The organism is Paracoccus jeotgali (assembly GCF_002865605.1).
Classification (GTDB): domain Bacteria; phylum Pseudomonadota; class Alphaproteobacteria; order Rhodobacterales; family Rhodobacteraceae; genus Paracoccus; species Paracoccus jeotgali.
Window position 1 is genome coordinate 544544 of sequence record NZ_CP025583.1, and the last position, 225232, is coordinate 769775.

The 225232-nt window shown below is 67.7% G+C and carries 215 protein-coding genes, 6 tRNA genes, 1 other RNA gene and 6 pseudogenes (2 of these 228 cut by a window edge); 129 read left to right on the plus strand and 99 right to left on the minus strand.

The annotated features are described in order from the left end of the window. A protein-coding gene (gene folP / locus CYR75_RS02750; RefSeq protein ID WP_101498741.1) for a dihydropteroate synthase crosses the window boundary here: on the plus strand, positions 1–775 show its 3' portion. 215 nt of this gene lie to the left of the window's left edge; the window shows 775 of its 990 coding nt (coding positions 216–990); its start codon lies off the left edge, out of view; the stop codon is at positions 773–775. Continuing rightward, on the plus strand, positions 772–2115 hold the full coding sequence (gene glmM / locus CYR75_RS02755; RefSeq protein ID WP_101498742.1) for a phosphoglucosamine mutase: 1344 nt from the start codon (positions 772–774) through the stop codon (positions 2113–2115). Before folP ends, glmM begins: the two co-directional genes overlap by 4 nt. A gap of 9 nt (positions 2116–2124) precedes the next feature. Here glmM and CYR75_RS02760 read toward each other — a convergent pair whose 3' ends face one another. Together CYR75_RS02760 and dksA are read right to left on the minus strand one after the other, a co-directional pair. Then, positions 2125–3258 carry an FAD-dependent oxidoreductase gene (locus CYR75_RS02760; RefSeq protein WP_101498743.1) on the minus strand — a complete coding sequence of 378 codons (1134 nt, stop codon included), beginning with the start codon at positions 3256–3258 and terminating at the stop codon, positions 2125–2127. Positions 3259–3445: 187 nt separating this feature from the next. Then, positions 3446–3868: an RNA polymerase-binding protein DksA gene (gene dksA / locus CYR75_RS02765; RefSeq protein ID WP_101498744.1), complete on the minus strand. Its 423-nt coding sequence runs from the start codon at positions 3866–3868 to the stop codon at positions 3446–3448. A 191-nt stretch (positions 3869–4059) separates the two neighbouring features. Here dksA and CYR75_RS02770 point away from each other — a divergent pair, with 191 nt between their 5' ends. After that, positions 4060–4902: an AAA family ATPase gene (locus tag CYR75_RS02770; RefSeq protein WP_101498745.1), complete on the plus strand. Its 843-nt coding sequence runs from the start codon at positions 4060–4062 to the stop codon at positions 4900–4902. A gap of 63 nt (positions 4903–4965) precedes the next feature. Here the strand turns inward: CYR75_RS02770 and guaA are convergent, their stop codons facing one another. Continuing rightward, positions 4966–6525 (minus strand): glutamine-hydrolyzing GMP synthase, encoded by a 1560-nt coding sequence (guaA, locus tag CYR75_RS02775; RefSeq protein ID WP_101498746.1) that lies wholly within the window; start codon positions 6523–6525, stop codon positions 4966–4968. Positions 6526–6681: 156 nt separating this feature from the next. On the opposite strand from guaA, the gene CYR75_RS02780 reads away from it, so the two are divergent. Further along, positions 6682–7251 (plus strand): CAP domain-containing protein, encoded by a 570-nt coding sequence (locus CYR75_RS02780; RefSeq protein WP_158644560.1) that lies wholly within the window; start codon positions 6682–6684, stop codon positions 7249–7251. Positions 7252–7295: 44 nt separating this feature from the next. Here CYR75_RS02780 and CYR75_RS02785 read toward each other — a convergent pair whose 3' ends face one another. From CYR75_RS02785 to CYR75_RS02810, 6 genes are all read right to left on the minus strand, one after another. Then, a complete protein-coding gene (locus CYR75_RS02785) occupies positions 7296–8636 on the minus strand; it encodes a branched-chain amino acid ABC transporter permease (RefSeq protein WP_101498748.1) in 1341 nt (446 codons plus the stop codon). A 12-nt stretch (positions 8637–8648) separates the two neighbouring features. Next, positions 8649–9653 (minus strand): branched-chain amino acid ABC transporter permease, encoded by a 1005-nt coding sequence (locus tag CYR75_RS02790; RefSeq protein WP_101498749.1) that lies wholly within the window; start codon positions 9651–9653, stop codon positions 8649–8651. Continuing rightward, positions 9653–10141, minus strand: a complete 489-nt coding sequence (locus tag CYR75_RS02795; protein ID WP_101498750.1) for a hypothetical protein — start codon at positions 10139–10141, stop codon at positions 9653–9655. Before CYR75_RS02795 ends, CYR75_RS02790 begins: the two co-directional genes overlap by 1 nt. A gap of 2 nt (positions 10142–10143) precedes the next feature. Next, the gene (locus tag CYR75_RS02800; RefSeq protein WP_101498751.1) at positions 10144–10974 is read right to left on the minus strand and encodes an ABC transporter ATP-binding protein; all 831 of its coding nucleotides are present in this window, start codon (positions 10972–10974) and stop codon (positions 10144–10146) included. A gap of 115 nt (positions 10975–11089) precedes the next feature. Beyond that, positions 11090–11872, minus strand: a complete 783-nt coding sequence (locus CYR75_RS02805; protein WP_101498752.1) for an ABC transporter ATP-binding protein — start codon at positions 11870–11872, stop codon at positions 11090–11092. A gap of 121 nt (positions 11873–11993) precedes the next feature. Beyond that, positions 11994–13175, minus strand: a complete 1182-nt coding sequence (locus tag CYR75_RS02810) for an ABC transporter substrate-binding protein (RefSeq protein ID WP_101498753.1) — start codon at positions 13173–13175, stop codon at positions 11994–11996. A 186-nt stretch (positions 13176–13361) separates the two neighbouring features. Here CYR75_RS02810 and CYR75_RS02815 point away from each other — a divergent pair, with 186 nt between their 5' ends. Beyond that, entirely contained in the window at positions 13362–14768 is a 1407-nt protein-coding gene (locus CYR75_RS02815) for a class II 3-deoxy-7-phosphoheptulonate synthase (RefSeq protein WP_101498754.1), read from the plus strand. A gap of 86 nt (positions 14769–14854) precedes the next feature. On the opposite strand, the gene CYR75_RS02820 is transcribed toward CYR75_RS02815, so the two are convergent. Further along, complete coding sequence (locus CYR75_RS02820; RefSeq protein ID WP_101498755.1) at positions 14855–15493, minus strand: thiamine phosphate synthase; 639 nt, start codon at positions 15491–15493, stop codon at positions 14855–14857. Between the two features lie 186 nt (positions 15494–15679). On the opposite strand from CYR75_RS02820, the gene CYR75_RS02825 reads away from it, so the two are divergent. From CYR75_RS02825 to CYR75_RS02865, 9 genes are read left to right on the plus strand one after another with little or no spacing between them, the layout of a single operon-like run. Beyond that, complete coding sequence (locus CYR75_RS02825; protein ID WP_101500828.1) at positions 15680–16417, plus strand: RNA methyltransferase; 738 nt, start codon at positions 15680–15682, stop codon at positions 16415–16417. Between the two features lie 32 nt (positions 16418–16449). Next, positions 16450–16656 carry a hypothetical protein gene (locus CYR75_RS02830; protein WP_101498756.1) on the plus strand — a complete coding sequence of 69 codons (207 nt, stop codon included), beginning with the start codon at positions 16450–16452 and terminating at the stop codon, positions 16654–16656. Continuing rightward, complete coding sequence (murA, locus tag CYR75_RS02835; RefSeq protein ID WP_101498757.1) at positions 16656–17939, plus strand: UDP-N-acetylglucosamine 1-carboxyvinyltransferase; 1284 nt, start codon at positions 16656–16658, stop codon at positions 17937–17939. Before CYR75_RS02830 ends, murA begins: the two co-directional genes overlap by 1 nt. Further along, positions 17932–18411 carry a DUF2948 family protein gene (locus tag CYR75_RS02840; RefSeq protein WP_101498758.1) on the plus strand — a complete coding sequence of 160 codons (480 nt, stop codon included), beginning with the start codon at positions 17932–17934 and terminating at the stop codon, positions 18409–18411. The genes murA and CYR75_RS02840 overlap by 8 nt, the downstream gene beginning before the upstream one ends. Before the next feature lie 3 nt (positions 18412–18414). Continuing rightward, complete coding sequence (locus CYR75_RS02845; RefSeq protein WP_101498759.1) at positions 18415–18942, plus strand: GNAT family N-acetyltransferase; 528 nt, start codon at positions 18415–18417, stop codon at positions 18940–18942. A 47-nt stretch (positions 18943–18989) separates the two neighbouring features. Next, positions 18990–20303: a histidinol dehydrogenase gene (gene hisD, locus CYR75_RS02850; protein WP_101498760.1), complete on the plus strand. Its 1314-nt coding sequence runs from the start codon at positions 18990–18992 to the stop codon at positions 20301–20303. After that, on the plus strand, positions 20300–20779 hold the full coding sequence (locus tag CYR75_RS02855; RefSeq protein WP_101498761.1) for a UPF0262 family protein: 480 nt from the start codon (positions 20300–20302) through the stop codon (positions 20777–20779). Before hisD ends, CYR75_RS02855 begins: the two co-directional genes overlap by 4 nt. Before the next feature lies 1 nt (position 20780). Beyond that, positions 20781–21239: an arsenate-mycothiol transferase ArsC gene (locus tag CYR75_RS02860; protein ID WP_101498762.1), complete on the plus strand. Its 459-nt coding sequence runs from the start codon at positions 20781–20783 to the stop codon at positions 21237–21239. Between the two features lie 52 nt (positions 21240–21291). Continuing rightward, positions 21292–22494 carry an acetyl-CoA C-acetyltransferase gene (locus CYR75_RS02865; protein WP_101498763.1) on the plus strand — a complete coding sequence of 401 codons (1203 nt, stop codon included), beginning with the start codon at positions 21292–21294 and terminating at the stop codon, positions 22492–22494. Between the two features lie 7 nt (positions 22495–22501). On the opposite strand, the gene edd is transcribed toward CYR75_RS02865, so the two are convergent. Then, entirely contained in the window at positions 22502–24304 is a 1803-nt protein-coding gene (gene edd / locus CYR75_RS02870) for a phosphogluconate dehydratase (protein WP_101498764.1), read from the minus strand. A gap of 140 nt (positions 24305–24444) precedes the next feature. Between edd and CYR75_RS02875 the strand changes: the two genes are divergently transcribed. From CYR75_RS02875 to pgi, 5 genes are read left to right on the plus strand one after another with little or no spacing between them, the layout of a single operon-like run. Next, on the plus strand, positions 24445–25641 hold the full coding sequence (locus tag CYR75_RS02875; protein ID WP_101498765.1) for an RSP_2647 family RNA methyltransferase: 1197 nt from the start codon (positions 24445–24447) through the stop codon (positions 25639–25641). Beyond that, on the plus strand, positions 25638–26183 hold the full coding sequence (locus tag CYR75_RS02880) for an RSP_2648 family PIN domain-containing protein (RefSeq protein WP_101498766.1): 546 nt from the start codon (positions 25638–25640) through the stop codon (positions 26181–26183). The genes CYR75_RS02875 and CYR75_RS02880 overlap by 4 nt, the downstream gene beginning before the upstream one ends. Before the next feature lie 55 nt (positions 26184–26238). Beyond that, on the plus strand, positions 26239–27684 hold the full coding sequence (gene zwf, locus CYR75_RS02885; protein ID WP_101500829.1) for a glucose-6-phosphate dehydrogenase: 1446 nt from the start codon (positions 26239–26241) through the stop codon (positions 27682–27684). Then, positions 27681–28352, plus strand: a complete 672-nt coding sequence (gene pgl / locus CYR75_RS02890) for a 6-phosphogluconolactonase (RefSeq protein WP_101498767.1) — start codon at positions 27681–27683, stop codon at positions 28350–28352. Before zwf ends, pgl begins: the two co-directional genes overlap by 4 nt. Further along, on the plus strand, positions 28348–29958 hold the full coding sequence (gene pgi / locus CYR75_RS02895; RefSeq protein WP_404825367.1) for a glucose-6-phosphate isomerase: 1611 nt from the start codon (positions 28348–28350) through the stop codon (positions 29956–29958). The genes pgl and pgi overlap by 5 nt, the downstream gene beginning before the upstream one ends. Positions 29959–30055: 97 nt before the next feature. On the opposite strand, the gene CYR75_RS02900 is transcribed toward pgi, so the two are convergent. The 14 genes from CYR75_RS02900 to mdh form a co-directional block, all read right to left on the minus strand. Continuing rightward, entirely contained in the window at positions 30056–31285 is a 1230-nt protein-coding gene (locus CYR75_RS02900) for an MFS transporter (RefSeq protein WP_101498769.1), read from the minus strand. A gap of 4 nt (positions 31286–31289) precedes the next feature. Further along, positions 31290–31931, minus strand: a complete 642-nt coding sequence (eda, locus tag CYR75_RS02905) for a bifunctional 4-hydroxy-2-oxoglutarate aldolase/2-dehydro-3-deoxy-phosphogluconate aldolase (RefSeq protein ID WP_101498770.1) — start codon at positions 31929–31931, stop codon at positions 31290–31292. Between the two features lie 75 nt (positions 31932–32006). Beyond that, positions 32007–33032 carry a TAXI family TRAP transporter solute-binding subunit gene (locus CYR75_RS02910; RefSeq protein ID WP_225972811.1) on the minus strand — a complete coding sequence of 342 codons (1026 nt, stop codon included), beginning with the start codon at positions 33030–33032 and terminating at the stop codon, positions 32007–32009. A 13-nt stretch (positions 33033–33045) separates the two neighbouring features. Continuing rightward, positions 33046–33558, minus strand: a complete 513-nt coding sequence (locus CYR75_RS02915) for a lytic transglycosylase domain-containing protein (RefSeq protein ID WP_192876675.1) — start codon at positions 33556–33558, stop codon at positions 33046–33048. After that, positions 33551–34945, minus strand: a complete 1395-nt coding sequence (lpdA, locus tag CYR75_RS02920) for a dihydrolipoyl dehydrogenase (RefSeq protein WP_101498771.1) — start codon at positions 34943–34945, stop codon at positions 33551–33553. The genes CYR75_RS02915 and lpdA overlap by 8 nt, the downstream gene beginning before the upstream one ends. A 115-nt stretch (positions 34946–35060) precedes the next feature. Continuing rightward, complete coding sequence (locus CYR75_RS02925; RefSeq protein WP_101498772.1) at positions 35061–35450, minus strand: MAPEG family protein; 390 nt, start codon at positions 35448–35450, stop codon at positions 35061–35063. Positions 35451–35474: 24 nt separating this feature from the next. After that, positions 35475–35729 (minus strand): hypothetical protein, encoded by a 255-nt coding sequence (locus CYR75_RS02930; RefSeq protein WP_101498773.1) that lies wholly within the window; start codon positions 35727–35729, stop codon positions 35475–35477. 88 nt (positions 35730–35817) lie between these two features. Next, entirely contained in the window at positions 35818–37431 is a 1614-nt protein-coding gene (odhB, locus tag CYR75_RS02935) for a 2-oxoglutarate dehydrogenase complex dihydrolipoyllysine-residue succinyltransferase (protein ID WP_101498774.1), read from the minus strand. Further along, positions 37428–40400 (minus strand): 2-oxoglutarate dehydrogenase E1 component, encoded by a 2973-nt coding sequence (locus CYR75_RS02940; protein WP_101498775.1) that lies wholly within the window; start codon positions 40398–40400, stop codon positions 37428–37430. The genes odhB and CYR75_RS02940 overlap by 4 nt, the downstream gene beginning before the upstream one ends. 138 nt (positions 40401–40538) lie before the next feature. Beyond that, entirely contained in the window at positions 40539–40931 is a 393-nt protein-coding gene (locus CYR75_RS02945) for a hypothetical protein (RefSeq protein WP_101498776.1), read from the minus strand. Positions 40932–41019: 88 nt separating this feature from the next. Beyond that, complete coding sequence (gene sucD, locus CYR75_RS02950; protein WP_101498777.1) at positions 41020–41904, minus strand: succinate--CoA ligase subunit alpha; 885 nt, start codon at positions 41902–41904, stop codon at positions 41020–41022. Positions 41905–41954: 50 nt separating this feature from the next. Continuing rightward, a complete protein-coding gene (locus CYR75_RS02955) occupies positions 41955–42491 on the minus strand; it encodes a hypothetical protein (protein ID WP_101498778.1) in 537 nt (178 codons plus the stop codon). Then, the gene (gene sucC / locus CYR75_RS02960; RefSeq protein WP_101498779.1) at positions 42488–43681 is read right to left on the minus strand and encodes an ADP-forming succinate--CoA ligase subunit beta; all 1194 of its coding nucleotides are present in this window, start codon (positions 43679–43681) and stop codon (positions 42488–42490) included. Before sucC ends, CYR75_RS02955 begins: the two co-directional genes overlap by 4 nt. Before the next feature lie 375 nt (positions 43682–44056). Then, positions 44057–45019 (minus strand): malate dehydrogenase, encoded by a 963-nt coding sequence (gene mdh / locus CYR75_RS02965; protein ID WP_101498780.1) that lies wholly within the window; start codon positions 45017–45019, stop codon positions 44057–44059. Between the two features lie 152 nt (positions 45020–45171). On the opposite strand from mdh, the gene CYR75_RS02970 reads away from it, so the two are divergent. From CYR75_RS02970 to CYR75_RS03010, 9 genes are all read left to right on the plus strand, one after another. After that, complete coding sequence (locus tag CYR75_RS02970) at positions 45172–45867, plus strand: sulfite exporter TauE/SafE family protein (RefSeq protein ID WP_264080916.1); 696 nt, start codon at positions 45172–45174, stop codon at positions 45865–45867. Between the two features lie 72 nt (positions 45868–45939). Then, positions 45940–46494 carry an NnrU family protein gene (locus CYR75_RS02975; RefSeq protein WP_101498782.1) on the plus strand — a complete coding sequence of 185 codons (555 nt, stop codon included), beginning with the start codon at positions 45940–45942 and terminating at the stop codon, positions 46492–46494. 2 nt (positions 46495–46496) lie between these two features. After that, entirely contained in the window at positions 46497–46703 is a 207-nt protein-coding gene (locus tag CYR75_RS02980) for a DUF1737 domain-containing protein (RefSeq protein WP_101498783.1), read from the plus strand. 249 nt (positions 46704–46952) lie between these two features. Then, a complete protein-coding gene (sdhC, locus tag CYR75_RS02985; RefSeq protein ID WP_101498784.1) occupies positions 46953–47342 on the plus strand; it encodes a succinate dehydrogenase, cytochrome b556 subunit in 390 nt (129 codons plus the stop codon). 11 nt (positions 47343–47353) lie between these two features. Then, positions 47354–47743, plus strand: a complete 390-nt coding sequence (locus tag CYR75_RS02990) for a succinate dehydrogenase, hydrophobic membrane anchor protein (RefSeq protein WP_101498785.1) — start codon at positions 47354–47356, stop codon at positions 47741–47743. Between the two features lie 7 nt (positions 47744–47750). Next, a complete protein-coding gene (gene sdhA / locus CYR75_RS02995) occupies positions 47751–49553 on the plus strand; it encodes a succinate dehydrogenase flavoprotein subunit (protein WP_101498786.1) in 1803 nt (600 codons plus the stop codon). Further along, positions 49553–49918 carry a hypothetical protein gene (locus CYR75_RS03000; protein ID WP_101498787.1) on the plus strand — a complete coding sequence of 122 codons (366 nt, stop codon included), beginning with the start codon at positions 49553–49555 and terminating at the stop codon, positions 49916–49918. Before sdhA ends, CYR75_RS03000 begins: the two co-directional genes overlap by 1 nt. Then, entirely contained in the window at positions 49918–50241 is a 324-nt protein-coding gene (locus tag CYR75_RS03005) for a hypothetical protein (RefSeq protein ID WP_101498788.1), read from the plus strand. The genes CYR75_RS03000 and CYR75_RS03005 overlap by 1 nt, the downstream gene beginning before the upstream one ends. Before the next feature lie 111 nt (positions 50242–50352). Beyond that, the gene (locus tag CYR75_RS03010) at positions 50353–51132 is read left to right on the plus strand and encodes a succinate dehydrogenase iron-sulfur subunit (RefSeq protein WP_101498789.1); all 780 of its coding nucleotides are present in this window, start codon (positions 50353–50355) and stop codon (positions 51130–51132) included. 52 nt (positions 51133–51184) lie between these two features. Here CYR75_RS03010 and CYR75_RS03015 read toward each other — a convergent pair whose 3' ends face one another. After that, positions 51185–51550, minus strand: coding sequence for an ArsR/SmtB family transcription factor (locus CYR75_RS03015; RefSeq protein WP_225972813.1), 366 nt, complete (start codon positions 51548–51550; stop codon positions 51185–51187). A gap of 196 nt (positions 51551–51746) precedes the next feature. On the opposite strand from CYR75_RS03015, the gene CYR75_RS03020 reads away from it, so the two are divergent. From CYR75_RS03020 to CYR75_RS03040, 5 genes are all read left to right on the plus strand, one after another. Further along, positions 51747–52091: an AtpZ/AtpI family protein gene (locus tag CYR75_RS03020; protein WP_225972814.1), complete on the plus strand. Its 345-nt coding sequence runs from the start codon at positions 51747–51749 to the stop codon at positions 52089–52091. Then, on the plus strand, positions 52088–52867 hold the full coding sequence (locus CYR75_RS03025; protein ID WP_101498790.1) for a F0F1 ATP synthase subunit A: 780 nt from the start codon (positions 52088–52090) through the stop codon (positions 52865–52867). Before CYR75_RS03020 ends, CYR75_RS03025 begins: the two co-directional genes overlap by 4 nt. 59 nt (positions 52868–52926) lie before the next feature. Continuing rightward, complete coding sequence (locus tag CYR75_RS03030; RefSeq protein WP_101498791.1) at positions 52927–53151, plus strand: F0F1 ATP synthase subunit C; 225 nt, start codon at positions 52927–52929, stop codon at positions 53149–53151. Between the two features lie 74 nt (positions 53152–53225). After that, a complete protein-coding gene (locus CYR75_RS03035) occupies positions 53226–53882 on the plus strand; it encodes a F0F1 ATP synthase subunit B' (protein ID WP_101498792.1) in 657 nt (218 codons plus the stop codon). Next, on the plus strand, positions 53882–54436 hold the full coding sequence (locus tag CYR75_RS03040; protein WP_101500834.1) for a F0F1 ATP synthase subunit B: 555 nt from the start codon (positions 53882–53884) through the stop codon (positions 54434–54436). The genes CYR75_RS03035 and CYR75_RS03040 overlap by 1 nt, the downstream gene beginning before the upstream one ends. A 135-nt stretch (positions 54437–54571) precedes the next feature. Here CYR75_RS03040 and CYR75_RS03045 read toward each other — a convergent pair whose 3' ends face one another. Next, a complete protein-coding gene (locus CYR75_RS03045) occupies positions 54572–55225 on the minus strand; it encodes an OmpA family protein (protein ID WP_318778994.1) in 654 nt (217 codons plus the stop codon). Between the two features lie 248 nt (positions 55226–55473). Between CYR75_RS03045 and CYR75_RS03050 the strand changes: the two genes are divergently transcribed. The 3 genes from CYR75_RS03050 to CYR75_RS03060 are packed head-to-tail and all read left to right on the plus strand — an operon-like array spanning position 55474 to position 58963. Beyond that, positions 55474–57267 (plus strand): patatin-like phospholipase domain-containing protein, encoded by a 1794-nt coding sequence (locus tag CYR75_RS03050; protein WP_101498794.1) that lies wholly within the window; start codon positions 55474–55476, stop codon positions 57265–57267. A gap of 59 nt (positions 57268–57326) precedes the next feature. Beyond that, a complete protein-coding gene (nth, locus tag CYR75_RS03055) occupies positions 57327–57971 on the plus strand; it encodes an endonuclease III (protein WP_376780303.1) in 645 nt (214 codons plus the stop codon). Beyond that, positions 57968–58963: an adenosine kinase gene (locus CYR75_RS03060; protein WP_101498796.1), complete on the plus strand. Its 996-nt coding sequence runs from the start codon at positions 57968–57970 to the stop codon at positions 58961–58963. The genes nth and CYR75_RS03060 overlap by 4 nt, the downstream gene beginning before the upstream one ends. 21 nt (positions 58964–58984) lie before the next feature. Here the strand turns inward: CYR75_RS03060 and CYR75_RS03065 are convergent, their stop codons facing one another. Both CYR75_RS03065 and hisC read right to left on the minus strand, forming a co-directional pair. Next, positions 58985–59920 carry a prephenate/arogenate dehydrogenase family protein gene (locus CYR75_RS03065; RefSeq protein WP_101498797.1) on the minus strand — a complete coding sequence of 312 codons (936 nt, stop codon included), beginning with the start codon at positions 59918–59920 and terminating at the stop codon, positions 58985–58987. Further along, positions 59917–61020: a histidinol-phosphate transaminase gene (gene hisC, locus CYR75_RS03070; RefSeq protein ID WP_101498798.1), complete on the minus strand. Its 1104-nt coding sequence runs from the start codon at positions 61018–61020 to the stop codon at positions 59917–59919. Before hisC ends, CYR75_RS03065 begins: the two co-directional genes overlap by 4 nt. A gap of 170 nt (positions 61021–61190) precedes the next feature. Here hisC and CYR75_RS03075 point away from each other — a divergent pair, with 170 nt between their 5' ends. Then, complete coding sequence (locus tag CYR75_RS03075; RefSeq protein ID WP_192876676.1) at positions 61191–62474, plus strand: O-acetylhomoserine aminocarboxypropyltransferase/cysteine synthase family protein; 1284 nt, start codon at positions 61191–61193, stop codon at positions 62472–62474. Between the two features lie 73 nt (positions 62475–62547). On the opposite strand, the gene CYR75_RS03080 is transcribed toward CYR75_RS03075, so the two are convergent. Continuing rightward, the gene (locus CYR75_RS03080; RefSeq protein ID WP_101498800.1) at positions 62548–63867 is read right to left on the minus strand and encodes an SIMPL domain-containing protein; all 1320 of its coding nucleotides are present in this window, start codon (positions 63865–63867) and stop codon (positions 62548–62550) included. 82 nt (positions 63868–63949) lie between these two features. Here CYR75_RS03080 and CYR75_RS15940 point away from each other — a divergent pair, with 82 nt between their 5' ends. Both CYR75_RS15940 and CYR75_RS03095 read left to right on the plus strand, forming a co-directional pair. Further along, positions 63950–67549 carry a hypothetical protein gene (locus CYR75_RS15940; RefSeq protein WP_158644561.1) on the plus strand — a complete coding sequence of 1200 codons (3600 nt, stop codon included), beginning with the start codon at positions 63950–63952 and terminating at the stop codon, positions 67547–67549. 6 nt (positions 67550–67555) lie between these two features. Next, positions 67556–69448, plus strand: coding sequence for a monovalent cation:proton antiporter-2 (CPA2) family protein (locus CYR75_RS03095; RefSeq protein ID WP_101498802.1), 1893 nt, complete (start codon positions 67556–67558; stop codon positions 69446–69448). Between the two features lie 72 nt (positions 69449–69520). Here the strand turns inward: CYR75_RS03095 and CYR75_RS03100 are convergent, their stop codons facing one another. The 4 genes from CYR75_RS03100 to CYR75_RS03115 form a co-directional block, all read right to left on the minus strand. Continuing rightward, positions 69521–70030 carry a CarD family transcriptional regulator gene (locus CYR75_RS03100; RefSeq protein WP_101498803.1) on the minus strand — a complete coding sequence of 170 codons (510 nt, stop codon included), beginning with the start codon at positions 70028–70030 and terminating at the stop codon, positions 69521–69523. 336 nt (positions 70031–70366) lie between these two features. Next, entirely contained in the window at positions 70367–70705 is a 339-nt protein-coding gene (gene fdxA, locus CYR75_RS03105) for a ferredoxin FdxA (RefSeq protein ID WP_101500835.1), read from the minus strand. 91 nt (positions 70706–70796) lie between these two features. Then, positions 70797–71663 carry a lysophospholipid acyltransferase family protein gene (locus CYR75_RS03110; protein ID WP_101498804.1) on the minus strand — a complete coding sequence of 289 codons (867 nt, stop codon included), beginning with the start codon at positions 71661–71663 and terminating at the stop codon, positions 70797–70799. Further along, positions 71645–72430: a GNAT family N-acetyltransferase gene (locus CYR75_RS03115; RefSeq protein WP_101498805.1), complete on the minus strand. Its 786-nt coding sequence runs from the start codon at positions 72428–72430 to the stop codon at positions 71645–71647. Before CYR75_RS03115 ends, CYR75_RS03110 begins: the two co-directional genes overlap by 19 nt. A 197-nt stretch (positions 72431–72627) precedes the next feature. Here CYR75_RS03115 and CYR75_RS03120 point away from each other — a divergent pair, with 197 nt between their 5' ends. After that, positions 72628–73290, plus strand: coding sequence for a histidine phosphotransferase family protein (locus tag CYR75_RS03120; RefSeq protein ID WP_225972815.1), 663 nt, complete (start codon positions 72628–72630; stop codon positions 73288–73290). Positions 73291–73338: 48 nt separating this feature from the next. Here the strand turns inward: CYR75_RS03120 and CYR75_RS03125 are convergent, their stop codons facing one another. Both CYR75_RS03125 and CYR75_RS03130 read right to left on the minus strand, forming a co-directional pair. Then, the gene (locus CYR75_RS03125) at positions 73339–74616 is read right to left on the minus strand and encodes a glutamate-5-semialdehyde dehydrogenase (protein ID WP_101498806.1); all 1278 of its coding nucleotides are present in this window, start codon (positions 74614–74616) and stop codon (positions 73339–73341) included. Positions 74617–74641: 25 nt separating this feature from the next. Beyond that, positions 74642–75841 carry a phosphoglycerate kinase gene (locus CYR75_RS03130; protein WP_101498807.1) on the minus strand — a complete coding sequence of 400 codons (1200 nt, stop codon included), beginning with the start codon at positions 75839–75841 and terminating at the stop codon, positions 74642–74644. 152 nt (positions 75842–75993) lie between these two features. On the opposite strand from CYR75_RS03130, the gene CYR75_RS03135 reads away from it, so the two are divergent. The 4 genes from CYR75_RS03135 (at position 75994) to CYR75_RS03150 (ending at position 78180) form a co-directional block, all read left to right on the plus strand. Next, on the plus strand, positions 75994–76500 hold the full coding sequence (locus CYR75_RS03135; protein ID WP_101498808.1) for a peptidylprolyl isomerase: 507 nt from the start codon (positions 75994–75996) through the stop codon (positions 76498–76500). Next, entirely contained in the window at positions 76493–77086 is a 594-nt protein-coding gene (locus CYR75_RS03140) for a peptidylprolyl isomerase (protein ID WP_101498809.1), read from the plus strand. Before CYR75_RS03135 ends, CYR75_RS03140 begins: the two co-directional genes overlap by 8 nt. Before the next feature lie 79 nt (positions 77087–77165). Continuing rightward, a complete protein-coding gene (locus CYR75_RS03145; RefSeq protein WP_101498810.1) occupies positions 77166–77624 on the plus strand; it encodes a YaiI/YqxD family protein in 459 nt (152 codons plus the stop codon). A 67-nt stretch (positions 77625–77691) separates the two neighbouring features. Beyond that, positions 77692–78180: a hypothetical protein gene (locus CYR75_RS03150; protein ID WP_158644562.1), complete on the plus strand. Its 489-nt coding sequence runs from the start codon at positions 77692–77694 to the stop codon at positions 78178–78180. Positions 78181–78297: 117 nt separating this feature from the next. Here CYR75_RS03150 and tyrS read toward each other — a convergent pair whose 3' ends face one another. Next, positions 78298–79536 carry a tyrosine--tRNA ligase gene (tyrS, locus tag CYR75_RS03155; RefSeq protein WP_101498812.1) on the minus strand — a complete coding sequence of 413 codons (1239 nt, stop codon included), beginning with the start codon at positions 79534–79536 and terminating at the stop codon, positions 78298–78300. 57 nt (positions 79537–79593) lie between these two features. On the opposite strand from tyrS, the gene CYR75_RS03160 reads away from it, so the two are divergent. The 7 genes from CYR75_RS03160 (at position 79594) to CYR75_RS03190 (ending at position 86572) form a co-directional block, all read left to right on the plus strand. Then, on the plus strand, positions 79594–80706 hold the full coding sequence (locus tag CYR75_RS03160; RefSeq protein ID WP_225972816.1) for an anhydro-N-acetylmuramic acid kinase: 1113 nt from the start codon (positions 79594–79596) through the stop codon (positions 80704–80706). Between the two features lie 115 nt (positions 80707–80821). Next, a tRNA-Asp gene (locus CYR75_RS03165) sits at positions 80822–80898 on the plus strand. Positions 80899–80921: 23 nt separating this feature from the next. Next, positions 80922–80998 (plus strand) — tRNA-Asp (locus CYR75_RS03170). 140 nt (positions 80999–81138) lie between these two features. Beyond that, positions 81139–82068 carry a class I fructose-bisphosphate aldolase gene (locus tag CYR75_RS03175; protein ID WP_101498813.1) on the plus strand — a complete coding sequence of 310 codons (930 nt, stop codon included), beginning with the start codon at positions 81139–81141 and terminating at the stop codon, positions 82066–82068. Positions 82069–82266: 198 nt separating this feature from the next. After that, a complete protein-coding gene (locus CYR75_RS03180) occupies positions 82267–83526 on the plus strand; it encodes an aspartate kinase (RefSeq protein ID WP_101498814.1) in 1260 nt (419 codons plus the stop codon). Positions 83527–83555: 29 nt separating this feature from the next. Then, on the plus strand, positions 83556–85799 hold the full coding sequence (gene ptsP / locus CYR75_RS03185) for a phosphoenolpyruvate--protein phosphotransferase (protein WP_101498815.1): 2244 nt from the start codon (positions 83556–83558) through the stop codon (positions 85797–85799). A gap of 74 nt (positions 85800–85873) precedes the next feature. Further along, on the plus strand, positions 85874–86572 hold the full coding sequence (locus CYR75_RS03190; protein WP_101498816.1) for a fumarylacetoacetate hydrolase family protein: 699 nt from the start codon (positions 85874–85876) through the stop codon (positions 86570–86572). Positions 86573–86583: 11 nt separating this feature from the next. Here the strand turns inward: CYR75_RS03190 and CYR75_RS03195 are convergent, their stop codons facing one another. The 3 genes from CYR75_RS03195 to CYR75_RS03205 form a co-directional block, all read right to left on the minus strand. Then, positions 86584–87009: a DUF1178 family protein gene (locus CYR75_RS03195; RefSeq protein ID WP_101498817.1), complete on the minus strand. Its 426-nt coding sequence runs from the start codon at positions 87007–87009 to the stop codon at positions 86584–86586. 92 nt (positions 87010–87101) lie between these two features. Then, positions 87102–88292, minus strand: coding sequence for a 3-deoxy-D-manno-octulosonic acid transferase (locus tag CYR75_RS03200; protein ID WP_225972817.1), 1191 nt, complete (start codon positions 88290–88292; stop codon positions 87102–87104). Between the two features lie 37 nt (positions 88293–88329). Then, a tRNA-Cys gene (locus CYR75_RS03205) sits at positions 88330–88403 on the minus strand. Positions 88404–88543: 140 nt separating this feature from the next. Between CYR75_RS03205 and CYR75_RS03210 the strand changes: the two genes are divergently transcribed. The 3 genes from CYR75_RS03210 to CYR75_RS03220 are packed head-to-tail and all read left to right on the plus strand — an operon-like array spanning position 88544 to position 91289. Then, positions 88544–89197, plus strand: coding sequence for a protein-L-isoaspartate O-methyltransferase family protein (locus CYR75_RS03210; protein WP_101500839.1), 654 nt, complete (start codon positions 88544–88546; stop codon positions 89195–89197). 14 nt (positions 89198–89211) lie between these two features. Then, positions 89212–90600 (plus strand): TolC family outer membrane protein, encoded by a 1389-nt coding sequence (locus tag CYR75_RS03215; protein ID WP_225972818.1) that lies wholly within the window; start codon positions 89212–89214, stop codon positions 90598–90600. 23 nt (positions 90601–90623) lie between these two features. Beyond that, complete coding sequence (locus tag CYR75_RS03220; protein ID WP_101498818.1) at positions 90624–91289, plus strand: hypothetical protein; 666 nt, start codon at positions 90624–90626, stop codon at positions 91287–91289. A 633-nt stretch (positions 91290–91922) separates the two neighbouring features. Here the strand turns inward: CYR75_RS03220 and CYR75_RS03225 are convergent. The 3 genes from CYR75_RS03225 to surE form a co-directional block, all read right to left on the minus strand. After that, entirely contained in the window at positions 91923–92894 is a 972-nt protein-coding gene (locus CYR75_RS03225; RefSeq protein ID WP_101498819.1) for a M23 family metallopeptidase, read from the minus strand. 63 nt (positions 92895–92957) lie between these two features. Further along, on the minus strand, positions 92958–93620 hold the full coding sequence (locus CYR75_RS03230; RefSeq protein ID WP_101498820.1) for a protein-L-isoaspartate(D-aspartate) O-methyltransferase: 663 nt from the start codon (positions 93618–93620) through the stop codon (positions 92958–92960). Next, positions 93617–94408, minus strand: a complete 792-nt coding sequence (gene surE / locus CYR75_RS03235; protein ID WP_101498821.1) for a 5'/3'-nucleotidase SurE — start codon at positions 94406–94408, stop codon at positions 93617–93619. Before surE ends, CYR75_RS03230 begins: the two co-directional genes overlap by 4 nt. Positions 94409–94547: 139 nt before the next feature. Here surE and CYR75_RS03240 point away from each other — a divergent pair, with 139 nt between their 5' ends. The 6 genes from CYR75_RS03240 to CYR75_RS03270 all read left to right on the plus strand — a co-directional run bounded on the left by CYR75_RS03240 (position 94548) and on the right by CYR75_RS03270 (position 100570). After that, positions 94548–95459: a sulfite exporter TauE/SafE family protein gene (locus CYR75_RS03240; protein ID WP_101498822.1), complete on the plus strand. Its 912-nt coding sequence runs from the start codon at positions 94548–94550 to the stop codon at positions 95457–95459. Next, complete coding sequence (locus CYR75_RS03250) at positions 95459–96409, plus strand: TIGR02186 family protein (protein WP_225972819.1); 951 nt, start codon at positions 95459–95461, stop codon at positions 96407–96409. Before CYR75_RS03240 ends, CYR75_RS03250 begins: the two co-directional genes overlap by 1 nt. A 61-nt stretch (positions 96410–96470) precedes the next feature. After that, positions 96471–98213 carry an ABC transporter ATP-binding protein gene (locus CYR75_RS03255; protein WP_101498825.1) on the plus strand — a complete coding sequence of 581 codons (1743 nt, stop codon included), beginning with the start codon at positions 96471–96473 and terminating at the stop codon, positions 98211–98213. Beyond that, positions 98206–98934, plus strand: coding sequence for a CAF17-like 4Fe-4S cluster assembly/insertion protein YgfZ (ygfZ, locus tag CYR75_RS03260; protein ID WP_101498826.1), 729 nt, complete (start codon positions 98206–98208; stop codon positions 98932–98934). Before CYR75_RS03255 ends, ygfZ begins: the two co-directional genes overlap by 8 nt. After that, the gene (gene dinB / locus CYR75_RS03265; RefSeq protein ID WP_101498827.1) at positions 98931–100037 is read left to right on the plus strand and encodes a DNA polymerase IV; all 1107 of its coding nucleotides are present in this window, start codon (positions 98931–98933) and stop codon (positions 100035–100037) included. Before ygfZ ends, dinB begins: the two co-directional genes overlap by 4 nt. A gap of 209 nt (positions 100038–100246) precedes the next feature. Next, the gene (locus CYR75_RS03270) at positions 100247–100570 is read left to right on the plus strand and encodes a DUF6280 family protein (protein WP_101498828.1); all 324 of its coding nucleotides are present in this window, start codon (positions 100247–100249) and stop codon (positions 100568–100570) included. A 64-nt stretch (positions 100571–100634) separates the two neighbouring features. Here CYR75_RS03270 and CYR75_RS03275 read toward each other — a convergent pair whose 3' ends face one another. The 10 genes from CYR75_RS03275 to CYR75_RS03320 all read right to left on the minus strand — a co-directional run bounded on the left by CYR75_RS03275 (position 100635) and on the right by CYR75_RS03320 (position 112857). Next, positions 100635–101552, minus strand: coding sequence for a carbohydrate kinase family protein (locus CYR75_RS03275; RefSeq protein ID WP_101498829.1), 918 nt, complete (start codon positions 101550–101552; stop codon positions 100635–100637). Between the two features lie 35 nt (positions 101553–101587). Then, positions 101588–102793, minus strand: a complete 1206-nt coding sequence (locus CYR75_RS03280) for a zinc ribbon domain-containing protein (protein WP_101498830.1) — start codon at positions 102791–102793, stop codon at positions 101588–101590. A 50-nt stretch (positions 102794–102843) separates the two neighbouring features. Continuing rightward, positions 102844–104016 (minus strand): SPFH domain-containing protein, encoded by a 1173-nt coding sequence (locus CYR75_RS03285; RefSeq protein WP_101498831.1) that lies wholly within the window; start codon positions 104014–104016, stop codon positions 102844–102846. A gap of 62 nt (positions 104017–104078) precedes the next feature. Beyond that, positions 104079–105113: a DUF2927 domain-containing protein gene (locus tag CYR75_RS03290; RefSeq protein ID WP_404825368.1), complete on the minus strand. Its 1035-nt coding sequence runs from the start codon at positions 105111–105113 to the stop codon at positions 104079–104081. A gap of 50 nt (positions 105114–105163) precedes the next feature. Further along, positions 105164–106342 carry a toxic anion resistance protein gene (locus tag CYR75_RS03295; RefSeq protein ID WP_101498832.1) on the minus strand — a complete coding sequence of 393 codons (1179 nt, stop codon included), beginning with the start codon at positions 106340–106342 and terminating at the stop codon, positions 105164–105166. A 162-nt stretch (positions 106343–106504) separates the two neighbouring features. Continuing rightward, a complete protein-coding gene (locus CYR75_RS03300; protein WP_101498833.1) occupies positions 106505–108691 on the minus strand; it encodes a 3-hydroxyacyl-CoA dehydrogenase NAD-binding domain-containing protein in 2187 nt (728 codons plus the stop codon). Between the two features lie 13 nt (positions 108692–108704). Next, a complete protein-coding gene (locus CYR75_RS03305; RefSeq protein WP_101498834.1) occupies positions 108705–109916 on the minus strand; it encodes an acetyl-CoA C-acetyltransferase in 1212 nt (403 codons plus the stop codon). Between the two features lie 251 nt (positions 109917–110167). Continuing rightward, the gene (locus CYR75_RS03310) at positions 110168–111943 is read right to left on the minus strand and encodes an acyl-CoA dehydrogenase C-terminal domain-containing protein (protein WP_101498835.1); all 1776 of its coding nucleotides are present in this window, start codon (positions 111941–111943) and stop codon (positions 110168–110170) included. 33 nt (positions 111944–111976) lie between these two features. Beyond that, positions 111977–112363, minus strand: coding sequence for a MerR family transcriptional regulator (locus CYR75_RS03315; protein ID WP_101498836.1), 387 nt, complete (start codon positions 112361–112363; stop codon positions 111977–111979). 113 nt (positions 112364–112476) lie between these two features. Further along, positions 112477–112857, minus strand: a complete 381-nt coding sequence (locus tag CYR75_RS03320; protein WP_101498837.1) for a MerR family transcriptional regulator — start codon at positions 112855–112857, stop codon at positions 112477–112479. A gap of 161 nt (positions 112858–113018) precedes the next feature. On the opposite strand from CYR75_RS03320, the gene CYR75_RS03325 reads away from it, so the two are divergent. From CYR75_RS03325 to CYR75_RS03335, 3 genes are read left to right on the plus strand one after another with little or no spacing between them, the layout of a single operon-like run. After that, on the plus strand, positions 113019–113474 hold the full coding sequence (locus CYR75_RS03325; RefSeq protein WP_101500842.1) for a PaaI family thioesterase: 456 nt from the start codon (positions 113019–113021) through the stop codon (positions 113472–113474). 8 nt (positions 113475–113482) lie between these two features. Beyond that, positions 113483–113983 (plus strand): PaaI family thioesterase, encoded by a 501-nt coding sequence (locus CYR75_RS03330; protein WP_101498838.1) that lies wholly within the window; start codon positions 113483–113485, stop codon positions 113981–113983. Positions 113984–113986: 3 nt separating this feature from the next. Beyond that, positions 113987–115339, plus strand: a complete 1353-nt coding sequence (locus CYR75_RS03335) for an MATE family efflux transporter (protein WP_225972821.1) — start codon at positions 113987–113989, stop codon at positions 115337–115339. A 4-nt stretch (positions 115340–115343) separates the two neighbouring features. On the opposite strand, the gene hemF is transcribed toward CYR75_RS03335, so the two are convergent. Beyond that, positions 115344–116207, minus strand: coding sequence for an oxygen-dependent coproporphyrinogen oxidase (gene hemF, locus CYR75_RS03340; protein WP_101498839.1), 864 nt, complete (start codon positions 116205–116207; stop codon positions 115344–115346). 163 nt (positions 116208–116370) lie between these two features. Here hemF and CYR75_RS03345 point away from each other — a divergent pair, with 163 nt between their 5' ends. Continuing rightward, positions 116371–116799, plus strand: coding sequence for a hypothetical protein (locus tag CYR75_RS03345; protein WP_101498840.1), 429 nt, complete (start codon positions 116371–116373; stop codon positions 116797–116799). Here the strand turns inward: CYR75_RS03345 and CYR75_RS03350 are convergent. The 3 genes from CYR75_RS03350 to clpS are packed head-to-tail and all read right to left on the minus strand — an operon-like array spanning position 116796 to position 118897. Then, positions 116796–117599: an SDR family NAD(P)-dependent oxidoreductase gene (locus CYR75_RS03350; protein WP_101498841.1), complete on the minus strand. Its 804-nt coding sequence runs from the start codon at positions 117597–117599 to the stop codon at positions 116796–116798. The genes CYR75_RS03345 and CYR75_RS03350 overlap by 4 nt on opposite strands. Next, positions 117596–118579, minus strand: coding sequence for a class I SAM-dependent methyltransferase (locus CYR75_RS03355; protein ID WP_101498842.1), 984 nt, complete (start codon positions 118577–118579; stop codon positions 117596–117598). Before CYR75_RS03355 ends, CYR75_RS03350 begins: the two co-directional genes overlap by 4 nt. Next, complete coding sequence (gene clpS / locus CYR75_RS03360) at positions 118580–118897, minus strand: ATP-dependent Clp protease adapter ClpS (protein WP_101498843.1); 318 nt, start codon at positions 118895–118897, stop codon at positions 118580–118582. A gap of 311 nt (positions 118898–119208) precedes the next feature. Here clpS and CYR75_RS03365 point away from each other — a divergent pair, with 311 nt between their 5' ends. Then, on the plus strand, positions 119209–120762 hold the full coding sequence (locus CYR75_RS03365; RefSeq protein ID WP_225972822.1) for a D-alanyl-D-alanine carboxypeptidase family protein: 1554 nt from the start codon (positions 119209–119211) through the stop codon (positions 120760–120762). A 298-nt stretch (positions 120763–121060) separates the two neighbouring features. On the opposite strand, the gene CYR75_RS03370 is transcribed toward CYR75_RS03365, so the two are convergent. After that, on the minus strand, positions 121061–122053 hold the full coding sequence (locus CYR75_RS03370; protein ID WP_101498845.1) for a 2-hydroxyacid dehydrogenase: 993 nt from the start codon (positions 122051–122053) through the stop codon (positions 121061–121063). Positions 122054–122267: 214 nt separating this feature from the next. Between CYR75_RS03370 and CYR75_RS03375 the strand changes: the two genes are divergently transcribed. Continuing rightward, complete coding sequence (locus CYR75_RS03375; protein WP_318778995.1) at positions 122268–123023, plus strand: SH3 domain-containing protein; 756 nt, start codon at positions 122268–122270, stop codon at positions 123021–123023. A 110-nt stretch (positions 123024–123133) separates the two neighbouring features. Further along, positions 123134–123208, plus strand: a tRNA-Thr gene (locus CYR75_RS03380). Positions 123209–123311: 103 nt separating this feature from the next. Here CYR75_RS03380 and CYR75_RS03385 read toward each other — a convergent pair. Next, positions 123312–123387 (minus strand) — tRNA-Ile (locus CYR75_RS03385). A 110-nt stretch (positions 123388–123497) separates the two neighbouring features. On the opposite strand from CYR75_RS03385, the gene purM reads away from it, so the two are divergent. The 3 genes from purM (at position 123498) to CYR75_RS03400 (ending at position 126520) form a co-directional block, all read left to right on the plus strand. Next, entirely contained in the window at positions 123498–124544 is a 1047-nt protein-coding gene (gene purM, locus CYR75_RS03390) for a phosphoribosylformylglycinamidine cyclo-ligase (RefSeq protein WP_101500845.1), read from the plus strand. Beyond that, entirely contained in the window at positions 124541–125152 is a 612-nt protein-coding gene (gene purN, locus CYR75_RS03395) for a phosphoribosylglycinamide formyltransferase (RefSeq protein WP_101498846.1), read from the plus strand. The genes purM and purN overlap by 4 nt, the downstream gene beginning before the upstream one ends. 153 nt (positions 125153–125305) lie before the next feature. Beyond that, positions 125306–126520, plus strand: coding sequence for an NAD-dependent epimerase/dehydratase family protein (locus tag CYR75_RS03400; RefSeq protein WP_101498847.1), 1215 nt, complete (start codon positions 125306–125308; stop codon positions 126518–126520). Between the two features lie 12 nt (positions 126521–126532). Here the strand turns inward: CYR75_RS03400 and CYR75_RS03405 are convergent, their stop codons facing one another. The 7 genes from CYR75_RS03405 to CYR75_RS03435 all read right to left on the minus strand — a co-directional run bounded on the left by CYR75_RS03405 (position 126533) and on the right by CYR75_RS03435 (position 133549). After that, positions 126533–127189: a trimeric intracellular cation channel family protein gene (locus tag CYR75_RS03405; protein WP_101498848.1), complete on the minus strand. Its 657-nt coding sequence runs from the start codon at positions 127187–127189 to the stop codon at positions 126533–126535. A gap of 34 nt (positions 127190–127223) precedes the next feature. Further along, positions 127224–128855 (minus strand): alpha-D-glucose phosphate-specific phosphoglucomutase, encoded by a 1632-nt coding sequence (locus tag CYR75_RS03410; protein WP_101498849.1) that lies wholly within the window; start codon positions 128853–128855, stop codon positions 127224–127226. A gap of 101 nt (positions 128856–128956) precedes the next feature. Beyond that, positions 128957–129658 carry an ABC transporter ATP-binding protein gene (locus tag CYR75_RS03415; protein WP_101498850.1) on the minus strand — a complete coding sequence of 234 codons (702 nt, stop codon included), beginning with the start codon at positions 129656–129658 and terminating at the stop codon, positions 128957–128959. Next, complete coding sequence (locus CYR75_RS03420; protein WP_101498851.1) at positions 129651–130445, minus strand: ABC transporter ATP-binding protein; 795 nt, start codon at positions 130443–130445, stop codon at positions 129651–129653. Before CYR75_RS03420 ends, CYR75_RS03415 begins: the two co-directional genes overlap by 8 nt. Further along, positions 130442–131395, minus strand: coding sequence for a branched-chain amino acid ABC transporter permease (locus tag CYR75_RS03425; protein WP_101498852.1), 954 nt, complete (start codon positions 131393–131395; stop codon positions 130442–130444). Before CYR75_RS03425 ends, CYR75_RS03420 begins: the two co-directional genes overlap by 4 nt. Beyond that, on the minus strand, positions 131395–132267 hold the full coding sequence (locus tag CYR75_RS03430) for a branched-chain amino acid ABC transporter permease (RefSeq protein ID WP_101498853.1): 873 nt from the start codon (positions 132265–132267) through the stop codon (positions 131395–131397). Before CYR75_RS03430 ends, CYR75_RS03425 begins: the two co-directional genes overlap by 1 nt. 142 nt (positions 132268–132409) lie before the next feature. Next, positions 132410–133549, minus strand: a complete 1140-nt coding sequence (locus CYR75_RS03435) for an ABC transporter substrate-binding protein (RefSeq protein ID WP_192876677.1) — start codon at positions 133547–133549, stop codon at positions 132410–132412. Positions 133550–133781: 232 nt separating this feature from the next. On the opposite strand from CYR75_RS03435, the gene paaG reads away from it, so the two are divergent. From paaG to CYR75_RS03465, 6 genes are all read left to right on the plus strand, one after another. After that, entirely contained in the window at positions 133782–134576 is a 795-nt protein-coding gene (paaG, locus tag CYR75_RS03440) for a 2-(1,2-epoxy-1,2-dihydrophenyl)acetyl-CoA isomerase PaaG (protein ID WP_101498854.1), read from the plus strand. Between the two features lie 44 nt (positions 134577–134620). Further along, positions 134621–135046, plus strand: a complete 426-nt coding sequence (gene paaI, locus CYR75_RS03445; RefSeq protein ID WP_225972906.1) for a hydroxyphenylacetyl-CoA thioesterase PaaI — start codon at positions 134621–134623, stop codon at positions 135044–135046. Between the two features lie 33 nt (positions 135047–135079). Continuing rightward, positions 135080–136396 (plus strand): phenylacetate--CoA ligase PaaK, encoded by a 1317-nt coding sequence (gene paaK / locus CYR75_RS03450; RefSeq protein WP_101498855.1) that lies wholly within the window; start codon positions 135080–135082, stop codon positions 136394–136396. 93 nt (positions 136397–136489) lie between these two features. Beyond that, positions 136490–137086 (plus strand): TetR/AcrR family transcriptional regulator, encoded by a 597-nt coding sequence (locus tag CYR75_RS03455; protein ID WP_101498856.1) that lies wholly within the window; start codon positions 136490–136492, stop codon positions 137084–137086. A 47-nt stretch (positions 137087–137133) separates the two neighbouring features. Continuing rightward, complete coding sequence (locus tag CYR75_RS03460; RefSeq protein WP_101498857.1) at positions 137134–137556, plus strand: TIGR01244 family sulfur transferase; 423 nt, start codon at positions 137134–137136, stop codon at positions 137554–137556. Between the two features lie 24 nt (positions 137557–137580). After that, entirely contained in the window at positions 137581–137874 is a 294-nt protein-coding gene (locus CYR75_RS03465; RefSeq protein WP_101498858.1) for an RNA-binding S4 domain-containing protein, read from the plus strand. 60 nt (positions 137875–137934) lie between these two features. Here the strand turns inward: CYR75_RS03465 and ssb are convergent, their stop codons facing one another. Continuing rightward, a complete protein-coding gene (gene ssb / locus CYR75_RS03470; protein ID WP_101498859.1) occupies positions 137935–138435 on the minus strand; it encodes a single-stranded DNA-binding protein in 501 nt (166 codons plus the stop codon). A gap of 222 nt (positions 138436–138657) precedes the next feature. Between ssb and CYR75_RS03475 the strand changes: the two genes are divergently transcribed. Beyond that, positions 138658–139314 carry a lytic transglycosylase domain-containing protein gene (locus CYR75_RS03475; RefSeq protein ID WP_101498860.1) on the plus strand — a complete coding sequence of 219 codons (657 nt, stop codon included), beginning with the start codon at positions 138658–138660 and terminating at the stop codon, positions 139312–139314. Between the two features lie 69 nt (positions 139315–139383). Here the strand turns inward: CYR75_RS03475 and CYR75_RS03480 are convergent, their stop codons facing one another. Beyond that, positions 139384–139965, minus strand: a complete 582-nt coding sequence (locus CYR75_RS03480; RefSeq protein WP_101500848.1) for a lipid-binding SYLF domain-containing protein — start codon at positions 139963–139965, stop codon at positions 139384–139386. Positions 139966–139990: 25 nt separating this feature from the next. Then, a complete protein-coding gene (gene hemB / locus CYR75_RS03485; protein ID WP_101500849.1) occupies positions 139991–140998 on the minus strand; it encodes a porphobilinogen synthase in 1008 nt (335 codons plus the stop codon). Between the two features lie 95 nt (positions 140999–141093). On the opposite strand from hemB, the gene CYR75_RS03490 reads away from it, so the two are divergent. The 32 genes and pseudogenes from CYR75_RS03490 to cysE all read left to right on the plus strand — a co-directional run bounded on the left by CYR75_RS03490 (position 141094) and on the right by cysE (position 176005). Next, complete coding sequence (locus tag CYR75_RS03490; protein ID WP_101498861.1) at positions 141094–141663, plus strand: hypothetical protein; 570 nt, start codon at positions 141094–141096, stop codon at positions 141661–141663. A 36-nt stretch (positions 141664–141699) separates the two neighbouring features. After that, positions 141700–145143 carry a transcription-repair coupling factor gene (gene mfd / locus CYR75_RS03495; protein ID WP_101498862.1) on the plus strand — a complete coding sequence of 1148 codons (3444 nt, stop codon included), beginning with the start codon at positions 141700–141702 and terminating at the stop codon, positions 145141–145143. A gap of 104 nt (positions 145144–145247) precedes the next feature. Next, the gene (gene ychF / locus CYR75_RS03500; protein ID WP_101498863.1) at positions 145248–146345 is read left to right on the plus strand and encodes a redox-regulated ATPase YchF; all 1098 of its coding nucleotides are present in this window, start codon (positions 145248–145250) and stop codon (positions 146343–146345) included. Between the two features lie 218 nt (positions 146346–146563). Beyond that, positions 146564–148798, plus strand: coding sequence for a hypothetical protein (locus CYR75_RS03505; protein ID WP_101498864.1), 2235 nt, complete (start codon positions 146564–146566; stop codon positions 148796–148798). A gap of 119 nt (positions 148799–148917) precedes the next feature. Then, positions 148918–150588, plus strand: a complete 1671-nt coding sequence (locus tag CYR75_RS03510; RefSeq protein ID WP_158644563.1) for an asparagine synthetase B family protein — start codon at positions 148918–148920, stop codon at positions 150586–150588. Positions 150589–150800: 212 nt separating this feature from the next. After that, positions 150801–151961: an isovaleryl-CoA dehydrogenase gene (locus tag CYR75_RS03515; protein WP_101498866.1), complete on the plus strand. Its 1161-nt coding sequence runs from the start codon at positions 150801–150803 to the stop codon at positions 151959–151961. Then, positions 151958–153562: a carboxyl transferase domain-containing protein gene (locus CYR75_RS03520; protein WP_101498867.1), complete on the plus strand. Its 1605-nt coding sequence runs from the start codon at positions 151958–151960 to the stop codon at positions 153560–153562. Before CYR75_RS03515 ends, CYR75_RS03520 begins: the two co-directional genes overlap by 4 nt. Positions 153563–153613: 51 nt before the next feature. Beyond that, positions 153614–153913 carry a hypothetical protein gene (locus tag CYR75_RS03525; RefSeq protein WP_101498868.1) on the plus strand — a complete coding sequence of 100 codons (300 nt, stop codon included), beginning with the start codon at positions 153614–153616 and terminating at the stop codon, positions 153911–153913. A gap of 66 nt (positions 153914–153979) precedes the next feature. After that, entirely contained in the window at positions 153980–155908 is a 1929-nt protein-coding gene (locus CYR75_RS03530) for an acetyl-CoA carboxylase biotin carboxylase subunit (RefSeq protein WP_101498869.1), read from the plus strand. A gap of 108 nt (positions 155909–156016) precedes the next feature. Further along, on the plus strand, positions 156017–156883 hold the full coding sequence (locus CYR75_RS03535; protein ID WP_101498870.1) for a hydroxymethylglutaryl-CoA lyase: 867 nt from the start codon (positions 156017–156019) through the stop codon (positions 156881–156883). Next, positions 156880–157677: a crotonase/enoyl-CoA hydratase family protein gene (locus tag CYR75_RS03540; RefSeq protein ID WP_101498871.1), complete on the plus strand. Its 798-nt coding sequence runs from the start codon at positions 156880–156882 to the stop codon at positions 157675–157677. The genes CYR75_RS03535 and CYR75_RS03540 overlap by 4 nt, the downstream gene beginning before the upstream one ends. Before the next feature lie 114 nt (positions 157678–157791). Further along, a complete protein-coding gene (gene fabF / locus CYR75_RS03545) occupies positions 157792–159054 on the plus strand; it encodes a beta-ketoacyl-ACP synthase II (protein WP_101498872.1) in 1263 nt (420 codons plus the stop codon). Then, positions 159054–160226, plus strand: a complete 1173-nt coding sequence (gene mltG / locus CYR75_RS03550; RefSeq protein WP_101498873.1) for an endolytic transglycosylase MltG — start codon at positions 159054–159056, stop codon at positions 160224–160226. Before fabF ends, mltG begins: the two co-directional genes overlap by 1 nt. Positions 160227–160518: 292 nt before the next feature. After that, the gene (locus CYR75_RS03555) at positions 160519–160884 is read left to right on the plus strand and encodes a permease (protein ID WP_158644564.1); all 366 of its coding nucleotides are present in this window, start codon (positions 160519–160521) and stop codon (positions 160882–160884) included. Next, positions 160835–162181 (plus strand): annotated as a pseudogene (locus tag CYR75_RS03560) (DNA-packaging protein). The gene CYR75_RS03555 and the pseudogene CYR75_RS03560 overlap by 50 nt, the downstream one beginning before the upstream one ends. A 78-nt stretch (positions 162182–162259) precedes the next feature. Continuing rightward, the gene (locus tag CYR75_RS03565; RefSeq protein WP_101498875.1) at positions 162260–163453 is read left to right on the plus strand and encodes a phage portal protein; all 1194 of its coding nucleotides are present in this window, start codon (positions 162260–162262) and stop codon (positions 163451–163453) included. Between the two features lies 1 nt (position 163454). Next, the gene (locus CYR75_RS03570; protein ID WP_101498876.1) at positions 163455–163685 is read left to right on the plus strand and encodes a GTA head formation protein, RCAP_rcc01685 family; all 231 of its coding nucleotides are present in this window, start codon (positions 163455–163457) and stop codon (positions 163683–163685) included. Positions 163686–163688: 3 nt separating this feature from the next. Next, a pseudogene (locus CYR75_RS03575) lies at positions 163689–164223 on the plus strand (HK97 family phage prohead protease). Positions 164224–164311: 88 nt separating this feature from the next. Next, positions 164312–165478, plus strand: a complete 1167-nt coding sequence (locus tag CYR75_RS03580) for a phage major capsid protein (protein WP_101500850.1) — start codon at positions 164312–164314, stop codon at positions 165476–165478. A gap of 138 nt (positions 165479–165616) precedes the next feature. Beyond that, positions 165617–166219, plus strand: a complete 603-nt coding sequence (locus CYR75_RS03585) for a head-tail connector protein (RefSeq protein ID WP_101500851.1) — start codon at positions 165617–165619, stop codon at positions 166217–166219. Next, positions 166219–166554 (plus strand): head-tail adaptor protein, encoded by a 336-nt coding sequence (locus CYR75_RS03590; RefSeq protein ID WP_101498877.1) that lies wholly within the window; start codon positions 166219–166221, stop codon positions 166552–166554. Before CYR75_RS03585 ends, CYR75_RS03590 begins: the two co-directional genes overlap by 1 nt. Next, complete coding sequence (locus CYR75_RS03595) at positions 166551–166970, plus strand: DUF3168 domain-containing protein (protein WP_101498878.1); 420 nt, start codon at positions 166551–166553, stop codon at positions 166968–166970. The genes CYR75_RS03590 and CYR75_RS03595 overlap by 4 nt, the downstream gene beginning before the upstream one ends. A 10-nt stretch (positions 166971–166980) precedes the next feature. Continuing rightward, positions 166981–167393, plus strand: a pseudogene (locus tag CYR75_RS03600) (phage major tail protein, TP901-1 family). Beyond that, the gene (locus tag CYR75_RS03605; protein WP_101498879.1) at positions 167393–167710 is read left to right on the plus strand and encodes a gene transfer agent family protein; all 318 of its coding nucleotides are present in this window, start codon (positions 167393–167395) and stop codon (positions 167708–167710) included. Before CYR75_RS03600 ends, CYR75_RS03605 begins: the two are co-directional and overlap by 1 nt. Next, a complete protein-coding gene (locus tag CYR75_RS03610; RefSeq protein ID WP_101498880.1) occupies positions 167707–167934 on the plus strand; it encodes a rcc01693 family protein in 228 nt (75 codons plus the stop codon). The genes CYR75_RS03605 and CYR75_RS03610 overlap by 4 nt, the downstream gene beginning before the upstream one ends. Continuing rightward, entirely contained in the window at positions 167912–168571 is a 660-nt protein-coding gene (locus CYR75_RS03615) for a phage tail tape measure protein (RefSeq protein ID WP_101498881.1), read from the plus strand. The genes CYR75_RS03610 and CYR75_RS03615 overlap by 23 nt, the downstream gene beginning before the upstream one ends. A 3-nt stretch (positions 168572–168574) precedes the next feature. Further along, a complete protein-coding gene (locus CYR75_RS03620) occupies positions 168575–169207 on the plus strand; it encodes a DUF2460 domain-containing protein (protein ID WP_101498882.1) in 633 nt (210 codons plus the stop codon). Next, on the plus strand, positions 169204–170082 hold the full coding sequence (locus CYR75_RS03625) for a DUF2163 domain-containing protein (RefSeq protein ID WP_101498883.1): 879 nt from the start codon (positions 169204–169206) through the stop codon (positions 170080–170082). The genes CYR75_RS03620 and CYR75_RS03625 overlap by 4 nt, the downstream gene beginning before the upstream one ends. Then, on the plus strand, positions 170069–170494 hold the full coding sequence (locus CYR75_RS03630; RefSeq protein WP_101498884.1) for a C40 family peptidase: 426 nt from the start codon (positions 170069–170071) through the stop codon (positions 170492–170494). The genes CYR75_RS03625 and CYR75_RS03630 overlap by 14 nt, the downstream gene beginning before the upstream one ends. A gap of 18 nt (positions 170495–170512) precedes the next feature. Then, entirely contained in the window at positions 170513–174376 is a 3864-nt protein-coding gene (locus tag CYR75_RS03635; RefSeq protein ID WP_101498885.1) for a baseplate multidomain protein megatron, read from the plus strand. Then, entirely contained in the window at positions 174376–175092 is a 717-nt protein-coding gene (locus CYR75_RS03640) for a DUF2793 domain-containing protein (protein ID WP_101498886.1), read from the plus strand. Before CYR75_RS03635 ends, CYR75_RS03640 begins: the two co-directional genes overlap by 1 nt. 52 nt (positions 175093–175144) lie before the next feature. Beyond that, complete coding sequence (gene cysE / locus CYR75_RS03645) at positions 175145–176005, plus strand: serine O-acetyltransferase (protein WP_101498887.1); 861 nt, start codon at positions 175145–175147, stop codon at positions 176003–176005. Positions 176006–176022: 17 nt separating this feature from the next. Here the strand turns inward: cysE and CYR75_RS03650 are convergent, their stop codons facing one another. The 7 genes from CYR75_RS03650 to CYR75_RS03680 all read right to left on the minus strand — a co-directional run bounded on the left by CYR75_RS03650 (position 176023) and on the right by CYR75_RS03680 (position 182169). Next, complete coding sequence (locus CYR75_RS03650; protein WP_101498888.1) at positions 176023–176700, minus strand: NAD-dependent deacylase; 678 nt, start codon at positions 176698–176700, stop codon at positions 176023–176025. Beyond that, positions 176700–176999, minus strand: a complete 300-nt coding sequence (locus CYR75_RS03655) for a hypothetical protein (RefSeq protein ID WP_101498889.1) — start codon at positions 176997–176999, stop codon at positions 176700–176702. The genes CYR75_RS03650 and CYR75_RS03655 overlap by 1 nt, the downstream gene beginning before the upstream one ends. Positions 177000–177147: 148 nt before the next feature. Continuing rightward, entirely contained in the window at positions 177148–177273 is a 126-nt protein-coding gene (locus tag CYR75_RS16580) for a hypothetical protein (protein ID WP_264080902.1), read from the minus strand. 75 nt (positions 177274–177348) lie between these two features. Next, positions 177349–179064 carry an adenine deaminase gene (ade, locus tag CYR75_RS03665; RefSeq protein ID WP_101498890.1) on the minus strand — a complete coding sequence of 572 codons (1716 nt, stop codon included), beginning with the start codon at positions 179062–179064 and terminating at the stop codon, positions 177349–177351. Positions 179065–179118: 54 nt separating this feature from the next. Then, positions 179119–179301 carry a hypothetical protein gene (locus CYR75_RS03670; protein WP_101498891.1) on the minus strand — a complete coding sequence of 61 codons (183 nt, stop codon included), beginning with the start codon at positions 179299–179301 and terminating at the stop codon, positions 179119–179121. A 207-nt stretch (positions 179302–179508) separates the two neighbouring features. After that, a complete protein-coding gene (gene lepA, locus CYR75_RS03675; protein WP_101498892.1) occupies positions 179509–181308 on the minus strand; it encodes a translation elongation factor 4 in 1800 nt (599 codons plus the stop codon). A gap of 81 nt (positions 181309–181389) precedes the next feature. Continuing rightward, positions 181390–182169: an alpha/beta fold hydrolase gene (locus CYR75_RS03680; RefSeq protein WP_101498893.1), complete on the minus strand. Its 780-nt coding sequence runs from the start codon at positions 182167–182169 to the stop codon at positions 181390–181392. A 70-nt stretch (positions 182170–182239) separates the two neighbouring features. Between CYR75_RS03680 and CYR75_RS03685 the strand changes: the two genes are divergently transcribed. Genes CYR75_RS03685 through CYR75_RS03695 form a run of 3 tightly spaced genes read left to right on the plus strand, consistent with a single transcriptional unit; the run spans position 182240 to position 184324 of the window. Then, the gene (locus CYR75_RS03685; protein WP_101498894.1) at positions 182240–182623 is read left to right on the plus strand and encodes a hypothetical protein; all 384 of its coding nucleotides are present in this window, start codon (positions 182240–182242) and stop codon (positions 182621–182623) included. A 55-nt stretch (positions 182624–182678) separates the two neighbouring features. Then, positions 182679–183992: a tRNA (N6-isopentenyl adenosine(37)-C2)-methylthiotransferase MiaB gene (miaB, locus tag CYR75_RS03690; protein ID WP_101498895.1), complete on the plus strand. Its 1314-nt coding sequence runs from the start codon at positions 182679–182681 to the stop codon at positions 183990–183992. Next, positions 183992–184324 (plus strand): DMT family transporter, encoded by a 333-nt coding sequence (locus CYR75_RS03695; protein ID WP_101498896.1) that lies wholly within the window; start codon positions 183992–183994, stop codon positions 184322–184324. The genes miaB and CYR75_RS03695 overlap by 1 nt, the downstream gene beginning before the upstream one ends. Positions 184325–184463: 139 nt before the next feature. On the opposite strand, the gene CYR75_RS03700 is transcribed toward CYR75_RS03695, so the two are convergent. From CYR75_RS03700 to CYR75_RS03710, 3 genes are all read right to left on the minus strand, one after another. Then, the gene (locus tag CYR75_RS03700; RefSeq protein ID WP_101498897.1) at positions 184464–184913 is read right to left on the minus strand and encodes a DUF4177 domain-containing protein; all 450 of its coding nucleotides are present in this window, start codon (positions 184911–184913) and stop codon (positions 184464–184466) included. Positions 184914–184986: 73 nt separating this feature from the next. Then, entirely contained in the window at positions 184987–186501 is a 1515-nt protein-coding gene (gene gatB, locus CYR75_RS03705) for an Asp-tRNA(Asn)/Glu-tRNA(Gln) amidotransferase subunit GatB (protein ID WP_101498898.1), read from the minus strand. A gap of 110 nt (positions 186502–186611) precedes the next feature. Next, positions 186612–187994 (minus strand): M20/M25/M40 family metallo-hydrolase, encoded by a 1383-nt coding sequence (locus tag CYR75_RS03710; protein ID WP_101498899.1) that lies wholly within the window; start codon positions 187992–187994, stop codon positions 186612–186614. A 156-nt stretch (positions 187995–188150) separates the two neighbouring features. Here CYR75_RS03710 and hemA point away from each other — a divergent pair, with 156 nt between their 5' ends. Beyond that, positions 188151–189380, plus strand: a complete 1230-nt coding sequence (gene hemA, locus CYR75_RS03715; protein WP_101498900.1) for a 5-aminolevulinate synthase — start codon at positions 188151–188153, stop codon at positions 189378–189380. A 206-nt stretch (positions 189381–189586) separates the two neighbouring features. After that, positions 189587–190774 carry a helix-turn-helix domain-containing protein gene (locus tag CYR75_RS03720; protein ID WP_101500852.1) on the plus strand — a complete coding sequence of 396 codons (1188 nt, stop codon included), beginning with the start codon at positions 189587–189589 and terminating at the stop codon, positions 190772–190774. 171 nt (positions 190775–190945) lie between these two features. Here CYR75_RS03720 and hemN read toward each other — a convergent pair whose 3' ends face one another. Continuing rightward, the gene (hemN, locus tag CYR75_RS03725; protein WP_101498901.1) at positions 190946–192304 is read right to left on the minus strand and encodes an oxygen-independent coproporphyrinogen III oxidase; all 1359 of its coding nucleotides are present in this window, start codon (positions 192302–192304) and stop codon (positions 190946–190948) included. A gap of 37 nt (positions 192305–192341) precedes the next feature. Between hemN and fnrL the strand changes: the two genes are divergently transcribed. Next, positions 192342–193118: a transcriptional regulator FnrL gene (fnrL, locus tag CYR75_RS03730; RefSeq protein ID WP_101498902.1), complete on the plus strand. Its 777-nt coding sequence runs from the start codon at positions 192342–192344 to the stop codon at positions 193116–193118. On the opposite strand, the gene CYR75_RS03735 is transcribed toward fnrL, so the two are convergent. The 4 genes from CYR75_RS03735 to CYR75_RS03745 are packed head-to-tail and all read right to left on the minus strand — an operon-like array spanning position 193115 to position 196931. Next, the gene (locus tag CYR75_RS03735; protein ID WP_101498903.1) at positions 193115–193798 is read right to left on the minus strand and encodes a M48 family metallopeptidase; all 684 of its coding nucleotides are present in this window, start codon (positions 193796–193798) and stop codon (positions 193115–193117) included. The two genes, fnrL and CYR75_RS03735, sit on opposite strands and share 4 nt — an antisense overlap. Before the next feature lie 45 nt (positions 193799–193843). Further along, a complete protein-coding gene (locus tag CYR75_RS03740; RefSeq protein ID WP_101498904.1) occupies positions 193844–195025 on the minus strand; it encodes a vWA domain-containing protein in 1182 nt (393 codons plus the stop codon). Beyond that, positions 195025–195189, minus strand: a complete 165-nt coding sequence (locus CYR75_RS16200; protein WP_192876678.1) for a hypothetical protein — start codon at positions 195187–195189, stop codon at positions 195025–195027. The genes CYR75_RS03740 and CYR75_RS16200 overlap by 1 nt, the downstream gene beginning before the upstream one ends. Then, on the minus strand, positions 195186–196931 hold the full coding sequence (locus CYR75_RS03745) for a 2-isopropylmalate synthase (RefSeq protein ID WP_101498905.1): 1746 nt from the start codon (positions 196929–196931) through the stop codon (positions 195186–195188). The genes CYR75_RS16200 and CYR75_RS03745 overlap by 4 nt, the downstream gene beginning before the upstream one ends. Before the next feature lie 116 nt (positions 196932–197047). On the opposite strand from CYR75_RS03745, the gene CYR75_RS03750 reads away from it, so the two are divergent. The 4 genes from CYR75_RS03750 (at position 197048) to rpmG (ending at position 200058) form a co-directional block, all read left to right on the plus strand. Further along, positions 197048–198700, plus strand: a complete 1653-nt coding sequence (locus CYR75_RS03750) for an NAD+ synthase (RefSeq protein ID WP_101498906.1) — start codon at positions 197048–197050, stop codon at positions 198698–198700. Then, positions 198697–199311 (plus strand): GNAT family N-acetyltransferase, encoded by a 615-nt coding sequence (locus CYR75_RS03755; RefSeq protein ID WP_225972823.1) that lies wholly within the window; start codon positions 198697–198699, stop codon positions 199309–199311. Before CYR75_RS03750 ends, CYR75_RS03755 begins: the two co-directional genes overlap by 4 nt. A 33-nt stretch (positions 199312–199344) precedes the next feature. After that, positions 199345–199733: RNase P RNA component class A (gene rnpB, locus CYR75_RS03760), an RNA gene on the plus strand. Between the two features lie 157 nt (positions 199734–199890). Beyond that, complete coding sequence (rpmG, locus tag CYR75_RS03765) at positions 199891–200058, plus strand: 50S ribosomal protein L33 (protein ID WP_101498908.1); 168 nt, start codon at positions 199891–199893, stop codon at positions 200056–200058. Positions 200059–200112: 54 nt separating this feature from the next. Here rpmG and lnt read toward each other — a convergent pair whose 3' ends face one another. Continuing rightward, complete coding sequence (lnt, locus tag CYR75_RS03770) at positions 200113–201690, minus strand: apolipoprotein N-acyltransferase (protein ID WP_225972824.1); 1578 nt, start codon at positions 201688–201690, stop codon at positions 200113–200115. A gap of 703 nt (positions 201691–202393) precedes the next feature. Continuing rightward, positions 202394–204049 (minus strand): annotated as a pseudogene (locus CYR75_RS03775) (DEAD/DEAH box helicase); the annotation flags it as partial. A 209-nt stretch (positions 204050–204258) separates the two neighbouring features. Between CYR75_RS03775 and CYR75_RS03780 the strand changes: the two are divergent. Next, positions 204259–206220, plus strand: a complete 1962-nt coding sequence (locus CYR75_RS03780; RefSeq protein WP_225972825.1) for a cation:proton antiporter — start codon at positions 204259–204261, stop codon at positions 206218–206220. Positions 206221–206365: 145 nt separating this feature from the next. Here CYR75_RS03780 and CYR75_RS03785 read toward each other — a convergent pair whose 3' ends face one another. From CYR75_RS03785 to tkt, 3 genes are all read right to left on the minus strand, one after another. Further along, complete coding sequence (locus CYR75_RS03785) at positions 206366–207256, minus strand: lysophospholipid acyltransferase family protein (RefSeq protein ID WP_101498910.1); 891 nt, start codon at positions 207254–207256, stop codon at positions 206366–206368. Next, entirely contained in the window at positions 207237–208157 is a 921-nt protein-coding gene (locus tag CYR75_RS03790) for a DMT family transporter (RefSeq protein ID WP_101500854.1), read from the minus strand. Before CYR75_RS03790 ends, CYR75_RS03785 begins: the two co-directional genes overlap by 20 nt. A 97-nt stretch (positions 208158–208254) precedes the next feature. Next, positions 208255–210273, minus strand: coding sequence for a transketolase (tkt, locus tag CYR75_RS03795; protein WP_101500855.1), 2019 nt, complete (start codon positions 210271–210273; stop codon positions 208255–208257). A 337-nt stretch (positions 210274–210610) separates the two neighbouring features. On the opposite strand from tkt, the pseudogene rplU reads away from it, so the two are divergent. The 5 genes and pseudogenes from rplU to CYR75_RS03820 all read left to right on the plus strand — a co-directional run. Next, positions 210611–210979 (plus strand): annotated as a pseudogene (gene rplU, locus CYR75_RS03800) (50S ribosomal protein L21); the annotation flags it as partial. Between the two features lie 98 nt (positions 210980–211077). Beyond that, positions 211078–211350, plus strand: a complete 273-nt coding sequence (rpmA, locus tag CYR75_RS03805) for a 50S ribosomal protein L27 (protein ID WP_101498912.1) — start codon at positions 211078–211080, stop codon at positions 211348–211350. Between the two features lie 104 nt (positions 211351–211454). Beyond that, a complete protein-coding gene (locus CYR75_RS03810; RefSeq protein ID WP_101498913.1) occupies positions 211455–212015 on the plus strand; it encodes a GNAT family N-acetyltransferase in 561 nt (186 codons plus the stop codon). 105 nt (positions 212016–212120) lie between these two features. Next, complete coding sequence (locus CYR75_RS03815) at positions 212121–213014, plus strand: aldo/keto reductase (RefSeq protein WP_101500856.1); 894 nt, start codon at positions 212121–212123, stop codon at positions 213012–213014. Between the two features lie 94 nt (positions 213015–213108). Continuing rightward, positions 213109–213600, plus strand: coding sequence for a flavin reductase family protein (locus CYR75_RS03820; RefSeq protein ID WP_101500857.1), 492 nt, complete (start codon positions 213109–213111; stop codon positions 213598–213600). 46 nt (positions 213601–213646) lie between these two features. Here CYR75_RS03820 and CYR75_RS03825 read toward each other — a convergent pair whose 3' ends face one another. From CYR75_RS03825 to CYR75_RS03835, 4 genes are read right to left on the minus strand one after another with little or no spacing between them, the layout of a single operon-like run. Then, positions 213647–215119: a carboxypeptidase M32 gene (locus CYR75_RS03825; RefSeq protein WP_101498914.1), complete on the minus strand. Its 1473-nt coding sequence runs from the start codon at positions 215117–215119 to the stop codon at positions 213647–213649. Beyond that, complete coding sequence (ctaA, locus tag CYR75_RS03830) at positions 215116–216264, minus strand: heme A synthase (protein WP_101498915.1); 1149 nt, start codon at positions 216262–216264, stop codon at positions 215116–215118. Before ctaA ends, CYR75_RS03825 begins: the two co-directional genes overlap by 4 nt. Before the next feature lie 42 nt (positions 216265–216306). Further along, the gene (locus CYR75_RS15945; protein ID WP_158644565.1) at positions 216307–216798 is read right to left on the minus strand and encodes a hypothetical protein; all 492 of its coding nucleotides are present in this window, start codon (positions 216796–216798) and stop codon (positions 216307–216309) included. Continuing rightward, positions 216791–217405: a DUF5671 domain-containing protein gene (locus CYR75_RS03835; protein WP_101498916.1), complete on the minus strand. Its 615-nt coding sequence runs from the start codon at positions 217403–217405 to the stop codon at positions 216791–216793. Before CYR75_RS03835 ends, CYR75_RS15945 begins: the two co-directional genes overlap by 8 nt. Positions 217406–217557: 152 nt before the next feature. Here CYR75_RS03835 and CYR75_RS03840 point away from each other — a divergent pair. Further along, a tRNA-Gly gene (locus CYR75_RS03840) sits at positions 217558–217632 on the plus strand. Between the two features lie 129 nt (positions 217633–217761). Here the strand turns inward: CYR75_RS03840 and CYR75_RS03845 are convergent. Further along, positions 217762–218010 carry a BolA family protein gene (locus CYR75_RS03845; RefSeq protein WP_101498917.1) on the minus strand — a complete coding sequence of 83 codons (249 nt, stop codon included), beginning with the start codon at positions 218008–218010 and terminating at the stop codon, positions 217762–217764. 67 nt (positions 218011–218077) lie between these two features. On the opposite strand from CYR75_RS03845, the gene CYR75_RS03850 reads away from it, so the two are divergent. Further along, complete coding sequence (locus CYR75_RS03850) at positions 218078–218707, plus strand: J domain-containing protein (protein WP_101498918.1); 630 nt, start codon at positions 218078–218080, stop codon at positions 218705–218707. Between the two features lie 10 nt (positions 218708–218717). On the opposite strand, the gene CYR75_RS03855 is transcribed toward CYR75_RS03850, so the two are convergent. The 4 genes and pseudogenes from CYR75_RS03855 to CYR75_RS03870 form a co-directional block, all read right to left on the minus strand. Next, positions 218718–219779 (minus strand): AI-2E family transporter, encoded by a 1062-nt coding sequence (locus CYR75_RS03855; RefSeq protein WP_225972826.1) that lies wholly within the window; start codon positions 219777–219779, stop codon positions 218718–218720. Between the two features lie 190 nt (positions 219780–219969). Then, a pseudogene (gene gyrA, locus CYR75_RS03860) lies at positions 219970–222630 on the minus strand (DNA gyrase subunit A); the annotation flags it as partial. A gap of 169 nt (positions 222631–222799) precedes the next feature. Then, positions 222800–223282, minus strand: a complete 483-nt coding sequence (locus CYR75_RS03865; protein ID WP_101498919.1) for a disulfide bond formation protein B — start codon at positions 223280–223282, stop codon at positions 222800–222802. Then, complete coding sequence (locus CYR75_RS03870; protein ID WP_101498920.1) at positions 223279–223857, minus strand: YqaA family protein; 579 nt, start codon at positions 223855–223857, stop codon at positions 223279–223281. Before CYR75_RS03870 ends, CYR75_RS03865 begins: the two co-directional genes overlap by 4 nt. A 137-nt stretch (positions 223858–223994) precedes the next feature. Here CYR75_RS03870 and ypfJ point away from each other — a divergent pair, with 137 nt between their 5' ends. Beyond that, the gene (gene ypfJ, locus CYR75_RS03875) at positions 223995–224840 is read left to right on the plus strand and encodes a KPN_02809 family neutral zinc metallopeptidase (RefSeq protein ID WP_101498921.1); all 846 of its coding nucleotides are present in this window, start codon (positions 223995–223997) and stop codon (positions 224838–224840) included. 16 nt (positions 224841–224856) lie between these two features. On the opposite strand, the gene CYR75_RS16205 is transcribed toward ypfJ, so the two are convergent. Then, positions 224857–225033 (minus strand): hypothetical protein, encoded by a 177-nt coding sequence (locus CYR75_RS16205; RefSeq protein WP_192876679.1) that lies wholly within the window; start codon positions 225031–225033, stop codon positions 224857–224859. A 52-nt stretch (positions 225034–225085) separates the two neighbouring features. On the opposite strand from CYR75_RS16205, the gene CYR75_RS03885 reads away from it, so the two are divergent. Continuing rightward, positions 225086–225232, plus strand: the start of a protein-coding gene (locus tag CYR75_RS03885; protein ID WP_101498923.1) for a type II toxin-antitoxin system RatA family toxin. Its footprint extends 333 nt past the window's final position; only the first 147 of its 480 coding nucleotides appear in the window; its start codon is at positions 225086–225088; the stop codon falls past the right edge of the window.

Below are 225232 nucleotides of genomic sequence, written 5' to 3' on the forward strand. Positions count from 1 at the left end.
CGTGGTCAATGCGACGCCCGACAGCTTTTCCGATGGCGGGTTGCACGAGCCCTTGCGTCACGGCACCGCGCTGATCGAACAGGGCGCGGATCTGCTGGATATCGGCGGCGAATCCACCCGCCCCGGCGCCGCTGACATCAGCGAGGCTGACGAGCTGTCGCGCATCCTGCCCACCATCACGGCGCTGTCTGCGCGCTGCCCGATCTCGGTCGATACGCGCAAGGCGGGCGTGGCCGGGCCGGCGATCCGGGCCGGGGCCGGGATGGTGAACGACGTCTCTGGCCTCGATTTCGATCCGGCGCTGGCCGGGGTGGTGGCGGGTAGCGGCGTGGCGCTGTGCCTGATGCACGCGCAGGGCGTGCCCGCGACCATGCAGAACGATCCGCGCTATGATGATGTGCTGCTGGATGTCTATGACGCGCTGCAGGAGCGGCTGGACCGGGCGCTGACGGCGGGCATCCCGCGCGCGCGGATCGTGCTGGACCCCGGCATCGGTTTCGGCAAGACGACCGCGCATAACCTCGCCATCCTCGCGCGGATCGGGCTGTTTCACGCGCTTGGCTGCCCGGTTCTGCTGGGCGTCTCGCGCAAACGCTTCATCGGCGAGATCGGCCAGGCGCCGGACCCGCTCGACCGTGCGCCCGGCACGCTGGCGCTTACCCTTGCGGCGGTGGCGCAGGGGGTGCAGATGCACCGGGTGCACGACGTGGCAGTGGTGCGGCAGGGCCTGGCCCTGTGGCGCGCCGTGACAGAAAGGACAGAGGCAGGATCATGACCCGCAAGCTTTTTGGCACCGATGGGGTGCGTGGACGCGCCAACAGCGATCCCATGACGGCCGAGATGGCGCTGCGTCTGGGCGCGGCGGCGGGGCGCTATTTCCGCCGCGACGGGCGCAACGGGCATCGCGTGGTCATCGGCAAGGACACAAGGCTGTCGGGCTACATGCTGGAAAACGCGCTGACCGCCGGGCTGACCAGCACTGGCATGAACGTGCTGCTGCTGGGTCCGGTGCCGACGCCGGCGGTGGGCTATCTGACGCGCTCGATGCGGGCCGATCTGGGCATCATGATCTCGGCCAGCCACAACCCGGCGGACGATAACGGCATCAAGTTCTTCGGCCCCGACGGCTTCAAGCTGTCCGACGAGGCCGAGACCGAAATCGAGACCATCGTCGCCGGCCAGATCCGCCCCGCCGATCCCGCCAATATCGGCCGCGCCAAGCGCATCGATGACGGGCGCGGGCGCTATGTCGAATATGCCAAGACCACCTTCTCGGCCACCAAGCGGCTGGACGGGCTGAAGGTCGTGGTCGATTGCGCCCATGGCGCCGCCTATCGCGCCGCGCCGGATGTGCTGTACGAACTAGGGGCCGAGCTGGTGCTGATCGGTGTCGAGCCGAACGGGCGCAACATCAATGACGGCGTCGGCTCGACCCACCCCGAGGCCTGCGCGCAGGCGGTGCTGGATCACCGTGCCGATCTGGGCATCTGTCTGGACGGCGACGCCGACCGGCTGATGCTGGTCGATGAAAAGGGCCGCGTGGCCGATGGCGATCAGCTGATGGCGCTGCTGGCCGGGCGTTGGGCCGATCAGGACCGGCTGCGCGGCGGCGCTCTGGTGGCCACGGTGATGTCCAATCTGGGCCTCGAACGCTTCATGCAGGCGCGGGGCCTGCGGCTGGAACGCACCGCCGTCGGCGACCGCTATGTGGTCGAGCGGATGCGCGAGGGCGGCTTCAACCTCGGCGGCGAGCAGTCCGGGCACATCGTCATGACCGATTACGCCACCACCGGCGACGGGCTGATCGCGGGGCTGCAATTCCTGGCCGCCATGCTGGACACCGGGCGCAGCGCCTCGGACCTGCTGACCCAGTTCGAGCCGGTGCCGCAAATGCTGAAGAACGTCCGCTTTGCCGCGGGGACCACGCCCCTGTCCGCAGACGGCGTCAAGACCGCCATCGCCGAGGGCGAGGCGCGGCTGTCGGGCACCGGCCGGGTGCTGATCCGCAAATCGGGCACCGAGCCGCTGATCCGCGTCATGGCCGAGGCCGAGGACGAGGCGCTGCTGCGCGATGTGGTCGAAACCATCGTGGCCGCCGTCCAGAAAGGCGCCTGAGCGGCGACCCTAGGGGCGGACAGCCAGCGGATCGTGGTCATAGATCCAGTCGAAGCGCCCCATCAGCAGCCCCGGCGCCAGCCGCGACAGGCCGCGCAGCCCGGCATGACCAAGCAGCCGCGCCGGGCCGGTCAGGTGATAGTTGCGGGCATTGCCGTTCGCGGCCTCGATCACCCGCGTCACGCGCGGCACCCGCAGCGCCTGATAGCGCGCCAGCGCCCCCGCCTGATCTGGGATTGCGTCAAGACAGGCGGCCAGCGTCCACGCATCCTCGATCGCCATGACCGCGCCCTGCGCCATGAAGGGCAGGGTCGGATGGGCGGCATCGCCCAGGATGACGCGCCGCCCGTCCTGCCAGCAGGGCGCGACGCGGTGGCGGAACAGGCCCCAGATGCCGGTCTGCTCGACCCGCGCCAGCCAGCCGGGCACCTTGCCGCCAAAGCCCGCAAAGGCGGCGCGCAGATGGGCGGGGTCGTCCTGATGCGACCAACCCTCGGCGGTCCAGTCGGGACGCTCGACCACGGCCACGATGTTGCGCAAACCCCGTCCCAGCGGATAGCTGACCAGATGCCGACCCGGCCCCATGAACAGCCGGGCATAGGGATCGGGCGTGCCGGGATCGTCGGGGATCAGCGCGCGCCAAGCGGTCTGGCCGGTGAAAAAGGGCGTCTCCGGCCCGTTCAGCGCGCGGCGCACGCGGCTGTGCAGCCCGTCGGCGCCGATCAGCAGCGGCAGCTCGGGCAGCTCTGCCACCTCGCGATCCAGCGTGACGGTGACGCCGGCGGCGCGGGCGGCGCGTTCCAGCACCTCGACCAGCCGCGCGCGGTGGATCATCCGGAACGCAGCCCCCGGCCGATGCGCGGCCAGCGGCATCCGCGCCACCTGCCGCCCGGCGCGGTCATGCAGCACCACGCCGTCCGAGCGCACGGAGACGGCATCCAGCGCCGGACCAAGGCCAAGCGCCTCGAGCACGCGGCCGGCATTGGGCGAAATCTGCAAGCCCGCGCCCACCTCGCGAAACGCGCCGGCGCGTTCCAGCACCGTGACCTGCGCGCCGCGCTGCGCGAGCGCCAGCGCCACGGTCAGCCCGGCGATCCCGGCGCCGATGATGGTGATGTCACGCGATTGCAGATGGCCGGTCATGGCACCCCCGGTCGGAAAACAGGCGACCCGGCCGCGACCATCCGCGGCAGGGCCAGAGTTCGGGATAGAGAGCGGAAGGAGGCGGCGACATGCGGCATCTGGGCGCGGGGCGTCGGCAGGCACCATCAGAAACCGCAGCAAGAGGTCGGGCGATGGGCGGGGCGATCAGCCCCATGCCCGTCAGCGATCAGTCGTCGCGGTGCACCCGCTCGCGGCGCTCGTGCTTTTCCTGCGCGGCGACGGTCATGGTGGCGATGGGACGTGCATCCAGCCGCTTGAGGCTGATCGGCTCGCCCGACACCTCGCAATAGCCGTATTCGCCGTTCGCGATCCGGCGCAGCGCCGCGTCGATCTTGCCCACCAGCTTGCGCTGGCGGTCGCGGGTGCGCAGTTCCAGCGCCCGGTCGGTTTCCTCGGACGCGCGGTCGGCTAGGTCGGGGACGTTGCGCGCGCTGTCCTGCAAGCCTTCCAGCGTTTCGGCGGATTGCTCGATCAATTCGGCCTTCCAGGCCTCCAGCTTGCGGCGGAAATACTCCAGCTGGCGGTCGTTCATGAAGGGCTCGTCCTCGGCGGGGCGATAGTCATCGGGCAGGAAAATCTGCTGTTTCATACATCCTCCGATGGCGCGGGGTGCCTGTCCCCCGATCCTTGCGCCCCCTTTAAGGGATGCGCGGATGCTTGTCACTAGCGGATCGATTGCGTCACGCTGCCGCGACTTGTCCGGCGATTGCGACGCCGTTAGGGTCCGCGCAGACGCGACCCTGCCGAAGATGTGCGGCCGGGGCAGGAAAGGAACCGCAGATGCAATTCGCCTCGACCCAGACATATATCGCCCCGCCCGACCTCGCGATCGCGGTGAACGCGGCGGTGACGCTGGAACGCCCGCTGCTGGTCAAGGGCGAGCCGGGGACCGGCAAGACCGAGCTGGCCCGGCAGGTCGCGACCAGCCTTGGCCTGCCGATCATCGAATGGAACGTGAAATCGACCACCAAGGCGCAGCAGGGCCTGTATGAATACGACGCCGTCAGCCGGTTGCGCGACAGCCAGCTGGGCGATGCGCGCGTCCATGACGTCGGCAATTATATCCGCAAGGGCAAGCTGTGGCAGGCCTTCGAGGCGCCGGGCAAGGTGGTGCTGCTGATCGACGAGATCGACAAGGCCGATATCGAGTTTCCCAACGACCTGCTGCAGGAACTCGACCGGATGGAGTTCCACGTCTACGAGACCGGCGAGACCATCCGCGCCCGTCACCGGCCGGTCGTCATCATCACCTCGAACAACGAAAAGGAACTGCCCGACGCCTTCCTGCGCCGCTGCTTTTTCCATTATATCCGCTTTCCTGACGCCGAGACGCTGGCGCAGATCGTGGCCGTCCACTACCCCGGCCTGAAACCGCGCCTGCTGGACGAGGCGCTGACCCGCTTTTTCGAGATCCGAGAGGCGCCGGGGCTGAAGAAAAAGCCGTCGACCTCCGAGTTTCTGGACTGGCTCAAGCTGATCCTGGCCGAGGATCTGACCGCCGAGGATCTGAAGAAGGCGCCGGGCGAGATGCTGCCGCGCCTGCACGGCGCCTTGCTGAAGAACGAACAGGATGTGGCGCTGTTCGAAAAGCTGTCCTTTCTGGCCCGACGGCAGGGGCGTTAACCGCCGGGATCACGGGCGGATGGGCAGGGCGGATGCCCCGCCGCGTCCCGTGTCAGCCGGTCGCTATTCCCACTCGATCGTGCCGGGCGGCTTCGAGGTGATGTCATAGGTGACGCGGTTGATGCCGCGCACCTCGTTGATGATCCGGGTCGCCGTTTCGCCCAGGAATTCATGGCTGAACGGATAGTAATCCGCCGTCATCCCGTCGACCGAGGTCACCGCCCGCAGCGCGCAGGCGAAATCATAGGTCCGGCCGTCGCCCATGACGCCCACGGTGCGGACCGGCAGGATCGCCACGAAGGCTTGCCAGATATCGTCGTAAAGGCCGTGGCGGCGGATCTGGTCGATGAACACCGCATCGGCCTTGCGCAGGATCTCGAGCTTTTCGCGGGTGATCTCGCCGGGGCAGCGGATGGCCAGACCGGGTCCGGGAAAGGGGTGGCGGCCGATGAAGCTGTCGGGCAGGCCAAGCTCGCGACCCAGGGCGCGGACCTCGTCCTTGAACAGTTCGCGCAGCGGCTCGACCAGCTTCAGCCCCATCTTTTCGGGCAGCCCGCCGACATTGTGGTGCGACTTGATCGTGACCGACGGCCCGCCCGAGAAGCTGACGCTTTCAATGACGTCGGGATAGAGCGTGCCTTGCGCCAGGAACTCGGCCCCGTCGATCTGCGCGGCCTCGCGCTGGAAGACGTCGATGAACAGCTTGCCGATCAGCTTGCGCTTTGTCTCCGGGTCGCTGACGCCTTCAAGCGCGGTCAGGAACAGGTCGCTTTCATCGGCATGGATCAGCGGGATGTTGTAATTGTCGCGGAACATGGTCACGACCTCGTCCGCCTCGTTCAGGCGCAGCAGGCCGTGATCGACAAAGACGCAGGTCAGTTGATCGCCGATCGCCTCGTGGATCAGCACCGCCGCGACCGAGCTGTCGACCCCGCCCGACAGCCCGCAGATCACGCGCTTGTCGCCGACCTGTTCGCGAATCTTGCGGATCGCCTCGTCACGATAAGATGCCATGGTCCAGTCGCCGGTGAACCCGGCCAGACGGACGAAGTTTTCCAGCATCTGCGCGCCGTTCGGCGTGTGGTGCACCTCGGGGTGGAACTGCACGGCATAGAAACGCCGCGCCTCGTCCGCGATCATCGCCAGCGGCGCGTTGGGCGAGGTGCCGATGACCTCGAACCCCGGCGCGATGCGGGTGACGCGGTCGCCATGGCTCATCCAGACCTGCTCGCGCCCGTCGGGGAACAGCCCGGCAAAGATGCCATCGCCGCGATGGCCCTCGGCCGGGGTGACATAGGCGCGGCCATATTCCGCGTGGTGCCCGGCCTCGACCTGCCCGCCAAGCTGCTGCATCATCACCTGCTGACCATAGCAGATCCCGAACACCGGCACCCCCAGCGTCCACAGGCTGTCGGGCGCGCGCGGGCTGCCCTCGCGCGTGACGCTGTCGGGGCCGCCGGACAGGATCACCGCCAGCGGCGCGATCTCGGCCAGCTTGGCGTCGGTGACCGCCTGATAGGGCAGGATTTCGCAAAAGACGTTCAACTCGCGCAGGCGGCGCGCGATAAGCTGCGTCACCTGAGAGCCGAAATCGATGATGAGAAGGCGCTGATGCTGGGTCATGTGCGGGATTTACGCGCCGCCGCCGGGCAAGGCAAGAGCGGGTGGCAAGCCGCGCCGCAGGTCGCGCGGGCGGCGCGTGGGGGAACCTTGCGGCTGCGGCGGGCGTTCCGATTTATCCGCGATCTCAATATCTTCCCCGCGAACAGGAGAGTGTCCATGCCGCGTCCCGCCAGCTTTTTGTCATGGGCCCTGGCCCCCGCGCTGATGCTTGGGCTTGCCGGCTGCGAGTTGCCCAGTGCGGCGGGCGACTCGGAACAGCCCTTCACCACACCCGCCACGGCCAATCCCAACCTGCCCGCGCCTGCGACCGAGGAGTTGGCGCCGCTTTGCCCCGCGCCCGATCCGGCGCAGCTGGCGGTGCTGGAACAGCAGATCAATGCCGAACGGACGCGGCTGGGGCGCAGCGCGTTGACCTTCCGGCCCGAACTCGCGGTGGCGGCCCAGGCCCATGCCTGCGACATGGCGCGGATGGGGCGGCTGGGGGTCGCCGGGTCGAACGGCTCGTCGGTGGTCGACCGGATCCGGGCGGTGAATTATTCGGCCTGTTCCTCGGCGCAGCTGATCGGGCAGCAGGGCGGGGCGACGGGCCAGATGGCGCAATGGCTGGCCCACAAGCCCGATCAAGAGATCCTTGTCCACAACAAGTTCGACGATGCCGGGATCGGGATGGTCGCCTCGGGCGGGCGCTATTGGTGGTCGCTGGTGATGGCGGATCGCTGTAGCTAAGCCGCCGTTCGGGGATGAAGAAAGGGGCCTCGCGGCCCCTTTTCCTATTTCTCGGGCACCAGACCCCGTGGCGAGAAGCGCAGCACCAGCAGCAGCACCGCCCCCATGGCGATGAACCGCATATGCGCGGCGCTTTCCATCAGGTGCTGTTTCAGCGCCCCGGCCGGCAGCGGGCTGGTCAGCAGCGCGATCAGCTGCGGCCCCCAGCTTTCCGCCTTGGTCCACAGGAACCAGATCAGGATGCCGCCAAGTGCAGCGCCCCAGTTGTTGCCGGACCCGCCGACCACGACCATGACCCAGACCAGGAAGGTATAGCGCAGCGGGTTATACTGGGTCGGCGCCATCAGCCCGTCATGGGTGATCATCATGGCACCGGCCAGCCCCATCACCGCGCAGCCGATGACGAAGACCTGCAGATGCCGTCCCGTCACGTCCTTGCCCATCGCGTCGGCGGCGACCTCGTTGTCGCGGATCGCGCGCATCATCCGGCCCCATGGCGATTTCAGCGACAGTTCCGCCAGCAGGATCAGCGCGATCAGCACGACGCTGAACAGCCCCGCATAGGCCAGCTTGACCCAGATGCCAGAGGCCTCGGCCAGCGGAATCCCCCAAGACGCGGCGCGGGCGACGAATTCGGGGTCCTGCTGCAACTGGATCTCATACGGGACCGGGCGCGGGATCGAGGTGACGTTCTTGACCCCGCGGGCCAGCCATTCCTCGTTCTTCAGCACGGCGACGATGATCTCGCCGATGCCCAGCGTCGCAATCGCCAGATAGTCCGAGCGCAGCCCCAGCGCCACCTTGCCCACGCCCCAGGCGGCGGCGGCGGCGAACAGCGCGCCCACCGGCCAGGACAGCAGCACCGGCAGGCCCAGCCCGCCGAGATTGCCATATTGCGCGGCCTGATTGGCCTCGATCGCCATGACCGCCGGATCGAACAGCCAGCGATACAGCGCAAAGCCGATGATCAGCACCGCCAGCAGCGCCGGGACGCGCCATGTCCCGCGCAGCTTGCGCCAGGTGTAAGAGGCCAGAAACAGCGTCCCCAGCCCGACGATCAGCGCCACGGCGACGCGCATCCCGCCCGCCGACCAACTGCCCTCGACCGGCGCGACCGAGATCAGCACCGGCGCCAGCCCGCCAATGGCCAGGAACCCGACCACGCCAGAGTTGAAGAGCCCGGCATAGCCCCATTGCATGTTCAGCCCCAGCGCCATGACGGCCGAAATGATGCCCATGTTCAGGATCGCGAGCGAGGTGTTCCATGACCCGCTGAACAGCGCGTTGCGGGTGGTGCCCTCCAGCACGAACAGCAGCGCCAGCACCCCGAACAGGATCGGTGCGCGCCAGGGGCTGGACCTTTCGGCTTGACGTGTCGTTGCCATGATCTGACCCCCTTACACGGACTTGCCGCGGAACAGGCCGGTGGGCCGGAACAGCAGCACGATGATGAGGATGACGAAGCTGACCGCGAATTTGTATTCGGTGGACAGCAGTTGCAGCAGCGAACCGCCGGTTTCGATCCCGAGGTGATCGGCGACCTTCTTCCACGGATAGGTGATCGCGACCTCGGAAAAGGCGACGATGAAGCCGCCGGCGATGGCCCCGATCGGGCTGCCCAGACCGCCGACGATGGCGGCGGCGAAGATGGGCAGCAGGATCTGGAAATAGTTGAAGGGCTTGAATGCTTTGTCCAGACCGTAAAGCGTGCCGGCAATGGTCATCAGCGCGGCGGCGATGATCCAGGTCAGCCGCACCACCCGGTCCGGGTCGATCCCCGACAGCAGGGCCAGATCCTCGTTGTCGGAATAGGCGCGCATGGCCTTGCCGGATTTGGTGCGGTTCAGGAACCAGAACAGCGCCCACACCACCAGCACGGCCATGACCACGGTGATGACCTGCGTGGTGCGCAGGGCCAGCCCCTCGGACAGGCCGGACCATTCGCGAAAGCTGCGGACGTCGATGACAAAGCGCGCGCCGTCGGCAAACCGGATCTCGTCCACGCCGATCAGCAGGCGGGTCAGGCCGTTGGTGACGAACATCACCCCGACCGAGGCCATGACCAGGATGATCGGATCGGATTTCTTGCGCCGGTAAAAGCGATAGACCACGCGGTCGGTGGCCAGCACCATGATCGCGCAGCCGATGATGCCGAAGGGCAGCGCAAGCAGCGCCACCGGCAGCGGCCCCAGGCTGACGCCCAGCGATTGCAGCGCCCAGGTCGCGATGATGGTGATCGCGGTGCCAAAGGCCATGGTGTCGCCATGGGCAAAGTTGGAAAACCGCAGGATGCCGTAGATCAGCGTGATGCCCAGCGCGCCGAGCGCAAGCTGCGCCCCATAGGCGGCGGCCGGGATGAAGACAAAGTTCAGGAATGCCACGAGGGCGTTGAGAATATCCATTATCGCGCGACCTCGCAGGAGCCGATATGGGTGATCGCCATGATCGGATCGGTCAGATGTGTGGTAAGGCGGGCCTGCCCGTCCGGCATGACGCTGAACATGCGCGGCTTGCCGGTCTCGGGCGCGGCAGAAGCGGCGATGACGCGGCCGCCCTGCACCGCTGCGGCAAGCGCCAGGGTTTCAGCGCCGTCCTGCCAATCGGCGGCGGACAGCCCCGCGCCGTCAGAGATCACCGTCAGCCGGCCCCCATAGTCCGAGGCCGCGCAGTCGGTGTCGCTGCATTCGGTCTGAAAGCTGCACTCGAAGGTCATCGACTGCGCGTCCGGCGTGCCGTCCTGCATCGGTGCGGCGTCCGAGATCGGCGCGATCTGATCCACCGGCGCCGCGCCAGCGGGCGGCAGGTCCGCCGTCTGTGCGGCAAGGGGGGCGGCGAGACAGGCCGTCAGCGCCAGCGCCGCGAGCAGGGGCAGGGGGGTGCGGACAGCCACGCTCAACCCCCCAGGAAGGTGCGGCGCACCTCGGGGTTGGCCATAAGCTCTTGCCCGGTGCCGGTATGGGCGTTGGCGCCCTGCACCAGCACATAGGCCTTGTCGGCGATGTTCATGGCCTGCTTGGCGTTCTGTTCGACCATCAGCACCGGCAGCCCGGTGCGGGCAATCTCGATGATGCGGTCGAACAGCTCGTCCATGACGATGGGCGAGACGCCGGCGGTGGGTTCATCCAGCATCAACAGGCTGGGCCGGGTCATCAGCGAACGCCCGACCGCGACCTGCTGGCGCTGCCCGCCCGACAATTCGCCCGCCGCCTGCCGGCGCTTGTCCTTCAGGATCGGGAACAGGTCGAAGACCTGGGCCATCGTCTCGCGGATGTCGTCCTCGCGGATGAAGGCGCCCATTTCCAGGTTCTCCTCGACCGTCATCGAGGGGAAGATGTTGTTGACCTGCGGCACAAAGCCCATGCCCGCCTTGACCCGGTCCTGCGGGTTCAACTGGGTGATGTCCTTGCCGTTCAGCCGGACCGAGCCCTGACGCAGTTCCAGCATCCCGAACAGCGCCTTCATCGCGGTCGATTTGCCGGCCCCGTTCGGGCCGACGATGACGGCGATCTGGCCCTTTTCGACGGCGATGGTGCAGTCGTGCAGGATGTCGGGGCCCTTGCCATAGCCGCCGGTCATGTTCTCGCCGATCAGGAAGGGATCGTCGGGCCGGCCGGGGCCGACGGGGCCGGATCGACGCTCGCCATCGACCTGACCGCGCCCGTGGGGGTTGACGATCGAGCGGTCGCGGTTGCCGCGTCCCGAAAATGGATCGCTGTCGCTCATGCGCGGGATGTCTCCTGCTGGTGGGTCGCGCGGACGCGGCCGGGCCGCGATGCCGCCGCCGGCGCGGCAACGCCCGGCGCTGGATGGGGCCGGGGGACGCGGGCGGGCTGGCGGGTCATGCGCTGACCATGTCCTTGTTCTTGAGGCCGCGGCCCAGATAGGCCTCGATCACGGCTTCGTTCTGCATGATGCTGTCGGCGCTGCCCTGGGCCAGAACCTTGCCCTCGGCCATGACAATCACCGGGTCGCAGAGCTTGCCGATGAAATCCATGTCATGTTCGATGACGCAGAAGGTATAGCCGCGTTCCTTGTTCAGCCGCACGATGGCGTCCGCAATGGTCATCAGCAGCGTGCGGTTCACGCCCGCCCCGACCTCGTCCAGAAACACGATCTTGGCGTCGACCATCATCGTGCGGCCCAGTTCCAGCAGCTTTTTCTGCCCGCCGGACAGGTTGCCGGCGCGTTCCTCGGCCAGATGGCCGATGGTCAGGAAATTGAGCACCTCGTCGGCGCGTTCGCGCAGGGCGCGTTCCTCGGCGCGGATGCGGTGGCGGGCGAACCATGTGCTGATCAGCGTCTCGCCGGTCTGGCCCGCGGGCACCATCATCAGATTCTCGCGCACGGTCATCGACGAAAACTCGTGCGCCAGCTGGAAGGTCCGCAGCAGCCCCTTGTGGAACAGCTGGTGCGGGGCAAGGCCGGTGATGTCCTCGCCATCCATCCAGACCCGGCCCGAGGTCGGCTTGTGAACCCCGGCGATCACGTTGAACAGCGTGGATTTTCCGGCGCCGTTGGGGCCGATCAGCCCGGTGATGGACCCGGTCTCGATCCGCAGGCTGGCGCCATCGACGGCAGAAAATCCGCCAAATTTCTTGTGCAGGTTCTCGACCCGGATCATTCCGCCCCCTGTCGTGCGAATGACAAATCAGTGCGGCCGCCCTTTAGCGTAACCGAAAAAGCGCCGCCAGAGATAATGAAAACGGCCCGACGCCACCGCGCCGGGCCGAAGACAGGGTCGATCAGTGATAGGCAACCACTTCCAGCTTGCCGTCCTTGATCGTCGTCTCGCGATAGGAACCGGCGCTTTCGCCCGGCTCGACCAGCTCGACCGAGGACGCGCCGACATAGTCGATGTCCTCGCCCGCGGCCAGCAGTTCCAGCCCCTTGGCCAGTTCGCCCGGCAGGATCTGCTCGCCCGGCGCGTTCGCGACCTCCATCACCTTTTCCTTGGCGGCGGCGGGGTCGGACGACCCGGCAGCCTGCATCGACAGCAGGATAAGGGCTGCGGCGTCATACGCCTCGGCCGAATAGGGGCCCGAGGCGTCGAAGCCGGCTTCCTTGGCCAGTTCCTCGAAGCGGTCGCGGCCATCGCCTTCGGCGGCGGGGTTGATGCCGATCGAGCCTTCGATTTCCGAGCCGAAGCGGTCGACCAGTTCCTGCCCGATCATGCCGTCGGGGAAGATGAACTTGTCGAATGCGCCGGTATCGAGCGAGGCACGGGTCACGCCCGAGCCGCCCTGATCGACATAGCCGACCACCGCCAGCGCGTCGCCGCCGGCCGATGCCAGTGCCGCGACCTCGGCCGAGTAATCCGCCTTGCCGTCGTCATGCGCGGACGAGGTGGTGACCGTGCCGCCCTGCTTTTCAAAAGCCGCCTGGAAGCTGTCGGCCAGACCCTTGCCATAGTCGTTGTTGGTATAGGTGATGGCCACCGATTCGATGCCCTGCGCCTTGGCCAGTTCCGCCATGACCTCGCCCTGACGCGCGTCGGACGGCGAGGTGCGATAGAACAGGTTCTGGTCGTCGATGGTGCTGAGCGCCGGCGAGGTGGCCGAGGGCGAGATCATCAGCACGCCGTTCGGGATCGCGACCTTTTCCAGCGTGGCGATGGTCTCGCCCGAGCACTGGCCGCCGACCATGGCGCGGACGCCGTCGGCGACCTGACGCTCGGCCGCGGATACGCTGGCGGCGGCGTCGATGCAGGTGGTGTCGGACCGCGGCGTCACCACCGTCGAGCCGTCGAGGAACTTGCCGGATTCGCTGATTTCCTTGGCCGCGGCCTCGGCCCCGGCGGCGATGTTCGGCGCCATCGATTCCAGCGGGCCGGTGAAGCCCAGGTGCAGACCCAGCTTGACTTCCTCGGCTCCGGCGGCGCCGGCGATCAGCGCGGTTGCGGCCGTGGCAAGAAGCAGACGTTTCATGTTTTTAATCCCTGTTGGTCTTGTTGATGACAGAGACGTTAGCGAAGCCCCGCCGCAAAAGTAAAGTTGTTTCACTTGATCCCGCATTACATGGTGAACGGGCCGCCGGGCCGGGCAAGGTTGGGGTTCCGCTTTGCCCCTGCAGGGCTTATACATGCGGCGGCCATATCTAAGGGAGACCTCGCCATGACGCAGGATCAGCGCCAGACAACCGCCGCCGCCCCCTGGGACAAGGCCGGCTGGCGCGCCTATCCGCGCGTCCAGATGCCCGATTATCCCGATGCCGACGCCCTGAACGCGGTCGAGGCGCAGCTGGCGAAATACCCGCCGCTGGTCTTTGCCGGCGAGGCACGGCGGCTGAAGGCGCATCTCGCCCGCGTGGCCGAGGGGCAGGCCTTCCTGCTGCAAGGCGGCGACTGCGCCGAGAGCTTTGCCGAGTTCAGCGCCGACAACATCCGCGACACCTTCAAGGTGCTGTTGCAGATGGCGGTGGTGCTGACCTGGGGCGCGCAACTGCCCGTGGTCAAGGTCGGCCGCATGGCGGGCCAGTTCGCCAAGCCGCGCAGCGCCGCGACCGAGACCGTGGACGGGGTCGAGCTGCCCAGCTATCGCGGCGACATCATCAACGGCTTCGACTTCACACCCGAGGCGCGCATCCCCGATCCGCAGCGGATGCTGTCGGCCTATACGCAGGCCGCGGCCTCGCTGAACCTGCTGCGGGCGTTCTCGACCGGCGGTTATGCCGATATCCACCGCGTGCAAAGCTGGATCGCGGATTTCACGTCAGGCCCCGAGGCCGAGCGTTACCGCGACATCGCCGACCGCATCCGCGATGCGATGGCCTTCATGCAGGCGGCGGGCGTCACCTCGGCCACCGCGCATGAGCTGGGGCAGGTGGATTTCTTCACCAGCCACGAGGCCCTGCTGCTGGAATATGAAGAGGCGCTGTCGCGGATCGACACCACCACCGGCCTGCCGGTGGCGGGGTCGGGCCACATGATCTGGATCGGCGACCGCACCCGGCAGCCGGACGGCGCGCATGTCGAATTCGCCCGCGGCGTCCAGAACCCGATCGGGCTGAAGACCGGGCCCAGCACCACCGCCGACGACCTGAAGCGGCTGATGGAGAAGCTGAACCCCGACAACGAATCCGGTCGGCTGACCCTGATCGCGCGGTTCGGCGCGGGCAGCGTGGGCGAGCATCTGCCCCGGCTGATCCGCACGGTTCGGGAAGAGGGCGCGAATGTCGTCTGGTCCTGCGATCCGATGCACGGCAACGTCATCAAATCCTCGACCGGCTACAAGACCCGGCCCTTCGATTCGATCCTACGCGAGGTGCGCGAGTTCTTCGCCGTCCACAAGGCCGAGGGCACCATCCCCGGCGGCGTGCATTTCGAGATGACCGGCAAGGACGTGACCGAATGCACCGGCGGTCTGCGCGCGGTGACGGACGAAAACCTCTCGGACCGCTATCACACCGCCTGCGACCCGCGCCTGAACGCCAGCCAGTCGCTTGAGCTGGCGTTTCTGGTCGCCGAAGAGCTGCGCAACCGCCGCGTCGCCGACCCCGAGGCCCGCGCCCGCGCCGTCTGACGCCGGGACCGCTGACCAGATTGAAAAAGGGGGCCGAGGCGGCCCCCTTTTGCTGTTCTATCCGGCGTCGGGCGTGGCCCAACGGATCAGCGCCACAGCGTCGACAGCTTTGTGCTGGGGGTCTCGTCGCCCCAGATCTCGGGCCCGATGGCCAGGAAATCGGTCATCCGCGACAGGGTGGCGATCAGCGCGGGGTCCAGCCCGCCTTCGGCCACCACCGGCACCTCGATCATCTCGGACCACCACTCGAACAGGTCCAGCGGCGCGGTCTCTCCGTCGCCCAGGCCGGTCTCGCCGGCCGGGCCAAAGCTGACGTAATCGGCGCCGGCCTCGGCCGCGCTCAGCCCCTCGTGGCGCGACGCGCCGCAGAAGGCGCCGACGATGGCGTCCGCGCCCAGTTCCTTGCGGGCATAGCGGACCTGCTTGGCGCCGGTGGTCAGGTGCACCCCGTCCAGCCCGTGTTTCTGGGCCAGCTGGATATGGTCGTCGATGACCACGGCGATGTCATAGGCGTGGGCGATGTCGCGGATCACGTCGGCGACCCGGCCCAGCCGATCCTCGTCGCCCGCGCCGGGGATGCGGATGCAGGCGGGGCGGAACCGCTCGACGATCTCGGCCAGAAGCGGGGCGATGGCGCCCGGAACGGCCCCGACCGGGGCGATCAGGTAAAGCTGCGGCGCGGTGGCGGCGTCGGGGCTGGCAGGGGTGTCAGGCTGCTGGGTCATCCGGAGTTTCCTTTTGGTGTCGCCGACATAGCAGCGCAGCCCCCGCCGCGCCAGTGCCCGCAGGCGCGGCGCGGCGGGCCGGTCGGCATCGTGACCGCTTGCGAGGAAAAGCGCCCGGCGCTAACAACCCGCATGAGCCAGCACAGACCGCCCCAGACCGACCCCGCCGATCCGCCGCGCGGCACCATGCCCGACGGGGGTCCGGTGATCATCCTGACCCGCCCGCAGATGGGCGAGAATATCGGCGCTGCCGCCCGCGCCATGCTGAATTTCGGCCTGACCGAGCTGCGGCTGGTCGATCCCCGCGACGGCTGGCCCAATCCGCGTGCGGTGGCCATGGCCTCGGGCGCGGCGGGGCGGGTGCTGGACCGGGCGCGGGTGTTTCCGACGCTGGCCGAGGCGATGGAGGGGATCAGCTATGCCTTCGCCACCACCGCCCGAGGGCGCGAGCTGACCAAGCCCATCTTCACCCCCGCCACCGCCGCCGCCCACGCCCGGACCGAGATCGCCCAGGGCGGGCGCGTGGCCTTCATCTTCGGGCCCGAGCGGGCGGGGCTGGACAATGCCGATGTCGCGCGCGCCAGTGCCATCCTGACGGTGCCGGTCAATCCCGACTTTCCGTCGCTGAACCTTGCCCAGGCGGTGCTGCTGCTGGGTTACGAATGGGCGCAGGACCGGCTGCCCATGCAGCCCATGCCCGCCGGCCGCCGCCCGCCGGGCGAGATCCCCGCCGATCGGGTCGAGGTCGAGCGGCTGGGCGATCACTATGAAAGGCGGCTGGACGAGGCGGGTTATTTCTTCCCCGAACTCAAGGCGCCGTCGATGAAGCAGAACCTGCGCAACCTCTGGGCGCGGATGCCGTTGACCCGTGCGGATGTGCAGGTGCTGCACGGAATGCTGCGTCACCTGACCCGCGCCCGCTAGACCCCGCCCCGGCAAGAGGGTAACAGGCAGCCATGACACGGACCCCCACACCGCAGGACCGCAAGCCGCAGGATCAGGACCGCGAGGATCGGCTGGCCGCCGCCCTTCGCGCCAATCTGGCCCGACGCAAGGCGCAGGCCCGTGCCCGGGCCGAACAGGACACCGACCCCACAGACGCGCCCGATGCGGGGCGGCGACCGGACGCGCCGCCACAGGCGCCCGCAGAAAGCGAGGAATGATGGATCAGATCATCGTGCAGGGTGGGGGCGAGCTTCACGGCGAAATTCCGATCACCGGGGCCAAGAACGCCTGCCTGACGCTGATGCCGGCGACGCTGCTGACCGATCAGCCGCTGACGCTGACCAATGCGCCGCGCCTGTCGGACATCCAGACCATGACCGCGTTGCTGCAATCGCTGGGGGCCGAGGTCGCCTCGATGCAGGACGGGCATGTGCTGGCGATGTCCAGCCACAACCTGACCAGCCAGATGGCCGATTACGAGATCGTGCGCCGGATGCGCGCCTCGATCCTGGTGCTGGGGCCGCTGCTGGCGCGCTTCGGCACCGCCACCGTGTCGCTGCCCGGCGGCTGTGCGATCGGGGCGCGGCCGGTCGATCTGCATCTGAAGGCGCTCGAGGCGATGGGCGCCTCGCTCGACCTGCGCGACGGCTATGTCCACGCCCGCGCCCCCTCGGGCGGGCTGAAGGGTGCGCGGATCGACTTTCCGCTGGTCTCGGTCGGGGCGACCGAAAACGCGCTGATGGCCGCGACGCTGGCGCGAGGGACGACCGTGCTGACCAACGCCGCGCGTGAACCCGAAATCGTGGATCTGGCCGAATGTCTGCGCCGCATGGGCGCCCAGATCGAGGGCGAGGCGACGGGGACGATCACCATTCAGGGCGTCCAGACCCTGTCCGGCGCCACCCATCCCGTCGTCACCGACCGGATCGAGCTGGGCACCTATATGCTGCTGCCCGCGATCTGCGGGGGCGAGGTCGAATGTCTGGGCGGCCGGATGGACCTGATCGCGGCCTTCGGCGAAAAGCTGGACGAGGCCGGGGTCGCGGTCAGCCAGACCGAACGCGGCATCAAGGTCAGCCGCAAGAATGGCCGCGTCCGCGCGGTCGATGTGGTCACCGAACCCTTTCCCGGCTTTCCGACCGATCTTCAGGCGCAGATGATGGCGCTGATGTGCACCGCCGACGGCGTCTCGGTCCTTGAAGAGCGGATTTTCGAAAACCGCTTCATGCACGCGCCCGAACTGATGCGGATGGGCGCCAAAATCGAGGTTCAAGGCGGCCACGCCACCGTCACCGGGGTCGAGAAGCTGCGCGGGGCGCCGGTCATGGCGACCGATCTGCGCGCCTCGATCAGCCTGATCCTCGCCGCCCTTGCCGCCGAGGGCGAGACCGTCGTCAGCCGCGTCTATCACCTCGACCGCGGTTACGAGCGCGTGGTCCGCAAGCTGCGCGGCGTCGGCGCCAATCTCAAGCGCATCAAGGAGGCCCATCCCGATGAGTGACGCAAGTTTCCACGACGCCGATCCCGGCCCGCTGCAACTGCGCGGCGAAAGCGCCGAGGATGTCTCGGTCCTGTCGATGCTGGTGCAGGACTCGGTGCTGACCGGCGCCGACATCACCTTTGACCGCCAGCGCCGCCAGCTTGCGCTGCTGCTGAACCGCTTTCGCTGGGAAGACGCCGAGGCCGCCGACCGCGAGGGCCGCCCGTTCGAGCGTGTGCGCGCCCTGCTGGTCCTGTCCGACATCACCGGCCTGCGCGCCGATGGCATCAATCGCGGCGACGCGGACGAGGTGCTGTCGCTGCTGGCCCTGCGCTGGCAGCCGGGGCCGGACGGAACCGGGGTGCTGGAACTCGATTTCGCCGGGGACGCGACGATTCTGGCGGATATGGAATGTGTCAGCCTCGATCTGCGCGACGTCACCCGGCCCTATGTCGCCAATTCCGGCAAGATGCCGCGTCACGACGACCGCTGACCGGTGACGCTGCGGCTGTGGCAACTGACCCCGGACCGGGCGCGGGAATGGTGCGACATCCGGCAGCGGGCGCTGCGCGATTCGCCCGCAGCCTTCGGCGCCGATGCCGGGGCCGAGGCAGACTTGTCGCTGTCTGACCACGCCGCCCGGCTGGCCGCCTGCGATATCTGGGCCGCAGGGCTTGAGCCGGGCCAGCCGCTGGCCGTCGCCGGGTGGGAGACGGGGATTTCGCCTGCCGAGCCGGATCTGGGCTGGATCGGGTCGGTCTTCGTCGATCCGCAGGCGCGGGGGCAGGGTCTGGCCGATGCGATCTTGGCCCGGCTGGCGCAGCGCGCCGCCCGCGCCGGGATGACGCGGCTGGGCCTGCATGTCGCGCATGACAACCACTTCGCACACGCGCTTTATTTCCGCGCGGGCTTTGTCGCCACCGGCAACCCGCCGATGCTGAACGCCGCCGGGCAATGGGAAATCGAGATGCGCCGCATGTTGCGCCCGCCGCTGCTGGTGCGCCTGCGCGCTTTGCGCGCTTGAGGGCCGCGCGCCGGGCGGTTAGACATGGCCCGGAAAAGGAGCCGCAGATGCCCGTCACCCTGACCACCACCGACGCCGATTTCGAAGACCGCTTCACCGCGATCCTGTCGTCCAAGCGCGAGGATTCGGCGGATGTGGGCGACGCCGTGGCGGCCATCATCGCCGATGTCCGCGCCCGTGGCGATCAGGCCGTGGTCGATTTGACCGCGCGTTTCGACCGCATGCAGGTGACGGCGAAGGAACTGCGCGTCTCGCAGGCCGAGATCGACGCCGAGACCGCGAAGGTCAGCGGGGCCGAGCGCGCGGCGCTGCAACTCGCCGCCGAACGCATCCGCGCCTATCACGCCCGCCAGATGCCCGCCGATCAAAGCTGGACCGATGGCATCGGCGCGACGCTGGGCTGGCGCTGGACGCCGGTCGCGGCGGCGGGGCTGTATGTGCCGGGCGGGCAGGCGAGCTATCCCTCCTCGGTCCTGATGAACGCGGTCCCGGCGCGGGTGGCGGGGGTCGAGCGGCTGGTGGTCTGCGTGCCGACGCCGGACGGGGTGATCAACCCGCTGGTGCTTCTGGCCTGCGAACTGGCGCAGGTGGACGAAATCTATCGCATCGGCGGGGCGCAGGCGATTGCCGCCATGGCCTATGGCACGGACAGCATCCCGCCCGTGGACAAGATCACCGGGCCGGGCAACGCCTATGTCGCGGCGGCCAAGCGGCAGGTCTTTGGCCGGGTCGGGATCGACATGATCGCCGGCCCCTCCGAGGTGCTGATCATCGCGGACGACGACCAGAACCCCGACTGGCTGGCGCTGGACCTGATGGCGCAGGCCGAACATGACGCCGACGCGCAGTCGATCCTTGTCACCCCTTCCACCCGGCTGGCCGCGGCGGTGACGCAGGCGGTCGAGCGGCTGATCCCGACGCTGCCGCGGTCCGACATCGCGGCGGCAAGCTGGCGCGATTATGGCACCGTCATCGTCACCCGCGATCTGACCGAGGCGGCGGCGATTTCCGACCGCGTGGCGCCCGAGCATCTGGAACTGTGCGTGGCCGACCCGCAGACGCTGTCGGCCCGGACCCGCCACGCCGGCGCGATCTTTCTGGGCGCCCACACGCCCGAGGCAGTCGGCGATTATGTCAGCGGGCCGAACCATGTGCTGCCGACCGCGCGCTCGGCCCGGTTTTCCTCGGGCCTGTCGGTGATGGATTTCCTGAAACGCACCACCTTGGCGCAGTTGACGCCGGGGGCGCTGGCCGCCGTCGGCCCCGCCGCCGTGACGCTGGCCCGCGCCGAGGGGCTGGATGCCCATGCCGATTCCGTTGCCGCCCGACTGGCGGCCCTGAACGAAAGGACAGCATCGTGAGCAGGCTCTGCCGGGTCGATATCGACGAAAGCTCGCTGCCCGATGCCTCGCCGGACGTCGTGCAGGAACGCCGCGTGGCGATCTATGATCTGCTGGAAGACAACAGCTTTGCGCTGCCCGGCCGCGACGGGGTCGAGGTGCCGCCCGGCCCCTATGCGCTGGTGCTGGCGATCCGCGACGGGCGGTTGGTCTTCGACATCGCCACCGAAGGCGGCGACCGGCTGGGCGAGTTCCACCTGTCGCTCGGCCCGTTCCGGCAGGTGGTCAAGGACTACTTCCAGATCTGCGCCAGCTATTACGACGCGGTCAAGACCATGCCGCCGGCCCAGATCGAGGCCATCGACATGGCCCGCCGCGGCATCCACAACGAGGGCGCGCGCACCCTGCAGGAACGTCTCGAGGGCAAGGCCCAGATCGACATCGACACCGCCCGCCGGCTGTTCACCCTGATCTGCGCGATGATTCCTCAGGGCTGACATGGCAGGACCGATCCCACAATCGGTTCTGTTCTGTTGCGATCACAACGCGATCCGCTCGCCAATGGCCGAAGGCATGATGAAGCGCTTCTATGGCCGCAGCGCCTATGTCCAGTCCGCCGGGGTCAAGAACGACATGGAGGTGGACGGCTTCGCCATCGCCGTCTGTCAGGAGCTGGGGATCGAACTGGCCCGGCACCGCGCCCGTTCCTTTGACGAGATGAAAAGCTGGGGCGACGATCTGACCAGCTTCGATCTGATCGTGGCGCTGTCGCCGGCCTCGCAGCGGCAGGCGATGGAACTGACCCGCCACGCCCATATCGACATCGAATACTGGCCGATCCTCGACCCGACGGGCCTCGCCGAAGGGCGCGAGGCGGTGATGGCCAAATACCGCGACACCCGCGACCAGATCCGCGACCGCATGATCGAACGATTCGGACCGCCGACGACACCATGACCCCTTGACCCGCAGGCGCCACGCTTGCGCAACCGCTTGAACGGAGGAAGCCATGTCTCATCCCAATTCCGACGCCGATCCGGTGGTCATCGTCGGTGCCGCGCGCACGCCGATGGGCGGGTTCCAGGGCGATTTTGCCACCACCACCGCCGCCGAACTGGGCGCGACCGCGATCCGCGCCGCCGTCGAACGTGCCGGCATCGCCGCCGATCAGGTGGACGAGGTGGTGATGGGCTGCGTGCTGCCGGCCGGGCAGGGGCAGGCCCCGGCGCGGCAGGCGGCTTTGGGTGCCGGGCTGCCGCTGGCGGCGGGGGCGGTGACCGTCAACAAGATGTGCGGATCGGGGATGCGGGCGGCGATGCTGGCCCATGATATGATCCGCGCCGGCAGCGCCGACGTCGTCGTCGCCGGCGGGATGGAGAGCATGTCGAACGCCCCCTATCTGCTGCCGAAGGCGCGGGCCGGGATGCGGATGGGCCACGCGCAGGTGATGGACCACATGTTCCTGGACGGGCTCGAGGACGCCTATGACAAGGGCCGGCTGATGGGCAGCTTCGCCGAAGAATGTGCCGACAGCTATGGCTTCACCCGTCAGGCGCAGGACGAGTTCGCGCTGACTTCGCTGGCGCGGGCGAATGACGCGATCCAGGGTGGCCGGTTCCGGGACGAGATCGCGCCGGTGACGGTCAGCGGGCGCAAGGGCGAGCGTGTCGTCGACACCGACGAACAACCCGACCGCGCCGATCCGGGCAAGATCCCGACGCTGAAACCGGCCTTCCGGCAGGGCGGCACGGTGACGGCGGCGAATTCGTCGTCGATCTCGGACGGGGCGGCGGCGCTGGTGCTGATGCGCCAGTCGCAGGCCGAGGCGCAGGGGCTGACCCCGCTGGCGCGGATCGTGGGCCATGTCGGGTTCGCCGACAAGCCCGCGCTGTTTCCCACCGCCCCGGTCGGCGCCCTGCGGCGGCTGGCCGAGCGGACGGGCTGGGACATGGACAGCGTCGATCTGTTCGAGATCAACGAGGCGTTCGCCGTCGTCACCATGGCCGCGATGCGCGATCTGGACCTGCCGCATGACAAGGTGAACATCCACGGCGGCGCTTGTGCGCTTGGCCACCCCATCGGCGCCTCGGGCGCGCGGATCATGGTCACGCTGCTGGCCGCGTTGCAGACCCACGACCTGCGCCGCGGGGTCGCCGCCCTGTGCATCGGCGGCGGCGAGGCCACCGCGATCGCCATCGAACGGCTAAGCTAGCCCAAGACTACAGGATCGCGCAGGCGCCGTCGGTGGCGTCGCCTGCGGCGGCGCGGAACAGGCTGAACATCTCGCGCCCCATGCCGTGCTGGTTGGCCGACAGATCGGCCGTGACCGGGCTGCGCGTGTCGAAATCGGGCGCAAGGCAGTCGATTGTCCCCCGCTCGGCATCCAGCCGGATCATGTCGCCGTCGCGCAGACGGGCCAGCGGGCCGCCCTTGGCCGCCTCGGGCGACAGATGGATCGCCGCCGGCACCTTGCCCGAGGCGCCCGACATGCGCCCATCGGTCAGCAGCGCCACTCGCAGGCCGCGATCCTGCAGCACCGACAGCACCGGCGTCAGCGAGTGCAGTTCCGGCATCCCGTTCGCCGCCGGTCCCTGAAAGCGGACCACGATGACGGTGTCGCCGGTGATCTCATCGGCGCGGAAGGCCGCCTTGACCTGTTCCTGATCGGTGAAGATCCGGGCCGGGGCCTCGATCACATGGCGGTCGGGCGACACCGCAGAGACCTTGATGACCCCGCGCCCCAGATTGCCCTGCAGCTGCTTCAGCCCGCCGGTCGCGGCAAAGGGATCGCGCGCCGGTCGCAGGATGCGGTCATTCAGCGATTCGGCGCTGCCCTTCTGCCATTCGACGCGGCCCCCGCGCAGACGCGGCTCTCGGACATAGCTGCCCAGACCGCCGCCGGCGACGGTCAGCACATCGGCGTTCAGCAGCCCGGCATCCAGCAATTGCCCGATCATGAAGCCCAGCCCGCCGGCCGCATGGAAATGGTTCACATCGGCCAGCCCGTTGGGATAGACCCGCGCCATCAGCGGCACGGCCTCGGAAATGTCGTGGAAATCCGCGATGTCCAGGATCACCCCCGCCGCCCGCGCCATGGCCGGCAGATGCAGCACCAGATTGGTCGAGCCGCCCGTCGCCATCAGCCCGACGATGCCGTTGACGAACGCGCATTCGTCCAGAATCCGGCCCACCGGCAGGAAACCGTCGCCCAGGTTGGTGATCTGCGCCGCGCGTTCGGTCGCGGCGGCGGTCAGCGCGTCGCGCAGTTCGGTGTTGGGATTGACGAAGCTGGTTCCGGGCAGGTGCAGGCCCATGAACTCCATCAGCATCTGGTTCGAGTTCGCGGTGCCGTAAAAGGTGCAGGTGCCCGGCCCGTGATAGGACGCCATCTCGGCGGTCATCAGCGCGGCGCGGTCGACCTCGCCCGCGGCGAATTGCTGGCGGATGCGGGCCTTTTCGTCATTGGGCAGGCCCGAGGGCATCGGCCCAGCCGGCACGAAGACCGAGGGCACATGGCCAAAGCTCGCCGCAGCGATCAACAGCCCCGGCACGATCTTGTCGCAGACCCCCAGATACAGAGCCGCGTCAAAAGTGTCGTGCGACATCGCCACCCCGGCCGCCAGCGCGATGACGTCGCGGGAAAACAGCGACAGCTCCATCCCCGCCCGGCCCTGGGTGACGCCGTCGCACATAGCCGGCACCCCGCCCGCGACCTGCGCCGTGGCGCCCGCGCGGCTGGCGGCGGCGCGGATGATCTCGGGGAAACGCTCATAGGGCTGATGGGCGGAGAGCATGTCGTTATAGGCGGTCACGATGCCGATATTGGGTTTGCGTGACTGCGCCAGATCGTCCTTGTCCGGCATCGCGGCATAGGCATGGGCCTGGTTGCCGCAGGACAGATGCGCCCGGCGCGGCCCCTCGCTCGCGGCGGCGGCGATGCGGGCCAGATAGGCCGCCCGGGTCGCGGCAGAGCGTTCGCGGATGCGGTCGGTGACGCGGTCGATCACGGGATCAAGTGGCATGGGGGACGTCCCTGGCTGCGGCAATCTTTGCCGACAGGTCTAGACAGTTATCGCTAACATTGCAACTATCCCGGCCGGTGCGACGCCTTGTCTGGCGGGCGGCAGCGTGTCACATCGGTCGCAGCAAAAGGACGCAGACCATGACCACCGAGCACGTTATCCGGCTGAAGCCGAAGACCAAGCCGCAGGCGATCCGCCACGGTTTTCCCTGGGTTTTCGCCGATGAGGTCGTCACCGACCGCCGCACCCGCGCCATTCCACCCGGCAGCTTCGCCGTGTTGGAAGACCCCGAGCGGCGGCCGCTGGCGCTGGTGACGGTGAACCCGAACTCTCGCATCTTCGCGCGCGTCATGGACGCCGACCCGCAGGCGCAGATCGACGCGGCGTGGCTGGAAGCCCGCCTGACCCGCGCGCTGCGGCTGCGCGAGCGGCTGTATGACCAGCCCTTCTACCGCCTTGTCCATGCCGAGGCCGACGGGCTGCCCGGCGTCATCATCGACCGCTTTGGCGATCACGCGGTGATCCAGCCCAACGCCGCCTGGTCGGACGAGATGGCCCCCCTGATCGCCGAGACGCTGCGCGCGGTGACCGGCGTCGGCACGGTGATCCTGAACGGGCAGGGCCGGACCCGCGGCCTTGAAGGGCTGAGCGAGCGGACCGAGGTTCTGGCCGGCACCGCGCCCGAGGCCCCGATCCGGGTGCCGATGAACGGCGCGACCTATCTGGCCGATCTGATGGGCGGGCAAAAGACCGGCCTGTTCTACGATCAGCGGCCGAATCACGCCTTTGCGCAGCGGCTTGCGACGGGCCGGGTGCTGGATGTGTTCAGCCATGTCGGCGGCTTCGGTCTGGCCATGCTGGCGGCGGGGGCGGAGCACGCGACCTTCGTCGACGGCTCTGCCCCGGCGCTGTCGCTGGTCCAGCAGGGCGCGCAGGCGATGGATCTGGACCCCGACCGGACTCAGATGATCCAGCAGGACGCCTTTGCGGCGCTGGAAACCCTCGCAGCCGAGGAGCGGCGTTTTGACGTGGTCATCTGCGATCCGCCCGCCTTCGCGCCCGCGAAGCCCGCGCTCGAGGCCGGGCTGCGGGCCTATGAACGCATCGCCCGGCTGGCCGCGCCGCTGGTCGCGCCGGGCGGTTATCTGGGCCTGTGTTCCTGCAGCCATGCCGCCGATCTGACCAGCTTCCGCAACGCCAGCGCGCGGGGCATCGGGCGTGGCGGGCGGCGGGCGCAGCTGATCCACACCGGGCAGGCCGGCCCGGACCACCCCATGCTGCCGCAGCTGGCCGAGACCGGCTACCTGAAGGCGCTGTTCTTCCGGCTGGACGGATGATCGCGGTTCTCGACGCCAATGTGCTGTTCCCGACCGTGCTGCGGGAGATTCTGGCCGACTGCGCGGCGTCGAACCTGTTCACCCCCATCTGGTCGGAACGCATCCTGCAGGAATGGACCCGCGCCGCCGGCCGGCTTGGCCCCATCGCCAGCGACATCGCCGCGGCCGAGGCGGCGCTGCTGCGCGACCGCTTTCCCGCCGCCGCCATGCCGGGGGACGAGGATCGCGCCCGTGGCTTCGACCTGCCCGACCCCGCCGATCTGCATGTGCTGGCGGCCGGTCTGGAAAGCGGCGCGCAGGCGGTGGTGACGCTGAACCTGCGCGATTTCCCGCGCCGCGCAATGGCCGCGGCGGGGCTGCGCGCGCTGCATCCCGACGCCTTCCTGATGGAGCTGTGGCTGGACGATCCCGACGCCGTCGCCGCCGCCGTCACCGCCGCCCATGCCAAGGCCGAAAGCCTGGGCGGCCCGGTCCCCCTGCGGTCGATGATGAAGCGTGCGCGGCTGCCCCGGCTGGGCCGTGCGCTTGGCGGCCGGGGCTGATCCCTTGCCGCGTCACCGGGCAAAGGCTACTCATTTGACGATAGCGGAGGCGCTGATGGTCGTAAGGACGATACCCGTGGACAGTTTCGATCTGGTGATCTTCGGCGCGACCGGCGATCTGGCGCTGCGCAAGATCATGCCCGCGCTCTACCGCCGGTTTCTGGCCGGTCAGATGCCGCATGATGCCCGCATCATCGGCGCCGCCCGGTCCGAGATGACCGACACGCAGTTCCGCGACACGGTCCGCGCCGCGATCCGCGAACACGCCGCCGGGGCCGATCCGGGGCAGTTGGACGGGTTTCTGGACCAGATCCATTACGTCGCCATCGACGCGCAGGGCGTGGGCGGCTGGGACCACCTGTCGGCGCTGATGCGCGACGATGTGGTGCGGGCGTTCTATTTCTCGGTCGCGCCGTCGCTGTTTGGCGATCTGGCGCGGCGGCTGTCGGAACACGGCATCGCCGATGGTGACAGCCGCATCGTGGTGGAAAAGCCCTTTGGCCGCGATCTGGAGTCGGCGCGCGCGCTGAACGCCACCCTCGCCCGCCATTTCGGCGAGGGGCAGATCTATCGCATCGACCATTATCTGGGCAAGGAAACCGTCCAGAACCTGATGGCGGTGCGCTTTGCCAATATCCTGTTCGAGCCGCTGTGGAACGCGCAATATATCGACCACGTCCAGATCACCGTGGCCGAAACCGTGGGAGTGGGCGGGCGCGGCGGCTATTACGACCATGCCGGGGCCATGCGCGACATGGTCCAGAACCACATGATGCAACTGCTTTGCCTGACCGCGATGGAGCCGCCCTATCACTTCGACCCCGACGCCGTCCGCGACGAAAAGCTCAAGGTGATCCGCGCGCTGGAGCCGGTCTCGGACGCCGATATCGTGCGCGGCCAGTATCAGGGCGAGGGCGACGCGCCGGGCTATCTGGAAGACGTGGACAACCCCGACAGCCGCACTGAAAGCTATCTGGCGCTGAAGGTCCGCATCGCCAACTGGCGCTGGCAGGGCACGCCCTTCTACCTGCGGACCGGCAAGAAGCTGCGGGCGCGCACCAGCGAGATCGTCATCACCTTCAAGCCGCCGCCACATTCGATCTTTGACGAGGCCGGACCGCGCGCCAACCAGCTTGTCATCAAGCTGCAGCCGGATGAAGGCATGGACCTGTTCGTGATGATCAAGGAACCCGGCCCCGGCGGGATGCGTCTGGTGCAGGTGCCGCTGGACATGTCCTTTGCCGAGGCGCTCGGCCCCGAGGGCGCGGACATGCCCGACGCCTACGAACGCCTGATCATGGACGTGATCCGCGGCAACCAGACCCTGTTCATGCGCGGCGATGAGGTCGAGGCCGCCTGGGCCTGGGTCGATCCGATCATCTCGTCCTGGGACGACAGCAAGCACCGGCCCGAACCCTATGACGCGGGATCCTCGGGACCGGACGAGGCGTTGCGCCTGATGCACCGCGACAACCGACGCTGGAGAGAGATCAGACCATGACCCTTGACGTCATCACCTATCCCGACGCCGAAATGATGGCCCTGTCGCTCGCCGACCGGATCGCGGGCGAGCTGCGCCAGCAGCTTGACGCGGTCGGTCCGGCAAGCCTCTGCGTGCCGGGCGGATCGACGCCGGGGCCGATGTTCCGGGCGCTGTCGGGGCTGGCGCTGGATTGGGGGCGGGTGACGGTGCTGCTGAACGACGAAAGATGGGTGCCGGGGGATCATCCGCGCTCGAACTCGGCGATGCTGCGCAAGACGCTGCTGACCGGACCGGCGGCGGCGGCTGACTATATCGACCTCTACACCGGCGATCCGACGCCGGAAGGCGCCGCGCCGGGTCTGTCGCAGCGCGTGGCCCCGCATCTGCCGCTGACGGTGCTGGTGCTGGGCATGGGCGACGACATGCACACGGCAAGCCTGTTTCCCCGCGCGCCGGGGCTCGACGAGCTGCTCTCCCCCGACGCGCCGCCGGTCATGGCCGCCAAGGGCGGCGACGAGCCGCGCATCACCCTGACCGCGCCGGCGCTGCAATCGGCGCTGCATATCCATGTGATGATCGCGGGCGAGAAAAAGCGGGCTGCGCTGGACGCCGCCAGCAAGGCCGATCCGATGCAGGCGCCCATCGCGGCGTTTCTGCGCGATGCGGTGATCCATTATGCCGATTGACGCCGTCTGGGACCGCCTGACCGCGCTGCATCAGGCCAGCGCCCTGAACATCCCCGCCCTGTTCGCCGCCGACCCCGACCGGGCCGAAGGTTTCACCATCCGCGCCGACGGCATGGTCTTCGACTACTCCAAGACGGCCATCGACCGCGAGACCCGTGACGCGCTGCTGGCCCTGACCGCCGATCTGAACGCGCGCCGCGATGCGATGTTAAGCGGCGAAAAGATCAACGAGACCGAAGGCCGCGCCGTGCTGCACGCCGCCCTGCGCCACCCCGACACCCCGCTGTGGCCGGGCGGAGAGGCGGTGCGCGCAGGCGTCGCCGCGACGCTGGCCCGGATGGCGTCCTTCGCCACCCATATCCGCGACGGCGAGATCCGCGGGCAGGGCGGCGCCTTTACCGATGTCGTCAATATCGGCATCGGCGGCTCTGATCTGGGGCCGGCGATGGCGGCGCGGGCGCTGACGCCGTATCAGGACGGGCCGCGGCTGCATTTCGTCTCGAACGTGGACGGGGCCGATCTGGCGGATACGCTGCGCGGGCTGGACCCGGCGCGGACGCTGGTGATCGTGGCGTCCAAGACCTTCACCACCATCGAGACGATGACCAACGCCCGCAGCGCGCAGGACTGGCTGGCGGCGCATGTGGATGATCCGGCGCAGCAGTTCGCCGCGGTGTCCTCGGCCACCGACAAGACCGCCGAATGGTCCATCGACCCCGACCGCGTCTTTGGGTTCGAGGATTGGGTCGGGGGCCGCTACTCGGTCTGGGGACCGATCGGGCTGTCGCTGATGCTGGGCATCGGGCCGCAGCGGTTCCGCGAGTTCCTGCGCGGCGGGGCGGCGATGGACGACCATTTCCGCAGCGCACCGCACGCCCGCAACATGCCGGTGATGCTGGCGCTGGTCGGGCTGTGGCATCACCAGATCTGTGGCTATCCGACCCGTGCCGTGTTGCCCTACGCGCAGCGGCTGGGGCGCCTGCCGGCCTATCTGCAACAGCTCGAGATGGAATCGAACGGCAAGCGGGTGGCGATGGACGGCAGCGACCTGACCCATGGCTCTGGGCCGGTGGTCTGGGGCGAGCCGGGGACGAACGGGCAGCACGCCTTTTATCAGCTGATCCATCAGGGCACGCAGATCGTGCCGTGCGAGTTCATCGCCGCCGCCTGCGGGCACGAACCCGCGCTGGACCATCACCACAAGCTGCTGCTGGCCAACTGCCTCGCCCAGTCCGAGGCGCTGATGCGCGGCCGCGACCTGGACGAGGCGCGGCAGCTCATGGCGGCGCAGGGCCTGACCGGTGCCGAGCTGGACCGACAGGCGCGGCACCGGGTGTTTCCGGGCAACCGCCCCTCGACCACGCTGCTGGTGCGGCAGGTGACGCCCTATACGCTGGGCCAGATCATCGCGCTGTATGAGCACCGGGTCTTTGTCGAGGGCGTCGTGCTGGGGCTGAACAGCTTTGACCAATGGGGGGTCGAACTAGGCAAGGAACTGGCGAAATCGGTGGCGCCGCTGCTGGATGGCAAGACGGTGCCGGATCAGGATGCCTCGACACTGTCACTGGCCGAGGCGCTGCGCGAAATGCGGGGTGGCGAGGGCTGACGCTTTGGCGCGTGTAGGCTTGAAGGCGCGGCGGTTCTTCGCCACGCCCGAACCTTAGGCGGCGCGGAACCGGATCGGAACGAGTCAGCTCCGCCCTCTACGCCATCTTCGGCCGCAGCCGCAGCCAGATCAGCGCGCCGCCGGCCAGCACCAGCAGCGGCACCATCGCCAGATTGACCGCATTCCATCCCGCCTGCGCGTCCATTCCCGCCGCGCAGTTCATCAGCCCGCCCGAGGACAGCGAGGCGAGGAACACGCCGCTGAACACGACCAGATCGTTCATGCCCTGCACGCGTCCCCGCTCGGCCGGGCTATGGGCCTGGGTCAGCATCGAGGTCGCGCCGATAAAGCCGAAGTTCCAGCCGATCCCCAGCAGGATCAGCGACAGGTAGAAGTTCTCCAGCTCGACCCCGGTCAGCGCCACCGCGCCCGAGGCCGTCAGGATGGTCAGCCCGACCCCGACGATGGCCGTCGCGCCGAACCGGTTGATCAGATGCCCGGTGAAGAACGACGGCACGAACATCGCCATGACATGGGCAAAGACCACATCGCTCGCCTGCGACTGTTCCAGCCCGCAGCCGACCATCGCCAAGGGCGTCGAGGTCATGATCAGGTTCATCAGCGCATAAGACACCATCCCGCAGATCATCGCGACGATGATCGTCGGGTCGCGCAGGATCTCGGCCATGGGCCGCCCTTCGGCGGCGACACCGGGACGCGGGGCGGCGGGGCGGGGGATGTCGAGGCCCAGAAACAGCAGCAGCCCGCCGAGGTTCAGCAGGATGATGACCGAATAGCTGTACAGAAACGGGATCGCCGACAGCCCCTCGGTCAGGCGCAGCAGCGCCAGCGCGACGACGGCGGATGCCAGCCCGCCCGCCATGACCAGGCTGATCGCGCGCGGGGCGAAGGATTCGGGCGCGGTGTCGGTCGCGGCAAAGCGGAAAAACCCCTGCGCGGCCATATAGACGCCGGTCAGTAGCGAGCCGATCAGATACAGCGTGAAACTGCCTCGATACAGCCCAAGCGCCGACACCGACGCCCCCAGCATCCCGCTGATCGCGGCCAGCTGGAACCCCGCCCGCCGCCCGTGGCGCTGCATGAAACCCGACAGCGGCCGCGCGCTCAGCGCCGATCCCAGCACGATCATCGAGATCGCAAGCGTCGCAAAGCACGGGTTCGGCGACAGCATCTGCCCGGCCAGCCCGCCGATCGTGAAGATCATCGGCATCTGCGCGCCCATCACCGCCTGCGCGAGCAGCAGGATGATCACGTTGCGCCAGGCCCGGCGCATGGTGGCCGGATTGTCCACGATTCCTTGCGTCATCGCCCTAGCCCCGCAAATGGGCGGCGCTGCGGGCGCGGGCCTCGATCCCGGACCAGTCACCGGCGGCGATGGAATCGGCCGGGGCGACCCAGCTTGACCCGACGCAGACGACGTTCTTCAGCGCCAGATAATCGGTGGCATTGGCGGCGGTGATCCCGCCGGTGGGGCAAAAGCCGATATGCGGCAGCGGCCCGGCCAGTGCCTTCAGCGCCGGCGCCCCGCCCGAGGTTCCGGCCGGAAAGAATTTGAGCATGTCGAACCCGTATTCATGGGCGAGCATCACCTCGGACGCGGTGACGGCGCCGGGCAGCAGCGGCAGCGAGGCATCCTCGCAGGCGCGAATCAGCGTCTCGGTCGCGCCGGGGGCGACGGCGAAGGAGGCACCCGCATCCTTGGCGCGATAGACCTGATCGCGCGTCAGAACGGTGCCCGCGCCGACATGACCGCCGGTCACCCGAGACATCTGCCGGATCGCGTCCAGTGCGGCCTCGGTCCGCAGCGTCACCTCGAGCACCGGCAGCCCGCCTGCGATCAGCGCCTGCGCCAGCGCCTCGGCCCGGCTGGCATCGTCGATGACCAGCACCGGGATGACGGGGGCGATGGCGCAAAGCGCGCGGGTGCGTTCGGATTGGGTTTGCGGGATCATGCGGCGTTCCTGACTGACTGCGCGGAAACTGGCCTGTCTGGCCGCGCCTTGCAAGCCCCGGCGCGCGAGGTCGCGTCAGCGCAGCAGCCCGGCCTCGCGATAGTAGCGCTCGGCGCCCGGATGCAGCGGGATCGGGATGCCGGTGACGGCGTTCTCGGGCCGGATGCGGCGGCCGATGCGGTGGCCATAGCCAAGCTGGCGCAGCGTGTTGTCGTTCCACAAGACGCGGGTGATGGCGTGGATCAGCTCTTCGGGTTGATCGGCGCGGGTGATCCACAGCGCCCCGACCGACAGCGTGGCGATGTCGTCGGGATTGCCGCGATAGGTGCCCGCGGGCAGGCTGTCGCGGGTGAAGAAGCTGCGTTCTTTCGTCAGCCGGTCCATCACCGCGTCATCCAGCGCGATCAGCCGCACCGGCGACTGCCCGGCCAATTGGCTGATCGCGGGCGCCGGATAGCCGCCGACGAAGAAGAAGGCGTCAAGCTCTCCGGCCTGCATGGCCTGCGCGGCGCGGGCGGCGGGCAGGTGCAGCACGGTCATCTCGTCATCGGCGATACCCGCGGCGTCCAGCACCAGCCGCGCATCGACCAGCGTCCCCGAGCCCGGTTCGTCCAGCGAGACCCGCATCCCGCGCAGATCGGACAGGCTGCGGATCGGCGCGTCGCCGCGCGCGACGATGTGCAGCGCCTCGGGGTAGAGTTTCGCGATGGCGCGCAGGTCGGCAATCGCCGGCAGCCCGGCAAAATCGCCCGTCGCGGTCTGCGCCCAATAGGCGACATCGGCCTGGGCAAATCCTGATTCGGCGCGGCCGCTGCCCACCGCCTCGACATTGGCGACCGACCCGGCCGAGGCGACGGCGGTCGCCAGCAGCCCCGGCACGCCGCAGGCCCCGCCGTCGGCGCAGGGGGCGCCGCCGGGCGGGTTCGAGATGGCTGAGGCGATGATCCCGCCGATGGGGTAATAGGTGCCCGCGGTCGAGCCGTTGGCGATGCGGAAATAGGTGACGTCGGCGGCTTGCGCGCGGGCCTCGCCCGGCAGCCATGCGGGGCCAAGCGTCAGCGCCGCGACAGCGCCCGCCACAAGACCCCGCCGGCCGATCACCTTGCGCGTCCGGTCATGCCCGCAACCCGGTTTCTTTCAGCAGGCCTTTGCGCTTGGCCTCGTAGTAATAGCCGCGCGCATACCAGCCGATGGCCGCGTCCTGATTGCGGTCGGCCACCAGATAGGCCCCGCGCAGATAGCGCCCGGCATATTTCAGGTTGGTGTCCGCATCCAGAAGCCCCGTGGCCGGGCCGGTATAGCCCATCGTCCGCGCGGTCTGCGGCATGATCTGCATCAGGCCATAGTAAGGCCCGTTGCGCGCCTCGGGGCGATAGCCGGATTCGCGCTGGATCACGCGGTGCAGCAGCGCGGGCGGGATCTGGTGCTGCGCGGCCCAGTAATCGACCTTGCGGCGCATCTCGGGCGTCTCGCCGGGGTGCAGGTTGGGCGACAGCAGGCTCATCCGCGGGGGCGCGGGGTCGGGCCGCCCGCCGCAGGCGGCAAGCGCCAGAACCGACAGCACCATCCCCCGCCGCGACAGGCGCAGGCCGGGGCGGGCGGGGTCCGTCCGCAGCGGATCAGACATGGATCGCGCCATCGCCAAGGGCCAGGGCAGCCTCTCGCACCGCTTCCGAGGTGGTCGGGTGGGCGTGGCAGGTCATCGCGATATCCTCGGCCGAGGCGCCGAACTCCATCGCGACGCAGACCTCGTGGATCATGTCGCCGGCATTGGGTCCGATGACGTGGCAGCCCAGCACGCGGTCGGTTTCGGCATCCGCGATCATCTTGACGAAGCCGTCGCCCGCGAACATCGCCTTGGCCCGGGCGTTGCCCATGAAGGGAAACTTGCCGACCTTGATCTTGCGGCCGCTGTTCTTGGCCTCGGCCTCGGTCATGCCGACGGCGGCGACCTCGGGGGCGGTATAGATGACGCTGGGGATGACGCCGTAATTGACGTGCCCGGCGCGGCCGGCGATGACCTCGGCCACGGCCATCCCCTCATCCTCGGCCTTGTGGGCCAGCATCGGGCCGGGGACCGCGTCGCCGATGGCATAGATGCCCTTGGCCGAGGTGGCCCAGTGGTCGTCCACCTTGATCTGCCCGCGCTCGGTCAGCTCGACCCCGACCTTGTCCAGCCCCAGCCCGTCCAGATAGGGGCGGCGGCCGGTGGCCAGCAGCACCACATCGGCGTCGAGACGGTGGTCGCTGTCATCCTTGCGCAGCTTGTATGCGACGCTGGCGCGGCCCTTGCTTTCGCTGGCCGACTGGACAGCGGCGCCCATGACGAATTCGAGGCCCTGCTTGGTCAGCGTGCGCTGCAACTGTTTCTGGATCTCGGCATCCATGCCTGGGGTGATGGCGTCGAGATATTCGACCACGGTCACCTTGGTTCCCAGCCGCGCATAGACAGAGCCGAGTTCCAGCCCGATCACGCCCGCACCGATCACCACCATGCTTTCGGGGATCTTCGCCAGCACCAGCGCGCCGGTCGAATCCACGATCACGCCCTTGTCGTTGTCGACGGTGACGCCCTTCAGGGGGCTGACCTCGGAGCCGGTGGCGATGACAATGTTCTTGGCCTCGTGGACCTCGTCGCCGACCTTGACCTTGCCCGCGCCTTCGATGCTGGCCCAGCCCTTGATCCAGTCGATCTTGTTCTTCTTGAACAGGAACTCGATGCCCTTGGTATTCGTCTCGACCGTCTCGGCCTTGTAGCCCTGCATCACGTTCCAGTCGATGGTCGGCGGCTCGCCCTTGAGGCCCATCTTGGGGAAGTTATGCGCCGCCTCGTGATACATGTGGCTGGAATGCAGCAGCGCCTTGGACGGGATGCAGCCGACATTCAGGCAGGTGCCGCCGAGCGCGTCGCGGCCCTCGACCACGGCGGTCTTCAGGCCCAACTGCGCGGCGCGGATCGCGCAGACATAGCCACCGGGACCGGCACCGATCACGATCAGGTCATAGCTGGACATCTTCACTCCTTCAAAAAGCAGCCGCAGCGCCCTGGCCCGGCGAAGTTCTGGTTCTGATACACGATCGGAAAGGGCCAATCACCCGTTAAAACGCCGCAGCCGGGCGGCGCGGCGGCTAGAACAGCGCCCGCAGGATCATCGCGATGACCGCCGCAAAGCCCACGCCCCAGATATAGGAACGCCACGGCGTCCAGCCGTAGGCATAGGCCGGGACATACAGCACCCGCGCGCCCAGATGCAGCCATGCCGCCAGCGCGGTCCAGCCACCGGCCTTGCCGCTGACCGTCAGCAGCAGCACCGCGATGGTCAGGAAGGCGAGCGATTCAAAATGGTTGTTCACCGCGCGCTGCAGACGTTTGGTCTGGTCCGAGAACTGAGGCTGGCGGTCGCGCGGCCCCATGTTCCAGTCGAGGCCCGCGTCGCGGGAAATTCCCGCGCCCGCCAGCCCGATCTGGACCACCTGCAGCAGCGCCGCCAGCGCAAGGACGGTCAGTTCGGGGGTCATGAGGATGATCCTTTGCGCGCCGGCTCAGGCGGTTTCAAGCATATGCGCCCGCGTCGCGCTGACGCCGGCCTGGCTGTTGAACACCCCCGCCGCGCCGTCCAGATAGGCCCGCGCCTTCTTGGCGTCGTGGACCTGGAACAGCGCCCAGACGCTGTCCCCGCCCTCGCGCCACAATTGCAGCAGCGACATCGAGTTGTTGCTGCGATCCTCGGCATCGGCGTCGAAGGCGGACTTGAAGCGGGCGTAATCGTCAATCGAGTAGTGAACGAGCATCTGCATGGGTCAGTCCTTTCGTGTCACATGAGGCGGGCGGTGCGTCGCGATCGGGCAGGGGCCGGACGCGATGCCCGACCCCCACCTTTTGCGTTTACAGATCCATTAGCAGGCGGCGCGGGTCTTCCAGCGCCTCCTTCACGCGGACGAGGAAGGTCACCGCGCCCTTGCCGTCGACGATCCGGTGGTCATAACTCAGCGCCAGATACATCATCGGCCGGATGACGATCTCGCCACCGACGACGACCGGGCGTTCCTGGATCTTGTGCATCCCCAGAATCCCCGACTGCGGCGGGTTGAGGATGGGCGAGGACATCAGCGAGCCATAGACCCCGCCATTCGAGATGGTGAAGGTGCCGCCCTGCATGTCGTCCATGGTCAGCTTGCCGTCGCGGGCCTTGCGGCCAAGCTCGCCGATCTCCTGCTCGATCCCGGCAAAGCTGCGCTGGTCGGCATCGCGCACGACCGGCACCACCAACCCCTGCGGGGTGCCCACGGCCACGCCCATGTTGACATAATTCTTGTAGACGACATCGGTGCCGTCGATCTCGGCATTGACCTCGGGCACCTCTTTCAGCGCATGGCAGCAGGCTTTGACGAAGAAGGACATGAAGCCCAGCTTGACGCCGTGCTTCTTCTCGAACTGGTCCTTGTACTCGTTGCGCAGGTCCATCACGCTTTTCATGTCCGCCTCGTTATAGGTGGTCAGCATGGCGGCGGTGTTCTGCGCGTCCTTCAGGCGGCGGGCGATGGTCTGGCGCAGGCGGGTCATGCGGACCCGTTCCTCGCGGCCCGACTGGTCCGCGCGGCGCGGGGCCTGGGCGGCGCGGGCGGGCGCGGACGGGGCCGGCGCGGATTCGGCGCGGGCCACGTCTTCCTTCATCACCCGGCCATCCTTGCCCGAGGCCTGGACCTGGTCGCGGCTGATGCCCTTTTCGGCCATCGCCTTGCGGGCCGAGGGCGCGTCCTCGACATCGGAACGCGGCGTCACCTCTTCGGGACCGGCGCCGGGCGAGCCGACCTTTTCGGCCTTTTCGTCCTTGGGGGTCGAGGTGTCGGCGCGCGGCGCGGATTTCGCGTCGCCGCCTTCGGCTGCGGCGCCTTCGGTGATGACGGCAAGCCGGGCCTTGGCATCGACGGTCTCGCCTTCGGCGGCGACGATCTCGGCCAGCACGCCGGCGACGGGGGCAGGCACCTCGACCGAGACCTTGTCGGTTTCCAGCTCGCACAGCATCTCGTCCACCGCGACGCTGTCGCCCACCTGCTTGAACCAGGTGGCCACGGTCGCCTCGGTCACCGATTCACCCAGCGAGGGCACCATCACGTCCACTGCCTTACCGCTCATCTTCGTTCCTTCCTGATCTTGCTGCGCCGTCGCTTCGGCGGCCTGTTCCTGTTTGGGTGCCGTTTCCCTGGTTGCGGTATCGGCGGATTTCGTGGGCTTGCTGCGCTTGCCGTCACCGGCCGACGCGGTCTCGTCGATCTGGGCCAGCAGCGCGTCGGGTGCGACCGTCTCGCCTTCTGCGGCGACGATCTCGACCAGCACCCCGGCCGAGGGGGCGGGCACCTCGACCGTCACCTTGTCGGTTTCCAGCTCGCACAGCATCTCGTCCATTTCGACGGCGTCACCCGGTTGCTTGAACCAGGTGGCGACGGTCGCTTCGGACACCGATTCCCCCAGCGACGGAACCCGGACCTCGATGGTCATTGATCATCTCCCAGCATCAGCGCATCGCGCACCAGAGCGTCCTGTTCGGCCTTGTGGCGCGAGGCGAGGCCCGTCGCCACCGAGGCCGCAGCGGCCCTGCCGATGTAACGTGCCCGTCCGGCGGGATGTTCCAGCTTGTCCAGCACCCATTCAAGGTTCGGCTCGACAAAGTTCCAGCCGCCCTGGTTCTTGGGCTCTTCCTGGCACCAGATCAGCTCGGCATTGCGGAACCGCCCCAGCTCTTTCAGCAGCGCCTGCTGCGGGAAGGGATAGAACTGCTCCAGACGCATCAGATAGATGTCGTCGATCCCGGCTTCGTCGCGGGCCTGCAGCAGGTCGTAATAGACCTTGCCCGAGCACATGACGATGCGGCGGATCTTGTCGTCGCTGGTCAGCTTGGTCTCGGACCGGCCGCGTTCGGCGTCGTCGGGCAGCACGCGGTGGAAGGTCGAGCCGGTCTGGAACTCGTCGGCGCTGCTGACCGCCAGCGGGTGACGCAGCAGCGATTTCGGGGTCATGATGACCAGCGGCTTGCGGAACTTGCGGTGCAGCTGGCGCCGCAGGATGTGGAAATAGTTGGCCGGAGTCGTCACGTTGGCGACGATCCAGTTATCCTCGGCGCACATCTGCAGGAAGCGTTCCAGCCGCGCCGACGAGTGTTCCGGCCCCTGACCCTCGAACCCGTGCGGCAGCAGCATGACCAGACCGGACATCCGCAGCCACTTCTTTTCGCCCGACGAGATGAACTGGTCGAACATGATCTGCGCGCCGTTGGCAAAGTCGCCGAACTGCGCCTCCCACAGGGTCAGCGCGTTGGGTTCGGCCAGCGAATAGCCGTATTCGAAGCCCAGAACGGCGTATTCCGACAACATCGAGTCGTGCACTTCGTAATGCGCCTGACCCTCGCGGATGTTGTTCAGCGGATAGTAACGCTGCTCGTCCACCTGATCGACAAAGGCCGAATGGCGCTGGCTGAAGGTGCCGCGCGCCGAATCCTGCCCGGTCAGGCGCACCCGGTGGCCCTCGACCACCAGCGAGCCAAAGGCCAGCGCCTCGCCCGTCGCCCAGTCAAAGCCCTGACCGGATTCGAACATCTGCTTTTTCGCCTCGATCAGCCGGCCGACGGTGCGGTGCAGGTTGAGACCTTCGGGCGGCGTGGTCAGCGCGCGCCCGATATCGGCCATGGTCTCGGCCGAGATGCCGGTCTCGCCCGAGACATAGTCCTGCCCCTCGCTTTCCAGCCCGGTCCATTTGCCGTCCAGCCAGTCGGCCTTGTTCGGCTTGAAGTTCTTGCCCATCTCGAACTCTTCGTTCAGATGCGCCTGGAACGCGGCCTTCATGTCCTCGATCTCGCCCTCGGGGATCAGCCCGTCGGCGACCAGACGTTCGGTATAAAGCTGCAGCGTCGTCTTGTGGGTCTTGATTTCCTTGTACATCGCCGGGTTGGTGAACATCGGCTCATCGCCTTCGTTGTGACCGAAGCGGCGATAGCAGAAGATGTCCAGCACCACGTCCTTGTGGAACTTCTGACGGAACTCGGTGGCGACGCGGGCGGCGTGGACTACGGCCTCGGGGTCGTCGCCGTTGACGTGGAAGATCGGCGCCTCGACCATCAGCGCGATATCGGTCGGATAGGGCGAGGTGCGGCTGAAATGCGGCGCGGTGGTAAAGCCGATCTGGTTGTTCACGACGATATGGATCGTGCCGCCGGTGCGATGGCCGCGGATGCCCGACAGCTGCAGACATTCCGCCACGATGCCCTGACCGGCAAAGGCCGCGTCGCCATGCAGCAGGATCGGCAGCACCTTGGTCCGCTCGACCGTGTCTTTCAGCTGGTCGCCCTTGGCGCGGGCCTTGCCCAGCACGACCGGGTTCACCGCCTCGAGATGCGAGGGGTTGGCGGTCAGCGACAGGTGCACCTCGTTGCCGTCGAATTCGCGGTCCGAGGACGCGCCGAGGTGATATTTCACGTCACCCGAGCCGTCGACATCCTCGGGCTTGAAGCTGCCGCCCTGGAATTCGTGGAAGATGGCGCGGTAGGGCTTGCCCAGCACGTTCGCCAGCACCGACAGACGCCCGCGATGCGGCATTCCGATGACGATTTCCTGCACCCCAAGCGCACCGCCGCGCTTGATGATCTGCTCCATCGCCGGGATCAGCGACTCGCCGCCGTCCAGACCAAAGCGCTTGGTGCCCATGTATTTGACATGCAGGAACTTTTCAAAGCCCTCGGCCTCGACCAGCTTGTTCAGGATGGCGCGGCGGCCGGTGCGGGTAAAGCCGATCTCCTTGCCGTAACCCTCGATCCGCTCTTTCAGCCATGCGGCTTCCTCGGGGTTCGAGATGTGCATGTATTGCATGGCGAAGGTGCCGCAATAGGTCCGCTCCATCAGATCGACGATCTGGCGGATGCTGGCGACTTCCAGACCCAGCACGTTGTCGATGAAGATCGGCCGGTCCATGTCGCCGGGGCCGAAGCCATAGGTCTGGGGCAGCAATTCGCCGTGATCGGGCACCTCGCGCAGGTTCAGCGGGTCGAGATCGGCGTGCAGGTGCCCCCGGATGCGGTAGGCGCGGATCAGCATCAGCGCGCGGATGCTGTCCAGCACCGCCTGACGCATGGCGTCGGGCGTTATCTCCTTGCCCTTGGCGGCGGCCTTGGCGGCAATCTTTTCCATCGCGGCACTGGCCTCGGCCTTCGAGGCCATGGGCCATTCGCCGGTCAGCGCGGCGATGTCCTCGCCCTGCGGGGTCGGCGGCCAGTCGCTGCGCTTCCAGCTGGGGCCTGCAGCCTCGGCCTCGGCGTCGCGGGCGTCATCGCCGAGCGCGGCGAAATAGCGGTCCCAGGCCGCATCCACGGCTGCCGGGTCTTTCGCCCATTGCCCGTAAAGCTGTTCGATATAGGTCGCGTTGTGACCCTGCAGAAAGGATGAGTCGTGGAAATCGGCGTTCTTGGGATGGTCATTCATGGCAGAACCTCGACAGGTGTTGGTCCATACGTAAGGGGGGCAGGCAGCGCCGCGTGGCGAGGCCGGTAATTCGGCAGCCCGACAGCTTTCGGTCGGGCAGGGGGTGCGGGTCGCGGCATGGACATGTCATCGCGGCCCTCATGCACAGTGGATGTCGATCATGCGCGCGCCGGGATCGTCCTGCGGCGCGACCTGCGGGATCTGTTCGATGCGCCCGACGCCGCGCCGTTCCAGCCGGCAGAGCGCGCTGGCGGCGCGGCCCTCGGCGTCGGCGGGGGACAGCGCGGGCAGATAGATCAGCCGCCAGCCGTAATCGCGGCGCGAGACGGTCCGCACCGCATCCGGCGGCAGGCCAGTGGCCAGCGGCAGGTTGGTGCGCGCCGGAACCCCGCCGCGCAGCGTCTCGTCGGTGTTGCGCGGCCCGCAGCTGGACAGGGACAGCACCGCCGCCGTCAGCAACGCACCGGACGCGATCCGACGCGGCCCGGGGGCGGCGGCAGAGGCGGGGGAAAGCGGCGGTTCGGCGGTCATCTCGTTCCTGTCTGGCCGGGGAAAGCGGGCCAAGCGCAACCATGTGGTGCGCCCCCATAGTGTCACGGGGGCGCGTGGTGTCAAATCATCAGCCCTTGATGGCCCGCAGCACGGCCTCGCCCAGCTGGGCGGGGCTGTCGGCGACCACGATCCCGGCCTTCTTCATGGCCTCGATCTTGGATTCCGCGTCGCCCTTGCCACCGGACACGATTGCGCCCGCATGGCCCATGCGCCGGCCCGGAGGGGCGGTGCGGCCGGCGATGAAGCCGGCGGTGGGCTTCCAGTTGCCCTTCTTCTTCTGCTCGGCCAGGAATTCGGCGGCCTCTTCCTCGGCCGATCCGCCGATCTCGCCGATCATGATGATCGATTCCGTTTCCGGGTCGTCCAGGAACATCCGCAGCACGTCGATATGCTCCAGCCCCTTGATCGGGTCGCCGCCGATGCCGACGGCCGAGGACTGGCCCAGACCCACATCCGAGGTCTGCTTGACGGCCTCATAGGTCAGCGTGCCCGAACGCGAGACGACACCGACCGAGCCGCGCTTGAAGATGCTGCCCGGCATGATGCCGATCTTGCATTCGCCGGGCGTCATGATGCCGGGGCAGTTCGGCCCGATCAGCCGCGACTTGCTGTCGGCCAGCACGCGCTTGACGCGCATCATGTCCAGAACCGGGATGCCCTCGGTGATGCAGACGATCAGCGGCACCTCGGCGTCGATGGCTTCCAGGATCGAATCGGCCGCGAAGGGCGGCGGGACATAGATTGCAGACGCGGTGGCGCCGGTTTCGGCCACGGCCTCGTGGACGCTGTTGAAGACCGGCAGGTCCAGATGGGTGGTGCCGCCCTTGCCGGGGGTCACGCCGCCGACCATTTTGGTGCCATAGGCGATGGCCTGTTCGGTGTGGAAGGTGCCCTGCGATCCGGTGATCCCCTGGCAGATGACTTTGGTGTTCTTGTCGACGAGAATGGCCATGTGGTGGCGCTCCTTGCGTTTGTCGTTCCGCGCTGTGGCGGCGTGTTGTTCTAGCGTTTCGAGATCGAGATTTCGGCGCCGTCGCTGTATTTCATCACCCCGCCCGGCACCGAAGCACGGACCGCGACGGTGCGGCCATCCTTGGTGAACAGCTCGGCCGGCTCGGTCGGCGCGGGCGTCCGGGTCCAGCCCTGACGCTGGATCTCGTCCGTCACCACAGCCAGCACCGAGGCGCCGTGGGTATGGGGGCGCACGATGATGGCGCAGTCGCTCTCGTTGTTCCTCTTGCGGACGCCGATGCTGTGGACCAGTTCGATCGAGGCGTTCTGCGGCGCTTCCTTGACGAAAAGCGGCATCAGCCCGGTCATGTATTGATAGCCCTCGCGGGTCAGGAACCCCAGCGCATCGACGCCCTTCGCCTCGGCCGCGAGGCACGCTTTCGCGAGCCTGCGGGCCTCGGTCGCTTCGTCATAGCTCACCCGCTGCAGATCGCCGGGCGCGGTCGCAACCACGCCCATGGGTTCGGCGATCTCGGTGCAGGCGGTCAGCAAAAGCCCGGCCGCCGCGATGGCAGCAGGCAGTCTCATCCCTTCACCGCCTTGACGATCTTTTCGGCGCCGTCCTTGAGGTCGTCGGCGGCGATCACGTCGAGGCCGGAGTTGTTGATGATCTCCTTGCCCTTGTCGACATTGGTGCCTTCCAGACGGACCACCAGCGGAACCTTCAGCCCGACCTCTTTCACCGCGGCGACGATGCCCTCGGCGATGATGTCGCAGCGCATGATGCCGCCGAAGATGTTGACCAGGATGCCTTTGACGTTGTCGTCGCTGGTGATGATCTTGAACGCCTCGGTGACCTTTTCCTTGGTCGCGCCGCCGCCGACATCCAGAAAGTTCGCCGGCTCGGCGCCATACAGCTTGATGATGTCCATGGTCGCCATTGCCAGACCGGCGCCGTTGACCATGCAGCCGATCTCGCCGTCAAGCGCGATATAGTTCAGGTCGTATTTCGAGGCTTCCAGTTCCTTGGGGTCTTCCTCGGTCTCGTCGCGCAGGGCGAAGATGTCGTCGTGGCGATACAGCGCGTTGTTGTCGAAGCCCATCTTGGCGTCCAGCGCCTTCAGCCCGCCTTCGGTGGTGACGATCAGCGGGTTGATCTCCAGCATCTCCATGTCCTTGTCGAGGAACAGGCGATACAGATCCTTGACCAGCTTGACGCATTGCTTGACCTGCTGGCCCTGCAGACCCAGGGCAAAGGCCACGCGGCGGCCGTGGAAATCCGACAGGCCCGAGGCCGGATCGACGCTGAAGCTGACGATCTTTTCCGGGGTCGAGGCGGCGACTTCCTCGATATCCATGCCGCCTTCGGTCGAGGCGACAAAGCTGACGCGCGAGGTCTGGCGGTCGACCAGCAGGGCCAGATACAGCTCGCGTTCGATGTCGCTGCCGTCTTCGATATAGATGCGGTTGACCTGCTTGCCGGCCGGTCCGGTCTGGTGCGTGACCAGCGTTCGACCCAGCATCTGGCGGGTCATCTCTTCGGCTTCCGAGGTGGATTTCGCCAGCCGGACGCCGCCTTTTTCACCGGCCCCGGCTTCCTTGAAATGACCCTTGCCGCGGCCGCCGGCGTGGATCTGGGCCTTGACCACCCAAAGCGGGCCGTCGAGTTCAGAGGCGGCGCGCTTGGCGTCCTCGGCGCGGGTGACGACGCGGCCGTCGCTGACCGGAACGCCATAGTCGCGCAGCAGCGACTTGGCCTGGTATTCGTGGATGTTCATGGCAAACCTCGCGTTGATACGGTTTGCCCGGCCTTTTGACACATCATGGCGCGGGTATGAACCGTTTTCCCGCCGGATCGGCCAAAACCCGCGAAAAGGGGTGTTTTGTGATCACACCATTTCAGGCTGTGATCACAAGCCTGCAGCAGCGCCGTCCGTGGCAGGCGATGTCGCGCGAAAAACGGTCCGCGCCGCTCACCGATAAAGCGAGTCGGCCACGGCACGCGGCCTGTCTCGCCTGCCGCTTTTCAGCTTGTCGTGGCGCAGAACCGGGGCAGGGGCAGCCGCTGTTTGTCCCGGTGCTCGCCGTGACCCATATAAACGAAAAAGGCGGCAGGAAACCCCGCCGCCCTTGGTCCGAATGTCAGGCTGATCTCAGGCCAGCGAGACGTCGATGCCCTTGCAAGCCTCGACCAGACCCTTGACCGCATCGACCGACTTGTCGAACATCGCCTGCTCGTCCTTGTCCAGCTTGATGTCGATGACCTTCTCGACGCCATTGGCGCCCAGCACGGTCGGCACGCCCACATACAGCCCCTTGAGACCGTAAGCGTTGTCGACATAGGCGGCGCAGGGCAGGACGCGCTTTTGATCCTTCAGATACGCCTCGGCCATCTCGATCGCCGAGGTGGCGGGCGCATAGAAGGCGCTGCCGGTCTTCAGCATGCCGACGATCTCGGCCCCGCCGTCGCGGGTGCGCTGCACGATGGCGTCCAGCTTGTCCTGCGTGGTCCAGCCCATCTTGACCAGATCGGGCAGCGGGATCCCGGCGACGGTGGAATAGCGGGTCAGCGGCACCATGGTGTCGCCGTGGCCGCCCAGCACAAAGGCCGTCACGTCACGCATCGAGACGCCGAATTCCAGCGACAGGAAGTGGCGGAACCGCGCCGAATCCAGCACCCCGGCCATGCCGACAACCTTCTCGACGGGCAGGCCCGAGAATTTCTGCAGCGCCCAGACCATCGCGTCCAGCGGGTTGGTGATGCAGATGACGAAGGCGTTGGGGGCGTGGGTCTTGATGCCCTCGCCCACGGCCTTCATGACCTTGAGGTTGATCCCCAGCAGGTCGTCCCGCGACATGCCGGGCTTGCGCGGCACGCCCGCGGTCACGATGCACACATCGGCGCCGGCGATGTCGGCATAGTCGTTGGTGCCCTTCATCGCGGCGTCAAAGCCCTCGGCCGGACCGGACTGGGCGATGTCGAGCGCCTTGCCCTGCGGAATGCCTTCGGTGATGTCGAACAGCACGACATCCCCCAGCTCTTTCATCGCGGCCAGATGGGCAAGGGTGCCGCCGATCTGGCCGGCGCCGATAAGTGCGATCTTGGGACGGGCCATATTTTCCTCCGGGAAATGTTCAAATGGTCGTGGCATGGGTTATTCCCTTGCCGTATCGCTTTCAAGACGCATCGCAAGGACGAAAAGGCGCATCGGTGGAGTTATCGCAAACATCATGGCTGCTGGCCATTCTGGCAGCCCTTGCCGTCGGCATGGCCAAGGGCGGGCTGTCGATGGTGGGCATGATCTCGGTGCCGCTGCTGTCCTTGGTGATGTCGCCGGTGACGGCGGCGGGGGTGATGCTGCCGGTATATATCGTCAGCGATATCGGCGGGCTGATCGCGTTCCGGCGCAGTTTCGACCGCAGGGTGCTGGCCATGCTGCTGCCCGGCGCGGTCACCGGGATCGGCCTGGGCTGGGCCACGGCGCATCTGGTCAACGACGCGGTGGTGCTGCTGATCGTGGGGCTGATCGGCGTCGGTTTCGCACTGAATGCGCTGATCCGCCCGGCGCTGGGACACGCGCGCAGCGCCGATCTGGGACGCGGCAGCTTCTGGGGCGCGATTGCCGGTTACACCAGCTTCGTCAGCCATTCCGGCGCGCCGCCCTATCAGGTCTATGTCCAGCCCTTGCGGCTGAACAGTACCGTCTATGCCGGTACGACGACGGTGTTTTTCGCCATCGTCAACGCGGTGAAGCTGATTCCCTATGCCATGCTGGGCCAACTGAACCCCGACAATCTGCGGCTGGCGGCGATCCTGTGCCTGCCGGCGATCATCGGCGTGGTGCTGGGGCTGAAACTGCTGAAGATCATCCCGCAAGAGCTGTTCTATCGCCTGATCACCGTGGGCCTGCTGATCGTGTCGGCGCGGCTGATCTGGGACGGGCTGACCACGCTGCTGGCCTGAGCGGAAGCCGTTGCGAGCGGGCGGCGAAGCTGACACTCTGCCCCTCTGAATGCAGCGACGAAAGGTAGCCAGATGTTCATTCTTGTGCTGGGCGTGGCCCTGTGGTGGGCGGCCCATCTGTTCAAGCGCGCCGCGCCAAGGGCGCGGGCCGATATGGGCAGCGCGGGCCGGTCGGCGGTCAGCGCGGCGCTGATCCTGTCGATCCTGCTGATGATCTGGGGCTACCGCGTGGCGCCGCTGGGCGAGGTCTGGTGGGTCAAGACCGCGGCCATGACCGGGATCAACAACCTGCTGGTGCTGATCGGCTTTTATCTGTTCGCCGCCTCGGGGATGAAGACCGGCATCACCCGGCGGCTGCGCCATCCGCAGCTGATCGGCTTTCTGCTCTGGGCGGTGGCGCATCTGCTGGTCAATGGCGACATGCCCTCGCTGGTGCTGTTCGGCGGTCTGGCGCTGTGGGCGGTGGTCGAGATGATCGTCATCAACCGCACCGTGCCCGGCTGGAAACCGCCGGCCCATGCCGTTCCGATCCGGAAGGAGGGCATGGCGATCATCGGCGCGCTGCTGGTCTATGGCGTGGTCGGGCTGATCCACGCCTGGCTCGGCTATAACCCCTTCGGGTCCTGAGGATGGCGACGCTTTATCGCCTGCTGACCGAGGATGACAGCGCGGCGTTTTGTCACAAGGTCAGCGCCGCGCTCGCCGCCGGCTGGGTGCTGCATGGCGACCCCTGCCTGTCCTTCGACGAGCGGCGCGGCGTCATGCGCTGCGCGCAGGCGGTGACCAAAGAGGTGGCGGGTGATTACAGCCCTGAGATGAAGCTGGGCGCGCAATAGAGCGCGATTCGACAGGGGGTCGCGCGGCCAAACTGCCGCGCCGCGCCACCGCGACTCGGATGTTCGCGCGGGATGTGATCACACCCGCAAAGAGTGTGATCACAAAACCCGCATTTCGGCTGAATTTGGCCGGGGGCTGGACAAGCACCGGTGACAGGGGCGAAAAAGCCCTTATGACGATTTGCCAAATCCAGCCAGCCCGCGCGCCAGCTGTCGCCGCGGGTCTGCACAAGACCGAAGGGGAACGACATGGCTGATGTGAACCGGGGGAACCGGCCGCTCTCGCCGCATTTGCAGGTCTATCGGTTGCCATTGGCGGCGGTCACCTCGATCATGAACCGGGCGACGGGGCAGGCGATGGTGGCGGGGCTGGTCCTGGTGGCCCTGTGGCTGCTGGGCGCGGCGGCAGGCGGCAGGCTGTGGGAGTTCGCCGACTGGCTGACCCGCAGCTGGTTCGGCTTTCTGGTGTTTCTGGGCGCAAGCTGGGCGATGTGGTTCCACTTCCTCGCCGGGATCCGCCACTTCTTCTATGACGCACGCGAGGGCATGACCATCGAGGCGTCGCGCAAATCCAGCATCGCGATCATCGTGGGCTCGGTCGTCCTGACCCTGCTCAGCCTGATCCTGTATTTCATCTGAGAGGGGGCATCATGCATTACATCACCCCGCGCAAGGCTGCCATGGGTCTGGGCCCGTCCGGGACGGGCACGCAGCATCACTGGTGGATGACGGTCAGCGCGGTCGCGCTGGCGCTGCTGACGCCGTCCTTCCTGATGGTCATCGGCACCGCGCTGCGCTTGCCCGGCCGTCCCGAGATCATCGCCTATCTGGCCCAGCCTTATCCGGCGATCGTCATCGGCGTCTTCATGACACTGGGGATGACGCACTACATCCGCGGCACCCGCATCATGATCGACGACTATCTGCATCACACCGGCCGCAAGGTCGCGCTGATCGCGGCCAAGCTGTTCGGCTGGCTGGTCATCGCCGTCACCCTTTTTGCCCTGGCGCGCGTCTCGCTTGCCACGGCCCTGATCTGAGGTTTCCATGTCCGCATACGAATATCAGGTCCATGAATATGACGTGGTCGTGGTCGGCGCCGGCGGCGCGGGGCTGCGGGCGACGCTGGGCATGGCCGAACAGGGGCTGCGCACGGCCTGCGTGACCAAGGTCTTTCCGACCCGCTCGCACACCGTGGCCGCGCAGGGCGGCATCGCCGCCTCGCTGTCGAACATGGGGCCGGACAACTGGCAATGGCACATGTATGACACCGTCAAGGGCAGCGACTGGCTGGGCGACACCGACGCGATGGAATACCTCGCCCGCGAGGCGCCCAAGGCGGTGTATGAGCTGGAACATTACGGCGTGCCGTTCTCGCGCACTGAAGAGGGCAAGATCTATCAGCGCCCCTTCGGCGGCCACACCACCGAGTTCGGCGAAGGCCCGCCCGTGCAGCGCACCTGCGCCGCCGCCGACCGCACCGGCCACGCCATCCTGCACACGCTTTACGGCCAGTCGCTGAAGAACAATGCCGAGTTCTTCATCGAGTATTTCGCGCTGGATCTGGTCATCACCGACGGCCAGTGCACCGGCGTCGTCTGCTGGCGGCTGGATGACGGCAGCATGCATGTCTTCAACGCCAAGATGGTCGTTCTGGCGACCGGCGGTTACGGCCGCGCCTATTTCAGCGCCACCTCGGCCCATACCTGCACCGGCGACGGTGGCGGGATGGCCGCGCGCGCCGGTCTGCCGCTGCAGGACATGGAGTTCGTGCAGTTCCACCCGACCGGCATCTATGGCTCGGGCTGCCTGATCACCGAGGGCGCCCGCGGCGAAGGCGGCTATCTGACCAACAGCGAAGGCGAGCGTTTCATGGAGCGCTATGCCCCGACCTACAAGGATCTGGCCAGCCGCGACGTCGTCAGCCGCTGCATCACGCTGGAAATCCGCGAGGGGCGCGGGGTGGGTCAGGACAAGGACCACATGTTCCTGAACCTGCAGCATCTTCCGCCCGAAGCGCTGCATGAACGCCTGCCGGGCATCAGCGAATCGGCCAAGATCTTCGCCGGCGTCGATGTCACCAAAGAGCCGATCCCGATCCTGCCGACGGTCCACTACAACATGGGCGGCATCCCCACCAACTATTGGGGCGAGGTGCTTAATCCGACCGAATCCGACCCCGATGCCGTCTTCCCCGGCCTGATGGCGGTGGGCGAGGCGGGCTGCGCCAGCGTCCACGGCGCGAATCGCCTCGGGTCGAATTCGCTCATCGACCTCGTGGTGTTCGGCCGCGCCGCCGCGATCCGCGCCGGCGACGTGATCGACCGCGAAAGCGCCGTGCCGGCGACGAATGTGGGCGCCGTGGACGCGATCCTCGACCGCTTCGACCGCATCCGCCACGCCGATGGCGGCACGCCCACGGCGCAGCTTCGCGATCAGATGCAGCGCACCATGCAGGCCGATGCGGCGGTGTTCCGCACTGACAAGACCCTGGCCGAAGGTGTTGAGAACATGCGTGAAATCGCCGCCAAGCTGGACGATCTGCATGTCACCGACCGCGGCCTGATCTGGAACACCGACCTGATGGAGACGCTGGAGCTGACCAACCTAATGCCCAACGCGCTGGCCACCATCGTCGCCGCCGAGGCGCGCAAGGAAAGCCGTGGCGCCCACGCGCATGAGGACTATCCCGACCGCGACGATGCGAACTGGCGCAAGCACAGCCTGGCCTATGTCGATGGCAACAAAGTGACGCTCGACTATCGCCCGGTGCATCTTGAACCGCTGACGAAAGAGACGGAAGGTGGTATCGACCTTCAGAAGATTGCTCCGAAGAAAAGGGTTTATTGATGCGCCTCGTCCTTCCGCTCGCCGCCATGTCGCTGGCCCTCGCTGCCTGCGTGGCTCCGGTGCAACCGCCGCCGCCGCCGGTCGTGAATCCGTCTGTCACCGCGCCGCCGCCGGCGCCGTCGCTTGACAGCTCGACCCGGGCCGTGGCGCGCGACGTCGTCAACCGCGAGATGGCCAAGCGCCTGCCGGGCCGCAACGTCGCGCCCTATACCGATTGCGTGGTCAACAACGCCTCGATGGCAGAGCTGTCGGACATCGCCGCGCGCGGTGTCAGCGATGCCGGCAGCGCGGCGGCCTCGGTGGCGCTGATCGTCAAGCGGCCGGCGACGACGCAGTGCATCGCCAAGGTCGCGGCGACGGCGTGATGATCCGGCGCGCGGCCATCTGGTGCGCCCTGATCGCCGCGCCGCTGGCGCTGGCGGCTTGCGCCCCGATGCCGCTTGCCGATGCCGAGCGGGTGTGCCTCGAGGACGCGCGCGCCGCGACCGGCCCGCAGGGCAAGTTGGGGATCGGCGTGGCCAGCGGCCGCGGCGGTGTCCGCCCGTTCAGCCGGGTCGAGGTGTCGGTGTCCTCGGACTACATCATGGGCCGCGATCCGGCCCAAGCCTATGACGCCTGCGTGCAGCGCCGGGCCGGGCAGCCGCCCTCGCGGCCGCTTCACGACATCACCGGGTGGAGCGCGCGCTGATGCCGCGCGCGCATCCCGCCGCGCGCAACGCGCCTTGTTCGGGTCGGTCGGTGCCGGCCCGTCATTCGACGCCTTCCAGGTCCGCAAGACCCAGAAGCTAAGGAGCCTGACATGGTCGAATTTACCCTGCCGAAGAACAGCCAGATCCGGGTCGGCAAGACCTGGCCCAAGCCCGAGGGCGCGACCAATCTGCGCAAGTTCAAGATCTATCGCTGGGACCCGGACACCGGCGAAAACCCGCGTCTGGACACCTATTTCGTCGATCTCGACCGCTGCGGGCCGATGGTTCTGGACGCGCTGATCAAGATCAAGTCCGAGATCGACCCGACGCTGTCCTTCCGCCGGTCCTGCCGCGAGGGGATCTGCGGGTCCTGCGCCATGAACATCGACGGCGGCAACCATCTGGCGTGCATCTATGGCATGGACGAGGTCGATGGCGACGTGAACATCTATCCGCTGCCGCATATGCCGGTAGTCAAGGACCTGATCCCCGACCTGACGCATTTCTATGCCCAGCACGCCAGCGTGAAGCCCTATCTGATCACGGAAACGCCGACCCCGAACAAGGAATGGCGCCAGTCGATCGAGGACCGCAAGAAGCTGGATGGCCTGTATGAATGCATCCTGTGCGCCTGCTGCTCGACCGCCTGCCCAAGCTATTGGTGGAACGGCGACAAGTATCTGGGCCCGGCGACGCTGCTGGCCGCCTATCGCTGGATCATCGATTCCCGCGACGAGGCGACGCCGGAACGGCTGGACGATCTGGAAGACCCGTTCAAGCTGTATCGCTGCCACACGATCATGAACTGCACCAACACCTGCCCGAAGGGGCTGAACCCGGCCAAGGCGATTGCCGAGATCAAGCACCTGCTGGTCGACCGCATCGTCTAAGGGCTCGCTGATTGGACGCGCCGTGGCCGCAAGCTGCGGCGCATCCTGCGTTTCAGGCTTGGTCGGGCTGGTCCTGCAACAGCGGGTCGGGGGGCAGCTCGGCGGTCAGAAACCGCTCGAACGCATCCAGATCGACCGGCTCGAACTGCCCGAACCCCTGCATCCACACCGCCGCGCGGTGCAGCCCGTCCGGGTCGATCTGGCACCAGGTGATCCGCCCGCGCCGCTCCTGCCGGATCAGCCCGGCGCTGGCCAGAACGCCCAGATGCTTGGACACGGCGGCAAGGCTGACCTGAAACGGCGTCGCCACATCGCTGACCGCCATGTCGTCTTCCAGCAGCATCCCCAGAATCCGACGCCGTGTCGGGTCGGACAGGGCCGCAAAGATGCGATCGAGCATGGTGTCGGCATCGGACATGCAGAGAGCGGCCTTGATGGTCAATCTGAAGGTTGAATTATGCCATGCGGGCCTGATCCGTGCAATCGCAGCATGGGCGCGGCGAGTGCGCAAAAAATAACGAGTTAAATCCGTAAGTTGCAGATGCAGCAGGATGGCTTGACTCGGGGTGGGTTGCCACCTATCACCGCCCCCGAAGATGACAGGGGTGTGAACCTTGCCCGACCGCGACGACGCTGCGCCCGATCCTGAACGGCTGCGGCAGCTTGAAGAGCGTCTGGCCCGGCTCAACACGCCCAAGCCGCCCTCGCAGGCATCGGTGACGATGCACCACGCCGAAACCGCGTGGCGCATGGTGATCGAGCTGGTGACCGGGCTCGGGATCGGGTTCGGCATCGGCTATGGGCTGGATCGGTTGTTCGGCACGCTGCCGATCTTTCTGATCCTGTTCCTGCTGGCGGGGCTGGCGGCCGGTATCAAGGTGATGCTCGGCACCGCGCAGGACATGCAGCGCAAGGCTGCCAGGGACATGCAGGGCGACCTGCCCAAGGACGAGGGATGACGAACGTGGCGACCCAAGCAGAAGCCGGCCTTACCTTTCACCCGATGGATCAGTTCGTGGTCAAGCCGCTGTTCGGGGACGGCGCTGTCCATTGGTATACGCCGACCAACGCGACGCTGTGGCTGGGCCTGACGCTGCTGGCCATCGTGGCCCTGCTGGTCTTCGGCACCCGTGGCCGCGCCATCATCCCCAGCCGCGCCCAGTCCATCGCCGAGATGATGTACGGCATGATCCACAAGATGGTCGAGGACGTCACCGGCAAGGAGGGGCTGCGCTATTTCCCCTATATCATGACGCTGTTCAGCTTCATCGTCTTCGCCAACTTCCTGGCCCTGCTGCCGAAAAGCTTCTCGCCCACCTCGCAGATCGCGGTGACGGCGGTGCTGGCGCTGATGGTGTTCCTGGGCGTCACCATTCTGGGCTTCGTCAAGAACGGCGCCAGCTTCCTGGGGCTGTTCTGGGTGAACTCGGCGCCGCTGGCGCTGCGTCCGGTGCTGGCGGTGATCGAGCTGATCTCGTATTTCGTGCGCCCGGTCAGCCACTCCATTCGTCTTGCCGGCAACATCATGGCCGGTCACGCCGTGCTCAAGGTCTTTGCCGCGTTCGGCGCGATGCTGGTCATCAGCCCGCTGATCGGGGTGCTGGTCACGCCGCTGTCGATCCTGGGCATCACCGGCATCTTCGCCCTGGAGGTGCTTGTCGCGCTGATCCAGGCCTATGTCTTTACCATCCTGACCTGCGTCTATCTCAAGGACGCGCTGCACCCGTCGCACTGACGGGCCGGCAGGGTCAGACCGAAAACCAAACCATTCCATAGCCTCAAGGAGCAAGAAACATGGAACAAATGGGTCAGTATCTGGGCGCAGGCCTCGCGTGCATCGGTATGGCGGGCGCCGCCATCGGGGTGGGCAACGTCGCCGGCAACTACCTGTCGGGCGCGCTGCGCAACCCTTCGGCCGCCGCTTCGCAGACCGCGACGCTGTTCATCGGCATGGCCTTCGCCGAAGCCCTGGGCATCTTCTCGTTCCTGGTCGCTCTGCTGCTGCTGTTCGCAGTCTGATCCCCTGCCATCCTTGCGGTTGGATGGGGGCCAGGCCCCCATCCGATTGTGACTTGAACGGCCAGAGGTAAGACATGTTCAGCCTGTTGCAAGATGCGGCCGTTACGGTCGTCGAAACCGAAACCCTGACGCCGCCCGCCAATCCCGACGCAGCCGTCCTGACGGCCGATCCGGGGGCAGGGGTGGTCGTGGTGACGCCCGATGCCGGCCATGTGGCCGATGCGGCGGTCAGCTCGGGCGGGATGCCCCAGCTGGATGTCACGACCTTTGGCAACCAGATCTTCTGGCTGCTGGTGACGCTGGCGGTGCTGTATTGGGTCATGTCCAAGGTGGCGCTGCCGCGGATCGACGCGGTCATCTCGGACCGTCAGGGCGCCATCACCGGCGATCTGATGCAGGCCGAGGACTACAAGAAAAAAGCCAAGGACGCCGAGGCCGCCTATGACAAGGCGCTGGCCGATGCGCGGACCGAGGCCGGCAAGATCATCGCCGCCCAGAAGGCCGATATCCAGAAGGAATTGGACGCGGCCATCGCCAAGGCGGATGCCGAAATCGCCGCGCGGACGGCGGAATCGGAAAAGCGGATCGGTGCCATTCGTGACAGCGCCACCGCCGACGCCCGCAGCGTCGCGCGTGACGTCACCGCCGAGCTGGTGCGCAAATTCGGCGGCAAGGCCGAGGACAGCGCCATCGATGCGGCCGTCGACTCGCGTCTGAAAGGGGCCGCATGATGAAAAAACTCGCTCTATTGCTGTCGCTGGCCGCCTCGCCGGCATTGGCGGCGACGGGTCCGTTCTTCAGCCTGCGCAACACCGATTTCGTGGTGCTGCTGGGCTTCCTGCTGTTCATCGGCATCTTGGTCTATTTCCGGGTGCCGCAGCTGATCGGTGGCTTGCTGGACAAGCGCGCCGAGGGCATTCGCGCCGATCTGGAAGAGGCCCGCCGCCTGCGCGAGGAAGCGCAAGAGGTCTATGCCTCGTATGAGCGTCGCCAGCGCGACGTGAAGACTCAGGCCGACGAGATCGTCGCCAACGCCAAGCGCGAGGCGATTGCCCAGGCCGACAAGGCCAAGGCCGATCTGGCCGCCTCGATCCAGCGTCGCCTGAAAGCGGCCGAGGATCAGATCGCCTCGGCGGAAAACGAGGCCGTGCGCGCGGTTCGCAACAGCGCCGTGCAGACCGCCATTGCCGCCGCGAGCGAGGTTCTGCGCCAGCAGGGCGTCATGTCCGACCGCAGCGCCGGCATCGACGCGGCGATCGACGAGGTCTCGGCCCGTCTGCACTGATCGGTCGTCCAACGACGAGACAAGGCCCGGCCGCTGAATAGCGCCGGGCCTTTTCCATTGGAAAACACGGCCCAAGCCGTCAATAGGAAAGGCCGGGCGCTTGGCCCGGCCTTTCCCGTTCACGCTTGCCGAGGCTTAGCGCGTGGGACGGATCAGGATCTCGACCCGGCGGTTCTGCTGTCGGCCCGCATCGGTATCGTTCGACGCGATGGGCTGGGTCTGCCCGCGGCCGACCATGCTGAGACGCGCCGAGGACACGCCCGCCGCGGTCAGGATACCGCCGACCGACTGCGCGCGACGCTGCGACAGGTCCTGGTTATAGGCGGCGCGACCGGTCGAATCGGTGTGGCCATAGATCTCGACCCGGCTGTTCGGGTATTGCTGCAAGCTGCGCGCCAGGCCATACAGGTCGTTCTGCGCCTGACCCGAGACGGCGGCACTGTCGGTCGCGAACAGCAGACCCGAGGGCATCAGCACCTGCAGATAGTCGCCGCGGTTGATGATCTGCACGCCCGGCGAGGTCATCACCTGCCGCAGCTGCTTTTCCTGCTGCTCCAGAATATTGCCGACGACCGCGCCGGCAGCCGCGCCGACCAGCGCGCCCTTGACGAAATCCTTGCCCTTGTTGTTCTTGTCGGAATCGCGGGTGGCGCCCAGAACACCGCCAAGGGCCGCGCCGGCAAGCGCGCCCTGCTGCGTCTTGTCGAGGCTGGTGCCCATGGTGCCATCCGGTGCACATGCGCCAAGCGCCATCACACCCGCCGCGCCGATCATAAGCGAAACTCGCATTTTCATTCGATAACCTTTCAGTTCAGTATTGTGAGTGCCGTGGCGGCACGCCCCGGACTGCGAACGCGGGCACCGTCGCACAGGTTCCGAGCCATTCCCAGCATGTTGCAGTCCTGCACCAGTCCTAAACCGCTGAAACCCGGTCAATTCCTGCTGAGCGACGCGCGCGCGTTCCGCTTGCCCGGTCGCGAGGCGGGTGTCATGCTGAACCCTGCGCCCGCGACAGGCGCTTCGGAGAGGAGAGGATCATGCCGCTCGCCGACCATTCGCCCACGTCCGATCCTGCACCCGTTCCCGCGCCCGAACCGGGCGAGATGCAGCAATGCGATCTGATCATGAAGGGGGGGATCACCTCGGGCGTGGTCTATCCCGGCGCGATCGTCAAGCTGGCGCAGGATTATCGGTTGCGCAGCATCGGCGGGTCCTCTGCCGGGGCCATCGCCGCCTGTTTCGCCGCCGCCGCCGAGTATCAGCGCCAAGAGCGGGGCGGCCATGACATGGCGGGGTTTCAGGCCATGTCCGCGCTGGCCGCCGAACTGGCGCGCAAGCTGAAAACCCTGTTCCAGCCCAGCCCGCGCTTTCGGCCCCTGTTCGCGCTGCTGATCGCGCGGACTTCGGGGCAGGGGTTGGCGGGGGCGCTGCTGCATGTGCTGCGCTGGCCGCTGGCACTCGCCGGGGCCGTGGCGGTGCTGGGGCTGGTGCTGGCGCTGCGTGCGGGCTCGGTCTGGCTGGGGGTGTCGGTGGTGCTGGCGACGCTGATCCTGCTGGTCGTGTTCCTGGTCTGGTGGCTGGCGCGGCTGGTGCTGCGCGATCTGCCGGCTGCGGATTTCGGCATCTGCCCCGGCATCACCCAGCCCGGCCATGACGACCCGGCGCTGACCGACTGGATGATCCGCCATATCGAAGACCTCGCCGGCCGGACTCAGACCGGCCCGCCGCTGACCGTGGGCGATCTGGGGCGGCACGGGATCACGCTGGCGGCGATGACGACCGACCTGTCCTCGGGGCGGCCCTATCAACTGCCGATGCTGACCAATATCCACTGGTTCAGCCTGGCCGAGTGGCAGCGCCTGTTCCCGCCGCATTTCCTTGATGCGCTGACGGCGGGGCACGACCCGCTCAATCACGGGCAGGATGCGCCCGCCGACCTTTATCCGCTGCCCGCCCGCGACGCCTTTCCGGTGCTGCTGGTGGCGCGAATGTCGCTGAGCTTTCCGGGGCTGCTGCAGGCGGTGCCGCTGTATCGGTACGACGATCAGGTGCGGGTGGTGACCGCGCGGGGCGAGATGGCGGGCCGGATCAGCCGCTGCCTGTTCTCGGACGGGGGGATCTCGTCGAACTTTCCGATCCATTTCTTCGACGCGCTGCTGCCGCGCCGGCCGACCTTCGGCATCGCGCTTGGCAGCTATGACCCGGCGCGGCACGGGGATGAGCGCACCGATCTGCCGCGCCACAGCGTCCAAAGCACCGATCTGCCGGTGATCCCGGTGCGGGGTCTGGGCGATTTCATGTTCGCGATCCTCAACACCGCGAAGGATTGGCAGGACCGGCTGCAGGCGATGCTGCCCGGCTATTCCGAGCGTGTGGTGACGGTGCGTCTGGACGACGCGACCGAGGGCGGCATGAACCTTGGCATGGACGAGGCGACCATCGCGCGGCTGAACGGCTTTGGCCTTGAGGCGGGCGAGAAGCTGCTGGCCACCTATTCCTATGCGCGCGGGGCGGACGGGTTCGACCGGCACCGCGACCGCCGCGGACGGGTGACGGTGCCGCGGCTGGCGGCGGCGCTGAACGGCATGGGGCTGGCGATGGCCTCGCGCCCCGACGGAGCGCCCGAGGCGCCGGATGGGCGGGCGGCGATGGTCTCGCTGTCGCAAGATTGCGCGGGATTTGCCGATGCGGTGGCGGCGCTGCCCTCGGGCGCGTGCCAGTCGGATCTGGTCGCGGACGCCGAAATCCGCCTCAGCGCCCATGCCAACCGCGCGCCGCGCCATGCCGCGCAGCCGATGGCGGCCGCGATGCCCGCGCGGCCGATCTCGTAACCCGTTATCCTCCCTTGCAAGCCCCGGCCGGGACGGGCAATTAGGCCGCCATGGCCCGACTGCCCGCCCCCTTGCCCTACCAGACCCAGGTCGCGATCTTTTCGCGGCTGCGCGACGCCAATCCCGCGCCGGTCACGGAATTGCAGCACCAGAATCCCTATCAACTGCTGGTCGCGGTGGCGCTGTCGGCGCAATCGACCGATGCCGGCGTGAACCGCGCGACCGAGGACCTGTTCGACCGCATCCACACCCCGCAGCAGATGCTGGAGCTTGGGCAGGACGGGCTGACCGAGGCGATCAAGACCATCGGGCTGTTCCGGCAAAAGGCGCAGAACGTGATCCGCATGTCGCAGATCCTTGTCGATGATTACGGCGGTCAGGTGCCGTCCAGCCGGGCCGCGCTGATGTCGCTGCCGGGGGTCGGGCGCAAGACGGCGAATGTGATCCTCAACTGCGTCTTCGGCCAGCCGGCGCAGGCGGTGGACACCCATATCTTCCGCGTCTGCAACCGCACCCGCATCGCGCCGGGCCGTGATGTGGACGAGGTCGAGCGCGGGATCGAGGACAACATCCCGGCCGAGTTCCAGCAGAACGCCCATCACTGGCTGATCCTGCATGGCCGCTATATCTGCCAGGCGCGCCGCCCGCGCTGCCCGATCTGCCCGATCAACGATCTGTGCCCTTATGAGGAGAAGACCGCATGAGCGGATTTGACGTCATCGGTATCGGCAACGCCGTGATGGACATCATCGCGCCCATCCCCGAGGCCGATCTGGCCGAGATCGGCGTGCAAAAGGGCATCATGCAGCTGGTCGAGCGTGAGCGGTCGGAATATCTGCTGGCCCAGCAGGCGCGGCGCGGGCGCGGGCAGCTTGTGCCGGGCGGCTCGGTCGCCAACACGCTGGCCGGGATCGGCCGGATGGGACTGAAGACCGGCTTCATCGGCCGCGTCGCCGATGACGAACTGGGCCGGTCCTATGCGCATGAGACCGAGGCCGAGGGCACGCGCTTCATCAACGCGCCGGTGCCGGGCGGGGCGCTGCCGACCTCGCGCTCGATCATTCTGGTGACGCCGGATGGCGAGCGGTCCATGAACACCTATCTGGGCATCTCGGCCAATCTCGGCCCGGACGATGTCGATGAGGCGGTGTTTCAGGGCAACAAATGGCTGTTTCTGGAAGGCTATCTGTTCGACAAGCCGGCCGGAAAATCCGCCTTTCTGGCCGCCACCGATGCCTGCCACCGGGCCGGCGGGCAGGCCGGGATCGCGCTGTCGGACCCGTTCTGCGTCGACCGCCACCGCGAGGATTTCCGCCGTCTGGTCGCCGGGTCGATGGATTACGTCATCGGCAACGCCCATGAGTGGGAGGCGCTGTATCAGACCGATCTGGACGAGGCGCTGCGGCTGGCGGCGGCGGATTGCCGGACCGTCATCTGCACCCGCTCGGGCGAGTCCGCGCTGCTGATCCGCGACGGCAACCGGGTCGAGGTGCCGGTCCATCGCGTCACCCCGGTCGATGCCACCGGGGCCGGCGACCAGTTCGCGGCCGGGCTGATCTTTGGCCTCGCCTCGGGCATCGATCTGGAAACCGCCGGGCGCATGGGCGTCATGGCCGCGTCCGAGGTGATCGGCCATGTCGGCGCCCGTCCCGAACGCGACCTGCTGACAGATTTCCGCGCTGCCGGCCTGATCTGAAGGCCGGCTATTTGAACCTGACTACTCGGACCGCGGCGGCGTCGGCTTGACGCTGCGCCCGAAATCCGGGGCCGAGGTGTCCTGCCCGGCCTCGATGATGCCACGGCGGATGGCGCGGGTGCGGGTGAAATAGTCGTGCAACTGGTCGCCGTCGCCCATGCGGATGGCGCGTTGCAGCACGAACAGCTCCTCGGTGAAGCGGCCGAGGATATCCAGAACCGCGTCCTTGTTGGTCAGGAATACGTCGCGCCACATGGTCGGGTCGGACGCCGCGATCCGGGTGAAGTCGCGAAAACCGGCGGCGGAGTATTTGATGATCTCGGATTCCGTCACCCGCTTGAGGTGATCGGCCACGCCGACCATCGTATAGGCGATCAGGTGCGGCGTGTGGCTGGTCACCGCCAGCACCAGATCGTGATGGGCGGGGTCCATATCCTCGATATTGGCGCCAAGCGCGCGGATGAAGCGGCGCAGGCGCGACAGCTCGCCCGGATCGCAGTCGGGCAGGGGGGTCAGCAGCCACCAGCGGTTCTGGAACAGCTCGGCAAAGCCCGACAGCGGCCCGGAATGTTCGGTCCCGGCCAGCGGATGGCCGGGGATGAAATGGACATGATCGGGCAGATGCGGCGTGACCTGGGCGATGACCTCTTGCTTGACCGAGCCGACATCGGTGACGACCGCGCCCGGCTTGAGATGCGGCGCGATTTCGGCCATGGCGCGGCCCATCGCGCCCACCGGCACGCAGAGGATCACCAGATCGGCGCCCCGCACCGCGCCCGCCGCATTGTCCGCGACCTCGTCCACCAGTCCGATATCGCGCGCCGCCGCCCGCGTCTTGGCGCTGCGCGAGGTGCCGCTGATCCGACCGGCCACACCCGCCTCGCGCGCGGCGAGCGAGATTGACCCCGCGATCAGCCCCAGCCCGATCAGCGCGACCTTGTCATAGACGACACTCACGTGCGGTTCCTTTCGGCCATGAAGCGGCCGATGACATGGGCGACGCGGCGGCAGGCGGCCTCGTCGCCGATGGTGATACGCAGCGCCTCGGGCAGGCCGTAACCGCCGACTCGGCGCACGATCAGCCCGTCCTCTTTCAGCGCGTCGTCGCAGGCATGGGCGGTCGCCTGATCGGGGAAGCGGGCGAGCACGAAATTCGCCCGGCTGTCATCGCAACCCAGCCCCAGATCGCGCAGGGCGGCGGTCAGCCAGTCGCGCCATTTCGCGTTCTCGCTACGGCAGCGTTCGACATGGGCGCGGTCGCGCATCGCGGCCTCGGCGGCGGCAAGCTGGACGGTGGACAGGTTGAAAGGCTGGCGCACGCGGTTCATCACGCCGATCAGATCCGGGCTGGCATAGCCCCAGCCGATCCGCAGCCCGCCCAGCCCGTAGATCTTGGAGAATGTCCGGGTGGCCAGCACGTTCGGGAACGCCTCGACCAGATCCAGATCGGCGCGAAAGCCGTCATCCGCGAACTCGGCATAGGCGCCGTCATGAACCAGCAGCACATGGGCGGGCAGCCCCTCGGCCAGATGCCGAAGCTGATCCGCCTCCAGCATGGTGCCGGTGGGGTTGCCGGGGTTGGTCAGGAACACGATCCGCGTGCGCGGGGTCACCGCCGCCAGCACCGCATCGGGATCGACGCGGCGAGCCTGTTCGGCCACGACGACCGGCGTCGCGCCCGCGGCCAGCGTCAGGATCGGATACATCGAAAACCCGTGCTGGGTCATGATGACCTCGTCCCCCGGCCCGGCAAAGCACTGGGTGGCGAATTGCAGCACCTCGTCCGAGCCGGCGCCGCAGATCACCCGGTCGGGGTCGATGCCGTGGACCTCGGCAATCGCGGTCCGCAGGCCAAGATGGTCGGTGACGGGATAGCGGTGCATCTGATGGGTGGCGCGCACCGCCGCCTCGCGCGCCTTGTCCGAGGGGCCATAGGGGTTCTCGTTCGAGGACAATTTCACGACGCTGTCGCGGCCCGCGATATGCGCGGCACCGCCCTGATACAGCGCGATTTCCATGATGCCGGGCTGAGGACGGATTCCGGGCAGGTCGGACATGTGCGACTCTCCTTGATGCAGGGGCTTCTTAGCCCTGGCCGCTGCGCTTGGAAAGCCGAGGCCGGTGGCGGCCCGCGCCGCTGTGGCAATCGGGCCAGCCGGGGGCGGTTGGGCGTTGCACCCGCGCCGATCGCGCGTAAGCTGCGCCCGCAAAGACAGAGAGGAACATCATGACCGACCAGTTGGGCTTCGATACCCGCGCCGTCCACGCCGGCACCCCCGCCGATCCCGCCACCGGGGCGCGGCAGGTGCCGATCTATCAGACGACCGCCTATGTATTTCGCGACGCCGAACACGCCGCCAACCTGTTCGCGTTGAAAGAGGTGGGCTTCATCTATTCGCGGCTGACCAACCCCACGGTGGGCGCACTGCAGGCCCGCATCGCGGATCTGGAAGGCGGGGCCGGGGCGGTCTGCTGCTCGTCCGGCCATGCCGCGCAGATCCTCGCGCTGTTTCCGCTAATGGGTCCGGGGCTGAACATCGTCGCGTCAAACCGGCTCTATGGCGGCACGATCACCCAGTTCAGCCAGAGCATCAAGCGCTTTGGCTGGGGCTGCAAATTCGTCGATCTGGACGATCCCGAGGCGGTCAAGGCGGCCATCGACGACGACACCCGCGCGATCTTCTGCGAGTCGATCTCGAACCCCGCCGGCTATCCGACCGACATTCCGGCCATCGCCGCCATCGCCGACGCGGCAGGGATTCCGCTGATCGTGGACAACACGCTGGCCACCCCTTATCTGTGCCGCCCGATCGAGATGGGGGCGACGCTGGTCGTCCACAGCCTGACCAAATACATGACCGGCAACGGCACCGTGACCGGCGGCGTGGTCGTGGACAGCGGGCGCTTCGACTGGTCGGCCTCGGACAAGTTCCCGTCGCTGTCGGCGCCAGAGCCGGCCTATCACGGGCTGCAGTTCCACAAGGCGTTGGGGCCCATGGCCTTTACCTTCCACGGCATCGCCATCGGTCTGCGCGACCTGGGCATGACCATGAACCCGCAAGGCGCGCATTACACGCTGATGGGGATCGAGACGCTGGCCCTGCGGATGCCCCGCCATGTCGAGAACGCCCAGAAGGTCGCCGAGTGGCTGGAGGCCGATCCCCGCGTGACCTCGGTCAGCCATTCCGGGCTGGCCTCGTCGCCCTGGCATGACCGCGCCAAGCGGCTGTATCCCAAGGGCGTGGGCGGGCTGTTCACCTTCTCGCTGAAGGGGGGCTATGACGCGGCGGTGAAGCTGGTCGGGAACCTCAAGCTGTTCAGCCATGTCGCCAATCTGGGCGATGCGCGCTCGCTGGTGATCCATTCCGCCTCGACCACCCACAGCCAGCTGAGCGACGAGCAGAAGATCGCCTCGGGTGCCGGGCCGGATGTGGTGCGGCTGTCCATCGGCGTCGAGGATGCGGACGATCTGATCGCCGATCTCGATCAGGCGCTGAGCGCGGCGAGCTGACGTCGCACGCGGAGTAAAACAAACCCCCGGCATCGCTGCCGGGGGTTTTTCATTTCGCTCTGGATCGCAGCTATCAGTTCGCAGGCGCGACCGGGTTGCTGGCCGAAGGCGCATCCGCATCGCTCGCCGCATCGCCGCTGTCCGCTTCCGGAGTCTCGGGCTGAGCGTCCTGCGCCGCGGCGTCGCTCGGCGCGTCCGCCATTCCAGGAGGGGTATCCGACGCGGGAGTATCCGTCGCAGGCGCATCCGCCGCAGGCGCATCCGCAGCCGGCGCATCCGCCGCCGGAGTGGTCGCAGCGGGCGCAGCCTCGGCCGCAGACGTGTCAGCCCCCGGCGCTGCCTCACCCGCCGGTGCCGGCGTGATCACAGGCGCTTTCGCGTCAGGCTGCGCGGTGTCGGCGGGCTTGGCCTCATCCATCGCGCTCGCCGGCTGATCCTGTCCGGCCGGGGCATCGCCCGTCATCCCGGCAGAGGGGATGGGAGAGACCGGCATTTCAGTCGGCGCAACCCCGCCCTTCGGCCCCGGCTGGCCCGGCTTGCGCATGTTCTTGCCGCGCCAATGCGGCATGGCGCAGTCGCCGCCCGACAGCGCAAAGGTCACCTCGACATCGGCGGTGAATGCCACCTCGCCGCCCTCGACCGGGATGCTCTTGTTCTCGGCCCCGGCATCCATCGCCCGCATCATCACCGGCGCCGGGGGCGCCATGCTGTTGTCCGGCTCGCCCATCCGCAGGATCGGGCCAAGCTGCACCCCGGCGGCCTCGGCCATCACGCTGGCGCGGTGGGTGGCGTTGGTCACGGCGCGGGTCAGCGCCTCATCCTCGGTCGATTGCGAATCGTCGCGGATGAAGCGGATGCCCTGCATCTCGTTCGCGCCCGCGCCGACAATGCTGTCCAGCACCTCGCCGGCGCGCGCGATATCCGTCACCCGCACCGTCAGCAGGTTCTGCGCCATATAGCCGTTGATGCTGGGCGCGGTCCCGTCCTCGGGGTAGTTCATCATCGGGTTCAGGGTCAGGCCCTGGGTCTGGATGTCATCCTCGCCGATGCCGGCCTGCTTCAGCGTGTCGATCACCGCCGTCTGGCGTTCCGAGTTCGCGCGCATCGCCTCGGCCGCGGTCGGCGCCTCGGTCGTGACGCCCAGCGAGATCATCAGCTGGTCGGGTGCCACACGGGATTCGCCGTGGCCGCTGATGGTCAGCATGCCGGGCTGGCTGCACCCCATCATCTTGTGGTGCTTGCCCTGGCCCGGCATGGCAAGCGCGGGCGAGGTCAGCAGCATGGCGCAGGCGCCACCGGCAAGCAGTCGGCGGATGATCGGTGAGGTCTGGGCTGGCATGAGGTTCTCCGTTTCAAGCTCGCCGCCCAACGCGGGGGCGGTGGAATTGTTCATTCACAACCTTGCGTGTTCTTCCAATGCGAGCCGGTTCAGGCTATTCAGAACAAAACAACGCCCGCCGAACAAGGCAGAGCCAATGAACGAGCAGACGACACATGTGGCTTCGCCGCGCGAGCCCGATTTTGCCCTCGGCTTCCTGCCGGACGGGGTCCAGCTTTTGCGTCACGAGAAAGGCGTCTGGGTCGAGCTTGGCCGGGCCGCCTTCGACGCCGATCTGCGCGGCAGCCTGGGCGATTTCGTGCAGCGCCTGCGCCGGGCCGACGCCCGCGCGCTGGCGCTGGTGATCCCCGACGACCAGATCCTGTACACGACGCTGGATCTGCCGGTGGCCGCGAACACGCAGGACGCGCTGGAAAAGGGTCTGGACGGGCTGACGCCCTACCGGGTCGAGGATCTGGCCTATGACTTCGCTCCCGGCGAGGCCGCGCCGGGCACGCGGGTGCGGATCGCTGCCGTGGCGCGGCAGACCCTGCAAGAGGCCGAGGATTTCGCCGTCCGCCACGGCTTCGCGCCCGAGCGGTTCCTGGCCATCCCGCAGCCCGAGCAGTTCCCCCGCGCCCCCGATTTCGGCGGCACCGACCTGGCCGCCGCCTGGGATCAGGCCGCCGCGATCACGCAGGCGGAGGTGGAGGCGGGCGCTGCCGCAGAGGCAGAGCCTGCGCCTGTGCCACCCACGGCCCCGGCGAATTCAGAGGCAGCTTCTGCGTCCGCATCCGCGGCAGGACCGGCGGCAGCCTTGGCGACTGCGCCTGCCGCAGAGGCAAAGGCGGACGCTGACCCCGTTGCCGAGGGGCAGTCTGAGGCGACCCCAGCATCATTTTCCGCCACAGAGCCCACAGCGCAGGAAGCCGCCGCCGCGACTGCAGGGGCGGCAGCCTCTGACGCGACCCCTGAAGCTGTATCAGCGGCAGCGCCTGCGGTTGCGGAACAGCCGGGGCCGGCTTCTGCCTCTGCATCCTCCCCAGATGGCGCGTCTGTGCCCGCGGCCAAAGCAGCGACCAGGGCAAGCTCGGCGCCCGCAGCAGCGGCAGAGCCGGAGGCATCCCATGCGCCGGTCGCAGCGCCAGATCGTGCCGCCACCCCGGTGCATGGAGCCTCGGATTTGCCTGCAGCGCCCGCGACACGTGGAGCGGTGGCGAAGCCTGAGCCGCCCTCGGCGCCCGCCGCCGCCACCACGCCCCTAGCCACGGCAACCGCCATTTCGGCGCCCGCAGCAGCGGCAGCGCCATCGATCAGCCGCATCTCGCGCCATCACCACTCCGTCGCGGCAGCAGAGAAACCACCCACGGCTCCCATGCCCGAGCTGGTCAACGCCGGCTCGATCGTCCTGCCGGGCGACGCCCCTGCACCTCGACCTCACACCCCGCCTGAACCCGCACCGGCGGCATCTCCGGAACCGGAGGTCGCCATGGCTCAGGAAAAGCCGCTGCCTAGCCGTGCTCAGCATTTCCACGAGCGTGTCGAGGCCGCCCGCAAGACCCGTCCGCTGGGCGCCGCACCGGCGCGGACAGCGCCTGCACGTCCGGGGCGGGCGGGGCTGGGCGCGGCGCTGCCGATGGTCGGGCTGCTGATCCTCGGGCTGGGGATCGCGGCGGTGATGATCCGAGAGCCGTCGCAAGACGCGGCGGCGCCAGTCGCGCAGATCGCTCCGCAGTCTGCGGCCCCGGTAGCCGAAGCACCCGAAACCGCTACTGCCCCCGCGCCGGTCCAGTTCACGCCTGCGACACAGACAGCCGTCAACGCGTCGCCGGTTCCGGCCGCGCCTCGGGCGCAGACGCCGGCACCGCAACCCGCCGGAACAGCGACGCCTGAGACACAGAGCGCGACCACCAACACGACGCCGTCCGTGGTCCGGACAGCGACCAGCGCGCCTGCTGGCACCGTCATCCCGGCACCGCCTGTGGCACCCAACGCACCGGCGGCAACCGCCCCGGACGCGCCTGCACCCCAGCCCGCGATCCGCACCACCAGCGAGGTTGCTGCCGCGCCGCCCGCCGTGCTGCCCCCTGCGGCTGCGGTCAATTCGGCAGTGCGTCTGATCGCGCCCAGCCTGTCGCGAACGGCGCAGACACCGACCGCGACAGCTGCGCCCGAAGCGACGGGCGAAAGCGCCGCCACCGCCTCGACCGCGACCTCCGAGCCAGCCTCCGCCGCGGCACCGCCGCCGCGTCCGGCCGAGATCACGGCGGCCGACACGGCAGCCCCGGCTGCGACCACAGCCGCTACGCGTCCGAAGTCGCGCCCGGCGAGCCTGACCCGCAGCACGCCTGCGGCGACAACGGTCAGCGAAGCACCAGCCCCGGCGACCGCACCCCGTCCGGCCAGCCGGGCCGCCGAGACAGCGGCCCCGGCAAGCGCTGCCCCTGCCTCGACCGCCGCCCGTAGCCCGGGCGCGCCTGACAGCGCGACGCTGCGCCGTTCGGCCCGGCCGCAGACCGCGCCGCCGCGCAGCGCCCCGGCGCGCGCCTCGGCCGTGCCCGATCCGCGCCCGGCGGTTCCGCGCAGCCCGCAGCCTTACGAGAACCGCAGTCAGCCCGAGCCGTCGGGCACGCGCCCGCCGCCGAAGCCCTCTGCCGCGCTCATCTTGCCTTCGGGCCGGCCCGATATCCGCTTCAGCCTGTTCACACAGCAGGGTCATGCGGCCATGCTGGCACGGCTGCAGACGCCGCTGACGCCGCATCACGTCCAGACCCTGCCGCAGATCCGGCTGGCGCAGGCGCGGCCCTCGCGCAGGCCCACGCAGACCGACGACGCGGTGAGCAGCGCGGTGGCCGAGGCCGTAGCAACCTCGCGTCCGGCCGCGCGGGCCTCGACCGCCGCGCCGGCAGCGGCAGGGACACCGGCGGCGACCCCGCAGACCGCGCCCACGGGGCCCTTGCGCCGCTCGGCCCTGCCGCTGGCGCGGCCCTCGGGGCTGGCGGGAGCGTCTGGCGCCAGTACGGCAGGAATGAGCCCCGCCACCTCGGCCGCGGTCGAGGCCGCCATCGCCTCGGCCGTCAGCAGTTCCGCAGCGGTGCCGGGGCAGGTCGCGCTGACGCCGTTGCGGACCTCGGCCCGGCCGCTGCGCCGCTCTGGCGCGCCGGCCGCCTCGCCGGAGGCCCCACCGCCTGCCGCCACCGCCAGCACCGCAGCGCCCGAAGGCACGCTTGCCCCCGAACCGCAGGCGGGCCCGTCCAAGCAGGATGCCGAGGCCGCCGCGCTGGCCGAGCGCCGCCGCCTGGACGAGGAATTGCAGCGTCAGGCCGAGCAGCGCGCCCGCAGCCGCGCCAGCGCCGACGCGCAGGCCGAGGCGCAGGCCAAGGCCGCCGCCGAGGCCCGCGCCCGCGCCCAGGCCGAGGCCGAAGCCGCCGCCGCCGCCCGCAAGCGCCAGACCTACCGCCCCCCCGAGATCGACGAAGAGCCAGAGCTTGCCGCCAACAGCGGCGGAGCCGCCGCAGGCGCGGCGGCGGCCAATGCGACCATCAAGGGCATCGACCTGAACGCGACGCAACTGATCGGCACCGTGGGCGCGGGCAAGGCAAGCCGTGGGCTGGTCCGGCTGCGCAACGGCAAGATCGTCACCGTCCGTCTGGGCGACAAGATCAATGGCGGCAACATCACCTCGATCGGGAATGGCGGGCTGCAATATTCCAAGGGCGGCCGCGCCTACTCGCTTCCGATCCTGAACGGGCGCTAGCGGCGCATGTCCGATTTTCTGCTCGTCGCGACAGTCTTCCTGTTCACGATGATCGTCGCCGTGCCGCTGTCGACGCGGATGGGGCTGGGGTCGGTGCTGGGCTATCTGATGGCCGGAATCGTCATCGGCCCGGTCCTCGGCGTGGCCGGGCGCGAGATGAACGACCTGCAGCATTTCGCCGAGTTCGGCGTGGTGATGATGCTGTTCATCATCGGGCTCGAGCTTGAACCGAGGGCGCTGTGGGGGATGCGCAAGCGGCTGATCGGGCTGGGCGGGGTGCAGATCCTTGGCACCACGGGGCTGATCTTTGGCCTGGTCATGGCGGCGGGGCAGGAATGGCAGGTGGCGCTGGCGCTGGGGATGATCCTGTCGGTCAGTTCGACCGCGATCGTGCTGCAGACGCTGTCGGAAAAGAACCTGATGCGCTTTCGCGGCGGGCGCGATGCTTTCGCTGTGCTGCTGACGCAGGATATCGCGGTCATCCCGATGCTGGCGCTGATGCCGCTGCTGGCGCGCTCGCCGGGGCAGGCGGCGGCGGGCGAGGATTCGGTGGGCGATGCCTTCATGTCGCAATTGCCGGGCTGGGCGGCGGCGCTGGTTATCGTGGCGGCCATCGCGACGGTGATCCTGATCGGCATGTATGCGATCCGGCCGCTGTTCCGCTTTGTCCACAGCGCGCGGCTGCGCGAGATGAACACCATCATGGCGCTGTTTATCGTCGTGGGCATCGCCTCGCTGATGAGCTTTGTCGGCCTGTCGCCCGCGCTCGGGACCTTTCTCGCCGGGGTGATGCTAGCCGGGTCCGAGTTCCGGCACGAGCTGGAAAGCCAGATCGAGCCGTTCAAGGGGCTGCTGCTGGGGCTGTTCTTCATCACCGTCGGCGCGAGCATGGATTTCGGGCTGTTCGCCGAGATGCCGGGGCTGGTCATTGCCGCGACTCTGACGCTGATCCTTGCCAAGGCGGGGGTGCTGCACCTGATCGCGCGCTTTGTCGGGATGGCGCCGCGCGACCGGTCGCTGTTCACGCTGTCCTTGGCGCAGGCGGGTGAGTTCGGGTTCGTGCTGATCTCGTATTCGGTGGCGCTGAACGTGCTGCCGGACCGGCTGGCGCAGGGGTTCCTGCTGGTCATCGCCATGTCGATGCTGGCCACGCCGCTGCTGTTCATCGCCAATGACGCGATCTCGCGCCGGCTGGCCGAGGCATCGGCCGAGAATCTGGACCGGATCGAGCCGATCAACGAGGATCGCCCCGTCATCATCGCGGGCATCGGGCGGTTCGGGCAGGTGGTCAACCGGCTGGTGACCTATGCCGGGCTGAAGACCACGATCCTCGACCACGATCTGAAGCTGATCCAGACCATGCGCCGCTTTGGCTTTCAAGGCTATTTTGGCGATCCGACCCGGCCCGAGATCCTGTCGGCGGCCGGCATCGACAAGGCGCAGATCATCGTCGCCGCGATGGACAGCCCCGACAGCAACGTCAAGCTGGTCAAGTTCGCCCGCGAAAAACGCCCCGATATCAAAATCATCGCCCGCGCCCATGACCGCTTTACCGTCTATCGGCTATATGCGGCAGGGGCCGATCACATCGTCCGCGAGATGTTCGATTCCAGCCTGAGGGTCGGGCGCTATGTTCTTGAAAACGCAGGATTTTCGGAATACGAGGCGCATGAGGCCGAGGCGATCTTCTACAAGATCGACCGGGCCAGCCTGCGCGATCTGGCGCAGCTGTGGAATCCCGACATCCCGACCGAGCAGAACGAGGCCTATAACGCCCGCACCCGCCAGATCAACCAGCAGCTCGAGGCGGCGCTGACCGAACGATTTGCCCACGGACCCGCCGCCGGGCCGATCAAGCCCGATGAGGAGATCGAGCCGGAAGACCTGCTGGACAATTAGGCCGGGGCGGCACGAGCGGACAAAAAAAGGGCCGCATCGCTGCGGCCCCTGTTCACCAGTTCCCGAGAGGGATCAGGCGGCGCGGGCCACCAGCACCTCATCGACCTTTTTCTGCGCGCCAGCAGCGTCGATGCCACCCACGGCGGCCACTTCGCGGGTCAGGCGGTCAAGCGCGGCTTCGTAAAGCTGACGCTCGGAATAGGATTGCTCGCGCTGATCGTCGCTGCGGTGCAGGTCGCGCACGACCTCGGCAATCGCCAGCAGATCGCCCGAGTTGATCTTTTGTTCATATTCCTGCGCGCGGCGCGACCACATGGCGCGCTTGACGCGGGCCTTGCCTTTCAGCGTCGTCAGCGCCTGTTCGACCAGATCGGGGCTGGCCAGTCCGCGCATGCCGATCTCGGTGGCGCGGGCGGTGGGGACACGCAGCGTCATCTTGTCCTTCTCGAACGAGATGACAAACATTTCCAGCTTCATGCCGGCGACTTCCTGCTCGTCGATCGATACGATCTTGCCGACGCCATGCGCCGGGTAGACAACGAAATCATCGGGACGAAATTCGGACTTCTTGGCCTTGGGCATTCCAGTTCCTTCCATACGACACCCTCGGCTGCCTGGGGGCGGTGGCACAAAAGACCTTCCGGCGGGGAACGACCCCTTCCGCAGGTCCGGCTTTCAGTGCTGACATGCCATCGGGCAGACGATGGTCTTCCTTTTCTTCAAGGCGAGAGAGGGCGCTCGCCCGGATGTTGATGCCGGAAGCATACCACAAAAACGGGTCTGAAAGAAGGGTTCTGGTGGAGCAGCGGAAAGAGCGGCTAAGAAGCCGTAAAACCGAACCAGATCAACCGACTGGCGCCGCATCCTCGATTCGCCGGGGCCGCCCACTGGCGGCCACCCGACAGAATCGCTATGGCGTCAATCGCCCTCGCCGGGGTTCGGGCTGAAGTATTTTTCCAGCTTGCCAGGCACGCCGTCCATTTCCTCATGGCCGGGCATGGGGTCTTTCTTGCGCGTGATGACCGGCCATTGTTCGGCGTATTTCCGGTTCATCTCGACCCAGGGCTCCATTTCCGGTTCGGTATCCGGGCGGATCGCGTCGGCGGGGCATTCCGGCTCGCAGACGCCGCAATCGATGCATTCGTCCGGGTGGATGACGAGCGTGTTCTCACCCTCATAGAAACAGTCGACCGGGCACACCTCGACGCAATCGGTATATTTGCACATGATGCAATTGTCGGTAACGATATAGGTCATGCTCGTGGTTCCCTGGCCGTCGCCCTTCACCTAGACCCCAAGCCCTCGGCTTTCAACCCGTCTTGCGCCGGTTTTGCTGGCTGCGACGGCGTCACGCAGCGGCAAAACCCTGCCGGACCGCCGCTTCTGCCTGCCGCGACAGGGACTTGCGGTCATGCCCCGCGACCGGGATCGGCGGGTGCAGCGTCACCTGCGCCCGACCCTGACGCGGGGCGGACAGCACGCTGAGCAGATGCGGGCCAAGCGCCATGTCGCCCCACCAGCCGTAAAAGCGGGGATCGGCGCCGGCGGGCGCGTGATAGCGCAGCGTGACCGGCTGGATGGCAAGGCCCTGCGGCATGTCGGGCGCCAGAAAGCCCTGAAACAGCGTCGGGCGAAAGGGCAGGACGCGCTGCCCGTCGGACGAGGTGCCCTCGGGGAAGAACAGCAGGCGGTGGCCGGCGCGGGTGCGGGCGGCGAACTGGGCCGCCTGTTCGCGGGCCAGGCGGGGGTCGCGGGCCACGAAATGCGTGTCGGTGACGCGGGTCAGGATGTTGATGCCGGGCCATGACGCGACCTCGGACTTGGCGACGAAGAACACCGGCATGGCGGCGTTCAGCACCAGAATGTCCAGCCAGCTGGCGTGATTGGCGACCACCGCGCCCGGCCCGCGCATGGGCTGGCCGAACCGGCGCCAGCGAAGGCCGATGACGAACAGCACGGCGCGGCAGACGGCCTGGACAAAGGGGCCGGTGACCGGGCGGCGCAGCCCGGTGAAGGGCCGCTCGATCAGGCGCAGCAGCATCAGCAGCGGCACGCCCAACCCCAGCACCAACACCGCCGGCACCCCCCGCCGCACGACGCGCAGCCAGCCAGGCACCGTGACCGGCGGCAGGTCCGGCGGCGGCGCGCCCTGCCATGTCGGCCCCGCCGCAGCCTGCGGCCCCGCCGCGGCGCGGCTCAGCTCTTGGTCTGCCATCGCGCGGTGTAGAACTTGCGGTGCCGCTCCGACATGGCGACGGTATCCATCAGCATCAGCACATCGGTGGTGTTGAAGGGGCGGTCCAGAAACGCGCCCTCGCCGACCTGCCCGCCAAGACGCAGATAGGCCTTGATGATCGCCGGCATGGCCAGCATTGCCGCGCGCCGGTCCAGATCCTCCGGCGGCAGCAGGTCCATCCGCTGATAGCCCGCTTCCAGCGCCACCGGGCGCAGTTCCGGCGGGGCGAGGTGGTGGTGGTGCAGCCAGGACAGCGGTTGCGCCAGCGGCGCGGGGTCGGTGCCGTGGAACGAGGCGACGCCGAATAGGATCTCGACCCCGCGCGACAGCACATATTCCGACAGCGCGTTCCACATCACGAAAACGCCCGCGCCGCCGCGATAATCGGGCAGCACGCAGGACCGCCCCAGTTCCAGCAGCGACCGGCCGGTGGCCTTCAGCCGCGTCAGGTCATATTCGCTGTCGCAATAGAAGCGCCCGAAATCGGCCGCGCGGTCGCCGGGCAGCAGGCGATAGACGCCGACGACATGGTCCAGCGTCGCCTCGTCCCGGCGGCGGTCGATCAGCACCAGATGATCGACGATGGCGTCGAACTCGTCACGTTCCAGCCGCGCCTGATGGTCGACCATGACGCCGTCGCCGCCCAGCTCTTCGACAAAGACGCGATAGCGCAGGCGCTGCGCGCCCAGCAGATCGGCCTGGGTCTTGGCCAGCCGCACGTCGAAAAAGCTTGTGTCTGGGGTCATGAACCTGCCTGTGGCGAAACCTGCCGCCTGTCTATGGGAAGGCGGGACCGCAATGCAACTGGGCGGGCGGGATTGGGGCGGACGCGGGAAGGCGAATTGACTCTCGCTAAAGTTGTAATCATCCTGACACGGCTGCAACGCGCGATTCCGCGCCTCGCGCAAGCCGAGCTTTGGCCCAACGAACGAAAGGCCCCGCCATGACCCAACACACCGCCGCCGAGTTCATGCCCGACACCCATGCGCCCCCGACCGAGCTTGCGGCACGGATCGGCGCGCTCGTCGGCTCGCGGCTGTGTCACGACCTGATCTCGCCCTTGGGCGCGATCGGGAACGGGGTCGAGCTGCTGCAGATGGCCGGGCAATGGCCGGGGCTGCAGGCCAGCCCCGAAATGGCGCTGATCGGCGACGCGCTGACAGCGGCGCGGGGGCGGATCACGCTGTTTCGCGTGGCCTTCGGGGCGAGTTCCGGCGCGCAGCGGATGAGCCAGGCCGAACTGCTGGCGCTGCTGGACGACATGCAGCGGGCAGGGCGGCTGCGGATCGTGCTGGACGCGCCCGGCGATCACGGAAGGGGCGAGGTCAAGCTGCTGATCCTGGCGCTGATGTGTCTGGAAACGACGATGCCATGGGGCGCAAGGGTGCAGATCCGCCAGCAGGGCGCCGACTGGACCCTGACCGCGCAGGCCGAGCGGGCGCGGCCCGACACGGCGCTGTGGGGCTGGCTGGACGCGCCGCAGGCCGGGCTGCCGACGCCGCCTGCGGCCGAGGTGCATTTCCCGCTGCTGGGGCTGACGGCGGCCGAGATGTCGCGCCGGGTCAGGTGGCAGTTGAGCGAGACCGGGGCCGAGATCGGGTTCTGAAAGGCGTCCGGCGCGTGCTGAAGCGCGCCCTAGCCCTCGGGCCGCCGATCAGTCCCGGATCGCGCCGTCGCCGGTGACGATGTATTTGAAGCTGGTCAGCTGTTCCGCCCCGACCGGGCCGCGGGCGTGCATCTTGCCAGTGGCGATGCCGATTTCCGCACCCATGCCGAACTCGCCGCCATCGGCGAACTGGGTCGAGGCGTTGCGCATCAGGATCGCGCTGTCGAGCCGCTGAAAGAACCGTGCGGCGGTGTCGTCATTTTCGGTCAGAATCGATTCGGTGTGGCCGGACCCAAAGCGCCTGATATGGGCGATGGCCTCATCGACACCGTCGACCAGTTTCGTGGCAATGATGCTGTCCAGAAACTCGCGTCCGAAATCGTCGGGCTGGGCCGGGACGGTGCCGGGGATCTGGGCCAGCGCGCCCTCGGCCCGGACCTCGACACCGGCATTTAGCAGCGCACGCAGCAGAAGATCGCCGTGGCGGTCGTAGAAGGCGCGGTCGATCAGCAGACATTCCGCCGCGCCGCAGATCCCGGTCCGGCGGGTCTTGGCGTTCAGCACCACCCGCAGCGCCTTTTGCGGATCGGCGTCGGCGTCGGCATAGACATGGCAGACGCCTTCCAGATGGGCAAAGACCGGCACGCGAGCCTCGGACTGCACGAGACCGACGAGCCCCTTGCCGCCGCGCGGGATGATGACGTCGATCAGCCCTTGCGCGCGCAGCATCGCCGCGACCACGGCACGGTCGCGGCTGGTGACAAGCTGGATCGCGGCCTCTGGCAACTGGGCCTGACGCAGACCTTGCACCATGCAGGCATGGATCGCGCCAGAGGACTGGATCGAATCGGACCCGCCGCGCAGGATCACCGCATTGCCCGATTTCAGCGCCAGCGCACCGGCATCGGCGGTGACGTTTGGGCGGCTTTCATAGATCACGCCCAGCACGCCAAGCGGCGTCGCCACGCGCTGGATATGCAGCCCGTTGGGCCGGTCCCACTCGGCCAGCACGCGGCCCACGGGGTCGGGCTGCTGGGCGATGGCGCGCAGGCTGTCCGCGATACCGCGCAGACGCTCGGGCGTCAGGCGCAGCCGGTCGATCATCGCGGGCGACATCTGACGATCCTCGGCGCGGGCCAGATCGGCGGCGTTCGCGGTCAGGATTTTTTCCTGATCGGCGTGCATGGCCTCGGCTGCGGCCAGCAGGGCGTCGCGTTTGCTTTCGGCGGTGGCGCAGGCCAGTTCGGCCGCGGCCGCGCGGGCGGCATGGGCCATGTCCTCGATCAGCGTCCGTGCGGCATCCTCGCCGGTGGTCTGTTCGTCCATATCCGCCGCGCCTTTCATGCCAGCCTTAGCGCCGCGCGTCCGTCAGCGCGGCCACGCCGGGCAGGTCCTTGCCCTCCATCCATTCCAGAAACGCGCCGCCGGCGGTCGAGATGAAGGTGAATTGATCGGCCACCCCCGCCTTGTTCAGCGCCGCGACCGTATCGCCGCCACCGGCGACGGACACGAGGTTCCCGTCCGCCGTCAGCCGCGCGGCTTCCTGCGCGGCGGCGTTGGTGGCCGCGTCGAAGGGCGCGATCTCGAAGGCGCCGAGCGGGCCGTTCCAGATCAGCGTCCGGCAGGTGGCAAAGACATCGGTGATCGCCTGCACCGTGGCGGGGCCGGCATCCAGGATCATCGCGTCCTCGGGACAGGAATCGACCGGCACGGTCTGCGCCTCGGCGCCAGCCTTGAACTCTTTGGCGACGACGATATCGACCGGCAGGTGGATGGTGCAGCCGGCCTCGGTCGAATCGGCCAGGATCTGGCTGGCGGTTTCGGTCATCGCCGGTTCGGCCAGCGACTTGCCGATGCCGATGCCCTGCGCCAGCAGGAAGGTGTTGGCCATGGCGCCGCCGATCACCAGATGGTCGACCTTGTCGATCAGGTTCGACAGCAGCTCGATCTTGGTCGAGACCTTGGCGCCGCCGACCACCGCCACGACGGGCCGCTGCGGCTCGCCCAGGGCCGCGTTCAGCGCCTTCAGCTCGGCCTCCATCAGCTTGCCGGCGGCCGAGGGGAGCAGCCGCGCCAGCCCCTCGGTCGAGGCATGGGCCCGGTGCGAGGCCGAAAACGCGTCGTTCACATAGACCTCGGCCAGCGCCGCGAGCGAGGCGGCAAAGGTCGGATCGTTCTTCTCCTCGCCCTCATAAAACCGCGTGTTTTCAAGCAGGACGATATCGCCTGCCTCCATCCCCGCGACGGCGCGTTTTGCCGGGCCGCCGATCGCCTCTTCGGCGAAGATGACCTTCTGACCCAGTGCCGCCTCGAGCGCGGGCACGATCTGGCGCAGCGACATCGCCTCGACCCGCTGGCCTTTGGGGCGGTCGAAATGCGCCAGCAGGATCGGCTTGCCGCCCGCTTCCTGAATGGCGCGGATGGTCGGCACGATCTTGTCGATCCGCGTCGTATCGGTGACGGCGCCATTTTCGGTCGGGACGTTCAGATCGACGCGGGTCAGGACGCGCTTGCCGTCGATGTCCAGATCCTCGATGCGGTTGAATTTCATGGCGGCCTCTGCATGCGGTAATTGCCGCGGTTTTGGGCTATCCTCAACCGATCGTCAATCCGCGTGAGCAGGGCTCTGGCGGCTTCGTGCGTTGCCACCCGCCTGCCGAGGGATTAGCTGTAGCCCCGACCGACACACCACAGGAGATCCGCATGGCCGAGATCAAGGACCCCGAAAACACCATCATCATCGAGCTGAAGGACGGCCCCGTCACCATCGAGCTGCTGCCCGATGTGGCCCCCAAACATGCCGAGCGGATGAAGGAACTGGCCCGCGCCGGCGCCTATGACAACGTCGCCTTCCACCGCGTCATCGAAGGTTTCATGGCCCAGACCGGCGATGTCGAACATGGCAACATGGAAAAGGACTATAACCCCCGCCGCGCCGGGACCGGCGGCTCGGACAAGCCGGACCTGCCGGCCGAGTTTTCCAAGCTGCCCCATGATCGCGGGACGCTGGGTGCGGCGCGCAGCCAGAACCCGGACAGCGCGAACAGCCAGTTCTTCATCAATTTCGGCGACAACCATTTCCTGAACGGGCAATACACCGTCTATGGCCGCGTCATCGACGGGATGGAGCATGTCGACAAGATCGCCCGCGGCGAGCCGCCGGCCAATCCCGACCGCATGATCTCGGTCAAGGTGGCTGCCGATGCGTAAGCTGCTGCTGATCCCCGCCGCGCTTCTGGCCGCGACCGCCGCCCATGCCGAGGGTCTGCCCGGCGTCACCGACGGCCCCGGCCCCAATCTGGTGATCGAGGTCGCCGACGCCTCGGGCGCGCCCAAGGGCACGATCACGCTGGATCTCTATGCCGACAAGGCGCCGAACCATGTCGAGCGTCTGGTGATGCTGGCCAAGCAGGGCGCCTATGACGGGGTGGTGTTCCACCGCGTGATCGACGGCTTCATGGCCCAGACCGGCGACGTCCAGTACGGCAAGCAGGGCGGCGACACCGCCATGGCCGGCATGGGCGGGTCCGACATGCCCGACCTGAAGGCCGAGTTCAGCGACGTCTCGTTCCAGCAGGGCACCGTCGGCATGGCGCGTTCGCAAAGCCCGGACAGCGCCAACAGCCAGTTCTTCATCGACCTCGCGCCCGCGACCTTTCTGGACGGACAATACACCGTCGTCGGACAGCTTGTGGATGGCTGGGACGTGCTGAACGCGATCAAAAAGGGCGACGCCGCCGCCAATGGCGCAGTCACCCAACCCGACTACATGGCCAAGGTCAGCGTGGTCGAGTGATCCTCGCGCAGTCGAAATCCAAGGCCCCGGCATGTCGTCGGGGCCTTTTTCCGTTCCCGTCCCGATCACAGGTCCGCCCATGACGACGCTTTACATCGACGCCGATGCCTGCCCGGTCAAGGCCGAGGCCGAACGCGTGGTGACCCGGCTAGGGGTGCCGATGATCCTGGTCTGCAATGGCGGGTTGCGCCTGCCGCAGAACCCGCTGCTGTCGCTGGTCATCGTACCCGAAGGCCCGGACGCCGCGGATCAGTGGATCGCGGATCGCTGCGGGACGGGCGATGTGGTGGTGACGACCGACCTGCCGCTCGCCGATCGCTGCATCAAGGCCGGGGCGGTGGTGGTCAAGCCCGATGGCGAGGTGTTGGACGCGACCAATATCGGCCCCCGGCTCGCGACGCGCGATCTGATGCAGGACATCCGTTCCGCCAACCCGTTCCATCAGGGCGGCGGCGCGGGCTTCTCGCGCGCCGACCGCGCCCGGTTTCTGCAATCGCTGGACCGGGTGCTGGTGGCGGCGAAAAGGACCGCCGGCTGATTTCCGTTAGCGGATTGTTCAACCTTCTCTGCCATTCTGGCCGCAACAGCAGCCTGTTGTGTGGAGAATGGCGTTGAGATGGATTTTTGAAGGGTTGTTCAGCTTTTTCTGGCCGAGGCGCCGCATTTTCGCGGTGCTGGTCCTGACCTTGCTGATTTTCGCCTATCTGGCACCCTTGGGCGTCGAGCAGAAGGGATTTTGGACGCGGTCATGGCTGACCGTCACCGGCATCATCGGCTCGGGCGCGCTCGCGGGCGGGATCGCGGGCTGGCTGATCGGCGGGATCGGCATCGCGGCGCTCGGCTCGGCGGTGGGCATCCCCGCGCTCGCGGTCGCGGCGTTCGGTGGTTTGGTGGGCGGTGCGCTTTTCGGCGGCGTCGGGTCCGGGCTGATGCTGATTCTGCAGAACCCGGACCATTTCACCTATAATTTCACCTTGCTCGCGGTGCTGCTTGTGGCCTCGGCGCTGATCGCCAACGCCGTGGTCGGTATGCTGTCGAAACTGCCTCTGTGGCGGAACCGAGGTGGCGACAGGTCGGGGCCGAGTGGGGTGTAGGGCCGGGCGGGGCAGGGACGGGCCGGGGTGGACGAGCCGACCGCCGGTGCACCTTCGGTCAATCCGCCCGCCAGTCCGCCCGGTGCCGGTTACTCGACCCGCCCACGTCCTGACGTCCTAGACCGAACGCAGCATCAGGTGTTTCTTCTTCCCGACCGAGACCTTCAGCCCCTCGCCCACCGTCGCCAGATCGACCTGCATCTGCGGATCGCTGACCGGCTCGTTGTTCAGCCGCAGCCCGCCTTCGGCAATCAGGCGCTTGGCCTCCTTGCCCGAGGCGGTGATGCCGGTCTGGGCCAGCAGCTGGACCACCGACACCGGCAACTGCGCCGCCTCGATGGTCACGGTCTGCAGATCGCCACCGGCGCCGCCCTGCTCGAAGACCTCGCGCGCGGTGGCCTCGGCCGAGGCGGCGGCCTCGGCCCCGTGCAGCAGCGTCGTCACTTCATTGGCGAGGCGGACCTTGGCGGCGTTGATCTCGGACCCCGACAGCGCACCAAGGCGGTCGCATTCGTCGACCGGCAGCTCGGTATACAGCTTCAGGAAGCGCCCGACATCGGCATCGGTGGTGTTGCGCCAGAACTGCCAGAACTCGTAAGGCGACAGCATCGCCGGGTTCAGCCAGGTCGCGCCGCCCGCCGATTTGCCCATCTTGCGCCCGTCGCTGGTGGTCAGCAGCGGCGTCGTCAGCCCCCAGACCTCGACATCCAGCACCCGGCGGGTCAGGTCGATCCCGTTGACGATGTTGCCCCACTGGTCCGAGCCGCCCATCTGCAGCGTGCAGCCGTGCCGCTGGTAAAGCTCCATAAAGTCATAGGCTTGCAGGATCATATAGTTGAATTCGAGAAAGCTCAGCGACTGCTCGCGATCCAGCCGCGACTTGACCGATTCGAAGGACAGCATCCGGTTGACGCTGAAATGCCGGCCGACATCGCGCAGGAAATCCAGATAATTCAGCCCGTCCAGCCAGTCGGCATTGTTCAGCATCAAGGCGCCGCCGTCGCCGTAATTCAGGTAGCGCGCGAAGACCTTGCCCATGCCGTCGATATTGGCGCGGATCTGGTCCGGCCCCAGCAGCGGGCGTTCGTCCGAGCGAAAGGACGGGTCGCCCACCTTGGTCGTGCCGCCGCCCATCAGCGTCACCGGGCGGTTGCCGGTTTTCTGGAACCAGCGCAGCAGCATGATGTTCAGCAGATGCCCGACATGCAGGCTGGCTGCGGTCGCGTCATAGCCGATATACGCCGTCACCGGCCCCTTAATCAGCGCCTCGTCAAGCGCGGTCAGATCGGTGCAGTCGGCCAGAAAGCCGCGCTCGATGATGATGCGCAGAAAGTCGGATTTGGGGGTCGGAGCCATGGCTGTTTTCCTTTCGATGCGCCGGATATAACGGCGCGGAACGGGAAAGGAAATGCCATGCAGGACGGGATGATCCGGGCCTTGGGGATGATGTCGGGCACCTCGCTGGACGGGGTCGATGCGGCCCTGATCGAGACCGATGGCGAGCGCATTGCGGGCCTTGGCGCCAGCGCCTATCGCGCCTATGATCCGGCCGAGGCCGAGCTGCTGCACGACGCCTTGGGCCGCTGGCCCGGCGAGACGGGCGTGGCCGAGGCGGCGGAGCTGTCGGTGCGCGCCCATGCCGCGCTTGCCGCGGAATTTCCGCAGGCTCAGGTGATCGGCTATCACGGCCAGACGCTGGCCCATGATCCGGGCGGGCGCGGGACGCATCAGGCGGGCAGCGGCGCGGCGCTGGCGCGGCTGACGCGGCGGCGCGTGGTCTGGGATTTTCGGACCGAGGATGTGCGTCAGGGCGGGCAGGGCGCGCCGCTCGCGCCGTTCTTTCACTGGGCGCTGGCCGATTGGGCGCGGCGGAACGGCGCGCTGTCGGAGGCGCCGGTGGTGTTTCTGAACCTCGGCGGGGTCGGCAACCTGACCTGGGTCGATCCGGAGGCCAAGGGGCCGCTGGACGGCTGCCTTGCCTTTGACACCGGCCCGGCCAACGCGCCGATCAACGATCTGATGCGCGCGCGGGGTCTGGGCGGGCATGACGAGGGCGGCAGGCTGGCCGCCGCAGGCAACGCGGATCCGGACATCGTGGCGAAGTTTCTGCGCCACCCGTATTTCGCGCGCCGGCCGCCGAAATCGCTGGACCGCGACGCTTTCGCGCGGTTGGGCCATGACGTCGCCGCGCTGTCCGACCGTGACGCCGCGGCAACGCTGGTGGCGGCGCTGGCGGGATCGGTGGCGGCGGGCCTCGCGCATCTGCCTGCCATGCCCGGCCGCGTGCTGGTCTGCGGCGGTGGGCGACATAATGGGGCGATCATGCAGGCGCTGGCACAGGCGCTGCCCTGCGCCGTCGATCCGGTCGAGGCGGTGGGGCTGGACGGCGACATGCTCGAGGCGCAGGCCTTCGGCTGGCTGGCGGTGCGGGTGCTGCGTGGGCTGCCGACCTCGGGGCCACGGACGACCGGCGCGCCGGGGCCGGTCTGCGGCGGCCGGATCTCGACGCCCCTTCGCGCGGGCTGATCCGGGCCTTTGCGCGCCGCCGACCGAATTTTCGGTTTTCATGCTTGACGCGCCCGGCGCTGCCGCGTAAATCCCCGCTACCCCGGCGGGCGACACGGTCGGGGTTGGTGAGCATGCGGTTGTAGCTCAGTTGGTTAGAGTACCGGCCTGTCACGCCGGGGGTCGCGGGTTCGAGTCCCGTCAACCGCGCCACCACCATTCGCCCGACATGATGCGCGGTTGTAGCTCAGTTGGTTAGAGTACCGGCCTGTCACGCCGGGGGTCGCGGGTTCGAGTCCCGTCAACCGCGCCATCATTTCCCCCCCTTTTCTCCGCTTCGCCCCGTGCTTTCACCCAAGCTGTCGTCTGGCGGCACGCTGTTAGCGCAACCCTCGTTGCCTGCCCCGTGGCGTCTGCTAAGACCCCGCGCAGACATCATTACTGGGGGACGCCATGAAGGCCACGAATACCGTCAAGAAAATCCTGTCGCATTACGAAGGCGACAACCCCGGCGTCAAAGGCAATCTGTGCCGGATGCTGATGACCGGCAAGCTGGGCGGCACCGGCAAGATGATCATCCTGCCCGTCGATCAGGGCTTTGAACACGGCCCGGCCCGCAGCTTTGCGCCCAATCCCGCCGGCTATGACCCCCATTACCACTATCGGCTGGCCATCGACGCCGGGCTGAACGCCTATGCCGCGCCGCTGGGGATGCTGGAAGCGGGCGCCGACACCTTCGCCGGCCAGATCCCGACGATTCTCAAGATGAACTCGGCCAACAGCCTCATGTCGGACACGGCGGGCAAGAATCAGGCGGTGACGGCCTCGGTCACGGATGCGCTGCGGCTGGGGGCCTCGGCCATCGGCTTCACCATCTATCCGGGCTCGGACATGGCGCTCGACATGTTCGAAGAGATCAGCGACCTGCGCGCGCAGGCCGCCAGCGTCGGCATCCCGACCGTGATCTGGTCCTATCCGCGCGGCGAGGCGATCACCAAGGACGGCGAGACCGCCATCGATATCGCCGCCTATGCCGCCCAGATCGCGGCGCTGCTGGGGGCGCATATCATCAAGATCAAGCTGTCCACCGACCATCTGGAAAACAAGGACGCCAAGACGGTCTACGAGGCCCAGAACATCGACGTCTCGACCCAGGCCAAGCGCGTGCAGCACTGCATGGACGCGGCCTTTGGCGGGCGCCGGATCGTGGTCTTTTCGGGCGGGGCGGCCAAGGGCGCCGATGCCGTCTATGACGACGCCCGCGCGATCCGCGACGGCGGCGGCAACGGCTCGATCATCGGCCGCAACAGCTTCCAGCGATCGCGCGAGGATGCGCTGGCGATGCTGGGCAAGCTGGTCGAGATCTATCGCGGCCGCGAGTAAGCCGCGCCCCGATCTTCGAACTGCAAGGGCCGCCTGTCACCGGGCGGCCTTTTTCGTCGGCAGGGGCGGGGTCAGCCGTCGCGACGCACCCGCTGCAGCCGATAGCGATTTTGCCGCTGCGGCCTTGCGCCCGCCTCGGCGCGGCCCTAGAAGATGCGCGTTTTGAAGGCCCTGCGCAGAGCGCGAAGGAGGGACCACATGCCCCTGCTGGTGATGAAATTCGGCGGCACCTCGGTGGCCGATCTCGACCGCATCCGCAACGCCGCCGGCAAGGTCCGGCGCGAGGTGGAGCGCGGCTATGACGTGATCGTCATCGTCAGCGCCATGTCCGGCAAGACCAACGAACTGGTCGGCTGGGTCGAAGCGACCTCGCCCCTGTTCGACGCGCGCGAATATGACGCGGTGGTCAGCAGCGGCGAGAATGTGACCGCCGGGCTGATGGCGCTGACCCTGCAGGAAATGGGCATCCCGGCGCGGTCCTGGCAGGGCTGGCAGGTGCCGATTCACACCACCTCGGTCCACTCCGCCGCGCGTTTCGTCGAGATCCCGCGCACCAATCTGGACCAGAAATTCAGCGAAGGCTTTCGCGTCGCCGTGGTCGCGGGCTTTCAGGGCATCGCGCCGGACGGACGCATCACCACGCTGGGCCGGGGCGGGTCGGACACCACCGCCGTGGCCTTTGCCGCGACCTTCGGCGCCGAGCGTTGCGATATCTATACCGACGTCGACGGCGTCTACACGACCGATCCGCGCATCACCTCGAAGGCGCGCAAGCTGGACCGGATCGCCTTTGAGGAGATGCTTGAACTGTCGAGTCTGGGCGCCAAGGTGCTGCAGACCCGTTCGGTCGAGCTGGCAATGCGTTACAAGGTCCGGCTGCGGGTGCTGTCGTCCTTCGGGGACACCGACGAGACCTCTGGCACTCTGGTCTGCGATGAGGATGAAATCATGGAATCAAAAGTCGTTTCTGGCGTTGCCTTCTCGCGTGACGAGGCCAAGCTGACCCTGATCACGGTCGAGGACCGGCCCGGCATCTCGGCGGCGATCTTTGCGCCCTTGGCCGATGGCGGGGTGAATGTCGACATGATCGTGCAGAACATCTCGGAAAAGGATTACGAGCATCACCTCGGCTCGGTCACCGACATGACCTTTTCCTGCCCGATCAATCAGGTCGAGCGGGCGAAAAAGGCGATGGAGGATGCGCGCAAGGCCGGCCAGATCAATTACGAGGAACTGGTCGTCGACACCGACGTGGCCAAGGTCAGCGTCGTCGGCATCGGGATGCGGTCCCATGCCGGGGTCGCGGCGCGCATGTTCCGGGCGCTGGCGGATGAGAACATCAACATCAAGGTGATCTCGACATCCGAGATCAAGATCTCGGTGCTGATCGACCGCAAATATCTGGAGCTTGCCGTCCAGGCGCTTCATGATGCCTTTGATCTGGGCGAGCCGGCATAGGGTCGCGCCGCCAACGGCAGTGGGGGGCCATGCCGCATCGCAAGGACAGTGATTCGCGCAAGCTGCTTCGGCGATTGCGCGACATTCTGGCGGCGCCGGGCGCAAGCCAGGACCGGCTGGATCAGATCACCCGGCACATCGCTGATTCGATGGGGGCCGAGGTCTGCTCGGTCTATCTGTTTCGCGATCCCGAGACGCTGGAACTCTGCGCCACGCAGGGTCTGCGGCCCGACGCGGTCCACAAGACACGGCTGCGGCTGGGCGAGGGGCTGGTCGGGCGCGTGGCGCGGTCGGGCCGGCCGGTGAACACCGCCAATGCCCCGGCCGAGCGCGGCTTCCGCTTCATGCCCGAAACCGGGGAAGAGGTGTTTTCGTCCTTCCTCGGCGTGCCGATCCAGCGGGTGGGCGAAAAGGTTGGCGTGCTGGTCGTGCAATCCCGCGAGGCGCGCCAGTTCACCGAAGACGATGTTTACGGACTGGAAGTCGTCGCGATGGTTCTGGCCGAGATGGCCGAACTGGGCGCGTTTCTGGGCAATGCCGATGACCGAATGCCGCTGGCGCATCGCTTTCCGGGCCTGTTCCGCGGCACCGGCGCGCAGGAAGGCGCGGCCGAGGGGCGCGTCTGGCTGCACGAATCGCGGGTGGTGATCTCGAATCCCGTCGGCGACGATCCGGAACGCGAACGCGCCCGGCTGAACGAAGGCGTGGCGCTGCTGCGCGAAAAGGTCGACCGGATGCTGTCCGACAGCGACGTCGATGCCGCCGGCGATCATGTCGAGGTGCTGGAGGCCTATCGGCTGTTCGCTCATTCGCGGTCCTGGCTGAAGCGGATGGAGGAGGATATCGACCTTGGCCTGTCCGCCGAGGCGGCGGTCGAAAAGGAACAGTCGCAGGCCCGCGCAAGGCTGGAAAAGGCCGCCGACCCCTATCTGCGCGACCGGCTGCACGATCTGGACGATCTGTCCAACCGACTGCTGCGCATCCTGACCGGGCAGGGCAAGGATACCGGCGCCGAGATGCCGGAAAACCCCATCCTCGTCGCCCGCAATATCGGCCCCGCCGACCTGCTGGATTACGGCCGCAAGCTGAAGGGCGTGGTCCTGGAAGAGGGCAGCGTCGGCAGCCATGCGACCATCGTGGCCCGCGCGCTGGCGATCCCGCTGGTCGTCCATGCCGCCCGCATCACCACCGAGGCGCTGAACGGCGACGCGATCCTGATCGACGGCGATGCCGGCATCGTCCATCTGCGCCCCGAGGAAAGCGTCGCCAACGCCTTCCGCGACAAGATCGCCATGCAGGCCGAGGCGCAGAAACGCTATGCCGGCCTGCGCGACCTGCCGGCGATCACCCGTTGCGGCACGCTGATGTCGCTGTCGATGAATGCCGGTCTGATGGCGGACCTGCCGAGCATGGAAAGCAGCGGGGCCGAGGGCGTGGGCCTGTTCCGGACCGAGCTGCAATTCCTGACCCGCCCCAACGTCCCGCGCCGGTCTGAACTCGCCGCGCTCTATACCGGGGTCATGGACGCGGCCAAGGGGCGGCCGGTGGTGTTCCGCACCCTCGATATCGGGTCGGACAAGGTGCTGCCCTATATGAAGCCGCAGGACGAGCCGAACCCCGCGATGGGCTGGCGCGCGATCCGCGTCGGGCTGGACAAGCGCGGCATCCTGCGGATGCAGTTGCAGGCGCTGATCCGCGCCGCCGTGGGGCGGCCGCTGCACATCATGTTCCCCTTCATCGCCGAGCCGTCGGAATTCGTCGCCGCGCACCGGATGCTGATGGACGAGGTCGCGCGCGAGCAGCGGTTGGGGCATGGCCTGCCCAGTGACCTGCGCGTCGGCACCATGCTGGAGACGCCCTCGCTGGTCTTTGCGCCGGTCAGCTTCTTCCGGTCCTGCGATTTCGTCTCGATCGGGGGCAACGATCTCAAGCAGTTCTTCTTTGCCGCCGACCGCGAGAACGAACGCGTCCGCCGCCGCTATGACACCCTCAGCGAGCCGTTCCTGGCGCTGCTGGAAGAGGTGATCGGGCGCTGCGAGGCGGCCGATGTGCCGCTGTCCTTCTGCGGCGAGGATGCCGGCCGCCCGGTCGAGGCGCTGACCTTTGCCGCCCTGGGCATCAAGCGGCTGTCGATGCGTCCGGCCTCGGTCGGGCCGGTCAAGCATCTGATCAGGCGCACGGATCTGCGCGATCTGCGGGTGCGGATCAATGATGCCCGGCAAAAGGGCCAGCCGGTGCGCCGCGCCGTCACCGAGTATCTGGCGCAGCTTTGATCGGGGCGCTACCCTCGCCTGCGTGATCCGCGGGCGACCCGTTCCGCCCGACCCCGAACCAGCGAGGCAGACCCATGACCGAAACCCTGTTCCCTTCGCCCGCCTGGCCGGTCCTGCCGGTCGAGGGCCAGACCGGCAGCTATCCCGTCCACCGCATCTTCTGCGTGGGGCGCAACTATGCCGCCCATGCCGCCGAGATGGGGGCCGAGGTGACGCGCGATCAGCCGATGTTCTTCACCAAATCCGCGCTCGCATTCCTGCCCTCGGGCCGGCACAGCGCCTATCCGCCCGGCACCAGCGATTATCATTTCGAGGTCGAGCTCTGCGTGATGCTGGGCCAGCCGCTGTTTCAGGCCGATGAGGCCACGGCGGCGGCGGCGGTCTATGGCTATGCCGTGGGTCTGGACATGACGCGCCGCGATCTGCAGGCCCGCGCCAAGGACGCGCGCCAGCCCTGGGACATGGCCAAGGATGTCGAGGAATCCGCCGTCATCGCCGCCGTGACCCCGGCCGCGCAGTTCGGCGGGCTGGACGGCAAGCGCATCCGGCTGTTGCAGAACGGTGAGGTGCGGCAGGACTCGGCGCTGTCCGACATGGTCTGGTCGGTGCCGGAACTGCTGTCGCGGCTGTCGGGGCTGTATCACCTGGCCCCCGGCGACGTGTTGATGACCGGCACGCCCGCAGGTGTCGGCCCGGTGGCCGTGGGCGACCGTCTGGTGGGCGAGGTCGATGGGCTGGCGCCGGTCAGCGTGACCTATACCGACCCGGAATAGGCGCGTCCCGCCTAGTTCTGGCGGCGTTTGGGGATAAAGGGCAGGGGCGCGATGGGCACGCCCTCTTGCAGCAGGGCGGCGGCCTCGGCGGGCTTGGCCTCGCCGTGGATGGCGCGGGCCTCGCTGCGGCCCTCATGCATGGCGCGGGCCTCATCGACAAAGCGCAGACCGACATAATCGGAATTGGCCTCGATTTCCTTGCGCAGACGTTCCAGCGGCGACGGTTGATCCGGGCTCAGCGGGGTGTCGGCCACGCTGCCCTTGTCGCTGCGCGCCACGCTGACATTCGGTGCCATCAGCGCCCGGTCGATCTGCGTCGTCCCGCAGATGCTGCAGGCGATCAGCCCGGCATCGCGCTGCGCCTCGAACCCGGCGGCAGAGGGGAACCAGCCGTCGAAGCGATGCCCTTCGGCGCAGTTGAGGTCATAGTGAATCACGCCATCGTCCTTTCGCCGGCCCCGAAGCAGGGGCCGCTAGACCTGATATCGGCATGAAAGCGCGTGGGTGCAATATGCGGGGCCGGCACCGGTCACAGGCCCGCATGGCGCAGGATCGTGTCGATCAGCGGCCCGGCATCGCCCGCGCGGCTGCGCAGCAGGCTTTGCGCGTTCCGTCCCATCGCCGCGGCAAGATCGGGATCGCCTGCCAGCCGCGTCAGCGTCGCGCCGGCGTCCGCAGACAGCGTCTCGGCCGCGCCGGCGGCGTGAAGCAGGGCGTAATCCTGCTGGAAATTGCTGACATGGGGGCCGTGCAGCAGCGCGCAGGCATGGGCGGCAGGCTCCCACGGGGTATGGCCGCCCTTGGGCACCAGTGAACCGCCAGTGATGCAGATACCCGCGGCCGAATACCAGCGCGCCATCTCGCCCAGGCTGTCGGCCAGCAGCACCGGCGCGGTCTCGTCCGCCCCTTCCGACCGCCGCGCCGGCAGCAGCCCCCGCGCCGCCATCTGCGCCGCGACCGATTCGGCCCGGACCGGGTGGCGCGGGGCCAGGATCAGCCGCAGCCCCGGCGTCTGGCGCCGCGCGGCCATGAAGGCATCGAGGATCGGCCCGTCCTCGCCTTCATGCGTCGAGGCGGCAAGGATCGTTCGCGCGCGCGTCTCGGGTGCCGGGCCGGGCCGGGTCTGCGCCGCCGCCAGCAGCTTGAGCTGCAGCCGCCCCAGCAGCGCCGATTCGGGCAGGCCGAGGCGCATCAGCCGCGTCTCGCTGCCCTCATCCTGCGCCGAAAGCCCGTCGATCCGCGCCAGCATCGGCCGGATCAGCCCCGGCAGCCGCGCCCAGTTCCGCGCCGAACGCTCGGACATGCGCGCCCCGATCATCACCTGCCGAACCCCGGCACGCGCCAGATAAGCCGAGCGCATCGGCCACAGCTCGTTTTCCAGCGTCACCGCCACGCGCGGCGAAAACCGCGCCAGAAACCGCCGCAGCGCCTGCGGCGTGTCCAGCGGCGCAAGCCGCGCGGGCAAGCCGCGTTCGCGCATCAGGTCCCGGCCGGTGGTGGTGTTCGCGGTGATGATCAGCGGCGCTTTCGCCGCCAGCGCGTCGATGACCGGCCGGGCCGACATCAGCTCGCCCACGCTGGCGCCATGCAGCCAGATCAGGGCCTTGCCCTGCGACCCGGTGTCGCGCCTGTCCAGCACCAGCCTTTCGGCCAGATCGCCAGAGGCCAGAGGCCGCAATGCCGCGCCTGCCAGCCAGGACGCGCCGCGATAAATCAGCATCGTCAGCGTCCAACGGTTTCGGGGCAGGGGGCAACGTTGGAGGTGGGTACCGGAATCGAACCGGTCTTCACGGATTTGCAATCCGGTGCGTAACCTCTCCGCCAACCCACCGCCGGTTTGAGGTGGGGATCAGATAGTGCAACAAAGCCCCGCTTGCAAGCCGTAAGCGCGGGCGCTCTGACCGAAAGGGTGCGTTGCTTGACCGGGGCTTTCATGTCAAGAAAGTAGCGACACAGATCAAAGGCAATTCGATGGTCGATTTCACGCAAGCGCGTACCATGATGGTGGATACGCAGGTCCGACCCAACGACGTGACCAAATATCCGGTGCTCGACGCGATGCTGGCGGTCCCGCGCGAGGCATTCGTGCCCGAGGGGCTGCAGGCAGTCGCCTATGTCGGTGAGAACCTGTTGCTGTCCGAGGATCGCTGGCTGCTGGAACCCCGCAGCTTCGGCAAGATGCTGGACGTGCTGAACATCCAGCCCGACGAGCTGGTGCTGAATGTGGGCGCCGGTCTCGGCTATGATGCGGCGGTGGTGGCGCAGATGGCGCAGGCGGTCGTGGCGCTGGAATCCTATCCCGAAATGGCCGCCCGGGCCGAGGCCGCGCTGGCCGCGCAGGGCATCGACAACGTGGCCGTCATGACCGGCGAACTGGCGCAGGGCTGCCCCGAACAGGCGCCCTTCGACGTCATCCTGATCGCCGGCGGCGTTCAGGTCATCCCGCAACCGCTGGTCGATCAGTTGAACGAGGGCGGCCGGATGGGCGCGATCTTCATGGAAGGCGGGCTCGGCATTGCCCGCATCGGCTACAAGATCGACGGCCGGATGAACTGGACCCACGCCTTCAACGCGGCAGCGCCGGTGCTGGCGGGATTTGAAGAACACGTCGGATTCGTTTTTTGAAGAGGAGCGCGGGCATGAGTTTCGTGACGGTAAGCCTGGGCCGCGTGATGCGGCGATCCGCGCTGGCACTGCTTCTGGGTAGCATCAGCCTGCCCGCTCTGGCCGAAACACTGGGCGACACGCTGGTCGCGGCCTATCGCAACTCGCACCTGCTCGAGCAGGAGCGCGCGGTGCTGCGGGCCCGGGACGAGGATGTGGCAAGCGCCATGGCGGCGCTGCGCCCGGTGCTGGATTGGGCACTGAACCACAACTTCAACCAATTCAAGGGTTCGGGTCTGACCAACACCACCAACACGACCACGACCTCGCTGACGGCGTCGATGACGCTGTATGATTTCGGCCGCTCGCAGGCCGCCATCGACGCCGCGAAAGAGACGGTTCTGGCCGCCCGCTACGCGCTTCTGGGGGTAGAGCAGGACGTGCTGCTGACCGCCGTGCAGGCCTTCATGGAGGTGAGGGAGGCCGCGGAACAGGTTGAACTGCAAGGTAATTCGACCCGCGTCCTCAGCCAGGAACTGCAGGCGGCGCAGGATCGCTTTGACGTCGGCGAGATCACCGTGACCGATGTCGCGCAGGCCAGCGCCCAGCTTGCCGCCTCGCGCGCCGCATTGACCGCGGCCGAGGGCAACCTGCAGGTCGCTTATGAAAACTATGCCGCCGCGACCGGCGCCCGGCCCAAGGGTCTCAGCGCGCCGCCGCCCTTGCCGTCGCGACCGGCAACGCTGGCGGCCGCCCAGGCCGCCGCGCAGAAATCGCATCCGGCGATTCTGCAGGCCAGCCGTCTGGTCGCCGCGGCCGAGCTTGGCGTCGCCGCCGCCGCCGCGCAGCGCAACCCGGTGCTGACCGGCTCTGTCGTGGGCGAGGCCGACAAGGATGGCGGCACCCGCGCCGCGATGGGCGTGCAGATCAAGAAGACCCTCTATGCCGGCGGCCGGCTGTCGGCGGTGCATCGCAAGGCGATGGCGGACCGCGACCAGTCGCGTTCGGTGCTGCTGAACATTTCGCGCCAGGTGAATCAGGCGGTGGGAATCGCATGGGCGAATATTGACGTGGCGCGGGCGCAGATCGGGGCCATCGACCAGCAGATCTCGGCCGCGCAGCAGGCCTATAACGGCGTCCGCGAAGAGGCGACGCTGGGCGCGCGGACCACGCTGGACGTGCTGGATGCCGAGCAGTCGCTGCTGGAGGCGCGGGCCAACAAGATTACTGCAGAGGCCAATCTGCAGTTAGCACATTATCAACTATTGGCTGCTATGGGTTTGTTGACGGTAAAGGACCTGAAACTGGGGATACCCACATATGACCCATCAGCTTACTACAATGCGGTGCGCGACGCGCCCTACACCAGCCGGCAGGGCGAAAGCCTCGACCGCGTCATGCGGGCGCTCGGCAAGGGCAACTGACCGCGCGACCAAAGGTGGCGCCCATGTCTGAGGCACGGGCCCACCACTACGACAACCCCGAAATTGGTGACGTGCTGGCCTCGATCCGGCAGTTGATCTCGCAGGAAGATGCGGGACCCGATTTCACCCGCCCGATCCGCCGGCTGGACGCGGCAGGCAATGCCCGCAGCGCGCTGGCACTGGGGCCGAAATCAGAAATGCTGCGCAGCGTGATCGAACGCGAATTGTCGGTGCTCGACGGCGAGGCCAAGCGCCTGGTGCTGGGGACGCAGGCGACTGATATCGAGGCTGACCTGCTGCCGCAGGTGGCGGAGGACGAGATCGACGCAAGCGACGCCCTGACGCGTTTGCGCGCCCTGACGCAGGAGGCGCGCGACAACGACGCGGCCGAGACCACCCCTGAAACCGATGCTCACATCAAGGAAGACAGCATGAACGCAGCCACCCCGATCCGCAGCGCCCAGACCAACGGCCACGCCGAGTTCCCGCAGGGCGGGTTCGACCTCTTCGCCGCCGAGACCGGCGCCGAGGACGAACAGATGACCGGCGGCACCGCGCTGCGCAACCTGGTCTGCGACGTCATCCGTCAGGAACTGCAGGGCGAGATGGGCGACCGGATCAGCCGCAACCTCCGCCGCGCCATCCGCCACGAGGTCGCCGCCGTGATCGAGGCGGGTCTGAAGACCTGAGGATCGAGCGTCTCCGGTGCTTGCGGCTGGTCCCGGAGAGGGACCAGCGGCCTCTCGCCGGGGCCGTTGAGGCGAGGGTAGCTTTGTGTTTCGGGCGACAGAGGCGACTGGAAGTTCGGCATAGTGCCGACGAACGCGCAGTCAGCCATCGCTCGGGATGGAGTGCGAGGTAGGCGCTCTAGAGACGGAGTGTTGCGCGGGCTTCAGGCAGTGGATGGGGTCTCAAGAAGCGTCACGGTCAGCCCGGACGGCTTTACTCTCGACAGGGTCAGCTACCCGCGGAAGCGCTCTTCTGCGACAGCGCTCTCGACCAGTCGAAACAAGATTCATGGCGACCGCGAACCCCCGCATCGGTCGTCATGATAGGTCGCGCCGCACGGCGCGACCTTTTTTGTGGGTGGCTGGGTGCGGGTGCACAAGATCGAGCCTGCGGGGATCGGCATGACTGCGGAAGCGCGGAGGGTCCTGTCGGATAACGGGGACAATTCGCTGACAGGTCTGCCGTGAGCGTTATGATTGCTGAGGCTCTACGCACCCTCAGAACCGTCCGCACCACAAGCTGCCGATGACGCGCTCGCGCGGCCCCCTCAAATCCGGCGTCCTACGCATCCGCCGCCGTCCCACGAGGACCTCCTACAGATACCCCTCCGGGTTCACCGCCTCGAAACCTTGGCGCACCTCGAAATGGATCGAGCCGCTGTTGCCGGCGGTGCCGATGCTTTGACCGGACGAGACCGTGTCGCCCTTTTGCACCGAGAGCGCGCTCATCCCCGCATAGACCGTCATCAGATCGCCCTGATGACGGATCACGACGATGGGCACGCCGTCGGTGTCGCGGGTGACGGCGGCGACCGTGCCACCGGCGGCGGCCTGCACGGCGACGCCGGGGCCGGCGGCGATGTCGATGCCGTCATTCCGGCCCTTGCTGAAGGGGCGCGTGATGGACCCCGCGACCGGCATCCGCAGCTTGCCCGACCCCGAGGCCGCCGTTCGCGTTCCGCCCAGATCGGGCGCGTCGGGTCGCGTGGTGGGGGCGGAGGTTGGTGCCGTCTTTTCGTCAGGCAAAGGCTTCGCGGCCGAGGGCGGGGTCGGCGTGGGCGAGCCCTGACCCGGCGCGGTGACGCTGGCTTGCGCGGTGACCGTACGGGCCGGGATCTTCAGCACCTGACCCACGCGCAGCGTCATATTGGTGTCGGTGCCGTTCGCGCTCGCCAGTTCCTGCACCGTGACGCCATATTTGCGCGCGACCGACCAACCGGTCTCGCCCGCAACGACCCGGTGCGTGGTCGCCGCCACCGTCTTGGCGGTCCCGCCGCTGGCCGCCGCGGCCGTGCCGCCCTGACCGGGGACCGCGGGCGTGGCCACGCCCTGGCCGGCAAAGGGATCGGTCACCTGGCCCGCCGTGGCCCCCGCCGCCGGGGCGGCGGTTCCGCCGCCAAAGCCCGGCATCCGCGGCATGCTGGTCGCGGTCGAGCCCTTGGTCGCCCCGCCGATGCTGGCGCCCAGATCCGACAGATCCTGCTGGACCGCAGGAAAGCTCTGACACGCGGCCAGAAGAAAGCTCAGCGGCAGCGCCGCGAGGAAATTTGAGGTCAGCCTGCTCATCCTGGCGTTTGTCCCGTCTGTCTTACCCAAGTCGCGCGCGGTTGCGGCGATGGCAGGGCCGGCTTAGCCCTGTCCCAGCCCCTCGACCAGAGGCACGAACCGCACCTGGCGCAACTCATGGTAATCAAAGCCTGTTTCCGTCCGGTTCACCCGGATCAATGTCTGCACCGCATCGGACTGGCCGACCGGCACGACCATGATACCGCCGATCTTCAACTGCGCCAAGAGAGGGCCGGGCGGATCTTCGGCGGCGGCGGTGACAATGATGCGATCAAAGGGCGCCTGCTCGGGCAGGCCGAAGCTGCCATCGGCCAGCCGCACGGTGATGTTCGACAGCCGCAGGCGCTGGAACAGCGCCTCGGCGGCGACGACCAGCGGGCGGTGCCGCTCGACCGTGAAGACCCGGCGGCAGAGCCCGGCCAGAACCGCCGCCTGATAGCCAGAGCCGGTGCCGATCTCCAGCACGGTGTCGCGCGGGCCGGGCTTCAATGCCTGCGTCATCAGCCCGACGACCGAGGGCTGGCTGATGGTCTGGCCGCACTGGATCGGCAGCGGCGTGTCGTCATAGGCGCGATCCTCGAAATGGCCGCGGACGAACTCGCCGCGGTCCACCCGCTCCATCGCGTCGAGCACGGCGGGGTCGGTCACGCCATGCGAGCGCAGATGATAGAGAAAGCGCATCTTGCGCTCGGCCAGACCGGCATGGGTGTCGTCGTCCTCGCTCATCCGTCCATGGCCTGCCGCAGCGGCTCGACCGAGGCGTGGCAGGTCAGATCGGCCCGCATCGGGGTGAGCGAGATATAGCCGTCGAGGTTCGCGGTCACGTCGCTGCCGGGCGTCGCCGGCCCGTCCTGACGCGGCCCGCGCACCCACAGGAAGCGGCGGCCATTGGGGGCAAGGAACGGCTCGACCGCAAAGCTGACGCCGCGCCGCCGCCCCTGCGGCACCACCCGCGTCCCGCGCACCTCGTCGGCCGGGACGGGCGGAAAGTTGATGTTGTAGAACAGCCGGAAATCCGCGTCCGAGGTCCAGTCGCCGTGATCGAGCAGCCGCCGGATCAGCCGCGCGCCGTGCTGGCGGGCGGGCTGGAAGGGGTCCGCCATGTCCGTCATCGCCGGGCCGAAATACTGCGACAGCGCCACGGCCGGCAGGCCCTGCAGGGCGGCCTCCATCGCGCCGCCGACGGTGCCGGAATAAAGCGCGTTCTCGCCCGAATTGTTGCCCCGGTTCACGCCCGAGATGACCAGATCCGGCCGCGCCTCGCCCATCACGTCCCAGACCGCCGCCAGCACGCAATCGGCGGGGCTGCCCTCGGCGGCATAGCGGCGCTCGGACAGGCGGGCCAGCATGGTGGGCTGCACGTAAGAGATGCAATGCGCGACGCCCGATTGTTCGAAGGCCGGCGCGACCACCCAGACCTCGCCACGAGGTCCGGCGAGTTCGGCGGCAATCGCCTCGGCGGCGGCGAGGCCGGGGGCGTTGATGCCGTCGTCATTGGTCACGAGAATGCGCATGTAAACCCTACCTTTCCGTGACATGATTAGCTGTGCCCGGGCGATGCGGCAAGCGGCGAGATTTCGCGCCGATCGGGCTTTGACCTTGGGCGCGCAACAGGGCTAGATGTGGTGGCCAATTCCGGACGGGCGCCTGACAATGCAGATCTACCTTCCCATCGCCGAGGTTGCGGTGAACGCCTTCCTGCTGATCGGCCTTGGCGGCATCGTCGGGCTGATGAGCGGGATGTTCGGCGTGGGCGGGGGCTTTCTGATCACGCCGCTGCTGTTCTTCATCGGGATTCCGCCCGCGATTGCGGTGGCGACCGGGGCCAATCAGGTCGTCGCCTCGTCGGTGTCGGGCGTGCTGGGCCATGTCAAGCAGCGCAATGTCGATTTTCGCATGGGCACGGTGCTGCTGATCGGCGGGCTTGTCGGCTCGGCCATCGGGGTGGCGCTGTTCAACCTGCTGCGCCGGCTGGGCCAGGTCGAGCTGGTGGTGCAGATCAGCTATGTCGTGCTGCTGGGGGCGGTGGGCTCGATGATGCTGGCCGAAAGCCTGCGCGCGATGCGCCGGACGCGGCGCGGCATCCGCACCACGCGGCGCCATCACGGCTGGATCCACGCGCTGCCCTTCAAGATGAAGTTCCGGATCTCGGGCCTGTATCTCAGCGTGCTGCCGCCGCTGACGGTGGGGCTGCTGGTCGGCATCCTGTCGGCGATGATGGGGGTGGGCGGGGGTTTCATCATGGTGCCGGCGATGATCTATCTGCTGGGGATGCCGACCAAGGTCGTGATCGGCACCTCGCTGTTCCAGATCACCTTCGTCACCGCCTTTACCACGGTCATGCATGCGGTCAGCTATAACACCGTCGATGTGATGTTGGCCGTGCTGCTGATCGTGGGTGGGGTCATCGGCGCGCAGATCGGCGCCAATCTGGGCGCAAGGCTGCGGGCCGAGCAGTTGCGCATCCTGCTGGCGCTGGTGGTGCTGGCGGTCTGCGCCAAGCTGGCGACCGACCTGTTCCTGCCGCCCGAGAACCTGTTTTCGCTGACGCCGGGAATCCTGTGATGTCGCGTAACCGGCTTGCGGTCCTGTTCGTGCTGGCTTTGGGTGCGGCGGCGCATGCGCAGGGCACGCCGCCCGGCAAGGAGGCGGTGGGGGCGCATAATGCGCTGGCGCCCGATGCCTCGCGCAGCACCGCGCCGCGCCCGCCCCATTCGCAGACGCCCGAGGGGCCGCCGCCGATCATGTCCTATCCCTCGCCGCAGGAACCACGCGGCGAGCTGCCCGGCCCGCCGCCGGAATCGCCTGAACAGGTGGTGATGGGGCTGTCCTCGGACGCGGTGGCGATCACGGCGAACTTCACCGGCTCGGAGATCCTGCTCTATGGCGCGGTGCGGCGCGAGACGCCGATGCCCTCGGACAGCCAGCTTGACGTCATCGCGACGCTGGAAGGGCCGTCGCGCAGCGTCACCATCCGGCGCAAGGAACGGCGGTTCGGCATCTGGGTGAACACCGAAAGCGTCTTCGTCGCCTCGGCCCCCAGCTTCTATGCCGTCGACACCACCGGCAAGCTGGACCGCATCCTGTCGCCGGAACAGGACGCCAGCCACCGCATCTCGATCCCGACGGCAATGCGGGCCTTTGCCAAGCCGCTGGACGTGGAAAACCCGGTCGATTTCACCGAGGCGCTGATCGAGATGCGGATCGCCGAGGGTATTTACCGGCTGGACGAGGGCGCCGTCGGGCTGGTCGACAACACGCTGTTTCGCGCCGATTTCCGGCTGCCCGCGAACCTGGTCGAGGGCAGCTACAAGGCGCGGATTTTCCTGCTGCGCGAGGGGCGGGTGATCTCGGATTATTCCGCCCCCATCGAGGTGCGCAAGGTCGGGCTGGAACGCTGGCTCTACCGCCTCGCCTATGACCGGCCGCTGCTTTACGGGCTGATGTCGCTGCTGATCGCGGCCTTTGCGGGCGTCGCCGCCTCGGCCGCGTTCCGGGCGTTGAAGCGCGACTAGGCGCCGGTCCCCTCAACCGGCGCGGCTTGCGGCGGGCGCGTGTGGTGGGCTAGATCAGCCCATGGCACGCGACCGGACCCCGAAGCTGTTTTCCCGCATCTGGCGCGACTATCTGCGCGAGCATTGGGCGCCGATGAGCCTGGCGCTGCTGCTGATGGTGATCGAGGGTTCGACCCTTGCGGTGCTCAGCTGGATGCTGAAGCCGCTGTTCGACCGGGTGTTCGTGGGCGGCGACAGCAGCGCGATGTGGTGGGTCGGGGGCAGCATATTCGCGCTGTTCCTGATCCGGGCGGTGACCTCGGTCGTGAACCGCAGCCTGCTGGTCGCGGTCCAGCAAAAGGTCGCGGCGCGGATGCAGGTCGATCTGCTGTCCCATGTCATGCGGCTGGACATGAAGTTCTTTCAACTCAACCCCCCCGGCGCGATGATCGAGCGGATCCTGGGCGACACCAGCGCCGTGCAGGGCATCTGGCAGACCTTCATCACCGGCGCGGGGCGCGACGTCGTCTCGCTGCTGGCGCTGTTCTGGGTGGCGACCAGCATCGACCCGCAATGGACGCTGGCGGCGCTGGTCGGGGCGCCGCTGCTGATCGTGCCGACGCTGTGGGTGCAGCGCTATGTGCGCCGCAAGACCCGCGCCATGCGCCAGAACGCATCCGACCGCAGCAACCGCATCGACGAGGTGCTGCACGGCATCGGCACCGTGCGGTTGAACCGGATCGAGGACCGGCAGGCCGGACGTTTCGCCGATATCGTCGACCGCATCCGCCGGGCCGAGGTCAAGATCGCGGGCATTGGCGCGGTCGTTCCGGCGCTGATCGACGTGGTGACGGGGCTGGGCTTTGTCGGCGTGCTGGCGCTTGGCGGCTCTCAGGTGGTGTCGGGCGAGCGCAGCGTGGGCGATTTCATGGCGTTTTTCACCGCGCTGTCGCTGGCTTTCCAGCCCTTGCGGCGGCTGGGCGGGCTGGCGGGGTCGTGGCAGGTCGCGGCGGCCAGTCTGGAACGGATCTATCAGGTCTTTGACACCCAGCCCTCGGTCCGCTCCGGCCCGCGCCTGAACCCGCCCGAGACGACGCGGATCGAGTTCGACGACGTCACCCTCAGCTATGACGAGACGCAGGTGCTGCGCGGCCTGACCTTCGTGGCCGAGGCGGGGCAGACCACGGCGCTGGTCGGGCCGTCCGGGGCGGGCAAGACCACGGTCTTCAACCTGCTCACCCGCATGACGGATGCCGATACCGGGCGGATCACGCTGGGGGGCGTGCCGCTGACCGAGTTCGATCTGGCCACGCTGCGCGACGAGTTCTCGGTCGTGTCGCAAGACCCGGCGCTGTTCGACGAGACCCTGCGCGAGAATATCACGCTGGGACAGGACGCCACCCCCGAGGCCATCGAGCGTGCCACCGTCGCCGCCCATGTCGCCGATTTCGTGCAGGCCATGCCGCTGGGGCTGGAAAGCCGCGCCGGGCCGCGCGGCTCGGCCCTGTCCGGCGGGCAGCGGCAGCGGGTGGCGATTGCGCGCGCCGTGCTGCGCGATGCGCCGGTGTTGCTGCTGGACGAGGCGACCTCGGCGCTTGATGCGGCGTCGGAACGGCTGGTGCAGCAGGCGCTGGATCGGCTGTCCGAAGGGCGCACCACGCTGGTCATCGCGCACCGGCTGTCCACGGTCCGCAATGCCGACAAGATCATCGTCATGGATGCCGGCCGAGTTGTCGAACAGGGCAATCATGACCAATTGATGCGGCAGGACGGCGCCTATGCCGCGCTTGTCCGCCTGCAATTCGGAGCACTGACGAATGACTGACCGCCAGATCCTGCGCCTGACCGGCCCCGACCGCGAACATTTCCTGCAAGGGCTGGTGACGAACGACATCACCCGCGCCCCGGTCTATACCGCGCTGCTGAGCCCGCAGGGGAAATACCTGTCCGATTTCTTCGTCATCCCCGAGGGTGAGGCCTATCTGCTGGACGCTCCCGCAGCGCAGGCGGACGATCTGATGAAGCGGCTGGGCATGTACAAGCTGCGCTCCAAGGTGGAACTGGCGCTTGATCCGCGCGCCGTCACCCGCGGCACCGGCCCCGCGCCCGAGGGCGCCATCGCCGATCCGCGGCACCCGGCGCTCGGTTGGCGGGGCTATGGGCTGGACGTGGCCGATGACGGCACCGATTGGGACGCGCTGCGGGTCGAGCATCTGGTGCCCGAGGCGGGGATCGAGCTGATCCCGAATGACAGTTTCATCCTTGAAATGGGGTTCGAGCGGCTGAACGGCGTCGATTTCCGCAAGGGCTGCTATGTCGGGCAAGAGGTGACGGCCCGGATGAAGCACAAGACCCAGCTTCGCAAGGGGCTGGCGCGGCTGGAACTGGACGCGCCGGTGCCGGTGGGAACGCCGGTGCTGTCGCAGGACGGGCGCGAGGCGGGCACGGTCTTCACCCAGTCCGGCGGGCGCGGGCTGGCCTATATGCGCTTTGACCGCATGGGCGACGGAATGACCGCCGGGGGTGTCGCCGTCAGAGCGGCATGACCTCGGATGACGCGCCGCAGGATGGCGGGCGCCGCATCCTGCATTTCGACATGGATGCGTTCTATGCCTCGGTCGAGCAGCGCGACGATCCGGCGCTGCGCGGCCGCCCGGTCGCGGTCGGCGGCTCGAGCGCGCGCGGCGTCGTCGCCGCCGCCAGCTATGAGGCGCGGCGCTTCGGCGTGCGTTCGGCCATGCCCTCGGTCACGGCGCAGCGGCGCTGCCCAGAACTGATCTTCGTGCGCCCGCGCTTCGACGTCTACCGCGCCGTCAGCCGCCAGATCCGCGAGATCTTCGCCCGCCATACGCCGGTGATCGAGCCGCTCTCGCTGGACGAGGCCTATCTGGACCTGACCGGGCGGCTTGGCCCCGGCCAGACCGCCTCGGCGCGGGCGACCGCCATCCGCGACGCCATCAGGGACGAAACCGGGCTGACGGCGAGCGCGGGGATTAGCTATTGCAAGTTTCTGGCCAAGCTGGCCTCGGATCAGCGCAAACCCGACGGGCAATTTACCATTCCCCCCGCGCATGGCGCACGCTTTATTGCCGAGCTGCCCATCGACAGGTTCCACGGCATCGGCCCGGCCACGGCGGCGCGGATGCGCGCGCTGGGGATCGAAACCGGCGCCGATCTGCGCGGGATCGAGCTGTCGGTCCTGCAACGCCGCTTCGGCAAGGCGGGGCAGTGGTATCACGACATCTCGCGCGGCATCGACAACCGCCCGGTCCGTCCGAACCGGGTGCGCAAATCCATCGGGACCGAGACGACATTCTCGCAGAACCTGACCACCCTTACCGAGCTGTTGCAGGCGCTGCGGCCGCTGGCCGATAAGGTCTGGGCGCAGGCGGGCGCGGCGCGGGCGCAGGGACGTTGCGTCACGATCAAGCTGCGCTTCGGCGATTTCCGCCAGATCACGCGGTCGCGCAGCCTGCCGCAGCCGGTGCCGGACGGCGAAACCCTGTTTTCGCTGGGCGCGGGGCTGGTCGAGGCCGTGCCGCTGGACGCGCGCGGGGTGCGCCTGCTGGGGATCACGCTGTCCGGGCTGCATCACGGCGAAAATCTTTCCCAGCCGCAGCTTGATTTATTTCAAACCGACCACAGGTAGATGAAACCGGCACCGCCCTGGCGGCGTTGCGGGATGTTGGTTGAAGGTAATAAAACAGTTAGCCATGACGAATTTGCATGGCAGAGTTGAGGTTAGCGTTATACCGAATCAAGGTGCAGATGGGATATGGTCATCCCACCACCAAGAATTGAGCCCGGGAATTTTCGCCCCACAAGGCGATAGAAACACATTTGGTCAGGACGGTAAAGATGCGTGATTTCGTCGATGGATCGGCTTTCAATTTTGAACAGGGTCAGCGGGCGCGCAAATTGTTTGCGGCGGTCGTTCTGGCTGCGCTGGACGATGCCATTGCCGATGACAAGAAATACGGAAACGGGCCAGAGCAGATCGCCCGCTGGGCACGCTCTCGCGATGGGCGCGAGGTTCTGTCCTGCGCCGGGATCGACCCGAACGAGCGCGTCGTCAAGGGGCTGATGGAGTTCGTGTCCAAGGGCGTCCGCACCTCGGTCGCGCTGTCGCGCGAGGAAAGCGAGCGCCGTCAGGCCGCCGCCGAAGACGCCGAAGCCGCATAATCCCCCGACCATAGCCGTTTTTCGATGCCGTCCCGTGATCCGGGGCGGCATTTGCGTTTTCTGCTTAGGGCAGTCCCAACTCATCCCGCCACGGCGGATCGGCGCCGGGCCGCGAGACGGTGACCGCCGCGGCCCGCGTCCCAAGGGCGAGGGCCGCCTGAAGCACCGGCGTCGCCGCCTGACGCAGCCCCTCGACCGTCAGCACCCCCGCCTCGGCCAGCCCCGCCAGGAACCCCGCGTTGAAGGTGTCGCCCGCGCCGATGGTATCGGCGACCTGCGCCGTCTGCGCCTTGGCATGAACGGAAGTCTTCCAGCGATAGGCGGTCGCCCCGGATGCGCCATGCGTATGGCACATCAGGCTCGCGCCTTTTCGGATGACCCGCTGCGCGGCCTCGGCAGGGGTGGCGCCCGGCATCAGCCATTCCAGATCGTCGGAGGACAGCTTGACGATATGCGCCAGCCGCAGCAGCCGCGACATGCGGTCGCGCAGCATGTCGGGGTCCGCGATCAGGGCAGGGCGGATATTGGGGTCCAGCATCACCATGCGGCCAGTGTGATAGGCGCGCCGCGCCAGTTCCTCGATGGCCGCGCCGGTACCGGGGTCGATCAGGCTGATCCCGCCGATCACTAGCGCGCGCATCTGTGCCGGCAGCTCGGGCAGATGATCGCGGTCGAGGACGCGGGCAGCGGTGCCGTCTTCATAAAACCCATAGCTCGCCTCGCCGCCGCGCAGCGTCACCACCGCAAGCGCCGTGGGCCGGTCTGTCTGCGGGCACAGGCGGGTGTCGACGCCGGCTTCATCCAGCACGCCGCGCAGCGTCGCCCCAAAGCTGTCTGTCGAGAGCGGCCACAGATACCCCGCCGCCGCCCCCAGCCGCCCAAGCGCCACCGCCGTATTGAACGCGCCGCCGCCGGGCCGGGCGTGATAGCGGTCGCCGTCGGGCACCAGATCGATCAGCGATTCACCGCAGCAGAGGATCATCGCCAAGCGGCCCTGATGTGACTGAACCTGCCCATCTAGCCCCCCTGATTGGACAGCAGCATCATGATCGCCAGCAGGATCGTGCCCATGATCACCGCCGCCGCGATCTTCCAGACCGACCACGGCCGCTCGCCCTGCACCCGGCCGGACTGGCCGTTGACGACGAAGCGATAGGATTTGCCGTTGTATTTATACGCCGCCGTCCAGATCGGCAGCAGGATGTGCTTGAACGTCTCGGCCGAGAAGCTGGTGCGGGCGCTTTCGATCCGCTGCTCGTCGCCGCCGATGTCGCGGCGGATGTCCATGGCGATGACGCCGGACATCTCCTGCCGGGCGATGGCGTGGCCGTCGGGCAGGGGGACGGTATAGCCCTCGGCCTCGAACCCGGCGAGGAATTGCGGGTCATAGGGGCGCAGATGCGACAGGTCCCACGGCGTCAGCCCGTCGGCGTGGCGGCGCGGCAGCGAGGTCGAGGCCAGCACCAGCACATCGTCGAAATCCCGCGCAACGCGGCCGCTGACCCGGCTCCACCTTGTCTTGCGAACCTGCTGGGCGACCTGGCGGCGCTTGCCGTCGATGATTTGGGTCACATACTGCGTCTCGTAATACCAGTCGCCGCGCAGGCCGGAATATTCGGTGCGGCTGTCGGCATCGAAGGTCCAGAAGGGCGAATAGATGCCGGTCATCCGCCGCCCGCGCCGGGCATAGGCGGTCAACCCCGAGGGCGCGAACCACAGCCGGCCCAGCCAGTCCGACAGCGCCGCGCGCGCCTGGGTTTCGGTCAGCACAAAGGGCAGCACGCCCTGCGGCTTGATTTGGCGCGTGGCGCCGGTGTCGGTCACGACCGGGGTCGCGCAGAAGGGGCAGCGGGTCGACTGGCTGGCGGCGGCCAGTTCGATCAGCGCCCCGCAATTGGGGCAAGACAGGGTGCGGATGTCCTGCGCAAGCTCGCTGCCGGCTTCCAGCCGCAGCCCGTCGGCAAGCGGGATCTCGGTCAGATGCGGGGCCTTGTGGCCGCCATCCCATTGCAGCGCGCGGCCGGTGGCGGGGTCGCGCAGCAGCACATCCTCGCCCGCGACGCCGCCCTCGGGCGACCGGCCGGGGGCGTTCTCGGCGCCCTCGCCGATCTGCTGGACATGCCCGCAATAGGGGCATTTCAGCGACTGCTCGCCGGGCGAGAAGGTCAGGCTGGCGCCGCAGTTCCGGCAGGGATAGCGAAATTCGCTGGCGGGCGTCGGCATGATGGCTTCCGGCTGGGTAGGGTCTGCGTCAGGCGCGGGGTATCAGCGGCCTAGTCCTCGTGCGGGCCTTCGACCTGCGGCGGCAGCGGGGGCGGCGGCGGCTGGATGGTGAAAAGCTGCGCCAGTTCGGTCACCTCTTCGGCGGGCTTCCAGCCGTCCTGACCGGGCGACCAGACCAGCGTGTCGCGGCCAAAGCTGCCGTCATTCGCCATCCGCCCCAGATGCCCGCGCCCGTAAGGCCCCTGCGCCTGACCGCCGATGGCGATGTGCCAGACGGTTTCGGCCCGCGCGCCCGGCAGCGGCGGCGGCATGGCGCCGCCCCCCGGCGCAGGCGCGGCCTGGCTTGCCGGCACCTGACCCCACGGCCCGCGCATCGCCATGTTGCCGGCCATGCCCATGCCGATCGCGGCGCCCATGCCTGCGCCCATCCCGGCACCCGCGCCGCCGGGGTTCTGCGAGGCGTTCAGCATCGCCTCGGACTGGGCGTATTGGCCGAAGCGGTCCAGATCGCCCACGATCCCCATCGAGGTGCGCTTGTCGAGGATCGCCTCGACCTCGTCGGGCAGGCTGACATTCTCGATGTAGAATTCGGGAATGGTCAGGCCGTAATTGGCGATGGTCGGCGCGATGGCCTTGGCGACCATGCGGCCCAGCTGGTCGGTGTTCGCCGCCATGTCCAGCACCGGAATGCCCGAGCTGGCGATCATCCGCGAGAACTCCTGCACGATGATGTTGCGCAGCTGGAAGGTGATCTCATCGCTGGTGAACTCGCCATCGGTGCCGACGATCTCGGCCATGAAGCGGGCGGGGTCGGTGACGCGCATCGAATAGGTGCCGAAGGCGCGGATGCGGACCGGGCCGAATTCCGGGTCGCGGGCGATGATCGGGTTGCGCGTGCCCCATTTCAGATTGTTGAAGCGCGTCGTGTTGACGAAATAGATTTCCGATTTGAAGGGCGAGCGGAAGCCGTGATCCCAGTGCTGCAGCGTGGTCAGCACCGGCATGTTGTTGGTTTCCAGGATATACAGCCCCGGCGCGAAGACGTCGGCGATCTGGCCTTCATGGACGAACACCGCCGCCTGACCCTCGCGGACGGTCAGCTTGGCGCCGTATTTGATCGCGTTGCCATGCCGTTCGAACCGCCAGACCATGGTGTCGCGGGTGTCGTCGGTCCAGGCGATGACGTCGATGAATTCGCCCGAGAGGAAATTGAAAAGCGCCATGTGTCACTCCTGTTCCGTTCGCGTTTCGGTCATGCGCCTGATCCCGGCAGCGCCGCGGTCGGTCACGTCTGGCCCGGCGCCAGCAGTTCGGCCGCGATCTGCTTGACCGGCTCGGCCGCCGTCTCGACGGTCATGCCGGGGCGCAGGCGCGGATCATACAGCATTTTCAGCAGCAATTCGTCATGCCAGGTCAGCAGCCCGAATTCCTCGTCATCGTTGAAGATCGAGGGGCGGGCCTTGGGGCTGTCATTGGCCAGCCCCATGCCCTGCGCCAGTTCCTCGTGGATGCAGGAGGACCGCAGGCGCGGCGGCAGCTCGGCCCGGATGATCGCCACCGCGTCGCTGTAAAGCGGGCTGGCGCCCAGCGAATAGGCGAAGACCGTGCAATAGGTCTGGGGCGGAAGGGATTGGATCGCCTCGATATCATGGGCGGGGATGCCGGGCAGGATCGCGGACAGGCGCGGCCCGATCGCGCGCCGTTCATCCTCGTTCAGGAACAGCACGGTGAAATTGCCGCGGCCGGGGGTGGCGGCGATGTCATGGCCGGTCAACCGGGCGAGGCGTTCGGCGAATTGCTGCACCTCGGTCCGGTCGCGGATGCGCGTGGCGGGCGGGACCGAGGCGCCGGTCTCGACCGCGATCCGCACCGGCTGCGCCCAACGCCGCAGGCGCGAGGGGTTCGGCCCGGCGATCAGCGCGGCGCCGTCGCGGCTGTATTCGTCATACAGCGCGATGTCGATGAAGTTCGCCGCCAGCCGTTCCGGCGTCACCGGGATCGAGCGGCCGTCATCATTGCGCAGCAGCCCGCGCGCGATCAGCATATCCTCGACCCCGATATAATAGCCGCGGATGTTCTGGCTGGCCGGGCTTTCGGCGGCGCGTTGTGCATCGCGCGCCTCGTCCGCGGCGCGTTGGGCGCGGGCGGCGCGCAAGACGCCACCGGGCCGCGCCTCGGGCGGGGTGGCGAGGGGGTCCGTGACCTGCGGGCTGGGCGCCGGGGCGGGCGGTTCCGGCCCGGTGGCGTCGGTGCAGCCCGCCAGCGCCGCCAGCGCCACGCCAGCCGCCGCCGCGCAGAACCCGCGCCAGCGGAAGCGCAGCCCCGGACCGGCCGGGTCAGAGACGGGAATGGAAACGCGGGCGCCGTCGGTCACGTCCTTGGGGCCTGTCCGATCTGCTGGGTCTGCGCGCGCGAGGCGGACAGCGTGCGGCGCAGATCCTGTTCCATCCGCAGCAGTTCTTCCTCGGCCGTGGCGCGGCGGGCCTTGCCCTCATCCGCGATGCGCAGGCTGTCCTCGATGGTGGCGATCAGTTCGGCATTGGCGGTGCGGATCGATTCGATGTCAAAGACGCCGCGTTCCATCTGGGTGCGGATCTGCGCGTTGGCCTGACGCAGGTTCTTGGCGTTGGCGGTCAGCAGGTCGTTAGTCAGGTCGGTCGCCTCTTTCACCGCGCCCGCCGCCTGGGCCGAGCGCTGGATCGTCACCGCCTGGGCCAGCTGCGTTTCCCACAGCGGCACGGTGTTCACCAGCGTCGAGTTGATCTTGGTCACCAGCGACTTGTCGTTTTCCTGCACCAGCCGGATCGACGGCAGCGACTGCATCGTCACCTGCCGCGTCAGCTTCAGGTCATGGACGCGCCGTTCCAGATCGTCGCGCATGGAACGCAGGTCGCGCAGCTCCTGCGCCTCCATCACCTGCCCGTCGGGAGGGCTGGACTGCACCTCGGCCTCTTTCGCGGGGATGGTCTGTTCGTCCAGTTCGGCCAGCTTGGCCTCGCCCGCCGCGATATACAGCGCCAGTTCGTCATAGAATTTCAGCGTGCGGTCATACAGCACGTCCAGCGACTTGATGTCCTTGAGCAGCCGGTGCTCATGCGACATCAGATCCTCGGTGATCTTGTCGATCTGGCCCTGCACATCCTCGTAATTCGCCACAAAGCGCGCAAACGGGGCCGAGCGGCCCAGCATCCGTTCCCACCAGGTCCGCTCGCGCCGCACGTCGAGTTCACTAACCGAAAAGCCGCGAATGGTGGTGACGATGTTGCGCAGCGATTCGCCCGCCGGCCCGACATCCTTGTTCTTGACGTCGGCGAGCATCTGCTGGCTGATCTCTTGCAGCTCGTTCTGGGCGCGGGTGCCGAAATTCACCACCGAGCCGGTGTCGCGCAGGTCGATCTCGTTCATCCGCCGGCGGATCTCGTCCGCGAGCGGGGCCGGAGCTTGCTCGAGCGGCACGATATCGCCTGCCGGTTCGGGCAGCACGACCCCGGTGACCTCTTCGATCTGGGTCTGGGTGCCCTCGGCGGCACGTTGGGTCTGGGTGGTCATGTAATCCTTCCTGACGGATGCGCGGGCATGAAAGCAGAATAGGGGCCTTTGCCGCCAGATCAACCGGATAGAGGGGCAGGGGTTCCCCCGGCGCGCGGGCGGGGCCATGAAAAAGGCCCGGAGGATGCCTCCGGGCCTTGATCCTTTGTCATCGGGCCGCGATCAGGCGGCTTTCTTGCCCGCGCCAAAGCGGCCGTAGAAGGTCTGGTCCGTGTCCGCCATTTCGCGCAGCAGGTCGGGCGCGGCAAAGCGCGGGCCATGCGCCTTTGTCAGGCGGTCGCAGATCTCGACCGCGCGGGCGGCGCCCAGCATGTCCAGCCAGCTGAACGGCCCCCCGGTCCAGGGCGCAAAGCCCCAGCCGAGGATGGCGCCGACATCGCCCTCGCGGATGTCCAGCAGCACGCCTTCCTGCAGCGCGCGCACCGCTTCGAGCGTCTGGGCGAACATCAGCCGGTGCTGCACCTCGGTCAGATCGGGCTGCGGATCGGCCTGCGGGAAGCGCTCGGCCAGACCCGGCCACAGGCCCTGACGCTTGCCGGCCTCGTCATAGGCATAGAAGCCGGCCTTGGCCTTGCGGCCCATCCGACCCTCATCCGCCATCCAGAACAGCACGTCATCGACGGCGCCATCGGGATAGCTGTCGCCCATCGCCGCGCGCGTGGCCTTGGCGATCCGCACGCCCAGGTCGATGCTGGTCTCGTCCACCAGTTGCAGCGGGCCCAGGGGCATGCCCATCATCCGCGCCGCATTCTCGATCAGCACCGGGCTGACGCCCTCGGCCAGCATCCGCATCCCCTCATTGAGGTAAGGAATGATGCAGCGGTTGGCATAGAAGAAGCGTGCGTCATTGACGACGATCGGCGTCTTGCGGATCTGGCGCACGAAATCCAGCGCCTTGGCCACCGCGCGGTCGCCGGTCTGCTTGCCGCGAATGATCTCGACCAGCAGCATCTTGTCGACGGGGCTGAAGAAGTGGATGCCGATGAATTGCTCGGGCCGCTGGCTGGCGCGGGCCAGATCGCTGATCGGCAGGGTCGAGGTGTTGGTCGCAAAGATCGCGTCCGCGCCAATCACGGCCTCGGCCTTGGCGGTGACCTCGGCCTTGACGGCGGGGTCTTCGAACACCGCCTCGACGATCAGATCGCAGCCGGCAAGCGCGTCGTAATCGGTCGTCGCCGTGATCCGGTCCAGCACCTCGGTCTTTTTCGCCTCGGTGGATTTCTTGCGGCTGATCGCCTTGTCCAGCAGATCGGCCGAATGGGCCTTGCCGCGGTCGGCGGCGTCCTGCTGGGCGTCGATCAGCACCACCTCGATCCCCGCCATGGCGCTGACATAGGCGATGCCTGCGCCCATCATGCCGGCGCCCAAGATCCCCAGCTTGCGCACCTTCTGGTCGGGCACGTCAGGGCGGTTCGCGCCTTTTTCCAGCGCTTCCTTGTTGATGAACAGGCTGCGGATCATCGCGCCCGAGGACGGGTTCATCAGCACATTGGTGAACCACCGCGCCTCGATCTTCAGCGCCTGGTCAAAGGGCACCATCGCGCCTTCATAGACCGCCGACAGCAGCGCCCGGGCGGCGGGATAGACGCCCATCGTGCGGCCCATCACCATCGCGTTTGCGCCGACGAAGGTCATGAAGCCCGCCGGGTGGAACGGCTCGCCCCCCGGCATCTTGTAGCCCTTGGCATCCCACGGCTTGACGATATCGGCGTCCTTGGCGTTCAGCACCCAGTCGCGGGCAGCGGCGACGGGATCGTCCACCACCTCGTCGATGACGCCGGCGGCCTTGGCCTTCTTGGGGTCGTTCAGCTTGCCTTCCAGCAGCAGGGGCGCCGCGCCCATCACGCCCAGCTTGCGCACCAGCCGCGTGGTGCCGCCGGCACCGGGGAAGATGCCGACCTGGATCTCGGGCAGGCCGATCTTGGCCTTGGGGTTGTCGGCGGCAAAGATCCGGTGCGTGGCCAGCGGGATTTCCAGCCCGATCCCCAATGCGGTGCCGGGCAGTGCCGCCGCGATGGGCTTGCCGCCCTTCAGCGTCTTGGGGTCCATGCCCGCCCGCTCGATCTTGCGCAGCACGCCGTGCAATTGCATGACCAGCGCGAAGATCGCCTCGGCCCCGCCGCTTTCCTTCATCGAGCCGAGCACATTCAGGTCCATGCCGGCGGCGAAATCCGGCTTGCCGCTGGTGATGACGATGCCCTTGACCGAGTCATCGCCAAGCGCGTCGTCGATCAGCCCGTCAAGCTGGCGGATGCCGTCCTCGGACAGCACGTTCATCGACTTTCCCGCGACATCCCAGGTGATGATGGCAACGCCGTCGGAGTCTTTCTGGATGGTAAAATCGCTCATTGCCTAACCTTTCCTAGACGCGCTCGATGATGGTAGCCGCACCCATGCCCGAGGCGATGCACAGCGTCGCAAGCCCGGTGGACAGGTCGCGCCGCTCCAGCTCATCCAGCAGCGTGCCGATGATGATCGCCCCGGTCGCACCCAGCGGATGGCCCATCGCGATGGCGCCGCCATTCACGTTGACCTTGTCGGCCGAGACGTCGAAAGCCTGCATGAAGCGCAACACGACGGCGGCAAAGGCTTCGTTCACCTCGAACAGGTCGATGTCGGAAATCGACATGCCGCTGTCGGCCAGGATCTTTTCCGTCACCGGCACCGGACCGGTCAGCATGATCGTGGGATCAGTGCCGATCTTGGCGGTGGCGCGGATGCGGGCGCGGGGCGTCAGGCCAAAGCGCTCGCCGAAGGCCTTGTTGCCGACCAGCACGGCCGCGGCGCCGTCGACGATCCCTGACGAGTTCCCGGCATGGTGGATGTGGTTGATATGGTCGAGATGCGGGTATTTCAGCATCGCCACCTTGTCGAAGCCGGGCATGACCTCGCCCATCTCCTTGAAGCTGGCCTTCAGCTTGGCCAGATCCTCGGCGGTGGTGCCGGGGCGCATGTATTCGTCGCGGTCCAGAATGGTCAGCCCGTTCTGGTCCAACACCGGCACGATGGACTTGTCGAACCGCCCCTCATGCCAGGCCTGAGCGGCGCGGCGCTGCGATTCGGCGGCCAGCGCATCGGCCTCTTCGCGGGTAAAGCCGAACTCGGTCGCGATGATGTCGGCCGAAATGCCCTGCGGCACGAAATAGCTCTTCATCGCCAGGCTCGGATCGACCGCGATGGCGGCCCCGTCGCTGCCCATGGCGACCCGGCCCATCATCTCGACACCGCCGGCGATATAGCCATCGCCCGCGCCGCCCTTGATCTGGTTGGCGGCAAGGTTCACCGCCTCCATCCCCGACGCGCAGAAGCGGTTGATCGACAGACCCGGAATCCGCTCGTCCAGATCGGATGCCAGCACCGCCGATCGTGCCAGACAGCCGCCCTGTTCCTTGACCTGGGTGACATTGCCCCAGATCACATCCTCGACGGCGGGACCGTCCAGATTGTTGCGATCCTTCACCGCATTCAGCAGCCGCGCCGACAAGGCGAGCGAGGTCACCTCGTGCAGGCTGCCATCGGTCCGGCCCTTGCCGCGCGGGGTGCGGCAGGCGTCATAGATATAGGCTTCGGTCATGCTTCCTCCTGTTCGCGCCGATGGCGGCGCCGGATTGAGTATTTGGACAAAGAAGAAACCAATTCTTCACCTTTGCCCGTTATTCCTGCCTTTGCGGTACAGGCTGGAGAGCCGATGACCGCCAAAGGAGAAGCCGCCCCGGTCCGCCGGCTGAAACACGCCAGAGCGCCGGAAGGCGCGGGGGCCGGGGCGCATTCGGGCTTCTTCTTTGCCCAAATACTCATCGCCCCGTCCCGGTTCGCGGCAGCGCCTCAGAATTGCGCGGCGTCGAGCGCCATGACCGGATCGGCGCCGCTTTCGATGCGGGCCAGATGCGTCGCGGTCATCGGCAACTGGCGCTGCATGTAGTAGCGCCCGGTGGCGAGCTTGGTGTTCAGGAAGTCGGCGTCGCCGCTGCCGCCCTGCAGCGCCGCCTGCGCCGCGACCGCCATGCGGGCCCACATGAAGCCCAGCACAGTATGCCCGAAAAGATGCATGAAGTCATAGGACCCGGCCAGCGCGTTGTTGGGGTTCTTCATGCCGTGCTGCATGAAATACATCGCCGCCGCCTGCAGATCCTTGGACGCGGCCTTCAGCGGCTCGAGGAAGTCCTGCTTCAGCGTCTCGTCGCCCTCATGGGTCTTGATGAAGCTCTTGATCTCGTCAAAGAAGGCCATGACGTATTTGCCGCCATCCGCCGCCAGCTTGCGGCCGACCAGATCGAGCGCCTGGATGCCGTTCGCGCCCTCGTAGATCATGGTGATGCGGGCGTCGCGGACGAATTGGGACATGCCCCATTCCTCGATATAGCCATGCCCGCCAAAGACCTGCTGCGCGTTCACCGTCGTCTCGAACCCCTTGTCGGTCAGGAAGCCCTTGATGATCGGGGTCAGCAGCGAGATCATGCCATCGGCCTCGGCCTCGCCGGCATGGGCGCGGTCGATCTGGTGGGCGCCCCAGAAGGCCAGCATCCGCGCGCCTTCCAGGAAGGATTTCTGGTCCATCAGGTTGCGGCGGATGTCGGGGTGCACGATCAGCGGATCGGCGGGGCCGTCGGGATTTTCGGCGCCGGTGACGGCGCGGCCCTGCAGGCGGTCCTTGGCATAGGCGACCGCATTCTGATAGGCGGCTTCGGCCACCGCATAGCCCTGCAGGCCGACGCCGAGGCGGGCTTCGTTCATCATGGTGAACATCGCCCGCATGCCCTTGTGCAGGTCGCCCAGCAGCCAGCCCTGCGCGCCGTCGAAGTTCATCACGCAGGTGGCGTTGCCGTGGATGCCCATCTTGTCTTCCAGGCTGCCGACGCTGACGCCGTTGCGCTCGCCCAGCGAGCCGTCCTCGTTCACCAGGAACTTGGGCACGATGAACAGCGAGATGCCCTTGGTGCCCTCGCCGCCGCCGGGGGCCTTGGCCAGCACCAGGTGGATGACGTTTTCGGCCATGTCGTGATCGCCGGCCGAGATGAAGATCTTCTGCCCGGTGATCCGGTAGCTGCCATCTTCCTGCGGTTCGGCCTTGGTGCGCAGCATGCCCAGATCGGTGCCGCAATGCGGCTCGGTCAGGTTCATCGTGCCGGTCCATTCGCAGCTGACCATCTTGGGCAGCCAGGTCTGTTTCTGCGCGTCGGTGCCGTGGGTGTGGATGGCGGAATAGGCGCCGTGGGTCAGGCCCTGATACATGTTGAAGGCCATGTTGGCCGAGACGAAGATCTCGCCCGTGGCCAGCCCCATCAGATAGGGCATGCCCTGACCGCCGAATTCGGGGTCGCAGTCCCGCGCCGTCCAGCCGCCCTCGCGCAGCGCGTCGAAGGCGCCCTTGAAGCCGTCGGGCGTCCGGACGATGCCGTTTTCCAGCACGCAGCCCTGCCTGTCGCCGACCACGTTCAGGGGCAGCAGCATCTCGGTCGCGAGCTTGCCGGCGGCGTCCAGCACGGCCTCGGTAAAGTCGCGGTCCAGCTCGTCATGGCCGGGCAGGCCGGTGTTCTTGATGTCGAGGACATCGTGCAGGATGAACTGCATGTCGCGCAGCGGCGCTTCATAGATCGGCATGATCGTTCCTTTCGGGGAAGGGCGAAGGGTGCATCAGGTCTGTTGGCGGGCGGCGAGCATCGCCTCGGCATCGCCGATGCGGTCGCGCAGTTCGCCGATGGCGGCGCTCAGCTCTTCCTGCTGGCGCTGCATGTCGGCCAGGCGCTCGCGCGAGGCGGCGATGGTGGCGGCAAGCTGGGTGACGTTGTTTTCACGCGGGTCATAGAGTTCGAGCAGCTGCCGCATGTCTTCCAGGCTGAAGCCGAAGCGCTTGCCCTGCAGGATCAGGGTCAGCCGCCCGCGGTCGCGCCGGTTGTACAGCCGGTGCTGACCACGGCGCAGCGGGGCCAGCAATTCGCGCGCCTCGTAGAAGCGCAGCGTGCGTGGTGTGACGTCGAAGGCGTCGCACATCTCGCGGATCGTCAGATACTCATCGCTCATCCCCACCGCCTCCTCGCGGTCCGCACAGTCTGTTGCGATAAGGGGATGATGGCCGAAGTTGACGTTCGCGTAAACTGAAACGCTGCGTCAAACCGGCGATGGCGGGCCGGCGGTCAGTCCATCCGGCGCAGGATCTCCGCGGTTTCATCGCGCAGATTGCGCAGGTCCTTGATCGCGGCCTCGGTTTCCTGAAGCTGCGTGCTCAGCGTCTCGAGCTGGCGGTTGGCCATGTCGATCCACACCTCATACTGCTCGCGGTCGCCCTTCTTGTCATAGATCTCCAGCCACTGCCGGATCTCTTCCAGGCTGAAGCCGAACCGGCGGCCGCGCAGGATCAGGGTCATGCGCGCGATCTCGCGCGGGGTATAGAAGCGGGTGCGGCCTTCCTTGCGGGGCTGCAGCAGCTCGATATATTCGTAATAGCGCAAGGTGCGCGGCGTCACGTCGAACCGCGCGCACATCTCCTTGAAGGTCAGTTCATCTGTATCTGACATTCCCTGTCCCGAGCAAAGCAAGTTGACGCAAGGCTAGTCTGACCGGTCGGCCTGCGCAACCGCTCGCGCAGACTTGCCGCGCGATGCCGCAGGGGCGTATGAACGGGGCCGAGGCAGGCGGCGCGATAGACAGCGCGCGCGGGGGGCAGACGGGGACCAGCATGAGCCAGGACGGCAACAAGACGGCGGACGCGCCCGACGCAGAGACCCGCGACCGCATCGCGCGGCAGTTCATCGAGGCGATTCCCCATGCTGCGGCGCTGGGGATGCGGCTGGACCGGCTGGGCGCGGGCGAGGCCAGCATCAGCATGCCGTGGAACGCCGATTTCGTGGGCGATCCGCGCAGCGGCGTGATCCATGGCGGGGTGATCTCGGCGCTGATGGACACCTGTTGCGGGGCAGCGGTGCTCAGCCATCCGACTGGCGCGCGTTCGACGGCGACCATCGACCTGCGCATCGACTATATGCGCGCGGCGACGACGCGGCAGGCGATTCGCGCCGTGGCGGTCTGCTATCACGTCACCCGCTCGGTCGCCTTTGTCCGCGCGCAGGCCTTTGACGATGATGACGAAAACCCCGTCGCGGCAGCGAACGGTGCCTTTACGCTGGAACGATAGGACAGGCGATGGCCGAGCGAAACGAATCCCTGCCGCAGATCAAGCACCGCCGCGACACCGCGCTGCGCCTGCTGGTCGAGGGCGTGCCCTATCTGCGCTGGCTGGGCATCCAGTTCGACCGCCGCGGCGACGAGCTGACGGCGATCATGCCCTTTGACGACAAGCTGATCGGCAACCCCTTCCTGCCCGCCCTGCATGGCGGCGCCACCGCCGCGTTTCTGGAGATCACCGCCCTGGTCGAACTCGCCTGGTCGGCCATGTGGGAGGATATGGAGGCCGGCCGCATCGCCCCTGACGCCGCGATGCCGGATTTCATGCCGAGGCTGCCGAAGACCATTGATTTCACAGTCGATTACCTGCGCGCCGGGCTGCCGCGCGACGCTTATGCGCGGGCGCGGGTGGTCCGTTCGGGCCGGCGCTATGCCAGCGTTCAGGTCGAGGCGTGGCAGGACAACCGCGCCCGGCTGTTCGCGCAGGCGACGGCGCATTTCCTGATGCCGCAAGTCTGACCCGTGGCGGCCCCCCCGCCCGACCTCGCCATCGCGAGCCTGCCCGCCGAACGCGCCGTGACCCATCGCCGGGTTCTGGCGATTGCGCTGCCGATCGTGCTGTCGAACGCCACGATTCCCATTCTGGGCGCGGTCGATACCGGCGTCATCGGACAGCTTGGGCAGGCGGCGCCGATCGGGGCGGTGGGGATCGGGGCGGTGATCCTGTCCTCGATCTATTGGGTGTTCGGGTTTCTGCGCATGGGCACCTCGGGCCTTGTGGCGCAGGCGCAGGGGGCGGGCGACGCACCCGAGGCCGGCGCCCATCTGCTGCGCGCGCTGGCGATTGCGGGCATGGCCGGGCTGACGCTGATCCTGCTGCATCCGCTGCTGTTCGGCGCGGCCTTTGCCCTTGCCCCCGCCAGTGACGAGGTCGAGAGCCTGGCCCGGCGCTATCTGGCGATCCGCATCTGGGGCGCGCCCGCCACCATCGCGCTTTACGCCATCACCGGCTGGCTGATCGCGACCGAGCGGACGCGCGGCGTGCTGCTGCTGCAGCTTGTCCAGAACGGGCTGAACGTGGCGCTGGATCTGGCCTTTGTGCTGGGTCTGGGCTGGGGCGTGGGCGGGGTGGCGGCGGCGACGCTGATCGCCGAGGTCTCGGGCCTGCTGCTGGGCCTGTATCTGTGCCGCGCGGCGCTGCTGGCGGCGGTGACCGGGCGGGCGGGGATGCTGGCCCGCGACAAGCTGCTGCGGCTGGCGCGGGTCAATGGCGACATCATGATCCGTTCGGTCCTGCTGCAGGGGTCGTTCACCACATTCCTGTTCATGGCGGCGGGGCAGGGCGACACGACGCTAGCCGCCAATCAGGTGCTGCTGCAGTTCCTGTCCATCACCTCTTACGCGCTGGACGGCTTTGCCTTTTCGGCCGAGGCGCTGGTCGGGCAGGCGGTGGGCGCAAGGCGGCGCGGGATGCTGGTCCGTGCGGTCCAGCTCAGCTCGCTTTGGGCCGGGACGGGGGCGGCGCTGCTGGGGCTGTCCTTCTGGCTCTTCGGCGGCTCGCTGATCGACCTGCTGACCACCGCGCCCGATGTGCGCCTGGTGGCGCGCGACTACCTGCCCTGGCTGGCCGCGGCCCCGGTGATCGGGGTGGCGAGCTGGATGCTGGACGGCGTCTTCATCGGCGCCACGCTGACCGCCCAGATGCGCCGCGCCATGATCGAGGCGGTGGCGGTCTATGCGCTGCTGCTGCTGATCCTGCCAGCGCAGTTCGGCAATCACGGGCTGTGGGCGGCGCTGATGGTGTTGAACGCCACGCGGGCGCTGACCATGCTGCGCTTCTATCCGCTGGCGCTGGCGGCGGCGACGCCGCGCTAGCGGCTCAGACCCATTTGGCCAGCGGCGGCAGGCTCATCAACACCGCGTCGGCATTGTGCCCGGTCTCAAGCCCGAATTTCGTGCCGCGGTCATAGACGAGGTTATACTCCGCATAAAGCCCGCGATGAACAAGCTGGGTGTCGCGGTCGGCCTCGGTCCAAGGGGCATCCATCCGCGCCTCGGCCAGGGGCAGGAAGGCGGGCAGAAAGGCCGAACCGACATCGCGGGTAAAGGCGAAATCCTCGGCCCAGTCGCCGGTGTTCAGGTCGTCATAGAAGATCCCGCCCACGCCGCGCGCCCGGCCGCGATGGGGGATAAAGAAATACTCATCCGCCCAGGCCTTGAAGCGGTCGTAATAGCCGGGGTCATGGGCGTCGCAGGCGGCGCGCAGGCGGTCGTGGAAATGCGCGGTATCCTCTGGGTATTCGATGCAGGGGTTCAGATCCGCCCCGCCCCCGAACCACCAGGCATTCGGGGTCCAGAACATCCGCGTGTTCATGTGCACCGCCGGGACCTGCGGGTTCTGCATATGCGCCACCAGGCTGATCCCCGAGGCCCAGAAGCGCGCATCGCGGTCCATCCCCGGCACCCCCCGCGCGGCCATGGCGGCCTGCGCACGCGGGTTCAGCTTGCCATGCACTTCGGACCAGTTGACGCCGACCTTCTCGAACACCCGGCCGCCGCGCATCACCGACATGATCCCCCCGCCGCCATCATCGGCGCGGGTCGTGGGCGTGACCTGAAACCGCCCTGCGGGGCGGTCGCCGGGGCCGCGATCCTCCAGCCCCTCGAAGGCGGCGGTGATGGTGTCGCGCAGGGCGTGGAACCAGTCGGCGGCCTGTTTGCGTTCGGCGGTCATCTCGGGCATCGGGCACCTTCTTCATGGCGGCTGCGCCGGGGGCGCGGGGGGTTGCGATCCGGCTTAGCCCGCGCGGCGCAGCGCTGCAACCGAGGCGCGGGCGGCGGCGAAAGTTGAATTGCCGCCGCCTGTCGCAGCCGCTAACCTGACCCGGAACGCAAAGGACGGTAAGATGACGCGACGCCTCCGCCTGGCCATGGCCGCCCTGATCCTGCCGCTGATCCTAGCCGCCTGCGGGACCCCGCAGGAACGCTGCATCCGCAACAATACTGGCGAATACCGCAGCTTGCAGGCGTTGTTGACGGAAACCGAGGCCAATCTGGCGCGCGGCTATGCCTGGCGCGAGCGCAATGTCGTGCGCAGCGAGTTCACCACCTGCCGCCGCCCGGTCCGGGCCGAGGATGGGGGCATCGTCTATGCCGAATATGGCTGCTGGCGCGATGTGACGGATGTCGAGCGTTACCGCGTGCCGATCGACCCGGCCTCCGAGACGCGCAAGCGCGACAATCTGGCGGCAAAGCTGAAGGCCGAGGCCCCGCGCGCCCGGCTGGCCGTGGACCAGTGCAAGGCCGCTTATCCCGAGGCCCGAAGGCCGTCCTAGAACATCGCCGCCTGAACCGGGTCCAGCAGGCTGCGCCCGCCATCGACATTGACGATCTGCCCGGTGACGAAACCGGCGCCGTCGCCGACCAGATACAGCACCGCCTCGGCCAGTTCCTCTGATTCGGCGATCCGGCCCATGGGCGTGCCCTTGACGATCCGCTCGCGCAGCCCCGGATCGTCCTTGAGCGCGGCTTTCAACTCGGTCGTCATGACCGACCCGAAAGACACCGAATTGACCCGGATGCGATAGGGGGCCAGCGCCAGCGCCATCGCCCGCGTCGCCTGATCCTGCGCCGCCGAGGCGATGGAATAGGCCAGCAGATCGGGATGGGGACGCTGCGCGGCCAGCGTGGTCAGGTTCACGATCGCGCCTGCCATATGCGTGGCGTCGCGATCTTCAGCCTGCAAGATCATGCGCTTGGCGACGATCTGTGTCAGTCGCAGCCCGGCGAACAGGTTCTGGCGCAGCATCTCTTCCAGATCCGATTCGCTGACTGATAGCGGGTCCTGGCGGCGGATCATGCGGTGCGCGTTGACGAGGATATCGACGCCGTCAAAGGCATCCAGCGTCGCCGACAGCAGGTTCGCCACCGACAGGCGCTGCGACATGTCGGCGTGAAACCGCCGCAGGCGCGGATCGTCGCCGTGGCGGTCGAATTCATGATCGAGCGCGGCCTCATCGCTGTCGGCGAACATGACATTGGCGCCGCGCAGATGCAGCGAGCGCGCAATCGCCAGCCCGATGCCGCGTGCCGCGCCGGTGACGATGGCGGTCTTGCCTTCGACGGAACTGCTCATCGCGGCTTCCGGCTGCGGGCGCCGGTGGCCATCAGCAGCTTAAAGCGGTTATCGCCGCCGATTTCAGAGACTTCGCCGAAATAGCTCGACAGTTCGGCCTCGTAGGGCAGGTGGCGGTTGGCGACCATCCACAGCCGCCCGGCGCCGGTCAGCAGCCCCGCCGCGGCGCGGATGAACGCGGCCCCCAGCCCCGGATCGGCGTCGCGCCCGCTGTGAAAGGGCGGGTTCATCACCACCGCGTTGACCGGGTCGGGCAGGCGGAAACTGCGCGCATCGGCCCAGTGAAACTGCGCCCGCACGTCCTTTATGTTCATCCGAGCCGCCTCGAGCGCGGCATGATCGGCCTCGACCAGATGCAGCATCTGCACCCCGGGACGGGCGAGGATCTGCGCCGATAGCCAGCCCCAACCCGCGCCCAGATCGACGACCCGCGTCGGCATCCGCTCGGGCAGGGCGGCGGCCAGAAGCTGCGAGCCGGGATCGGGTTCGGTGGCAGAAAACATGCCGGCGCGGGTGATGAAGCCGGGGGCGGGCGACAGGCTGTCCTGCAGCCAGTCGGACGGAATCGCGGTGGGGTCGCTGACCCGTGCGATCTTGCCATGCGCCTTGGAATGAACCTCAGCTATGCCGGCCAGAGTCCTGATTTCCTTGATAATCGATTCGATTCCGTCGGTCTTCTGCCCATCCAGCCACATCGCGCCCTCGGGCGCCAGATGCGCCGCGCCAAGCGCGATCCGGGCGCGGGCGGCGTCGCGGGCGCGCGGCAGGGTCACCAGCACGGTGTCGAACGCGCCCTCGGGCGCGGTGGCGACGCGAAAGCCGCGTTGGGCCAGCGCGTGGTGGTTATGGGCAAGGGATTCGACGACCAGCGTGCGTTCGGGGTCGAACAGCGACAGATCCTCGGCCCCGTCGGCGCCGATGATCAGCGTCTGTCCAGAGGCATCGGGGTCGAAGGCAAGGGCCAGCCGGGCGAAGCGCATCTATTCCTTTTCCATCGTGCATTGCAACGGATGCTGCTGGCGACGCGCCAGCTCCATCACCTGCGCGACCTTTGTTTCGGCAACTTCATGGGAAAAGACGCCGACCACGGCCACGCCCTTGCGGTGCACGGTCAGCATGACCTGCATGGCCTGCGAATGGGACATCGCAAACAAACGCTCGAGGATATGGACGACGAACTCCATCGGCGTGAAATCGTCGTTCAAAAGCAGAACCTTGTACATCGGCGGCCGCTGAGTCTTGGGCCGCGTCTTGACGTTAAGCTCTGTCTCCTCGCGATGGACGGGATCCTGGGGCATGTTCTGAATATCGGGTGAAAAGCTGCAGATTTGGCGATGAATATAGTATGTCTGCCGCAGATTGTAACCCCGTGCGAAAACGGCGGTTTCCGGCGCGCGGGGAAAAAAGCGGCAAATGCGATGTTTCCGCGATCACAACCCTGTGCTATTGTCAAAAAATTAACGACGGTCCGCTTAGAACAAGACCGCAACAGGCAGAAGAGATCGAGACAGTGACCAAATTCCGCACGTTGTTCCGCGCAGGAGTGCTGACGTTTTTTGCGTTCCTGATTCCCCTTGCCGCGCAGTCTGCGCCGTTCGCAGCCTTTGTGATGGACGGCCGAACCGGCAAACAGATCCACGCCCAGAATGCCGACACTCGGCTGCATCCGGCGTCGCTGACCAAGATGATGACGCTGTATATGGCCTTCACCGCCATCGAGCGCGGTCAGGTCAGGCTGGACACGCGCTTTACCGTGTCCTCGCGCGCCGCGGCCGAGCCGCCCTCGCGTCTGGGCCTGCGCGCCGGCCAGCAGATCGAGCTGCGCTATCTGATCCGCGCCTCGGCGGTGAAATCGGCCAATGACGCCGCCACCGCGATCGGCGAGAACCTGGCCGGTTCGGTGCCGCAATTCGCCGCGCAGATGACCGGCATGGCGCAGGCGCTGGGGATGCGCAACACGCAGTTCCGCAACGCCAACGGCCTGACCGAATCCGGGCATTTCTCGACCGCGCGCGACATGTCGACGCTGGGTCGGCGGCTGTTCTATGATTTCCCGCAATATTACTCGATCTTTTCGCGGCGCTCGGCCGATGCCGGGATTGCCACGGTGCGCTCGACGAACCGGACCTTTCTGGACAATTACGCCGGCGCGGACGGGATCAAGACGGGTTACACCCGCGCCGCCGGCTTCAACCTGACCGCCTCGGCGCAGCGGGGGTCCAAGCGGATCATCGCGACGGTGATGGGCGGCACCTCGACCGCGCAGCGCAATGCGGTGATGGCGGATCTGCTGGATATGGGCTTCGGCAAGGCGCCGACCCGCGTCCGCGAGGTCAAGCCCGAGCCGCCGCAATACATCGTTGAGCGTAAATCGAGCCGCAAGGTCGCGGCCGCCGCCGCGCCGGCCGCTGTTGCGCGTTCTGCCCGGCCTGCCGCCAAGGCCTCGGTTCCGGCAGCCGTCGCGCAGGCCTCGGTCACGCCGGCGAGCCTGAACTCGGCACTGAACGAGGCGATGGCCTTGGCCGCAAGCGCCCCGCCCGCCACGGCCCCGCCGGTTGCCTCGGGCCGGGTCGCGTCCGCGGCGACGCCCGGCAGCACGCGGCCGCCCGCAAAGCCCGCGTCGCTGGCCAGCGCGACGACCGCGACCGAGGCTGCGGTGAGCGAAGCCCTGGCCGATGCCGCACCCGCCGCCCCCCCGATGATCGGTGGGCTGGCGACGTCGGCTCGTCCCATCGCGGCGCCGCGCGCGCGTGCCTCCGCACCGGCTGCGGCCGCCAGCACCGCAAGCGTCGTCGCTGCCGCTGCGACTGAAGCCGCCGCAGTGCCGCCCCCGCCGCAGCGGGCGGAGACCATCGTGGGCGAGACCTTCGGCGCGTCCTCGCCCGAGCCGCGCCCGGTCGAGCGGATCGCGCGCGCCTCCTCGTCCGGCGGGCAGGCCTGGGCCATCTCGCTCGGCCGCTACAAGAGCCGTGAGCAGGCGGATGAGCGTCTGATGCAGCTCGCGATGCAAGAGGCGGAGCTGCTCTCGGGCGCGCTGCGCCATGTCCGCGAATCGTCCAAGGGTTATGAGGCGACGTTCGTGGGCCTGTCGAAAGGCGCCGCGTCGAAAACCTGCGCGCATGTTTCCGCACAGAAGCTGCGCTGCGACGTGACCGCGCCCTGAACCTCGCGCGCGAGCGGCGGCCGATGCCGCCGTTTGCGGAATGGTTGAGGGGAAGGCAGCAAGACGAGCCGTCTCCACTGGATTGGCCGCCTGTGATCGAGCAGGCGGCTTTTTCGTGCGGTAAACCGGGAATTTTTGATCAGGCTGGCCGGCTTTCCGATCATTTCGGAGGGCTTCTTTTTTGATGGGCGATTTTGGTCAGGCAGACGCCGGTATGAGCTGCCCGCTGTCAGGTCTGCTTGGCGTCGCGCTCGGGTCAACCCGGGCGCTGCGCACCCAGCCCCCGCCGATCCACCACCTACCGCGCCAACCCGGTTACCAGATCCGGCGGGGTCTCGCCCCGCGCGACCGCCTCAATATTCGCGATCACCCGCGCGCCCATCTCGTTGCGCCCCTCGATGGTCGCGCTGCCCATATGGGGCAGCAGCAGCACGTTGGGCAGGTTGCGCAGCCTCGGGTTGGCTTCATGGCCATGCTCATAGACGTCCAGACCTGCCCCGGCGATCTCGCCCGCCCGCAACATCCGGGTCAGCGCATTCTCGTCGATCACCTCGCCGCGCGAGGTGTTGATGACCACAGCCGAGGGCTTGAGCAGGCGCAGCCGCCGCTCGGATAGCAGGTGAAAGGTCGCCGGGCTGTGGGCCACGTTGACGCTGATGATGTCCATGCGCGTCAGCATCCAGTCGAGGCTGTCCCACCACGTCGCCGACAGTGCCGCCTCGGTCTCGGGGTCGAGACGGTGGCGGCTGTGGTAGTGCACCTCGATCCCGAAGGCCTTGGCACGCTGCGCGATGGCCTGGCCGATCCGGCCCATCCCGATGATCCCCAGCTTGCGACCCCGGATGCGCGCGCCCAGGAACGCCGTCGGCGACCAGCCCAGCCAGTCGCCCGACTGCATCGCGATCACGCCCTCGGGCAGGCGCCGCGTCACCGCGAGGATCAGCGCCATGGCCATGTCGGCGGTATCCTCGCTGAGGACGCCCGAGGTGTTGGTGACCATCAGCCCGCGCGCCTGCGCCTCGGCAAGGGCGATGTGATCGACGCCGGCGCCGTAATTCGCGATCAGGCGCAGCCGCGGCCCGGCATGGGCCAGCATGGCAGCGTCGAGCCGGTCCGACAGGCTCGGGACCAGCACGTCGCTGTCGCGCAGCGCCGTCTGCAGCTCTTCCGGCGTCAGGCGGTGGTCGTCGGGGTTCAGCGTCACGTCGAACCGCGCCGCCATCTGCGCCTCGACCTCGGCGGGCAGCCGTCGCGTAACCGCCACACGCAGTCGCGAATTCGCCTCGGTCATTGCATCTTCCCTTTCACCCGCCCGCGCCTTGGGGCAAACTTCACCTGATCGGGGCGCAGGCACAAGACCCCGCAGACCGCGCAAAGTCGCGGACGAGGCAGGCGGCACAAGCCGCATGGACAGGACAAGCGGCAACGACCGCGTTGAGGGCAGGTAGATGGGACATATCTCGATGTCATTTCGTCGCGCTTTGGGCCCGACGAATCGCAGGGGCTTGGCGCGCCGCGCCGCGACCAGGGCGGGGCAGAGCAGCCCGGCGCTGCTGTGGCGCGATCTGGGCTGGCCGGCGCGGGCGACGCTGATCGGGGGCGCGGCGGCGCTGCTGATGGTCGTGCTGGCGCCGGGCGATGCGCGCAGCAACACCGATGCCGGCGCCGCGCAGGCGGCGGTCGCGCCGCAGCCGGCACCCGCGCCGCTGCCGCAGATCGCGGCCCCGGTTGCGCCAGCGCCCGCCGTCGAGCCGGCCCGCCCGACAGCACGGCCCGCACAACTTGCCGCGCTCGGCGCCGCGCCGCAGGCCACCCAGCCCCAGCCCGAGGTGCTGCGCGGCCCGGTGACGCGCCTGCCGGTTCCGCGATTCGTCTCGCTCAAGGGCGATGAGGGCAATGTCCGCCGCGGCCCTTCGCTCTCGCACCGCATCGACTGGGTCTTCCGCCACGCCGGAATGCCGCTGCGCGTCGTCGGAGAGTTCGGCCATTGGCGCCGGGTCGAGGACCGCGACGGCGCCGGCGGCTGGGTGCATTATCGCCTGCTCTCCGGCGTCCGCACCGCCATCGTGCAAAGCGAGATGGTAGAGCTGCGCGCCCGCCCCGACCTGAACGCCGGCGTCATCGCCATGGCCGAAGCGGGCGCGATCGTGCGGCTGGGCGAATGCGAGCCCGACTGGTGCCGCATCTCGGGCGGCGGCGCGAAAGGCTGGGTGCCCAAGGGCGCGATCTGGGGCGTCGAGCCCGGCGAGTTGCGCGACTGACGCCGGGGCCGAGGGCGAAATCGCGCGGGTTGCCGAAAATCTTCCGCAACCCTCTTGCGCCGCCCCGGACCCTCGTCTAAACGCCCATCACGGTCGCCAGACCGCCAGTTGCTGCCGTAGCTCAGGGGTAGAGCACTCCCTTGGTAAGGGAGAGGTCGAGAGTTCAAATCTCTCCGGCAGCACCAGTTTTTCAGACTGATCTTAATGACGGCGCACGGACTTTTCGCCGCGTATTCGCGCGCTTACCCTCTGCTGACCCCGTCGCATCATCAAGAACCACAGGAAGGCTGGTAGGCCCGGAGGGATTTGAACCCCCAACCAAGGCGTTATGAGCGCCCTGCTCTGACCGTTGAGCTACGGGCCCGGCCGATCCGGGTGCTAAGTCCTGCGCGGCCTCTGGTCAAGCCTTGCGCGGGGCTTGTTGCCGTGGCGGGCGGCTTGGGGTATCGGGGGCGAAAGCTGATGGGGGTCCAGATGACGCAAGCGAAAACCGGGCTGACCTATGCCGGGGCCGGTGTGGATATCGATGCCGGCAACGCCTTGGTCGAGCGTATCAAGCCGGCCGCCGCGGCGACGCGGCGCAGCGGCGTCATGGCCGGGCTGGGGGGTTTTGGCGCGCTGTTTGATCTGCGGGCGGCGGGATATGACGATCCGATCCTCGTCGCCGCGACTGACGGCGTGGGCACCAAGCTGCGCATCGGCATCGACACCGGCGAGCTGGACGGTCTGGGCATCGATCTGGTCGCGATGTGCGTCAATGACCTCGTCTGTCAGGGCGCCGAGCCGCTGTTTTTCCTGGACTATTTTGCCACCGGCAAGCTGTCGGTCGACGAGGCCGCGCGGGTCGTGACCGGCATCGCCAAGGGCTGCGAGCGGGCCGGTTGCGCGCTGATCGGCGGCGAGACGGCCGAGATGCCGGGCATGTATCACGACGGCGATTTCGACCTCGCCGGTTTCGCCGTGGGCGCGATGGAGCGGGGCGCCGATCTGCCGCGCGACGTGGCGCAGGGCGACGTGCTGCTGGGGCTCGCCTCGGACGGGGTGCATTCCAACGGCTATTCGCTGGTCCGGCGCGTGGCGCAGGCGGCGGGGCTGGGCTGGGACGCGCCGTCGCCCTTTGGCGAGGGCACGCTGGGGCAGGGGCTGCTGACGCCGACGCGGCTTTATGTGAAACCGGCGCTGGCGGCGATCCGGGCCGGTGGGGTCAAGGGGCTGGCGCACATCACCGGCGGCGGTTTGACCGAGAACCTGCCCCGCATTCTGCCCGACGGGCTGGGGGCCGAGGTCGATCTGGACGCATGGACCTTGCCGCCGGTGTTCCGCTGGCTGGCGCAGGCCGGCGGGATCGCCCCGGACGAGATGCTCAAGACCTTCAACTGCGGCATCGGCATGGTGCTGGTGGTGGCGCCCGACGGCGCCGACGCGCTGCAACATCTGCTGGCCGAGGCGGGCGAGACGGTGCATGTGCTGGGCCGCGTCACCCAAGGCGCCGGCGTCGAATATCGCGGCGAATTGGGGTGAAACGGGTCGCGATCCTGATCTCTGGCGGCGGCTCGAACATGCTGCGGCTGATCGAGAGCATGACCGGCGATCATCCCGCGCGCCCGGTGCTGGTCGGCGCGAATGATCCGGGGGCCGGCGGGCTGGCGCTTGCCGCCGCGCAGGGCGTGCCGGTCTTTGCCACCGATCACCGCCCCTTTGGCCGCGACCGCGCCGCATTCGAGGCCGAGCTGATCCGTCAGCTTGACGCGGCACAGCCCGACATCGTGGCGCTGGCCGGCTTCATGCGCATCCTGACGCCGGGATTTACCGCGCATTACGCCGGTCGGCTGCTGAACATCCACCCTTCGCTGCTGCCGAAATATCCGGGGCTGAACACCCATGCCCGCGCCATCGAGGCGGGCGATGCCGAGGCCGGGGCCAGCGTCCACGAGGTGACGAGCGATCTGGACGCCGGACCCATTCTTGGACAGGTGCGCGTGCCGGTGCTGCCGGGCGACACGCCGGAGGAACTCGCCGCGCGGGTGCTGGTGCAAGAGCATCGGCTGTACCCCGCCGTGCTGCGCCGCTTTGCCGACGGCAACCGCGCGCGGCTGGATCTGGACGCGACGCTGACGCCCACGCCGTAGCCGCTGCGCCACAAACCGCCGGGGCAGGGCGGCGCGCGCAGCCCCCGGCCGCGACCTGCTTGCGGCTGTCAGCCCGGCCCCTTACTGATCGAGCCATACAAGGTGTCGCCGTCGGAATGACCGCGGCACGGGCGTGACAAGGAAGGGCAAGGCATGCGTATTGCGGTTCTCGGCGGCGATGGGTTCGTGGGCTGGCCGACCTCGCTGCACCTCTCGGAGCTGGGGCACGAGGTGCATATCGTCGACAACCTCTCGCGGCGCTGGATCGATGCCGAACTGGGCGTGCAATCGCTGACGCCGATGGACAGCATCCAGGAACGCTGCCGGATCTGGAAGCAGGAAACCGGGCGGCAGATCCGCTTTCATTTGCTGGATCTGGCCAAGGAATACGAGCGGCTGAAGCAGTGGCTGGCCGATCACAAGCCCGATGCCGTCATCCATTTCGCCGAACAGCGCGCCGCGCCCTATTCGATGAAGACCGACCGCCACAAGGTCTATACCGTCGACAACAACGTGAACGCGACGCACAACCTGCTGGCGGCGCTGGTGGAAACCGGCATCGACGCGCATCTGGTCCATCTGGGGACGATGGGCGTCTATGGCTATTCCAGCGTCGGCGCGCCGATCCCGGAAGGCTATCTGGACGTGCAGATCGACACGCCGAGCGGGCCGAAGGATCAGCAGATCCTGTATCCGACGCGGCCGGGCAGCATCTATCACATGACCAAAAGCCTCGATCAGATCCTGTTCCAGTTCTACGCCCAGAATGACGGGCTGCGGATCACCGACCTGCATCAGGGCATCGTCTGGGGCACCCATACCGACCAGACCCGCCGGCACGAACAGCTGATCAACCGCTTCGATTACGATGGCGATTACGGCACCGTGCTGAACCGCTTTCTGATCCAGGCCGCGATCGGCTATCCGCTGACGGTGCATGGCAGCGGCGGGCAGACGCGCGCCTTCATCCACCTGCAGGACTGCGTGCGCTGTATCGAGCTGGCGCTGTCGGACGCGCCGAAACCGGGCGAGCGGGTGCGGATCTTCAACCAGATGACCGAGACGCATCGCGTCCGCGATCTGGCGCAGATGGTCGCCGGCATGACGGGTGCGCGGGTGCTGAACCTGCCCAACCCGCGCAAGGAGGCGGCCGAGAACGACCTGATCGTGCGCAACGACCAGTTCCTCGCGCTTGGCCTCAACCCGATCACCCTGCAGGAAGGTTTGCTGTCCGAGGTGGTCGAGGTGGCGCGGAAATATGCCCACCGCATCGACCGCTCGCGGGTGCCGGCGGTGTCGGCCTGGACGCGCGATCTGGGCGCGCGCATCGACCGCAACCCGGAATCGCACCTGACCGAGGTCTCGTGACCGCTGCCCGCGTCAGCCCCGGTCGCGGGGCGGGCGCGGGCGATAGACCGGCAGCGACCAGCCCCAGATCAGCGTTCCCGCCCGCATCAGGAAGGTGGTCGCGCCGCAGCCGATCAGCGCCAGCGGGCGCGGCACGCCCAGGCTGACCAGGATCAGCGCCACCACCGCGCCGCCAAAGGCGCAGGTCAGATACAGCTCACCGCTTTTCAGGACCAGCGGCACCTCGTTTCCGACCACGTCGCGCATCAGCCCGCCCATGGTGCCGGTGATGATCCCGCAGATGACCAGGATGATCGGGCCGTTGCCGTTGATCAGCGCCACGTCGAACCCCGCCGGCACCGCCACCGCCAGCGCGATGGCGTCCAGCCACAACAGCCAGCGATAGCGGCTTTCCAGCATCGGCGCGGTCCAATAGACAAAGATCGCCGCCGCCGCTGCGGTCAGGATCAGCTCGGGCTGGACGACCCAGAAGACCGGCGTGCGGCCCAGCACCATGTCGCGCACCGTGCCGCCGCCCACCGCCGTCAGCGCGGCCAGGAACAGAAACCCGATGATGTCGAGCTGCGCCCGGCTGGCGACAAGCGCCCCGGTCAGCGCAAAGACCAGCACCGATCCGTAATCCAGCGCCCAGACATGGCCGCCAAGCGCGGTGACGAGATCGGGGTTCATGTCCGTGCGGTCCTGCTGGGGAAAGGGACGGGGGTCAGGTGGTCACGTCCGGCGCCTGCCGGCCGGTCAGCTCGCGGATGCGCGCCAGGGCGTCGGCCGCCGCGATCACCGGGGCGAGCGCGTCGTCCAGCGCGAGGTCCAGCGCGCCTTCGGGCGGCTGGTAACGCTCCAGATAGACGCGCAGGGTCGCGCCCTCGGTCCCGGTGCCGGACAGGCGCAGCACGACGCGCGAGCCGTCGGTGAACAGGATGCGGATGCCCTGACCATTGGTGCGGCTGCCATCGACGGGGTCGAGATAGCTGAAATCCTCGGCGCTTTCGATGGTCAGCCCGTCATGGCTGCGGCCGGGCAGGTCGGGCAGTTGCGCGCGCAGCGCCGCGATCAGGGCGTCGGCGGCCTCGGTCGGCACGGCCTCGTAATCATGGCGCGAGTAGTAGTTGCGGCCATATTCCGACCAATGCGCGGCCATGATCCGCTGCACCGGCTCGCCGCGATGGGCGAGGATGTTCAGCCACAGCAGCACCGCCCACAGCCCGTCCTTTTCGCGGACATGGTCGGACCCGGTGCCGGCCGATTCCTCGCCACACAGCGTCGCGCGGCCATCATCGAGCAGATTGCCAAAGAATTTCCAGCCCGTCGGCGTCTCGAAATGCGCGATCCCGGCCTTTTGCGCCACCAGATCGGCCGCGCGCGAGGTCGGCATCGACCGCGCGACCCCGGCCAGTCCGCGCGCATAGCCCGGCGCCAGATGCGCGTTGGCCGCCAGCACCGCAAGGCTGTCCGAGGGCGTGACATAGACGCCACGTCCCAGGATCATGTTGCGGTCGCCGTCCCCGTCCGAGGCGGCGGCGAAATCGGGCGCGCCATCGCCCATCATCAGCCCGACCAGATCGGCCGCCCAGACCGGGCTCGGGTCGGGATGGCCGCCGCCGAAATCGGGCAGGGGGCGCGCATTCACCACGCTGCCCGCCGCCGCGCCAAGGCGGCGCTCCAGGATCTCGGTCGCATAGGGGCCGGTGACGGCGTGCATGGCGTCAAAGCGCAGCGTCAGCCCGTTCGACAGCGTGCGCCGGATCAGGTCGAAATCGAACAGCGTCTCCATCAGCGCGGCATAGTCGCTGACCGGATCGACGATCTCGATCTCGGTCTGGGCCAGTTGCGTCGTGCCGATCCGCGACAGGTCCACATCCTGCGCCTCGAGGATCTGATAGGCGTCGATGCGCTGGCTGTGGGCGTGGATACGCTCGGTCAGCGATTCAGGCGCGGGGCCGCCATTGGCGCTGTTGAACTTCAGCCCGAAATCCGCGTCTTCGCCGCCCGGATTGTGGCTGGCCGACAGGATGAAGCCGCCATCCGCGCCGCGCTTGCGGATCAGGTGAGAGGCCGCGGGCGTGGACAGCAGCGCGTTCTGTCCCACGATCATCCGCCGCGCCCCCTGCGCCGCGCACATCCGCAGGATCACCTGCGCCGCGCGGTCGTTCCAGTAACGCCCGTCGCCGCCCAGAACCAGCACCTTGCCCGCAACCCCGCCAATGGCGTCGATGATCGACTGGACGAAGTTTTCCAGATAATGCGGCTGCATGAAGACGCGGGTCTTCTTGCGCAGCCCCGAGGTGCCGGGTTTCTGGCCCGCGATGGGCGCGGTGGCGACGGTGTTGACCTGCATGAACGGACCCCTTGCGGCGAAATCTGGCAGCGCGCCCGTCTGTGGCCGCGCCCGGCTTGGTATAGCCCAGAACGCGGCGCCCGCAACCGGACCCGCAGGCGTCAGATGCCCAGATAGGCCTCGCGGATGCGGGGATCGGCGATCAGCATTTCGGCGGGGCCGTCCATCGTCACCTGTCCGGTTTCCATGACATAGCCGCGATCCGCGATCTTCAGCGCGCCGAAGGCATTCTGTTCGACCAGCAGCACGGTCACGTTCAGCGCCTTCAGCCCCGACACCACGTCGAAGATCTGCTGCACCAGGATCGGCGCCAGCCCCATCGAGGGCTCGTCCAACAGCAGGCAGTTGGGCCGCCCCATCAGCGCCCGCGCGATGGCCAGCATCTGCTGCTGGCCGCCCGACAGCCCGCCCGCCGGCAGGTTGCGCTTTTCGCGCAGGATCGGGAACATCTGGAACGCGTCCTGCATGTCCTTGTCCACCCGCTCGTCGCTGAACAGGAAGGCGCCGAGGCGCAGGTTTTCTTCGACCGAGAGGTTGGTGAAGATCTGCCGCCCCTCGGGGGACTGGGTGATGCCGCGCTTGATCCGGCGATGGGCGGGGACGGCGGTGATCGTCTCGCCCCGGAACACCACCGACCCGGCCGAGACCGGCTGCGTGCCGGAAATGCAGCGCAGCAGCGTCGTCTTGCCCGCGCCATTGGCGCCGACCACGGTGACGATCTCGCCCGACTGCACGTTTAGGTTGATGCCGTGCAGCACCTCGATCCGGCCATAGCGAGAGCGGAGTTCGCTGATCTCAAGCATGTGCGGGCTCTTCCGGGGTTGGCGCGGCGTCGGTGCCCAGATAGGCGGCGATCACGCGGGGGTCGCGGCTGACGGTGGCGGGGTCGCCCTCGGCGATCTTCTGGCCGTGGTCCAGCACCACGATGTGATTCGAGATCCGCATCACCATCTTCATGTCGTGTTCGACCAGCAGGATCGCCACGCCCTCGGCGGCGACCTCGACGATCATGCGGTCGATCTCTTCGGTCTCGACGGCGTTGCAGCCCGCCGCCGGCTCGTCCAGCAGCAGCACCTTGGGCCGCATGGCCAGCGCCCGCGCGATCTCCAGCCGCTTGAGCCGGCCATAGGACAGGTTCGCGGCCTCGGTCTCGGCGGCGCGTTCCAGCCCGACCCGGTCCAGCAGCCGCAGCGCGCCCTGACGGGCGTTGCGCGCCCGCTGGCGCGAGGCCGGCAGATGCAGCAGATCGGCCAGCAGGCTGCCGCGTTCGGACAGGTGATAGCCGGCGATGGCGTTGTCCAGCACCGACATGTTCTGGAAGATCTGCAGGTTCTGGAAGGTCCGCGACAGCCCGCGCCGGGCCAGCAGGTCGGGGCGCATCCCGGTCACGTCCTCATCCGCCAGCCGGACCCGGCCCTGTTCAGGCTGGTAGACGCCCGAGATCATGTTGAACAGCGTCGTCTTGCCGGCGCCGTTGGGGCCGATCACCGACAGGATCTCGCCCGGGCGCAGGCTGAAGCTGACATCATGGACGGCGCGCAACCCGCCGAAGCTGATGCCGATATTCTCGACCGATAAAAGCGTGCTCATTCCTTCCCCCGGATCAGGCGCAGCAGCGAGGGCAGCAGCCCGTCGCGCATGAAGATCATCACCAGCATCATGATCAGCCCCAGCAGGATATGTTCATATTCCGCGAAGGCCGTCAGCACCTGCGGCAGCAGGGTCAGGATGCCGGCGCCCAGAATGGCCCCCAGCACCGAATGCGCGCCGCCCAGAACCGCCATCGTCACCCACTCGATCGAGTGCATGTAGCCGGCCACGTCGGGCGTCACGAACTGGTTCTGCATCGCCGCCAGCGACCCCGCGACCGAGGCATAGACGGCCGAAATGACAAAGGCCTGCAGCTTGTAGCGGGCGACATCGACACCCACGGTGCGGGCCGCGACCTCGGAGCCGTGCAGCGCGCGCAGGGCGCGGCCGGTGGGGCTGTCATGCAGGTTCAGCGCCAGCCACGCCCCGGCCAGCAGGAAGAGGCCGCAGAACCAGTACCAGAACTCGGAGGATTTCAGCTTCAGCCCGGCCATCTTGGCCAGATCGCGCAGCCCCGCATCCGGCACCGCCGTCCCGTCCGGGCCGCCGGTCAGCGCGGCCTCATTGGTCAGGACCATGAAGACCAGCACCCCGAAGCCCAGCGTGGCGACGCCCAGGTAATACCCCTTGAGCCGCAGGATCGGCCGCCCGACCAGCCAGGCCAGCACGCCCGAGATCACGGCGCCAAGGATCGCGGCAAAGACCGGGGGGATGCCCCAATGGACCGGCATCAGCGCGCAGGCATAGGCGCCGATCCCGGCGAAACCGGCATGGCCCAGGCTGATCTGCCCGGCATAGCCGATCAGGATGACCATGCCCGTGACCGCCAGCCCGTTGATGAAGATCAGCGAGCCGACGCGGTAATAGAAGCTCGACGGAAAGAAGATCGGGCTGAGCGTGATCAGCGCCAGCAACGCCAGCAGCGTCGCGGATTTTGCGGACAGACGCATCAGACGCGCTCCGTTTGCTTGGCGCCGAACAGGCCCTGCGGCATGGCGAACAGCACCAGCAGGATGATGACGAAGGCGGCGGCGTCCTTGTATTGCGACGAGATATAGCCCGCCGTCATCGCCTCGATGATGCCCAGCAGCAGCCCGCCGACCAGCGCGCCCTTGGGGTTGCCCATCCCGCCCAGCATGGCGGCGGCAAAGCCCTTCAGCGCCACGGCGATGCCGATGTCATAGGCGGTGTTGGTGATCGGCGTGGCCAGAACGCCTGCCAGCGCGCCGATGGCCGCCGACAGCCCGAAGGACAGCGTCATCACCCAGTTGGTGTTGATCCCGACCAGCTGTGCGGCCAGCCGGTTGTTCGACGTCGCGAGCACCGCCTTGCCGGTCAGGGTGCGGGTAAAGAACAGGTAAAGCGCCACAAAGACCGCCAGCCCGCCCGCGATCACCCAAAGCGATTGCGGCAGGATCGTCGCCCCGCCGATCCGCAGCGGCGCGTCGCCGGAAAACGCCGGAAATCGGTGGATCTGCTTGCCGAACAGCACCTGCGCCGCCCCGCGCAGAAAGATCGAGGCGCCGATGGTGATGATGATCAGCGACACCACCGGCGCGCCTCGTGCAGGCTCGATCGCCAGCTTGTTCAGCGCCACGCCGATGCCGGACGTCACCACGATGGCCACCAGCGCCGCCAAGGGCAGCGGCAGGCCCGCCGCATAGGTGAAGACGGTGATCATCCCGCCCAGCATGACGAATTCGCCCTGCGCGAAGTTCACCACGTCCGACGCGTTGTAGATGATGGTGAAGCCCAGGGCGACCAGCGCGTAGACCGCGCCGACCGTCAGGCCCGAGAACAGGAATTGCAACAGTTCCGGCATGGCGACTCCAGGGGGCGCGGCGGCGGGGCTTGCCGCGGATGGGCGCGGCGGTGCGGGCCGTCGGCGGCGCGTGGACGGGATGGCGGTTTCGGGAAAACGAAAAGGGGACGGGCGCGGCGGTCGCGCCCGTCCCCAAGGGGCATCACTCGGCGATGGTCCAGTCGCCGTCGCGGATTTCCAGCATGCGGAAGGCGTCCTGCGTCAGGCCCAGATGGTCGTCGGGCGAATAGGTGACCATGCCGCCGGTGCCGATGAACTCCTTGCTGGCCTCGATCTCGTCGCGGATGGCGACGGGGTCGTCGCTGCCGGCACGTTCGATCGCGGCCTTCAGGATTGCCAGCGCGTCATGGGCGTGGCCGCCAAAGGTCGAGACCTCTTCCCCCGTCGCCGATTTGTAGGCGTCGGAATAGGCCGTCACGACCGGCTTCTGCGCGTCGTCATCGGGCAGCTGGTCGGCGACCAGCAGGGCGGCGGCGGGCAGGCGCACGCCCTCGGCGGCCTCGGCCCCGGCCAGTTCGATGAACTGCTTCGAGGCCACGCCATGCGACTGATAAAGCGGCGCGTCGATGGCCAGCTGCTTGTGGTTGCGCGTGACGACGGCCGGACCCTGACCCATGCCGGAATTCAGGATCGCCTCGGCGCCCTTGCCGCGGATGTTGGTCAGCTGCGGGGTCATGTCCGCGTCCTGCGGGCCGTAAACCTCGTCGGCGACGATCTCGACGCCGGCATCCTCGGCCACGTCCTTGCACTGCGCCTGCATCGACTGCCCGAACCCGTCAGAGCCGGAGATCATGCCGATCTTGGTGAAGCCGCGCGCCTTCATGTCGGTGAAGATCTTCTCGCAGGCCATGCGGTCGGTATGCGGGGTCTTGAAGGTGAAGGGCTTGACCGGGTCGATGATGTCGACGGCGCCCGCGAGGCTGATGAAGGGGATTTCCGCGTCTTCAAAGACCGGGATCATCGCCATGGTGGTGCCGGTCGTGGTGCCGCCGATCACCGCGATGACCTCGTCATCCTCGACCAGGCGGGTGGCGAAGGTCTTGGCCTTGTTGGCGTCGCCCGCGTCGTCATACATGATCAGCTCGACTTTTTCGCCGTTGATCCCGCCCTCGGCGTTGATCTTGTCGACCTCCATGCGCAGGGTCTTGGCCTCGGGGTCGCCCAGGAACGCGGCGGGGCCGGTTTCCGACAGCGAGGCGCCGATCTTGATATCGGCAAGCGCCGGGGCAGCGCCCAGGGCGCAGGCCATGGCGGCGGTGGTCATCAGGATACGGATGGTCATTCAGCGTTCCTCCCAGTTGCTGAGCCGGCCGCTGGCGCGACCTTTTTTCCTTGGCGATTCGGTAAAAGGCAGTCACATTTGCCGTGACCTGCTGCTGCGTCGCCACGCCCATGGCGCAGATTCGCAAAAGCGGCCTCCTCCCGTCCTTGATGAATATAATTGACTGACCGGTCGGTCTATGCAACACATTTTTTGATCTGCCGGGAGGGATGGCAGAGCAGGAGGAATCAGCATGAGCGAACCGGAGACCGTTCTGGTCGAGTTGGATCAGGGCGTTTTGCGCCTGACCCTGAACCGCCCCGACAAGCTGAACAGCTTTACGCCCGAGATGCACATGGCGCTGCGCGCGCAGCTGACGCGTGCCCATGACGATGACGACATCCGCGCGGTGCTGCTGACCGGGGCCGGACGCGGCTTTTGCGCCGGGCAGGATCTGGGCGACCGCGACCCCCGCAAGGGCGGGCCGGCACCTGATCTGGGGGCCACGCTGGAACAGTATTACAACCCGAACCTGCGCCTGATCCGCAACCTGGCCAAGCCGGTGGTCTGCGCGGTCAACGGCGTCGCGGCGGGCGCGGGCGCGAACCTGGCGCTGGCCTGCGACATCGTGCTGGCGGCGCGGTCGGCGCGGTTTATCCAGTCATTCGCGCGAATCGGGCTGATCCCGGATGCGGGCGGGTCGTGGTCGCTGCCGCGCATCCTGGGCGAGCCGCGCGCCAAGGCGCTGGCGCTGCTGGCCGAGCCGGTCGGCGCCGAGCAGGCGGAAGCCTGGGGCATGATCTGGCGCGCCGTCGATGACGCCGATCTTGACGCCGAGGCGCTGGCCATCGCGCGCCAGCTGGCCGCCGGGCCGACATTGGGGCTGGGGCTGACCAAGCAGCTGATCCAGGACGCCGCCGGCCGCGATCTGGACGCGCAGCTGGATGCCGAGCGGGACGCCCAGCAACAGGCCGGCCGCAGCGCCGATTACGCCGAGGGCGTCACCGCCTTTCTGGAAAAACGTCAGGCAAGGTTCACCGGACGATGAAGGACCGGATGATGAACGACCAGACCATGAAGGATGCCGCCCGGATGACCCCGCAGGAACTGGCCGAGGCCTCGGCCAACGCCATGTGGCAGGACGACCACGCCAGCCAGAAGATGGGGATGCAGATCGTCTCGGTCGCGCCGGGGCAGGCGCAGCTGGCGATGACGGTCGCGGACTGGATGGCCAATGGTCACGGCAACTGCCATGGCGGCTATCTGTTCTCGCTGGCCGACAGCGCCTTTGCCTTTGCCTGCAACACCTACAACCAGATCACCGTGGGCCAGCATGCCAGCATGGATTATCTGGCCCCGGTGTCGGTCGATGACCGCCTGACCGCCACCGCGCGCGAGACCTCGCGGCGCGGGCGCAGCGGCATCTATGACATCGAAATCACCAATCAGCACGATGTTCTGGTGGCGGTATTCCGTGGCCTGTCGCGGACCGTCAAGGGCACGCATCTGCCGGAATGAGACCACAGGACGGATAACGCCAAGGAGGCCCGCATGGAAGATCTTACGCCCGATCGCAAATCTCTCGACCCGATCGAGATCGCCTCGCGCGACGAGATTGCCGCGCTGCAATTCCACCGCATGAAGCGGACATTGAAGCACGCCTATGAAAACTCGCCCTTCTACCGCAAGCGGTTCGACGAGGCGGGGGTGCACCCCGAAGACCTGCGGACGCTGTCGGACCTGTCCAAGTTCCCCTTTACCTACAAGCAGGATCTGCGCGATTCCTATCCCTTCGGGATGTTCGCCGTCCCGCGCGAACAGCTTGTCCGCATCCATGCCAGCAGCGGCACCACGGGCAAGCCGACGGTGGTGGGCTATACCTCGGGCGACATCAACAACTGGGCGAACCTGATCGCGCGCTCGATCCGGGCCTCGGGCGGGCGGCCGGGCGATATCTGCCACGTCGCCTATGGCTATGGGCTGTTCACCGGCGGGCTGGGCGCACATTACGGGGCCGAACGGCTGGGCTGCACCGTGGTCCCGATCTCGGGCGGGATGACCGAACGTCAGGTCACGCTGATCGAGGATTTCAAGCCCCGCATCATCATGGTCACGCCGTCCTACATGCTGTCGATCCTGGACGAGTTCCGCCGCCGCGGCATCGACCCGCGCGAGACCTCGCTGCAGGTCGGCATCTTCGGCGCCGAGCCGTGGACCAACCGCATGCGCGAGGAAATCGAGCAGGTCTTCGACATGCACGCGGTCGACATCTATGGCCTGTCCGAGGTGATGGGGCCGGGCGTCGCCAATGAATGTGTCGAGACCAAGGACGGGCTGCATATCTGGGAAGACCATTTCTATCCCGAGATCATCGACCCCGACACCGGCGAGGTGCTGCCCGATGGCGAGATGGGCGAGCTGGTCTTTACCACGCTGACCAAGGAAGGGCTGCCGATGATCCGCTATCGGACCCGCGACCTGACCCGGCTGCTGCCCGGCACCGCGCGCTCGATGCGGCGGATGGAAAAGATCACCGGGCGGTCGGACGACATGATCATCCTGCGCGGCGTCAACGTCTTCCCGACCCAGATCGAAGAGCAGCTGCTGAAGGTCGCGTCGCTCTCGCCGCATTTCCAGATCGAGCTGACCACCGGCGCGAACCGCATGGACAGCATGACCGTGCATTGCGAATGTCTGCCCGACCGCGCCGACAAATCCGCCCGCGACGCGGCGGCGGCGGAACTGGCGCATCACATCAAATCGGTGATCGGCGTGTCCTCGCGCATCGTCGTGCACGACCCCGAAGGGGTGGTGCGTTCGCAGGGCAAGGCGCAGCGGGTGCTGGACAACCGCCCGAAAGAGCGCTGAGCCAACGCCGCTGCGCTGCCGTGACAAGCCGGGAGGCAGCGGCTAAAGACCCGGCGACGGCCTACGTCGTCGCCGCAACTTCAGGGAGAGCCGATGGCCCGGACCCGTGCCAGTGATTTCGCCGAGAAACAGCAGGATCTGCTGCGAAGCGCGGCTGCCGTGATCGCCGAACAGGGCATGGACAAGGCGTCCATGGCCCTGATCGCCGATCATGCCGGCGTGTCCAAGGCGTTGCTGTATCACTATTATCCGGGCAAGGACGCGCTGATCTTCGCAATCATCGAGACCCATCTGCTTGAGGTCGAAGAGGCCGTGCAGGCCGCCGACGACGCCTCGCTGGCCGATCCCGAACGGCTGCGCAAACTGGTGGGTGCGCTGCTGGAGGCCTATCGCGGCGCCGACAATGAACATATCGTCCAGCTCAACGCCAAGCGTGCGCTGACCGCCGAACAGCGGCAGGCGCTGTTCCAGATCGAGCGGCGGCTGGTGCGGATGTTCTCGGCCGTGATCGAGCGGATCAACCCGCAGCTTCAGGACGGCAAGCCGCTGCTGATGCCGGTCACCATGTCGCTTTTCGGCATGATGAACTGGGTCTATATGTGGTTCAAGGAAGGCGGGCCGCTGACGCGCGAGGATTACGCCGACATCGCGACGACGCTGATCCTGGAAGGTGTCAAGGCGGTCCGCTAGCCGCCGCAGGGCCGCGCGAACGCATCGCGGCAGGGGGAAGGTTCGGAATGGAAATCAGGAAGATCAACGACAGCATCTCGGTCGCGCCGCAGATCCACCCCGGCGATCTGCCGGAACTGGCCGCGATGGGCTTTCGCGCCGTGATCTGCAATCGCCCCGACGGGGAAGAGGCCAGTCAGCCCGATCAGGACAGCATCGCCGCCGCCGCCCGGCAGGCCGGGCTGGACTGGCGCTCGGTCACGCTGGCGCCCGGGGGGCCGGTGATGGAACGGGCGCAGGAATTCGGGCAGGCGCTGGACGAATTGCCGGGGCCGGTGCTGGCCTATTGCCGCTCTGGCACGCGCAGCGCGACGCTGTGGGGGCTGTCGCAGGCGGGCCGGCTGCCGCGCGACGAGATCCTGCGCGCCGGGGCCGAGGCCGGTTACGATCTGCAAGGCATCGCGGGCGCGCTGCCGGAACGCGCCGACTGACGCAGGGTCCGGGGTCTGCGGCAGATGGAGTCGGTGCGGCTCGACGTGTTTCTATGGGCGGCGCGGTTCTTCAAGACCCGCAGCCTGTCGCGCCAGATGATCGAATCCGGTCGCATCCGAATCGACGGCCAGACCGTCAAGCCTGCCCGCGCCGTCCGTCCCGGCGTGGTGCTGTCGCTGCGTCAGGGCCGCAACCGCCGCCGGATCGAGGTGCTGGCGTTGTCCGACACCCGCGGCCCGGCCAGCATCGCGCAGACGCTTTACCGCGACCTCGACCCGCCGCAGCCGATCGACCCCTTTGGTGACGATCTGGATTAGACACGAAAAAGGCCCGCGAGGTGCGGGCCTTTTGCCGTCAACCCAGGGCGAAGGCCCCGATCAGAACGGAATCTCGTCGTCGAAATCGGCACGTCCGCCGCCGCCCTGGCTGCTGCCGCCGGATGCGCCCCCACCATATTCGTCGCCGTAATCGCGGTCGAAGCCGCCCGGACCACCCGAACCGCCGCTTTTGCCGGCGCCGCCCTCGCTGCGGCCGTCCAGCATTTGCAACGTGCCGCCAAAGCCGCGCAGCACGACCTCGGTGCTATAGCGGTCCTGGCCGGACTGGTCCTGCCATTTGCGGGTCTCAAGCTGGCCCTCGATATAGACCTTGCTGCCCTTTTTCAGATAACGCTCGACCACGTTGACCAGCCCCTCGGACATGATCGCCACGCGGTGCCATTCGGTCCGCTCGCGGCGCTCGCCGGTATTGCGGTCCTTCCAGGTTTCGCTGGTGGCAACGCGCAGATTCGCCACCTTGCCGCCATTCTGGAAGGTCCGGATTTCAGGGTCCTGACCCAGATTGCCGATCAGGATCACCTTGTTGACGCTGCCCGCCATGTCCCACCTTTCACTGTTTCGCCAGAAGGCTTATCGCGGAGCGGACCGGGGCTGCAAGGGGCATCGGCCCGGCCCGCGCGGCGGGGGCGGCCGCGCGCTCGGCAGATTCTCGCCGAGGCGGGGGCGGGGTGGAACCATTTCGGAAAGCCTGTAGCGATCTGCGAAAATTAACGTATAGTCGTGACAAAAGAAGCACGGAAAACAAAGGCTCGGGTTGGGGACATGATCGGTAACAGACTGAAAAGCCTTGGCTTTGCGATGCGCGTGGTGCTGGTTGCGGGGGTTCTGGGAACCGGACTGCAGACGGTGCCGGCCGCAGCGGAAGGCCTGAACCTCAAGCGCGTGTCGGAACGCAACCGCAGCGCGCAGTTCGATCGTCAGAAGCAGCTGATGGATTCGCGGCTCGCCTCGCAATACCGGCAGTCCAAGCGGCTGCGGCCGACGGGGCGGCAGGTGGTCAACGTGACCACGCTGGAGCTTTCGCCGACGATCTCGACGAAATCCTATTCGGGCCGCAACTCGGCCTATATCCCGCACGCGCAGGCGATGGCGCGGAAATACGGCATCCCCGAGGCGCTGTTCCTGCGGCTGGTGAACCAGGAGTCGCGGTGGAATCCCGGCGCGCGGTCGCACAAGGGCGCGATGGGGCTGGCGCAGCTGATGCCCGGCACGGCGGCGCGTCTGGGCGTGAACGCCAACGACCCGCACCAGAATCTGGAAGGCGGGGCGCGTTATCTGCGCATGATGTACAACCAGTTCGGCGATTGGCGGCTGGCGCTGGCGGCCTATAATGCCGGGCCGGGCGCGGTGCAGAAATATGGCGGCATCCCGCCCTATCGCGAGACGCGGAACTATGTCCGCATCATCGCCGGCGGCTGATCCGCGCCGCCTTCGGATATGAAAAAAGCCGCGTCACGGGACGCGGCTTTTTTTAATTCCCAAGCCCGCTTACTGGCCGGGCAGCGCGGACGGAATGATGCGGGTGTATTTCGTCCCCTCGATCGCCGCGCCCGCCATGACGCCGGTCTGGCCAAAGATCATCGCGACCACCGGATGCCCGCGGGTGACGGTGTCGGTGCCATAGGCCATGCCCTCTTTCGGCAGGGCATAGAAGGCGCCCGCGCCCGCGACCCAGCCCGGTGCGGCGCGGAAATCGGCCAGCGCCTGCTCGGTCTGGAAGACCAGCACATGGGCGAATTGCCGCGCGCCCGCCTGAAAGCCCACCGAGGCCTGCGCGGCGGAATAGTAATCGACCGTCCGCCCCTGCACCCGCAGCGCGCCCTCGCCATAGGCGCCGCCGACGCCGAAACCGGCCTGCGTCATCACCGGCATGACCAGCACGCCCTGCGCGTTCTCGACCAGCGGCCGGGCGTTGGGATAGGTGGCGAAAAGCTCGTTCAGGGTCGCGTTGACGCGCCCTTCCAGCGCGTCGGTCGCGTTCGTTCCCAGCCCGTTATTGCAGGCGACAAGGGCGAACGCCCCCAGCCCCACCAGACAGGCCCGCCGCGACCATAGCTTGTGCTGTGCCATCATCTTCCCCCGATCCGTCCCCAGTTTACCCGCGTCCCGCCGTCGTCGCCAGAGCTTCGGCGACATCCGGCGCAAAGTAGCTGAGGATGCCGTCGCAGCCCGCCCGGCGGAAGGCCAGCAGGCCTTCCACCACCACGTCGCGCGACAGCCAGCCCTGACGGATCGCGCCTTCCAGCATCGCATATTCGCCGCTGACCTGATAGGCGAATGTCGGCGCGGCAAAGCGGTCGCGCACCATGCGGCAGATGTCCAGATAGGGCATCCCCGGCTTGACCATCACCATATCCGCGCCTTCGGCCAGATCGCGGGCGACGCAGCGCATCGCCTCGTCGCGGTTGGCGGGGTCGATCTGATAGGTCTTCTTGTCGCCCACCAGCCGCGCCCCGGCGCCCACCGCATCGCGAAACGGCCCGTAGAACCCCGAGGCATATTTGGCGGCATAGGACATGATCGCCACATTGCTGTGGCCGTTCTGTTCCAGCGCCGCCCGCAGCGCCCCGATGCGGCCATCCATCATGTCCGAGGGGCCAAGGATGTCGGCCCCGGCCTCGGCCTGCGCCAGACCCATGCGAACCAGACATTCGACGGTTTCGTCATTCACGATCTCGCCGTCGCGCACCAGCCCGTCATGGCCATTGGCGTTATAGGGGTCGAGCGCGATGTCGGTCATCACCATCAGATCGGGCACCGCTTCCTTGATCGCGCGGATGGCGCGGTTGCCGATATTGTCGGGGTCCCAGGCCCGTTCGCAGCTGTCGGTCTTGCCCTCTTGATCCGAGTGGGGAAAGACGCAGATCGCCGGGATGCCCAGACGCGCGGCGCGTTCGGCGGCGGCCTTGACGCTGTCGACGGTGAAACGGGTGACGCCGGGCATGGACGGGATCTCGATATCCGCGCCCGCGACCTCGGTCACGAAGACCGGCCAGATCAGGTTGTCGGCGGAAAGCGCGGTTTCCGCCACCATCGCCCGCAGCCCCGGCGTGCGGCGCAGACGGCGCGGGCGCGACATCGGAAACGGGGCGATCGGGGACATCGGGGCATCATGGGACATGGCTATGCTTTCGGCTTTTCCTTGGGTTGGCCCTGTTCTAAGGTCACGGCCACGCCCCGACAAGCAGGCAAGACCGCGTGTTTCCCAACAGTCTCCTTCAGATCCTCGATGCGCGGTCCTTCGGCTCGGCCTGGTTCTGGCTGGTGCTGGCCGTGGTGTGGAGCTTTGGCGGACGGCGCGTGCTGGGCATCCCCGCCGATATCCTGATGGATGCCGGGCGCAGCCTGCGCCGCGCGCCGGGGCTGGAAACGCCGCAGGTGCTGGCGCTGCTGGACTGGATGTCGCTGAACGTGCCGCGCTGGCGGGTTTCGCCGCGCATGGGGCTGGCGCTGGCGGCGGCGCTGCCCTTTGGCCTCAGCGTGCTGGCGGGGCTGGGCTTTGCCGGCGGCCTCGAGATGGCACAGGCGCTGTCGCTGCTGCTGATCCCGCAGGCGGTGCTGCTGGGGCTGCGGCTGCGGCTGGCGGGGCAGTTGCACTGGATCCTGCGCGCGGCCGAGCTGGGCCAGCCCGCGCCGCGCGCCGCAACCGACGCCATGCAGCGGATCAACCGTTACCGGATCGCGCAGACGCTGATCTCGCTGGTGGCGGTGATCTTTACCGGGCTGTGGGCGATGCGCTGGATCCTGCTGCACCCTTACGGGGTGTGACCTTGACCCCGACCCTCTGCAGGCTATCTGTCCCCCATGGCTGACATCATCACACTTTCCGGCGCCCCCGAGGGCTATGACGCGGCCCTTCTGGCGCGCGAGGCGGCGCGCGGGCCGGTCATCCACATCGCCCGCGACGACCGCCGGGCCGAGGCCATGCGCGAGGGGCTGCGCTTTTTCGCGCCCGACCTGCCGGTGCTGCATTTCCCCGCCTGGGACACGACGCCCTATGACCGCGTCTCGCCCGCCGCCGATGTCATGGCCGCGCGCATGGCCACGCTGTCGGCGCTGGCGCATGGCGCGGTGCCCAGCCGCTTTGTGCTGCTGACCACGATGAACGCGGCGATCCAGCGCGTGCCGCCGCGCGCGGCGCTGAAGGACGCCACCTTTACCGCCCGCCCCGGCAGCCGGATCGACGATGCGGGCCTGCGGGCATGGCTGGCGCGGATGGGGTTCGCGCAGGCGCCGACGGTGACCGAGCCCGGCGATTACGCGATCCGGGGCGGCATCATCGACCTGTGGCCGCCGGGGCCGCAGGGACCGATCCGGCTGGACCTGTTCGGCGACGTGCTGGAATCGGCGCGGCGTTTCGATCCCGTCACGCAGCGCAGCGCCGGCAGTCTTGACCGGCTGGAACTGGTCCCGATGTCCGAGGTGATCCTGGACGAGGACGCCATCGCGCGCTTCCGCACCACCTACCGCAGCGAATATGGCGGCGGCAGCAACGATCCGCTGTACGAGGCCGTCAGCGCCGGGCGCAAGGTGGCGGGGGTCGAGCATTGGCTGCCGTGGTTCTATGACCGGCTCGACAATCTCTTCGACTATCTTCCCGACGCCTCGGTGATGCTGGACGACCGCGCGGGCCAGGTCTTCACCGCCAGGTGGGAGATGATCTCGGAACAATACGCCGCCCGGCGCGAGGCCGCGAACCGGCGCGGCAGCGACAGCATCTATCGCCCCGTCGCGCCCGAAACCATGTTCGCCAGCGAAAGCGAGTGGCAGGGCTGGCTGGCCGCGCGCCGCCAGTTGCGCCTGTCGGTCAACGCCGCGCCCCCCGGTCCCGGCGTGCTGGACGCGGGCGGCCGGGTCGGGCGCAATTTCGCGCCGGAACGGCAGTCGGAACAGCTTGACCTGTTCGGCGCGCTCGCCGCCCATCTGCGCGAGCTGCGCAAGACCCACCGCGTCGTCATCGCCAGCTTCAGCGATGGTGCGCGCGAACGGCTGCGCGGGCTGATGGTCGATGAAGGGGTCGAGGGCGCGGCCGATATCTCGCGTCTCGCCGATCTGCCGGAGAAGCCCGGCGCGCTGGGGCTGACGGTCTGGCCGCTCGAGGAAGGCTTCGTCGCCGATGGCAGCGCGGCGGGGCGGCTTGCGGTGATCTCGGAACAGGATGTGCTGGGCGACCGGCTGATCCGGGGCGCGCGCAAGCGCCGGCGGGCCGAGAATTTCCTGAAGGACGCGACCACGCTCAGCCCCGGCGATCTGGTGGTCCATGTCGAACACGGCATCGGGCGCTACAAGGGTCTTGAGACCATCACGGCGAACAATGTGCCGCATGACTGCGTGGCGCTGGAATATGCCGGCGGCGACCGGCTGTTCCTGCCGGTCGAGAATATCGAGCTGCTGTCGCGATACGGCCATGAAGAGGGCTTGCTCGACCGGCTGGGCGGCGGCGCGTGGCAGGCGCGCAAGGCCCGGCTCAAGGAACGCATCCGGCTGATCGCGAACCGGCTGATGCGGGTCGCCGCCGAACGCCTGCTGCGAACCGCGCCGGTCTTGGAACCCGAGCATCACGAATGGGAAAGTTTCTCGGCCCGGTTTCCCTATACCGAAACCGACGACCAGATGGCCGCCATCGACGATGTCATGGGCGATCTGGCCGCCGGCCGCCCGATGGACCGGCTGATCGTCGGCGATGTCGGCTTCGGCAAGACCGAGGTCGCGATGCGCGCCGCCTATATCGCAGCCTCTCAGGGCAAGCAGGTGGCGGTGATCGCGCCGACCACCCTGCTGGCGCGTCAGCACGCCCGCAGCTTCGCCGAACGCTTTCGCGGCACGGCGGTGGTGGTCCGGCCGCTGTCCCGCTTTGTCCCCGCGAAAGAGGCCGCCAAGACCCGCGCCGGTCTGGCCGATGGCAGCGTCGATATCGTCGTCGGCACCCATGCCGTGCTGGCGAAATCGGTCAAGTTCCGCGATCTGGGCCTGCTGGTCATCGATGAAGAGCAGCATTTCGGCGTCGCCCACAAGGAACGCCTGAAAGAACTGCGCAGCGACGTCCATGTGCTGACCATGACCGCGACCCCGATCCCGCGCACGCTGCAACTGTCGCTGTCGGGCGTGCGCGACCTGTCGGTGATCGGCACGCCGCCGGTCGACCGTCTGGCCATCCGCACCTATGTCAGCGAGTTCGACAGCGTCACCATCCGCGAGGCGCTGCTGCGCGAGAAATATCGCGGCGGGCAAAGCTTTTTCGTCGTCCCCCGCATCGCCGACCTGCCCGAGATCGAGGACTGGCTGCGCGAGCATGTCCCCGAGATCACCTATATCGTCGCCCACGGCCAGCTATCTGCGGGCGATCTGGATCAGCGGATGAACGCCTTTTATGACGGGCAGGGCGACGTGCTGCTGGCCACCACGATCGTCGAATCGGGGCTGGATATCCCGACCGCCAACACCATGATCATCTGGCGCGCGGATATCTACGGTCTGGCGCAGCTCTACCAGATCAGGGGCCGGGTCGGGCGCTCGCGGACGCGGGCCTATTGCTATCTGACCACCAAGCCGCGCAGCCCGCTGACGCCGCAGGCCGAACGACGGCTGAAGTTTCTGGGCAATATCGACGGGCTGGGGGCGGGCTTCAACCTCGCCTCGCAGGATCTCGACCTGCGCGGGGCGGGCAACCTGCTGGGCGAGGAACAATCCGGCCATATCAAGGAGGTGGGGTTCGAACTTTACCAGGCGATGCTGGAAGAAACCATCGCCAAGCTGAAATCCGGCGAGTTGGAAGGCACGCCCGAGGATGAATGGGCGCCGCAGCTGAACCTCGGCGTGCCGGTGACGATCCCGGAAAGCTATATCCCCGATCTGGACGTGCGTCTGGGCCTTTACCGCCGGCTGGCCGACATCGTCACCAAGGTCGAGATGGAGGGCTTTGCCGCCGAGTTGCATGACCGCTTCGGCCCCGTCCCGCGCGAGGTGAACACGCTGATGAACGTGATCCGCATCAAGGGGATGGCCAAGCGCGCCAACATCTCGCGCCTCGATGCCGGGCCGAAAGGGGCGACGGTGCAGTTCTACAATGACCGTTTCCCGAACCCGGCCGGTCTGGTCGAGTTCCTGACCGATCAGCACGGGCAGGCCAAGGTGACCGACAACAAGATCGTCATCCGCCGCGACTGGCCCACCGATGGCGACCGCATCAAGGGCGCCTACGGCATCGCCCGCGATCTGGCCGCCAAGGCCAAGGCCGCCACGAAGTAACAGGCCGGCATGTCGGCCCCGCGTCCCGCCGCAACTGGACGCGGGCGCGGCACTTGCGTAAACAGCCGCCGAGCCAGGACCGCCATCACGCAAGGGAAATCGACATGGGCTTTCGCATGGGGATCGTCGGGCTGCCGAATGTCGGCAAGTCCACGCTGTTCAACGCGCTGACGCGCACCGCTGCCGCCCAGGCGGCGAACTTTCCCTTTTGCACCATCGAGCCGAATGTCGGCGAGGTCGCCGTCCCCGACCCAAGGCTGGACCGGCTGGCCGAGATCGCGGGATCGAAGCAGATCGTGCCGACGCGCATCACCTTTGTCGACATCGCCGGTCTGGTGCGCGGCGCCAGCAAGGGCGAGGGGCTGGGCAACCAGTTTCTCGCCAATATCCGCGAGGTCGACGCCATCGCCCATGTCCTGCGCTGCTTTGAAGACGACGACGTGACCCATGTCGAGGGCCGCGTCGACCCCATCGCGGATGCCGAGACGATCGAGACCGAGCTGATGATCGCCGACCTCGAATCGGTCGAGAAGCGGCTGGCGAACCTGACCCGCAAGCTGAAGGGTGGCGACAAGGAAGCCGCCGAGCAGCAGCGCCTGCTGCGCGCCGCGCAAGAGGCGCTCGAGGCCGGGCGCCCCGCGCGCACCGTCACCGTGTCCGAGGATGACCGCAAGGCCTGGACCATGCTGCAACTGCTGACCGCCAAGCCGGTGCTTTACGTCTGCAACGTGGCCGAGGATCAGGCCGCGACCGGCAACGCCCATTCCGAGGCCGTGGCCCGGATGGCGGCCGAGCAGGGCGCCGGCCATGTCGTCATCTCGGCGCAGATCGAGGAAGAGATCAGCCAGCTCTCGCCCGAGGACGCGGCGATGTTCCTGTCCGAGATGGGGCTGGAAGAACCCGGCCTCGACCGCCTGATCCGCGCCGGATATGAACTGCTGGGCCTGCAGACCTATTTCACCGTCGGCCCGAAAGAGGCCCGCGCCTGGACCATCCGCCGCGGCACCCTGGCCCCGCAGGCGGCGGGCGTCATCCACGGCGATTTCGAACGCGGCTTCATCCGCGCCGAAACCATCGCCTTCGACGACTACCTTTCCGGCAACGGCGAAGCCGGCGCCCGCGAGGCAGGCAAGCTGCGCGTCGAGGGCAAGACCTACGAGGTCAAGGACGGCGACGTGCTGCATTTCCTGTTCAACGCCTAAGCGCGGCGTGGGGGTTGCGGGCGCGCGCGTGGCGTTGCCTGATGCAGCTGCCTTCGCCACGGCCGCCGCGACGAACCGAGCCGCGACGGGTTGCGAGGCGTTAGGAAGCGGCTAACCATCTGACGCGATTGATCTGGACAACCGCCGCGCGACACGGTCCAACTGAGCGCCGGACGTCTCGGCGACCCCACCATCTGACGGCTGACGAAAGACCTGATATGCCCCGAACGCGCGAAGTTGGCACCCTGTGGATCGGTGGCAAGCTGAGTTGGATGGAACAGCTCTGCCTGAAATCCTTTGTCGATCATGGGCAAAGGATAACTCTGTTTTCTTATGAGGATATCCCCAACGTCCCGGCCGGTGTGATCCGCCGCGACGGGCGCGAGGTGATCGATACCGACGACTTCATCAAATACGAGAAAAAGAACAGCTATGCGCTGTTCGCGGACCTGTTCCGGCTGCACATGATCGCGAAAAATCCGGGGATGATCTGGATCGACACCGATGTCTATTGCCAGCGCCCGCTGGATTATGACGACGATCATGTCTTCGGCTATGAACTGCCCGACAGCGACCGGGTCAACAACGCCGTCCTCGGCCTGCCCGCCGACAGCGAGATGCTGCAGGCCATGCTCGACTTCACCGCCGATCGCTTCTCGATCGCGCCGTTTCTGCCCAAGAAGGAACGCAAGCGGCTGGCAGAGGCGCGCGACGCCGGCACCCCCGTCCATGTCAGCCAGCAAAGCTGGGGCGTCTGGGGGCCGCTGATGCTGACCCATTATGTCAAGCAATTCGGGATGAGCGAGCGTGTCCAGCCGCTGCCGGCCTTCTACCCGGTCACCTTCCGCGAGCGGACGCTGTTCAACACCGACCGGCAGGCGGTGCTGGATGCCATCACCGAGCAGACGACGGCCTTGCATGTCTGGGCCTCGAACAAGCGAGAGCTTGGCAACCATCAACTTGGCCTTCCGCCGGCCAGATCCTGGTGGGCGCAGGCGCTGGAACAGCACCGGATCAACCCGGCCCTGGCGCCCATCACCGGCCGCAACACGACCTCGTTCGACACCTCGCTTCTGGATCAGGTGCCCCCGATCGACGGCGCGGTGATGGATCTGGGCGGACGGTCGCCGGCGCTGGTCATCTCGCTTCACGCGCGCGACCATTGCCGCGTGCAGGTGGTCGACATCAACGCCGAGGGCCGCTTCGGGCAGCAGCCCGAGGCGATGCAGACCTATGTGGACACGCTGGTCCAGAACGGTGTCGACCCGGACGCGGTCAACGTGATCAGCAATCGCCGCCACCTTGCGCCCGTCGACGTGATCCTGAACCTGAAGAATTTCGGCGACAGCGCCAAGGTCAAGCACCTCACCCCGATCCTGCAGAATGCCATGCATTCGGACAGCCAGCTGTTCATGGACATCCGCAAGGGCTCGGGCGCGTTTCCGTTTCTGAAAACCGCCTGCAGCACCGAGATCCTGCAGGGCGAGGCGGGCAGCGATCTGCGCCGCGTGGTGGCTCGGCCGCTGCCGCCCGAACCTGCCTCGGACGAGGCCTGGGCCGGGATCGCAGCGCGGCTGGCGGGCGAGGAGGGTTTCTTCCGCGACGGTCCCGCCGGGCACAGCTTTCTCTATGTGCCGCGCGATCCGGACGTGCTGGTGGTGACCTTCGACAATCTCGACATCGCCATGACCAAGCGGGCAGAGCGGCGGCCCTGGGGTTATGAGTTCATCGAAAAGCAGGGCTGGTCGATGCTGGGCGTGCTGGCCGGCGGCTGGACCTGGTACCGAGAGCCCTGGGTCGCCGACCAGTTCGACCGGCTGCGGGACGAGGGGTTCTTCCGGCGCTTCAAGCGTGTGGTGTTCTACGGCGCCTCGATGGGCGGCTACGCGGCCGCGGCCTTCAGCGCGGCCTGCCCGGGCGCCGAAGTGGTCGCGATCAGCCCGCAATCGACGCTGGACAGGTCGCTGGTTCCCTTTGAGACCCGCTACCGTTCCGCTTGGGGCTATGATTACTCTGGCCCCTATGGCGACGCGGCCACGGCGAGCAGGGCGGCCCGTCGAGTGACGATTCTGTTCGATCCCTACGAGCCGCTGGACGCGGCCCACGCGAACCGCTTCACCGGCGCGAATGTCGTCAAGCTGCGCTGTCCGCTGATGGGGCACCGACTGGGATCGTCGCTGTCGCAGATGGGAATCCTGTCTGACACCATCCTCGCCGCCCTGTCGGGCCGGTTGGAGCCTGTCGATTTCTATCGCAACCTGCGCGCCCGCCACAGCTTCCCGCGCTATCAGAAAGAGCTGTTCCGCCGCGCGATGAGCCAAGGCAGACCCGACCTCGCCCGCCGCGTCGGCAGATGGGTGCTAAGCCGCGGCGACAACCGCGCCATCCGGCTGGGCATGGCGGCGCTGAATCAGGTGGCTGTGCCAGAGGCCCATGCGGACGTTTCCAATTGAGCGGACTGCGAAGCAAAGGGATCGGGACGGCGCTGTCTGACCTGGCCTCAACAAAGCGCGCGACTCGCTGCTGCCTGACGGCCGATAAGCATGACGAGGCGCGTTGCCCGTCCCATCTTTTGGTCCTGCCCGCGACGATCCTGCATCCTGCGGGCGCTGGTTCTGTAACGCGAGAGAGGGTGCGGGCGTGGCTGCGCGGCAGCCTGTCTGCAGCATGTCAGCGGCGACATGGGCAGGTATTGCGGCCGCATGCAGAATGCACAACCAAGGGCTTGCCAGATTTCGGCGTTTCGGCGCTTTTACACCGCGTCAAACAGCCAGAGCGCGTCACGCGCCGCCTGTGTTCTACCTGTGGAAATAGTATGATGTTCACGCCTCTGGCTCTTCAGCGATTCAGGAACGACCCTGACGGGTTCTTTGCGACCTTCAAACATCAGTGGCTGATCAGCCGGGATCGCCCGCTCGAGCTCCCGGGCTGGCATGAGCATGAATGCGACGGCTGGTACCTTCGCCACGCGTCCGATCTGCCTGCGATGAAGTTGCTGGGCCGCAATAATGAGCGGCTGGGCTATCTGCTGGGGGTGGCGGTCGATGCGGCCGGACGGCCGTTGAAGGGAACGATCCGCCTGCCGCTTTCGCCGGATGACACCGATTTCGCCGACGGCTTCCAGCGCTTTGTCGAGGGCTGTGCCGGGCGTTATATCGTCGCGTTGCTCACGCCCCGTTACAAGCGGCTTTTCCTGGACCCGGTCGGCGATCTCGCAGCCGTCTACGACGCCGAGGCGGGACGGGCTGGGTCGACGAATTTCATCGTGCAGGGTCGGGACTTCATCGACAATCCGGTCATTCCCTATGCGATGGCGCGAGACGGTCGGGCGAACTACACGATGGGGCATACGCGCGATCGTCAGGTTCGCCGCCTGTTGGCGAGCCATTATCTGGATCTGGACCGGATGGAGCCGGTTCGCCACTGGCCGCGGCCCGAGACGGACCTGACCACCCGCCACGATACCGACGCCGTTCTTGCCATCAATGACGAGATCACAGCGCGCTTGCGTGACATCTTTTCCGCCATGCTGCACAGCGAACGGGTGATCCTTCCGCTGTCCGGCGGGCGTGATTCCCGCTGCCTTCTCGGCGCCGGGATGCCGGCGATCGACCAAGCGGAATGGCTGTTCACCTGGCGGTTTCACCGGCAGTCCGGTCAGGACAGCGAATGTGCGAAGAAGATCTGCGGCGTGCTCGGGTTGCCGCATCGCGAGTTTCTGTATCAAAAGCTGACGCGCCCGTTGAAGCTGCAATATCTGCAACGCAACGGCTATGCGATCTTCGGAACCGCGCTCGAGTCTCTCGCCATCAGCGAAAGCCTGCCGGGCGGCAATGTGATGGTGCGGGGCAACATCATGGGCATCCTGCGGGCGACGAACTGGCAGCGCCAGCGCGAGGGGGTTCTGAACCTGCCGCATGCGCTGAAGCGGCTGCGCTCGGGCTTCAGCGCGGCGGAGCAGATGGAGAAATTCGGACCCGCCTATATGGACTATTACGATTCGCTGCCGGAGAACGCGCAGCGGAAGATCTATGACATCGCCTGGACCGATATCAGCCTGACTCATGGGCAGGGCGCGCGGTCCTATGGCACGCCGCAGAACTTCATCGTCAACGCCTTCAACGACCGCCGGCTTCTGGCGCTGGCGATGCAGTTGCCCCTGGCCTACAGGCGAAGCGATGCCGCGTATGACCGGATCATCGAGACGACGCTGCCGCAGTTGCAGGGGATCCCCTATGTCTGAAGGCGGGCCGACCGGCGGGGCGCCTGCCACGTAAGCGGATTGCAGGCTGGGTGAATGGTGAAGATCAGCAGGCGACGCCAACCCTCATCGCGCCGCACCAGCGCCCGCACCGATCTCGCCGCGCCACCCCATCTTTCTGTTGACGCGCCGCCATGTCTTCCCGCATATTTCCGGTTAAATGAACGGGCGTTCAAATAACGGGAGATGGCCGCATGTTCACGCATGGCATGGAATTCGACCTGGGCGAGGATATCGCGGCGCTGCGCGAGATGGTGCAGCGATTTGCGCGGGATCGCGTCAGCCCCATCGCGGCTGATGTCGACCGCGACAATGTCTTTCCCCACCACCTCTGGCGCGAGATGGGAGAGCTGGGGCTGCTGGGCATCACCGTCCCCGAGGAATATGGCGGCAGCGGCATGGGTTATCTGGCCCACACCGTCGCGACCGAAGAGATCGCGCGGGCCAGCGCCAGCGTCAGCCTGTCCTATGGGGCGCACTCCAACCTCTGCGTCAACCAGCTCAAGCTGAACGGGACCGAGGCGCAAAAGCGGAAATACCTGCCGAAGCTCTGCTCGGGCGAGCATGTGGGCGCGCTGGCGATGTCGGAAGAGGGGGCGGGCTCGGACGTCGTCGGGATGAAGCTGCGGGCGGAAAAGCGCGACGGGGTCTATGTCCTCAACGGCGCGAAATACTGGATCACCAACGCGCCGCAGGCCGATACGCTGGTCGTCTATGCCAAGACCGACCCCGAGGCGGGATCGAAGGGCATCACCGCCTTCATCGTCGAGAAGGGGATGAAGGGCTTCACCCAGGGGCCGCATTTCGACAAGCTGGGGATGCGCGGCTCGGACACGGGCGAGCTGATCTTTGAGAATTGCGAGGTGCCGGACGAAAACGTGCTGGGGACCGAGGGCAAGGGCGTGCGGGTGCTGATGTCGGGCCTCGATTACGAACGCGTCGTGCTGTCGGGGATCGGCACCGGGATCATGGCCGCCTGTCTGGACGAGGTCGTGCCCTATTGCCGCGACCGCCGCCAGTTCGGCCAGCCGATCGGGGATTTCCAGCTGATGCAGGCCAAGATCGCCGATATGTATGTCGCGATGAACACCGCCAAGGCCTATGTCTACGAGGTCGCAAAGGCCTGCAACCGGGGCGCGGTGACGCGTCAGGACGCGGCGGGGGCGGTGCTTTACGCCTCGGAACAGGCGATGGTGCAGTCCCATCAGGCGGTGCAGGCGCTGGGCGGGGCGGGGTTCCTGAATGACAGCGTGGTCAGCCGGCTGTTCCGCGACGCCAAGCTGATGGAGATCGGCGCCGGCACCAGCGAGATCCGCCGCATGCTGATCGGCCGCGAATTGATGGCCAAGGCATGAAGCTGACCTCGTCCATTCCGACCGGCTCGGAAAGCTTTCGCGCCAACCGCGCCGCGCATCTGGACCTGCTGGCCGATATCCGCGCCGCCGCCGATGCGGTGCTGGCGGGCGGCGGTGCGGCGGCGATGGAACGCCACGTCGCCCGCGGCAAGATGCCCCCGCGCGAGCGGGTGGCCAATCTGCTCGACCCCGGCAGCCCGTTTCTGGAAATCGGGACCACGGCCGCGCATGGCATGTATGACGGCGCGGCGCCGGGGGCCGGCGTCATCGCGGGCGTCGGGCGGGTGCATGGGCAGGACGTCATGGTCGTGGCCAATGACGCGACCGTCAAGGGCGGCACCTATTACCCGATGACGGTCAAGAAGCATCTGCGCGCGCAGGAAATCGCCGAGCAATGCCATCTGCCCTGCGTCTATCTGGTCGATTCGGGCGGGGCGAACCTGCCGCAGCAGGACGAGGTCTTTCCCGACCGCGACCATTTCGGGCGCATCTTCTACAATCAGGCGCAGATGAGCGCCAAGGGCATCCCGCAGATCGCCGTGGTCATGGGCTCGTGCACGGCGGGCGGCGCCTATGTCCCGGCCATGTCGGACGTCACCATCATCGTGCGCGATCAGGGCACGATCTTTCTGGCCGGGCCCCCTCTGGTCAAGGCCGCGACGGGCGAGGTCGTCAGCGCCGAGGATCTGGGCGGCGGCGATGTCCACACGCGCCTGTCCGGCGTCGCGGATTATCTGGCCGAGGATGACGCCCATGCGCTGGCCATGGCGCGGCGCGCGGTCGCGGGGCTGAACCGGCGGATGCCGGACACCGTGGTCTGGCAGTCACCGGAAGACCCCGCGCTTGACCCCGATGAGATCCTGGGCGTGGTGCCCGCCGATCTGCGCACGCCCTATGACATCCGCGAGGTGATCGCCCGCGTCGTCGATGGCAGCCGCTTCGACGAGTTCAAGGCGCGCTTCGGCGAGACGCTGGTGACCGGATTCGCCCATGTCGCGGGCTGCCCGGTCGGCATCGTCGCAAATAACGGCGTGCTGTTTTCCGAAGCCGCGCAGAAGGGCGCGCATTTCATCGAGCTGTGCAGCCAGCGCAACATCCCGCTGGTGTTTCTGCAGAACATCACCGGCTTCATGGTCGGGCGGAAATACGAAAACGAAGGCATCGCGCGGCACGGGGCCAAGATGGTCACCGCCGTCGCCACGACCAATGTGCCCAAGATCACAATGCTGGTCGGCGGCAGCTTCGGCGCGGGGAATTACGGCATGGCCGGGCGCGCCTACGGCCCGCGCTTCCTGTGGACCTGGCCCAACAGCCGCATCTCGGTCATGGGCGGCGAGCAGGCGGCGGGGGTGCTGGCCACCGTCCGCCGCGACGGGATCGAGCGCAAGGGCGGCAGCTGGTCGGCCGAGGACGAGGCCGAGTTCAAGCGCCCCACCATCGAGATGTTCGACCGTCAGAGCCACCCGCTTTATGCCAGCGCGCGGCTGTGGGATGACGGCGTCATCGACCCTCGCAAGACGCGCGACGTGCTGGCATTGTCGCTGCGGGCCAGCCTGAACGCGCCGATCGAGCCGACGCGCTTTGGCGTGTTCCGCATGTAGCGTGGGTGCGGGACGCGGAAACGAGAAGATGAACCAGAACAGGGATCTGACATGATCGAGACGACCATTTCGCACATCGCAGTCGGCCTTTACGCCGGTGAGCCGACCATCGCGGTCGTCATCCGCGCCAATGGCGAGCGGCCCCGGGCCGGGGCGCGGTTCCATCTGGCCGGGCGCGATTGGCAGGTGCGCGGCGTCGGCAACAGCCGCCCCTATGACGAGAGCCCCGACGAGGCCGCCGAATCGGGGTTGGTCGCGCTGATCGTGGACGACGCCGAGGGTTTGCTGGAACAGCAGCAGGCGCTGGCCGGCCAGACCCTGCAGATCCACCCGGCCCAGCAATCGCTGTGACCCGCCGCCTCTTGTCCTGAAATCGTCCCTTGTCCTGAAATCGCCCCCTGTCCTGAAGGAGCCGGCATGTTCCAGAAGATCCTGATCGCCAATCGCGGTGAGATCGCCTGCCGCGTCATCGACAGTTGCCGCAGGCTGGGCGTGGCCACGGTCGCGGTGTTTTCGGATGCCGACCGCGCCGCGCGACATGTCGCCATGGCCGACGAGGCCGTGCATCTGGGCGGCCCCGCACCTGCCGACAGCTATCTGCGCGGCGATGTGATCATCCAGGCGGCGCTGGATTGCGGCGCGCAGGCGATCCATCCGGGCTACGGTTTTCTGTCCGAGAACCCCGATTTCGTCGAGGCGGTCGAGGCGGCGGGGCTGGTCTTTATCGGCCCCTCGGCCAGCGCGATCCGGGCCATGGGGCTGAAGGACGCGGCCAAGGCGCTGATGGAAAAGGCGGGCGTGCCGGTGGTGCCCGGCTATCACGGCGACAATCAGGATGCGGGGTTTCTGGCCGCGCAGGCAGGCTCGATCGGCTATCCGGTGCTGATCAAGGCGGTGGCGGGCGGCGGCGGCAAGGGGATGCGGCGCGTCGACCGGGCCACCGATTTCAACGACGCGCTCGAATCGGCGCGGTCCGAAGCGCAGAACGCCTTCGGCAATCCCGCTGTGCTGATCGAGAAATACATCCTGCGCCCCCGCCATATCGAGGTGCAGGTCTTTGGCGACGGCACCCGCGCGGTGCATCTGTTCGAACGCGACTGCTCGCTGCAGCGTCGCCACCAGAAGGTGATCGAGGAAGCGCCCGCCCCCGGCATGACCCCCACCATGCGCGAGATCATGGGCCGCGCCGCCACCCGCGCCGCCGAGGCCATCGGCTACAAGGGGGCGGGCACCATCGAGTTCATCGTCGATGGCAGCCACGGCCTGCGGCCCGACGGGTTCTGGTTCATGGAGATGAACACCCGCCTGCAGGTCGAACATCCGGTGACCGAGGCCATCACCGGCATCGATCTGGTCGAATGGCAGTTGCGTGTCGCCTCGGGCGAGGCGCTGCCCGCGCAGCAGGATGACCTGACCATCCACGGCCACGCCTTCGAGGCGCGGCTTTATGCCGAGGATGTGCCGGCGGGCTTTCTGCCCGCGACCGGCCGCCTCGCGCATCTGGAGTTTCCGCAGCAGGCGCGGATCGAAACCGGCGTGCGGTCGGGCGACACGATCAGCCCGTGGTATGACCCGATGATGGCCAAACTGGTCTGCTGGGGCCCGACTCGGGCCATTGCGCTGGGCTCGCTGGAACGGGCTTTGGTCGATACCGAGGTCGCCGGGGCGGTGACGAATCTCGATTTCCTGACCGCGCTGACCCGGCATGAGGGTTTTCGTGCGGGCGATGTCGATACCGGCCTGATCGAGCGTGATCTGGACGCGCTGATCGGTGATACCGGCCCCGACAGCGCGACGCTGGCGCTGGCGGTGATCGGGCTGGCGGGCCTTGCCGATCCGCAGACGCGGGGCGGCATGACGCTGTGGCAACCGCTGCGCCGCACCATCGCCTGGGAGGGCGGCGAGGCCATGCTCGAGGTGCAGGGGCCGGGGGCTGCCTGCGTGACCATCGACGGGCAGCGCCACGAGGTGCGCTGGCAGGGGGATCGCTGGTGGGTCGATGGCGCGCTGCGCCGCGACCGGATCGTGCATCACGATGCCGGGGTCAGCGTCTTCGGCAACCGCAACGCGACCTTGACCCCGCTCGATCCGCTGGCGCGCAGCGGTGCGGTGGCGGGCACCGGGCTGACGCTGTCGCCGATGCCGGGGCTGGTGAAATCGGTGCATGTGACCGAGGGCCAGCAGGTCAGTGCGGGCGACCGGCTGGCGGTGCTCGAGGCGATGAAGATGGAACACAGTCTGACCGCCGCCCGCGACGGCGTGGTGGCCGAGGTGCTGGCGCGCCCCGGCGATCAGGTCGAGGCCGGCGCGGCGCTGATCCGGCTGGAAGAGGCCGACGAGGAATAACAGGCGCGGTCGCGTCCGTCGCAGGCTGCTGCGACAGGCATTGCGGGCAAGGCTGATCAAGGCTCGGCGCTGCGGTTGCGCGCGGCGCGGAACAGGCGGAGAGAAGGCATGAACAGCGTCGAAATCTTCGAGATGGGGCCGCGCGACGGGCTGCAGAACGAAAAGCGCCTGATCGCGACGGCGGACAAGATCGCGCTGGTCGACATGCTGTCGCAGGCCGGGTTCCGCCGGATCGAGGTCACCAGCTTCGTCAGCCCGAAATGGGTGCCGCAGATGGCCGACGCGGCCGAGGTTCTGGCCGGCATTCACCGCGCCCAAGGCGTGCGTTATGCCGCGCTGACGCCCAATCTGCGCGGCTATGAGGCGGCACGGGCGGCGCAGGCGGATGAGGTCGCGATCTTCACTTCTGCCTCGGAAGGGTTTGCGCGGGCCAATCTGAATGCCAGCATCGACGAAAGCTTCGAGCGTTTCGCGCCCCTGATGGCGCAGGCGCAGCAGGACGGGATGCGGGTGCGCGGCTATGTCAGCGTGGTCACGGATTGCCCCTTTGACGGGCCGGTGCCGCCCGCCGATGTGGCGCGCGTGGCCGAGCGGTTGCTGGCGCTGGGCTGCTACGAGATCAGCCTTGGCGACACCATCGGGCAGGGCCGGCCCGAAAGCGTGGACGCCATGCTGGCGGCGGTTTTGGACCATGTCCCGGCCGAGCGGCTGGCCGGGCATTACCACGACACCGCCGGTCGGGCATTGCAGAATATCGACGTGTCGCTGGAACGCGGGCTTCGGGTCTTTGATGCGGCCGTGGCGGGACTTGGCGGCTGCCCCTATGCGCCGGGCGCGGCCGGGAATGTCGCGACAGAACGTGTGGCCGCCCATCTGGCGCAAGCCGGCTATCACACCGGGCTCGACCCGGCGGCCATCGCGCGGGCGGCGGAATTCGCGCGCACACTGCGCAGCAACGGGGATGGGAACGCATGACGGCAGATCAGGACTTCGAGACGCTGCGGCTGCAGGATGACGGGCGCGGGGTCGTGCATCTGGTGCTGTCGCGGGCGGAAAAGCACAACGCGCTGTCGGCGGCGATGCTGGCCGATCTGACCCGCGCGGCGGAACGTCTGGGGCAGGACGACAGCGTGCGCGTGGTCGTGCTCGCCGCCGACGGGCCAAGCTTCTGCGCGGGCGGCGATCTGGGCTGGATGCGGCAGCAGATCGCCGCCGATGCCGAGACGCGGCGGCAGGGCGCGCGGCAGCTTGCGATGATGCTGATGGCGCTGAACACGCTGCCCAAGCCGCTGATCGGGCGCGTGCATGGCAATGCCTTTGGCGGCGGCGTGGGGATGATGGCGGTCTGCGATACCGTCGTCGCCGCACGTGGGGCGTGGTTCGGGCTGACCGAGACGCGGCTGGGGCTGATCCCGGCCACCATCGGGCCCTATGTGCTGGCCCGTATGGGCGAGGACAAGGCGCGGCGGGTCTTCATGTCCGGTCGGCTGTTCGACGTGGACGAGGCCGAGCGGCTGAACCTGGTCGCGCGGGTGGTCGAGCCGGACGATCTGGACGCCGCCGTCGCCGAAGAGGTCGCGCCCTATCTGCGCTGCGCCCCCGGCGCGGTGGCCGAGGCCAAGCGGCTGGCCCGGACGCTGGGGCCGCCCATCGACGAGGCCGCGATCGAGCACAGCATCGACCGGCTGATCGCGATGTGGGAGGGCGACGAGGCGCCTGAGGGCATCGCCGCCTTTTTCGAGCGTCGCAAGCCGCGCTGGCAGGAATAGCCGCCGGTCGCTGGGCGGGCCGTTGCTGAGTGCCCGACGCGCCCTTCGGGGCAGCGTTGCGCGGCGCGGCGGGGCCGTGTATCACGACGCGAACGAAGCGGAAGGGATACGTGCATGCGCAGAGTTGTCGTCACCGGGTTGGGAATGGTCACGCCGCTGGCGTCGGGGGTCGAGGAAACTTGGTCCCGGCTGCTTGACGGCCAATCCGGCGCCGGGCCGATCACGCGCTTTGACGCCAGCGATGTCACCACGAAATACGCCTGCGAAGTCCCCTTTGGCGATGGCAGCGACGGCAGCTTCAACCCCGACGACTGGATGGAGCCGAAGGACCGGCGCAAGGTCGATGATTTCATCCTGTATGGCATGGCGGCGGCGGTTCAGGCCGTCACCGATGCCGGGCTGACCGATACCTCGGACGAGGAAAAGCTGCGGACCGGGGTGATGATCGGTTCGGGCATCGGCGGGCTGACCTCGATTGCCGATACCGCCGTGCTGATCAAGGAAAAGGGGCCGAAGCGGGTCTCGCCCTTCTTCATTCCGGGGGCGCTGATCAACCTGATCTCGGGTCAGGTCTCAATCCGCTTCGGCTTCAAGGGGCCGAACCATGCGGTCGTCACGGCCTGTTCGACCGGCGCGCATGCCATTGGCGATGCGGCGCGGCTGATCATGCTGGGCGACGCCGATGTCATGGTCGCGGGCGGTGCGGAATCGCCCATCAGCGAGATCGGAATCGCCGGCTTCAACGCCTGCAAGGCGCTGTCGACGCATTTCGCCGACGATCCCAAGGCCGCCAGCCGTCCCTATGACCGCGACCGTGATGGCTTTGTCATGGGCGAGGGCGCGGGCGTCGTCGTGCTGGAAGAGCTGGAGCACGCCCGCGCGCGCGGCGCCCACATCTATGCCGAGGTGCTGGGTTACGGGCTGTCGGGCGACGCCTATCACATCACCGCGCCGGCCGAGAATGGCGAGGGCGGGTTCCGCGCCATGCAGAACGCGCTGCGCAATACCGGGCTGACGCCGGAGGATATCGACTACGTCAACGCGCATGGCACCTCGACCATGGCCGACACCATCGAACTGGGTGCGGTCGAGCGGTTGCTGGGCGATCACGCCAGCAATGTCACCATGTCCTCGACCAAGTCGAGCATCGGGCATCTGCTGGGGGCGGCGGGCGCGGTCGAGGCGATCTTTTGCGTGCTGGCGCTGCGCGACCAGATCGCGCCGCCGACGATCAACTTGGACAATCCGGCGGTCGAGCCAAAGCTGGATCTTGCCGCCAATGCCGCCGTGCGGCGCAAGATCGACGTGGCGCTGTCCAACAGCTTCGGCTTTGGCGGGACCAATGCCTGCCTGATCATCGGGCAGGTTCGCGACTGATGTGGCGCAACATCGCCTCGACCTTTCTGACGCTGCTGCTGTTCGTTCTGATCGTGGCGGCGGGGATGCTGGCATGGGGGCGGGCGCAATATACGGGGGCCGGTCCCGCGCAGGTGGCGCAATGCGTGCAGGTCGCGCGCGGCGCCAGCCTGTCGGCGGTCAGCAAGACGCTGAAGGAACAGGGGGCGATTTCGAACTCATATATTTTCCGGGCCGGGGCCGATGCGGCGGGCAAGGCGCGGGATCTGAAGTTTGGCTCGTATCTGGTGCCGCCGGGGGCGAGCATGGAAGACATCGTCGCGGTCATCACCGCCGGCGGGCCGTCCACCTGCGGGACCGAAGTGATCTATCGCGTCGGTGTGCGCGCCGATTCGGTGGTGTTGCGCGACATCAACCCCGAGACCGGCGTCTATGAAGAGCGGGTGAAATACGATCCGGTCACCGAACAGCCGCATGACGCCGTGCTGCGGGCCGAGAACCAGCCCGATGCCCGCCTGCGCGTTGTCGTCGCCGAGGGTGTGACCAGCTGGCAGGTGGCCGAGGGGCTGAAACGCGCCAATTTCCTGAGCGGCGAGATCGACACGGTCCCCCCCGAGGGGATGCTCGCGCCCGACAGCTATGAGGTGCAGAAGGGCGCCGACCGCGAAGCGATCCTGGCCGATATGGAGAAGCGCCAGCAGGCGATCCTGCAGGCGGCGTGGGAAAGCCGACCGTTCGGGCTGCCCTATCAGACGCCGGAGGAGGCGCTGATCATGGCCTCGATCGTCGAAAAGGAAACCGGCATCGCCGAGGAGCGCGCCGATGTGGCCAGCGTCTTCGTCAACCGGCTGGAGCAGGGGATGCGCCTGCAGACCGACCCGACGGTGATCTATGGCGTCACCGAGGGCAAGGGCGTGCTGGATCGCGGGTTGCGCCGGTCGGAACTGGACCGCAAGACCGACTGGAACACCTATCAGATCGACGGGCTGCCTAGGACGCCCATCGCCAACCCCGGCAAGGCGGCCATCGAGGCCGCGCTGAACCCGGCGGCGACGGAGTACCTGTACTTTGTCGCGGATGGCTCTGGCGGGCACCAATTCTCGCGCACGCTGGAAGAGCATAACGCCGCCGTTGCACGCTGGCGCCAGATCGAGGCGGATCAGAGCGCGCCGCAGCCGCCGACCGGGGGCTGAGCGGCGCGCCTCGCATAGGCTGTGATTCTGCGATTCGTGGCGTGACGTGTTGCGGAAATCGGCCCTATGCAACAGCGTGCGGCTGGGGTGTTGCGTGCAGTAAGGCGCTGTTATCCTTGGTAAAGCAGCGGCAAACATCACACGTCAGGGTTTAGCGATTGACTTGGCGAACGGCCCAGGGTAGAAGGTATTCATGCTGGGAGAAATGGGCAAGCGGCCGGGTCACTGACCCCGGGCCGCTTTTTTCGTTTCTCGGCTCGTGCGGACAGATCACGAGGCGGGGCATGGCTGAATGACAATGACATTCGATCCGGGGTCGTTTGAACCGGGGGCCGAACAGGTCGGGGCGCAGGTGACGCGCCACGATCCGATCGAGACCATAGAGATCGCAAGCGGCGTCTTTCGGGACGCCGCCGAAGACATGGAGCGGCTGCGGCGCAAGCTGCGGGCCGGTGATCTGGGCGAGCTGAAGGACGCCGCCGCCATGGCGCGCAGCCTGCGCAACGCGACGCAGCAGATGATCGAGGAAAGGAACAAGGTTGACAAACTTCGCAAGGAAATTGCCGGAGGGGTCGGGGACGGCTGTTTCGACCTTGACGCCGCCCGCGATGAAATCGGGCGCCGCCTGGCTTGCCTCCGCCGCGCCGAGGGAGGTTGACGCGTTCCTGGCCGGCCTGAGCGACAATGCGCTGGCGAGCCTGCCGTGGATCTTCGAGTTCTGGGCGCTGCCGCATCAGCTGCCGCCGCGTGGCGACTGGAAAAGCTGGGTCATCATGGGCGGACGGGGCGCGGGCAAGACGCGTGCCGGGGCCGAATGGGTGCGCCGCAAGGTCGAGGGGGCGACACCGCAGGCGCGGGGGGAATGCTCGCGGGTGGCGCTGATCGGCGAGACCTTCGATCAGGCCCGCGAGGTGATGGTGATGGGCGACAGCGGGATTCTGGCCTACTCGCCCCCCGACCGGCGTCCGGTGTGGGAGGCGTCGCGGCGCAGGCTGGTCTGGCCCAATGGCGCGACCGCGACGGTCTATTCCGCCCATGAGCCAGAGGCGCTGCGCGGGCCGCAATTCGACGTGGCCTGAGTGGACGAACTGGCCAAGTGGAAGAAGGCCGAGGACAGCTGGGACATGCTGCAATTCGCGCTGCGTCTGGGCAGCCATCCGCAGCAGGTCGTGACCACCACGCCGCGCAATGTCGAGGTGCTGAAACGCATCCTGCGCAGCGCCTCTACGGTGACGACGCAGGCGCCGACCGATGCCAACCGCGCCTATCTGGCCGAGAGCTTTCTGGCCGAGGTCGAAGCGCGTTACGGCGGCACCCGGCTAGGCCGGCAAGAGCTGGAGGGCGTGCTGCTGGAGGATGTCGAGGGTGCGCTGTGGACCTCGGCCATGGTCGAGGCGGCACGGGTCGACCGGCTGCCGGATCTGGACCGGATCGTGGTCGCCATCGACCCGGCGGTCAGCGGGGCCGAGGGGTCGGACGAATGCGGGATCGTCGTCGCCGGCGTGGTGACGCAGGGGCCGCCCAAAAATTGGCGGGCCTATGTGATCGAGGATGCCAGCCTGCGCGGCAGTCCCAGCGACTGGGCGCGCGGCGCCATTGCGGCGATGGATCGCCACAAGGCCGAGAAGCTGGTGGCCGAGGTCAACCAGGGCGGCGATCTGATCGAAAGCGTGCTGCGCCAGCTTGATCCGCTGGTGCCCTTCCGGGGGCTGCGGGCCTCGCGCGGGAAGGCGCTGCGGGCAGAGCCGGTGGCGGCGCTGTATGAGCAGGGCCGGGTGAAGCATCTGCGCGGGCCGTCGCTGGGCGCGCTGGAAGATCAGATGTGCCGGATGAGCCTGCGCGGCTATGAGGGGCGCGGCTCTCCCGACCGGGTCGATGCGCTGGTCTGGGCGATCCACGAGCTGATGATCGAGCCGGCAAGCGGCTTTCGACAGCCGCAGATGCGCAGCCTGTGACGCTGACGGATATCGAGGAAAACCGGGGGCCGCCAATTCGGGCGGCCCTTTTCTTTTCGACAGGAACGGAGGCGAGGCATGGCGTTTCGTTTGTTTTCCCGGTCGCCGCAGGGCGCGCCGGTCATCGAGGGAAAGGCCAGCGCCAGCGGCCGGGTGGCGGCGCTTGCGGCCGGATACGGGCGCTCGGTCTGGTCGGCGCGCGACACCGGCAGCCTGACCCGCGGCGGGTTCATCGCCAACCCGGTCGGGTTCCGGGCCGTGCGGCTGATCTGCGAGGCGGCGGCGGCGGTGCCGCTGATCTGCCAGGATCGCGAGCAGCGCTATGACACCCATCCGGTGCTGGACCTGCTGCGCCGGCCGAATCCGGGGCAGGGCCGGGCCGAGCTGTTCGAGGCGCTGTTCGGCCAGATCCTGCTGAGCGGGAACGGCTATCTGGAAGCCGTCGGCGTCAGCGGCGAGGGGCTGCCGGCGGAACTGCACGTGCTGCGATCCGACCGGATGAGCGTGGTGCCGGGCGAGGATGGCTGGCCGGTGGCGTTCGAATATGCGGTGGGCGGGCACAAGCACCGTTTCGACATGCGCGGCAGCCCCGATCCGATCTGCCATATCCGCAGCTTCCACCCGACCGACGATCATTACGGGCTGTCGCCCTTGCAGGCGGCGGCGGTGGCGGTCGATGTCCACAACAGCGCCTCGGCCTGGTCCAAGGCGCTGCTGGACAATGCCGCGCGGCCCTCGGGCGCGATCATCTACAAGGGGCCGGACGGGCATGGCAACCTGTCGGCCGAGCAATATGAGCGTCTGGTCGTCGAGATGGAGACGCATCACCAGGGCGCGCGCAATGCCGGGCGCCCGGTGCTGCTGGAAGGCGGGCTGGACTGGAAGCCGATGGGGTTCTCGCCCTCGGACATGGAGTTTCACGAGACCAAGCTGTCGGCGGCGCGCGAGATCGCGCAGGCCTTCGGGGTGCCGCCGATGCTGATCGGCATCCCCGGCGACGCCACCTATGCCAATTACGCCGAGGCGCATCGGGCCTTTTACCGCCTGACCGTCCTGCCGCTGGCCAGCCGGGTCGCGGCGGCGGTGGCGTGGTTCCTGTCCGAGCATCTGGGCGCCGAGGTCGATCTGCGCCCCGACGCCGATCAGGTCCCGGCGCTGGCGGCGGAACGCGAGCAGCTGTGGGCGCGGGTGGGCGCGGCGAGCTTTCTGACCGACGCCGAGAAGCGCGCCGCGCTGGGCCTGCCGCCACTGGGCGATGACGGGACCGCCTGAGATGGAAGGCTCTCGCTTTGTCGACGGCTATGACCCGCATCACCACCGTTTCGAGGCACAGGAGCGTGTCATGGCATTGCAGTTCGGCGCGGTGGACAAGCGGCTTGAGCGGATCGAGGCCCTGATCGAGGGGCTGGAAAAGCGGCTGTGGATGACGGTTTACGGCGTCGTCGCCGTGATCCTGTCGCAGGCCGTGCAGTCGATCCTGGAATTTGCACCGAAAGGAGGCTGACCGATGGAGAGCGGTCTGGAGTTGAAATTTGCCGGGGGCAAGCCGGTGATGACCGAGGGTTCGGTCATCGAAGGCTATGCCAGCCGCTTCGGCCTGGCCGATCAGGGCGGGGACGTGGTGACGCGGGGCGCGTTCGCCGCCTCGCTGAAGCGGGTCGCGGGGGGGGGACAAGGTTCGGATGCTGTGGCAGCACGATCCGACCCGCCCCATCGGGGTCTGGGACGAAATCCGCGAGGACGAGACCGGGCTGTGGGTGCGCGGCAGGCTGCTGCCCGACGTGGCGCTGGCCCGCGAGGCGGCGACGCTGATCGAGGCCGGGGCCATTGACGGGCTGTCCATCGGCTATCGCACGCTGCGTGCCCACAAGGACGACCGCGGCCGCCGCCTGCTGACCGAGGTCGAGCTGTGGGAGGTGTCGCTGGTCACCTTCCCGATGCTGCCCGAGGCCAAGCTGGGCCGCAAGGGGCGGGACGACGAGCCCGAGCATGACGAACTCGCCGCGGCGCTGGTCGCTGCGACGGAGGCCCTGCGCGGCTGAGCCGCGGGGGCAGGGGTTCGGGTCGGGCCTGCCGTGGCGCCCGATCCGGCAACGGGCCTTGGCCCATTTCATCCACGAGGAGACGCTGATGACCGAGGTCACATCCGGGGACGCGACCGCGCCCGCGCCCGGCGAGCTGAAGGGTGCGCTGCTGGGGTTCGTGAACGAACTCCGCACGTTCCGCGACGACATTCAGAAGAAACTGAACACACAGGATGAACGCATGAGCATGTTCGAACGCAAGACCGCCTTCCGCGCCCGCAGCCCGCTGTCGACCGAGGCCAACCCCGCCGCCCCGCATCAGAAAGCGTTCAACGCCTATCTGCGCCGCGGCGACGAGACCGGGATGCGCAGCCTCGCCATCGAGGAGAAAAGCCTGACCACCGCCGACAACGCCTTCATCGCCTCGCCGCAACTGGCCGAGAGCGTGCAGAACGTGCTGAGCAATGCCGGCTCGCTGCGGGCGCTGGCCAATGTCGTGCAGGTCGAGGCCGCCACCTATGAGGCGCTGATCGACTCGGACGATCTGGTCACCGGCTGGGCGAGCGAGACGGCGGCCGCAGAGACCGCGCCCGCGCATATCGAGCGCATCCAGATCGCGCTGCACGAGCTGTCGGCCATGCCGCGCGCCAGCCAGCGCCTGCTGGACGATGCCGCCTTTGACATCGAAACCTGGCTGGCCGGGCGCATCGCCGAGAAATTCGCCCGCGCCGAGGCCGCGTCCTTCCTGATGGGCGACGGCATCAACAAGCCGCGCGGCCTGCTGCGCCAGACGCTGGACATGACGGGCAAGGGCGACATCCGCCGGATCGGCGCCATCAAGACCGGCGCGGCGGGCGGCTTCGCGGCCAATAACGGCGCCAGCGTGCTGATCGACCTGGTCTATGCGCTGCCGGCCGGGCATCGCGCCAATGCGGCCTTCATCATGAGCTCGAAAACCGCGGCCGCGGTTCGCAAGCTGAAGGATGGCGATGGCCGCTTCATCTGGGCCGACAGCCTGGCGGCGGGCGAGCCGGCGCGGCTGCTGGGCTATCCGGTGATGCTGTCCGAGGACATGCCCGAGATCGAGGCCGACAGCGTCTCGATCGCCTTCGGCGACTTCAAGGCCGCCTATACCATCGTCGAGCGTCCCGAGCTGCGCGTGCTGCGTGACCCCTTCTCGGTCAAGCCGCATGTGCTGTTCTACGCCACCAAGCGCGTCGGTGGCGGGCTGGTCGATGGACGTGCCGTCAAGGTCCTGCGGTTCGGCGCCTGATCCCAGGCCGTCGAGGGTCGCGCCGGCCGTCGCTCCGCCGGTTCAGCAACTGTCCGCGCACGCCCGGAAACGGCGTGCCGGCGCGGCTTTTTCCTGTGAATGCGGGCCTATGGGTCCAGCCTGGACGGGGGGTTCGGGATGATACTTGTCGAAGAAACGACGCTGGCCGATGCGGCGCTGCCGGTGGCCGAGTTGCGCGCGTATCTGCGGCTGGGCACTGGCTTTGATCTTGCGGATGACGGTGACGAAAACCGCGCGCTGGCGGGGTTTCTGCGCGCGGCCATGGCCACCATCGAGGGGCGGACCGGCAAGGTGCTGCTGCGCCGCGACTATCGTCTGGTGCTGCAGGACTGGCGCGATCCATGCGGCCAGCCCTTGCCGATGGCGCCGGTGGGCCGGGTCGATGCGGTCCAGATCGAGGCCGCCGATGGCAGCCTGCGGACCCTGCCGCCCGACAGCTGGCGGCTGGTCGAGGATGTGATGCGCCCGCTGATCCGCCCGCGCGGCCCGGCCCTGCCCGAGGTGCCCGATGGCGGCAGCGCAGTCATCCGCTTTACCGCCGGTTTCGCGGATGACTGGGCGCTGGTGCCCGCCGATCTGGCGCAGGCGGTGCTGATGCTGGCCGCGCGCTATTACGAGGATCGCGGCCAAGAGGCCGGGCGTGCCCTGCCGATGGGGGTCAGCGCCTTGATCGAGCGCTGGCGCGCGGTCCGGGTTCTGGCCGGACGGGGGGCGCGCTGATGGTGCCGCCACGTCTGACCGTGCCCCTGATCCTGGAAACGCGCGAGCGTCAGCCCGACGGGATGGGCGGGCATAGCGTGCAATGGGTGGCGCTGGGGCAGGTCTTCGCCGCGATGAAGGCCGGGCGCGGCGCGATGCGGGGCGCCGAGGCCGGGCCGGAGAGCGTCGCCGGCTGGACGATCACGCTGCGCGGCTTTGCGGCCGGCGACCCGCGCCGGCCCCGGCCGGGGCAGCGGTTGCGGATGGGCACGCGGCTGTTCCGGATCGAATCCGTCGCCGAGGCGGACGCCGCCGGCCGCTATGTGCAGGTCATTGCCGAGGAGGAACTGGCATGAGCTATCAGGCTTCGGTCGCGCTGCAGGGTGCGGTCTATCAATGCCTGCGGTCCGATGCGGCGCTGGGGGTGCTGGTCGGGGACGCGATCTTTGACGCGCTGCCGGTGGATGCGCCAGCCGGCGTCTATGTCTCGCTTGGCCCCGAGGATGCGCGGGGCTTCGCCGACAGCACCGGTGCCACGACGCGGCATGATTTCGTTGTCTCGGTCCTGGCCGGCAGCGATGACAGCGCCGGGTTTCGCGCCGTCAAACAGGCCGCCGTGGCCGTCAGCACGGCGCTGGAAGGCGCCGAGCTTGTCACCGATGCGGGTCGGCTCGCCGGCCTGTGGTTTCTGCGCGCCCGCGCCAAGCGGGTCGAAAATGGCGCCGGACGACGGGTCGATCTGACCTTTCGCGCGCTGATGGATCTGGCCTGAGGAGGCAAACATGGCGGTTCAAAACGGACGCGATCTGTTGATCAAGATGGACATGACCGGGGCAGGCGAGTTCGAGACCGTGGCCGGTCTGCGGGCAACCCGGATCGGCTTCAACGCCGAAAGCATCGATGTCACCAGCCTGGAAAGCGAAGGCCGCTGGCGCGAACTGCTCGCCGGGGCGGGGTGCGCTCGGCCTCGATCTCGGGGTCGGGGGTGTTTCGCGACGCGGTGACCGATGGCCGGGCGCGGCAGGTGTTTTTCGACGGCGAGGTGCCGCGCTGCCAGGTCATCATCCCCGATTTCGGCATTGTCGAGGGGCCGTTTCAGATCACCTCGCTGGAATATGCAGGCAGCCATAACGGCGAGGCGACCTATGAGATCGCACTCGCCAGCGCAGGTGCGCTGAGCTTTCTGGCGCTGTGATGGTCAACCCGATGCGTGGTGAGGTCCAGGTTACGCTGGACGGGGTGCCGCATGCCGCGCGGCTGACGCTGGGCGCGCTGGCAGAGTTGGAGGCGGCGCTGCAGACCGGCTCGCTGGTCGAACTGGCGGCGCGGTTCGAGGAGGGGCGGTTCTCGGCCCGCGACGTGATCGCGGTGATCGAGGCGGGGTTGCGCGGTGGCGGTTGGCGCGGTGCGCGCGAGGCGCTGCTGGCCGCCGATGTCGCGGGCGGGCCGATCGGTGCGGCGCGGGCAGCCGGCATGCTGCTGGCGCGGGCCTTCGCGCTGCCCCCGGCATGAGCGGCGGGCTGGACTGGCCCGGCCTGATGCGCGCGGGCCTTGCCGGTTTGCGCCTGACGCCGGACCAGTTCTGGCAGCTGACCCCGGCGGAACTGGCGCTGATGCTGGGGATCGAACCCGATGCGGCCCCGATGAGCCGGTCGCGGCTGGAGGCGCTGAGCCGCCTGTGGCCCGACCGCCCCCCGAGCAAGGAGACGGAAGATGGCGGACCGGAACGGATTTGACCGCGACAGCGACATGCTGGAGCAGGAATACGACAAGTCCTCGCAAATGACGGCGGTGCTGTCGGCGGAGTTGGGTCGGATGCAGCAGTCGATGCTGCTGACCAGCCGCGAGGCCGACAGCTTTGCCAATGGCATGACCAGCGGGCTGAAACGGGCCTTTGACGGGCTGATCTTTGACGGCATGAAGCTGAGCGACGCGCTGACCGGCATTGCCCGCAGCATGTCCGACACGGCCTATTCGATCGCGATGAAGCCGATCAAGGACGCGGTCTCGGCGGCGCTGTCGCAGTCGCTGGGCGGCGGGGCGGGCGGTGAGCCGCTGCCGTTTGCCAAGGGCGGGGCGTTTGCCCAGGGTCGGGTCACGGCCTTTGCCAAGGGCGGCGTCGTCTCGCAGCCCACGCATTTTCACATGCGCGGCGGGACCGGGCTGATGGGCGAGGCCGGGCCAGAGGCGATCATGCCGCTGACGCGGGGCGCCGATGGGCGGCTGGGGGTCGCGGCGGCGGGCGGCACTTCGCGGCCGGTCAGCGTCAACATCACCGTCAACACGCCCGATGTGGCGGGGTTTGCCCGGTCGCAAAGCCAGATCGCCGCGCAGATGGGCCGGCTGCTGGCGCGCGGCCAGCGAAATATGTGAGGCATCATGTTCCACGAGATCAGATTTCCGGCCAACCTTTCCTTCGGGTCGGTCGGCGGGCCCGAGCGGCGGACCGAGATCGTCACGCTGACCAACGGCCACGAGGAGCGCAACACCCCCTGGGCCCATTCGCGGCGCCATTACGATGCCGGGCTGGGGCTGCGCTCGCTGGACGACATCGCGGCGCTGATCGCGTTTTTCGAGGGGCGGGGCGGGCAGCTGCACGGCTTTCGCTGGAAGGACTGGGCCGATTACAAAAGCTGCGCGCCGAGCCGCGCGCCAGAGTTCACCGACCAGCAGATCGGGGTCGGCGACGGCCGGTTGCAGCAGTTCCAGCTGTGCAAGGCCTACGCCTCGGGGCCGGGGCGCTATTTCCGGCCGATCCTGAAGCCGGTGCTGGGCACGGTGCTGCTGGGCGTGGGCGGCGAGCCGCAGCGCGAGGGGCTGGATTTCCACGTCGACCCGGCGACCGGCATCATCAGCCTGACCACCGCCGCCGGACCGGGGGCCGAGATCACGGCGGGGTTCGAATTCGACGTCCCGGTCCGCTTCGACACCGACCGGATCGCGGTCTCGGTCGCGTCGTTTCAGGCGGGCGACATGCCGCAGGTTCCGGTGATCGAGGTGCGGCCATGACGACGACGGGCATGGCGCGCGCCTGGGCGATCACGCGCAAGGATGGCGTGGTTCTGGGCTTCACCGACCACGATGGCGAGTTGCGCTTCGCCGGGGTGGTGTTCCGTCCCCGCGCCGGTCTGACGGCGCAGGCAGTGGTTCAGGGCGCGGGGCTGTCGGTCGACAATACCGAGGCCGTGGGTGCCCTGTCGGATGAGGCGATCACCGAACGCGACATCCTGGCCGGCCGCTGGGACGGGGCGGAGCTGCGGCAATGGGATGTGGACTGGCAGGCGCCGGACCAGCACCGGCTGGTGTTTCGCGGGCATCTGGGCGAGGTCTCGCGCAGCGGCGGTGCCTTCAAGGCCGAGCTGCGCGGGCTGGCCGAGGCGCTGAACCGGCCGATGGGGCGGGTGTTCCATCCGCGCTGTTCAGCCGTGTTGGGCGATGGCGCCTGCAAGGTCGATCTGACGCGGCCGGGGCTGACGGGCGAGGGGCATGTCGTTTCGGTCGAGGGCGGTCGGCTGCGGCTGGGCGGGCTTGAGGGGTTCTCTGATCGGTGGTTCGAGCGGGGGATGCTGCGTCTGACCTCTGGCGCGGCCGAGGGGTTGTCGGGGCATGTCAAGAACGACCGGGCGCTGCCGCAGGGCCAGCGCGAGGTCGATCTGTGGACCCAGACCGGCATCCTGCCTGCGCCGGGCGACCGGGTGAAGCTGATCGCGGGCTGTGACAAGGCGGCGGAGACCTGTCGGTTGAAGTTCAACAACTATCTGAACTTTCGCGGCTTTCCGCATCTGCCGCAAGAGGATTGGCTGATGGCGCCGGGCAAGGAGAGCGGTCGCTCCGAAGAGATCCTGCGCAAGTTCCGCGAGGGGGGTGGCATTGTCGAGGTCTGACGTCGTCCACATCGCCCGCGCCTGGATCGGCACGCCCTATGTCCATCAGGCGAGTGTCCGGGGCGCGGGCGCCGATTGCCTGGGCCTGATCCGGGGCATCTGGCGCGAGTTGCATGGGTGCGAGCCCGAGGCCGCGCCGGCCTATACGCCCGATTGGGGCGAGTATGACGGGGCCGAGCTGCTGCTGGCCGGCGCCCGGCGCAACCTGCTGCCTGATAATGAGGCCGACGAGCTAGGGCAGGTGCTGCTGTTCCGGATGCGCAGCGGCGCGGTGGCCAAGCATCTGGGCATCGTCTCGGCCGTCGGCGCACGGCCCGCCTTCATCCACGCCTATGACCGCCACGGCGTCACCGAAAGCCCGCTTTCGACGCCGTGGCGCCAGCGGATCGCCGCGCGCTTCCGCTTTCCCTGACCACGCAAGGAGTTCGCCATGGCGACGATCCTGTTATCCGCTGTCGGTGCCTCGCTGGGGGCAGGATTTGGCGGCACTGTTCTGGGCCTGGGCGGGGCGGTCATCGGCCGCGCCATCGGCGCCACTGTCGGCCGGGTCATCGATCAGCGGCTGCTGGGCGGCGGCGCGCAGGCGGTCGAGACCGGCCGCATCGACCGGCTGCGCTTCCAGACCACCGGCGAGGGCGTGTCGATCCCGCGTGTCTGGGGGCAGATGCGCCTGCCGGGTCACGTCATCTGGGCCGCGCCGCTGACCGAGATCTCGTCTTCGCGCAAGGCGGGGAAGGGGACGGCGCCGCGGGTGACGAATGTCTCGTATCGGCTCAGCTTTGCGCTGGCGCTCTGCGAGGGGCCGATCCTGGGCATCGGGCGGGTCTGGGCGGATGGCGAGGAAGTCGCGCCCTCTGACATGAACATGCGGGTCTATACCGGCAGCGAGGATCAGCAGCCCGACCCCTGCATCGCCGCCCACGAGGCCGAGGCCGCGCCCGCCTATCGCGGCACGGCCTATGTGGTGATCGAGGAACTGGCACTGGAGAAATGGGGCAACCGCCTGCCGCAGCTGAGCTTTGAGGTCACGCGCGCCAGCCAGAGCGGCGGCGATCTGTCGCAGCAGGTGCAGGCGGTCGCGATGATCCCCGGCACGGGCGAGTATTCGTTGGCGACGACTCCGGTCAGCTATGATCTGGGTCTGGGTGCGCGGGCGGCGGCGAACAGCGCCACGGCGCTGGCGCGGACGGATTTTCTGGCCTCGCTGGACTGTCTGCGTCGGGAGCTGCCGCGGGCGAGGTCGGTGTCGCTGGTGGTGTCGTGGTTCGGGGACGATCTGCGCGTCGGTCACTGCACCCTGCGGCCCAAGGTCGAAGATACCGGCCGCGACGGCGATGCGATGAAATGGCGCGCGGGCGGGATCGGTCGGGCGCAGGCGCAGATGGTGGCGCGAAAGGACGATCGGCCGATCTATGGCGGGACGCCTGCCGATGCCTCGGTTGTCGAGGCGCTGCGGGCGCTGCGTGCGGAAGGCTGCAAGCCGGTCTTCTATCCCTTTATCCTGATGGAGCAGCTAGCCGGGAACGGCCGGCCCGATCCGTGGTCGGGCGCGGCGGATCAGCCGGTCATGCCCTGGCGCGGTCGCATCACCGCCGAGATCGCACCGGGCCGCGAGGGCAGCCCGGACGGCAGCGCCGAGAACGCCGCCGATATCGCGCGGTTCTTCGGCACCGCCGCCCGCGACGATTTTTCCGTGCGCGACGGCCGCGTGATCTATAGCGGCCCGACCGAGTGGAGCTATCGCCGCTTTATCCTGCATTACGCGCATCTCTGCGCGTTGGCGGGTGGGGTGGACGCGTTCCTGATCGGCTCGGAAATGCTCGGGCTGACGCAGTTGCGCGGGCCGGGAAACAGCTTTCCGGCTGTCGCGGCGCTGCGGGCGCTTGCGGCGGATGTGCGCGCGATTCTGGGGCCGTCGGTCAAGATCAGCTATGCCGCCGACTGGTCGGAGTATTATGGCTATCACCCCGGCGGCGGCGAGGCGTTCTTTCACCTCGACCCGCTTTGGGCCGATGCGAATATCGATTTCATCGGCATCGACAACTACATGCCGCTCTCCGACTGGCGCGAGGGCGAGGAGCATCTGGATGCCCATTGGGGCCGGATCGACGCGCCCGGCTATCTGGAATCGCAGGTCGCGGGGGGCGAGGGCTATGACTGGTATTATGCCGATCCCGCCCATCGCGAGGCGCAGATCCGCACGCCCATCACCGACGGCACCCATCAGGAACCGTGGCTGTGGCGCTACAAGGATCTGCTGAACTGGTGGTCGCGTCCGCATCACGACCGGCCGTTGGGCGAGCGGAGCGCGGTCGCGACTGCCTGGGTGCCGCGATCAAAACCGTTCTGGTTCACCGAGATCGGCTGCGCGGCGCTGGACAAGGCGACCAACCAGCCGAACAAGTTCCTGGACGCCAACAGCTCGGAATCGATGCTGCCCTATTACTCGACCGGGCGGCGCGACGATGTGGTGCAGGCGGCCTATCTGCGGGCGCTGACCGGCTATTGGGGCGATCCGGCGAACAACCCGATCGGCGTCTATGGCGGGCCGATGGTCGACATGTCGCGCGCCCATGTCTGGTGCTGGGACACGCGACCCTTTCCGGCCTTTCCGGGACGGGTCGATCTGTGGGCCGATGGTCCGGCGTGGGAGCGGGGGCATTGGCTGAACGGGCGCGCCGGTGCCGTGCCGCTGGCCTCGGTCGTGGCGGATGTCTGTCTGGCCGCGGGGGTCACGGCGTTCGACAGCGCGGGGCTGTCGGGGGTGGTGCGGGGCTATGTGGCACAGGGCGGCGAGACGCCGCGTGCGGTGCTGCAACCGCTGATGCTGGCTTACGGTTTCGACGCGGTCGAGCGTGACGGCGTGCTGCGCTTTGTCATGCGCGACGGGCTGGTGACGGCGGCCCTGGCCGAGCCGGAGCTGGCCGAACAGCAGGACGGGGCGCATGAGACGGTGCGCGCGCCTGATGCCGAGATGACCGGCCGGCTGCGGCTGTCGCATGTCGCGGTGGGGGATGCCTATGCGACCTCGACCGTCGAGGCGGTGCTGCCGGGCGATCCCTCGCCCGCCGTGGCCGAGAGCGAGATCCCGCTGCTGCTGACCGTGCCCGAGGCGCGGGCCGTGGCCGAACGCTGGTTGGCGGAATCGCATATCAGCCGCGACACGATCCGCTTTACCCTGCCGCCGTCGCAGGCGCGGTTCGGGCCGGGGGATGTGATCGCCCTGACCCGGCGCGGCGATGCCGGGCCCACGCGCTGGCGCATCGACCGGGTCGAGCGTGCCGGCAGCGTCACCGTCGATGCCGTGCGGACCGAGGCCGGCGTCTATCGCCCGGCGGACCAGCTGGACCACGCGATCAGCGTGCCGCGCTATCAGCCGCCCTTGCCGGTGCTGCCGCTGATCATGGACCTGCCGCTGATGCGGGGCTCCGAGGTGCCGCACGCGCCGCATCTGGCGGTGGCGGCGAAGCCCTGGCCGGGCTCGGTCGCCGCCTATGCCTCGGACGAGGCCGAGGGCGGCTTCATGCTGAACGCGACGCTGCCGCAGGGGGCGATGATCGGGCGGACCGAAAACGTCCTGCCGCGTGCGCGGTCCGGTCTGCTTGACCGGGGCGAGCCGCTGCGGGTGCGGTTCAGCGATGGGGCGCTGTCGTCGGTCTCGATGCAGTCGCTGCTGCAGGGTGCGAACCGTCTCGCGATCGGCGATGGCAGCCCGGAGAACTGGGAGATCCTGCAGTTCCGGGCCGCGGTGCCGCTGGCGCCCGGCTATTGGGCGCTGAGCGAGCGGTTGCGCGGGCAATGCGGGACCGATGCGCTGATGCCCGCGGCGTGGCCCATCGGATCGGTCGTCGTCGTGCTGGACGAATCGCTGACGCAGCTGGGGCTGGACCCGGTGCTGCTGGGGCAGCGCCGCTTTTGGCGGGTCGGTCCGGCGCAGCGGACGGTCGACGATGCCAGCTATGTGTTGCGCGAAACCGCGACGCGGGGTGCCGGGCTGCGGCCGTTGTCGCCCTGTCACCTGCGGCTGTCGGGCGACCGGCTGCGCTGGACCCGCCGCACGCGGCATCAGGGCGACCGCTGGGATCTGCCCGAGGTGCCGCTGGCCGAGGCGCGCGAATCCTATCTGGTGCGCGTCGTCGCGGATGGGGTGACGCGCGATTTCAGCACCGCCTCGCCCTCGCTGGTGCTGCCTGCCGATCTGCTGGCGCTGGTCGGGACCGGGCGGATGACCGTCGCGGTGGCGCAGATCTCTGACGATTACGGCCCCGGCCTATTCACCGAAAGGAGCTTTTGATGACCGATCACGCGACCCCCCGACTGTCCCTGCCTCTGGTGCAGGCGGCGCAAGCCCAGAAGCATGTGACGGTGAACGAATCGCTGGCCCGGCTGGACGGCATGGTGAACCTTGTCTTGCAAAGCGCGCAGCTTGACGCGCCCCCCGGCCAGCCGGTCGAGGGGGCGTGCTACGGCGTTCCGCCGGGCGCGAGCGGGGCCTGGGCCGGGCAGGACGGGCGCATCGCGATGGCCGCGAATGGCGGCGGGTGGAGCTATGTCGAGCCGCGGCGCGGGATGCAGGCGTTTGTGGCTGATCGCGGCGTCAGCGCGGTGTTCGACGGCGAACTGTGGGTCGAGGGTGCGCTGACGCTGGGGCAGTTCGGCTCTGCCCTGATGGCGCGGACGGAAGAGATCGAGTTGGATCTGACGTCAGGCGGCAGCGTCACCTCGACCCTGTATCTGCCGCCGGGCGGGATGGTGATCGGGGTTGCGGCGCGGGTGACGCAGGCGATCACAGGATCTCTGTTCAGCTGGCGGCTGGGGACCGAGGGCGCGCTGGACCGCTTTGGCGCGAATCTGGGCACGCAGGCGGGGTCATGGGCGCGAGGGATGCTGTCGCAGCCGCTGACCTATTGGGAGCCTGCGCCGGTGATCCTGACCGCGACCGGCGGCGACTTCGCTGGCGGGCGGGTGCGGATCGCGGCGCATTGGCTGGAACTCGGCCTGCCGGGGTGACGGCTTTCCGGCTGCGCGGGTTTGCGGTAAGTTGCGTCAAAAGGAGACCGCGATGAGCCGCAGCCTGCAGCCCCTGACCTCTGTCGTGCCGCCCTCGGGCGACGCGGCCATCTGGTCGCAGATCCGCGCCGAAGCCCATGACGCGATCACCGCCGAGCCGCTGCTGGGCGCGCTGATCCATGCCGGGCTGCTGCATCACGAGAACCTGCAATCGGCGCTGACCTATCGATTCGCGATGAAGCTGTCCTCGGACGAGATGAGCGCACAATTGCTGCGCGAGATCGCGGCCGAGGCCTATGCCTCGCGCCCGGAACTGGTCGCGGCGGCCAAGGCGGATCTGTGCGCGGTGTACGAGCGCGACCCGGCGACCCATCGGCTGATCCAGCCGCTGCTGTTCTACAAGGGATTTCAGGCGCTTCAGGCCTATCGCGTCGGGCATTGGCTGTGGACCGAGGGGCGGCGCGACATGGCCTATTTCGTGCAGATGCGCTGCTCGGAGGCGTTCGGGGTGGATATTCACCCGGCCGCGCGGGTCGGCAAGGGGGTCATGATCGACCACGCCCATTCCATCGTCATCGGCGAGACTGCGGTGGTCGGGGACGATGTGTCGATGCTGCATTCGGTGACGCTGGGCGGGACCGGCAAGGCGGATGGCGACCGGCATCCGAAGATCGGGGCAGGCGTGCTGATCGGGGCCGGGGCCAAGGTGCTGGGCAATATCCGGGTGGGTCATTCCAGCCGGATTGCGGCGGGGTCAGTGGTGCTGACCGAGGTGCCGCCCTGCAAGACCGTGGCAGGGGTGCCGGCGCGGATCGTGGGTGATGCCGGCTGTTCAGAACCCGCGATGAGCATGGACCACCTGATCGAGATGGTCGAGGATGGCAGGCGCGGCACCGAGGTCGGCGACGACTGAGGCGCGCGGCCAGCGGGTCAGCCGAGGCTGGCCACCCATTCCGGGACGATGCGGCTGGCGGGGCCGGTCAGATGCTCGTGAAAGTCACGGCTGACGGCCGAGCGGTCGAGGTTGATCTCGACGCAATGGGCCCCGGCGCGGTTGGCGTGCTGTCCGAACCCCGCCGCCGGATAGACCTGACCCGAGGTGCCGATGGCGGCGAATACCTCTGCCTGTTCAAGGGCTTCCCAGATCTTCTCCATGTGATAGGGCATCTCGCCGAACCAGACGATGTCGGGGCGCGCGGCATGGGTGTTGCAGGCCGGGCAATAGGTGGCGAGGTCGGTTTCCATCGGGCTGGGCCAGCGATGGCCGCAGGCGGCGCAAAGCGCCTGGGTCAGCTGCCCGTGCATGTGGATGACGTCGATCGAGCCGGCCCGTTCATGCAGATCGTCGACGTTCTGCGTCACCAGCGTCACCTGATGGCGGCGCTGCAGATCCGCGAGGGCGCGGTGCGCGGCGTTGGGCTGCGCCGCCGCGGCGGCGGCGCGTCGGGCGTTGTAGAAGCGGTGGACCAGTTCCGGGTCGCGGGCGAAGCCTTCGGGTGTCGCCACATCCTCGATGTGGTGATCCTCCCACAGCCCGTTATCGTCGCGGAAGGTGCGCAGGCCGCTTTCGGCCGAGATCCCGGCGCCGGTCAGGATGACCATTCGCATTAACGGCAGTAAGCCTCGGCCGCGCCGGCGAACGCCTTGTAGCGCGCCCAGAAGGCGTTGTCGGCGTCGCGTTTCGACATGCGGACGACCTGGGCGCGGTGCGGATCGCGGAAGAAGGACGCGGCGAGGCGCTGATCGGCGCGCGATAGCGTCTGGTTGGCCACCTGCTGCGCGCATTGGCACAGATTGGGCTGGCGGGCGCCCCGGTCCGACCGGATGCAGGCGCTGTCGATGGGGCCGGCCATGGCCAGCGGCGTCGTCAGAATGATCGCTGCAGCGGCGATGAGAATGCGGTTCATCACTGTCTCCTCAGATTGCCTGGAGCCTTTACGGCTTTTTGCGGCGCGGTGGCCGATGGGATCAGCCTAGCAAGAATGGGGCGGCCTCTCAATCATCGGCTGAGGGCAAGGGTGGCCCAGAGGGTGCAAGGCCGCCCCATATCTTGTGTCAGGCGGGCTGCGGCGTGTAGCCGGCGTCGCGAATCACCTGCATGGCGCGGTCGGCGTCGAGCCCGTCCACAGTGACGCTGTGCGCGTCGAGGTCGACCTGCGCGGTGCCGCCGGCCTCGGTCACGGCACGTCGATCGCGGCCTTGCAGTGGCCACAGGTCATGTCGGGGACGCTGAGTTTCATTGGGTTCTCCTTGGGGTCAGGGGGGAGGTTGGGCGTCGGGCGCGGTCGGGATGACTTGAAAGCGGTCGACGTCGATCATGCCCAGATCGGTGATCTTCAGATGCGGAATGACCGGCAGCGCCAGGAAAGCGAGCTGCAGGAAGGGTTCGTCCAGCACCACGCCCAGTTCGCGCGCCGCGGCCCGCAGGTTGACGAGGCCGTCATGGATGACCTCGAAGGGCTGGTCGCTCATCAACCCGGCGATGGGTAGGGCGAGTTCGGCCTGCACCTGCCCGTCGCGCGTCACCACGAAACCGCCGCCGATCTGGCCCAATCGCCTGGCCGCCAGCGTCATGTCGGCGTAATCGACCCCGACAAGCGCGATGTTGTGGTGGTCGTGGCACAGCGTCGAGCCGATGGCGCCCTTGCTGATGCCGAAGCCGCGCACGAAGCCGCAGGCGATGTTGCCGTTGCGGCCGTGGCGCTCGACGATGGCGATGCGGGCGAGGTCGCGGGACGGGTCGGGGCGGCGGTCGCCGTCGGTGTCGGCGATGGTTTCCGTCAGGTGGTCGGTCAGGATGCGGCCGGGCTGGATGCCGATGACGGGGGTCGGGCCCGCGCCGGGCAGGCGGAAGCTGTCGGGGCCAAGGGGCGGGACATGGACCGAGCCGAGGCCCACCGGCGCGGGCGATGTGCGGCCGCGAAAGGCGTCGGGCGTGGCCTCGACCCCGCCGCAGAAGACGCGGGCGACGGCGCAGCTTTCGACACCGGACAGCACCACGATATCGGCGCGCTTGCCGGGTGCGATCTGGCCGCGATCCTTCAGCCCGAAGGCCTCTGCCCCGGACAGCGAGGCGGCGCGATAGACCGCCAGCGGGTCGCAGCCATGCCCGATCAGCCGGCGGATCATCGCATCCAGATGCCCTTCCTCGGCGATCTCGAGCGGGTTGCGGTCGTCGGTGCACAGGCACATGTAGGGCGCGGTGAGCGGCGTCAGCACGGGCGCGAGCGCGTCGAGATCCTTGGAGACCGATCCCTCGCGGATCAGGACGCGCATGCCCTTTTGCAGCTTTTCGGTGGCCTCGGCGGCCGAGGTGGCCTCATGCTCGGTGCGGATGCCCGCCGAGAGATAGGCGTTCAGGTCGCGCCCCGACAGCAGCGGCGCGTGACCGTCGATGTGGCGACCGGCGAAGGCGCGCAGCTTTTCCATGCAGTCGGGGTCGCGGGCCAGAACGCCGGGGTAGTTCATAAACTCCGCCAGCCCGATCACGGCCTGATGATCGGCAAGCGCCAGCAGGTCATCCGCCGACAGCGCCGCGCCCGAGGTTTCCAGCGACGAGGACGGCACGCAAGAGGACAGGTTGACCCGCAGGTCCATCAGCATCCCGGGTGCGGCGTCGAGAAAATAGCGAATGCCGGCGGCACCGGTGACATTGGCGATTTCATGCGGGTCGCAGATCGCCGTGGTGATGCCGCGCGGCGCGACGCAGCGGTCGAATTCCGACGGGGTCAGGCAAGAGCTTTCGACATGCAGATGCGTGTCGATGAAGCCCGGCACCAGCACCTTGCCCGAGACGTCGATCTGGCGCCGACCGTCATAGCTGGCGCCGATGCCGACGATGGTGTCGCCGCAGATGGCGACGTCGCCCTTGATCCGGGCGCCCGTGACCATGCACCAGACCTCACCACCTTTCAGGACCAGATCGGCGGGAACCTCGCCCTTGCCTTGTGCGATGCGGTCTTCGATGGTCATGCGGTCCCCTTTTGGTGGTGATGATGTGAGACGCGGCCGCGATCTGCAAGGGCGTCAGGCGCCGCGCACCTGCCGGGCGACGAACCATGTGATCGGCAGCGCCAGCACCGCACCCGCGCCCGCCGCCATCAGGATCGAGCGCCAGTCGTAAAGCCCCATGGTCAGCACCACCACGACGCCGATCCCGGCTAGTGAGGTCATGATGATAGGCAGCAGCAACATGAACAGGCGAGTCATCTGGGTCTCCTTTAACACGCAGGCGCAGGATGCTGGTTCTGCGGGCATCCTGCCTTGATGCGGATCAAACCGCATCGGGCAGGTGCCGCGGCTGGACCTGCGACGGGGTCAGGGTAGGGTGGCAGGCAGGGGCGCGCAAGCGCGCCAGCCGGCTTTGCGGTCGCGTTTCGCGACGGGGCCGCAAGCCGCGCATGCGGTGATCGGGCGTCAGTTATCCATCTTCAGCGCCTGGATGAAGGCGCTTTGCGGGATTTCGACCTTGCCGAACTGGCGCATCTTCTTCTTGCCGGCCTTCTGCTTTTCCAGCAGCTTTTTCTTGCGCGTCGCGTCGCCGCCGTAACATTTCGCGGTGACGTCCTTGCGCATCGCCGACAGCGTCTCGCGTGCGACGACCCGGCTGCCGATGGCGGCCTGGATCGGGATCTTGAACATGTGGCGCGGGATCAGCTCTTTCAGCTTTTCGACCATGACCCGGCCCCGCGCCTCGGCGCGGTCGCGGTGGACCATGATGGACAGCGCATCGACCGGCTCGTCATTGACCAGGATCGACATCTTGACGAGGTAATCCTCGCGGTAGTCGCTGATCTGATAGTCGAAGCTGGCATAGCCCTTCGTCACCGATTTCAGCCGGTCGTAGAAGTCGAAGACCACCTCGGCCAGCGGCAGGTCATACACCACCATCGCGCGGCTGCCGGCATAGGTCAGGTCCATCTGGATGCCGCGCCGGTCCTGACAGAGCTTCAGCACGTCGCCCAGATATTCGTCGGGGACCATGATCGTGGCTTTGATGCGCGGCTCTTCGATATGATCGACCAGGGTCAGGTCGGGCATGTCGGCGGGGTTGTGCAGTTCGCGCACCTCGGCGTCGCGCATGTGCAGGCGGAAGACGACGCTTGGCGCGGTGGTGATCAGGTCCAGATCGTATTCGCGTTCCAGACGGTCGCGGATCACCTCTAGGTGCAGCAGCCCGAGGAAGCCGCAGCGGAAGCCGAAGCCGAGCGCGGCCGAGGTCTCCATCTCGTAGCTGAAACTGGCGTCGTTCAGCGCGAGTTTCTCGATCGCCTCGCGCAACCCCTCGAAATCATTGGCATCGACCGGGAAAAGGCCGCAGAACACCACCGGCTGCGCGGGTTTGAAACCGGGCAGGGGCTTGGTGGCGGGCTTTTTCTCGTGCGTGACGGTGTCGCCGACGCGGGTGTCGCGGACCTGCTTGATCGAGGCGGTGAATACGCCGATCTCGCCCGGTCCCAGTTCGGCGATGTCTACCATCTGCGGGGTCAGCACGGCCAGCTTGTCCAGCCGATAGCTGGCGTTGGTCTGCATCATCTTCACCTGGTCGCCACGGCGGATCACTCCGTCCATGACCCGGATCATCACCACGACGCCCAGATAGGCGTCATACCAGCTATCGACCAGCATCGCTTTCAGCGGCGCGTCGCGGTCGCCCTTGGGGGCGGGCAGGCGGGTGACGATGGCCTCAAGCACGTCGGGGATGCCGAGGCCGGTCTTGGCGCTGATCGGGACGGCGTTGCTGGCGTCGATGCCGATCACATCCTCGATCTGTTCCTTGACCCGGTCTGGTTCGGCGGCGGGCAAGTCGATCTTGTTCAGCACCGGCACGATTTCATGATCCGCGTCGATGGCCTGATAGACATTGGCCAGCGTCTGCGCCTCGACCCCCTGGGTCGCGTCGACCACCAGCAAGCTGCCTTCAACCGCGCGCATCGAGCGGCTGACCTCGTAGGCGAAGTCGACATGGCCTGGGGTGTCGATCAGGTTCAGAACATAGGTCCGGCCATCCTTTGCGGGATAGGCGATGCGGACGGTGTTGGCCTTGATGGTGATGCCGCGCTCGCGCTCGATATCCATGCTGTCCAGCATCTGCGCCTTCATGTCGCGTTCGGCGACGGTGCCGGTCAGCTGGATCAGCCGGTCGGCCAGCGTGGATTTGCCGTGGTCGATATGCGCCACGATCGAGAAATTGCGGATGAGGTCAAGGTCGGTCATGAGCCGCCTATACAGGGCCGCCGCGGGCGCGGGAAGAGGGTTTGCGCGATGCCGGAACGGCGCGCGTTCCGGACGCCCGCGTCAGGCCAGAAAGGCGGCCACGCAATCGGCCACCAGCCGCGGCTGTTCGGCATGAAGCCAGTGCCCGGCATCGTCGATCTTGCGCAGTTCGGCCTGCGGGAAAAAGCGGCGGATCGCGGCCTCGCCCTCGGCCTCGATATAGTTTGAGCGGGCGCCGCCGACGAACAGCGTCGGCCCGTCAAAGCTGCCCTGCGGGGCGTTTTCGGGCCAGCCGGTGATCTGCGTCATCAGTTCGTGCAGCACCGGCAAGTTCAGCTTCCAGCGCGCCGGATCGGCTTTCAGGTCGAGGCTTTGCAGCAGGAAGGCGCGCACGCCCGCCTCGTCCACCTTGGCAAGTCTTTTATCGGCGTCCGAGCGCAGTTTCAGGCCCGACAGGTCCAGATCCTGCATCGCCTCGATCAGCCGGATCTGGCTGTGCTCATAGGCCAGCGGCGCGATGTCCAGCACCACCAGACGACGGATCAGCGCCGGCTGGGTCAGCGCCAGCAGCATCCCCGCCTTGCCACCCATGGAATGCCCGACCAGATCGGCCGTGCCGCCATGCTGCGTGATCACATCGGCCAGATCCTGCGCCATCGCGGCATAAGAGTGATCGGGGTCGTGAAACGACTCACCATGGTTGCGCATGTCGACCGAGATCACGCGGCGGCTGTCCTCCATCCGCCGGGCCAGCCCGCCGAGGTTCTTGGCCGAGCCGAACAGCCCATGCGCCAGCAGCACCGGCGGCAGGCGGCTGTCGCTGCCCGAAACGATCACATTCAAGCTCTTGTCATCCGTCATGCGCGCAGGTTAGCCGGGCTGGCCCGCCGTTGCCAGCCCGACTATGCTGGCCGGCATTGCAGGAGGTGCGATGACGCCGTTGAACGTCAGAAGCTGGGCCGAAGAGGTGGCGGTCCTGATGGCCTCGCGCCTCGGTGGCGTCAGGCGGGGCGAGGTGGTGACGCTGGACGTCATGCTGCGGCGCCGGGGCCGGGCGCTGCCGCGCAAGCTGTATCGCAAGGCGGTGATCCTGCGCGATGCCGAGGCCGTCACCAACATCCCCAAGATCGCGCGGCAGACTAATTTCGCCCCGGCAGCCCAGGCCCATGCCGATCTGGTCGCCTATCTGAAACCCTTTGGCCGGCTGACGCGGGTGCAGGAACGGGCGACGAACTTCGCCGCCTCGGTGGTGTTCGGGCTGCTGGTTCTGGGGGCGGTGATCCTGTGGGTTCTGGTCTGGCGCGGCTGGCTGTAACGGACTTTGCTTTGCCCGCGATCTCGGCTAGAAGCGCGCGCAAAGGATACCCCCAATGGCCGAACCGAAAAAGCTCTTCATCAAGACCTATGGCTGTCAGATGAACGTCTATGACAGCGCGCGCATGGCCGAGGCGATGGGCGCGGACGGCTATGTCCTGACCGAGGATCAGGGGCAGGCCGACATGGTGCTGCTGAACACCTGCCATATCCGCGAAAAGGCGGCCGAGAAGCTGTATTCCGATCTGGGCCGGCTGAAGCCGCTGAAGGCCGACCGCCCCGACCTGAAGATCGCCGTCGCCGGCTGCGTGGCGCAGGCCGAGGGGCAAGAGATCGTGAACCGGATGCCGCTGGTCGATCTGGTCGTCGGCCCGCAGACCTATCACCGCCTGCCCGCCATGGCGCGGGGCGAGGGGCCGGCCGTGCTGACCGAGTTCCCGGCCGAGGACAAGTTCGACCACCTGCCCCAGACCCGCAACACCCGCCGCGCGCCCACGGCCTTTCTGACCGTGCAGGAAGGCTGCGACAAGTTCTGCGCCTTTTGCGTCGTGCCCTATACCCGCGGGGCCGAGGTCTCGCGCCCGGTCGAGCGGATCCTGGCCGAGGCGCGGGATCTGGTCTCGCGCGGGGTGCGCGAGCTGACCTTGCTGGGGCAGAACGTGAATGGCTGGCACGGGCTGGGGCCGGACGGGCGCGAATGGCAGTTCGGGCGGTTGATCCGGGCGGTGGCCGAAATCGACGGGCTCGACCGCATCCGCTATACCACCAGCCATCCCAACGACATGGGCGATGACCTGATCGCCGCCCATTGCGACGAACCGAAGCTGATGCCCTATCTGCATCTGCCGGTTCAGTCCGGCTCTGACCGGGTGCTGAAGGCGATGAACCGCAAGCACCATGCCGCCGACTATCTGCGCCTGATCGAGCGCATCCGCGAGGCGCGGCCGGACATCCTGCTGACCTCGGATTTCATCGTGGGCTTTCCCGGCGAGACCGAGCAGGACCACCAGGACACGCTGCGCCTGATCGAGACGGTGGGTTACGGCATGGCCTACAGCTTCAAATACTCGCCCCGTCCCGGCACGCCTGCCGCAGGCCGCGACGAGGTCGCGCCCGAGGTCGCGGACCGCCGCCTGCAAGAGCTGCAGGCGCTGCTGACCAGGCAGCAAAAGGCCGCGCAGCAGGGCATGGTCGGGCGGCGTGTCGGGGTGCTGATCGAGAAGAAGGGCCGCGAGGCCGGGCAGATGATCGGGAAATCGGACTATCTGCACTCGGTCTTCGTCGAGGCGCCCGAGGCCGCGATCGGCGCGCTGGTGCAGGTCGAGATCACGGAATCGGCGTCGAACTCGCTGGCGGGGCGGCTGATCTGATGCCGATCTGGCTGTGGCTGGGGGGCGCCATCATCCTCGAGGTCGTGGGCACGACGGCACTGCAGCAATCGGCGCAGTTCACCCGCGTGATCCCGACGCTGATCATGGCGCTGTGCTATGGGCTGGCCTTCTACGCGCTGTCGGTGGTCGTGCAGTCGATGCCGATGGGGATCGTCTATGCGATCTGGTCGGGGGCCGGGATCGCACTGATCTCACTGATCGGGGCGCTGTTTCTGCGCCAGCATCTGGACCTTGCCGGGCTGATCGGGATCGGGCTGATCACCTCGGGCGTGGTGGTCATCAACCTGTTTTCCGGCGCCGGGCCGCATTAGGCCGGGGCGCCTGCTCGGGTTGCTTGACCGCAGAGGGGCGGAGACCCGGTTTCGATCCGACCCCGACCTGATCGGCCTGCACGCGTCGCGCCGCATGAGACGCTGACACATGCGCTAACCGCGTAACCCCTAGGCCGCCTCAGCCCGCCTTGTCGCCCGCATCCGGCTTGATTGCCGGGCGCATCGGCTCCGAGAACACGGGCGAGCTGTGCTGCGCCGTGACTTCGGGCGAGGGCGAGGTGGTCAGGCGGCTGGCGACCGGCGGGGTGGCCGCGGCGACGGCCTGCGGGTCGGGCGGGGGCGGCGGTTCGGCGGGACGCGCCTGCGGTTCGGGTGCAGGCGCCTTCACGTCCGAAACCGGGCGGCGGAACATCAGCAGGTTGTGGAACAGCGTCGTGCGACCGGTCAGCCCGCTGCGCTCTTCCGAGGGCAGGGTGTCGGCGCGCAGATACTCCCACCCCTGGGCGGCCTCGGCGTTGATCGCGGCGGTGACCGCCAGCGCAAAGCGGTCGGACGGAGTCTTTGCCCCGCGCGCCTTCTCGCCCTTCATCGGGGCAGGAACGGCCTTGTATTCATAGCTCTGGCTCATCGAACATCCCGGAGTCGCGGTTTCGGTCGAGGGTCTTGCCGCCGGCCCGGCCAGTGGCGCGGGCCGGTGCGGGCTATTGCCCCAGCTTCTGCGCCACCAACTCATTCACCGCCGCCGGGTTCGCCTTGCCGCCGGTAGCTTTCAGCACCTGACCGACGAACCAGCCGGCCAGCTTGGGGTTGGCCTTGGCCTTTTCCACCTGCGCCGGGTTTTCGGCGATGATGCGATCCACGGCGGCCTCGATCTCGCCCAGATCGGTGACCTGCTTCATGCCGCGCGCCTCGACGATCTGCGCCGGGTCGCCGCCCTCGGTCCAGAGGATATCGAACAGGTCCTTGGCGATCTTGCCGGAGATCTCGCCCTTGGCGATCAGGTCGATGACCCCGCCAAGCTGATCAGCCGAGACCGGCGACTCGCCCACCCCCATCCCCTGCTTGTTCAGGCGGCCGAACAATTCGTTGATGACCCAGTTCGCCGCCATCTTGCCGTCGCGGCCATTGGCCACGGCCTCGAAGAAGTCGGCGTTCTCGACCTCGGCCGTCAGCACGACGGCGTCGTATTCCGACAGCCCAAGATCGCGCACGAAACGCGCCTTCTTGGCGTCGGGCAGTTCCGGCATGGTGGCGTTGATCGAATCGACCCAAGCCTGCTCGATTTCCAGCGGCAGCAGGTCGGGATCGGGGAAGTAGCGGTAATCATGCGCCTCTTCCTTGGACCGCATCGAGCGCGTCTCGCCCCGGTCGGGATCGTAGAGCCGGGTTTCCTGGACCACCTGCTTGCCGTCCTCGATCAGCGCGATCTGGCGGCGGGCCTCGTATTCGATGGCCTGCTGGATGAAGCGCAGCGAGTTCATGTTCTTGATCTCGCAGCGGGTGCCGAGATGGCTGAAATCCTGCGTCTCCTGATACCGCTCATAAGCGCCGGGCTTGCAGACCGAGACGTTTACGTCGGCGCGCAGATTGCCGTTCTGCATGTTGCCGTCGCAGGTGCCCAGATAGCGCATGATCTGGCGCAGCTTGCTGACATAGGCCGCGGCCTCTTCGGCGCTGCGGATGTCGGGGCGGCTGACGATCTCCATCAGGGCGACGCCGGTGCGGTTGAAATCGACGAAGGACATGTTGGGGTCCATGTCGTGAATCGACTTGCCCGCATCCTGTTCCAGATGGATCCGCTCGATCCGCACACGGCGGGCGACGCCGGGGGCGATGTCGACGATGATCTCGCCCTCGCCCACGATGGGGTGGTAAAGCTGGCTGATCTGATAGCCCTGCGGCAGGTCGGGGTAGAAATAGTTCTTGCGATCGAAGGCGCTGAACAGGTTGATCGCGGCCTTCAGCCCCAGTCCGGTGCGCACCGCCTGTTCGACGCAATATTCGTTCAGCACCGGCAGCATGCCGGGCATGGCGGCATCGACAAAGGCTACATTGCTGTTCGGTTCGGCCCCGAAAACGGTCGAGGCGCCGGAAAACAGCTTGGCCCGGCTGCTGACCTGGGCGTGAACCTCCAGCCCGATCACCAGCTCCCAGTCAGAGGTCGCGCCGGCGATGCGCCTGGCTTCGGGGGCGGTAAATTCGAGATGGTCGAGCATGAGAGCCTCTTGTCGCGGGTTGGTCGGGTTCTAGGCAAAACGCCGCTGCGCGACAAGCATCACCTGCAAGGGGTGCGGGCCCATGCAGGCGATGCCCGGCGCGGGTGCGGTCAGCGCAGCGCGGCGAGAATGCGCGCCCAGCTTCGCGCGCCCTTGGCGAAGCTTTCGACGTCGTATTTCTCATTCGGGGAATGGATGCGGTCATCGTCGCGGGCAAAGCCCACCAGCAGCGAATCCATGCCCAGCAGGCGCTTGAAATCGCCCGCCACGGGGATCGAGCCGCCCATGCCGATGAACACCGCCTCGCGGCCCCATTCCTGACCCAAGGCCTCTCGCGCGGCGACAAAGGCCGGGTCCGAGACATCCATGACCGAGGCGGGCGAGCCGCCATGTTCGGCGAATTCGACGCTGCAATCCTCGGGCAGGAAGCTGCGGACATGGTCGCGGAACGCCTTGCGGATGGCGGCGGGGTCCTGGGTGCCGGTCAGGCGGAAGCTGACCTTGGCGCGCGCCTCGGCCGGCAGCACGGTCTTGAAGCCGTCGCCGGTATAGCCGCCGGTGATGCCGTTGATCTCGGCCGTGGGTCGGTTCCACACCATCTCGAGCGGCATCCGCCCCTTTTCCCCGACCGGGTGCTTCAGGCCGACGCGCTGCAGGAACTCGGCCGCGTCGAAATCCAGCCCCTCCCAGTCGCGGCGCTGGGTGTCGGTCAGATCGGTGGTGCCGTCGTAAAAGCCGGGCAGGGTGACGGTGCCGTCCTTGTCCTTCAGCGCCGCCAGCGCGTTGCACAGGATCTGGATCGGGTTCGCCGCCAGCCCGCCGAAGCTGCCCGAATGCAGGTCGCGGTCGGCGCCCCGGACGATGATCTCCTCGCCCACCAGGCCGCGCAGCTGGGTCGAGATGGCGGGGCGGCCATCGGCGTAACGCGCGGTGTCGCAGATCAGCGCGAGGCTCTGCGACAACTCGTCGCGGTGTTCTTCGAGGAAGGGGATCAGCGAGGGCGAACCGGACTCCTCCTCGCCTTCGAACAGCAGCGTCAGCCCGCGCGGCAACTCGCCATGCACCGCCTTCCACGCCCGACAGGCCTCGAGGAAGGTCATCAACTGGCCCTTGTCGTCGGACGCGCCGCGACCGCGAATGACCTTGCCGGCGGGCGTATCCTCGACCGCGGGTTCAAAGGGCGGGCGGTCCCACAGATGCAGCGGATCGACCGGCTGGACGTCATAGTGACCATAGAAAAGCAGCGTGCGTTCAGTGCCTTGCGGCGTCGAGGCAACGACCATCGGATGCCCATTGGTGGGGCGGATATCGGCGGTAAAGCCCAGACCCACCAGCTCGTCGCGCAGCCATTCGGCGGCCCGCTGCACATCGGCGTCATGCGCCGGATCGGTCGAGATCGAGGGGATGCGCAGGAACCCCATCAGCCGGTCGATCGCCTGGGGAAGATCGGCGTCCAGCCGGTCGAGGATTTCATCGAGTTTCGCGTCGGTCATGGTCTCCTGACTCTTTCACTTAGTCTTTTCGTCCGGTATCTGTCTGGCACAAAAGGGAAATTACCCCTGTCCCTTTGCCGGTTTGACCCTTATCAATGTGGGGTCCGCTCGATCTGACATGATCGCCCCCAGCATAGCAAGGCAAGGGACCCCGCGATGGATTATGAATCAGCCCTCGATCTGGCCATCGGCAAGCTGCACGATGAAGGCCGTTATCGCACCTTTATCGACATCGAACGCCGCAAGGGTGCCTTTCCGCATGCTGTCTGGACCCGCCCCGACGGGCAGGAACAGGAAATCACCGTCTGGTGCGGCAATGATTATCTGGGCATGGGCCAGCATCCCACGGTCCTCGCCGCCATGCACGAGGCGCTTGACGCGACCGGCGCCGGCTCTGGCGGGACGCGCAACATCTCGGGCACGACGATCTATCACAAGCGGCTCGAGGCCGAGCTCGCCGACCTGCACCAGAAGCAGACGGCGCTGGTGTTCAGCAGCGCCTATATCGCCAATGACGCCACGCTCTCGACCATGCGCAAGCTGTTTCCGGGGCTGATCATCTATTCGGACGAGCTGAATCACGCCTCGATGATCGAGGGGATCAAGCGCTTCGACGGCGCCAAGCGGATCTTCCGCCACAACGACACCGACCATCTGCGCGAATTGCTGGCCGCCGACGATCCGCAGGCGCCCAAGCTGATCGCCTTCGAATCGATCTATTCCATGGATGGCGATTTCGGCCCCATCGCCGCGATCTGCGATCTGGCCGACGAATTCAACGCTCTGACCTATCTGGACGAGGTTCACGCCGTCGGCATGTATGGTCCGCGCGGCGGCGGCGTCGCCGAACGCGACGGGCTGTGCGACCGCATCGACATCTTCAACGGCACGCTGGGCAAGGCCTTCGGCGTGTTCGGCGGCTATATCGCGGCCAGCGACAAGATGGTCGACGCGATCCGGTCCTATGCGCCGGGCTTCATCTTCACCACCTCGCTGCCGCCGGCGGTGGCGGCCGGTGCCGCGGCCTCGATCAAGCTGCTGAAAAGCGCCGAGGGGCAGCGCCTGCGCGACGCCCAGCAACTGCATGCGCGCATCCTCAAGATGCGGCTCAAGGGGCTGGGCATGCCGATCATCGACCATGGCAGCCATATCGTGCCGGTCCATGTCGGCAACCCGGTGCATTGCAAGCTGCTGTCGGACATGCTGCTGCGCGATTGCGGCATCTATGTGCAGCCGATCAACTTTCCGACGGTGCCGCGCGGAACCGAACGGCTGCGCCTGACCCCGTCGCCGGTCCACACCACCGATCAGATCGACCGGCTGGTTCAGGGCCTGAATGCGCTGTGGTCGCAATGTGAACTCAACCGTTCGACTTCGGTGGCATGACCCCGCGCATGGGGTGAACCTCTCTCGCGTCTGTGATAACCTTGCCTTAAAGAAGATATGCAAATCTGCGATTCGCGCAGGTTGCAACGGGCAGAATAAAAACAGGACAGGCGTGAATGATCGGGCTGCCGGCTAAGTCTTTGCCACAGCATGACTCTGCTGCTGATGCAGGGCTGCACCTTGATGACTCGCCGCTGGGCGACATCATGCGTGGCGAGCGTGCGACCTTGGGGAAATCCCTTCTGGATGTGCAGCGCGAATTGCGCATCCGCGCCAGCTATATCGCCGCGATCGAGAATTGTGATATCTCGGCCTTTGACGCGCCCAGCTTTATCTCGGGCTATGTGCGGTCCTATGCGCGCTATCTGAAGATGGACCCCGATTGGGTGTTCCAGCGCTTCTGCGCCGAATCTGGGTTCCAGCCGACGCATGGCATGTCCGCGCTGGCCGCCGGTCCCAAGCCGCAGCGGCGGCCATCGGACCCGGCCGAGGCGCTGGCCAACCCGCGCGCGCTGTTCATCCCGCAGCGCGAATCCTTCTGGTCCTCGGTCGAGCCGCGGGCCATCGGCTCGCTGCTGGTGCTGATCGCGGTGGTCAGCGGGTTGGGCTATGGCGGCTGGTCGGTGCTGCAGGAATTGCAGAAGGTGAACCTGACCCTCGGCGATCAGGCCCCCGGCGTCACCGCCAGCCTCGACCCGGCCGAAGGCGCCGCCCGTCCGATCCCCGGCGAGATCGAGGATCTGGCGCTGAACCTGCCACAGCCCGAAGGCCTCGACCGCATCTATCGCCCGCAAGTGCTTGAAGTGCCTGTGCTGACGGCGCGGGACGGGCCCATCGCCTCGATCGACCCGGAACTGCCCAGCCTGACCGAGCTTGCCGGCCTGCCGGGCGATCCGCCCCCCGCCGGCACCGATCCCGCAGCCCCGACCGATTCGCGGCAACTGGCCCGTTCCACCGATTACGGCCCGCAGCTTCCCGCGGACCAGATGGCGGTCCGCACCGTCGCACCGGATGCGCCGGAACTGGAATTGCTGGCCGCGCGCCCGGCATGGGTGCGCGTCACCTCGGCCGATGGGACGGTGCTGCTGGAAAAGACCATGGATGCCGGCGAACGCTTTGCGCTGCCCAATCTGGAACAGCCGCCGGTCCTGCGGGCGGGAAACTCTGGCGCGGTCTATTTCGCGGTGAATGGGCGGACCTATGGCCCCGCCGCGCCCGGCGCGCAGGTGGTCAAGGATATCGAGCTGTCGCCCGCCAGTCTGACCGCGCGTTTCGCCTTTGCCGATCTGACCCAGGACGCCGATCTGGAGCGTATGGTCGCCTCGGCCGCGGTCGATCCCGGCCTGCTGCCCCCCGCCGCGCCGGGGACGGATCAGCCGGTGACGCTGGAATAGGAAAAGGTCGAGATCTAGCCGACAAGGCGCTGATATGAAAAGCAAAGGCCGGATCGCTGATCCGGCCTTTTGTTCATAGCGGTGGATGCGGCAACTTCCAACTATCGTGGATAACATACTGAAAGAAAAGGGCCGGATCACAGACCCGGCCCTGTCATTGTCTCCGGACGATCAGATCGCCGTCGAATGCCCCGTCGTCGCCACGTCATAGGCATCGAACATCCGCGCGATCATCCGGGTCAGCGGGCGGCCGTGCAGCGGGACGTTCAGGCTGCCATCCGGCTCTTGCTGGACCATATCCTCGAACCGCGACAGGATCGGCGCGAAGATCTGCGCCAGACCGCTGGCGTCAAGGCCGAAGCTGTCCTTCATCTCGCCGGCATCGACGCGGAAATCGCACATCAGTGCCTCGATCATGCGCGCGCGCATCACGTCATCGGGGCTGAAGGCATGGCCGCGCGTGACCGAGATCCGGCCCTCGCGGACCGCCTTGGTATAGGCGCCGGTGGCGGGCGCGTTCTGCGCAAAACCCTGCGGATAGCGCGAGATCGAGGACGCGCCGAGCCCGACCAGCACATCGGCCTGATCGTCGGTATAGCCCTGGAAGTTGCGCCGCAGCGTGCCGTTCCGCTGCGCCACGGCTAGCCCGTCGCCGGGGCGGGCGAAATGGTCGATGCCGATCTCGTCATAGCCATCGGCCAGGAACAGGTCGCGGGCGGTGTTGAACAGACCCAGCCGCGCCTCGGGCGAGGGCAGGGCGTCGGACGGGATCATCACCTGCCGCTTGGCCATCCACGGCACGTGGGCATAGCCATACAGCGCCACCCGGTCCGGCGACAGTGCCAGCAGCTTCTGCACCGAATCCGAGATGCGGACGCTGTCCTGATGCGGCAGGCCGAACAGGATGTCGGCATTGACGCTGGCGATGTCATGGACGCGGATCATCTCGACCGCCTGCGCGGTCAGTTCGAAGCTCTGCTCGCGGCCGATGGTCTTCTGGATCTCGGGGTCGAAATCCTGGACGCCGATGCTGGCGCGGGTCAGTCCGGCCTCGGCCAGTGCATCCAGCCGCGCCTCGTCGATCTCGTTGGGGTCGATCTCGACCGAGAACTCTGCCCCCTCGGCCAGAGGGAAGGCGTCGAAGATCGCGCCCGCGACCCGGCGCATCATCTCGGGCGGCATCAAGGTCGGCGTGCCGCCGCCCCAATGCAGCCGCGACAGCTCGATCCCCGGCGCGAGCCGGTCGCGAAGCTGCGCGATCTCGGTCAGCAGCACCTCGGCATAGGCGCGGACGGGGTCGTCCGACTGCGTGCCCTGGGTGCGGCAGGCGCAGAACCAGCACAGGCGCCGACAGAAGGGCACATGCAGGTAAAGCGAGATGGCGCTGCCCGGCGCGATGGCCGCCTGCCACGCCGCCACCTCGGCCGGGCCGATCGCCGGCTTGAACTGGGTGGCGGGCGGATATGATGTATAGCGCGGCACACGTGCGTCAAACAGCCCGAGCCGCGAGAGTTGCGATTCCTGTGTCATGGGGATAGCTTTAGCGCGCGAACAGGAAGTCACATTGATGCAAGTCAAGGCCACCAATTCAGGGGTGACGCCGCAGCCGTTTTCCGACGCCGGGACCGAGCGCTGCAGCGATTGCCCCATCCGCACCCGTGCCGTCTGCGCCAATTGTGACGCGGACGATTTCACTGTGCTGGAAGACGTCAAATACGACCGCAGCTATCAGGCCGGACAGGTGATCGTCTGGGCCGGCGAGCGGATGGATTTCGTGGCCTCGGTCATCGAAGGGGTGGCCAGCCTGACCCAGACGATGGAGGACGGGCGCACCCAGATGGTCGGGTTGCTGCTACCCAGCGATTTTCTGGGCCGTCCGGGCCGCGACCGGGCCAGCTATACCGTCACCGCCGTCAGCGATATTCGGCTGTGCTGCTTTCGCCGCAAGCCGTTCCAGCAGATGATGACCAGCAATCCGCGCCTGCCCGCCCGCCTGCTGGAGATGACGCTGGACGAGTTGGATGCCGCGCGCGAATGGCTGCTGCTTCTGGGCCGCAAATCGGCGCGGGAAAAGATCGCCTCCTTCCTGACCATCCTTGCTCGGCGCGAGGCGTCCCAGCACCGGACCGAGCCGCAGGGCGAGATCCGGCTGACCCTGCCGCTGACCCGCGATGCAATGGCGGATTATCTGGGGCTGACGCTGGAAACGGTCAGCCGCCAGATGTCGGCGCTGAAACGCGACGGGGTGATCGTGCTGACCGGCTCGCGAGAGGTGCTGCTGCCCGATTACGACCTGTTGCTGGCCGAAAGCGGCGACGATGCCGATGGCGGGGTGATCAACTAGCCCTGCCAGCGGGCGCGGTTGGCCTCGATCGCGGCGATGCGCGCGGGCGTGGGCGGGTGCGACAGCAGCCATGCGGGGGCGGCGGCGCGGCGACCGCCGGACATGCGGTCCAGCTTGCGAAACAGCGAAAGCTGCGCGTCAGGCCCGATGCCCGCCTTGACCAGCAGCGCGGTGGCGAAGCGGTCGGCCTCGAACTCGTCCTTCTGCGACAGCCGGGCGCTGAGGGCGCTGACCAGCAGCCCGACCAGCCACGGCCCGACAAAGGGCAGGAACCGCCCCAGCGTCATCAGCAGGATCGAGCGGATCACGTTCTGCCCGGCGAAATCGATCATCCGCCGCTGGCTGTGGCCGTGGGCGACATGGCCCAATTCATGCGCGACGACGCTGGCGATTTCCTCGGGCGTGACCTCGCCCGCCTCCATCCGGTTCAGAAAGCCGCGGGTGATATAGATGCGCCCATCCGGCGCGGCGAGGCCGTTCACGATGGGGATTTCATAGACCTGCGCCCGGATCGAGGGCAGGTCCATCGCCCGCCCCAGCCGCGCCAGCAGCGGTTTCAGCGCCGGGTGGTCGAGCGGGGTCGAGTTCTGCCGCAGCTCGGCCTTGGTCCGCCATGCAGAGAAGAACCACATGGCGAAGCCGTAGCAGAGGATCAGGATGATGGGCAGGAACTTCAGCATGGTTCTGAATATGGGCATTGCCATGCCCCGCCGCCAGTGGCCTGGTCAGCCAAGCAGCTTCATCGCGCGGGTCAGCCCGTCCAGCGTCAGCGGCAGCATCCGGTTTTCAAAGATCTCGCCGATCATCCCGATCGACGGCGTGTGCCCCCAGAACCGCTGCGGCACCGGGTTCAGCCAGACGTGATCGGGCCAGGTCTCGGTCACGCGCTGCAGCCAGACCGCGCCCGCCTCGGGGTTCCAGTGCTCATTGGCGCCGCCGGGGGCGATGATCTCGTAAGGCGACATCGAGGCGTCGCCGACGAAGATGCATTTATAGTCGCGGCCGAAGCGGTGCAGGATGTCCCAGGTCGGGATCGTCTGGGTCGTGCGTCGCCGCGAATCGCGCCAGACGGATTCGTAAAGGCAGTTGTGAAAGAAGAAATGTTCCATCTGCCGGAACTCGGCGCGGGCGGCGCTGAACAGCTCGTCGACGATGCGGATGTGATCGTCCATGCTGCCGCCGACATCCAGAAACAGCAGCACCTTGACCGCGTTGCGGCGCTGCGGGCGGGTCTGGACGTCGATATAGCCGTGATCGGCGGTGGCGCGGATGGTGGCGGGCAGGTCCAGCTCCTCTGCGGCACCGTGACGCGCCCATTGCCGCAACCGCTTCAGCGCCACCTTGATGTTGCGGGTGCCGAGTTCAACCGAATCGTCGAAGTCGCGGAACTCGCGCCGGTCCCAGACCTTGACCGCGCGGCGGTGGCGCGAGGTGTCCTGGCCGATGCGGACGCCTTCGGGGTTGTAGCCATGCGCGCCAAAGGGCGAGGTGCCGGCGGTGCCGATCCACTTGTTGCCGCCCTGATGGCGACCGCTCTGCTCGGCCAGACGCTCGCGCAGCTTCTGCATCAGCGATTCAAAGCTGTCGCTGCCTTGCAGGGCGGCCTTGTCTTCCTCGGTCAGCAGCTTTTCGGCCAGCTTTTCCAGCCATTCGGCGGGCAGATCAGCGCGGTCCAGCAGCGCCTCGACCGGGATCTGCTCGGCGCCCGCGAAGCTTTGCGCAAAGGCGCGGTCGAAGCGGTCGATATGGCGTTCATCCTTGACCAGACAGGCGCGGGCAAAGTGATAGAAACCGTCCGGATCATACCCCGCCACCCCCGCCTGCAACCCGCCCAGCAGGTCGAGATATTCGCGCAGGCTGACCGGCACCCCGTGCTGGCGCAGGCTGTCGAGGAAGGGGCGGAACATCAGCTCATCCGTGCGAGGATCAGCGCGACCAGCAGACCCAGCAGCACGAAAGCGAACATGTGCGCCAAGGCCCATTGCGCCCGATCCTTGGTGTCGCCGCCGACGCGCCCGGCGCGATACCAGCCAAGCGCCAGACCGAACAGGGCAAAGAGAAACACGATCATGGCGAGCTTTCAGTTTGGGCGTCAGCGCCGGGGGAAACGGGCAGGGTGACGCTGTCGGACGGCATGTCAGGCACCTGCGCGGCCGCGTCGCGGGCGGCGGCGTCTTCGGCGGCGGCCCGTGCGGCGTCTTGGGTGGCGGCGTCTTCGGAGGCGGTATCTGGCGGGGTGGCATTATCCGCGGCGCTGTCCGGCCCCGCCTCTTCGCCAGAGGCCGCGTCTGTCGCGCCCTCATCCGCGCCAGCATCGTCCGGCGACGCTGCGGCATCGGTTCCGACCTCGGCACCCTGGGACCCGCCCGCCGCGCCGTCCGCCTCGGCCGGTGCCGGTCCTTCGGTGCCCACGGGACCGGCGCGGCTCAGCCGGTTCTGGTCCCATTCGCCCGAGGCGATCTGGCCGGTCACATAGCGCATGACCCCCTGACCCTGGCGCTTTCCGGCCACGAAATTGCCGGTATAGGTATCGCCCGAGGCATAGCTGGCCACGCCCTCGCCGTCGATCTGGCCGTCCTTCCAGCCGCCCTCATAGGCGAATCCGTCGGCGGTGGTCAGCCGGCCCTGACCGTGGCGCAGCCCGGCGCGGAACTCGCCCGTATAGACGGTGCCGTCGGGATAAGTGGCCTGGCCGCGCCCCTCGCGCTGGCCCTGCTTCCATTCGCCGGTATAGACGGTGCCGTCGGGATAGCTCATCCTTCCCTGACCGTCGATGCGGGCGTCGCGGAAATTGCCCTCGTATTCCATGCCGTTGGCATAGACGGCGCGGCCCTGGCCGTGGATCACGCCCTGCTGCCACTCGCCTTCATAGATGGCACCGTCGGGATAGGCGATGCGGCCCTGCCCGTGGGGCTGGTCGGCCTGCATCGCGCCTTCATAGACCGCGCCGTCGGGATAGGTGATCCGGCCCTGACCCTGCATCGCGCCGGCCACCCAGTCGCCGACATAGACATAGCCGTCGGTGCCGGTGAAGGTGCCCTTGCCGTGGCGGCGGTCGTCGCTGAACTGGCCCTCATAGACATCGCCATTGGCATAGGTGGCCCGGCCCTCGCCCTGCCGCTTGCCGGCCCGGATCTCGCCGGAATAGAGATCCCCTGATTGCTGCGTCAGATCGCCGCGCCCGGACATCTGCCCGGCGAGCCAGGTGCCGTCATAGACCAGACCGTCGGGCATGGTCAGCTTGCCGCGCCCGGCGCGCTGCCCGTCCAGCATCTGCCCCTCATAGACCGCGCCGTCGGGATAGGTGACCCGCGCCTGACCCTGCTTGACCCCGTCGACCCAGTCGCCTTCATAGCGATAGCCGCCGGGCTGGGTCATCACGCCCTTGCCGTGGTGCAGATAGTTGCGGAAGCCGCCCTGATATTCGGCGCCATTGGCATAGACCGCGACGCCCTCGCCGGTGATGACGCCGTCCTTCCAGTCGCCCTCATAGGTGCCGCCATCGGCATAGGTGATCTTGCCCTTGCCGGACGGCTTGCCCTTTTCGAACCCGCCGACATAGACCGAGCCGTCGGGAAAGCGCGCCTCGCCCTGGCCCCTGATCTCGCCCTCGACCCAGTCGCCGGTGTAGACATAGCCCGAGGGCAGGGTATAGGTGCCGCGCCCATGCTGAAGCCCGCCGCGAAAGGTGCCTTCATAGACGCCGCCGGCATCGTCGCGGCGCGTCAGCACCTCGCCCGAGACCGCGCTGCTGTCCTGCGCCATTGCCGGCACTGCCAGCGCCAGCAGGGCGGCTGCGAAAGCTGCCTTCATCCGTGCCTCCGTTCTTTGGTCTTCCCTTTAGCCGAGTTGGAACCGCAGCGCAAAGCCTGCCGTTCCCCCCGGTCGCGGCCTGCGCTAGGCTGGCGCCAAAGACCAAAGGGGCAGACATGACCGACCGCATCCGCATCACGCTGGCACAGCTGAATCCGACGCTTGGGGATCTGGACGGCAACGCCGCCAAGGCCATGGACGCCTGGACGCAAGCGCGCGAGGCCGGGGCCGATCTGGTGGTGCTGCCGCGCCTGTTCATCACCGGCCACCCGCTGCTGGATCTGGCCCGCCGCCCCGGTCTGGCCGAGGCCGCACTGGCGCAGATCGAGGATCTGGCCCGCCAGACCGCCGACGGCCCGGCGCTGGCCATCGGCAGCCCGTGGCGCGACGGCGGGCGGCTGTATGACGCCTGCCTGATCTGTCAGGGCGGCCGGATCATCGCCCATGTCACCCGCCACGAGGAAGCCGATTGCGACACCTATGATCCCGGCCCGGTCTCCGGCCCCTTCGCGGTCAACGGGGTCCGCCTCGGCGTCGCCATCGGCCCGGACGGGTTCGCGCCCTCGGTCGCCGAGACGCTGGCCGAAAGCGGGGCCGAGATCCTGATCGTGCCCGATGCCAGCCCCTATCACCGCGGCGTGCTGGACCGGCGGATGAACCCGATGGTCGCCCGCGTGGTCGAAAACCGGCTGCCGCTTCTGTATCTGAACGCCGTCGGCGGGCAGGATGAGCTGGTCTTTGACGGGGCGAGCTTTGTGCTGAACCCCGGTGCCGAGGGCGGCGCCGGGAAAGCCGCCCAGCTTGCGCCCTTTGCCGAGAGTGTGACTCAGATCGACCTGCACCGCGCCGCGGATGGCTGGCGGGCCGAGGCTGGCACCATGGCCCAGCAGCCGGGCGAGATCGAACAGGATTACCACGCCATGATGCTGGGCCTGCGCGACTATCTGGCGAAATCCGGCTTCCGGAAGGTGCTGCTGGGCATGTCCGGCGGCATCGATTCGGCCATCGTGGCCGCCATTGCCGCCGATGCGGTGGGGCCGGACAATGTGCGCTGTGTGATGCTGCCCTCGGAATACACCTCGCAGGCGAGCACCGACGACGCGACCGAATGCACGCGGCTGATCGGCGCGCGGCTGGCCGAGGTCCGCATCGACGGCGCGCGCGAGGCGGTCGGCGCGGGGCTGACGCATCTGATGGCCGGCACCCAGCCCGACGTGACCGAGGAAAACATCCAGTCCCGCCTGCGCGGCGTCATGCTGATGGCGCTGTCGAACAAGCATGGCGAGATGCTGCTGTCCACCGGCAACAAATCCGAGGCCGCGGTCGGTTACGCCACCATCTATGGCGACATGGCGGGCGGCTATAACCCGATCCGCGACCTCTACAAGACGCGGGTCTTCGACACCTGCCGCTGGCGGAACGAGACCCACCGCGACTGGATGCGGGGCCGTGCGGGCGTCGTCATCCCGCCCCGCATCATCGCCAAGCCGCCAAGCGCCGAGCTGCGCCCCGACCAGAAGGACAGCGATTCGCTGCCGCCCTATGATATCCTTGACCCGATCCTGCATGGCCTGATCGAGGAAAACCTCTCCCAGCGCGACCTGATCGCCCGCGGCTTCGACGCCGCCACCGTGCAGCGGGTCGAGACCCTGCTGCTGCAAAGCGAATGGAAGCGGCATCAGGCAGCCCCCGGCCCCCTTATCAGCCCGCGCGCCCTGGGCGAAGGCCGCCGCTATCCGATGGTCAACCGCTTCCGCGAGCGCGCGTGAGCGGCTTCTCGCCCCTGACGCTGACCGGGGACCACGTCACGCTGCGCCCGCTAGATCACGGCGATCTGGCGGGGCTGCAGGCGGCGGTCAGCGACGGGCAGCTTTGGCGGCTGTGGTATACGTCGATTCCCACCCCCGAGGGGATGGCGGCCGAAATCACGCGCCGGCTGGCGCTGCAACAGGCGGGCAGCATGATGCCCCTGACCGTGATCGAGACGCGAACGGGCCGGGTCCGCGGCATGACCAGCTTCATGCACATCGACCGGGCGACGCCGCGGGTCGAGATCGGCTCGACCTGGTATGCCGCCTCGGCGCAGCGCAGCGCGCTGAACACCGAAGCCAAGCTGCTGCTTCTGACCCATGCCTTTGACGTCGAGGGCTGCATGGCGGTCGAGTTCCGCACCCACGCCATGAACCACCGCTCGCGGCAGGCGATCGAGCGGCTGGGCGCGCGGCACGACGGCATCCTGCGTCAGCATATGCGGATGCCGAACGGGACGATGCGCGACAGTTGCGTCTATTCGATCACGCTGGCCGAATGGCCGTCTGTCCGAGCCGGGCTGCGTTTTCGGCTGGCGGATCACGCCGCCGGGTCATCCGCCGCCCCTTGACCCCGGCGGGTCCGGCCGCCATATCCGCCCCACGCGGATGGCCGGATGACCGCGGGGGGTCACACCTTCGAGGAAAGTCCGGACTCCATAAGGTAACGGTGCCGGGTAACGCCCGGCGGGGGAAACCCCAGGGAAAGCGCCACAGAGAACAGACCGCCTGCCTTCGGGCCGGCAAGGGTGAAACGGTGGGGTAAGAGCCCACCGGGGGGCTGGCAACAGACCCCGCATGGCAAGCCCCACCGGGAGCAATGCCGAATAGGGATCGCGCGTCGCAAGACAGGGCCACCTTGCCCCAGCAGATCCGGGTTGGCAGCTTGACACCCGCAGCGATGCGGCGTGCAGATGAATGGTCATCCATGGGGGATGCGGCCTCGCGGCGGTGTTTCCCGGGACAGAATCCGGCTTACAGGCCGTCCGCGTGTTTCCGACCAGCCAAGGCAGGCATTTCGGCGCTGTTTTCGCCCCCATCTGCGGGATTCGCGGTTGACACCGGGGCGATTGCCGCTAAAAGGCGGGCTTCAGGATTTCAAAGGATTTGCGCGGTGGCCCCAGGGCGCCGCCGCAGCAGGAGCAGGAAAAATGGCGAAGCCGACGACGATCAAGATCCGTCTGAACTCGACGGCCGGGACCGGGCATTTCTACGTCACCAAGAAGAACGCCCGCACGATGACCGAAAAATTCTCGGTCAACAAATACGATCCGGTCGTTCGCAAGCATGTCGAATACAAGGAAGGCAAGATCAAGTAAGATCGCCCCCTTCGACTGACCGATCCGAACAAACCGCGCCATGGCGCGGTTTTTTCATGCCCGGGCTCTGGCGCGTCCGGGCCAGAGGGCGCAGGCCAGCAGCACCAGCAGAGCCGTCAGCAGCACCGGCCACGGCCCCAGTCGCAGCCACAGCGTCCGGGGCAGGGGCGCGGGCAGGGCGGCGTCGATATGGCCGACCGCGCCCAAGGGCAGCCAGTCCGTCACCCGCCCCAGCGGATCGATCGCGGCGGTGACGCCGGTATTGGCGGCCCGCATCAGCGGCAGCCCCGATTCGATGGCCCGCAGCCGCGCCTGCGCGAGATGCTGATAAGGGCCGGAGAAGGTGCCGAACCAGGCGTCATTGGTGACCTGCAGCAGCCACTCGGCGCCTTCGGTGGCGCGGATATGCTGGGGAAAGATGGCCTCGTAACAGATCAGCGGCTGCATCGGCGGCAGGCCCTGCGGGTGCAGTACCTGCGGACCGGGGCCGGGGGTATAGCCAAAGCCCTGCTGCGCGGCGAAGGCGCCGATCCCCAGCCGCGCCAGCCGGTCGCCCAGCGGGATATACTCGCCAAAGGGCACGAGGTGGAACTTGTCATAGGTCTGCACGACCTCGCCGCCCGGCGCGACCTCGATCAGCGCGTTGAAATAGCGGCGATCCTCGGCCCGCTGGATGCCCATCAGGACCGGCGCGCCGGCGGCCTGACTGGCGACGGCCAGCGCCTCATCGGCGTTGTTCAGCAGAAAGCTGACCGCCGTTTCCGGCCAGATCACCGCGTCGGGGGCAGGGCCGGCGGGCGGGGCAGCGCTTTCGCTCAGCAGCCGGTCCCAGAAGATCTGCGCCCAGTCCGGGTCCCATTTCAGCGCCTGATCGGCGTCCGGCTGGACCAGCCGCAGCGTGATGCCGCGCGGCTGGATCGGGGTCGCAAGCCGCGCGGTTCCGGCAAGCCAGACCAGCCCCAGCAGCCCGAGCGGCAGCAGCAGGGCGGCGGCGGTCCGGCCGCGCCCCGCATCGCTTCGCCAGATCATCGCGGGAAGTGCCGCAAGCGTCAGCATCAGCGCCGACAGCCCGATGGCCCCTACCCATGCGGCGGCTTGCGCCGGCGGCGTGTCGATCCAGCCATGGCCCAGCATCGCCCAGGGCAGGCCGGTGAAGATCCAGCCGCGCAGCCATTCAAAGATCAGCAGCAGCGCAGCCAGCGCCCCCACGCGGCGCGGCCCCGGCGGTGTCAGACGCCCCGCCAGCCAGCCGGGGATGGCCCAGAACGCGCCGCCGCCCAAGGCCATGAGGATCAGCGCAAAGGGCGCCATCCAGCCGTGGATCTCTGGCTGGACCAGAAACGGCTCGGTGATCCAGCTCATGGCGAGGGCGAAAAAGCCGGTTCCGACCAGCCCGGCGCGCAAACCGGTGGCGCGGGCCGAGAGCGCGGCGGCGCTGCCATGCAGCGCCAGCGCCAGCGCCAGCAGGCTGAGAAGCCACAGCCCCCAGGGCTGCTGGCCAAGCGCGATGACCGCGCCAAGAAGCAGGAAGCCGACGAGGCGCCAGGCCTTCAGCGGCCGGCGCAGCAGGCCGCCCGGACCGGATCGCGGCGACGGGGCGCGAGGCGCGTCGTCGCGCTGCGGCCTCGTCACGCGCATCCTTGCCCGGTCAGTCGCCAGACGGCTCGACCGCGCCCGCATCGGCGGCACCGCCGACCGGCGCCGCGCCGTCACCCTTGTCGGCAGGGGCGGGTCCGGTATCGGGCGCGCCGCTGTCGGCATCGCTCAGAAGCGGGGCCTTGGGCTTGCGGCTGCGGGTGCTGCGCGGCTTGGGCGCGGGCTTGGCGGCCGCGTCCTCTGCCGGCGTGTCGGCCTGGGTTGCCTTCTCGCCGCTCTCGCCGGCCTTGTCTGCGGCCGGTTCGGCCTTGTCGGCAGCTTTGGTCCGGCTGGAACTGCGGCGAGGTTTCGGCTTGGCCTCGGTCTCGGCTTCGGTGGCACCCTCGGCCTTCACCTCACCCTCGCCCGCCGCTTCGGCCTTGGCCTTGCTGGCGGCGGGTTTGCGGGTGCGTTTCTTGGTCGCGGTCTTGGCGTCCGCCGCCTCATCCGGGGCCAAGGGCGCGGCGTCGGTCTGGTCAGGCGTGGACTCGGCGGACCGGTCCGCTGCCTCGCTGCCCTCTGCCGGTTCCTGCGTCGCGGGCTTGGCCGAGCGCGATCCGCGCGAGCGCGAGGAACGCGAGGCGCGGGCGGGCTCTTTCGCCTCGTCGGTGGCCTTCACATCCGCATCCTGCGCCGGCTTGTCCGCCACCTGCGCGGCGTCCGCCTTCGGCTGCTCGCTCTCTGCATCGCGGCTGCGGGACTTGCCGCCGCTGGCCTCTTCGGCCTCGGCGCGCTGGATGGCGGCGTCGGTCGCCGCGAGCGCCTCGGCAAAGCTCTGCATCATGAAGGGCGGCACATGGTCGCCCATCCCGGTCACCGACCCGCCATGCGAGCGGCGGTCGTTGCGGTGCCGGTCGTCGCGGCTGCGGTCGTCGCGGCGGTCGTCCCGACGATCCTCGCGGCGGTCATCACGCCGGTCATCGCGCCTGTCGTCACGGCGGTCATCGCGGCGGCGGTCCTGACGCTGGTCCTGACCGGTCTCGGCCGGTGCATCGGCCCTGGCCTCGGCCCGCGCCTTTTCCGGCAGCGGTTCGCTGCGGCGGTCGGCGGGCTTGGCCTCGGCCTGCGCGGCGGGTTTCTCGGCCGGCTGGTCGTGGCCCTCGCCCCGGCTGTCGCCACGGCGCGAGCGGCTGCCGCTGCGGCTTTTGCCGCGCGACTGGTCGTTGCGCGCGCGCGGCGCAGATCTGGCGTCGTCGGACAGCGAGAAGCCCTCGGGCGCCTCGGCGCGGGGCAGGCTGTTTTTCAGCAGGTTCTCGATCGCGGCCAGATATTTGTCGTCGGACGGCGTGCCGATGGACAGGGCGGTGCCCTGACGGCCGGCGCGGCCGGTGCGGCCGATGCGGTGGACGTAATCTTCGGCATGGCTGGGCAGGTCAAAGTTGAACACATGGCTGACCGCCGGGATGTCCAACCCGCGCGCCGCCACATCCGAGGCGACCAGAAAGCGCAGCGAGCCGTCGCGGAACGCCTCGAGCGTGCGGGTGCGCTGCGACTGTTCCAGATCGCCATGGATCGGGGCGGCATCGAAACCATGCGCTTTCAGCGACTTGGCGACGATATCGACCTCGGTCTTGCGGTTGCAGAAGATGATCGCGTTCTTCAGCGCCTCACCTTCGGACACGATCATCGCGCGCAGCAATTCGCGTTTCTGCTTGGCGGTCTGATCCTTGCGGGTGGGCGTGATCTCGACCAGCCTCTGGGTGATGGTCTCACTTGCGGTGGCCTGACGCGCGACCTCGATCCGTTCCGGCGAGTGCAGGAAGGTGTTGGTGATCCGCTCGATCTCGGGCGCCATGGTGGCGCTGAAGAACAGCGTCTGGCGGTGGAAGGGAGTCAGCTGGAAGATCCGCTCGATATCCGGGATGAAGCCCATGTCGAGCATCCGGTCGGCCTCGTCCACGACCATCACCTCGACCCCGGTCAGCAGCAGCTTGCCGCGTTCGAAATGGTCCAGCAGACGGCCCGGCGTGGCGATCAGCACGTCGACGCCGCGGTCGATCAGCCTGTCCTGCTCGCCAAAGGACACGCCGCCGATCAGCAGCGCCTTGGTCAGCCTGGTGTATTTGGCATAGGTGTCGAAGTTCTCGGCCACCTGCGCGGCCAGTTCCCGCGTCGGGCACAGCACCAGCGAACGCGGCATCCGCGCCCGGGCACGGCCACGCGACAGCCGCGTGATCATCGGCAGCGTAAAGCTGGCCGTCTTGCCGGTGCCGGTCTGGGCGATGCCCAGCACGTCGCGGCCTTCCAAGGCCGGGGGGATCGCGCCCGCCTGGATCGGCGTGGGCTGGTCATAGCCCGCATCGGCAATCGCCTTGAGAACCTTGGGGTCAAGCTTGAGGTCGGAGAATTTGGTCATGTACGCCCATCTGCTGCGCGCATTCGCGCAGATCTGAAAATGGGACGCCGTTCCACGCCCCTCGATGGTCCGCCGGATGCGAACGCGCTTTGCCCTAGCCCAATCGCGCTGTCGCGTCAATCTTATCACGAAAAACAACTCGTGCGCAGAGGCTTTTGGAACGCTATGGGTCGGCCACGGTTGACCTGCGGCACATCAAAGGAGCGGTGATGGCAATTTCCCCTGAAGCGGGGCTGACCCCGGTCGAGGCCTTCGCCCTGGTCGGCGTGGTCGGTGTGGGCGCGCAATGGCTGGCCTGGCGGTTTCGGCTGCCGGGCATCGTGCTGATGCTGCTGGCCGGGCTGGCACTGGGGCCGTTCAGCGGCATCTTCGTGCCGTCGCGCGACATCGGCCCGCTGCTTAGCCCGATGATTTCGCTGGCCGTCGCCGTGATCCTGTTCGAGGGCGGGCTGACGCTGAATTTCAAGCGGCTGTCGGACGCCGCGCCCGGCGTGCGTCGGCTGGTGATGATCGGCGCGCCCATCGGCTGGGTGCTGTCCTCGCTGGCGCTGGCCTTCATCGGCGGGCTGAGCTGGCAGTCCTCGATCGTCTTCGGCGGCGCGATGATCGTCACCGGCCCGACGGTGATCGCGCCCCTGCTGCGCACCGCCAAGATCCAGAGCCGCCCGGCCCAGCTTCTGCAGTGGGAGGCCATCGTCAACGACGCCATTGGCGCCCTTGTTGCCGTGGTGGCGCTGCTGATCGTCATGGTCCGCCAGCAACAGCTGGGCGCGTTCGAGGCGATCTGGACGGTGGTCTCGGGCATCGCCTTCGCCTCGCTGGTCGGGATCGCGGCGGCCTTTGCGGTGATCCGGGCGTTCCGCGAATCGCTGGTGCCGGAATACATGAAGGTGCCGATGCTGTTCGTGCTGGTGCTGGGTGCGTTCGCGCTGTCGGACGCGGTGCTGCACGAATCCGGCCTGCTGGCGGTCACCGTCATGGGGCTGCTGATCGGCAACGCCGATCTGCCCGCCTATACCGAGATTTCCCGCTTCAAGGAGCAGGCGACGACGCTGCTGCTGTCGGGCGTGTTCATCCTGCTGGGGTCCAACGTCAAGCTGGCCGAACTGGAACTGCTGGATGCGCGGTTCGCGCTGCTGATCCTGGCCGTGGTGGTGCTGGTGCGTCCCGCGACGGTGCTGCTGTCGCTGGCCGGCACCGCGATCCCGATGAAAGAGCGGATGCTGGTCGCCATGACCGGGCCGCGCGGGGTGGTGCTGCTGGCGATCTCGGGCCTGTTCGCCGAGCGGCTGGTCACGGAAGGCGTGCCCGACGGCGCGGTGCTGCAGCCGCTGGCGTTTGTGCTGGTCATGGCGACCGTGGTGCTGCACGGTTTCGCGCTGAAGCCGCTGGCGCAGAAGATGGGGCTGTCCTCGGGAGAGGTGCCGGGGGTGCTGCTGGTCGGCGGCTCGGCCTTTACCTCGGGTCTGGCCAATGCGCTGGAAAAGATGGAGGTGCGGGTCCTGATCACCGACCCCAATCGCGGCCAGCTTCGCGCCCCGCGCGAGGCCGGGGTGCCCACCTATTACGGCGATCTTCTGTCCGAGGCGGCCGATAGCGGGGTCGAGTTCATTTCCTATTCCACCATCCTCGCCGCGTCCGACAACGACGCCTACAACACGCTGGTCGCGACCGACTTCGCCCCGCAATTCGGGCGCGATTCGATCTGGCAACTGGCGCGGGTGAAAGAGGATCGTGCCCGCCACTCGCTGCCCAGCCAGCTTGGCGGGCAGGTGCTGAATGACGGTCGGACGCTGGCGCAATATCTGGAGCTGCTGGCCGAGGGCTGGGTCTTCCGCACCACGCGGCTGACCGAGGAATATTCGCTGGACGATTGGAAAGAGGCCCGCGAAGGGGCGATCCCGCTGGCCACGCTGCGCGACGGGCAGTTCCGACTCATCGGCCGCAAGGACGAGATGCCGGACAAGCCGAATATGCGGATCGTGTCGCTGATCCCGCCCGACATCGCCGAGCGTATCCGCAAGGAGACCGAGGAAATCAGCCGCCAGCGCGAATTGGCCCGCAGCGAGGCCGAGGCGGTCCGCAAGGGCGAGGGCAATGGCAGCCAGCGCGACGATGACGACATGCCGCCGCCGAAATCCAAGTCGAAGCTGCCGGATAGCGATGGGTGAGGGTTCGGGCGGCGAGTTGGATGAGGGGTGGTGTCGCGGCGGCTTGGAGTCAGCCATTCCGGCGCGGCCTGGTGAATGAACGGCTGTCGCGCGGTGCTTTGATCCTCGGCGCCCCTCGCATCAGGGTATGGTCGCCGCGCCCGCGTCAGTCGTATTGCTTCCAGCGGCGGTGGACCCAGAACCATTGTTCGGGCGTGGCGCGGATCATCGCTTCGAGGTCGTCGTTCAGCGCCTGCATCATCTCTGGCGGCGTCGAGTGCGGGATCGGCTCGCCGACATGGACGGTGAAATCCAGCCCGTTGGGCAGCCGCCGGCCCGAGATCGGGACCAGCAGCGCCTCGTGCCGCAGCGCCAGTTCGGCGGGCGTCAGCACGGTGCGCGAGGGCAGGTCGAAGAAGCGCAGCACCTCGCCCTCGCGCGCGAACTGGTCGAAGCCGAGCGCCAGCATCCCGCCGCCGCGCAGGAATTTCAGCATCGCCGCGATTCCGGCGCGGCCGCGCGGAAAGATCGGCTCGGCAATGGCGCGCATGGCGGGGATGTAGTGGCTGTTGAAGGCCGCGTTGTTCATCGGCCGAAACAGCGCCCCCACCGGCCAGCCGCGTCCGGCCAGCGCCGCGCGCATGGCGTCGTAATTGCCGAAATGCGCGCAGGCGAGGATCACCGGCCGGTCCGACCGGGCCGCCTCTTCCAGCGCGGCAAGGCCGGGGCCGGTCAGCGGATCGCTGCTGCGGATGCGGTCGGTGAAGGCGTCGCCGGCATAGATCTCGGCCAGCGAGCGGCCGGCATTGTCCAGCACGCCGCGCGCGATGCGGGCGCGTTCGGCCGCGTCCAGTTCCGGCATCGCCTGCGCCAGATTGCGGCGCGCGCGGCGCGTCCAGCCGGCGACGGGGCCAAGGATATGGGCAAAGACCCAGCCGACCAGCGGGATGCGCCGTCGATAGGGCAGCAGCCGCGCCAGACCCATCACCGCCAGAAAGGCGCCATTGGCCAGCCGGTCGGTCAGGCGGGGGCGGTCGTCAGCCTCGGGCGTCGGCATGGGCGGCCTCTTGTCGTGCCAAGCGCGTCTCGCGCCACCAGATATACATCCCCGCGCAGACGATGATCGAGGCGCCGATGACGGTCCAGATATCGGGCAGCACGCCCCAGAACAGGAACCCCCACAGCGCCGCCCAGATCAGCCCGGTATAGCCGAAGGGCGCGATGGCCCCGGCCTCGGCCAGCGAAAACGCGTGGATCAGCAGCGCCTGCGACACCGCGCCGAAGACGCCGATGATCAGGAACGCCCAGAGATGCTCGAACTGGATCGCCTGCCAGAAGAACGGCACCGCGACCGTGCTCGCGACCGAGCCGACCATCACCGACCAGATCAGCGAGGTCGCCAGCGAATCCGACCGCACCACCCGCGTCAGCAGCGCGCCCGAGGCATAGGTGACCGCCCCGATCAGCGGCAGGATCGCGGCGGGGTGAAAGACCCCCGCACCGGGCCGGATGATGATCAGCGCCCCGATCATCGCGGCGAGGATCCCCATAATCCGCCGCCAGCCGATCTTTTCTCCCAGAAACAGGGCGCCCCCCAGCGTGATCAGCACCGGGTTCAGGTCCATGATCGCGGTCGTCTCGGCCAGGCCGATGAACTGGATCGCGGTGAAGAACAGCGAGACCGAGGCAAGCTGCGTCAGCGCCCGCCAGAATTGCAGCATCGGCTGGCGCGAGCGCAGGCTGGGGAAAAAGCGGCTGCGGTAAAAGATCACCAGCACCGCCAGATTGCCCATGAAGCGCGCCCAGACGACCTGTCCGGGATGATAGAACTCGCCCAGATATTTCGCCGTCGCGTCCATCATCGAGAAACAGAACACCGCCAGCAGCAGGATCACGATGCCGCGCGACTGGTCGCCACCCTGCCGCCGCCGCATGCCGTCGCGGCTGCGCCGGAACATCGCGAATGTCGGCGGCAGGGGGCGCATCAGAAAAGGACCGCGGCGGCGTTACACCGCCACGGCCCCGTCTTGTGGCGCCGACTGGGGTCGGCGAGGGTCACAGCAGCGCCTTGGCCCGGTCCGCGACGGCCTCGGCGGTGATGCCGAACTCCTTGAACAGACGTTCGGCCGGGGCCGAGGCGCCAAAGCCGGTCATGCCGACGAAATCGGACGTCCGGTCGCTGCCGCCTTCGCCCATCAGCAGCCAGTCCCAGCCCTGCCGGATCGCGGCCTCGATGCCGATGCGGACGGTGCCTTCGGGCAGCACCTCGCGGCGGTAAGCCTCGGGCTGGTCGCGGAACAGCTCCATGCAGGGGACCGAGACGACGCGGGTGGCGATGCCCTCGGCCTCGAGCGCCTCGCGGGCCTTGACGGCGACCTCGACCTCGGAGCCCGAGGCCAGCAGCACGACGCGCGGTGTGTCGGATGCCTCGCGCAGGATATAGGCGCCCTTGGCGGTCAGGTTCTCGCCGCTTTCGGTGCGCAGCAGGGGCAGGTTCTGACGCGACAGCGCCAGCACGGTGGGCGCATCATCGGTGTCGATGGCAATTTCCCAGGCCTCGGCGGTCTCGACCAGATCGCAGGGGCGCATGACCAGCGTGTTGGGCGTCGCCCGGCAGATCGCCAGATGCTCGACCGGCTGGTGGGTGGGGCCGTCCTCGCCCAGGCCGATGCTGTCATGGGTCATGACATAGATGGTGCCGATCCCCATCAGCGCCGACAGCCGCATCGCGCCGCGGGCGTAGTCGGTGAAGGTCAGGAAGGTGCCGCCATAGGGCCGGAAGCCGCCATGCAGGAAGATCCCGTTCATCGCCGCCGCCATGCCGTGTTCGCGGATGCCGTAATGGATATAGCGGCCCTTGCGGTTGTCGGGGCCGAACTTGCCCAGGCTGGGCGTCAGCGTGTTGTTCGAGCCGGTCAGATCGGCCGACCCGCCGAACATCTCGGGCAGATGCGGGTTCACCACCTCGAGCACCATTTCCGACGCCTTGCGGGTGGCGATCTTGGGGTTGCCCTCGATCGCCTGTTCCTTCAGCGCAGCGATGGCGGGAGAGAGCTTGTCGCTGACCTCGCCCGAGACGCGGCGGGCGAATTCGTCGCGCGCATCCTCGGGCAGGGCGTCGACGCGCTGCTGCCATGCCTCGCGGTCGGTCTTGCCGCGGCTGCCGATCTGACGCCATTCCGACAGGATGTCGTCGGGAATGACGAACTCGGCATGTTCCCAGCCGTAAAGGCTGCGGGTGACGGCGATTTCCTCGGCGCCAAGGGGCGAGCCGTGGGCGGCGGCGGTGTCCTGCTTTTTCGGCGCGCCAAAGCCGATGATGGTCTTGCAATCGACCAGCGTCGGGCGGCCGTCGCTGTTCTTGGCCTCGGTCAGGGCGCGGTCGATATCGGCGGCGTCGTGGCCGTCGCAGGACAACACCCGCCAGCCCGAGGCGTGGAACCGCTCGTGCTGGTTGGTGGCGTCGGACATGCTGACGCGGCCGTCAATGGTGATGTCGTTATTGTCCCACAGCACGATCAGCCGGCCCAGCTTTTGCGCGCCGGCAAGGCTGATCGCCTCTTGGCTGATGCCCTCCATCAGGCAGCCATCGCCCGAAATGACCCAGGTGCGGTGGTCGCACAGATCGTCGCCGAACTCGGCCCGCATGGCCTCCTCGGCAATGGCGAAGCCGACCGAATTGGCGATCCCCTGACCAAGCGGGCCGGTCGTCGTCTCGATCCCGTCGGCATGGCCGTATTCCGGGTGGCCCGCCGTGATCGCGCCCCACTGGCGGAAGTTGCGGATCTGGTCCAGGGTCATCTGTTCATACCCGGTCAGATACATCAGCGCATAAAGCAGCATTGAGCCGTGGCCCGCCGACAGGATGAAGCGGTCGCGGTCGAACCAGTTGGGCGCCGAGGCGTCGAATTTCAGGTGGTTGCGGAACAGCACGGTCGCCACATCGGCCATGCCCATGGGCATGCCGGGATGGCCCGAATTCGCCGCCTGCACCGCATCCATCGCCAGGACGCGGATCGAGGTGGCAAGGTTCCAGTGCTGCGGGTCGGCCTTGCGGCGCGCGTCGAGATCCATCTTCGGCATCCTTGCAATCTTGATCGCGCCCCTGATAGCAGGTGACGGCCCGGTTTCAAGCCAGAGCCGGCGGACGCACGCCGACAGCGCCCGCGCCCTTGCCCGAGGCCCGCCGCCGGAAAGGCCGGGAAAAGCCGCTGCCGGACCCCGCAAAGCCGTTGACTTGGCCGCGCCGATCCGCCATATGGGCCGGACCGGCCGGGCCCATGCCTTGTGCCGGCACGTTGTTTTCAACCAACACCCTTGGCGGGTGCGCTGTCCGAAGGTGGGGCCGATAGGTCCCGAAACGCTGCCCTGACCGGCAGGACCGCGGGATGCGGGATACGAAGGAAAGAAGATGTTCGCAGTTCTCAAGACGGGCGGCAAGCAGTACCGCGTTCAGGCGGGCGACGTGCTGCGCGTGGAAAAGCTGGCTGCTGAAGCCGGTGACAAGGTCCAGTTCAACGAGATCCTGATGGTCGGCGGGACCGTCGGCGCGCCCTTGGTGGACGGTGCCGGCGTGCAGGCCGAGGTCATCGACCAGATCAAGGGTGACAAGGTCATCAACTTCGTCAAGCGCCGCCGCAAGCACAGCTCGCAGCGCACGCGCGGTCACCGCCAGCAGCTGACGCTGGTGCGGGTGACCGATGTGCTGGAATCGGGTGCCGAGAAGTCGGGCGTGAAGCCGGCGCTCGGGATGCGGGTCGCACGCGCGCAACTGGCCGCGGAAAAGTGATCTTGGGCCGGGGCGGACTGGCATGGCCCGCGACCCCGGCGAACGGAATTCAGGCCAGCAGACTGGCCTCTAACGGAAAGGACTAAGTCATGGCACACAAGAAAGCAGGCGGTTCGTCCCGCAACGGCCGCGACTCGGCCGGTCGCCGTCTCGGCGTCAAGATGTATGGCGGTCAGGCCGCCATTGCCGGCAACATCATCGTCCGCCAGCGCGGCACGACCTGGTGGCCGGGCACGAATGTCGGCATGGGCCGCGATCACACGCTGTTCGCGCTGACCGATGGCGAAGTGGTGTTCAAGAAGGGCCTCAAGGGCCGAACCTTCATCTCGGTGATGCCGGCCAGCGCCGAGGCCGCCGAATAGGCCGAGCCGAACCCGGCTGATAGACAGGGGGATCGGTGAAAACCGGTCCCCTTTCGGCATTTCGGGCCGCCGCGCCGCGCGCCCACCCCGTCGGAGGAGAGATGATGAGTGCAACCGCCCTGGCCGCGTCCGACAGGGACGCGGCGCAGCCCGTGATCCAGACCGAACGCCTGCTGCTGCGCCCGCTGCGCGCCTCGGATGCGGGGCTGATCGCCCATTACACCGCTGACCGCCGCGTTGCCGAAGGCACCCGCGCCATTCCCCATCCGCTGCCGCCGGGCGCGGCCGAGGCCTTCGTCGCCCGCGCCATGTCCGACGACCGCGACGAGGATGTCTGGGCCATTGACGGCTCGGCCCGCGAGTTGGGCGAGCTGCTGGGCGTCGTCTCGCTGACCCGGATCGAGGATTCGCAGTCGGAACTGGGCTTCTGGGTCGGCGCTGGCTTCTGGAACACCGGCTTCGCCAGCGAGGCGGTGGCCGGGCTGGTCGGCGTGAACCCGCATGGCTCGCGCACGCTGTTCGCCGAGGTGTTTCAGGACAATCCCGGCTCGGCCCGGGTGCTGACCAATTGCGGCTTTGCCTATCTGGGCGACGCGGAAAGCTGGTCGGTGGCGCGCAATGCGCGGGTGCCGACCTGGACCTATCTGCGGCGCATGGGCGACTGACGCGCGGCGCCGCCGCTTCACCTTTGCCGGCGGAACTTCTATGAAGGCCGCTGACGACGGATTTCCCCGCCGGGGTTGCTCAGGGTGGCAGGCAGGCCGATGCAGATGAACCGCTTTCAGATCGCCGACGGGGTCTCGCTCAGCCGCATCGCCTATGGCATGTCGCGCATGGCCGAGGCCGAGGATACCGGCCCCGGCGCGGTTCTGGGGCGGCTGGACGCCTGTCTGGGGCAGGGGATCACGACACTCGATCAGGCCGACATCTACGGCGATTACCGGGCCGAGGCGATGCTGGGCGCCGCTTTCGCGCAGCGTCCCGGCCTGCGCGACAGTTTCGAAATCGTGACCAAAGCCGGCGTGGTGATGCCGGGCGGCCGCGTGGCCGGGGCGCGGCTGCGCTATTACGATACCTCGCGCGCCCATATCCTCGCCTCGGTCGAGGCGAGCCTGAAGGCGCTGCGGACGGACCGCGTCGATCTGCTGCTGATCCACCGGCCCGATCCGCTGATGGACCCGGCCGAGACCGGTGCGGTGCTGGACGATCTGGTGCGGACCGGCAAGGCCCGCGCGGTCGGCGTGTCGAATTTCCAGCCCCACGACATGGCCCTGCTGCAGGACCACATGGTCCAGCCGCTGGTCGTGAACCAGATCGAGATCTCGCTGGCCGCGCCAGAGCCGGTGACCAATGGCGAACTGGCCTATCAGCAGCGCGCCGGCATGGTGCCGATGGCCTGGTCGCCGCTGGCGGGGGGCGCGCTGTTCGCGGGTGCGCGCCCGGCGCTGCTGGCCGTGCTGCGCGAGATGGCGGCCGAGAAGGACTGCGATATCGCGGCCCTCGCGGTGGCCTGGCTGCTGGCCCACCCGGCGGGCATCGTGCCGGTGATGGGCACCAACCGGCTGGAACGGATCGCGCGGCTGACCGATGCGCTGCAGGTCTCGCTGGACCGGCAGGACTGGTTCACGCTTTATGCCGCCGCCGTCGGCCACGAGGTGCCATGACCGCCGCGGCATCAAAGGGCCGCGACCTGTGACCGACAACCGCCGACCGACGCGGCCCGACCCGCGTCCGACCCCGATCCTGACCCGAGGCGCCATGACCAAATTCACCCCCGATCACCGCAACGCCCGCGCCTTTCGCGACGCGCTTGGCAGCTTTGCGACCGGCGTCACCATCGTCACCATCGCCAGCCCCGCGGGGCCGCAGGGGGTGACGGTCAACAGCTTTACCTCGGTTTCTCTGGCGCCGCCGCTGATCCTGTGGTCGCCGGGCAAGTTCTCGCGCCGGCATCACCTGTTCGCCCGCGCGCCGCAGTTCAGCGTGCATGTGCTGGCCGAGGATCAGAAACACCTCGCCGACCGCTTCACCCGCGGCGGGGCGCAGTTCGAGGGGCTGGCGCATGATCTGTCACCCGAGGGCGTGCCACAGATCCCCGGCACGCTGACGCGGTTCGATTGCAGTCTAGAGACGGTGCATGACGCGGGCGATCATTCGCTGGTCATCGGCCGCGTGCTGCGGGTCGCCACCACGCCGGGCCAGCCGTTGATCATCGCGCAGGGGCAATGGGGCCGGCTGGACCCGTATTGAGGGCGCGCGATCGGGGCCGGACCTGCCGACCCCGGTGAGATAGCGCCTACAACGAATAGATATCGCTGAACTTTTCTTCCAGATAGCTCAGCAGCGGCTCGGGCGTGACGACGCCGTTGCTGGCCTCTTCGATCAGCGTGGGCGCCGGGATCAGGCTGCCGTGGCGGTGGATGTTCTCGCGCAGCCATTCCACGGCGGGCGTCGCATCGCCGCGCCGCAGCGCCTCGTCCAGATCGGGCAGCGCCGCGCGCATGGCGCGGTTCAGGCAGCCCGCATAGACATTGCCAAGCGCATAGGTCGGGAAATACCCGAACATGCCCACCGACCAATGCACATCCTGCAACACCCCGTTCGACGGCCGGTCGACCGCCATGCCGAAATCGCGCAGGAAGCGGGCATTCCACGCCTCTTCCAGATCCTCGGCAGCCAGACGGCCGGTGATCAGGTCGCGTTCCAGATCGAAGCGCATCATGATGTGCAGGTTATACTGCACCTCGTCGGATTCGGTGCGGATATAGCCGGGCGCCACGCGGTTCACGCTGGCATAGAAGCTGTCGGGATCGTCGATGTTCAGCCCGTCAAAGGCGTCCGACATGCGGTGGAACAGCCATTCGGTGAAGGCACGCGAGCGGCCGATCTGGTTCTCGGCGATCCGCGACTGCGATTCGTGGACGCCCACCGACACGCCGCGTCCCAGCACGGTAAAGGCGTGGTCGCTGTCGATGCCCAGCTCGTAATTGCTGTGCCCGACCTCGTGGATGGTCGAATAGAGGCAGTTGAACGGGTCCGAGGGCACCACCCGCGTCGTCACCCGGCTGTCCTGCCAGCGGCCCGAGCTGAAGGGATGCACGGCCAGATCCATCCGCCCGCGCGACCAGTCATAGCCGAAGGCGGTGGCGCATTGCCGCGCCAGCCGCATCTGCGTTTCCGGCGGAAACTGCCCGTCCAGCTGCGGGGGCTGGTGATCGGCGCCCATGACATCGTCGCGCAGTTGCACCAGACGCGGCCGCATGGCGGAAAAGATCGAGGCGATCTGGGCGGCAGTGCTGCCCGGCTCGTAATCCTCGAGCAGCGCGTCATAGGCGTCGCCGCCATCGGCCAGCGCCGCGGCCTCTTCGCGCTTGAGCATCAGGATTTCCGACAGCGTCGGCAGGAAGGCCGAGACGTCCTCATCCGCGCGGGCCTCGGCCCAGATGCCCTGACCCAGCGAGGTGATCCGCGCCAGCTCGGTCGCCAGCCGCGCCGGGATGCGGGTCTGGCGGCGATAATCGCGGCCGATCAACTCCAGCATGCGGCTGTCTTCCTCGTCCTCGGGCTCGGCCCGGTCCAGCCACTCGCTGATGCGGGGATCGGTGCGGCGCTCGTGCAGGACCGACTCGATGGCGGCCATTTCCTCGGCCCGCTGCTCGGTCGCGCCGCGTGGCATCACCGTTTCCTGGTCCCAGCCCAGCCGTTCGGCAATCGAGGACAGCGCCTCGGTCGTGCTCTGAAAGTTCATCAGTGCGTCGAAATCGCTCATATCGCGGCCTTTCGGATCGAGGTCTGGTGAGGATAGCGCGCATGGTGCCGGGCGCGCAGGATCAGCACGAACAGCACAACGGCGCCAAACTGATGCCCAAGCGCCAGGCCAAGCGGCGCGGCGTGGATGATGGTCAGGATGCCCAGCCCGATCTGGGCCGCGACCGCCACCAGCATGACAGCGAATGCGCCCCGTGTCACCTTGTGGGGCGAGCGGCGGGCGCGCAGGAAGACGACGACGGCGAAGATCGCCAGCAGATAGGCGACCATGCGGTGGGTGAACTGCACGAAGGCCGGGTTCTCGAACAGGTTGCGCCAGCCAAGGGCGCTGTCCCACAGCGCGGCCGGGATCCACTCGCCGCCCATCCGCGGCCAGCCGGTATATTCGCGCCCGGCGTCGATGCCGGCGACCAGGGCGCCCAGCAGGATCTGGAGAAAGGACAGGTGCATCAGCCCGGTGGACATGGAAAACAGCTTGCCCTCGCCCGCGCGCCTCGCCCGCAGCAGCTCCGCCTCGGACCGCGAGAGGTCCATCGCATACCATGCGATCAGCCCGAGGATCGAGAAGGCGAGGCCCAGATGGACGGCCAGCCGATAGCTGGCGACATGGGTCAGCGCGGTGGTGGCGACGCCTGAATGGACCATCCACCAGCCGATGGCGCCCTGCAATCCGCCCAGCACGCCCAGCCCCAGCAGGCGCGGCGTCCAGCCGTTCGGGATGCGCCTGGTCGCCCAGAAGGCCACGAAGCCCACCGCCCAGACCAGCCCGATCAACCGGCCCAGCAGGCGGTGCGACCACTCCCACCAATAGATCCATTTGAAGCCGGCCAGATCCATGTCGGAATTGAGCTGGCTGTATTGCGGGATCTGCTTGTAGGCGTCGAACTCGGCCTGCCACTCGGCGGCGTTCAGCGGGGGCAGGGTGCCGGTCACCGGCTTCCATTCGACGATGGACAGCCCCGATCCGGTCAGCCTTGTCGCCCCGCCAAGCGCGATCATCGCGGCGACAAGGATGAAGATCAGCACCAGCCAGGCGCGGATCGCCCGCCGCGCGCCTTTCGGCGCGGCATCTATCAGCCCGCCCGCGACCGGGGCCGGGCGCGGCGTGTCAACGGTGACGTCCTGAAAAACCGGGCGTTTGGCCATAAGCACTTTACCTGTGACATGCGGAAATAGGTTGTCAGCCTGTTACCCAATCGGCGCCGTGCCGTCCAGCCGGTCAGGGTGCCGCAGGTTGGGGCGCAGGCTGGGCCGGGGCCGGGGTGGCAGTGGCGGCCTCGGCCGGAAGCGAGCCCAGCACGCAACCGCTGCGGGCGTCGAAATCGCCGGGATAGTCAGGCAGGCGGTCGGGCTGCGCCAGCTCGAAGGTCGCGCAGACGCGCCAGTGCCGGGCGTCGATCCGCTCATAGCGATAGGCCGCGCCGGTATAGGGGTCGGCCAGCGGCGGTGGTTCCGGGCAGTAAGGCGCGGGGGCGGGGTGTCGGGCAGGCGGCCCAGCCCCTCGGCCAGGCAGGCGATATGGGCGCTGATCTGGCGCAGATCGGACAGGCGGTTCAGGTCGCGCTTTTCCATGCGGGCCTGCATCGGTCCGCCGCCGATGACCAGCCCCGCGATCACCGCCAGCACCGCGCAGACCGCGATCGTGGCCGCCGCGTATCCCCGGGCCTGAATCCTAATCATTGGCCTCGTCCCGGTAATAGGCAAGGATCAGCCCCGCCACCGCCGCGACGATGGCGGATTTGAGCGCGAAGCGAAGCGTGATCTCGCCATCCAGCAGCGCATAGATCGTCACCACGGCATCGCCCAGCAGCGTCAACACCGCGATCAGCAGCGTGATGGCGGCAAACCACCGCCGCACCAGCGACCGCCCCGCCGCCTGCGCAGCGCTCCGCCGCTGCGCCATGCGGTTCAGGATCAGGAAGACCGGCGTGAAGGTGATCAGCACCGCCATCGGCCAGCGCAGGCCTGCGCCCGGCAGATAGGGCCGCTCGCCCGGTTCAGGCCAAAGGATCTCGACCAGCCGAAAGCCGATCTGGACCAGATGCGACGCCAGCATCCCCAGCGAGACGAAAAGCAGCCCGTATAGCAGCGCCTCGCGCGCCGAGACATAGGGCCGTGGCCGCGGCACCGGGGGCAGGCCGCGCAGCACCAGCCAGCCCGCCAGCGCGTCGGCGCGCTCGCGCTCGGCCCAGCCAGCGGCGGCCAGCGCGGCGTCGATTCCCGCCGGATCGGCCCCGCTCGCCAGGGCGCGGCGGATGAAGTCATGGATCAGCGCGCTCGGCTGCATGGTTTCCCCCTGTGCCGCCGGATCAGGCCCAAAGCGCCACCGGCTGACAAGCGAAAAACTTTCCCGAAAGGGGATTTTTCCGCTTGCACCCATCGGCGGGACGACCTAAATCACCGCTCACCGGCGCGAGACAGCGTCGGGATGAAACGGATGCGGGCGTAGCTCAGGGGTAGAGCATAACCTTGCCAAGGTTAGGGTCGTGAGTTCGAATCTCATCGCCCGCTCCAGTTTCACAGGTCAAAAGCCGGGCATCGCCCGGTTTTTCGCATTTGGGGCGATAAGTGCCTCTGCGCCAGCGGGCCGCGTGGCAGTCCGGTCCGGTGGCGCTGACAGACAGGAGGGGCTGACGCCCTAGCCTAATCCTCGATCTCGATGGCCAGCGCATGGATGCGCGGCACGATGTCGCCCAGGCTGCGATGGATCAGCCGGTGCCGCTCGACCCGGGACAGCGGTTTCAGGGCGGGCGCGGCGATGCGGATGCGGAAATGCGTCTGCCCGCCCTCGCGCCAGCCGGAATGGCCGCGATGCTGCTCGCTGTCGTCGATCACCTCGAGCCGGGTCGGCTGAAGCACCTGCAGGCTGTCGCGAATCTCGTCGGCAATCATTCTGGCCCCCTTACATCCTGTTTGAAATAGCTTAGACTGCCGGCCCCAAGCAGAACAAGGCATGGAAATGAGCAGCCAAGACCCATTCGGATTCGACCTCTCGGCCAAATCGGACAAGAAGCGCCGCACGCGCGGGCGGCGCGGCATGACCGGGGCGTTTGAAACCTCGACCCGCGTCTGCGAGCGTGAGGGCTGCGAGGCGCCGGGCCAGTACCGGGCCCCGAAGAATCCGCGCAACCTCGACGACTATTTCTGGTTCTGCAAGGAACATGTCCGCGAATACAACCAGAACTGGAACTATTTCCAGGGCCAGTCGGAAGAGGAATTCCAGGCGTTTCTGGACAATGCGACGGTCTGGGAACGTCCGACCAAGCCCTTTGGCCGCGCGGCGCAGGAACAGGCCTGGGCCCGGCACGGCGTGTCAGACCCGCTGGAGATCCTGGGCGCGAACGGCACCGATCCGTCGGTCCGGGCCGCCACCGCACGCCGCAAGCTGCCGCCGACGGAACGCCGCGCGCTGGACATCCTCGAGGCGCAGGAAAGCTGGACCCGAACCCAGATCCGCAAGCAATACAAGGCCTTGGTAAAGGTTCTTCACCCGGACATGAACGGCGGCGACCGTTCGGACGAAGAGCGTCTGTCCGAGGTCGTCTGGGCCTGGGACCAGATCAAGGAAAGCCGCCACTTCAAAGAGTGAGCGGCCGCGCCTAGTCGGTCAGCCCGTCATCCGGGTGCCCCTCGCGCGAGAGCATGACCGCGACCGGCCGCAGCCAAGGTATATGCGCGCAGACGATCATCACCGCGACCATGATCGGCACCGCCAGAAACATCCCCGGAATCCCCCAGATCGCGCCCCAGAAGGCCAGCGACAGGATGATGCCAAAGCTGGACAGCCGCAGCGTCTGACCCAGCAGCATCGGGTCTATGACATTGCCGATGGCGAACTGCACCAGCGAGCAGGCAATGGCGATGAAGGCGGTCGTCCCCAGATCGCCGGTCAGCACATAAGCCAGCACGACCGAGATCAGCGTCGCCACGATGGACCCGACCGAGGGCAGGAAGTTCAGGATGAAGGTCAGCAGCGCCACCGGCCCCGCCAGCGGCAGCAGCGCCAGCGTGAAGATCACCCAGACGCAGGCCGCCGTCGCCGCGCTGACCAGCGTCTTGACCACCAGATAGCGGTTCACCCGGCGCATGATCGAGGTGATGATCTTGCGGACCCGCAGCGCGGCCTCTTTATCGTGGTCGAGCAGGCTTTCCACCTTCAGCGGAAACCACGCCCGTTCCGCGAACATGAAACCCACGAACAGAAAGATCAGCACCGCCGCCGACAGCAGGTTCGACGCGCTGCCCGCCGCCGTCCGCATCCAGCCGGTCAGGTTGAAGTTGCGGATCGCGGTGTCCACCGTCTGCTGCGCCTCTGGCCCCAGCCATTCCAGCAGCGCCGGCAGCGCCGCCTGCATCTGTTCCGCATAGATGATCGAGGTCGTCACCACCTCGTTGATCTGGCTGACCACCGTGGCCGAGGCCCATAACAGCCCGCTGCCGATCCCGATGAGCGCCAGCGTCGTCGCCAGCCAGTTCGGCACCCGGCGCCGGGCGATGGCCCCGATGGCGTCCGAGGTCAGCGAGAAGATGATGATCGCCACCGCAAGGCAGATCAGCATGAACCGCGCCTGAACCAGCAGGAACAGCAGCAGGGCAAAGGCGATGATGCCAAGAAAGCCGGTTTGCAGCCGTTCCCGCAGCAGTTCGTTCTGTGTCTGCACCCGTGGTCCTCGTCTCAGGCTTTGGCGGCTCAGGCTTCGGCGGATCAGGCGTTGGCGTCAGGTCCGGGCATCACGTCTCGGAATCGGGGGTGCCGGTATCCGGGGTCGGGCTGTCCGGGGCTTGGCTGTCCGGGGCTTGGCTGTCCGGGGTCTGGATGTCGGCGGATCCGGCGTCCTGATCGACCTCATCCTCGCCCTGATCGGCGATCCGTGCAACGGAAACGACGGTCTCGCCCGGCGCGGTGTTGAAGACCCTGACCCCGCCGGCAGAGCGCGAGCGGAAGCTGATGCCATCGACCGGCACCCGGATCGACTGACCGGTTGAGGTCGCCAGCATGATCTGGTCATGCGGCTCGACCGGGAAAGAGGCCACCAGATCACCGCCGCGCATCGCCCGGTCCATCGCCATGACGCCCTGACCGCCGCGACCGCGCACCGGATAGCCGTGGCTGGAGCTGATCTTGCCGGCCCCCTTGGCGGTGATGGTCAGGATCAGATCCTCGGCCGCGGACATCTGGGCATAACGCTTGGGCGTGATGCTGGCTTCAAGGACGTTGTCCTCGTCCTCATCCGCCTCGGCGCCGTCATCAAGCGCCCCGGCAACGGCGCGGCGCATCTTGAGGTAGGCGGCGCGTTCGGCCGGGTCGGTCTGGAAGTGGCGGATCACCGACATGCTGACCACGCGGTCGCCCGGCGCCAGACGGATGCCGCGCACGCCGGTCGAATTGCGGCTCTGGAAGACGCGGATATCGGTCGAGGGGAAGCGGATGGCGCGGCCGGCGGCGGTGACCAGCATCACGTCATCGTCATCGGTCGCCATGCGCACACCGATCAGGCTGACGCCCTCGGGCAGCTTCATGGCGATCTTGCCGTTGCGCATGATGTTGGTGAAGTCGGACAGCGCGTTGCGCCGGACCTCGCCGCCGTCGGTGGCGAAGATCACCTGATAGCGGTCCCATTCGCTTTCCGGCGCGTCCATCGGCAGCAGTGCGGCGATGGATGTGCCGCTGCTGATCGGCAGGATGTTGATCAGCGCCTTGCCCTTGGCCGTGCGCCCGCCAAGCGGCAGGCGCCAAGTCTTGAGGCGATAGACCATGCCGTCGGTGGTGAAGAACAGCAGTTCGGTATGGGTGTTGGCGACGAACAGTGTGGTGACGACGTCGTCTTCCTTGGTGGCCATGCCCGACAGTCCCTTGCCGCCCCGCTTTTGCGAGCGGAACTCGGCCAGCGCCGTGCGCTTGATATAGCCGCCCGAGGTGATGGTGACGACCATGTCCTCGCGCTCGATCAGGTCCTCGTCATCCAGATCCCCGGCCCAGTCGAGGATCTCGGTCCGGCGCGGCACCGCGAACAGCTCGCGCACCTCGCGCAGCTCGTCCGAGATGATCGCCATGATCCGCTCGCGCGAGGCGAGGATGTCCAGATAGTCGCGGATGTTGTCGGCCAGCGCCTGCAGCTCGTTGGTGATCTCCTGCACGCCAAGCTGGGTCAGGCGTTGCAGGCGCAGATCGAGGATCGCGCGGGCCTGAGTCTCGGACAGGTTATAGGTGCCGTCCTCGTTCACCGGGTGGCGCGGGTCGTCGATCAGGCGCAGATATTCAAGGATCGAATGCGCGGGCCAGCGCCGCGTCATCAGCCGTTCGCGCGCCTCGGCGGCATCGGACGAGGCGCGGATGGTGGCCACGACCTCGTCGACATTGCTGACGGCGACGGCCAGACCGCACAGCACATGGCTGCGCTCGCGCGCCTTGCGCAGCTCGTAAGCCGTGCGGCGTGCGACAACTTCCTCGCGGAAGGTAATGAAATAGGTCAGAAAATCGCGCAGGGTCAACTGCTCGGGCCGGCCGCCGTTCAGGGCCAGCATGTTGGCGCCGAAGGTGCTTTGCATGGGCGTGAAGCGGTAAAGCTGGTTCAGCACCACCTCGGGCGTGGTATCGCGCTTCAGCTCGATGACGACGCGGACGCCGTGGCGGTCGGATTCGTCCTGCACATGCGCGATGCCCTCGATCCGGCGTTCCTTGGCCAGTTCGGCAATCTTTTCGATCATCGTGGCCTTGTTCACCTGATAGGGGATCTCGTCCAGCACGATGGCGAAGCGGTCCTTGCGCAGCTCCTCGATCCGGGTGCGGGCGCGCATGACGACCGAGCCGCGGCCCTCCAGATAGGCCTTGCGGATGCCCGAGCGGCCTAGGATCGTGGCGCCGGTGGGGAAATCGGGGCCGGGAATGATCTCCATCAGCCGCTCGGTCGGCAGGTCGGGGTCCTCGATCAGCGCCAGCGTGCCGTCGATCACCTCGCCCAGATTGTGCGGCGGGATGTTGGTCGCCATGCCGACGGCGATGCCGCCCGCGCCATTGACCAGCATGTTGGGAAAGCGCGCCGGCAGCACCGCCGGTTCGCGGTCCTTGCCGTCATAGTTGTCCTGAAAATCGACGGTGTCCTTGTCGATATCGGCCAGCAGGAAATCGGCCGGCCGCGCCATCCGCACCTCGGTATAGCGCATGGCCGCCGCCGGGTCGCCGTCCATCGAGCCGAAATTGCCCTGTCCGTCCAGCAGCGGCAGCGACATCGAGAAGTCCTGCGCCATCCGCACCAGCGAGTCATAGATCGCGCTGTCGCCATGCGGGTGGTATTTCCCCATCACCTCGCCCACCGGCCGAGCCGATTTCCGATAGGGCTTGTCATAGGTGTTGTTCGTCTCGCTCATCGCGAACAGGATGCGCCGGTGCACCGGCTTCAGCCCGTCGCGCAGATCGGGAATGGCGCGGCTGACGATGACCGACATCGCATAGTCGAGATAGCTCGACCGCATCTCTTCGGTGATGCTGATCTGCGGGCCGTCATGATGCATCACGACACGCGCCGGTTCGCTGTCCTCGTCGCCGTTCGGACCTTCGCCGGTCAGTTCCAGATCGTCGTCTTCGGGGGTGTCAGCCACGTCTTGCGCCTCAATATCTTGTTGTGCTGCGGTATAGCACCTACGCAGGCTTGGGTGCAACGCAAACCGGGCCGGGGGCGGCCTAGCTGCGGATGCCGCGCCCGCTGGCCGCCATGAGCCACATCGCGGTCAGCACCGCCGAGGCGAGGGCGTTCCACGCGGCCATGGTCAGGCCCAGGAAATACCATTGCGGCTGATCGCAGCGCACCACCGGCGCCGATTGCAGATGCGCCATCAGATCCTCGGTCGACAGCCGCAGCATCGCGTCCATCCCGCCCGAACAGGCGGCAGGCCCCGGCCACCAGCCGGCCTCGACCCCGGTGTGATAGACGGCCAGCCCGCAGGCGATGGCGGCGGCAATGGCGCCCGCCCAACGCAGCAAGCGGCTGTCGGTCACGATCAGGCCCAGCCCGATCACCGCCGCCGCCAGATGCGGCCAGCGTTGCAGGATGCACAGCTCGCAAGGCGCATAGCCGATCATCTGAAAGCCAAGGGCCGCGATCAGCAGCAGCGCCGATCCGGCGGCGGCGGTCTGGGCAAGCTGGCGGGGGGTCAGTCGGATCACAGGAATTTCACCACATAGAAGCCACCCAGCAGGGCGGTCAGGAACAGCGCGAACATAAGGCCAAGCCGCCGCTCGATGAAATCACGGATCGGTGCGCCGAAGCGATAGAGCAGCCAGGCCACCAGCAGAAACCGCCCGGCGCGGGCGATGATGGTGGTCAGGATGAACAGCGGCAGGGGCAGGGCGACCGCACCTGAAAACAGCGTGATGACCTTGAAGGGGAAGGGGGTCAGCCCGGCGAACAGCACCGCCCAGGCGCCCCAGGCCTCGAACCGCGCGGCGAGGGTGGCGAACTGCCCCTCCTTCCCATAGGTGGCGAGGATGGCGTGCCCGATCGTGTCCATGAAGGCCGCGCCGATCCAATAGCCGAACAGCGCCCCCAGCACCGAACCTGCCGCGCCCACCAACGCGATCCGCGCCCAACGCGAGCGCGCGGCCAGCACCATCGGGATGATCAGCACATCGGGCGGGATCGGAAAGAACGAGCTTTCGACGAAGGCCACGAGGAACAGCGCCAGCATGGCGTCGGGCCGGGCGGCCAGCCCCATGGTCCAGTCGTAGAGCCGTCTGAGCATCGCGCCATTCCCGCCGCGCCGGGGTGGCGCGGTGCCCCAAATGAACCGCGATCAGGGAACCGTCAAGGCTGCCCGGGCCTTGTCGTGATGACCGGCCGGCGCAGTCGCGCGGCAGATTGAGGATGGAGAGTTCGGCGATGCAGTGGCGAGGACGGCGGGGCAGCAGCAATATCGAGGATCGGCGCGGCATGACCACCGGCGGCGCGGGCGGCATCGGGATCGTGGGGATGCTCGCGGTGCTGGCCTTCGGCTATTTCTTCGGCATCGACATCTCGCCCATGGTCTCGGACGTGTCGCAGCAGCCGACCACCGGCGAGCCGCGCGAGCTGACCGCCGAGGAACGCGAGATCGGGCAATTCGTCTCGGTCATCCTGGCCGAGACCGAGGATGTGTTCGGCCAAAGCGTGCGCGAACAGGCCGGGCAGGATTACCGCGACCCGCAGATGGTGCTGTATTCCGGCGTGACCCGCTCGGCCTGCGGGGGCGCGTCCTCGCAGATGGGGCCGTTCTATTGCCCGGTCGATCAAAAGGTCTATCTGGACACCGATTTCTTTCGGGTGATGGATCAGAAGATGGGCGCGGGCGGCGATCTGGCGGCGGCCTATGTCATCGCGCACGAGGTCGGCCACCACGTCCAGAACCAGCTGGGCATCCTGCCGCGCGTCACCCAGATGCGCCAGCAGGCGACCAAGCGCGATTCGAACTATCTGTCAGTGTTGACGGAATTGCAGGCGGATTGTTTCGCGGGGATGTGGGCCAGGAACTCGGCGCAGGATCTGCGCATCGACCGCCGCGACCTGGCCGAGGCGATGGACGCCGCCGCCGCCGTGGGCGATGACGCGCTGATGCAAAGCGCCGGACGCGCGGCGGTGCCGGATGCCTTCACGCATGGCTCGTCGGCGGATCGGCAGGAATGGTTCATGCGCGGCTTTGACGGCGGGACGCTGGCCTCCTGCAACACCTTCAAGGCGGCGGGGCTTTAGGGGGCGCGCGGCCCCGCTACCATCTGCCGCGGCCACGCTCCAGCGTCGCCCAATCCGGCCACCAGCCCAGCTTTTCCAGCGCCAGCATCGCCAGACCTGCCGCGATGATCCCGAAAACCAGCTTGATCCGGCGCGGTCCGGGCGGGTTTCGCACCCAGCGCGACGCCCGTATCAGCCAAGTCAGGTTGTTCACCTCTGCCCCCTGCGTTATGTGCGGCCAGACTTGCCAGACCACGGATGCCATTTTGCCCCATCGTTCCGAGACGCGCAAACTGCCCTATACCGCGCAGCAGATGTATGACCTGGTCGCGGATGTGTCGCGTTACCCCGAATTCCTGCCCTGGAACAGTGCCGCCCGCATCCGCGCGCGCCAGCAGCGCGACGACGGCGCC

Bases quoted from the DNA above. Each gene is read 5' to 3' on its own strand.
- CYR75_RS03355 (WP_101498842.1), bottom strand. From the start codon at position 118,579: ATGCGCTTCGCCCGGCTGGCCCTTGCCTTCGACCCCGATGCCTCTGGA.
- CYR75_RS03300 (WP_101498833.1), bottom strand. From the start codon at position 108,691: ATGAGCGATTTTACCATCCAGAAAGACTCCGACGGCGTTGCCATCATC.
- CYR75_RS03240 (WP_101498822.1), top strand. From the start codon at position 94,548: ATGCAGATCTACCTTCCCATCGCCGAGGTTGCGGTGAACGCCTTCCTG.
- CYR75_RS03590 (WP_101498877.1), top strand. From the start codon at position 166,219: ATGGTGCCGCCACGTCTGACCGTGCCCCTGATCCTGGAAACGCGCGAG.
- CYR75_RS03820 (WP_101500857.1), top strand. From the start codon at position 213,109: ATGACCAAATTCACCCCCGATCACCGCAACGCCCGCGCCTTTCGCGAC.
- mdh (WP_101498780.1), bottom strand. From the start codon at position 45,019: ATGGCCCGTCCCAAGATCGCACTTATCGGCGCCGGCCAGATCGGCGGC.
- CYR75_RS03530 (WP_101498869.1), top strand. From the start codon at position 153,980: ATGTTCCAGAAGATCCTGATCGCCAATCGCGGTGAGATCGCCTGCCGC.
- surE (WP_101498821.1), bottom strand. From the start codon at position 94,408: ATGCGCATTCTCGTGACCAATGACGACGGCATCAACGCCCCCGGCCTC.
- CYR75_RS03435 (WP_192876677.1), bottom strand. From the start codon at position 133,549: ATGACCATCCGTATCCTGATGACCACCGCCGCCATGGCCTGCGCCCTG.
- hemA (WP_101498900.1), top strand. From the start codon at position 188,151: ATGGATTATGAATCAGCCCTCGATCTGGCCATCGGCAAGCTGCACGAT.
- CYR75_RS02815 (WP_101498754.1), top strand. From the start codon at position 13,362: ATGACGCAGGATCAGCGCCAGACAACCGCCGCCGCCCCCTGGGACAAG.
- murA (WP_101498757.1), top strand. From the start codon at position 16,656: ATGGATCAGATCATCGTGCAGGGTGGGGGCGAGCTTCACGGCGAAATT.
- CYR75_RS03060 (WP_101498796.1), top strand. From the start codon at position 57,968: ATGAGCGGATTTGACGTCATCGGTATCGGCAACGCCGTGATGGACATC.
- CYR75_RS02930 (WP_101498773.1), bottom strand. From the start codon at position 35,729: ATGCAGATGCTCGTTCACTACTCGATTGACGATTACGCCCGCTTCAAG.
- CYR75_RS03780 (WP_225972825.1), top strand. From the start codon at position 204,259: ATGGCAATTTCCCCTGAAGCGGGGCTGACCCCGGTCGAGGCCTTCGCC.
- CYR75_RS03325 (WP_101500842.1), top strand. From the start codon at position 113,019: ATGAGCCAGGACGGCAACAAGACGGCGGACGCGCCCGACGCAGAGACC.
- CYR75_RS03515 (WP_101498866.1), top strand. From the start codon at position 150,801: ATGTTCACGCATGGCATGGAATTCGACCTGGGCGAGGATATCGCGGCG.
- CYR75_RS03420 (WP_101498851.1), bottom strand. From the start codon at position 130,445: ATGAGCACGCTTTTATCGGTCGAGAATATCGGCATCAGCTTCGGCGGG.
- CYR75_RS03410 (WP_101498849.1), bottom strand. From the start codon at position 128,855: ATGCAGGTCAACACCGTCGCCACCGCGCCCATCGCGGGCCAGAAACCC.
- miaB (WP_101498895.1), top strand. From the start codon at position 182,679: ATGGCCGAACCGAAAAAGCTCTTCATCAAGACCTATGGCTGTCAGATG.
- CYR75_RS03635 (WP_101498885.1), top strand. From the start codon at position 170,513: ATGGCGACGATCCTGTTATCCGCTGTCGGTGCCTCGCTGGGGGCAGGA.
- CYR75_RS03505 (WP_101498864.1), top strand. From the start codon at position 146,564: ATGCCCCGAACGCGCGAAGTTGGCACCCTGTGGATCGGTGGCAAGCTG.
- CYR75_RS03080 (WP_101498800.1), bottom strand. From the start codon at position 63,867: ATGAACAATTCCACCGCCCCCGCGTTGGGCGGCGAGCTTGAAACGGAG.
- CYR75_RS02825 (WP_101500828.1), top strand. From the start codon at position 15,680: ATGCCCGACGGGGGTCCGGTGATCATCCTGACCCGCCCGCAGATGGGC.
- CYR75_RS03825 (WP_101498914.1), bottom strand. From the start codon at position 215,119: ATGAGCGATTTCGACGCACTGATGAACTTTCAGAGCACGACCGAGGCG.
- paaK (WP_101498855.1), top strand. From the start codon at position 135,080: ATGGAAGATCTTACGCCCGATCGCAAATCTCTCGACCCGATCGAGATC.
- CYR75_RS02875 (WP_101498765.1), top strand. From the start codon at position 24,445: ATGACCACCGAGCACGTTATCCGGCTGAAGCCGAAGACCAAGCCGCAG.
- CYR75_RS02975 (WP_101498782.1), top strand. From the start codon at position 45,940: ATGTTCATTCTTGTGCTGGGCGTGGCCCTGTGGTGGGCGGCCCATCTG.
- ygfZ (WP_101498826.1), top strand. From the start codon at position 98,206: ATGACTGACCGCCAGATCCTGCGCCTGACCGGCCCCGACCGCGAACAT.
- CYR75_RS03275 (WP_101498829.1), bottom strand. From the start codon at position 101,552: ATGATCCTCTGCTGCGGTGAATCGCTGATCGATCTGGTGCCCGACGGC.
- CYR75_RS02780 (WP_158644560.1), top strand. From the start codon at position 6,682: ATGCCGCGTCCCGCCAGCTTTTTGTCATGGGCCCTGGCCCCCGCGCTG.
- CYR75_RS03740 (WP_101498904.1), bottom strand. From the start codon at position 195,025: ATGTTCCGCCCCTTCCTCGACAGCCTGCGCCAGCACGGGGTGCCGGTC.
- ssb (WP_101498859.1), bottom strand. From the start codon at position 138,435: ATGGCGGGCAGCGTCAACAAGGTGATCCTGATCGGCAATCTGGGTCAG.
- ypfJ (WP_101498921.1), top strand. From the start codon at position 223,995: ATGCAGTGGCGAGGACGGCGGGGCAGCAGCAATATCGAGGATCGGCGC.
- CYR75_RS03230 (WP_101498820.1), bottom strand. From the start codon at position 93,620: ATGAGCGAGGACGACGACACCCATGCCGGTCTGGCCGAGCGCAAGATG.
- CYR75_RS03525 (WP_101498868.1), top strand. From the start codon at position 153,614: ATGATCGAGACGACCATTTCGCACATCGCAGTCGGCCTTTACGCCGGT.
- CYR75_RS02760 (WP_101498743.1), bottom strand. From the start codon at position 3,258: ATGACCGGCCATCTGCAATCGCGTGACATCACCATCATCGGCGCCGGG.
- CYR75_RS03315 (WP_101498836.1), bottom strand. From the start codon at position 112,363: ATGAGCGATGAGTATCTGACGATCCGCGAGATGTGCGACGCCTTCGAC.
- purM (WP_101500845.1), top strand. From the start codon at position 123,498: ATGACGCAAGCGAAAACCGGGCTGACCTATGCCGGGGCCGGTGTGGAT.
- clpS (WP_101498843.1), bottom strand. From the start codon at position 118,897: ATGCCCCAGGATCCCGTCCATCGCGAGGAGACAGAGCTTAACGTCAAG.
- CYR75_RS02915 (WP_192876675.1), bottom strand. From the start codon at position 33,558: ATGTCTGATCCGCTGCGGACGGACCCCGCCCGCCCCGGCCTGCGCCTG.
- CYR75_RS03480 (WP_101500848.1), bottom strand. From the start codon at position 139,965: ATGGCACAGCACAAGCTATGGTCGCGGCGGGCCTGTCTGGTGGGGCTG.
- CYR75_RS03225 (WP_101498819.1), bottom strand. From the start codon at position 92,894: ATGAGCAGGCTGACCTCAAATTTCCTCGCGGCGCTGCCGCTGAGCTTT.
- glmM (WP_101498742.1), top strand. From the start codon at position 772: ATGACCCGCAAGCTTTTTGGCACCGATGGGGTGCGTGGACGCGCCAAC.
- CYR75_RS03115 (WP_101498805.1), bottom strand. From the start codon at position 72,430: ATGACCCCAGACACAAGCTTTTTCGACGTGCGGCTGGCCAAGACCCAG.
- hemF (WP_101498839.1), bottom strand. From the start codon at position 116,207: ATGCCCGAGATGACCGCCGAACGCAAACAGGCCGCCGACTGGTTCCAC.
- CYR75_RS03475 (WP_101498860.1), top strand. From the start codon at position 138,658: ATGATCGGTAACAGACTGAAAAGCCTTGGCTTTGCGATGCGCGTGGTG.
- CYR75_RS03640 (WP_101498886.1), top strand. From the start codon at position 174,376: ATGACCGATCACGCGACCCCCCGACTGTCCCTGCCTCTGGTGCAGGCG.
- CYR75_RS15940 (WP_158644561.1), top strand. From the start codon at position 63,950: ATGAACGAGCAGACGACACATGTGGCTTCGCCGCGCGAGCCCGATTTT.
- CYR75_RS03180 (WP_101498814.1), top strand. From the start codon at position 82,267: ATGCCCCTGCTGGTGATGAAATTCGGCGGCACCTCGGTGGCCGATCTC.
- odhB (WP_101498774.1), bottom strand. From the start codon at position 37,431: ATGACCATCGAGGTCCGGGTTCCGTCGCTGGGGGAATCGGTGTCCGAA.
- CYR75_RS02800 (WP_101498751.1), bottom strand. From the start codon at position 10,974: ATGAGCGACAGCGATCCATTTTCGGGACGCGGCAACCGCGACCGCTCG.
- CYR75_RS03460 (WP_101498857.1), top strand. From the start codon at position 137,134: ATGGAAATCAGGAAGATCAACGACAGCATCTCGGTCGCGCCGCAGATC.
- CYR75_RS02990 (WP_101498785.1), top strand. From the start codon at position 47,354: ATGCATTACATCACCCCGCGCAAGGCTGCCATGGGTCTGGGCCCGTCC.
- CYR75_RS03695 (WP_101498896.1), top strand. From the start codon at position 183,992: ATGCCGATCTGGCTGTGGCTGGGGGGCGCCATCATCCTCGAGGTCGTG.
- hisC (WP_101498798.1), bottom strand. From the start codon at position 61,020: ATGTCCGACCTGCCCGGAATCCGTCCTCAGCCCGGCATCATGGAAATC.
- CYR75_RS03595 (WP_101498878.1), top strand. From the start codon at position 166,551: ATGAGCTATCAGGCTTCGGTCGCGCTGCAGGGTGCGGTCTATCAATGC.
- CYR75_RS03605 (WP_101498879.1), top strand. From the start codon at position 167,393: ATGGTCAACCCGATGCGTGGTGAGGTCCAGGTTACGCTGGACGGGGTG.
- eda (WP_101498770.1), bottom strand. From the start codon at position 31,931: ATGATCCCGCAAACCCAATCCGAACGCACCCGCGCGCTTTGCGCCATC.
- CYR75_RS03255 (WP_101498825.1), top strand. From the start codon at position 96,471: ATGGCACGCGACCGGACCCCGAAGCTGTTTTCCCGCATCTGGCGCGAC.
- CYR75_RS02860 (WP_101498762.1), top strand. From the start codon at position 20,781: ATGGCAGGACCGATCCCACAATCGGTTCTGTTCTGTTGCGATCACAAC.
- CYR75_RS03270 (WP_101498828.1), top strand. From the start codon at position 100,247: ATGCGTGATTTCGTCGATGGATCGGCTTTCAATTTTGAACAGGGTCAG.
- CYR75_RS03520 (WP_101498867.1), top strand. From the start codon at position 151,958: ATGAAGCTGACCTCGTCCATTCCGACCGGCTCGGAAAGCTTTCGCGCC.
- pgl (WP_101498767.1), top strand. From the start codon at position 27,681: ATGACCCTTGACGTCATCACCTATCCCGACGCCGAAATGATGGCCCTG.
- CYR75_RS03565 (WP_101498875.1), top strand. From the start codon at position 162,260: ATGGCGTTTCGTTTGTTTTCCCGGTCGCCGCAGGGCGCGCCGGTCATC.
- CYR75_RS03455 (WP_101498856.1), top strand. From the start codon at position 136,490: ATGGCCCGGACCCGTGCCAGTGATTTCGCCGAGAAACAGCAGGATCTG.
- CYR75_RS03610 (WP_101498880.1), top strand. From the start codon at position 167,707: ATGAGCGGCGGGCTGGACTGGCCCGGCCTGATGCGCGCGGGCCTTGCC.
- CYR75_RS03785 (WP_101498910.1), bottom strand. From the start codon at position 207,256: ATGCCGACGCCCGAGGCTGACGACCGCCCCCGCCTGACCGACCGGCTG.
- dksA (WP_101498744.1), bottom strand. From the start codon at position 3,868: ATGAAACAGCAGATTTTCCTGCCCGATGACTATCGCCCCGCCGAGGAC.
- sdhA (WP_101498786.1), top strand. From the start codon at position 47,751: ATGTCCGCATACGAATATCAGGTCCATGAATATGACGTGGTCGTGGTC.
- CYR75_RS03845 (WP_101498917.1), bottom strand. From the start codon at position 218,010: ATGATTGCCGACGAGATTCGCGACAGCCTGCAGGTGCTTCAGCCGACC.
- CYR75_RS03095 (WP_101498802.1), top strand. From the start codon at position 67,556: ATGTCCGATTTTCTGCTCGTCGCGACAGTCTTCCTGTTCACGATGATC.
- sdhC (WP_101498784.1), top strand. From the start codon at position 46,953: ATGGCTGATGTGAACCGGGGGAACCGGCCGCTCTCGCCGCATTTGCAG.
- CYR75_RS02945 (WP_101498776.1), bottom strand. From the start codon at position 40,931: ATGACCGCCGAACCGCCGCTTTCCCCCGCCTCTGCCGCCGCCCCCGGG.
- CYR75_RS03870 (WP_101498920.1), bottom strand. From the start codon at position 223,857: ATGCTCAGACGGCTCTACGACTGGACCATGGGGCTGGCCGCCCGGCCC.
- mfd (WP_101498862.1), top strand. From the start codon at position 141,700: ATGGCTGACATCATCACACTTTCCGGCGCCCCCGAGGGCTATGACGCG.
- fdxA (WP_101500835.1), bottom strand. From the start codon at position 70,705: ATGACCTATATCGTTACCGACAATTGCATCATGTGCAAATATACCGAT.
- fnrL (WP_101498902.1), top strand. From the start codon at position 192,342: ATGCAAGTCAAGGCCACCAATTCAGGGGTGACGCCGCAGCCGTTTTCC.
- CYR75_RS02865 (WP_101498763.1), top strand. From the start codon at position 21,292: ATGTCTCATCCCAATTCCGACGCCGATCCGGTGGTCATCGTCGGTGCC.
- CYR75_RS03040 (WP_101500834.1), top strand. From the start codon at position 53,882: ATGAAAAAACTCGCTCTATTGCTGTCGCTGGCCGCCTCGCCGGCATTG.
- hisD (WP_101498760.1), top strand. From the start codon at position 18,990: ATGCCCGTCACCCTGACCACCACCGACGCCGATTTCGAAGACCGCTTC.
- CYR75_RS03540 (WP_101498871.1), top strand. From the start codon at position 156,880: ATGACGGCAGATCAGGACTTCGAGACGCTGCGGCTGCAGGATGACGGG.
- CYR75_RS02830 (WP_101498756.1), top strand. From the start codon at position 16,450: ATGACACGGACCCCCACACCGCAGGACCGCAAGCCGCAGGATCAGGAC.
- CYR75_RS03030 (WP_101498791.1), top strand. From the start codon at position 52,927: ATGGAACAAATGGGTCAGTATCTGGGCGCAGGCCTCGCGTGCATCGGT.
- CYR75_RS03700 (WP_101498897.1), bottom strand. From the start codon at position 184,913: ATGAGCCAGAGCTATGAATACAAGGCCGTTCCTGCCCCGATGAAGGGC.
- CYR75_RS03535 (WP_101498870.1), top strand. From the start codon at position 156,017: ATGAACAGCGTCGAAATCTTCGAGATGGGGCCGCGCGACGGGCTGCAG.
- CYR75_RS02955 (WP_101498778.1), bottom strand. From the start codon at position 42,491: ATGAGACTGCCTGCTGCCATCGCGGCGGCCGGGCTTTTGCTGACCGCC.
- CYR75_RS02925 (WP_101498772.1), bottom strand. From the start codon at position 35,450: ATGACCCCCGAACTGACCGTCCTTGCGCTGGCGGCGCTGCTGCAGGTG.
- CYR75_RS03745 (WP_101498905.1), bottom strand. From the start codon at position 196,931: ATGAAGGCAGCTTTCGCAGCCGCCCTGCTGGCGCTGGCAGTGCCGGCA.
- CYR75_RS03345 (WP_101498840.1), top strand. From the start codon at position 116,371: ATGACGCGACGCCTCCGCCTGGCCATGGCCGCCCTGATCCTGCCGCTG.
- CYR75_RS03110 (WP_101498804.1), bottom strand. From the start codon at position 71,663: ATGGCAGACCAAGAGCTGAGCCGCGCCGCGGCGGGGCCGCAGGCTGCG.
- hemN (WP_101498901.1), bottom strand. From the start codon at position 192,304: ATGACACAGGAATCGCAACTCTCGCGGCTCGGGCTGTTTGACGCACGT.
- CYR75_RS03835 (WP_101498916.1), bottom strand. From the start codon at position 217,405: ATGCAGCCGAGCGCGCTGATCCATGACTTCATCCGCCGCGCCCTGGCG.
- CYR75_RS03150 (WP_158644562.1), top strand. From the start codon at position 77,692: ATGGCGTTGAGATGGATTTTTGAAGGGTTGTTCAGCTTTTTCTGGCCG.
- CYR75_RS03580 (WP_101500850.1), top strand. From the start codon at position 164,312: ATGACCGAGGTCACATCCGGGGACGCGACCGCGCCCGCGCCCGGCGAG.
- CYR75_RS03415 (WP_101498850.1), bottom strand. From the start codon at position 129,658: ATGCTTGAGATCAGCGAACTCCGCTCTCGCTATGGCCGGATCGAGGTG.
- CYR75_RS03190 (WP_101498816.1), top strand. From the start codon at position 85,874: ATGACCGAAACCCTGTTCCCTTCGCCCGCCTGGCCGGTCCTGCCGGTC.
- CYR75_RS16200 (WP_192876678.1), bottom strand. From the start codon at position 195,189: ATGATCGTGTTTCTCTTTGCCCTGTTCGGTCTGGCGCTTGGCTGGTAT.
- CYR75_RS03465 (WP_101498858.1), top strand. From the start codon at position 137,581: ATGGAGTCGGTGCGGCTCGACGTGTTTCTATGGGCGGCGCGGTTCTTC.
- CYR75_RS03140 (WP_101498809.1), top strand. From the start codon at position 76,493: ATGCGTAAGCTGCTGCTGATCCCCGCCGCGCTTCTGGCCGCGACCGCC.
- guaA (WP_101498746.1), bottom strand. From the start codon at position 6,525: ATGACCCAGCATCAGCGCCTTCTCATCATCGATTTCGGCTCTCAGGTG.
- CYR75_RS03650 (WP_101498888.1), bottom strand. From the start codon at position 176,700: ATGCGAATGGTCATCCTGACCGGCGCCGGGATCTCGGCCGAAAGCGGC.
- CYR75_RS15945 (WP_158644565.1), bottom strand. From the start codon at position 216,798: ATGATTAGGATTCAGGCCCGGGGATACGCGGCGGCCACGATCGCGGTC.
- CYR75_RS03710 (WP_101498899.1), bottom strand. From the start codon at position 187,994: ATGACCGACGCGAAACTCGATGAAATCCTCGACCGGCTGGACGCCGAT.
- CYR75_RS03005 (WP_101498788.1), top strand. From the start codon at position 49,918: ATGATCCGGCGCGCGGCCATCTGGTGCGCCCTGATCGCCGCGCCGCTG.
- ychF (WP_101498863.1), top strand. From the start codon at position 145,248: ATGGGCTTTCGCATGGGGATCGTCGGGCTGCCGAATGTCGGCAAGTCC.
- lpdA (WP_101498771.1), bottom strand. From the start codon at position 34,945: ATGTCCAGCTATGACCTGATCGTGATCGGTGCCGGTCCCGGTGGCTAT.
- CYR75_RS03305 (WP_101498834.1), bottom strand. From the start codon at position 109,916: ATGACCGAAGCCTATATCTATGACGCCTGCCGCACCCCGCGCGGCAAG.
- CYR75_RS03125 (WP_101498806.1), bottom strand. From the start codon at position 74,616: ATGGACGAACAGACCACCGGCGAGGATGCCGCACGGACGCTGATCGAG.
- CYR75_RS03405 (WP_101498848.1), bottom strand. From the start codon at position 127,189: ATGAACCCCGATCTCGTCACCGCGCTTGGCGGCCATGTCTGGGCGCTG.
- CYR75_RS03295 (WP_101498832.1), bottom strand. From the start codon at position 106,342: ATGACCACCCAGACCCAACGTGCCGCCGAGGGCACCCAGACCCAGATC.
- CYR75_RS03210 (WP_101500839.1), top strand. From the start codon at position 88,544: ATGGTCGATTTCACGCAAGCGCGTACCATGATGGTGGATACGCAGGTC.
- CYR75_RS03625 (WP_101498883.1), top strand. From the start codon at position 169,204: ATGACGACGACGGGCATGGCGCGCGCCTGGGCGATCACGCGCAAGGAT.
- CYR75_RS03810 (WP_101498913.1), top strand. From the start codon at position 211,455: ATGAGTGCAACCGCCCTGGCCGCGTCCGACAGGGACGCGGCGCAGCCC.
- CYR75_RS03035 (WP_101498792.1), top strand. From the start codon at position 53,226: ATGTTCAGCCTGTTGCAAGATGCGGCCGTTACGGTCGTCGAAACCGAA.
- CYR75_RS02980 (WP_101498783.1), top strand. From the start codon at position 46,497: ATGGCGACGCTTTATCGCCTGCTGACCGAGGATGACAGCGCGGCGTTT.
- CYR75_RS03000 (WP_101498787.1), top strand. From the start codon at position 49,553: ATGCGCCTCGTCCTTCCGCTCGCCGCCATGTCGCTGGCCCTCGCTGCC.
- CYR75_RS03175 (WP_101498813.1), top strand. From the start codon at position 81,139: ATGAAGGCCACGAATACCGTCAAGAAAATCCTGTCGCATTACGAAGGC.
- CYR75_RS03015 (WP_225972813.1), bottom strand. From the start codon at position 51,550: ATGTCCGATGCCGACACCATGCTCGATCGCATCTTTGCGGCCCTGTCC.
- CYR75_RS02970 (WP_264080916.1), top strand. From the start codon at position 45,172: ATGGCCAAGGGCGGGCTGTCGATGGTGGGCATGATCTCGGTGCCGCTG.
- CYR75_RS02770 (WP_101498745.1), top strand. From the start codon at position 4,060: ATGCAATTCGCCTCGACCCAGACATATATCGCCCCGCCCGACCTCGCG.
- CYR75_RS02810 (WP_101498753.1), bottom strand. From the start codon at position 13,175: ATGAAACGTCTGCTTCTTGCCACGGCCGCAACCGCGCTGATCGCCGGC.
- CYR75_RS03850 (WP_101498918.1), top strand. From the start codon at position 218,078: ATGAGCAGCCAAGACCCATTCGGATTCGACCTCTCGGCCAAATCGGAC.
- gatB (WP_101498898.1), bottom strand. From the start codon at position 186,501: ATGCTCGACCATCTCGAATTTACCGCCCCCGAAGCCAGGCGCATCGCC.
- zwf (WP_101500829.1), top strand. From the start codon at position 26,239: ATGGTCGTAAGGACGATACCCGTGGACAGTTTCGATCTGGTGATCTTC.
- CYR75_RS03160 (WP_225972816.1), top strand. From the start codon at position 79,594: ATGCAGGACGGGATGATCCGGGCCTTGGGGATGATGTCGGGCACCTCG.
- CYR75_RS03200 (WP_225972817.1), bottom strand. From the start codon at position 88,292: ATGCTGATTTATCGCGGCGCGTCCTGGCTGGCAGGCGCGGCATTGCGG.
- CYR75_RS02820 (WP_101498755.1), bottom strand. From the start codon at position 15,493: ATGACCCAGCAGCCTGACACCCCTGCCAGCCCCGACGCCGCCACCGCG.
- rpmG (WP_101498908.1), top strand. From the start codon at position 199,891: ATGGCGAAGCCGACGACGATCAAGATCCGTCTGAACTCGACGGCCGGG.
- CYR75_RS02940 (WP_101498775.1), bottom strand. From the start codon at position 40,400: ATGAATGACCATCCCAAGAACGCCGATTTCCACGACTCATCCTTTCTG.
- rpmA (WP_101498912.1), top strand. From the start codon at position 211,078: ATGGCACACAAGAAAGCAGGCGGTTCGTCCCGCAACGGCCGCGACTCG.
- CYR75_RS03790 (WP_101500854.1), bottom strand. From the start codon at position 208,157: ATGTTCCGGCGCAGCCGCGACGGCATGCGGCGGCGGCAGGGTGGCGAC.
- CYR75_RS03400 (WP_101498847.1), top strand. From the start codon at position 125,306: ATGCGTATTGCGGTTCTCGGCGGCGATGGGTTCGTGGGCTGGCCGACC.
- CYR75_RS03285 (WP_101498831.1), bottom strand. From the start codon at position 104,016: ATGGCGCTTTTCAATTTCCTCTCGGGCGAATTCATCGACGTCATCGCC.
- CYR75_RS03350 (WP_101498841.1), bottom strand. From the start codon at position 117,599: ATGAGCAGTTCCGTCGAAGGCAAGACCGCCATCGTCACCGGCGCGGCA.
- CYR75_RS03815 (WP_101500856.1), top strand. From the start codon at position 212,121: ATGAACCGCTTTCAGATCGCCGACGGGGTCTCGCTCAGCCGCATCGCC.
- mltG (WP_101498873.1), top strand. From the start codon at position 159,054: ATGTGGCGCAACATCGCCTCGACCTTTCTGACGCTGCTGCTGTTCGTT.
- CYR75_RS03250 (WP_225972819.1), top strand. From the start codon at position 95,459: ATGTCGCGTAACCGGCTTGCGGTCCTGTTCGTGCTGGCTTTGGGTGCG.
- CYR75_RS03310 (WP_101498835.1), bottom strand. From the start codon at position 111,943: ATGCCGATCTATGAAGCGCCGCTGCGCGACATGCAGTTCATCCTGCAC.
- sucD (WP_101498777.1), bottom strand. From the start codon at position 41,904: ATGGCCATTCTCGTCGACAAGAACACCAAAGTCATCTGCCAGGGGATC.
- CYR75_RS03365 (WP_225972822.1), top strand. From the start codon at position 119,209: ATGGACGGCCGAACCGGCAAACAGATCCACGCCCAGAATGCCGACACT.
- CYR75_RS03075 (WP_192876676.1), top strand. From the start codon at position 61,191: ATGACCGACCAGTTGGGCTTCGATACCCGCGCCGTCCACGCCGGCACC.
- CYR75_RS03670 (WP_101498891.1), bottom strand. From the start codon at position 179,301: ATGACTCGCCTGTTCATGTTGCTGCTGCCTATCATCATGACCTCACTA.
- CYR75_RS03680 (WP_101498893.1), bottom strand. From the start codon at position 182,169: ATGACGGATGACAAGAGCTTGAATGTGATCGTTTCGGGCAGCGACAGC.
- CYR75_RS03720 (WP_101500852.1), top strand. From the start codon at position 189,587: ATGCGTGGCGAGCGTGCGACCTTGGGGAAATCCCTTCTGGATGTGCAG.
- CYR75_RS03100 (WP_101498803.1), bottom strand. From the start codon at position 70,030: ATGCCCAAGGCCAAGAAGTCCGAATTTCGTCCCGATGATTTCGTTGTC.
- edd (WP_101498764.1), bottom strand. From the start codon at position 24,304: ATGCCACTTGATCCCGTGATCGACCGCGTCACCGACCGCATCCGCGAA.
- CYR75_RS03135 (WP_101498808.1), top strand. From the start codon at position 75,994: ATGGCCGAGATCAAGGACCCCGAAAACACCATCATCATCGAGCTGAAG.
- CYR75_RS02785 (WP_101498748.1), bottom strand. From the start codon at position 8,636: ATGGCAACGACACGTCAAGCCGAAAGGTCCAGCCCCTGGCGCGCACCG.
- hemB (WP_101500849.1), bottom strand. From the start codon at position 140,998: ATGTCCCCGATCGCCCCGTTTCCGATGTCGCGCCCGCGCCGTCTGCGC.
- CYR75_RS03280 (WP_101498830.1), bottom strand. From the start codon at position 102,793: ATGCCGACGCCCGCCAGCGAATTTCGCTATCCCTGCCGGAACTGCGGC.
- CYR75_RS03735 (WP_101498903.1), bottom strand. From the start codon at position 193,798: ATGCTGAAGTTCCTGCCCATCATCCTGATCCTCTGCTACGGCTTCGCC.
- CYR75_RS02900 (WP_101498769.1), bottom strand. From the start codon at position 31,285: ATGACGCAAGGAATCGTGGACAATCCGGCCACCATGCGCCGGGCCTGG.
- CYR75_RS03555 (WP_158644564.1), top strand. From the start codon at position 160,519: ATGACAATGACATTCGATCCGGGGTCGTTTGAACCGGGGGCCGAACAG.
- CYR75_RS02880 (WP_101498766.1), top strand. From the start codon at position 25,638: ATGATCGCGGTTCTCGACGCCAATGTGCTGTTCCCGACCGTGCTGCGG.
- CYR75_RS03425 (WP_101498852.1), bottom strand. From the start codon at position 131,395: ATGCGTCTGTCCGCAAAATCCGCGACGCTGCTGGCGTTGCTGGCGCTG.
- fabF (WP_101498872.1), top strand. From the start codon at position 157,792: ATGCGCAGAGTTGTCGTCACCGGGTTGGGAATGGTCACGCCGCTGGCG.
- CYR75_RS03615 (WP_101498881.1), top strand. From the start codon at position 167,912: ATGGCGGACCGGAACGGATTTGACCGCGACAGCGACATGCTGGAGCAG.
- CYR75_RS03750 (WP_101498906.1), top strand. From the start codon at position 197,048: ATGACCGACCGCATCCGCATCACGCTGGCACAGCTGAATCCGACGCTT.
- CYR75_RS03145 (WP_101498810.1), top strand. From the start codon at position 77,166: ATGACGACGCTTTACATCGACGCCGATGCCTGCCCGGTCAAGGCCGAG.
- ctaA (WP_101498915.1), bottom strand. From the start codon at position 216,264: ATGGCCAAACGCCCGGTTTTTCAGGACGTCACCGTTGACACGCCGCGC.
- CYR75_RS03025 (WP_101498790.1), top strand. From the start codon at position 52,088: ATGACGAACGTGGCGACCCAAGCAGAAGCCGGCCTTACCTTTCACCCG.
- CYR75_RS03430 (WP_101498853.1), bottom strand. From the start codon at position 132,267: ATGCCGGAACTGTTGCAATTCCTGTTCTCGGGCCTGACGGTCGGCGCG.
- CYR75_RS03220 (WP_101498818.1), top strand. From the start codon at position 90,624: ATGTCTGAGGCACGGGCCCACCACTACGACAACCCCGAAATTGGTGAC.
- dinB (WP_101498827.1), top strand. From the start codon at position 98,931: ATGACCTCGGATGACGCGCCGCAGGATGGCGGGCGCCGCATCCTGCAT.
- CYR75_RS02790 (WP_101498749.1), bottom strand. From the start codon at position 9,653: ATGGATATTCTCAACGCCCTCGTGGCATTCCTGAACTTTGTCTTCATC.
- CYR75_RS03370 (WP_101498845.1), bottom strand. From the start codon at position 122,053: ATGACCGAGGCGAATTCGCGACTGCGTGTGGCGGTTACGCGACGGCTG.
- paaG (WP_101498854.1), top strand. From the start codon at position 133,782: ATGAGCGAACCGGAGACCGTTCTGGTCGAGTTGGATCAGGGCGTTTTG.
- sucC (WP_101498779.1), bottom strand. From the start codon at position 43,681: ATGAACATCCACGAATACCAGGCCAAGTCGCTGCTGCGCGACTATGGC.
- CYR75_RS03045 (WP_318778994.1), bottom strand. From the start codon at position 55,225: ATGCGAGTTTCGCTTATGATCGGCGCGGCGGGTGTGATGGCGCTTGGC.
- CYR75_RS03320 (WP_101498837.1), bottom strand. From the start codon at position 112,857: ATGTCAGATACAGATGAACTGACCTTCAAGGAGATGTGCGCGCGGTTC.
- cysE (WP_101498887.1), top strand. From the start codon at position 175,145: ATGAGCCGCAGCCTGCAGCCCCTGACCTCTGTCGTGCCGCCCTCGGGC.
- tyrS (WP_101498812.1), bottom strand. From the start codon at position 79,536: ATGGCTCCGACCCCCAAATCCGACTTTCTGCGCATCATCATCGAGCGC.
- CYR75_RS03120 (WP_225972815.1), top strand. From the start codon at position 72,628: ATGACCCAACACACCGCCGCCGAGTTCATGCCCGACACCCATGCGCCC.
- tkt (WP_101500855.1), bottom strand. From the start codon at position 210,273: ATGGATCTCGACGCGCGCCGCAAGGCCGACCCGCAGCACTGGAACCTT.
- lepA (WP_101498892.1), bottom strand. From the start codon at position 181,308: ATGACCGACCTTGACCTCATCCGCAATTTCTCGATCGTGGCGCATATC.
- CYR75_RS02840 (WP_101498758.1), top strand. From the start codon at position 17,932: ATGAGTGACGCAAGTTTCCACGACGCCGATCCCGGCCCGCTGCAACTG.
- CYR75_RS03215 (WP_225972818.1), top strand. From the start codon at position 89,212: ATGAGTTTCGTGACGGTAAGCCTGGGCCGCGTGATGCGGCGATCCGCG.
- CYR75_RS03585 (WP_101500851.1), top strand. From the start codon at position 165,617: ATGATACTTGTCGAAGAAACGACGCTGGCCGATGCGGCGCTGCCGGTG.
- ade (WP_101498890.1), bottom strand. From the start codon at position 179,064: ATGACCATCGAAGACCGCATCGCACAAGGCAAGGGCGAGGTTCCCGCC.
- CYR75_RS02805 (WP_101498752.1), bottom strand. From the start codon at position 11,872: ATGATCCGGGTCGAGAACCTGCACAAGAAATTTGGCGGATTTTCTGCC.
- paaI (WP_225972906.1), top strand. From the start codon at position 134,621: ATGACCCCGCAGGAACTGGCCGAGGCCTCGGCCAACGCCATGTGGCAG.
- CYR75_RS03010 (WP_101498789.1), top strand. From the start codon at position 50,353: ATGGTCGAATTTACCCTGCCGAAGAACAGCCAGATCCGGGTCGGCAAG.
- ptsP (WP_101498815.1), top strand. From the start codon at position 83,556: ATGCCGCATCGCAAGGACAGTGATTCGCGCAAGCTGCTTCGGCGATTG.
- CYR75_RS03130 (WP_101498807.1), bottom strand. From the start codon at position 75,841: ATGAAATTCAACCGCATCGAGGATCTGGACATCGACGGCAAGCGCGTC.
- CYR75_RS03570 (WP_101498876.1), top strand. From the start codon at position 163,455: ATGGAAGGCTCTCGCTTTGTCGACGGCTATGACCCGCATCACCACCGT.
- CYR75_RS03685 (WP_101498894.1), top strand. From the start codon at position 182,240: ATGACGCCGTTGAACGTCAGAAGCTGGGCCGAAGAGGTGGCGGTCCTG.
- CYR75_RS03330 (WP_101498838.1), top strand. From the start codon at position 113,483: ATGGCCGAGCGAAACGAATCCCTGCCGCAGATCAAGCACCGCCGCGAC.
- CYR75_RS03050 (WP_101498794.1), top strand. From the start codon at position 55,474: ATGCCGCTCGCCGACCATTCGCCCACGTCCGATCCTGCACCCGTTCCC.
- CYR75_RS03655 (WP_101498889.1), bottom strand. From the start codon at position 176,999: ATGAACCGCATTCTCATCGCCGCTGCAGCGATCATTCTGACGACGCCG.